The following is a 226,121-nucleotide window of genomic DNA, read 5'->3' as shown; positions in this document are numbered from 1 at the left end:
AGGAAGCCCATCACTTCATCCGGGCTTTGCGCCATCTTGGTGGCGACCGAATACTCCGCGTAACTGGCAAACCCGAGCAGCTGCGCCAGCTCGGCGCGCAAGGCCAGGATACGATCGATATTGGCGCTGTTGTCCAGCGCGGCATCGCCGAACTCGGAGGCGCGCTCGGCGTTGGCGCGATACAGCCGCGCGCGCAACTCGCGATTGTCCGCATCGGTCTGCACCGGCAGATAGCACGGCATCTGCAAGGTCAGCTTCCAGCCCGGCACGCCGTCCTTTTCCGCGGCCGCGCGTGCAGCGGCGACCACCTCGGCCGGCAGGCCAGACAGCTCGGTTGCGTCCTCGCTCACGTACGACCATGCATCGGTGGCATCGAGCACGTTCTGCGAAAACTTGGCGGCCAGTGCGGACAGTTCTTCCTGGACCTGCGCAAACCGCGCCTTGGACGCGTCATCCAGCTCGGCACCGCCGAGGCGGAAATCGCGCAGCGCGTTCTCCAGCACCTTGCGCCGCGCGGCGTCGTAGTGCGCCGCTTCCGGCGCTTCGGCCAGCGCCTTGTACTGCGCATACAGCGCCAGGTTCTGCGCCAGCGCACTGCCGAAGCGGCTGAGCTTGGGCAGATTGCTGTTGTAGGCCTCGCGCAGTTCCGGCGTGTTGACCACCGCCTGCAGATGGCCGACCTGGCCCCAGGCGCGCCACAGCCGCTCGGTGGCATCGTCCAGCGGCACCACGAAGCTGTCCCAGCTGACCGGGCTGACCTGCTCGGCCGCTTTCACCGCGGCCTCGGCCTCGGCCAGCAGTTGGTCGATTGCCGGGCCCACGTGTTCGGGGCGGATCGCATCGAAGGACGGCAGTCCGGACAGGTCGAGCAGCGGGTTGGTCATGGGGCGCTCCGGCGGTGGACTGGATCAGGAATCAGGGCGAGGGGCTGGCATACGCCGCCAGACGCGGCGGTTTTGCCAGCAGCTGATCGGATATGGCGATCATTCCAGCGCCGCACAAGGCAGCGCAGGCAGGTCGCCGCCGTTGACGGCGATGGCAATGGCCGCATCGCTGTCGGTGACGTCGATGTCGCGCGCCACGTACCAGGCCGGGTCGTAATAGCTGTGCGCATAGCGCTCGCCGGCATCGCACAGGATAGTGACGATGGAGCCGCTGCGGCCGGCCTGGCGCATGCGCTGGGCGGCCTGCAGCACGCCGACGAAGTTGGTGCCGGTGGAGCCACCGACGCGGCGGCCGAGCGTGGCGCTGACATGGCGCATGGCGGCCAGGCTCAGGGCGTCGGGCACCTTGATCATCACGTCCACGCAGCTGGCGATGAAGCTGGACTCCACCCGCGGGCGGCCGATGCCTTCGATGCGCGAGCCGCCGGTGATGGCCAGCTCCTTGGGGCACTGCCCGTCCACCGCGCGGCAATAGCCGTCGAAGAACACCGACACTTCCGGGTCGGCGCAGAGGATGCGGGTGGCATGGCGCCGATAGCGCACATAGCGGCCGAGCGTGGCGCTGGTGCCGCCGGTGCCGGGGCTGCAGACGATCCAGTCGGGAATCGGATGCGGCTCCTCGGCCAGCTGCTTGAAGATCGATTCGGCGATGTTGTTGTTGGCGCGCCAGTCGGTGGCGCGTTCGGCGTAGGTGAACTGGTCCATGAAATGGCCGCCGGTCTCGCGCGCGAGCTGGTGCGAGGCGCTGTCCAGATCGCAGGCACGCTCGACCAGATGGCAGCGGCCGCCCTGGAATTGAATCGCGGCGATCTTTTCCGGCGAGGTCGAAGCCGGCATCACCGCGATGAAGGGCACCCCCAGCAGCCGCGCGAAATAGGCCTCGGAGATGGCGGTCGAGCCACTGGAAGCCTCGATCACCGGCCGCCCGGCACGCAGCCAGCCGTTGGTCAGCGCGTACAGGAACAGCGAGCGCGCCAGCCGGTGCTTGAGGCTGCCGGTCGGGTGGCTGGACTCGTCCTTGAAATACAGGTCGATGCCCGGAAAGCCCGGCAGGTCCATCGGAATCAGATGGGTGTCGGCCGAACGGTTGAAATCGGCCTCGATCTTCTGGATGGCGGCGGCCACCCACTGGCGCTGCGACATGGCAGGACTGTGCGGCGAAGGAAGCGCCAATTCTACCGCTGCCGGGCGCGCGGCCACGGCGGGCGGGTCATCGGGCGGACAGCTGGGAGCCGGTGCTATGCTCGTCGCACCTGACTGCCCGCCCTGACTGCCCGTGCTGCGTTGCCTGCTCCGCCTGCTGCTGTGCCTGTGCCTGGTTGCCAATACGGCCACCGGCGCGTGGGCGTCGGTGGGCATGGCGATGCCGGAGATGGCGTCGGCCGGGACGGTTGCGACCGCGTCGATGGCGCACGCGCCCATGCCGGCCGCGATGCCGTGCCATGCCGACATGCCGCCGCCCGCTGCGACGCATCCCCCCGATAAAACCCAGCACGCGCACGCGGCCGACTGCTGCAAGCTGGGCAGCTGCGACTGCCTGCAGCACTGCAGCCTCGCCTTGCTGACCCTACCTACGGTGCCCGCCGGCCTGCCTGGCCGCGCCACCCTGCCTGCCACCCTGGACGAAGGGCGCGGCAGCCCGGTGCCCGAACAACCGGTTCGACCTCCCATCGCCTGAGCGCTGACGGCTGCGCCGTCATCGGGCCCGTGCGCTTGCTGCGCGGGGTTTCTAAGCGATGTGATGCGTCCGCCTTCGGTGGTGGGGCGCAGTGGAGATGTCATGTCTTTCGATCCGAATTCTTTCGATCCCCCTTCCTGTGGCGGCCTGAGTCGACGCCGCTTCGTGCAAGGCCTTGCCCTGGGCGGCGTTGCCGCCGCCGGCGGCCTGTGGCGCAGCGATGCGCGTGCGTCCAATCCGGTGAGCACGCCGGTCCTGCGCGGCAGCAGCCAGACGCTGCAGATCGGCCGCATGCCGGTCAACCTCACCGGGCGCCCCCGCCCCGCCATCACCGTCAACCAGAGCCTGCCGGCCCCCACGCTGCGCTGGCGCGAAGGCGACACGGTCAGCGTGCGCGTGCGCAACGCGCTGGCCGACCAACCCACCTCGGTGCACTGGCACGGCCTGTTGCTGCCGGCCAACATGGATGGCGTGCCGGGGATGAGTTTCGACGGCATCGCGCCGGGCCAGGAGTACCACTACCGCTTCGCGCTGCGCCAGTCCGGCACCTACTGGTATCACAGCCATTCGATGTTTCAGGAACAGGCCGGCCTGTACGGCGCGATCGTCATCGACCCGCTGACACCGCCGCCGTACCGGCACGATCGCGAGCATGTGCTGCTGCTCTCGGACTGGACCGACCTGGACCCGGCCGCGCTGTTCCGGCGGCTCAAGCAGATGCCCAGCCACGACAATTACGCGCAGCGCACGGTGGGCGATTTCCTGCGCGATGCGCGCGACGAAGGCCTGCGCGCAACGCTGGCCGACCGCGGCATGTGGGGGCGCATGCGCATGACACCGACCGACCTGTCCGATGTCAACGCCAACACCTACACCTACCTGCTCAACGGCGTCGCCCCGGCCGGCAACTGGACCGGGCTGTTCAAGCCAGGCGAGAAGGTACTGCTGCGTTTCATCAACGGCTCGTCGATGACCTACTTCGACATCCGCATCCCCGGCCTGCGCATGACCGTGGTGGCCGCCGACGGCCAGTACGTGCATCCGGTCAGCGTGGACGAGCTGCGCATTGCGGCGGCCGAGACCTTCGACGTGCTTGTCGAGCCCATCGGCCAGGACGCGTTTACCTTGTTCGCGCAGGACATAGGCCGTACCGGATTCGCCTGCGGCACGCTGGCGGTGCGGCATGGGCTGCAGGCACCGATTCCCGCGCTGGACCCACGCGCGATCCTCAGCATGCAGGACATGGGGCACGGCGATGGCATGGCGCATGCGGGTCACGCCATGCACGGCGCCGACACGACGCACAGCGACCCGCATGCGGCACACGCGATGGCAATGCCGATGCAGGCCGCGCAGACGCACGGGCATGCAAGCGGCGATGCGCAGCGCAAGACGCCGCACCACCCTGCCAGCGAAGACGGCAACCCGCTGATCGACATGCGCAGCAATGCCACTTCACCGCGCCTGGACGATCCCGGGGTTGGCCTGCGCGATAACGGCCGCCGTGTGCTGCGCTACGCCGACCTGCACAGCCTGTTCGAGGATCCGGATGGGCGCGAACCCGGGCGCGAGATCGAACTGCATCTGACCGGGCATATGGAAAAATTCGCCTGGTCGTTCGACGGCATCGGCTTCGCCTCGGCAGAGCCCTTACGGCTGCAGTACGGCGAGCGGCTGCGCATCGTACTGGTCAACGACACCATGATGCAGCACCCCATCCATCTGCACGGCATGTGGAGCGATCTGGAAGACGCCGATGGCAATTTCCAGGTGCGCAAGCACACCATCGACATGCCGCCCGGCACACGCCGCAGCTATCGCGTCCGCGCCGATGCGCTGGGCCGCTGGGCCTACCATTGCCATCTGCTGTACCACATGGAAGCGGGCATGATGCGCGAAGTGCGGGTGGAGGCATGAGTACGCTACGGACGCAATACAGGACGCTGCTCGCACTGCTGCTGAGCGCATCGGCCACTGCACAGGAGCATCAGCATGTAGCGATGGAGTCGTCCGCGCATGCCGACGGCGCACATGCAATGCAGATGGCCGACCAGGCAACGGCTGCCCAGCCGCAGACATCCATCGCAACGGAGGCATCGCCACCATCGGCGCAGCAGAGCGCAGAGGCGATGCAGATGGAGCATGCGCAGATGCAGCACGCGCAGCACTCCAGCACTGCATCAGCATCAGCATCGACAAAGGCTGCTGACAGCATGCCCGCGCAACGCCCGCTACAGTCCGAAGCTTCGGCAACGCCGGCATCGATGCACCACGCAGGCATGCAGCACGCCGATGTCCAGCATGCCGCACACCAGACCTCTGCGAATCCACAACTGGACCACGCCCGGCAATCACAGGCAGACAGCGACCACGATGCAATGGAGCACGCATCGATGGATCATGCGTCGATGCAGCACGGGCAACAGCATGGGGCGATGGATCACTCCGACATGGAGCACGCGCCGCATGCCGAAGCGGTGACGCAAACGCCGGCATCGCCCGGCACCGGCGCACTGCCACGTACGCCGATCCCCGAGCCCACTGCCGAGGAGATCGCGGCGGCATTCGCCCCCTTGCAGCACCATGCGATGCACGCGCCAGGCATCAATCACTACGTGTTGCTCGATCGACTGGAAGCCTTCGACACCACGCGCCGCAGTGGCCAGGACTGGGAAGCGCGCGCCTGGATCGGCGGCGATATCGACCGGCTCTGGTTGCGCAGCGAAGGCGAGCGGCAGGACGGGCGCACGCAGGCCGCATCGGTGGAAGCGTTCTATGGCCACGCCATCTCGCCGTGGTGGGACCTGCTGGTCGGCGCACGTCAGGACATCGGAGCGGGTGAGCAGCGCAGCTGGGCCGCCTTCGGCGTGCAGGGCCTGGCGCCCTACAAGTTCGAGACCGAAGCCACGCTCTATGTCGGCAGCGGCAGCCGTGCCGCGTTGCGACTGGAGGGCGAATACGAGGTGCTGCTTACCAACCGGCTGATCCTGCAGCCGCGCGTGGAAGCCGATATCGCCCTCACCGACGATGACCGGCGCCGCGTTGGCAGCGGGCTGGAGCAGGTCGAGGTGGGCCTGCGGCTGCGCTACGAAATCACCCGCCGCTTCGCGCCCTATATCGGCTGGGTGCACAGCCGCAGTTTCGGTGACACCGCACGCCGCGCCGCGATCGACGATGAGCCTGTACGCGACAGCCGGTTTGTTGCCGGCTTGCGCATCTGGTTCTGAGACAACGTCTGTGCGCATGGGCCTGACCGCTCGTATTCGGGTGCAGGCCCATGCCACGGCCTTTGAACAGCACAGTTCGTGCCGCCGCGCGCGATCAATCAGATAGCGGCGCGGCCAGACCGCCGACATGCAAGGTGCAGACATACCGACAACCATTGCCCCGCTAACATCCACGTCCAGTGCAGCCTGACCTGCCCCCGCATTCCATCGAGGAGACCGCAATGCCTTTGACCGACCTGCAACACGTCCCCGGCGCCAGCGCCGCGCCTGCCGACACCGCCGGTTTCGTGTTCAACCACACCATGCTGCGCGTCAAGGATGCGCAGCGTTCGCTGGATTTCTACACGCGCGTACTGGGCTTCCGCTTGCTGGACGCACGCGATTTTCCCGATGCGCAGTTCAGCCTGTACTTCCTGGCCCTGCTGCCCGACGACACCGCAATCCCCGACGACGATGCCGCGCGTCGGCTGTGGATGGCCGGCATCCCCGGCGTGCTCGAACTCACCCACAACCACGGCACCGAAACCCAGGACGGCCCGGTCTACCACGACGGCAACAGCGAGCCGCGCGGCTTCGGCCACATCTGCATCTCGGTGCCCGACATCCACGCCGCCTGCGCACGTTTCGATAGCCTCAACGTGCCGTACCAGAAACGCCTGGAAGACGGCCGCATGAAGCACCTGGCCTTCATCAAGGACCCGGACGGCTACTGGGTTGAGATCATTTCCAATACGCCGCTGGCGTAATCCATAACAAAATGCCCGGGGTTCCCGGGCATTCTTGTTTCAGGCACATGCGCTGTCGGTGCTTCGCTTTCGAGCAGGGTATGTAGGCAGAGAACGCCCACACAGCTGGATGCGTGCAGCGCACTTCCAGCGGCTAACGCAACGTAGCGTGCGATCATCAGGTGAGTGCGGACGGCGCGCTCAGACCCGCGATGTTGAGAGTGGTGCATGAGAATTCCGAGCACCGGCCGCGCCCGCCTGACGGCGGCGCAGTAGTTTTGTAGCCACTCTTAGATGCAGGCTCCATCCTGCAGCATGACGTGTTGCCTCAGTTGGAGGTGGCAACTGTCTCTCTATCCGGGAACCACTGCGGTAACTGCTCGGCAAATTTTGCGGCGCATTCCTCGCTGTAGGCCTGTGCGGCCTGCTTGACCAGCGCGTAGTCGTTTGCCTCCCACTCCTCAAGCGATGCGGTGCGCGGTGTGGGCGCGCAGTCCAGATTGACCGGACTCGCCTTGCGCTTCAACAGTCCGGAGCGCTCACCGCCAATCGTCACCGCGTAGCGCAACTCGTAGGGCGACTTGGTATCGGCCAGGCTCTAGTAGACGAGCAGCCAATCGGACATCAGGACCTGCAGCGGGAACGGTTCTGCCGGCAGTGCTGCCGGATGCCCGGTGAAGTAGCTCTTCAGACGCGCATTGACCGCATCACGCTGCAGTTGATAACCGGGATTGCCCACGCCTTCCATCTTTTCGCCTTTCAGCTGCCCCTTGCCGAAGGCCGACACTGCGACGCCGCGTGTGAACAGGCTGGTGGCGATCTGCAGGCCCACCACTGCCCCGGTGTGCCCGCGCCGCACCACGCGCAACATTTCGTCGCCGTTGGGCTGGCCGTTGGACCCCACACGCATGCTGGCATGCAACGGCAGCTGCAACGCCCAATCCGCCGATGGTGCAATGACTGCGTCGGCATCGCCCTGCGTTTGTGCGGAGGGCTGTTGCTGTGTCTCGGCGACCGACAGCGTGCCGGCAACTGCAGCCGCGGCATAGGTCGTTGCCGTCGAAAAATCGCCGTTGGCAAATGCGGGCAATACTGCCACCGCCTCGGCGCCACGGGTGGCGGTACAGAACGTGCTGGAGGCACGCATCTGCACTTCATGAAATGCGATGCCGTTGACTTGATGCACGGCCGCATCCTGACCGTACTGCGCAACCAGCCTGGCAACGATGGCGTCCTGCTCGACAGGCTGCTGGCCGCAGACCTTGGCCGCAGCGATGCGCGACCAGGCGAACTGCAGCGCCGGATCCCACCCCATCGCGTCTTCGCCGACGAAGCCGTGGTCGTAGTGATAGGCATAGATGGCCGGGTCGATGTCCTGCAAGGTCATGCCGCCCACGCCCGCATAACCGGGCGGGACGTCGCTGGCCATTGCGGCTCCGCTCAGCGCCGAGATCGCCACTGCAATTAATGCTTTCATGAATTCCTTCCCCTGGAGAGCGTCGCATTGCGTGTCCCCCACGCAATGCGACATGGCACTGTCAGATCGCGCGGACAGCGATCAACGACACAGTGCTTTGGTCCATCAGACAACGGTCCGCAGTCGGCTAGAACGCTCAGTTGCGAACTTAGTGTGAGCGCATCATGCGCAATTGGCAGTCGGGGCGGTCCCCACAGCTGTAGGGACCGCCCCGGAGGTGGCGCTTATCTACGCATGCAGCAGCCCGCCATCACTGCGCTGCCACTCGCGCGGCGGGCGCAGCGCCGCAAGCGTGCGGACCAACTCGCGATAGGTGGCGGCCAACTGCGCGAACAGACCTGCATCGCTGTAACGCGTGTCGGCCACTTCGAAATATGCGCCGCGGCCCAACTCGATGAAATAGTCGACGCTGAGCCGCCGGCGCTGTGCAATGCCGGGAAACAGGCCTGCAATCAGCAGGCATTGATCTCCGATGTCGCGTAATGCATCCGCCCGCAGACTGCCGATCTGGTCCTGCGCGTGCAACCAGGCCAGGGCCTGAGTGCGCGAAAACAGTTGCGCATCGCGCTGCAGGCGCAGCAACACGAAAACCAGATAATGCTCGCGCGATTCGTCCAGCGGCTGTGCAATCCGCTGCCCTGCCTCACGTACCAACGCCTGCCACAATTCCGCCGGCGCGCCCTGTTTGAAAGACTCGTGCATACGTCCTCCTGCGTGATGGGACCCTCGCAGGAAGCGTATGCATAACCTGGGCCATCGCGTTGGCAGCCGGGCCCGTCGTCTGCCAATCATCCACCGCAGTGGGATCGCACAATGGGTTGCCCACTGAGCAGCGCCTTGCACGGCGCCGGTCAACCGCTACCCGCAACCGAGCCCACTGCCGCTGCCGGGCACGTCATCAGGGACGCAACACCAGTGTCTTTCGCGCTTCACGATCCACGAGCCACGTGAGCAATGCACCCGGCACAAGAAACCCCAGCGTTACGAGCAAACCGTGCAGCATATGTGCCGTCGGCTCGTCCAGCACGGCGATGTGCTTCATCGGAGACAGCCACGGGGAGAGATTGAAGAACGCGACCGTCAAGACGACAAGCGGCCAGTTCCAATTCACCCCCCGCTTGCGCGCCGACTGCCAGGCGTAGGCGGCCAGCACCGCAACAAAGATTCCTTCGATCACCCACGAGGCAGTTCCCAGCCGTCCCCACAGTCCCAGGCCAAGGTGTGTCTGTGAATGCGGCAAAAGCGCCAGGTCATTGTTGTGCATCGGCCAGTCGGCGAAGAAGTGAGAGAAGGACGCGATGAACGCCAGGACGGCAACGCGCCTGTCTTTCCAGAAGAAACCGGCCCAGACAACCGACCACACGACCGCCGCCAACAGCGAATGATCCCAGTCGATGAATGTCAGGTCGAAGAACAGATAGGGGCCTGCAGCGAGGTTGGGCGTTACCAGATCCCAGCCAAGCATGATGAATATGCCGTCCAGGATGTCGAGGAAGCCGACGCCCAGCAGGAGAGGAAGCGTCGGGGTACTCGGAAAGCGCGCTTTCAAGGCCAGTCCGATCGCAAAGTGACCCACATACATGGCTGGTGCTCCAAGGATTAGGCCTGCATGGTGCCCCCGTTGAACCCGCCAGACTGTAAAATCAGAACAGTTCGACCACGGTCCCGGCCATGCCCGACGATGGCACCCTGAGTCCAGAGATTGCAGAGATTTTTCTCTCCCAGGCGTCGGCTCGAACGTTTGTTGCGGGCCAGCGGATCTTTGATCTGGGCTCCACCCCTGCCTGCATGTTCGGCATTCTCAGCGGCGCGGTCCGGGTCTCGCTGGAGCCGATGCAGCTCAGCGAGAGGCTGTCGCTGGTGCTTGGACCAGGCCAGTGGTTTGGGGAAGTTCCACTACTGGATGCGCGGGCACGGACGTTCAGCGCGGTGGCCCACGGACGTAGCAAGATCGCCGTCGTCTCGACTGTCGCCTTCAACCGGGTGATCGCATCCAACCCGGCGGCGCTGCTGGCCATCACCCGCCTGGTGTGCTCACGCTATCGGCAGACCCTGAACTGGATTGAAGCCAATCAGGCACGTTCGCTCGAACGCCGGCTGGCGGCCCAGCTTCTCACTGCCCAACCCAGCATCCGCATGCCACAGAGTGCTCTTGCCGATAGGCTGGGCGTCTCCCGTCCTACCGTGAACCGGCTCTTGAAGGCCTGGAAAGCCCAAGGCTTGATCGACGTTGGCTACGGCAAGGTCAATGTGCTGAACGCGGACGCTCTGGCAGCGATCCTCGCAGGGGAACGAGAGCGCGACTAGCGCCCCTGGATGCCGAGTCGCGCCTCAATGGTCAGGCCAAGCCCCCTCGCATAACCAGCATGCGCCATCCAGTCTGTGGGTGACACGCCGCGAGTCGCGCTGTGGAAACGCGAAAGGACGGGAGCAATGACGCACCCCGCCCTTCTGCATTTTTCATGTTGGACGAATCGGTACCTACACGCCCATCACCCGTCAGCGCCAGTTGGACGAATGACTCTCCAGTTACCGATCGTCATCTCCGACCAAGCACGATGCCGGGCTTGTGCCGCTACTCCACCGTCACCGACTTGGCCAAGTTACGCGGCTTGTCTACATCGGTGCCGCGTGCCAGTGCGGTGTGGTAGGCCAGCAACTGCACCGGGATGGTGTGGATCACCGGCGACAGCACGCCGGCGTGGCGCGGGGTGCGGATCACGTGCACGCCTTCGGACTCGCTGAAGTGGCTGTCCTGGTCGGCGAACACGAACAGCTCGCCGCCACGTGCGCGCACTTCCTGCATGTTGGATTTGACCTTCTCCAGCAGCCGATCGTTCGGCGCGATCACCACCACCGGCATCGCTGCGTCCACCAGGGCCAGCGGGCCATGCTTCAACTCGCCGGCCGGATACGCTTCGGCGTGGATATAGGATATTTCCTTGAGCTTGAGCGCGCCTTCCAGCGCGATCGGGTAATGCAGGCCGCGGCCGAGAAACAATGCGTTTTCCTTGACCGAAAAACGCTCGGCCCAGGCCATGATCTGCGGCTCCAGATTCAGCGCGTGCTGCACGCTGCCCGGCAGGAAACGCAGCTGTTCCAGATACTCCGCTTCCTCGGCCTCGCTGATGCGCCCCTGCAACTTGCCCAGCACCATGGTCAGCTGGAACAACACCGCCAGCTGGGTGGTGAACGCCTTGGTCGAGGCCACGCCGATCTCGGCGCCGGCACGTGTGTAGCAGACCAGTTCGCTGGCGCGCGGGATCGCGCTTTCGGGCACGTTGCAGATCGACAAGGTGTGCAGGTGCCCCAGCGATTTGGCGTATTTCAGCGCCTCCATCGTGTCCAGCGTTTCGCCGGATTGGGAGATGGTGACGATCAGGTGCCTGGGATTGGCATAGGCGGCGCGGTAACGGTATTCGCTGGCGATCTCCACGCTGCACGGCAGCCCGGCGATGGCTTCGATCCAGTAGCGCGCGGTCAGACCCGCGTAGTAGCTGGTGCCGCAGGCCAGGATCTGCACGCCTTCGATGTCGCGCAACACCGCTTCGGCATTGGGCCCGAACAATGACGCAGGGAAGCCCTTGGCATCGATCGCCGCCTCGATGGTGTCGGCCAGCGCACGCGGCTGCTCGTGGATTTCCTTCTGCATGAAATGGCGGAATGGGCCCAGTTCCAGCGATGCCAGCGACACATCCGACAGGTGCAGCGGGCGCTCGACCGGCGCGTCGTTGCCATCGAAGATGCGCACGCCATCGCGGCGCAGGTCGGCGGTGTCGCCCTCTTCCAGGAAGATCACCTGGCGGGTGGCTTGCACGATGGCCGAGACATCGGAGGCGACGAAGTTCTCGCCCTCGCCCACGCCGATCAGCAGCGGGCAGCCCATGCGCGCGCAGACAAAGCGCTCCGGTTCGGCCTGGCTCATCACCGCCAGCGCGTAGGCACCGGTGAGCTCCTTGACGGTGCGCTGCAGCGCGGTCAACAGGTCGCCTGCGCTGCCCAGATGGTGATGGATCAGGTGCGCAATGACTTCGGTATCGGTCTGCGACTCGAAGGTGTAGCCCAGCGCGCGCAACTTCTCACGCTGCTGTTCGTGGTTTTCGATGATGCCGTTGTGCACCAGTGCCACGCCGTCACTGATGTGCGGGTGCGCATTGGCCTCGGTGACCCCGCCATGGGTGGCCCAGCGGGTGTGGCCGATGCCCAGCGTGGCGCCGAACTGCTCGGCCTGCGCCGCCTGCGCCATCTCCGCCACGCGCCCGGTGCGGCGCACGCGGCGTATCTGCGCGCCATCGAGCACGGCGATGCCGGAGGAATCGTAGCCGCGGTACTCAAGGCGCTTCAGTCCTTCGATCAGGACCGGGACCACATCGCGCCCGGCGATCGCTCCGACAATGCCGCACATAGGACAACCCTTGATGACGAAGCCGGGCATTTTAGCGTGTCCGCTCTTGTCCGCTGCATGACCATGCCCGGACAGCGTGTCCGCAGCAGTGTCCGCGGACACTGCGGACACTGGCCGCAAACATCTAAAATCCAATATATTCAATGACTTGTAGGTTGGCACATGTCCTGCTTTATCGCAGTGACGCCACCGAGCCAGCCGACCATGATTCGCGATACTTCCGCCCAGGACCAGGTTCTCCGTACACCCGCCCAGAGCGCGCCCTGGCGCCGTTGGCTATGGCCCGGCATTGCGGTGGTCGCCGTGTTGGCCGGCATCGGCTGGGCGGTCACCGCGTGGAGCGCCGGCAGCCGCTCGTTCGATGCCAGCCGGGTGCGGATCGCCACGGTCAGCCAGGGCGACCTGGTGCGCGACATCGCCGCCGACGGGCGCGTCATCGCCGCCAACAGCCCCGTGCTGTACGCCATCTCGGCCGGCACGGTGACGCTGAGCGTGGTGGCCGGCGACGTGGTCAAGCAGGGCCAGGAGCTGGCCCGCATCGACAGCCCGGAGCTGCGCAGCAAGCTGGCCCAGGAGCAGGCCACGCTGGCAGGGCTGGAAGCCGAGTCCAGCCGCGCCGCCCTGGACGCCACCCTGGCCCGCGCCACGGCCAGCAAGCTCACCGATCAGGCCAAGATCGACAAGCAGGCCGCCGCGCGCGACCTGGAGCGCTACCAGCGCGGCTACGATGGCGGCGCGGTGCCGCAGGTGGAGCTGGCCAAGGCGCAGGACACCTTGAAGAAGACCGACATCGATCTGCAGCACGCCGAGCGGGATGCGTCGCTGAAGAGCCAGGGTGCAGACCTGGATTCGCGCAACAAGCGCCTGCTCGCCGACCGCCAGCGCGCGGTGGTGGCCGAGGTGCAGCGCCAGGTCGATGCGCTCACGCTGCTGTCGCCGTTCGATGGCCAGGTCGGCCAGGTGCAGGCGGTGCAGCACACCCAGGTCGCGGCAAACGCGCCGATCCTGGGCGTGGTGGATCTGTCCAAGTTCGAAGTGGAGATCAAGGTGCCGGAGAGCTTTGCGCGCGATCTGGCAATCGGCATGCCGGCGCAGCTCACCAGCGGCAGCGGCGAGCCGTTCCCCGGCGCGATCTCGGCGGTGTCGCCGGAAGTGGTCAATGGCGAAGTCACCGCACGCATCCGCTTTGCCGACAAGCAGCCGCCAGGCCTGCGCCAGAGCCAGCGCATGAGCGCACGCGTGGTGATGGACACGCGCCGCAACGTGCTCAAGGTCGAGCGCGGCCCGTTCGTCGAACAATCCGGCGGCAGCTACGCCTACGTGATGGATGGCAACACCGCGGTGCGCCGGCCGGTGCGCATGGGTGTCAGCAGCCTGGGCGAGGTGCAGGTGCTGTCCGGGCTGCAGGTCGGCGACCGCGTGGTGGTCTCCGGCGCAGACAACTTCGGGGATGCGCCGCGCGTCACCGTTCACTAAAGGCGGCCAGCACACCTGCTGCGCAGCCATCAGGCTGCTCGCCACGGTTTGTCAGCCACTCTCAACCTCTTTCGCACACACCTTCTTCGTAAAGGAATCGGCAATGCTCAAGATGCAATCGGTCTCCAAGGTCTTCCGCACCGAACAGGTGGAAACGCACGCGCTACGCTCGCTGGACCTGCATGTGCGCGAAGGCGAATTCGTCGCGGTCACCGGCCCCTCCGGCTCGGGAAAGACCACCTTCCTCAACCTGGCCGGGCTGCTGGAGACCTTCACCAGCGGGCAGTACCTGCTTGATGGCGAAGACGTCAGCCATCTGTCCGACGACGCGCGTTCGCGCCTGCGCAACCGCAAGATCGGTTTCATTTTCCAGGGCTTCAACCTGATTCCCGATCTCAACCTGTTCGACAACGTCGATGTGCCGCTGCGCTATCGCGGCATGGCCGCGGCCGAGCGCAAGCAGCGCATCGAAGAAGCCTTGACCAAGGTCGGCCTGGGCTCGCGCTTGAAGCACTACCCCACCGAGCTGTCCGGTGGTCAGCAGCAGCGCGCCGCCATCGCGCGTGCGCTGGCCGGCAGCCCGCGCCTGTTGCTGGCCGACGAACCCACCGGCAACCTCGACTCGCAGATGGCACGCGGAGTGATGGAACTGCTGGAAGAGATCAACAGCCAGGGCACCACCATCGTCATGGTCACCCACGACCCGGAACTGGCTGCACGCGCGCAGCGCAACGTGCATATCGTCGACGGCCAGGCCACCGACCTGGAACGCAACCCCGCCCTGATGCGCTCGCGCGACAGCGCCGCCACCCTGGCCGAGTAAGAGGCACATCCCATGTTCGGCTACTACTTCAATCTTGCCTTACGCAGCTTCCGCCGCAACAAGGTGCTCACCGCGCTGATGGTGCTGGCCATCGCACTCGGCATCGGCGCCAGCATGACCACCCTGACGGTGTTCTATGTGCTGTCCGGCGATCCGATCCCGCAGAAGAGCGACCGGCTGTTTAGCGTCCTGGTGGATCCATACCCCAAGGCCGGATACCAGCCGGGAGAAGAGCCTGGCGACCAGGTCACTCGCTTCGATGCCGAAGCGCTGCTGCGTGAAAAGCACGCAAAACGCCAGGCGCTGATGACCGGCGGAAGAGTGGCGATCGAGCCAGACAAGAGCGGCATGACCGCCTTCAAATCAGAAGTTCGCTTTACCTCGGCCGATTTCTTCCCGATGTTCGAAACGCCTTTCCTGTATGGCCAAGGCTGGTCAGCAAGTAGCGACGAGGCGCACGAGCGCGTTGCGGTAATCACCCAGGAACTCAACGACAAGCTGTTCGACGGCGGCAACAGCATCGGCCGCGATTTGCGCATGGACAAGAACACCTTCCGCATCGTTGGCGTTCTCGCTGACTGGAAGGCCAATCCGCGCTTCTACGATCTCAGCAATAGCTATGGCTCAGACGAGCAAGTGTATCTGCCGTTTTCAGTGGCGATAGATCTGAAGATGGATCACTACGGTGGTATGAATTGCTACGGCAAGAGCGACAACAGTGATCAAACCGCGCTCAACGCGTCCTGCACCTGGATGCAGTATTGGGTGGAGCTGGATAGCCCAGCGCAGGCTGGCGACTACAAAGCCTATCTGGATAACTACTCCGATCAGCAGCGCGCTGCAGGGCGTTTCGAACGTCCGAACAATACCCGCCTGCGTAACGTGATGGAGTGGCTGGATTATAAGGAAGTGGTTCCTGGCGACGTTCGCCTGCAGCTGTGGCTGGCGATGGGCTTTCTACTGGTGTGCCTGCTCAATACTGTTGGCCTGTTGCTAGCCAAGTTCCTGCGCCGCAGTGGAGAGATCGGTGTGCGTCGTGCCCTGGGCGCCTCACGCGGCGCCATCTTTGCGCAGTGTCTGGTCGAAGCCGGAACCATCGGACTTGCGGGCGGTATTACAGGGCTTGGGCTGGCATGGTTGGGCTTGTGGGTGGTGCGCCAACAACCTGTCGACTACGCCAAGCTTGCGCACCTGGATCCGAAGATGCTGTTGCTCACCTTCGCATTGGCGCTGGTTGCCAGCCTATTGGCCGGCTTGCTGCCGTCCTGGCGCGCCATCCAGGTTGCACCCGCACTGCAGCTCAAGGCGTCCTGACCACCACGCCCGCCGCGCTGCGGCGGGCACGGCCTCTCATCGAAGGTACCACCCATGGACATCCGCCCCATCATTTCCACGTTGCGCCGTCACAAGACAGCAGCAGCGCTGATCGTGCTCGAGATCGCACTGGCCTGCGCGATCATCTGCAATGCCATGTTTCTGATCGGCAACCGCATTGAAACGCTGCAGCAGCCCAGCGGCATCGCCGAATCGGAACTGGTCAGCATCCAATTGGGAGGCATCGGCACCCAGGTCAATGCAGAAGCGCGCACGCGTGAGGATCTGGCAGCACTGCGCAGCCTGCCCGGTGTACGCGGGGCGACAGCAATCAATCAGATTCCCTTCGTCAATTATTCCTGGAACAGCAGCATCTCCCTGACCCGAGAGCAGGAGCGTCAGACGCTCAATGCTGCGCAATACATGTCGGGCGAAAGTGCTGTGAGCACGCTTGGCCTGCAACTGGTGGCAGGCAGGGATTTCACTGCAAACGAAATCATTGATATGGAGCAGGCGAATAACGACAGGTCTCTCGATAAAAAAGGCATTTCGGTGATCATCGCGCAGACCATGGCCGACAAACTGTTCCCGACCCAACCTGCGTTGGGCAAGACAATTTACGCGGGCGAGACGGCGTTACACATAATCGGCATCGTGCAGACACTGGCACGCCCCAACAACAGCAATTCCAATGGCGTCAACCAGAGCAATTACTCGATGCTGCTGCCAATCCGCATCGATTACACCTCAGGCCAGTACATGATCCGTGTGACCGATCAGACGCGTCGCGCAGAGGTGTTGCAATCTGCGGTCGCCGCATTGATGAAGCTGGACAACAGCCGGCTGGTGCTGAAGCAACAGACCTATAGCGAGATCCGCGAGGAATACTTCCAGAACGACCGCGCCATGGTCTGGCTGCTTGGTGCGGTCTGCATCGCGCTGCTGATCGTCACCGCGCTGGGCATCGTCGGCCTGGCCAGCTTCTGGGTGCAGCAACGCACCAAGCAGATTGGCATTCGTCGTGCACTGGGTGCCACACGCGGCCAGATCCTGCGCTACTTCCAGATCGAGAATTTTCTGCTCGCCTCGGTCGGTATCGTGCTCGGCATGTTGCTGGCGTACTCGATCAATGTCTGGCTGATGGCCCGCTACGAATTGCCGCGCCTGCCGGTGCTGTATCTGCCGATCGGCGCACTGTTGCTCTGGGCGCTGGGCCAGATCGCCGTGTACTGGCCCGCACGGCGTGCCGCGATGGTGCCGCCGGCGGTGGCCACACGCAGCGCGTGATGCGCACGCTGCGCGTCAGCGGTCGCTGTCGACCCACTGACGCGCAGCACACAGCACACAGTGATGTTGCTTAGATCCTGCGCGATGGCAGCATCGCCACAAGTGACTTGGCCGTCGGCCGCCTGGGCAATGCCGATTTTGTCACCACCGCCCTGTCTACCAAGGCGCCTGTGTCGCAGGCGCCTGCCCCGTGCTGATATCCAGCGTTGCGCCTGGATCTGCACTTGAGCTCGGCATCGACGCATGTCCGCTGCCAACCTCATCGCACCGATCAGGCGATCACTGCAGTGCCGCAATCAGCTCGGTCTGGCAAAGGCCAGTCAGGCACCTACCCTTCCTATTGCTCGCACAGTTCCGCCACGCGCCGAATCCTGTTCTGATAGCCATTCCCTCCCGCGCCTTTCACCGAGCACCGCGATGCCGCAGATCCTGATCATCGACGACAACACCGCTGTGGCCACTGCGTTGGAGGTGCTGTTCTCGCTGCACGATATCGAGGCGCGGCATGCGCACTCGCCGCAGGCCGGGTTGGCACTGCTGGACGAGCAGGGATTCGATCTGGTGATCCAGGACATGAACTTCACCGCCGACACCACCTCCGGCGAGGAAGGCGAAGCCTTGTTCACCCAGATCCGTCAGCGCCACCCGGACCTGCCGGTGATCCTGCTCACTGCCTGGACCCACCTGGGCAGCGCGGTGGGCCTGGTCAAGGCCGGTGCGGCCGACTACATCGCCAAGCCCTGGGACGACACCAAGCTGCTGACCACGGTCAACAACCTGCTGGAGCTGTCCGAAGCCCGCCGCGAGCTGGAACGTCGGCGCGAGCGCGAGCGGCGCGGTCGCGAGCAGCTGACCCAACGTTACGACCTGCGCGGTGCGGTGTTCGCCGACCCCTCCAGCGAACGCGCGATCGCGCTCGCCTGCCAGGTCGCACGCTCGGATCTGCCGGTGCTGATCACCGGCCCCAACGGCAGCGGCAAAGAGAAGATCGCCGAGATCATCCAGGCCAACTCGCCAGCCAAACACGGCCCCTTCATTGCGCTCAATTGCGGCGCATTGCCGGGCGAATTGATCGAAGCCGAGCTGTTCGGCGCCGAAGCCGGCGCGTATACCGGCGCCAACAAGGCGCGCGAAGGCAAGTTCGAAGCCGCCGATGGCGGCACGCTGTTTCTGGACGAAATCGGCAACCTGCCGCTGGCCGGGCAGATGAAGTTGCTGCGCGTGCTGGAAACCGGCCGCTACGAGCGCCTGGGCTCCAACCGCGAACGCCACGCCAAGGTGCGGGTGATCAGCGCCACCAACGCCGACCTGCAGGCCATGATCCGCGATGGCAGCTTCCGCGAAGACCTGTACTACCGCCTCAACACGGTGGAGATCGCGCTGCCCGCCCTGGCCGAACGCCCCGGCGATATCGGGCCGTTGGCCGAGCACTTCCTGGCCGGCGAAAAACCCTTGTCCACGCAGGCCCGGGATGCCCTGCAGCGGCACGCCTGGCCCGGCAACGTGCGCGAGCTGCGCAATGTGCTGCAGCGCGCGTCGCTGCTTGCGCAAGGTGTGCGCATCGAAGCCGGCGATCTGAACCTGCCGCGCGCAGCCGCATCGCGCCCGGCCCCGCCGGCAACCGGCGAGCCGGATCGCGCCCGTATCGAACAGGCACTGGCGCGCGCACAGGGCGTCATCGCCCAGGCCGCTGCCGAGCTGGGGCTGAGCCGGCAGGCGCTGTACCGGCGCATGGACCGCTACGGCATCACTTCGGAATGATTCCCGACATGTGGCAACGTTCCTTCACGTTCTCGCTGTTCTTGCGGCTGTTGCCGGTGCTGGCGCTGGCCGCCGCGCTGCCCTGGTTCATGGCGTACTGGATGGACCGTGGCTGGCAAGTGGCTGCGGTGTCGGTGGTGGTGCTGCTGTCGGCGATGTGGTTCAGCCTCAGCCGCGCCACTGCGCCGATGCGCTCGCTGTTCCGTGCCCTGGCCGGCACCACCAGCAGCTACCGCGATGGCGAATACAACTTCGGCGTGTACTGGCGCGGCAACGACGAGCTGGCGCAGCTGGTGCAGGCGCACGCGGAACTGGGCGAGGTGCTGCGCGCGCAACGGCGCAACCTGGTGCAGCGCGAACTGATGCTCGACACCATGCTGCAGAACACCCCGGTGGCGATGCTGCTGGTGGTGGCCGGTGGCGATGGCGTGCGCCGCATCGGTTTTTCCAACAACGCCGCACGCAAGCTGCTGCACGATGGCCGCAAGCTCGAAGGCCAGCACCTGGACGACGTGCTGGCGCGCATGCCCGGCGAACTGCGCGATGCGCTGGCCCGCGGCGGCGATTGCCTGTTTGCGGTCCGCGAGGACGGCGATGACGAAGACGACGAGCAGATCTATCACCTGTCACGCCGCAGTTTCCATCTCAACGGACGCGGTCACGAGCTGCTGCTGATCCGCACCCTCACCACCGAACTGCGGCGCCAGGAAGTGCAGACCTGGAAGAAGGTCATCCGCGTGATCAGCCATGAATTGAACAATTCGCTCGCACCGATCGCATCGCTGGCACATTCCGGCGCCGAGTTGCTGCGCCGCGAACGCACCGACCGGCTCGGCACGGTGTTCGAGACCATCGAAGAACGCGCACGTCATCTGGAAGGCTTCATCCGCGGCTACGCCCGCTTTGCCAAGTTGCCGCAGCCGCAGTTGCAGACCATCGAATGGGCACCGTTCCTGGAGCGTTTGCGGCAGCAGATTCCGTTTCAGCTGCAGGGCGCACTGAGCGATGTCTCCAGCCGCATCGATGCCGCGCAGATCGAGCAGGCGCTGCTCAACCTGCTCAAGAACGCGCACGAAGCCTGCAGCGAAGCGCAGCCGCCCAACAGCGATGTCGCCGTGCGCGTCACGCGCGTGCCGCAATGGCTACGGATCGAAGTGCTGGACCGCGGCAACGGCATGAACGAGGCCGTGCTGCATAACGCACTGATGCCGTTCTACTCGACCAAGCGCAATGGCACAGGGCTCGGGCTTGCGCTCACCCGCGAGATCGCCGAAGCGCACGGCGGGCGCATCTCGCTGCATAACCGCGAACACGGCGGGTTGTGCGTCACCTTGCTGCTGCCGGCGGCGGCAGCCGGCTAGTTGCCGCGCATCGTTCCGCGTTCTTCAATCCGCGCTTGTTTCAACGCACCGCAGGCATCGTCGGCACCGCTGGTGCGGGTGGCGGCGATCGTGCCGTAATAGCCGGTTCCAACGGTGTTGTCGACAAACTGCCCGCCTTGCGACGGACATTCGCCATCGGGCTTGATCCAGTCCGAGAACGCCGCGTACTTGCCAGCCCGGACGAAACGGTTGGCCGCCACGTAGGTGTTGTCGGAGGCATCGCGGGTACGCACGGCATCGCCGTTGACGTCGGTGAAGGTATTGCCTTCGATGCGGTTGCCGGACGAGTGGCGCGCCAGGTAGATCGCGTGCACGAAACCCGAAGTCCGGGTGTCGTTTTCGATCGACACGAAGCGATTGTGTTCGATTCGGTTGTCGCGCGAGTTCTGCAGGCGGATCGCCGCGAACGAATAGGCGGCCTCACTGCTGCTGCCATGGACACCACCGACCCGCTCGAAAGTCATGTTGCGGATGATGTTGCCGCTGTTGCCGTCCGCGCTGCGCTTGCTGCTGCCCAGGTCCATCGCCATCCAGTAATTGCTGACCTTCAACCCGGTGAAGGTCAGCCGGGTGGCAGCATCGCTGCCGCCCTTCAGCGTGAACCAGGTCGCGCCACCGCGCCCGTCGAACCACGGTGGCGCGGCAGCGTCGGACGCGGCGATAAAGCGAATGGGCGCCCCGTTGGTGAACGTCCATTGCACCGACTGCCGCAGATACGTGCCGGCGGCGATCACCACGTCCACCGCGCCGCTGGGCCGCTGCTCCAGCAGCCGCTGCTGGGCGGCCGCCAGACTCCGCAACGCGGTCGTTGCGCTGGTGCCTGCCGCCGCATCGTTGCCGTCCGGCGCCAGATACAGCCGGTAGGTCTGCGCATGGGCCGCAGCTGGCAGCACTGCCGCCAATAGCAGCAGCCATGTCACCAGCAACACGCAACGTGGCGTTCGCATCGTGCACCTCTTGAACCATCGTGACGGGCGTAGCCTATGCATGGCATCGCTTTACAGCAGCTGTGCGCGCTGCAGCGACGTGCAGCCAGGCCGCACGCCTGCAGGCAAGCTACTTCTTGGTCGGGCGTTCCCAGCCTTCGACCACGGTTTGACGCGCACGCGTGACGCTGAGCTGCCCGGCAGGCGCATCGCGGGTGATCACCGAGCCCGCGCCGATGGTGGCCATGGCACCGATCTCGATCGGTGCCACCAGTGCGCTGTTGGAACCGACAAAGGCGCCATCGCCGATGCTGGTCTGCGACTTGTTCACCCCATCGTAGTTGCAGGTGATGGTGCCGGCGCCGATGTTGACCTTGCTGCCGATCACCGCATCGCCCAGGTAGGTCAGATGGTTGGCCTTGCTGCCCACGCCCATCGTGACCTTCTTGGTCTCGACGAAGTTGCCGATATGCACGCCATCGGCCAGCACGGTGCCAGGACGCAGCCGCGCGAATGGACCGATCTGCACCGCCCCTTCCGTCACCACGCCTTCCAGATCGCAATGAGCGCGCACCTGCGTGCCGGCGCCGAGCGTCACATCGCGCAGGCGCACGAACGGACCGATCACCACGCCATCGCCCAGCGTCACATCGCCTTCCAGGATCACGTCGATATCCAGCTGCACGTCGCTGCCCACGGTCACCGTGCCGCGCTGCTCCACGCGCGCCGGGTCGGCCATGCGCACGCCCTGCAGGCAGAGCGCACGGGCGGCACGCAGCTGCCAGGCGCGTTCCAGCTGCGCCAGTTGCCAGGGGTCGTTGGCGCCTTCCACATCCTGCACGTCGGCCACATGCACCATGTCGGCCGGGGTGAAATCGGCGGCGGCGCTGGCAAACACGTCGGTGAGGTAGAACTCGCCCTGCGCATTCTCGTTGGACAGGCCGGCCAGCCAGCGGCGCAGCGCCGTGGACTCGGCAGTGAGGATGCCGGTGTTGATGGTACGGATGCGGCGCTGCTCGTCGTTGGCATCCTTCTGCTCGACGATCGCGGCGACCTTGCCCTCGGCATCGCGCAGGATGCGGCCGTAGCCGGTGGGATTGGGCACATCGGCCACCAGCACCGCCATGCGCCCGGGTGCGTGCAGCAGCTGCAGCAGGTCCTGCGACTGGATCAGCGGCACATCGCCGTACAGCACCAGCACCGTGGCCGCATCCGGAATCGCATCCATCGCCTGCTGCACCGCATGCCCGGTACCCAGTTGCTGCCGTTGCTCGGCCCAGTGCAGATCGCCCTGCGCGGCAAATGCCGCCTGCACCTGCTCGCCGCCGTGCCCGTGCACCACATGGATCGCTGCCGGCTGCAGCTGCCGCGCCGTGGCGATCACATGTGCCAGCATCGGCTGGCCCGCCAGCGGCTGCAGCACCTTGGGCAGGGACGAGCGCATGCGCTTGCCCTCGCCCGCGGCCAGGATCACGACGTGCAGGGGCAGAGTCATCGAAGCGTTCCAGAACATGGGAGAGCCAAATTCTAGTCGCTGTCCCGGCAGTGCGTCGTGTCCTGCCTGCAGCACGCGCGACGATGACACTTTTCAAGCGCCGCTGCCGTTAGCATGAGCGCCCTTTCACGATGACCCGGCCCGTATGAGTCTGTTCCGCCAAGGCAGCCAATTCATGATCATTGGTGCCCTGCAGCTGGCGGTGGATTGCGGCATCTTCATCGCCGCCACCGCGGCCGGCATGCCCGCCGTGCCTGCCAATCTGCTCGGGCGGATCAGTGGCGCGGTGCTGGGCTTCTGGCTCAACGGCCGCTACACCTTTGCCCAGGAAGGCGGCGCACGTCTGGGTTGGCCGCGTTTTCGCCGCTTTGCGCTGATGTGGCTGGCGCTGACGCTCATCAGCACCTGGCTGTTGTCGGCAACGGTGGATCTGGTCGGCCTGCGCCAGGCCTGGCTGGCCAAACCGCTGGTGGAAGGCGGCCTGGCGATCGTTTCGTTTTTCTTGGGCCGGCACGTGGTGTATCGCTGAGCGAGCGTATCTGAGCCCGGGCAGCGTCGGACCCGGCGCATATCAGTGGCAGAAATCGCCCAGGCTGCGTACCAGCGCCGCACGATGCAGCGCGTCCAGCTGCCATTGCGCGGCGTAATGGGCCGCCGCACGCGCGGTGCTGGTCGCGCATTGCGGCGCTGCACGTGCCGGCGCGACCTCGGCTAGTGCGTCGAGCAATTGACCTTGCAGTTGATCCAGACGCGTGCGCAGGCTCGCCAGATCCGGACGCGCGGTGTCCGGCGCGCGTCCGCGTTCGCGCCAGTGGTTCAGCAACGCGTATTGCACCGCCTTGTTGGCCTCGATCTGCGCCGCGAAGAAGCGCGCCGCATCGTCGGCCTCCAGCCCATGCGCAGGCGCCTGCTCGCGCACGCTCTGCAGCACCGCCGCCTCGCGGGTCTGGTCCAGCACCGGCTTGCCGCTGTCCCACTTGCTCAGCGCCACCGCATCGCCGATGGCATTGCGTTGCACGATGCGATCCAGCAGCGGATCCAGCGGCGGCTGGCTGCGTGCAGGCAGCGCGCACCCCAGCATCGCCACGGCCAGCAGGCCGCTCAGCGCGTAACTACGAAAGCCATCGATCGTGCGGGTCATCGGGTGTTCCTCGACGTGCGAGAGTGAGAGGCCGCCGCCTGCAACCGGCGGCATAGCGCGAGGCAGGCAGTGTGCCTGCTGTGCCCAGGCATGGGGGCGGCGCCACGCACACGCAGCTCCAGAAACGAAAACGCCGACCCTAGGGTCGGCATTTTCACTCCACACCTGCGTGCGGCGCTGCATCGGGTATCACGTCTGCGTGCGCTAGCAAATGCGCGCACGCCCGCGTGCTTAGTGCTTGAGGTTGCGACGCAGGCGTTCCAGTGCCTGCAGCTGCACGGTCGCCTCGGCGAGCCGACGCTGCGCATCGGCCACATCCACCGTGTCGCCACGGTTGGCCAGCAGACGCTCGACCTCTTCCTTGACCTTGCGCACGGCGGCTTCGTCGATGTCCTGCGCGCGCACCGCGGTATCGACCAGCACGGTCACCACCTGCGGCTGCACTTCCAGGATGCCGCCAGAAATGGCGAAGTCCAGCTGTTCGCCGCTGGCGGTGGTGACCACCACCTTGCCCGGCTTCAGGCGCGTGATCAGCGGTGCGTGCTTGGGCGCGATGCCCAGCTCACCCAACTCGCCGGTGGCCACGACCAGCGTCGCCTCACCGTGGAAGATTTCCTTCTCGGCGCTGACGATGTCGCAACGGATAGTGCTCATGGTGCCTCGCGTTGTGAGGCGGGGATTGGGGATTGGGGATTGGGGATTGGCAACAGCGGCGTTCACCGTCGTTCCCATCCTCATCCACCGTCCCAATTACCGCCGTACCAAATCCCGAATCCCGAATGCCAAATCCCGGCTCTTACGCCTTGGCGCTCATCTTGTTGGCTTTCTCGACGGCTTCTTCGATGCTGCCGACCATGTAGAACGCCTGCTCCGGCAGGTGGTCGTACTCGCCGTCGCAGATCGCCTTGAAGCCGCGGATGGTGTCCTTCAGCGAGACGTACTTGCCCGGCGAGCCGGTGAACACTTCGGCCACGTGGAAGGGCTGGCTGAAGAAGCGCTCGATCTTGCGTGCGCGCGACACCGACTGCTTGTCTTCTTCGCTCAGCTCGTCCATGCCCAGGATCGCGATGATGTCCTTCAGTTCCTTGTACTTCTGCAAGGTCTGCTGGACACGCTGGGCGGTGTCGTAATGCTCGGTGCCGATCACCAGCGGGTCCATCTGGCGGCTGGTGGAATCCAGCGGATCCACCGCCGGGTAGATACCCAGCGAAGCGATGTTACGGCTCAGCGTAACGGTGGAGTCCAGGTGGGCGAAGGTGGTCGCCGGCGACGGGTCGGTCAGATCGTCCGCAGGCACGTACACGGCCTGGATCGAGGTGATCGAACCACTCTTGGTCGAGGTGATGCGCTCCTGCAACACGCCCATTTCCTCGGCCAGGGTCGGCTGGTAGCCCACTGCCGACGGCATGCGGCCGAGCAGCGCGGACACTTCGGTACCGGCCAGCGTGTAGCGGTAGATGTTGTCCACGAACAGCAGCACGTCCTTGCCCTTGCCGTTCTCGTCCTTCTCGTCGCGGAAGTACTCGGCCATGGTCAGGCCGGTCAGCGCAACGCGCAGACGGTTGCCCGGCGGCTCGTTCATCTGGCCGTACACCATCGCGACCTTGTCCAGCACGTTGGAGTCTTTCATCTCGTGGTAGAAGTCGTTGCCCTCACGGGTACGCTCGCCCACGCCGGCAAACACGGACAGGCCCGAGTGCGCCTTGGCGATGTTGTTGATCAGTTCCATCATGTTGACGGTCTTGCCGACGCCGGCGCCGCCGAACAGGCCGACCTTACCGCCCTTGGCGAACGGGCACATCAGGTCGATGACCTTGATGCCGGTTTCCAGCAACTCGGTGCTGGAGGACTGGTCTTCATACGACGGCGCAGCGCGATGGATTTCCCAATGGTCCGATGCCTGCACGTCGCCGGCCTCGTCGATCGGACGACCCAGCACGTCCATGATGCGGCCCAGCGTCCCGGCACCGACCGGCACCGAAATCGCACGCTCGGTGTTGGTGGCCAGCAGGTTGCGCTTCAGGCCGTCGGTGGAGCCGAGCGCAATCGTGCGCACCACGCCATCGCCGAGCTGCTGCTGCACTTCCAGGGTGATTTCGGTGCCTTCGACCTTCAACGCGTGATAGACCTTCGGCACTTCATTGCGCTGGAATTCGACGTCGACGACCGCGCCGATGATCTGAACGATCTTGCCCTGACTCATTTGGATAACTCCACTAATGTCTGTTCGATTCTTGTGTCGGGAATAGGGAAACGGGAGTCGGGAATGGGAAGATCAAGTGCTGCTGCGTCGACCATTCCCGATTCTCCATTCCCTATTCCCGGCTATACGGCGGCCGCGCCGCTGACGATTTCCGAAATTTCCTGGGTGATCGCCGCCTGACGCGCCTTGTTGTAGACCAGTTGCAAGGTGCCGATCATCTTGTTGGCGTTGTCGCTGGCGGCCTTCATCGCCACCATGCGCGCAGCATGCTCGGAGGCCACGTTTTCCAGCACGGCCTGGTACACCAGCGACTCGATGTAACGCGTCATCACGTGCTCCAGCACGGTCGCGGCATCGGGTTCGTACAGGTAATCCCAATCGTGATGGGCCACCTTGTGCTCGGCGGCCGGCAGCGGCAGCAGCTGATCGAAGCTGGCCTTCTGCGTCATCGTGTTAACGAAGCGGTTGTAGACCAAATACACGCGGTCCACCTTGCCCTCGACGAAGGCATCCAGCATCACCTTGATCACACCGATCAACTGCTCGATCTGCGGACTGTCACCCAGATGGGTAACGCTGCCGACCATGTTGACCTTGATGCGACGGAAGAACGCCGACGCCTTCTGGCCGATGGTCACCACGTCGATCTCGGCGCCCTTGTCCTGCCACGGGCGCACTTCGCCCAGCATCCTGCGGAACAAGTTGTTGTTCAGGCCGCCGGCCAGGCCGCGATCGGAAGAGATCACGATGTAACCGACCCGCTTGACCTGCTCGCGCTCGACCAGGAACGGATGCTGGTAGTCGGTGCTGGCCTGCGCCAGATGCCCGATCACCTGCTTCATCGCCTGCGCGTACGGACGCGAGGTCTTCATACGGTCCTGCGCCTTGCGGATCTTGGAGGCCGAGACCATTTCGAGCGCGCGCGTCACCTTGCGGGTGTTCTGCACGCTCTTGATCTTGGTTTTGATTTCGCGTCCGCCTGCCATACTCGCTCGCTTCGATGGTGGGATTCGAGATGGGTGATTCGGGATTGGCCAAAGCCGCCGACGTCACCTCACCCACAAACCCCGAGTACCTGAATCTGGAGATCCGAAGTGGTGATCCTGGGCGTTCAAGCCCTCAGATCACCGCTCCTACGAATCCCGAATGCCCAATCCCGACTCCCGGCGCTGTTACCAGCTGCCCGTGGTCTTGAACTCTTCGATGCCCTTCTTGAAGGCAGCTTCGATGTCGTTGTCCCAGCCGCCGGTGTTGTTGATCTTGGAGACCAGTTCACCCTGGGTGTTGGCGAAGTGCGCGTGCAGGCCTTCTTCGAACGCCAACAGCTTGTTGACCGGCACTTCGTCGAGGTAGCCCTCGTTGACGGCATAGATCGACAGCGCCTGGTTGGCGATGGACATCGGCGCGTACTGCTTCTGCTTCATCAGCTCGGTGACGCGCTGACCGCGCTCGAGCTGCTTGCGGGTGGCTTCGTCCAGGTCCGAGGCGAACTGCGCGAACGCGGCCAGCTCACGGTACTGCGCCAGCGAGATACGGATGCCGCCGGACAGCTTCTTGATGATCTTGGTCTGGGCCGCACCACCGACGCGCGACACCGAGATACCGGCATTCACGGCCGGGCGGATGCCGGCGTTGAACAGGTCGGTTTCCAGGAAGATCTGGCCGTCGGTGATCGAGATCACGTTGGTCGGCACGAACGCGGACACGTCGCCGGCCTGCGTTTCGATGATCGGCAGCGCGGTCAGCGAACCGGTCTTGCCGGTCACCGCACCGTTGGTGAACTTCTCCACGTACTCCTCGGACACGCGCGCAGCGCGCTCGAGCAGGCGGGAGTGCAGATAGAACACGTCGCCCGGATAGGCTTCGCGGCCCGGCGGGCGCTTGAGCAGCAGCGAGATCTGGCGGTAGGCCACGGCCTGCTTGGACAGATCGTCATACACGATCAGCGCGTCTTCGCCGCGGTCCATGAAGTACTCGCCCATGGTGCAGCCGGCATACGGGCTGATGTACTGCATCGCGGCCGATTCGGACGCGGTCGCAGCCACCACCACGGTGTGCGCCAGCGCGCCGTTCTCTTCGAGCTTGCGCACGATGTTGGCAACGGTCGAGGCCTTCTGGCCGATCGCCACGTACACGCACTTGATGCCGGTGCCCTTCTGGTTGATCACCGCATCGATCGCCAGCGCGGTCTTGCCGGTCTGGCGGTCACCGATGACCAGCTCGCGCTGGCCGCGGCCGATCGGGATCATCGCATCGACCGACTTGTAACCGGTCTGCACCGGCTGGTCGACCGACTTGCGCCAGATAACGCCGGGCGCAACGCGCTCCACCGGTGCGGTCTGGCTGGCGCCCAGCGGGCCCTTGCCGTCGATCGGCTCGCCCAGCGCGTTGACCACGCGACCGAGCAGTTCCGGACCGACCGGCACTTCCAGGATGCGGCCGGTGGTCTTGGCCACGTCGCCTTCGCGCAGGTTCTCGTAATCGCCCAGCACCACGGCGCCGACCGAATCGCGCTCCAGGTTCAGTGCGAGCGCGAAGGTGTTGTTCGGCAGTTCGATCATTTCGCCCTGCATCACGTCGGCCAGGCCGAAGATGCGCACGATGCCGTCGGACACGCTGGTCACGGAGCCTTCGTTGCGCGACTCTGCGGACAGCTTGACCGCCTCGATGCGGGTCTTGATCAGGTCGCTGATTTCGGAGGGGTTGAGCGTGGTTGCCATCGTTCAGTCCTAGGTGCCGGCCGCGAGGGCCATGCGTTTATGTGAATTCAGTGGGCGAGCGAGCTTTGCAGACGCGCAAGCTTGCCCTTCAGCGAGCCGTCGATGACCACGTCGCCGGTATCGATCACCGCGCCGCCGATCAACGAAGCATCCACCGCGGTGGTGATGTCCACCTCGCGGCCGAAACGCTTCTTCAGCGCAGCAGCGATCGTGTCCAGTTCCGCCTGGCTCATTGCAGCCGCCGAGGTCACCGTCGCCTTGACGACGTGTTCGGCTTCGGCCCGCAGTTGTTCGTACAGTCCTGCCACTTCCGGCAGCAGCGACAGCCGCTGCGCGTCGGCCAGCAGGCCGAGGAAACGCAGATAGTCTTCGCTCGCCTGCGGCGGCGCCAGCAACGTCACTGCCTGATCCTGGCCCAGGGCCGGGTTGAGCAGCAGCGCGGCCACGCGCGGGTCGCCGGCCACCTGCGCCGAAAACGCCAGCGCATCGGACCAGGGCGCGAAGTTGCCGCCCTCACGCGCGATCGCAAACGCGGCGCGGCCGTACGGACGGGCAAGTGTGAGGGCCTGACTCATCGATTAAATCTCCGCCGCCAGCTCGTCGAGCAGCGCCTTGTGGGCGTTGGCATCGATTTCGCGCTTGAGCAGCTTTTCGGCACCGCTGACGGCCAGCACGGACACCTGCTTGCGCAGTTCCTCGCGGGCACGCGTGGCGGACGCGTCGATCTCGGTCTGCGCCAGATCCTTCTGACGGTTGGCTTCGGCAATTGCCTCGTGCTTGGCCGCTTCGATGATCTGGTTGGCGCGCGCATGGGCCTGATCGATGATCTCGTTGGCCTTGGTGCGTGCGTCCTTCAGTGCTTCGTTGACCTTTTCCTGCGCCTGCGCCAGATCCTTCTGACTGCGATCGGCCGCAGCCAGACCTTCAGCGATCTTTTGCTGACGCTCTTCGATCGCCTGCAGCAGCGGCGGCCAGATCTTGGTCGCGACGATCCAGATCAGACCGGCGAAGGCCAGCGCCTGGGCAAAGATGGTAAGGGTGATATCCATGGGTCGCTCAATCGCTGTTTAGGGGTGAAAGCGCCACCGCATGGCGACGCTTTCCGACCTTCATCCGCGGACGCAACCGCACGCGGTTGCCTCCACATCCTGCTACCGCTGGATCAGCCGGCAGCCTGCGACAGACGCTCGATGAACACCTGGGCCAGCGGGTTGGCGAAGGCGAACAGCAGGCCGACGGCGACGCTGATGATGAACGCGGCGTCGATCAGGCCGGCGGTGATGAACATGCGGACCTGCAGCACCGGGATCAGTTCCGGCTGGCGCGCAGCCGATTCCAGGAACTTGCCAGCCATGATGGCCAGACCGAGGCCGGCACCCAGCGCGGCCAGGCCGATCATGATGCCGACGGCGAGGACGGTGGAGCTCTGGACTTGAGCGAGGTTGGTCAGGACGGCGAGGTACATGGTGATCTCCGAACGAAAGTTTCTAAGGGTGATGGATGAATCGGGATGAAGCGTATGAAGGGTGCAGCGAAACTCAGTGACTGTCTTCGGCAAGGCTCAGATACACGATCGACAGCATCATGAAAATGAAGGCCTGCAGCGGAATCACCAACAGGTGGAACAGCATCCAGCCGAGGCCGAATACGCCGCCAGCGACCATGCCGGCGATGCCCGCACCGCCCAGCACCCAGATCAGCAGGAAGACGATCTCGCCGCCGAACATGTTGCCGAACAGTCGCATCGCCAGCGAAATCGGCTTGCTCAGCCACTCGACGATGTTCAAAAGCAGGTTGAACGGCATCATCCACTTGCCGAACGGCGCCGTCAGGAATTCCTTGGTCATGCCGCCCACGCCCTTGGAGCGCAGCGAGAAGACGATCATCAGGAAGAACACGCTGATCGACATGCCCAGGGTGGCATTGACGTCGGCGGTGGGCACCGGCTTCCAGGCGTGGATGCCGGCCCAGCCCAGCGGGATGGCGATGAAATCGGCCGGGATCATCTTGATGAGGTTCATCAACAGGATCCAGAAGAAGATGGTGATCGCGATCGGCGTCACCAGCTTGCTGCTGCCGTGATAGGTGTCCTTGGCCTGGCGGTCAACGAACTCCAGGCAAATCTCGACAAACGCCTGCCACTTGCCCGGCACGCCGGCGGTGGCATTGCGGGTCGCCGTCCAGAACGCGAAGACCATCACCAGGCCCATCAACACCGCCATGACCAGGGTGTCGACGTGGATGGTCCAAAACGTGCCGCCACCCTCGCGAACCGGATAGATCAGGTTCTGCAAGTGATGCTGGATATAGGAGGTAGGTGTTGCTGCCTCGCCCGCCATGTGTCCGGAGCCCTTTAAGTTCGAATCAACGCCTGGCCAGAGCCAGAACCTGAAAAATCAGCCCGATGGCGATACCCGCCAGCAAGGCCAGAGGAGGCAGCCGCCACAGGCCGAAGCCAAGCGCCAGCGCCACGAAAACCAACACCCACTTCAACACCATCGCCAGAATCAGCCGGACCATGGCAATGCCGGCTGCCTGAATACCGCCACCTAGCGCGGTACGTGCTGCCACCCAACCGCCCAGCACCGTCGCAAACCCGGTCAATGCCAGACCGGCAGAGTAACGGGGACCGACCAACAGCAACCCCAGACTGGTTATAGCTACAGCGGCAAGCGGATATACCGCAGCGCGCAGCATCAACCGCCGACCCGCGTCAACGGAGTTCAGCACTACGGTTACCTTACGTGTGAATGAGTGGGAAGCGCAGATGCGCCTCGTCGAGCCGCGAAAGTATAGCAATGGGACAAATTGCGAGACAACCGGCAGAGGTCATCCGTTGCTGCGTCGCACCATACAGGGTTGCCGCGGCGGGTGGGAACTTTGCCACAAACCGGCGGTCATAACCGGCGAGGCCTGCACATCCTCGTCGAAAGGTCCTGCCGCAGGTCGCGTATGGGAGCCCCGGAGCACCGGGGCTCCTGCTTTTTACGCATTTTGTCGCACCCTGCGACCTTCCCATCGGCGGTCCAATCGGCTCCATCGTGCTGCGACACCGGCCGTACCGCTTCGCCATTGGCGCCCGGATTGCGCGGTGTACGACTAAAGTCTGACAGCCCACAGCAGCGGACCGTTTTGTCCGATTGCTATCTCGGCCTTCACAGCAATGCGACAGCTCCTTCACTTATGGACGACGCGGTCTTATCGAAGATGCGCCGCACAGGCCGAACCGCCTGACCATTCCAAGAATTCGGAGCTCCCCATGAAACACCTTCTCGCACTGGCCATTCCGTGCGTATTGGCTGCCGCCTACGCCGCGCCGGCGCACGCCGAAGATACCGATGACCGCTTCCAGCTCCGTCTGGGTGCGATGAACGTCGACAACGACAACACCATCCGTGGCAACACGCTGGTGGCGGGCAACAACGTGTCGGTCAACGAAGACTTCAAGCTCGGCGGCAAGGAATGGGAGCCGCGCGTCGATGGCGTGTTCCGCATCAGCACCCGCCAGCGCCTGATCTTCGATTACTTCAAGTACGACAAGGATCGCCGCGAGACCCTGACCCAGGACATCAGCGGCGGTGGCGTCACCGTGCCGACCGGCAGCTTCATCAAGGGCGAGCTGAAGTATCAGGTTGCCACCCTGGTGTATGACTACTCGGTCATCGACTCGCCGGAATTCAGCCTGGGCCTGCAGATCGGCGCCGAATACGCCAAGGTCGAAGCCAACGCATACGCCGACCTGGGTAGCGTCTTCAGTGGCGACGTGCTGGACGAAAGCGAAGACGGCGTTGCGCCGGTGGTCGGCATCCGCTTCACCGCACGTCCGAGCGAGCATTGGCTGTTCAACGTGCAGGGCCAGTACCTCAACACCAGCTGGGGCGACTTTGGCGATTACGACGGCGACCTGAGCCGCGCCAACGCGATTGCCGAATACCGCTTCACCAAGAACTTCGGCATCTTCGCCGGCTACGACTGGTTCAAGCTCGACGTCGACCAGCGCGGCAGCGACGGCCTGATCGGCCTGAAGCAGGAGTTCAAGGGCCCGGTTGCAGGCGTGACGTTCGCGTTCTGATCGACGCGCAGCGTTGCACCAAAAGGCCCGCGTTTTGCGGGCCTTTTGTCTTTTTTGTGCGGTGCCGACAGCACCAGCGAGTGCGCCGATATCGCCATGCGCGACCTGTTGCATCTGCGCCTTGAAGGCCGGATCGGCATGGCAATGCCGCACCAGCATCCACACCGTCACGCCCGCCTGCGCCGCACGGCAGGTCATTGTGCACGGCGACGATGCGCCGGCCCCTCATCCTGCTGCGCAGCTGCAACGCGCCATGGGACCACAGCGCAGAGCATCAACACTGCGAGCACTGCATTCCGTGGCGCATGCAGCGCCCCGGTGGGAACGGCCGCACCCTGAAACCAGCCCGGCAGCACACCGAAACGACAACGCCCCGCGCGGGGCGGGGCGTTGTCGCTAGCAAGTGCTGACGTGCGCTTACTTCTTCTTCGGGATGTACAGGTCGGTGATGGTGCCGTCGTAGACCTCGGCGGCCATGCCGACCGATTCGCTCAGGGTCGGATGCGCGTGGATGGTGTGGCCGATGTCTTCGGCTTCGGCGCCCATCTCGATTGCCAGGCCGATCTCGGCCAGCAGATCACCGGCATGCACGCCGACGATGGCGCCACCGATCACGCGGTGGGTTTCTTCGTCGAAGATCAGCTTGGTAAAGCCTTCGGTGCGGCCGATGCCGATCGCGCGGCCACTGGCGGCCCACGGGAACTTGGCCACGCCGACCTTCAGGCCCTTGGCCTTGGCCTCGGTCTCGGTCACGCCGACCCAGGCGATTTCCGGGTTGGTGTAGGCAACCGACGGAATCACCCGCGCCACCCATTCCTTCTTCTCGCCGGCAGCCACTTCGGCGGCCAGCTTGCCCTCGTGGGTGGCCTTGTGCGCCAGCATCGGGTTACCGACGATGTCGCCGATGGCGAAGATGTGCGGCACGTTGGTGCGCATCTGCCGATCGACCGGGATGAAGCCGCGCTCGGTGATGGTGACGCCGGCCTTGTCGGCACCGATCTTCTTGCCGTTGGGCGTACGGCCGACCGCCACCAGCACGCGGTCGTAGGCGGTGGCCTGCAGACCCGGCTCCTCACGCTCGGTGGCCGCTTCGAACGACACCGTGATGCCGCTGGCGTCGGCCTTGACGTCGGTGGCCTTGGTCTTGAGATGGACCTCCACGCCCTGCTTCTTCAGGCGATCGGCCAGCGGCTTGACCAGGTCCTTGTCGGCGCCCGGCATCAGCTGGTCCATGAACTCGACCACGGTGACCTTGCTGCCGAGCGCGCTATACACCGTGGCCATTTCCAGGCCGATGATGCCGCCGCCGACCACCAGCAGGGTCTTGGGAATGTCGTGCAGTTCCAGCGCGTCGGTGGAGTCCATCACGCGCTTGTCGTCCCACGGGAAGTTCGGCAGCTTCACCGCCTGCGAACCGGCGGCGATGATGCAGTGCTCGAAGCGCAGCAACTGAGTCTTGCCGTCGTCGCCGACGATCTCCAGCTCGTTGGGCGACACGAACGATGCCACGCCGGTGACGGTGCGCACCTTGCGCTGCTTGGCCATGCTGGCCAGGCCGCCGGTGAGCTTGCCGACCACCTTTTCCTTGTACTCGCGCAGCTTGTCCAGGGTGATCCTGGGCTGGCCGAAGTCCACGCCGAAATCGCCGGCGTGCGCCACTTCGTCGATCACCGCGGCGGCATGCAGCAGCGCCTTGGACGGGATGCAGCCGACATTGAGGCAGACCCCGCCCAGGCTGGCGTAGCGCTCGATCAGCACCGTATCCAGGCCCAGGTCGGCGGCACGGAACGCGGCGGTGTAGCCGCCAGGGCCGGCGCCGAGCACCACCATCTTGCATTCGATATCGGCCGGCTTGCCGCTGGCCAGCGCCGGCTTGGACGGCGCCGGTTCGGCCGGGGCGCGATGCGACGGCGTCACCGGCGGCTTGCTGCCGGGCGCGGCGGCAGGCGCTGCAGCCGCCGGTGCGGGCTTGCTGTCGGCCTTGGCGGGCGCAGCCGGTGCGGCGGCCTCGCCTTCGGCTTCCAGCAGCAGCACCAGCGCGCCTTCGGACAGGCTGTCGCCCACCTTGACCTTGAGCTCCTTGACCACGCCGGCGGCCGAGGACGGCACTTCCAGCGTGGCCTTGTCCGACTCCAGCGTCACCAGGCCCTGATCCTTGACCACGCTGTCGCCGACGGCGACCAGCACTTCGATGACGGGGACATCGCTGTAATCGCCGATGTCGGGAACCTTGATTTCAATGACCGCCATTTGCTTCTCCTGTGGCTCAACCGGCCGTGCCGGCAAGCGTCTGCTGGAGTTCATCCAGCGACGATTCGATTTGGGTCCAGCGCTTGTCGCGCTTCTTTTCCTTGCCTTCGCTGGCTTCGATCAGCAACGCGGCCTGCTGCAGCAGCAACTCGCCGGCGCCGCAGCTCGGGCGGGTGCCGCTGTAACGCACGCCATCGACCTGGAACGACAGCACCTCGCCCTCGCTCACCGGCGCGCTGCGACCGCTCGGCGCCAGTTGCGTCAGTGCGCCGGTCCAGTTGCTGACCAGGCGCCTTGCCAACGCCGCCGGAATCGGGATCTCGACCGTTTCCGGGGTCTGCGCGGTGCGGAACTGCACACTGCCACGATCGCTCTGGCTGACCCAGCTGTAGACGCGCTCGTCGGCGCGGCTATGCCGCAGGGTCCAGTCGGCACCGTCCTTGCCCGGCACCAGCGATACCCCGCTTTCCACGCCACGGGAGGGCAGCGTCAGCAACGACAGGCTCGGCCTGGTGCCGGCGTCGAGCAGCGTGGTCACCGCGGTGCCGTAGTTGCCCACCGCCGGCGGCCAGCCGCGCCCGAGCGTGCTCTCGCACTCGCGTGCCGCCGCGGATGTCCACGGCAGCACGCCCAGCAGGGAGAAGGTCAGCAGCGCTGCTCTCACAGCAGGACGCGGCGCATGTCGGCCAGCACCTGGCTGAGGTAGGTGGTGAAGCGTGCGGCCAGCGCGCCGTCGATGACGCGGTGGTCGTAGCTCAACGACAGCGGCAGCATCAGCTTGGGTGCGAACTCCTTGCCGTTCCACACCGGCTGCATCGCCGACTTGGACACGCCCAGGATCGCGACTTCCGGCGCATTGATGATCGGCGTGAACGCCGTGCCACCGATGCCGCCGAGCGAGCTGATCGAGAAGCAGCCGCCGCTCATGTCGGCCGGGCCGAGCTTGCCGTCGCGCGCCTTCTTGGCCAGCTCGCCGCTTTCCTGCGCGATCTGCAGCACGCCCTTCTTGTCGACGTCGCGGATCACCGGCACGACCAGGCCGTTCGGGGTGTCGGCGGCGAAGCCGATGTTGATGTACTTCTTCAGGGTGAGGTTCTCGCCGGCCGCATCCAGCGAGGCGTTGAACTCGGGGAACTTCTTCAACGCCGCAGCGCTGGCCTTGACCAGGAAGGCGAGCATGGTCAGCTTGATGCCGGCCTTCTCGTTTTCCTTGTTCAACGCCACGCGCAGGGCTTCCAGGTCGGTGATGTCGGCCGATTCGAACTGGGTGACGTGCGGAATCATCGCCCAGTTGCGTGCCAGGTTGGCACCGGAAATCTTCTTGATGCGCGACAGCGGCTGGGTCTCGGTCTCGCCGAACTTGCTGAAGTCCACCTTCGGCCAGGCCAGCAGGTTCAGGCCGTTGCCGCCACCGGCCGGCGCAGCACCGGCTGCGGCGGGCGCGCCACCGCTGAGTGCGGCCTTGACGAAGCGCTGCACGTCCTCACGGGTGATGCGGCCGCCCTTTTCGCTGCCCTTGAGCTGGTTCAGATCCACGCCGAGCTCGCGTGCGAACACGCGCACCACCGGGCTGGCGTAGGCCACCTTGGACGGCAGCACGCTGTCGGCGTCGAAGGTCACCGGCGGGCTGGACGGCTGACCGGCCGCCGGCTGGCCACCCTGCGCAGGCTGCGCGGTCTCGCTGGACCGGGCGCCCTGCACCTGCGCGATCTCGCGCTGGGCCAGCTTGTCCGGCACCGCGGACACGGCGACCGGCTCGACCTTGCCGGCGGTTTCGGCAGTGTCGGTGCTGGGCTTGGCCGGGGACTGCGCCGCACCGGCGCCGCCATCGCTGGCAGCGATGATCGCCACCACATTGCCCTGCGAGAGCGTGTCGCCGACCTTGACCTTGAGTTCCTTGACCACACCGGCGGCCGAGGACGGCACTTCCATCGTGGCCTTGTCCGATTCCAGCGTGACCAGGCTCTGGTCCTTGGCGACGGTATCGCCGACGGCGACCAGCACCTCGATCACCGGGATGTCGGTGTAATCGCCGATATCGGGCACGCGGGCCTCGACCAGGCCGCCGTCCGAGGACGCGGCAGGCGCAGCCGGTTCGGCCTTGGCGGCAGGCGCCGGCGCGGCAGCGGGCGCAGCCTTGGCCGGAGCGGCGGGAGCGGCGGCCGGTGCGGGTGCGGCGGCGGTTTCGGCGCCGGCGTCGGCCACTTCGATCAGCGCGACCAGCGCGCCCTGCGACAGCGAATCGCCGACCTTGACCTTGATCTCCTTGACCACGCCGGCCACCGACGAGGGCACTTCCATCGTGGCCTTGTCCGATTCCAGCGTGACCAGGCTCTGGTCCTTGCTGACCGTATCGCCGACCGACACCAGCACCTCGATTACCGGGACATCGCTGTAGTCACCGATATCGGGGACAAGTGCTTCCTTGATTTCGGCCATACGGGGAACTCCGGCAACAGAATGGGGAAACACCTATTGTGGCCGGCTGCGGGCCGCAGCGCCAACCATTGCCGTGGAAAAAGTCGCGCACCGTACGGGATGCAGCGTTCGCCGCCGCATGCGCCGGATCATTTCGACGCGCGTCGATCGACCCGCAACAGTTGCAGTGGCTCGCCCGAGGGCAAACGATACGCCAGCGCATTGTCCAATGCCGTCGAGCGCCTCGACCCGCGCGCACAGTTGCTGCGCGCGTGGCCGCAACGCACGCGCCTGCGGCTCGATCAGGCGCTCGATGCGCGTTTCCACCCCTTCCAGCGACCGCAGCTGCAGATCGTTTCCGGTCAGTGCCGACTGCACCGCACCGGCGACGACATCGCCGATCAGCTGCGGCAGCAGCTCGGCCACCATCGCGCCGATGTCGTCATCGATATCGATCGAGGTGAGCTGGCTCTTGCCGAAACTCTGCTTCAGGCGGGTGTCGATCTTTTCGCGCACGGCCGACAGCTGCACGCGTGTGGCCTCGGGGCTGCGGCTGAAGCCGGCCGCCACCTCGCCCAGCGCAGTGACGGCGATGTCGGCCGCTTCGCGCCCGACCTCCTGCGCCAGCGGCACCACGTCGCGGGTCTGCCGCTCGGACTGGATCAACCGCGCGCGATCGTCCGCGCTCAGCGCGACCCAGCGGTCGTCGACGAACAAGGCGCCCTGGCGCATCACCAGCCGCTGCGGCGTACCCGACGCGCGGATCAGGATCAGGCTGCGCGGGTTGAGAGTGAGGTCGTAGTCGCTGCTGACATTGCAGTGCAGATCGTCGGCGCTAGCAGCCGGTACGGCGACCAGCAGGCCCAGCAGCAGGCCCGCCGCCATCGGTAGTGCGTGCTTGATCGCCATCTGGTCGCTTCCGTTGATGCGTTGGCTGCAGCATGCCTGCCCAGGAGCGGCACTTGCCCGTGCCGGACGCTGGCATGACTTCCGGCCAGTGGCTGGCCCCTGACCAACACGGCCGGCGCTGCAGTGGTGACAGGTGTCGGCCAACTCCGCCACGACGCAGGCATATGGCTCGCACGGCGCCATTGGCTCGCTGATGCCTTCGACCGTGGATTGGTTGCGCGGCGATCCGACGTCATTAATCCAGCGCGTCGCGCAGCGGCTGCCAGGCCGCGCACAGCCGTGGCAGCGACCATGCCGCATTGGCCGGGCTGGTGGACGGCAAGGCCCATACCGGCAGCGTGTGCAGGGCGACCGGCAACAGCGGCTGCACATGGCGGCGCCATGCCTGCGCGGCGGCCGCCCCGTTGCAGGCGACCGCGCGCAGCTGCGGCAGCGATGCCAGCCGCGCCGCCAGCGGATTGACCACGATGCTGCTGGCGACGATGGCGGTGTCCAGGCTGCCGCGCCGCTCGCATTGGCCGATCACATCCCACAGGCCGACCTTGCAGTCGGCAAGTGCCTGCAGGCGCGCCGGATACGCCAACCCGGCATCGATGCCCAGCAGTTCCTGCATCAGCGGCCAGAAACGGTTGCGCGGATGGGCGTAATACATCGCCGCGTGCAACGAGGCGTTGCCCGGCATCGAGCCGAGCACCAGGACACGGCAATCGTTAGGAATGTGCGCTGGAAGGCCCTGCAACAGGTCGGTTTTCGTCACGGCGATCGCATCTGCGTGAATGTCTTTTTCAGCTTGCCTGTTGCAGCCACGGCCTTCTCCGGAAACTTGCTGAACAAACGAAATTTTAGCGAGCCACGGGTGGGCGTGGATTCAGATTTTCAGGAATAGCTTTGGCGCGGCCCACTCCACGGGCCTAACAAGAACACTGAGGAGACCCCCAATGCGTGCCATTTCCATCCTGAGCCTGGCTGCCGTATCCGCACTTGCGTTTGCGCCGTCGGCATTTGCACAAGACACCACCTACACCGGCGACACCTCCTCGGCTTCCACCAGCGCCGATAGCGCTTCCGGAAAGCATTGGGCAGTGGTCGGCGGTGTTGCTCTGATCAAGCCGAAGAACGACCCGGCTCCGGGCCTGGACGTCGATGGCGGCCCGGCACCGACGCTGAGCGCCAGCTACTACATCAACGACAACTGGGCCGTTGAGCTGTGGGGCGCCGCCGACAAGTTCAACCACCGTGTCAACGCCGATGGCGTGGGCAAGATCGGTACCGTCGAGCAGCAGCCGATCGCCATCAGTGGCCAGTACCACTTCGGCCAGGCCGATAACGTGTTCCGTCCGTTCGTGGGCGTGGGCTACTACGAGTCGAACTTCAGCAACGAGAAGATCGACGCGGCGTCGGCCACCGGCCAGCACGTGGGCCTGGACACCGCAAAGGGCGTCATCGGCACCGTCGGCGTGGACATGAACATCAACTCCACCTGGTTCGCACGTGCCGACGCCCGCTACATGCGTTCGCGTCCGGAACTGCGCGTGGGCGGCCAGGGCACCGGCAGCGAGCTGGAACTGGATCCGTGGACCGTCGGCTTCGGCGTCGGCGCGCGCTTCTAAGCACGCGGGAAAGCGAGGTTTCAGTCGAACAAGAAACGGGCCGCAAGGCCCGTTTTTTTATGCTTTGAAATCGTGGCGCCGGCCGCTCAGCGCCAGTAGACGCTGCCGCGCAGGCGCGCGCTGCGCCAGCGCCACCACAGCAAGGTGGCATAGGCGAGCGCATAGCCGAGCAATACGCCGGCTGCGCCCAACAGGCTGGCGTGACTGAGCCAGCCTTCCGTGGGCCAGGCAGCACCCTGCCAGGTGCTACGCCACCCCTGCACCATGCCGGCGATCACGCGTACCACCACCAGCGCGGTCAAGGCCAGCACCAGCCACAGATTGGGCCGGTAGAACAGCCCCTGCTGGGTGCGCTCGAAGCGGGTCAGACGCAGTGCCAGCAGCCCCAGCGCCAGCCCGCAGGCCCAGCCGAAGGCGGCATGGCTGATCGCGCCGGGCCAGAACGCGGCGGCGATCAACACGAAAATCACGAACAGCACGGTGGAAAGGCCGGCCGAGACCAGATTGATCATCAACAGCCAGCCGCGTGCCTGCCGCCGCGCGGTGCCGACACGAAAGCGCTGCACCAGCGACAACGGCAACAGCACCGCGAACACCGCCAGGGCGATGATCACGGCCAGCGGTATGGCGAGGAGAAGTGGCATCACATGCTCGGTGGCGGCGAAGAGTGGTTGGCAACCCGAAACGCGCGGACGTCAGGTGGCCGTGGACGGCGCGCAGCAACCGGCGTGTTCGCGGGGTGCATGCCGATGCCGGGCGCCGGCCGCACCCACCTGGCGGTGAGCGCGGTCGGTTTGATCGCCGCTCTTAGAACGCCGGCAATACCGCGCCTTTGTACTTCTGCTCGATAAACGCCTTCACTTCCGGGCTGGTCAAGGCCTTGGCCAGCTTCTGCACGCGCGGGTCGTCCTTGTTGTCCGGGCGCGAGACCAGGAAGTTCACGTACGGCGAGTCCTTGCTCTCGATCGCCAGCGCGTCGCGGGTCGGATTGAGGCCGGCGTCGAGCGCGTAGTTGGTGTTGATCAGTGCCAGGTCGACCTGGTCGAGCACGCGCGGCAGCATCGCCGAATCGAGCTCGCGGAACTTCAGCTGCTTGGGGTTCTCGACGATGTCGCGCTGGCTGGACAGGGCATTGCTCGGGTCCTTGAGTTTGATCACGCCCGCCTTGTCGAGCAGGATCAGCGCGCGGCTGTTGTTGCTCGGGTCGTTGGGAATCACCACATCGGCGCCGTTGGGCAGTTCGGCCAATGCCTTGAACCGGCGCGAATACGCGCCGAACGGCTCGATATGCACGCCGACCACGGTCACCAGCTGGCTCTTGCGGTCGCGGTTGTAGGCATCCAGGTACGGCTCGGTCTGGAAGTAACTGACGTCGATCTGCTTCTGCACGACCTGGTCGTTGGGCTGCACGTAGTCGTTGAACACGCGCACGTCCAGCTTGACGCCCTGCTTGGCCAGCAGCGGTTCGACCACCTCCAGGATCTCGGCATGCGGCACCGCAGTGGCGGCCACCGTCAGCGTGTCGCCGCCGCTGCTGCCACCGCTACCGCCACAGGAAGCCAGGGCCAGCGTGGCCGCAGCCAGGAGGGAACGAAACGCGAATGTGCTCATGTGGGGGTCCGTGGGAGGAGGAATGCGGCACTGCCGCAAGCGCTAAACCTAGCAGACCGCAGGTGTAGCCGCGATCGGCAGGCCCGTGTTGCTTGCGTGGCCCTGCGCGCGCCGGCAACGCGCGCCCCCGGTCGCGGTCAGCGCCGGCTATAGCGCGCCACCAGCCAGTCGCCCAGCATCTGCAGCAGCTGCACCAGCACCAGCAGGGCGATCACGGTGATCAGCGCGACATCCGAATGCGAGCGCAGATAGCCCTCGCGGTACGCGACATCGCCCAGCCCGCCGGAGCCGATCGCACCGCCCATCGCGGTGAAACCGATCAGCGCGATGGTGGTCACGGTGGCGCCGGCGATCAGGCCCGGGCGCGCTTCGGGCAGCAGCACGCGCAGCACCAGCTGGCGGGTGGTGGCGCCCATCGCCTGGCTGGCTTCGATGATCCCGCGGTCCACTTCGCGCAAGGCGGTTTCCACCAGCCGCGCGTAGAACGGTGCGGCGCCGACCACCAGCGGCAGGATCGCGCCGCGCACGCCCAGCGAGGTGCCCATCAGCATCAGCGTGAGCGGAATCATCGCGATCATCAGGATGATGAAGGGCACCGAGCGCAGCAGGTTGATCAGTGCCGCGAGCACGCCGTACAGCACCGGGCGGCGGCGCAGCTGCGGGGCACCGCACAGGAACAGCGCAACGCCCAGCGGCAGGCCGATCAGCAGCGTCAGCGGCAGCGCACCGGCCAGCATCAGGAAGGTATCGAGCGTGGCCTGGCCGATGTCGCCCCACTTGGCGGCATCGAGATTGCGGAAAAACCCGCTTGTCGTGGCGATCAGAGTCATACGCGCAGATCCTCCACGTGCACGCCGGCAGCGACGAAGCCCGCGCGTGCCGCGTTATGGTCGCCGCCGGTCAGCGCGACGATGAGCTGGCCGTACGGGGTGTCCTTGATGCGGTCCACGCGCCCGGACAGGATGTTGTAGTCCACCCCGGTCTCGCGGGCGATGCGGCCCAGCACCGGTTCGTAGGTGCCGTTGCCCAGGAAGGTCAACCGCACGATGCGCCCGCCCACCGCGGCGAAGTCGCGATGCAGCTCGGCCTCGTCCACGTGCTCGGCTTCGGACACGAAGCGCCGGGTGGTGGCGTGCTGCGGGTGCAGGAACACCTCGGTCACCGGGCCGGTTTCCACCAGCTTGCCGGCATCCAGCACCGCGACGCGGTCGCAGACCCGGCGGATCACGTCCATCTCGTGGGTGATCAGCACGATGGTCAGGCCCAGCTCGCGGTTGATCTGCGCCAGCAGCTGCAGCACCGAGGCGGTGGTCTGCGGGTCCAGCGCGCTGGTGGCCTCGTCGCACAGCAGGATCTGTGGCCGGGTGGCCAGCGCGCGCGCAATGCCCACGCGCTGCTTCTGCCCGCCGGACAGCTGCGCCGGATACTTGCTGGCATGCTGCTCCAGCCCGACCCGTGCCAGCAGCTCGGCCACGCGCGCATCGACCTCGGCGCGCGGGGTGCCGGCCAGTTCCAGCGGAAACGCCACATTGCCGGCGACGGTGCGCGAGGACAGCAGGTTGAAGTGCTGGAAGATCATCCCGACACGCCGGCGCAGTGCGCGCAGGCCCTGGCTGTCCAGCGCGGTGACGTCCTCGTCGCCGATCAGCAGCCGCCCGCCGCTGGGTTCTTCCAGCCGGTTGATCAGCCGGATCAGGGTCGACTTGCCGGCACCGGAATGGCCGATGATGCCGAACACCTCGCCGGGGCCGATCCGCAGATCGAGTGGATGCAGCGCCACGATCTGGCGACCGTCAACGGAATAAGACTTGTGCAGGCGCTGAAACTGGATCACCGCGCGTGGCCGATTGGGGGGCCGTGAAGCCTACCAGTCAATGTTTGCGGACGATATTCCAATGAGTTCTAAGTTAGGGATTGGGGATTGGGGATTGGGGATTGGGGATTGGAGATTCGGGATTCGCAAAAGCCAGAGCGCCTTGCCGTTGCTCTGGCGAATCCCCAATCCCGAATCCCGAATCCCCAATCACGGCTTATCCAACGACATCGGCCGATCCGCCTTCCGAATCCGCTCCCGGCGCAGCAGATACAGCCCGCTGGCGACGATGATGCCGGCGCCGGTCCAGGTCCAGCTGTCGGGCAGGGTCTGCCACAGCAGCCAGTCCAAGCCGATCACCCAGACCAGGCCGGTGTATTCCAGCGGCGCGATCATCGAGGCCTCGCCGCGCAAAAAGGCCTGGGTCAGCGCAATCTGCCCCAGTGCGCCGGCCAGGCCCATGTCGGCGATCAGCCAGGCGTGCTCGCCCCGCAACGGCACCCAGTCGGGAATGGCCAGCAGGCCGGCGCCGACCGCCATGAACAGCAGGAACGACACCACCATCGCCTGCGGGGTGTCGGTGCGGGTCAGCAGACTCACGCTGATGGCGGCGATGGCATAGGCAGTGGCCGCCAGCAGCACCATCAGCCCGGGCAGCGAGATCAGCCCGTCCACGCCCGGGCGCAACACCACGATCACCCCGACCAGGCCGATGCCGATCGCCGTCCAGCGGCGTGGCCCGACCCGTTCGCCCAGCAACGGCACCGACAGTGCCGCCACCAGCAGCGGGGCGACGAAATACAGCGTGTAGGCGGTCGACAGCGGCATGCGCTTCAGGCCGTAGACGAAGCAGCCGATCATCACCATGCCCAGTACCCCGCGCAGCAGGTGCAGGCCCCAGCGCACCGGCACGATCGAGCGCGGGCCGGCGGTGGCAAATACCCACACCAGCACGAACGGCAGCGAGGCGGCGCCGCGCAGCAGGGTGACCTGCAGCGGCGGGTAATGCGCCGACAGCAGCTTCATTCCCGCGTCCATCAGCGAGAAACAGGCCACGGCGGCCACCATCCAGGCGATGGCGGGAAGCGGAGAGCGGGTGGTGGGCATGGACCATTATCGCTGCGCGTGCGCGCAGACTGGCAACCCTGTGTCGACAGGGACGACGACGCGATGCCCTAGAATGGCGGCTGTTTACAGACAGCAGGAGCTTTGCATGCCTTCCTTCGACGTGGTGTCCGAAGTCGACAAGCACGAACTGACCAATGCGGTGGATCAGGCCAACCGCGAGCTGGATACGCGCTTCGATTTCAAGGGGGTCGAGGCCAGGTTCGAGCTGGAAGACGGCAAGGCGATCAACCAGTCCGCGCCCAGCGATTTCCAGGTCAAGCAGATGACCGACATCCTGCGCGCGCGCCTGCTGGCGCGCGGCATCGACGTGCGTTGCCTGGAGTTCGGCGACATGGAAACCAACCTGGCCGGTGCGCGCCAGAAGGTCACCGTCAAGCAGGGCATCGAGCAGAAGCAGGCCAAGCAGCTGGTCGCCAAGCTGAAGGAAGCCAAGCTCAAGGTCGAGGCGCAGATCAATGGCGACAAGCTGCGCGTGAGCGGCAAGAAGCGCGACGATCTGCAGGATGCGATGGCGCTGCTGAAGAAGGCCGATTTCGAGCTACCGCTGCAGTTCGACAACTTCCGCGACTGAGCACGCGTTGTGGCTGACACGGCGCCTTGTCGTGCCGCGCTGTGCAGGCGGGCCGTGCAGCGCGGCGTGGCGGCCGTCCGCTGCCCGGGCATCAGCCGCGCGCGCACCGGCGCGTTACGGATCTGATGCAAGCATGCGTGGCCTGCTCTCCAGCCTGTTGCAACGCGCGCACCTGGCAACGGTGCCGCAGGCGCCGCCCGCTGCCGGGACGGCGTGCGCCGTGACGCACGCACAGCCACGCATCGAAGCCGGCTCGACGCTGCACACGCTGGCCGGGCTGGACCCGCTGGCGGCCGCGGCGTTTGCCGATGCGTTTGCGGCGGAAGTGCAGCGCGCCATTGCCACCTGCACGCTCGGCAAAGCCAGCACCACCCAAGCGCAGGCACTGGAGCAGATCCATTCGCTCAAGAACACGCTCTCGCTGACCGGCTCTGCCGAACTGCTGAACGCCTGTGACCAGTTGCGCGGCGATGTCGACGGCGGCGAACCCGGGTCCGCGCTTGCGCAGCGCTACACAGCAATTGCGACCGCGGCCGGCCTGCTGGTCAAGAATTACCGGCGCACCCTCCCCAACGACGACACCGCCCCCGATGCGTAGTGGATCCAACCGCGCGGCGCCCGGCCTGATTCTGGCCGCCCGGCAGCTTCGCAACGACAGGCTGGTGCGGCTGTTCGAATCGTTCCTGGAATATCGCGCCTGCGTCGGCCGGGTGATCGTGCAGACCATCGTGGCGCTGTGGTGCTTCGGCTGGCTGTACGGGCCGCAGCCGGTGCTGGTCAGGGATGCACAGGCGGTCTTCCCCACCGCGGCGACGCTGTGGATGGTGGCGGTGATCTGGATGGTGCTGGTGCGACGCAGGATCATCCCGCCGGGCGAGTGGCTGGACGCGATCGGGTTTGCGATGAACCTGCTGTTCATCGGCATCCAGACCTATCTGGCCTTCATCCTGCTGATGTCGCTGAATGCCTTCCTGCCCTTCATCACCATCGCCGCGGTGGCACGCTATGGGCAGAAGGCGACGCTGCCGGTGCTGCTCAGCACCTTCGTGCTGATGCTGTTGACCGCGCCGGCCGGCTATTGGCTGTCGCGGCCGGCCTACTTCGTGTATGCGGTGGCGCTGAGCGTGGTGCTGCCGCTGCTGGTGGCGCGCATCGTCAGTGCGATGCAGGAGATCGCCCTGCAGGCGCTGGCCTCGCGCGACGCGCAGAGCCGCTTCATCAGCACCATGAACCACGAACTGCGCACGCCGTTGAACGCGGTCATCAACTGCGCGCAGCTGATCGACAGCGACACCTTGTCGGCGCAACAGCGCGAACTGATGCAGGCGGTGACGGTCAATGCGATCGCGCTGCGGCATCGGGTGAACGAAGTGATCGACGTGGCCAGCATCGACGGTGGCCGGCTGCAGCTGCACAGCAAGCCGCTGAGCCTGCTCGACGTGCTGGCCACGGTCAAAGCGGTGTGCGCGAGTGCAGCGTCGACCAAGGGCGTGGCGCTGGCACTGCGCAGCGATGCCGCGCAGACGCCTGACCTCATCGGCGACGAGGGGCGCATCGAACAGGTCATCACCAACCTGGTCATCAATGCGATCAAGTTCACCCCGGCCGGTGGCGCGGTCGACGTTCTGATCGCCGCCACGCAGGTGCAGCAGCGCTGGGCGATCGCGGTGACCGTGACCGACACCGGCATCGGCATCCCCGACGCCCAGAAGGCCTATATCTTCACGCCCTTCACCCAGCTCAGCACCGGTTTCAGCCGCGCCGAGGGCGGGGTCGGGCTGGGCCTGTTCATTGCGCTGTCGGTGTCCGAGGCGATGGGCGGCAGCCTGAGCGTGCGCGACAACCCCGGCGGCGGCAGCGTGTTTCGCTGGACCTTCGCACTGGCCGCCGCCGCGGCGCAAAGCTGCCGCCCGCCGGCGCTGCGCGAGGCCCTGCAACAGCATGCCGCGACGGTGCCGCAGCTGCATTGCCTGGTGTTCGAGGACATGGACACCAATCGGCTGGTGATCGGCAATCTGCTCACCCGCGCCGGGCACCGGGTAAGCTTTCACAGCGATGGCAGCAACGCGGTGCAGCGCATCCGCGAGGCGGCGCCGGACCTGGTGTTCCTCGACCTGCACATGCCCGGCACCTCGGGCTGGGACGCGCTGGGTGAGGCGCGCGCGGCGATCGCCGCGCTGCCGCCGATCATCGTGCTGACCGCCGACACCCGCACCGATTCGATGCGCGAGGCCACCGCGGCCGGCGTGGCCGGCTATCTGTCCAAACCGATCAACGCGCACCAATTGCTGGCCATCCTCGCCACGCATGCCCCCCATGCAACCGGCTGACCTGAAACCGGGCAACGCGGCACGCCGGCACTGGCACACCGCCGCGCAGACGCGCACGCCGCTGGCGCTGCTGTACCTGCACGGGTTCACTGCCAGCCCGGGAGAAGCCGGCGAACTGCCCGAGCAGATCGCCGATGCGCTGGCTGCCAACCTGTACGTGCACCGTTGGCCCGGGCATGGCCGCAGCGCCGCCGATGCGATGCAGGGGCTGACGCCGGCGGCGTTGCAGGCCTCGGCCCTGGATGCACTGGCGCAGGCACAGCACATGGGCGCACGCGTGGCGATCGTCGGCTCGTCCATGGGTGCCACGCTGGGCTTGTGGCTTGCGGCGCAGCGCCCCGACGCAGTGGCTGCAGTGGTCGCCTGGTCACCGGGCATCCGGCCGGCCGACCCGGCGCTGCTGGATCAGGTCTGCGCCGCGCAGACGCCCTTGACCGACCCGCGCCCGCGCACCGCCGCGTCGCTGGCGTTCTGGTCCAGCACCATCCACCCGGATGGATTCCGCGCGCTGCGCAGCCTGTTCGACGCGGTTGCCGCCGATCCACCGTGGCCACGCGTGCAATGCCCGGTGTTTCTGGGCTATTACCGCGCTGCCAACGGCGAGGAGGATCCAACCGCCTCGGTGCAGGCGATGCTGGCGATGTTCGCTGCGCTCGGCAGCGCGGCGGAGCACACCTGCGCGATGGCCTTCGACACCGGCGCGCATGCGATCGGCTCGCCGCACAAGACCCCGCACGCCGATAAAGTTGCGCAGGCATCGATTGCGTTTCTGCGCGCGCATGTCGGCGCAAACACGCATGCGGATGCCACCTAGGCCGCGTCAGCGCTGCAACTGCTGCAGTTTTTCCTGCGTTCCGCCAAGCGCCGGCCCCGCGCTGCACCACACCGGCACAGGCGGCCGCGCCGGCAGCGATCGCATACACTGGCCCACCATCACGCCGCCGCCACGATGACGACCACGCCTGCCACGCTCGACCCGTTGACCGCCACCCGCCAGTGGATCGAGCGCGCGGTGATCGGCCTGAATCTGTGCCCGTTTGCCAAGGCGGTCTACGTCAAGGAGCAGGTGCGGCTGGTGCTCAGCGATGCCAGCACGCCCGAAGCGCTGCTCGAACAACTGGCCGAGGAACTGGTGTTGCTGCGCGACACGCCGGCCGAGCAGATCGACACCACCTTGATCGTGCATCCGGACGTGCTCACCGATTTCCTGGACTACAACGACTTCCTCGACAACGCCGATGCGGCGGTGGAAGCGCTGGATCTGGGTGGCGTGTTGCAGGTGGCCAGCTTCCATCCGGACTATCAGTTCGCAGGCGCGGCGGTGGATGACGTGGCCAACTTCACCAACCGCTCGCCCTACCCCACCCTGCACCTGCTGCGCGAAGACAGCGTGGAGCGTGCGGTGGCCGCGTTTCCGGACCCGGACGTGATTGTCGAACGCAATATCCAGACGCTGGAACGCCTGGGCCAGGACGGCTGGGAACGGTTGTTGAGCGCATCGCAGCACTGACCGCCGCATCGCGTGCGGTTGCGCATGTTGAAACGCGCAGCCATGCCGGCGCGCAGCGGCGCGGCATGACGCGATAACGGCGGGCAAGCCACCAATCTGCATGCCTCGCGCGCGGCGATCGCGTTGCTACGGCCACCACGGCGCCCGCGTTACAGTGCGCGCGACCTCACTCCCCTGGTGCGCCCGATGCCCCTGACCCCCGCCGTCTCCGCATGGAATCCCTCCCCGTTGCAGGACCGCGTGGTGGTGGTCACCGGCGGCGCCCAAGGCATCGGCCGTGGCATTGCCCAGGCGGTGCTGGGCGCCGGCGGCAGCGTGGTGATCGGCGACCTGGATGCCGATGCCGGCAAGGCCTGCCTGCAGGAGTGGGCATTGCCGCGACGCAGTGCCTTCGTGCGGTGCGATGCCGCGCGCCCGGCCCAGGCAGCGCGCCTGATCGCCACCGCGCTCACCCGCTTCGGGCGACTCGATGGCCTGGTCAACAACGCCGGTGTGGCCGATCCGCATGTGCCGCCATTGCCGCAACTGGAATGGGACGAGTGGAATCGCAGGCTGGCCAGCCTGCATGGCGCCTTCCTGTGCAGCAAGCAGGCCTTGCCCGCATTGGCGCAGGCCCAGGGCGGCGGTGCGATCGTCAACATCGCCTCCACCCGCGCCTGGCAATCCGAGCCGCATAGCGAAGCCTATGCCGCCGCCAAGGGCGGGCTGGTGGCCTTCACCCACGCCTTGGCGCTGAGCGAAGGCCCGCAGGTGCGCGTCAACAGCATCAGCCCGGGCTGGATCAGCACCGACGCCTGGCGCGCACCGGCGCGCCGGCGTACGCCCAAGCTGTCGCGGCGCGACCATGCCCAGCATCCGGCCGGACGGGTCGGTACGCCGGAAGACATCGCGCAACTGGCGGTCTATCTGCTGTCGCCGCAGCTGTCCGGCTTTGTGACCGGGCAGGACTTCATCGTCGATGGCGGCATGTCGCGCAAGATGCAGTACGTCTGAGGCATTGCCGCGCAGGCGGCCTGCAGCAGACCGCGCAGGCCCGGAGCGCCGCAGGCGCAAGCAGTAGCGGCGTGGCTCAGGCCTGCTCGCTGCGGCCGAACAACACCGCAAGATCCCCTGCCCCCAGCGCGCGCCATTGCCCGGACGGCAGACCGTCCAGCGCCAAGCCACCGATGCGGCTGCGGTGCAAGGCCACCACGTGATTGCCGGCGGCGGCGAACATGCGCCGCACCTGGTGGTAGCGGCCTTCGTGCAGGGTCAGGCGTGCCTCGCGTGGGCCGAGCACTTCCAGTTCGGCCGGCAGCAGCGGCTTGGTTTCGCCTTCCAGCAACAGCGTGCCGCTGGCAAACAGCGCCGCCTCGTCGCCGCGCAGGTCCTCGGCCAGGGTGACGTCGTAAACCTTGTCCAGCGCCGACTTGGGCGAAATGATCCGGTGCAGCAGCGCGCCGTCGTCGGTCATCAGCAACATGCCGCTGGTCTCGCGATCCAGCCGCCCCACTGGCGCCAGCACCGGCGCGCGCGAACGGAAGCGTGGCGGCAGCAGTTCGTAGATCAGCCGGCCGGTGTCCTTGGTCGAGCAGGTGTAGCCGCCGGGCTTGTGCAGCAACAGGCTGAAACCCGCCGGCGGATCCAGCGGTTCGCCATCGATACGGATCGCATCGTGCTCCACCTGGTCGTCGGCATACAGCACCTCGCCGGCGGCGTCGGTGACCGCGCCCTGGCGAAATAGCTGGGTCACCTGCTTGCGGCTGCCGTAGCCGAGGTTGGCGATGTGCTTGACCAGCTTCATGCGCGCGCTCCGCGGCCGCGCACGGCGGAAATCAGCTTGAAACCGTCGCGTTCGGCGGCCACGCGCACCTGCCCGAAGCTTTCGTTGAGCACGTACTCGTAGGGCAGATGCCGGTTGGCGACCAGCAGCAGCTGACCACCCGGGCGCAGGGCCTGCGCGGCCACGGCGATGAAGCGCTGGCCGATATCCGGGCGATCGGCACGCGAAGGCGTGTGGAACGGCGGGTTGCTGACGATGAAATCGTACTGCGCCCCCAGGCCGGCGGTGACGTCGCGCCAGTGGTACTGCAGCTGCGCCGGATGCGCGATGGCCTGCAGGTTGCGCCGCGCCAGGGTCAGCGCGCGCGCCTCGGCCTCGTACAGATCCAGCCCGGTGACCTTGGGGCAACGCGCCAGCACCTCGGCCGATAGATAACCGAAGCCCGCGCCCAGATCGGCGCCATGCCCGGCCAGCGTACTCGGCAGATGCTCGACCAGCAGCGCCGAGGCAGGGTCGATGCGGTCCCAGGCGAACACACCGGGGCGACTGACGAAGCGCCCGTCCAGAATGGCGCGCGGCGCATCCAGCGCGGCCCAGCGCGCCTGCAGCGCCGCATCGGTGTCGGCAGGCAGCGGCGCGCTCCAGTAGGTGCGGCAATGGTGCTTGGTCAGGCTGCCGGCCAGGCCGGTGAGCTGACGCAGATCCGCCTCGCCCGAGCGCGCGCCCTCGTTGTTGGACTGGCAGGCCACCACGCGGCAGCCCGGGGCGGCCAGCGCCACCGCGCGCGCGAACAGGGCACGCGCTTCCTCGCGTTGCCGCGGCGGCAACACCAGCACCAGGGCATAACGGGTACTGTTGGCCTCGATCTCGCTCTCTTCGCGCACGTTCCAGCCATTGCGCTCCAGCGCCTCGGCGAAGGGGCGAAAGCTCTGCTCGCAGGTCAGCGCATCGGCAGCCGCATGCTCGCGCAGCGGGAACCCGTCGCGCGCGCGCAGGAACAGCACCGGGCCGCTGGGCCAGGGCAGCACGCCCTGGGCGAAGGGCAGAAACAGAGCTTGAAGCGGGGCATCGTGCGGGCCAGCCATCGGATCATCGGGTCGGGAACAGGCCGCCATTGTAAGGGAGCGCTGCCTGCCGCCCGCCCTGGCGCCCGCTTGGGCGGGCATTCGATTGCGTGAGCTGCAGACGGCGGCCCTTCCAATGTCTATACGGTCTATTGATGCGCACGCAACATCCGCCCGCCTAGGCTGGAATCACACCAATACCGGAGAGACGCGATGCGAGCCCTGTTCGTAGGTGGAGTGGTCGACAACAGTGAAATGGATCTGGATGACACCCCGCCACCGATGCACTACCCCGAAAACACCGGTGCGGGCCGGCCGCGTTACCGCCTGCACCAGGTCGGCGAGCGCGACGATGGCAGCGTGGCTTATGCGGTGTATGGTGCCCCGGAAATGGCCGATGACGACATCAGCCGGATCACCGAAGAACGTGGCTATGCGCGCCGCTTCAGTGCCTCGCCCGAACCGCCGCGCTGAGCGTGAGCGCATTGGCGTGATGCCGCGCACGACCGCGGCACACGCATGAAGAAACCGGGTCCTGGCCCGGTTTTTTCGTTTGAACGCCTGAGCCAGCGCATTGTCTGGATCAGCGCGCCTTGGGTGTCACCCGCCAGATCACATTGCCGACATCGTCGGCGACCAGCAGCGCCCCGGTATTGTCGGGACTCACGCCCACCGGGCGCCCTTGCGCATTGCCTTCGGCATCCAGGAAACCGTCCAGCACGGTGATCGGCGTGCCGCTGGGCTTGCCGTCGACAAACGGCACGAACAGCACCTTGTAGCCGCTGGGCGGGTCGCGATTCCACGAGCCGTGCTGGCCGATGAAGGCGCCCTGGCGGAAGCGCTCCGGCAACAGGCTTCCGCTGGCAAAGCTCAGGCCCAGCGAGGCGGTATGCGGGCCCAGCGCATAATCGGGCTTGATCGCCTTGGCCACCAGCTCGGGGTTCTGCGGTTTGACCCGCTCGTCCACATGCTGGCCGTAATAGCTGTAGGGCCAGCCATAAAAGCCGCCGTCGCGCACCGAGGTCAGGTAGTCCGGCACCAGATCGCTGCCGATCTCGTCGCGCTCGTTGACCACCACCCATAGCGACTTGCTCTGCGGCTCCCAGGCGGTGCCGACCGGATTGCGCAGGCCGCTGGCGAACACCCGGCTGCTGCCGGTGGCCGGGTCGATCTCCAGGATCGCGGCGCGGTTGAGTTCGGCCTCCATGCCGTTTTCGGCCACATTGCTGTTGGAGCCGACGCCGACATAGAGCTTGCTGCCGTCGGCACTGGCCAGCAGCGACTTGGTCCAATGGTGATTCAGGCCGCCGGGCAGATTGGCCACGAAGGTCGGCTTGGCGGTGATATGCGTCTCGCCGGGCTTGTACGGAAAGCTCACCAGCGCATCGGCGTTGGCCACGTAGAAACGATCGCCGATCAGGGCCATGCCGAACGGGGAAAACAGCCCGCTGATGAACTGGGTGCGCACTTCGGCCACGCCGTCGCCATCGGCGTCGCGCAGCAAGGTGATGCGGTTGGCGCTGGGCACCACGGCGCCGGCCTTGCTCATCATCGCGCCCTGCACCTTCTTGCGGATACCGCCGCCTTCGGCGTCTTCCGGCTTGGGCGGCTCGGCAGTCTCGGCCACCAGCACGTCGCCGTTCGGCAGCACATAGACCCAGCGCGGGTGGTCCAGATCGCGCGCAAACGCGGCCACCTGCAGGTCGTCGGCCGCGATCGGCTTGGCGTTCTCGGTCCAGCGCTTGACCGGCGCCACCTTGACGGTGGGGATCAGGCGTTTGACCGGCTCGGGCAATTGCGGGTTCGGCCCGGTCCCTTGTTCGATGGCAAGCGTGGCGGTATCGCCGCAGGCGGCGAGGATGGCGACGGTCATCAGCGACAGCGGCCAGCGGGCGAGCTTCAACGCGGGAGCATTCATTGCGCGATCGATCCTGAACAGTTACGACAATCGGCCATCATGCCGTCAACGCCACGACGAGAAGTAAACACATCGTCAATGCGTGACTCAGGGAGCGGCTTGCGGATCGCTGCCCAACGGCAAGGGGTGCACTGCCACGATGCGGTCCATCCAGATCCAGTGCGGCTCCTGCGCGGCATCCAGCTGGTCGATGCGCAACTGGCCGTTGAGGCCTTCGCGCTGCTGATCGTCCAGATAGGTCTGGATACTCGGGCGCACGGCGACGGTGCCGCTGATCATGCTGCCGTCGTCGAGCTCGACGCGCACGCGCTCCTGCCCACCGAGCAGCGACACCCAGTGTTCGAGCGTGGCGATCTGCACTTGTTCCGAATAGACATGCGGGGCGTATCTGGACATGGCGTCATCTCCATCGAGGGAATGCACCACGCTAGGTCACCCGCCGTGAAAGAGGCAGCAAACAGCCTCTTTCACCTGCTGCCTGTCAGCCGGAGCAGCGGCACTACATCGGCGCCGCCTGCCGTCTCACTCCACCGATTCGCGCGCGGCGCGCACCGCAGTGACCAGTTGGGCGACGCTGTAGGGCTTGGCCAGATGCTCCTGGAAACCGGAGTCCAGCGCGCGCTTGCGATCGTCGTCGCGTGCCAGGGCGGTCACTGCCACGGCCGGCAGTGCCGCCGCGTCCAGCCCCATGTTCTCGCGCACGGTGCGGATCAGCCCATAGCCGTCCATGCCCGGCATGCCGATGTCGGTCAGCATCAGATCGAAGCGTGCGTGGCCGCGATGATCGATCAGTGCCAGCGCATCGGTGGCGCTGCCGGCGGTGACCACCTCGGCGCCCTGCTCTTCCAGCAGGCGGCGCAGGTAATCGAGCATGTCCGGCTGGTCTTCCACCGCCAGCAGTCGCAAGCCATTGAGCGCGCGCGCTTCGATGATCTGCTCGGACATCAGCCTACGGCGCAGCTCGCGCCGCGGACGCCTGGCCTGATCGGGAATATGCTCCAGCAGGCGCACGGTGAAGGTGGCGCCCTTGCCGCGACCGCCGCTGGTGGCGCTGACCTGGCCGCCATGCATTTCCACCAGCTGCTGCACGATCGCCAGGCCCAGGCCCAGGCCGCCATGCTGGCGCGTGGTGGTGCCATCGGCCTGGCGGAAGCGGCCGAACAGATGCGGCAGGAACTCCGCTGCGATGCCGTCGCCCGAATCGCGTATCGCGACCAGCAGGTGGCCGTCGTCGCGTTCGATGGTGACGTCGATGCGGCCATGCGCCGGGGTGAACTTGATCGCGTTGGACAGCAGATTCCACAGCACCTGCTGCAGCCGCGTGGCATCGCCCAGCACCAGGCACGGCGTGGACGGGGCATGCACTTCCAGCACCTGGTCCTTGCCTTCGGCAGCCAGCTCCTGGGTGTTCAGGGCCTCGCGCACCTGTTCGACCAGATCCAGCGACTCGACCTCCAACTGCACCTTGCCCAGCAACATGCTGCTGAGGTCGAGCATGTCCGAGATCAGGCGTTTCTGCGCACGGGCGCTGCTGGCGATCACCGACAGGCCCTTGTAGTTGGGATGGCCTTCCTCGACCCGCTGCAGCAGCAGCTCGCTCCAGCCCAGAATGGTGGTCAGCGGCGTGCGCAATTCGTGCGACAAGGTGGCCAGGAACTCGTCCTTCAGCCGCGCCATGCTCTCGGCTTCGTTGCGTGCGCTGCGCTCGGATTCGAGCAGCTGTTCGCGCGCCAGTTCGATCTCGCGTTGTTCGGTCACGTCCGGGCTGCTGCCGGCCAGGCCGATGAAGCGCCCGTCGGCCGAGTAGCGCGGCGTGGCGGTCATTTCGATCCAGCGCCACTGCCCGTCGTGGCGACGCGCACGCACCAGTGCATGCAGGCCGCGCTGTTCTTCCAATGCGGTGGCCAGTTCGAACTGGAAGATCGACAGGTCGTCCGGATGCAGCAACTCGCTCCAGGCCGACACCGTGCCGCTGGAAATGTCGATGCCGAAAAATTCGCCATAGGCACTGTTGACGAAGCGCACCACGCCTTGCGCGTCCAGTACCCAGACCGGCATCGGCAGGCCATCGGCCAGGGCGCTGAAACGTGCCTCGCTCTCGGCCAGCTCGCGCTCCACCCGCTTGCGCTCGGTGATGTCCATGAACAACACCGCCACCCGCGCCTGCTCCGGCTGCCCGACCCGGAATGCGTCCACCGAGTACCAGCGGCGCAATGCCTTGGCCTGCATTTCGAAATGGATGCGGTTGCCGGTGCGGGCGACATGGCCGTAGCGGTCGAACCATTCCTGTTCGTGATCGACCAGCATGCCGCGAATGGACACGTTCAATACATTGGAAAGACCGGTGTAGCGCTCGAACGCGCCATTGGTCATCCGGATCACGTAATCGACGGCCTTGTCGCCATCGAACACCATATCGATGACGCAGAACCCCGCGTCCAGATTGTGGAAGATCTCGTGGTACATCCCCGGGTCGAGGAAGGGCTCGGCGAGGGCTGCCGGGTGGCTGGTGGCCAGATCGGGGCTGGTGGTCGAGGTGCTCAAATCGGGATCCAGGGGTGATGCCAGGGCGGATGACGAGCAGATGAAACCACGCCCGGTGTCGTCAGCGGGTGCACAGCCGGCCGACCCGGTTCACGCGCGTGCCGCCGGCTCCCCAGGGATCACCACAGCAGCGCCGCGCACAGCGCGATGCATGCCGCCAGCACCACGATCCCGGCGATCACGCCGCGAAACACCCACTCGCCTTCGCGGCGCAACTGCTCGTCCATCCAGCGCTGCGCTTCTTCGCGCCAGGCGGTGGAACGCGCGTACTCGGCGTCCAGCAACAGCAACCGCACCCGCGACAGGCCAAGTTTTGCGCATTCGCTGCGGCAGCGCTCGCTGAAACCATCTTCGCCGGTGGCGACCTGTGCGCCCAGCGGCAACTGCAGTTCGAGTTCATGCCTGGACATAACGGGGGCGCTCCTGATCAAGCTCGTGTTCCAGCGCCATCCGCGCCAGTTGGGTGTAGTTGGCGCGCGGGCCCTGGCCGCGGCCGGTGAGCATTCCCTGGTAATCCAGGTCCTGCCAGACCCGCCCGGTCCACTCGACGCAATCCTCGGCAATCACCAGCATCAGCGAGTAGCGGTACTCCAGCCCGTTGGCGGCGGTGTAGGCATAGACCGGCGGGAACTGCACCGCCACATCACCCTGCCGCGCCAACGCAGCCAGATGCTCACGCAGTGCATCCCGTGGGTCGGCACCCGTCTCCAGACGCATCCCGCGGGTTGCCAGATCCAGATCCACATCGCTTTGCAACGCGACGAACGCGGCGGCACCGGTGGACGGGTTGTGGCCATGCTGCTTTGCCCAGTCGATGAACTGCAGGCGCACGTCCGACGGCATGTGCGCCGGCGCCGAGGAAGCTGACTTTGTGCGGAAAGAGTGGGTGTCCATGCTGGCGATCATCCGGTCCGCTCCGTGAAGCGCGGGCGCAGGCGCAGTGAACCCGCCGTCATGGCGGCGCGGTCGTGGATTAACCGCGCGCAACACCGATGCATACCCGGTTGCTGCCGCGTTGCGGGCGATCCAGCGCACCCCCACACTGCTGGAACACCCGGTACGCCATGTACCTTCCGCTTGGAGACTTTCCATGAAACGTTCCAGCCTTTACGGCGCCAGCCTGTTGCTGGCAGGACTGCTCGCGGCGACCGGTGTGCAGGCCCGCGTGCGTAATGTCACCGACCCCGAAGCGCCGCGCGCGCTGAGCAGCGATGGCAAGGTAGATGTGCGCTGGACCGACCCGGCGCAGTTTGCCGAGATGCGCTTCAGCGGCAACCGCTGGGAGGCGCAGCGCGGCGATTGGGTGACCCAGCTGGCGACCCATTTCCAGCAAAGTGCCGCCCGCCGGCTTCCCGACGGCCAACACCTGAGCGTGACCATCACCGACATCCGCCGCGCCGGCCAGTACGAGCCCTGGCACGGCCCGCGCATGCAGGACGTGCGCATCGTCAAGGACATCTACCCGCCGCGCCTGAGCTTCAGCTACACGCTGACCGGCGCCAATGGCGAGGTGATCGATCAGGGCGAGCGCAAGCTGGTGGATTCGGCATTTCTGATGAGCGGCCCACGCCTGACCGACAGCGACCCGTTGCGCTTCGAAAAAGCCATGATCGACGACTGGGTGCGCAAGCAGTTCCGTGGCGATCGGAGTACGGCTGGGGTGTGAGCTCCGCTTGAGCCCCTCTCCTGCGGGGCGAGAAGGCACAGCTTGCGTGCCACTGGCGCGCGTGCCTTGGTGCGCCTGCGCCGCTGGCGCAGGCCGGGGCGCGGAGCGGGGGTTGGGGTGAGGTACGGGGGCGAAGCCCTCGTGTTGTTCCGACTGCACGAGGCTTCGCTCGTACCCTCATCCGGCGCTGCGCGCCACCTTCTCCCGATGGGAGAAGGGATGCAACTTACCGGGTCACTTCGTCGCCCACTGCCGCCTCACCTACATACGTCCGCGGCACGCGCTTGAGTCCACACAGCAGCTGATACGCGCTGACATTGCACTGCGTGGCCAACGGGGCGACCCGTGGCGCATCGCCCCACAGCTGGACTGGCGCGCCAATCTCCGCCTGCGGATGCTCGGTGAGATCCACGGTGAGCATGTCCATCGAGACGCGACCGATCAACGGGCAGACCACCCCATCCACAAGCACCGGGGTGCCATTGGGTGCGAACTGCGGATAGCCGTCGGCATATCCCATCGCCACCACGCCTACGCGCGTGGGCCGTTGCGCAACGAAGCGGGCGCCGTAGCCCACCGGCTCGCCGGCCGGCAGCTCCCGCACGGAGATGATGCGCGAGCGCAGCGTCATCACCGGGCGCAGTTGCGCAGTGCTCTCGGTCTCCTGCGGGAACGGGTTTGCGCCATACAGCATCAGCCCCGGGCGCGACCAATCGTTGCGCAGCGCCGGCCAGCCGAGCAGGCCGGGCGAATTGCGCAGACTGGTTTCCGCGCGCATGCCGCCTGCGGTGAGCGCGAAGGCCACCGCCTGTTCGTCGGTGCGGCTGCACTCCAGTTCATCGGCGCGCGCCAGGTGGGTCATCAGCACCAGCGAGGCAATCTGCGGCAGCCCGCGCAAGCGCAACCACGCGGCGCGAAAATCTTCCGGCGACAAGCCGAGCCGATGCATGCCGCTGTCCAGCTTCAACCACGCCCGTAACGGGCGTGGGCTCTGAAAGTCGGCCAGCGCGCGCACCTGCTGCGTGGTGGCTGCCACCGTCCACAGATCGTGCTCGGCGATCAGGCGCAGTTCGTCGTGTTCGAAAAAACCTTCCAGCAGCAAAATCGGCGCACGGATGCCGGCCTGGCGCAGCTCCAGGGCCTCTTCGATACAGGCCACCGCAAAGCCGTCGGCTTCCGGTTCCAACGCCTGCGCGCAGCGCACCGCGCCATGCCCGTAGGCATCGGCCTTGACCACCGCGAGGGCCTTGCTGCCGCCCAGGCGCTTGGCCAGGCGGTAGTTGTGACGCAATGCATCCAGATCGATCAACGCTTGCGCAGGACGCACTACGCGGCCTCCTGCTGCGCGCGGGCGCTGCGTGGCGAGAGGTAACGGAACACATCCAGGCCTTCGGTATCGATGTCCGGGCTGCGGCCCTGCATCAGGTCGGCCAGATAGCGGCCCGAGCCGCAGGCCATGGTCCAGCCCAGGGTGCCGTGGCCGGTGTTGAGGAACAGGTTGGAATACGGCGTGGCACCGACCACCGGGGTGCCATCGGGCGTGGCCGGGCGCAGGCCGGTCCAGAACTCGGCCCTGGCCAGATCGCCGCCGCCCGGGAACAGGTCGTTGACCACCATTTCCAGGGTGGCGCGGCGGCGCGGATTCAACGACAGATCGAACCCGGCCACCTCGGCCATGCCGCCGACGCGGATGCGCTCGTCGAAGCGGGTGATGGCGATCTTGTAGCTCTCGTCCAGCACCGTGGAGGTTGGCGCGCGCTGCGCGTCGACAATCGGGATGGTCAGCGAATAGCCCTTGAGCGGGTACACGGGCAGATGCATGCCGAGCGAGAGCAGCAGGTCGGCCGAATAGCTGCCCAGTGCCAGCACGTAGCGGTCGGCGGTTTCGAGCCGGCCATCGATCTGCACGCCGGTGACGGTGCGGCCGTCATGCTCCAGGTGCTCGATCTGCTGCCCGTAGCGGAATTGCACACCGGATTGCGCGGCCAGCGCAGCCAGGCGCTGGGTGAACAGCCGGCAGTCGCCGGTCTGGTCTTCGGGCAGGCGCAAGGCACCGGCCATCTGCGCGCCGCCACCGGCCAGGCCGGGTTCGAACTGGGCGATCTGCGCCGGGGTCAGCAATTCGTACGGCACGCCGTACTGGGCCAGCACTTCGATGTCCTGCGCGGCGGCATCCAGCTGTTGCTGGGTGCGGAACAACTGGGTGGTGCCGAGCTGGCGGCCTTCGAATTCCAGCCCGGTGCTGGCGCGCAGTTCATTGAGGCAATCGCGGCTGTAGTCGGACATGCGCACCATGCGCGCCTTGTTTACCGCATAGCGCTCGGCAGTGCAGTTGCGCAGCATCTGGGTCAGCCAGGCCAGCTGGCGCAGATCGCGGGTGGGCCGGATCGACAACGGCGCGTGCTGGGCGAACAACCACTTCATCGCCTTGCCCGGCACGCCAGGGGCGGCCCAGGGCGAGGTGTAGCCGAATGACAGCTGGCCCGCGTTGCCGTAGCTGGTTTCCAGCGCCGAGGCCGGCTGGCGGTCGACCACGGTGACCTCGCAGCCGGACTGCGCCAGATACCAGGCGGTGGTGGTGCCGATGACGCCGCTACCGAGAATGAGCACCCGCATGTCGTTCTCCTGGAAAGGGTATTCCCCCACAACCAAGCGCCGAGGGAGACAGTTAGACGCAGTATATTGCGAGCCAGGCAGTGCCGGTCCTGGAATCGGCGCTACTTCGCAGTGAAATTTCCTGCCAGTTCTGTAGGGAGACAGACCTCATGGCCACCCGTGCGCGCGAGCTGGACAAGATCGACCGCAAGATTCTGCGCATCCTGCAGCAGGAGGGGCGGATTTCCTTTACCGACCTGGGCGAACGGGTGGGCTTGTCGACCACGCCTTGCACCGAGCGCGTACGCCGGCTGGAGCGCGATGGCGCCATCACCGGCTACTACGCGCGGCTGGACCCGCACATGCTCAAGGCCAGCCTGCTGGTGTTCGTGGAGATCAGCTTGGCCTACAAATCCGGCGACATCTTCGAAGAGTTCCGCCGCGCCGCGCTCAAGCTGCCCAACGTGCTGGAATGCCATCTGGTCTCGGGCGATTTCGATTACCTGCTCAAGGCGCGCATCAGCGAGATGGCGTCCTATCGCAAGCTGCTCGGCAGCACCTTGTTGACCTTGCCGCATGTACGCGAGTCCAAGAGCTACATCGTGATGGAAGAGGTCAAGGAGACCCTGGCGTTGCCGATTGCGGACTGAGGCGGGGATTGGGGATTGGGGATTGGGGATTCGTGGTCGGCGACGCAGCGAAGCCTGGGACGGCGGTTGGATGGAGACCGATCTGATTGCTGCGGATCAGACATCGACTGCTGCCGGATCTCAGCGCACCACGCGCATGCCGTCGCCGGCCGGAACCGCGTCGTAATAACGCCCGGTCTTGGTGTCCAGCACCCGGTTGGCGCCGGCCGGCTGCATGCCTTGCAGCAGGCGGCCATTGCGGTCGTAGACCATCGGCGCGCTGGCAGGCAGCACCTGGCTACCGGCCGGAGCCACCGGTCTCTGTGCCGGGCCACGGGTGGGAATGCTGGGCGCGACCGGGCGCTGGCCGAGCTGCGAGGGCACCGGACTGGTGCCTGGCGCTGGCTGCACTGCGCGCGGCGCGGTCAGCGTGGGCTGCGCAGGCGTCGGCGTAGTGATCGGCTGCAAGGTGTTGGACGAGCGCGTGGTAGTGGCCGATTGCGCCAGCGCCGCGCCGGCAATCGCCAGCAGGCCGCACAGCAGCAGGCCGCGCGTTGAAGAATGGATCGCCATGACGGACACCGTGATTGATTGGGCGGTATTGACTGGGTGGGGGCGCCGGTGTGCTGCAGCAATGCACGGGATCGGCTGCGGGATGAACGCGTTCGCGAGATGAGTGCAGCGCGAAGAGTCCCTTCTCCCATCGGGAGAAGGTGGCGCGCAGCGCCGGATGAGGGTGCGAGCGAAGCCTCGCAGTGCCCATCGTGCAGCGGCTTCGCCCCGTACCCTCACCCCAACCCCTCTCCCGCAGGGAGAGGGGCTTGATTCTCTGCGGACGGAAGAAGGCTTCGAGCACTTAGGTTGAACGCAGGCTTCCGCGCCCACATCACTGAGGGCAGACGCGGCACCCTGCCAGCGCGCGCATGCGAGAGCCTTCATGAGCCAGTTCGATCTGACACCGCCCTCCCCCGCCCAACGCGATGCCCTGATCGCCGGGCTCAGCGACGAGGAGCAGCGCGTGCTGCTGCAGCACGGCACCGAGGCGCCGTTCTGCGGGGTGTTCCTGGACAACAAGCTGGAGGGCGTCTACACCTGCCGCCTGTGCGGGCTGCCGCTGTTCCGTTCCAGCGCAAAGTTCGAATCCGGTACCGGCTGGCCGAGCTTCTTCGCCCCGTACGATGCGGCCCACGTGCGCGAGATCCGCGACATCAGCTACGGCATGATCCGCACCGAGATCGTCTGCGCGCGCTGCAACAGCCACCTCGGTCACGTGTTCCCCGACGGCCCGCCGCCGACCGGCGAACGGCATTGCCTCAACTCGGTCTCGCTGGGCTTCACCGAAGATGGCCAGGCACTGCCGAACCCGCTGCAACGCGACGGTGCCGAGGCGCAACCGGCCTGACCTGGCGAGGCCGCCCAGCAAGCAGTGGCGACCCACTCAGAGCGACTCACAGAACTACAGCGCAATCGTCAGGCGGGCGCGGCCGGCGCCCGGAATCGGCATGCACGGTTCATTTCGGTTCCTGTGCGCCGTCCGCACCCACCTGACGGCCGCTCGCTACGTTCCTCTTACTGCCCACACCATTGCTCGCTGTAGTGCTAGAAACTGCCACGACAATGACGCTCGACGCTCGGCGGCGGGTCATCCGGGACGTGGTGCAGACGCTGAAGTTTGCTGCCGAGCGCAACCTGCGCATCAAGTCCGCCGATGCTGGTGCCACCGCCAATGCAGAGGCCGCTTGCTGCAATGCGCTGTCTCGACGCACACAGCAGTCGATGCAAATCGCAAGTTCAACCAGGCAGACCTTGTCATCACAAGCCTCACTGCGGTGAACGCCTTGCCGCAGTAAGCGCGATGCCGCTGATCGCCCTGTGTGAAGCCGTCATCGCACCACCCGATCGTTCAGTTACAGCACACACCTTCACGCCGTGCACTTCAAGAATCCGCCGCGCGCGCCGAAACAACAGCAACCCTGTTTGCTTTTGGCTGCGCCATGCTCATCATCATCGGCTTCATCGTCGTCATCGTCAGTGTCCTCGGCGGCTATGTGCTGTCGCACGGAAAGCTGGGCGCGTTGTGGCAGCCGTACGAGCTGTTGATCATCGGTGGCGCGGCGCTGGGCGCGTTTCTGGTGAGCACGCCGGGCAAGATCGTCAAGGAAACCTTCAGTAGCGTGCTGGGCGTGTTCAAGGGCCCGCAGTACAAGTCCGAGGACTACAAGGACACCCTGAGCCTGGTCTACGAACTGTTGAACAAGGCCCGCCGCGACGGCTTCATGGCCCTGGAAGATCACGTCGAAAAACCGCAGGACAGCACCATCTTCGGCAACTATCCCAAGGTGGTGGCCGACCATCACCTGCTGGACTTCATCACCGACTGCCTGCGCCTGATGATCGGCAGCAACATCGAGCCGCACGAGCTGGAGCCGCTGCTAGAACTGGAACTGGAAAAGCACCACCACGAGGCGATGGCGCCCTCGCATGCCTTGAGCAAGGTGTCCGACGGACTGCCGGGCTTCGGCATCGTGGCCGCCGTGCTCGGCATCGTGATCACCATGGGCTCGATCGGTGGCCCGATCGAGGAGATCGGCCACCACGTCGGTGCCGCGCTGGTCGGTACCTTCCTCGGCATCCTGCTGGCATACGGCTTCGTGGCGCCGTTGTCGGCGGCAATGGAAGCGCGTGCCGATCAGGACGGGCGCATCTATGAAGCGGTCAAGACCGCGCTGCTGGCCTGCCTGCGCGGCTACAACCCGAAGATTGCGCTGGAATTCGCGCGCAAGACGCTGCCCTCCAACGTGCGTCCGAGCTTTGCGGATTTCGAAACGCACCTGAAGACGATCAAGTAGGGCCGCAGTCATGGCCGAGGGCAAATCCACCGTCGTCATCCGACGGGTCAAGAAGGTGCAGGGCGGCGGCCATCATGGCGGCGCCTGGAAAGTGGCGTTTGCCGACTTCGTGACCGCGATGATGGCCTTCTTCCTGGTGCTGTGGCTGATGGCCGCCACCACCAAGGAGCAGCGCGCGGCGATCTCGGAATACTTCCGCAATCCCAGCCCGTTGTCGGGCAAGTCGCCGGCCCCCTCGCCGGGCATGAATGGCCCTGGCGGCGCCAGCACCTCGATGATCAAGCTCGGCGGCACCGCCGACATGGCCAAGGGGCAGAAGGACGAGATGGGCCGCAAGCGCGACAACGCTGCCGACACCAACGAAGACAGCCGCGCCAGGGACAAGAAGCGCCTGGAAGCGCTGATGCAGGACCTAAAAGAGGCCATCGACAAGAGCCAGGCGCTGGAGCCGTTCAAGGACCAGTTGCTGCTCGACCTCACCCCGGACGGCCTGCGCATCCAGATCGTGGACAAGCAGAACCGGCCGATGTTCGACATGGGCCGCGACCAGCTCAAGCCGTACACCGTGGCGATCCTGCGCGAGCTGTCCAGCTTCATCAACCAGGTGCCCAACCACATCAGCATCACCGGCCACACCGACACCACCGCCTACAGCAGCGATACCGGTTACACCAACTGGGAACTCAGCGCCGACCGCGCCAATGCCGCGCGCCGTGCGCTGGTGGGCGGCGGCATGGACGATGCCAAGGTCACCCGCGTGGTGGGGCTGTCCTCGTCGGTGCTGTTCGACAAGACCGACCCGCAGAACCCGATCAACCGCCGCATCAGCATCGTGGTGATGACCCAGGATGCCGAACAGGCCGCGCTGGCCGGCGCCGGCCAGGGCATTGCGCTGGGCAAGCCGACCCACGATGCCGACACCCATGTGCCGGATCTGAGTGCCGCGGCGACCGCCACCACGGCGGTGGGGACACCGGCTGCGCTGCCTGCGGCAGGACCCACCGCAGCTGCGCCGGCGGGCGGACCTGCGGCAGCGGCCAGCGCCACAACGCCTGCTGCAGCGCCCCCGGCCACCAGCGCTGCGCCGGCGGCACCGCGCGTCTCCACGCGCAGCCAGGTGGCTTCGGCCACCGCACTGGCCAAGGCTGCCGAAGCCGCCGTGGCCGCACCGCGCACTGCGGTCAGCGAAGTACCCGCGCGGCGCTGAGGGCGGCGAGGGAACTTGACCTGAAGTTGTCTGGCGGTTCTTGGCGTTCTTGGCGTTCTTGGCGTTCTTGGCGTTCTTGGCGGTTGCGGACGGTTGCGGACGGTTGCGGGCTGCGGTTGCGGGCGGCGGCAGACGGCAGACGGCAGACGGCAGACGGCACGTTGTCGCGCATGTCGAATCAGATGTGCATGCCGAACTTGATGCGCATGTCGGATCTGGTCGCCCTGCGGGCTACTTGTCGTCCTGCTTGCCGTCCTGCTTGCCGTCCTGCTTGTCGGGCTGCATGCCGATCCTGACCAGCAATCGCGCGTTGGCGCTCCGACAGACCCGCGGTGCCAGCCGCTGCAGCCTGTCCGACATATCGGCGTCAGCGGCCTTCGGAACGCCGGAAACGCCGACAGGCGCATCGCCCGGCGCGGCCGGCGTTCATCGGCCTGGCGGCGGCACCCGAGCCGGGTCACGCGCAAGCGCCTAGAATGGTCGGCCATTCCCAGCGTCGAGAACACCGTGTCCCGCAATTCCAAGGCCAAGCGCGACAAGCGCAAGAAGTCCCAACCCAAGCGCCCGATCGTCCGTCTGGGCCAGGCGCCGCAGATCGCCAACCATGCCGTGCTGCAGGATGCCGACGGCCGCGTGGTCGCTGCGATCGGCTTGCAGAACGGCAGCGAATGGCTGCTGTCGATCGGCGGCCAGACCATGGGCAGCGCCGACAACCCGGTGCCGATGCTGGCCATGCTCAAGCACCTGGCCAATCTGCAGGAGAAGGAAGGCAAGACCATCTCGCTGGAATACTCCACCCAGCTGCAGCAGATGATCGACGACCTGGCCGCCGAAGACGGCAAGACCGCCGAGGAATACCTGACCACGCTGGTGTCCGAGTTCGAGAACAGCGACGCTGAAGGCGACGACGGCGAAGCCGAAGACGCGGACGTCGAGGCAGGCGATGCCCAGGCAGATGCCGACGCGGACACCGATGCCGATGCCGATGCTGATGCCAGCGCCGAAGACGCTACTGCCGACACCGCAGGCGACGCGTCGCAGGACGACGCCGACGACGCAACCGACGGCGGCAAGAAGAAGAAGGGCAAGAAGGCCTGAGGGCCCGCCGGTGGCCGTCTACGTCGACGATGCGGTGCATCCGTGGCGCGAGCAGCGCTGGGCGCACCTGCTCGGCGATACGCTGGACGAGCTGCATGCAATGGCGGCGCGGCTGGGCATTCCCCGCCGCGCCTTCCAGAACAAACTCAGCGGCGCGCACTACGATGTGTCCGCGACGCTCCGCGCCGAAGCGATCGCGCTCGGTGCCATTGCGATCTCCCGTCACACCGATCGCGCCCTGCTCAAGGCCTTGATCGCCAACGCGCGTGCACAGGCGCGCGGCGAGGTGCCTTGAGGCGGGGATTGGAGAGTCGGGATTGGGGAGTCGCAACGGCGATGGCCGCGGGCTGATCGGCGGCACGCCGTTGTAGGAGCGCGCCTGAGCGCGAGGAGCTGTCCCGGTAACGCCCGATCGCACGCAGGCACGCTCCTACGTCGCAATCGCTGGGCCATGGACGATGCCTGCGCGGCAGACCCTAGCGGCCACCACGCGCTTGGCATGCTGCTTCGGCAGCACGCACCACTGCGGCTCGACACAACCACACCCACACATCGTTCCTGCGATTCCCGAATCCCGATTCCCGAATCCCGATTCCCCAAATCCCGGCCCCTCAGAACGCCTCGTTCCCCAGCCGCACTTCCACCCCCAACAGCGAGGTCAGCGTCAGCATGGCGTCGTCGTCGCGGCTGAGCGCGATCCAGCCGGCATAGGCGTCGCCGCCGGTGTTCCAGTTCCACAGCGAGTAGCCGTGCTCGCGCAGACGATCGAAGGCCACCGCCATCAGGTCGGGCACACTCAGATCGCTGGAAAACTCCTCGTCATCCAGGTCGCCGCCCCAGTCGATGCGCAGGTTCCAGCGCGCGCTGAGTTCGTCGATGGCGGCAATGAACGCGTCGGTGTCCTTCCAGTCCACGAAAAAGCCGGAGCGCCAGTCGATCGCATCCTTCAAGGCCCACAACCAGGCATCGTCGCCCTCGTCGTCGTCCAGGTCGGCCTGCGCCTCGCGCCAGGTATCGAACTGGCCCAGGGCGGTGTCTTCGTCGCCGGGATTGATCAGCACCAGCAGATTCCACACCCGCGCCGGGTGGTCGTCGACGTCGTCTTCGTCGCCTTCGGGCTGCAGGCCTTCCTCGTCTTCGTAATCGGCGCTGTTATCGGGCATGGCGGTCTGGTTCCAGGGATGCAGGCGTGAAGTGTGAGGCCTGGCGGGGCGCAAGCAAACCGCCCGGCGCGTGCGCAGGCAGCGCCGGGGCTGATCTTCGCGGCGCGGGCCCGTATCCTGTGCGGCCGAAGACGGCCATCCCGGCCGCCATGACGCCTTTCCCATGAGCGATACCCCTCCCGATCATCTGGCCATCGATGCACGCAGCCCGTTCCACAATGCCGATGCGCTCAGCCGCGGCGTCGGCGTGCGCTTCAACGGCGTCGAACGCGACAACGTGGAGGAGTATTCGGTCAGCGAAGGCTGGATCAAGGTGCAGGTCGGCAAGGCCCGCGACCGTCGCGGCAACCCGATGACGATGAAGATCAAGGGTGAGGTGGTGGCCTACTTCCTGGACACCAAGAGCGACGCCAAGCCGGCTGCCGAATAAGACCACGTCACGCCGGGCTACTGCAGGCCGGCTGCCCCGCGCCGTGGTTGCAGGGCCCTGGCCGCCCACCCTCGCGGGGCACGCTGCAACAAGTACGTCCTTGCATAAGCGCTGACGCCGCATCCATGCCGCATCAGGTCTGGAGACGCTGAGTGGGCGAGGACCCTCGGAGGTGGTCGTTTCGTTGCGCAGAGCTTTCAATAAAGCAGCCGGCAAACTGTCTGGTGCGGTGCCCTCGCCGATTGCCGGACCGTGTGGCGACATGGATGCCGCTACCGAGCCCCAGGGCCAGGTTCACCGCGCTCCCGCGAGCAGCGAGGGCGCTGCGCATTCGCGCCAGTCAGCGTTGACCCGGACTGCCGGCGGCATCCACCAGGATGCGGCCGACCAAACCACTGCCGTCACCACTCACGCCTTGAGCCGGTAACCACTGCGGAAGATCGCCGCCACCACGCCCAGGCACACCAGCAGGAACAGGAAGGTCATGCCGGTGCTCACCGCGATGTGCACGTCGGCCTTGCCGTAGAAACTCCAGCGGAATCCGCTGATCAGGTACACCACCGGGTTGAACAGGGTGACCTTCTGCCATAACGGCGGCAGCATGTTGATCGAGTAGAAACTACCGCCCAGGAAGGTCAGCGGCGTCACCACCATCAGCGGGATCACCTGCAGTTTTTCGAAGCCGTCGGCCCAGATGCCGATGATGAAACCGAACAGGCTGAAGGTCAGCGCGGTGAGCACCAGAAAGCCCAGCATCCACAGCGGATGCGCGATCTCGTAAGGCACGAACAGCCGCGCGGTGAGCAGGATCAGCAAGCCCAGCAACACCGACTTGGTCGCCGCCGCGCCCACATAGCCGATCACGATCTCCCACCAGGCCACCGGCGCCGACAGCACCTCGTAGATGGTGCCGGCCCAGCGCGGCATGTAGATGCCGAACGAGGCGTTGGAAATGCTCTCGTTGAGCAGGGACAGCATCACCAGCCCGGGAATGATGAAGGCGCCGTAGCTGATGCCGTCGATGTCGCCCATGCGCGAGCCGATCGCCGCGCCGAACACCACGAAATACAGTGAGGTCGACAACACCGGCGAGGCGATCGACTGGGTCAGCGTGCGGAAGGCGCGCGCCATTTCGAAGCGGTAGATCGCCGCGATCGCATGCCGGTTCATGCGCGCACCTCCACGTTGCGGGCGCCATGCACCAGGTTGACGAAGATCTCCTCCAGCGAACTCTCGCTGGAATGCAGGTCCTTGAAGTCGATGCCCTGCTCGTTGAGCCGGCGCAGCAACGCACCGATACCTGTCTGCTCGGCCTGGGTGTCGAAGGTGTAGACCAGGCTGTTGCCGTCGGCCGACAGCTCCAGCGGCAGGTCGCCCAGCGCGGCCGGGATGGCCTGCAGCGGCGCCTGCAGGCTCAGCGTGAGCTGCTTCTTGCCGAGCTTGCGCATCAGCGTGTGCTTGTCTTCCACCAGCACCAGCTCGCCGCGATTGATCACCCCGACCCGGTCGGCCATGTCTTCGGCTTCCTCGATGTAATGGGTGGTCAGGATCACCGTGGTGCCCTGCTCGCGCAGCCTGCGCACCATCTGCCACATGTCGTGACGCAGCTCCACGTCCACGCCTGCGGTGGGTTCGTCCAGAAACAGGATGCGCGGCTCGTGCGCCAGCGCCTTGGCGATCAGCACGCGCCGCTTCATGCCGCCGGACAGCGTGGAAATCTTGTTGTGGCGCTTGTCCCACAGCGAGAGCTCGCGCAGCACCGTTTCCAGATACGCCGCGTTGGCCGGCTTGCCGAACAGCCCGCGACTGAAGCGCACGGTGGCCCACACGGTTTCGAACGCATCGGTGGCCAGCTCCTGCGGCACCAGGCCGATGCTGGCACGCGCGGCGCGGTAGTCGCGCACGATGTCGTGGCCGTCGGCCAGCACGGTGCCGGTGCTGGGGTTGATCAGCCCGCAGATGATGCTGATCAGCGTGGTCTTGCCGGCGCCGTTGGGACCGAGCAGCGCGAAGATCTCGCCGCGCCGGATCTGAAGGTCCACCTGCTTGAGCGCCTGAAAACCGCCAACGTAGGTCTTGCTCAATCCCTGGATGGAAACGATTGGAGTCATGTCTTCTGCACTGGAGCGATCAGCCGCACAGGGTAGGCCGTGCGCCATGAAGATGGGAGAAGTGCGGATGGAATGGTGTCTTCCGGCGCGCGCCGGGAAGCGTCAGCGAACTGGACCGCTCACGCCTGCTGTGTCAGTTAGTCGACGCATCTCCATGTAGGAGCGCGCCCGAGCGCGATGGGGCTTTCCCGCCAACGCCCCATCGCGCCCAGGTGCGCTCCTACCCGAACACGGCAACCGCTGCTGCTCCTGCGATTCCCGACTCCCGATTCCCGATTCCCGCGCGCTCAAGCCCGCTTGCGCGACTCGATCAGGTCCAGATTGCGCACCAGCCGGCGCGACAGGTCGTCGGAAATCTCGCGGCGCCTGGCCAGCTTGAACAGCTCGTTGCGCTCGGCCACCAGCGCGGCATGGCGGAACTGGCGCAGCGCCTGTTCGTAGGCACCGGCCTCTTCCGGATCGGTCTCGGCCATGTCCACCGCGCCGAGCTTGCGCTGATAGCGCTGGCTGACCTGATTGGCGGCGGCGTTGTAGCGCTCGGCATGCTTGCTGCCGTCCACCAGCCGCTGACGCAGTTTTTCCACCGCTTCCAGCGCCGCCTGCGAGGCGGCCTTCACCGCCAGGTCTTCCTTGAGCTGTTCGTCTTCCTCTTCGGGCAATTCCAGCCCGCGTAGCAGCCGCGGCAAGGCCACACTGGCCACCAGCAGCGACACCAGGATCACCGAGGCAGCCAGGAAGATCGCCAGCTGGCGGGCCGGAAACGGCGAGCCGTCTTCCAGCATCAACGGTAGCGTGAGCACGCCGGCCAGGGTGATCGCACCGCGCACGCCGGCCAGCGAGACCGCCACCACGATGCGCCATGGCGGGCTGACATGCTGCTCGCCGCGCCACTGCGCCTTGAAGATGTTCCAGCGCAGCGACAGGAACACCCACACGAAGCGCAACGCCATCAGGCTGGCACTGATGGTGGCCACGTACACCGCCAGCCACCACGGATTGAGGTGCCCGGCTTCCTGCACGCTGCGCACCGCCCCGTCCAGGATGCCCGGCAACTGTTCGCCCAGCAGCACGAAGATGATGCCGTTGAAGGTGAACTGCACCGTGTCCCACACCGCCGAGCGCTGCAGCCGCATGTTGCCCGGCGCGTTGCCGGCCATTTCCACGTAGCTCATGGTGACGCCGGCGGCCACTGCGGCCAGGATGCCGGAGGCATGGAAGGCCTCGGCCAGCAGATAGGCCGCGAACGGGGTCAGCAGATTGACCAGGATCGCCGAACCCGGCTCCTCGCCGAAATGACGCCAGATCCAGGCCTGGATGCGGCTCAGGCCGAAGGTGGTCGCCACGCCCAGCGCCAAGCCGGCCAATGCCACCCACAGGAAGGTCAGCGAGGCGGTGGCGAGCGAGAAGCTGCCGGTCAGCACCGCGGCCACCGCGAACTGGAAGCACACCAGCCCGGAGGCATCGTTGAGCAGGGACTCGCCTTCCAGGATGTGCATCAGCCGCTTGGGAATCGACACCTTGGAGGCGATCGAGGACACCGCCACCGGATCGGTCGGCGAGATGATCGCCGCCAGTGCGAAGGCCACCGCCAGTGGCATCGCCGGGATCAGCCAATGGATCAGCAGGCCCGCACCGATCACGGTGAACACCACCAGACCCAGCGCCAGCTCGAGGATGGCCGCCTTATCGCGGAACAGGCCTTGTTTGGGAATGCGCCAGCCATCCAGGAACAGCAGCGGCGGCAGGAACAACAGGAAGAACAGCTCCGGTTCCAGCTCGTGCCCGGCATCGAACACACCCGAAACCACCGCGCCAAGCGCAATCTGGACCAACGGCAGGGGCAACGAGAACGGCAGGATGCGGATCAGATAACCGCTGGCCGCGACCGCCAGCAACATGGCGAGGACGACATCGATCGAATGCATGGAAAACCCGGAAGAAGAAACGGTGCGCGCGTGCGGCATCGCATAGTGCAACGCACCATCACGCGCCTACGGAAACATACCGGTTTGCATCCGGCGATGAAACCTTTGCGCCACCTCGCCCGGCTTGCCGTTCGTTGCGGCAGATCTGCCATCGGGGCCCGTCGATGTCACACCGTTGCCGACTCGGGTCGGCGCGGCGCCGTTGGATACGCCAGCGAATGGACGCGCGCCCTGTTGCGGGAGTGCCCTGCCAGGCAGTTCACCGACAGACTGCAATCAGCTATGGCGAACGTGCCGCTTCGCATGCGGGGACGATTGCCGCGTGGTCTCGACCGGGACGATGAAGGTCGCTCGCTGCAGTTGCAGCCTGGAGTCGTAGTGACTCACCACCACCTTGACTGCCTTGGGCTTTTTCCGGAAGGCATACGGCCACTGCGCGCCAACCATCTGCTGGCCGATCTTCTGGCCGTTGGCGTCTTCCACGAGGTTGAGGTGTACCGGGTAATTGCCTGCGCCGCCATTGTCCGCATCGTTGGCATCGACCACATCGATATGGGCTTTCGAAAACGCCAGCGTCGAGGGCCCGCCATCCTTGTAGTTGGCGCTGTCATCGAACCCGATGTTCCTGTAGCTGTAACTCACCAGCAGCACCTGCGTGGGCCGCCAGGACCCACCGCCATCGTCATGGATTCTCACCTTGGCCGGGCGCACGGCATCGATAGTGAACTGCCACTCGCCCGGAACAATCCATTGCTGCCCTGGCCGATAGGCTTCACTGGACGGAGCAACGGCCTTTGCCGGCGTTGACGTCGGAGCCCGCACTGCGGCCGAAGCCTGCGTGATGCCGCACACCATCACGCTTGTAGCCGTGAATACTCGTAGTGCCAGCCGCGTGCATTGGATTTTTTTCTGTGTCATCTAGCTACAACCTTTCTGCGTGATTCGGTGAATTGCGTTGCCCGCAAATGCGGAGCCAGCCTGCAAGGTTCAGCGTCGTTATCTGCACTCCACGCTGCCTGCGATGAGTGCAGCCGGCGGCGCGAGGTTACATGACACAAGCAGCAGATCACTGACGACATCATGCTACAGCGTTGCTTATTTAGTCCGGCTTCACCCACGAACTCATGTAGCAAAAAAGCCACTCGCGATTCACGCATTCGATCATCGGGTTGCAACACCAAAGATAATCCTGCCTACCCTGTTTGCGTTTGCTGGCAATTTTGGTCAGCAACGCATTGAACCTTGCCTGCACTGGCTGCGTATCGCATGGACGGCGGCAGGCGAATCGCGTCCTGTCTGCAATGGCACCTCGACCTGCATCGCTTCGGTTTCGACCGCCGACAAGTGTTCGGGTTGCAGCTGCCGCCCGAGCCCAGCGAGCGCAACAGGCTGCATCGATGCCTGCGTTATGACGCTCTCGAGCGACGCGGTGCCGGGTACGCCTGTGTAAAGACCGCGTGATGCATCCGCGCTGCATCTACCCGCGTATCCAGCACTACGATTGCCATCCAGGCAGTCGCTTACCCAAAGGATCGATGCCTCATGAAGACCTCATTCCAGTCGCTTGCCATTGCCACTGCCATCGCCCTGACCAGCGCCATGGCCCCCGCTTACGCCGCATCGAACCCGACCGTGGGCGGTGCGCCGATGCTGGTGACCAAGGACATCGTCGACAACGCCGTCAACTCCAAGGACCACACCACCCTGGTCGCCGCGGTCAAGGCCGCTGGCCTGGTCGACACGCTGAAGGGGCCGGGCCCGTTCACCGTGTTTGCTCCGACCAACGCCGCATTCGCCGCCCTGCCGGCCGGCACGGTGGAAACGCTGCTCAAGCCCGAATCCAAGCCCACGCTGACCAAGGTGCTGACCTATCACGTGGTACCGGGCAAGGTCGACGCCGCATCGCTGATCGCCAAGATCAAGGCCGGCGGCGGCAGCGCCTCGCTGACCACCGTGCAGGGCGAGGCGTTGACCGCAAAGCTCAACGGCAAGAAGGTCACCATCACCGATGCCAAGGGCAACACCGCCAACGTCACCATTGCCGATGTCATGCAGAGCAATGGCGTGATCCATGTGGTCGACAAGGTGTTGATGCCGTAACGGCAGCTCGCTGCCTGACGCAGGCAGTCGCAGGCGCGTGACCTGCATCGGCGGAACGCAGCCAGGTTCCGCCGATGGGTCGACGACGAATTGCGCACGCCAGCAACGTTCAGAGCAGCTGCATTGCCGCAAGCACTCGGGCAGGCGTGGACGCTGCGCTCGACACCGGCAGGTACGGGTGGTACATGCCGATGTCGAACATCGCGCCTGCCTTACCAACATGCAGCAGTCGTGTCGGCCGCTGCCTCAAGTGATTGGTTGCACTGGCGTTGCACGGCAACGCCAGTGCATCAGCTGCACATGACTTAGGTACAGACACTGCTGAATCGTTGTATCCGCGCGTGCCTGGAAACAAGCTCCAGGCAGCGCCACCACACCGCAAAGCGGCGGTGAGGGAACCACTGGCTCGCCAGTGGTTCCACTTGGTGTCTCGTTCTCCGACACCGTGCGCGTGCATTTGCACGCGCATTTTTTATGTCTTCGCCATGCGCTCCGCAGCGACCGGTGCATCCAGCAACTGGCGCAGATCCTCCACAAACCCGCGGTAGCCTTCCTCGCGCGCGGCCTCCGAGCCCTGCCGCAATACCCAGGAGGGATGCACGGTGGTCAGCACCGGTGTGCCGTCGTCCAGCCGCTGCCACTGACCGCGCTGCTGCATCAAGCGAAAGCTGTTTCCCAACACCGCCTGTGCCGCGGTTGCGCCCAGACACACGATCTGCGCCGGACGCAGCTGCGCGCGTTCGGCATGCAACCAGCCACTGCAGGCCTGCACATGCGACCGTTCCGGGTTGCGATGCAGCCGCCGCTTGCCGCGTTGCTCGAAGCGGAAATGCTTGACCGCATTGGTCACGTAAACCGTGGCGCGGTCGATGCCGATTTCGCCCAGCGCCATATTGAACAAACGCCCGGCCGGCCCGACGAACGGACGCCCGCTCAGATCCTCTTCGTCGCCGGGCTGCTCGCCGATCACCATCACCGACGCGTCGCTCGGCCCTTCGCCGAACACCGTCTGCGTTGCCGGCTGCCATAACGCGCAACGCCGGCAATCGCGTGCGGCCACACGCAACTGCGCCAGGCTTTGCGTGGCCACTGCCGGGGCCGGCGCCGCCGCCACCGGCACTCGCCGCCGCACCGGCTCGGGCGCACGCTCGGCCATCTCGCGCACGCGCACCCCGGCCTCGCGGATCAGCTCCGGCAACAGGCTCGCCTCGGGCAGGTTCTTCCAGTATTTCTGCGGCATTTCCTGCCGCATCATGGTCGGGTTGAGCCGCGCCGGATTGAAGATATGCGCGTAATAGGTACGCCAGAGCGTCTCCTGCGCATCGTCGGCCGGCACCTGGGTGCGCACGGCGCCTTCGCCGAACGTCAACGCCTCGCCGTCCCAGCGCACGCTGCGATACGGGGTGAGGATCGCCCAGCGCATGCCGGCGAAGCGGCGCGCGAAAAACGGCGCCACCCGATCCACGATCCAATGTTCGGGCTCGAACCACGCCACGAAGTCTTCCTCTTCCACCGGCAAACGCCGAAAGCGCACGAACGCCTTCATCTTGTGCGTATCGCGCTGCACCGCCTTTTGCCACTGCGTCACCCGATGCACATCGACATCGGTGGCCCGCTCGAGCAGCGCGCGCTCGCCGCAGGCCACCCGCCACAACAGCCGGTACAGCACCGCATAGCGCTGCGGATCGCGGTGACACAACACCGCCCCCGCCATCTGCAGGAACTGCGCCGATACCCGCGGCGGCGCAGCCACGGCCGGCAAATCCGGCAGCCCCTGCCCCATCAACAAGCCGCCCTGCGCTCCGCCATTCCACGCGATGGCGTCGGGCTCCACCTGCGCGCACCAGCCCGCCCGCGCCAGCGCACGCCATGCTTCAAGGCTCCAACCCGGCTCGACGTCAGCGTTGTACATCGCGGTGGTCAGGATTGCAGAGGTGGGAGTGGGGATTGGGAATTGGGGATTCGCAAAGCGTCGCGTTCCTGTGTCAGCACTGGCCTTCGGTGGCAGCTTTGCGCCTGATGCGACCCTTCTCCGCGCTTCGGGCAACTTGCCCGGCAACACGGCAGATGCCAGCGGAAACGGCGGTGCGCCGGATGCCGGCGGCCAGCTGCGGTTTCAATCGAACAAACTCGCCTGTCTGGGTGCCGGCGCCAGTTGCGCGCGCAAGCGCACCGGGTCGTCCAGGCGCTGGCGCGGATGATGGTCCAGCACGCTCACAAACGGCAGCAGCTTCTTCATCGGCACCCGCAACCGCGCCAGGTCGCCCACCCGCAAGCGCGCATGCCGGCGCGACAACAACAGGCGCTCCACATTGCGGGTGCCCAGGCCCGGCACCCGCAGCAGCATCTCGCGCGGCGCCGCGTTCAGATCCACCGGAAACCGCTCCGGATTGCGCAGCGCCCAGGCCAGCTTCGGATCCACGTCCAGATCGAGCATGCCGCTGGACTGCGCCGGTGCGATCTCCTCCACGCTGAACTCGTAGAAGCGCAGCAACCAGTCGGCCTGATACAGCCGGTGCTCACGCTGCAACGGCGGTGCCTGCAGCGGCAATTTGGACGAGGCATCCGGGATCGGGCTGAAGGCCGAGTAGTACACCCGGCGCATCCGGTAATTGCCGTAGAGATTGTGGCTGGTGTCCAGGATGCTGCGATCGTTGGCATCGTCGGCGCCGACGATCATCTGCGTGCTTTGCCCGGCCGGCGCAAAACGCGGCGGCTTGGCGCGGCGCAGCTTTTCGGCCTTGCGCTCCAGCTGGTTTTCTTCGATGCGCCAACGCAGTTCGCCCATTGCCGAGCGAATGCCACCAACGCTTTTTTCCGGCGCCAGCAGCGTCAATCCCTGCTCGGTCGGCAGCTCCACGTTGATGCTCAGGCGGTCGGCGTAGCGGCCGGCGGCGGCCAGCAATTCCGGCGTTGCATCGGGGATGGTCTTGAGGTGGATGTAGCCGGCGAAGTGATGCACCTCGCGCAGCTGCCGCGCCACTTCCACCAGCTGCTCCATTGTGTAATCGGAGTTGCGGATGATGCCGCTGGACAGGAACAGGCCTTCGATGTAATTGCGCTTGTAGAAGTCCAGCGTCAGCGTGACCACTTCTTCCGGCGTGAAGCGCGCGCGGCGCACGTTGCTGGACACGCGGTTGACGCAATACGCGCAATCGAACACGCAGAAGTTGGTGAGCAGGATCTTCAACAGCGACACGCAGCGGCCGTCGGGCGTGTACGAGTGGCAGATGCCCATGCCCTCGGTGCTGCCGATCCCGCCGGTGCCGAGCGAATTGCGCTTGTTCGCGCCACTGGAGGCGCAAGACGCGTCGTATTTGGCCGCATCGGCCAGCACTGCGAGTTTGTCGAGGATTTTCACGCAAGCAGCATGTCGTGAAGGCGTCTCAGCCTATGAGACTGCACCGCACTTCATCGTGAATGCTTCAGAGCGCTGCGCTGCCGGCACTTGTCGGCAGCATGCCTTTTGGCTGCGCTGCCGGCACTTGTCGGCAGCATGCCTTGTCGCTGCGCTGCTGGCTCTTGCGGGCAGCATGCCTGGTCGCTACGGCCAGTGTGCCCTAGGTACCAAGCCGTATCACCATGGATCTTGCCTGGTGTAGCCACCGCACCACAGCGGTTTGCAGCGGCAGCAACTGGCCACATGGCATGGCTTGAATGCGGCTGGGTAGTGCCTCGGGATTGCGGGGCCGACATGCTGCCTGCCCCGTCGATAGCGACGGTGCAGGCGTGCTGCGGTCGCCTGGGCTCAGGCGGCGACCGGGCCCGCAAGCGCGCGATCATCTCCGGGATCGCCGTCGAACCGGTAGATATCCATCGCCAGAAATCCCGCGTCGATGCCGGCATCGATGCGCCGTGCGCCGAGCCGGTCGGCGCCGGCGGCGCCCATCGCCACGTACAGCGGCAACAGGTGCTCGTCGGTGGGATGCGCCCGTGCGGCATGCGGTGCCTGCCGGCGATAGTCCAGCAACGCGGCGATGTCGTCCTCCACCAATTTGCGCTCGGTCCACTCGATGAAGGGCCGCACATACGGCGCCTCGCGCTCGGCGCTGTAGCCATGGCGGAAGTCGTGCAGGTTATGGGTGATGCTGCCCGAGCCGATTACCAGCACCCCGTCTTCGCGCAGCGGCGCCAGCGCGCGGCCGACCGCAAACTGGTGCGCCGGCCCCAGCTCGGGCTGGATCGACACCGACACCACCGGGATGTCGGCGGCCGGATACAGCAGGCGCAGCGGCACCCACACGCCATGATCGAAGCCGCGCTGCGGATCCAGGTGCGGATGCAGGCCGGCCTGTTCCAGCCGGCGCAGAATCTGCTGCGCCAGCGTCGGCTCGCCGGGCGCGGGATATTCCAGCTCGTACAGCGGTGCCGGAAAGCCGCCGAAGTCATGGATGGTGGGCGGCCGCGCCGCGCCGCTGACCAGCGGGCGACGGCCAAGCCAGTGCGCGGATGCCACCACGATCGCGCGCGGCCGCGGCAAGGTCTGCGCGAGCTCGGCCAGGCGCTCGCCGACCTGCCCTGGCTGCAGCGCAGTCATCGGCGATCCGTGCGAGATGTACAGGGAAGGCAAACGGGTCATGGCGTACTCCTCGAAAGAACGACAGGCAGCCTCAACGCGCCGGCTTCAGCGCCCACGCGCCTTCGCCGAGCAGGGCTTGCACGATCAGCAACACCGCCCACAGCGCCGGGTATTCCCAGCCGCCGCCCGGATTGGAGAAACCGAAGCCGTTGCCGCCGTGCACGCTGACGATGGTGCCCAGCAGCAGCGGCACGCCCAGCAACCCGACCCAGCGCGCATAGATGCCCAGCAGCAGGGACAGGCCCAGACCCAATTCCAGCGCAATGGTGAGATAGGCCAGCGCGCCCGGCAGGCCCAGCGAGTGGAAATAAGCCACGGTGCCGGCCGGGGTGAACACCAGCAACTTGGTCAGGCCGTGGGCCAGGAACAGCACGCCCAGGCTGATGCGCAACAAGCCGGCGCCGTAGGCAGCGGTACGCGGGGAAGCAAGCGAGGTGGACATGGGACGGACTCCGGTGAGGACCTGCACAGCCTATTGCTTACAAATTTCTGATAAATAGTTTTAGTTCGGATAATTTATTGCGATCAAAGCAACAATCGGACACCCATGGATACCCTCGATGCGATGCGCGTGTTCGCGGCAGTGGCCGAACGTAGCGGCTTCAGTGCGGCCGCCGACGCGCTGGACCGCTCTACCGCCAGCGTGACCCGGCAGGTCGCCGCGCTCGAGCAACGGCTGGGCACCCGCCTGCTCAACCGCACCACCCGGCGGGTCAGCCTGACCAGCGCCGGCACCGCGTATTACCAGCGCTGTCTGCAACTGCTGGCCGACCTGGACGATCTGGAGGCCACGGTCGGCGCGCAGGCGCTGGAGCCGGCCGGGGTGCTGCGCGTCAATGCGCCGGTGAGCTATGGCATCGAGCGCCTGGCCGCGCTGCTGCCGGGCTTTTGCGCGCGCTACCCGCAGGTGGAACTGGACCTGTCGCTGTCGGACCGGCTGGTGGACATGGTCGAAGAAGGCTTCGATGTCGCCATCCGCATCACCCGGCAGCCGGCGCCGACGTTGATCGCCCGGCGCCTGGGCACGGTCCGCCTGGTGCCCTGCGCGGCGCCGGCCTACCTGGCCCGTGCCGGCACCCCGATGCACCCGTCCGACCTGGCCGGCCACGACTGCCTGCTGTACCACTACTCGCCCAACGGCGACGAAGTGCGCTTCCATGGGCCCGATGGCGATAGCGATGTGCGCATCCACGGCAGCCTGCGCGCCAACAACGGGCATGTGTTGAGCGCGGCGGCGGTGGCCGGCCTGGGCATCGCGATGCAGCCGGACTTCCTGGCCGACGAACATCTGGCCGCTGGCCGGCTGGTACGCATCCTTCCGCAGTACGCACTGGGGGAGATCGGCATCTTTGCCGTCTATACCAGCCGCAGCCACCTGGCCCCGAAGGTGCGCAGCTTCATCGACTACCTGGTCGACAGCCTGGGCGATGCCGGGCGCTGATGAGCCCGGCAACAGTACGTCCCGTCGATGGTCATTAACCTGACGCCGCATGTGTGGTCACAATCAAGATCCCCTCGAGCCACAGGATTGCGCATGAGCAAGATCGCCATCATCTATTTCAGCGGCTACGGCCACACCGTCAAACTGGCCGAAGCCGTGCACGCCGGCGCCGCCAGTGTCGGCGAGGCCACGCTGTACCGCATCGATCAGGACGGCAACCTGCCCGACGACGCCTGGGAGGCAATCGCCGCCGCCGACGCCATCATCTACGGCAGCCCCACCTACATGGGCGGGCCGGCGTGGCAGTTCAAGAAGTTTGCCGACGCCAGCTCCAAGCCATGGTTCGCGCAGGCCTGGAAGGACAAGATCGCAGCCGGCTTCACCAACTCGGCCTCGGTGAACGGCGACAAGTACGCCACCATCCAGTATTTCTGGACGCTGTCACAGCAGCACGGCCAGGTCTGGGTCGGTACCGGCCTGCTGCCGTCCAACACCAAGGCGCACGGTCCGCAGGACATCAACTGGACCGCCGGTTCGGCAGGCGCGCTGGCGATCTCGCCTTCCGATGCCTCGCCGGAAGAAGCACCGCGCAGCGGCGACCTGGAAACCGCCAAGCTGCTCGGCAAGCGCGTGGCCGAATTGGCCGGCAAGCTCAAGGGCTAAGCCGCATGTAGCGGCGCCCGCGTAACAGCGCCCGTGCATGGCGGTGGGCCTAGGTCTGCTGGCATGCGCGGACTTTTGCGTGGAGTCGCAGCGCGCGTTCGGGTTTGCGCGCTGTAACGCCGAATGCCCGATACCGCAGCGATCCGGCATTGGGCGCAGGCGTCGGCCCACCCCGTCGCCACGCGCCGCAACCTCGGCATGCAAGCCCCCACAGCGCGTCGTCGCACGGGCCACATCGCGCTAACGCGCGCCGCCGCATCCTTCCCCTGCCTTCTTCGCCGCACGGAGTTTCACGCACCATGCAAACCCGCACGCTTGGCCGTTCCGGCCCCACCGTCTCTGCGCTCGGCCTCGGCTGTATGGGCATGAGCGCGTTCTACGGCGATCGCAGCGACGAGGCCGGCTCGATCGCGGTGATCCATCGCGCGCTCGATCACGGCGTCAGTCTGCTCGACACCGCGGACATGTACGGCCCGCATACCAATGAAATCCTGGTCGGCAAGGCCATCGCCACGCGCCGGCACGAGGTGTTTCTGGCCACCAAGTTCGGCATCAAGCTCGATCCCAACGACCCGTCGGTGCGCGGCATCGATGGCAGCCCGGACTATGTGCAAGCGGCCTGCGAAGCCAGCCTGCGCCGCCTGGGCGTGGAGCACATCGACCTGTACTACCAGCACCGCGTGGACCCCAACGTGCCGATCGAAGACACCGTCGGTGCGATGTCGCGGCTGGTCGAACAGGGCAAGGTGCGTTTCCTGGGGCTGTCGGAGGCCGCTGCAGCCACCATTCGCCGCGCGCATGTGGTGCATCCCATCACCGCGGTGCAGACCGAATACTCGCTGTGGTCGCGCGAGCCCGAGGACAACGGCGTCTTCGCCACCGTGCGCGAGCTCGGGATCGGTTTCGTTCCGTATTCGCCGCTGGGTCGCGGGTTCCTGACCGGCGCATTCGCCTCCCCGGACGACTTCGAGGCCGACGATTATCGTCGCCATTCGCCGCGTTTCCAGGGCGAGAACTTCACCCGCAACCTGCAACTGGTGGAGCAGGTCAAGGCGATCGCCGCCGACAAGGGCATCACGCCGGGGCAGCTGGCGCTGGCCTGGGTGCTGGCGCAGGGCCAGGACCTGGTGCCGATCCCGGGCACCAAGCGGCTGGCCTACCTGGAAGAAAACCTGGGCGCGCTCGATGTGGCGCTGATGCCGGACGAGCTCGCACGCATCGATGCGATCTTCCCGCTGCAGGCCGCGTCCGGTACGCGTTATCCGGAAGCGATGATGGGCGCGCTCAGCCGCTGAGCGCGCCGCGTGGGAGCACATGCAGTCGCGGCCGTCTGACTGTGTGCGCTCACGCCATCGCACCGGTGTGGCTCGCACACTTGCCAGCACCGCCATCCGAGTGACACGCCCTGCCCATGCTGTCTTTCGTGATCCCCGCCCATGACGAGGCCGCGCTGATCGGCCAGACGCTGCACTGCCTGCACGCCTGTGCGCAGGCCATGCAGCTGGACTACGAGGTCATCGTGGTGGCCGATGCCTGCGAAGACGACACCGCCGCCATTGCATGCGCGGCCGGTGCGCGGGTGCTGGACGTGCAATTGCGTCATATCGCCGCCACCCGCAATGCCGGCGCGCAGCAGGCGCAAGGCGACCGCCTGCTGTTTCTGGACGCCGATACGCTGATCGACCCGCAGGTGGTCGGCGCGGCGCTGGCGGCGCTGGATGCCGGCGCGGTCGGCGGTGGCGCGCAAGTGCATCTGCAAGGCAGGCGCGCGTGGCTCGAGCGCATGGCGCAGGCGACGTTCGGCTGGCTGTTCCGTCTCGGCGGCATTGCGCCGGGCTGCTTCCTGTTCTGCACGCGCGCCGCATTCGTCAGCGCCGGTGGTTTCGATACGCGTTACTACGCCGGCGAAGATGTGGCATTGAGCCGCGCGCTGGCACGCTGCGGGCGGTTCGTGATCCTGCGCCAGACCGTGCATACCTCCGACCGCAAGCTGCGCAGCTTTTCCAAGCGCGAACACCTGAGCCTGCTGCTGCGCTTTCTGTGGCGTGGGCGAAGCATGCTGCAGACCCGCGATGCACTGGGGTTCTGGTATCAGCGCCGGCGCTGAACCGCGCGTGTCCGCAGGGCTGCTGCACCGGGTGCGCGCTGCCATCGCGCCGGGACGTGGCGTCGGCGGCAATTTACACTGGCATGTCTGTTTTTCGTTTTCCGAGTTGCGCTCGCATGGCTCTTTTGTACCGTCCTGTCCTGATCGCTGCGCTGTCGGCTGCCCTGCTGAGCACCGCCGCGTGCCACCGCGATGACACCTCACCGGCGACGCACGCCAAGCCCACGCCCACCACGCCGAAGCTGGGCGATTTCGGTTTCGATGCGACAGGCATGGACCGCAGCGTGTCAGCAGGCGACGACTTCTTCAGCTACGCCAGCGGCAACTGGGTCAGAACCACCCAGATCCCGGACGACCGCTCCAGCTTCAACAGCTTTGTCAGCATCGCGATCACGACCGAGCAACATAGCCGCGACATCATCGAAGGCGCCGCCGCCAACGACCGTGTCACCGGGGCAGACAAGCAGATTGGCGATTACTACGCGGCCTACATGGACGAAGCCGGGATCGAGGCCAAGGGCGCAGGCCCGGTGCAACCGGAACTGGACGCGATTGCGCGGCTAGATGACAAACAGGCGCTGGCGCGCACCCTGGGCCGGCAGCTGCGCGCCGATGTGGACCTGCTCAACTCCACCAATTTCCATACCGACCGGCTGTTCGGTCTGTGGATCTCGCAGGATCTGCATCACCCGGGGCGCTATGCGCCGTATCTGGTGCAAGGCGGTCTGGGCATGCCGGACCGCAGCTTCTATCTGGACGAGGGACGCATGACGCAGATGCGCGACGCCTACCGCGCGCACATCGTCAAATTGCTGGCCCTGGCCGACATCGATGACGCGGCGGCCAGGGCCGAGCGCATCCTGGCACTGGAAACCGCGATGGCCCGCGTGCACGCCACCGCCGAACAGACCAACAACGTGCAGGCCGGCGCCAACGCCTGGAAACAGGCCGATTTTGCGCGTAACGCACCTGGCCTGGAATGGGCGCCGTTCTTCGACGCGGCCGGCCTGAAGGCGCAGCAGGACTTCATCGTCTGGCAGCCCGGGGCGGTGACCGGGTTGTCGGCGCTGGTGCGTTCCGAGTCGCTGCAGACCTGGAAGGATTACCTGAGCTTTCGCGCCCTGGACCGCGCCTCGCCGTATCTGTCCAAGGCCTTCGCCGATGAGCGGTTTGCGTTCTACGGCACCACGCTGGAAGGCACGCCGCAACAACGGCAGCGCTGGAAGCGAGGCATCGATGCCACCAACGCGGCCTTGGGCGAAGCGGTGGGCGAGCGCTATGTGCAGAAGTACGTCAGCGCCCAGACCAAGACGCGTGCCGAGGAGATGGTCAAGAACATCGTCGCCGCCTTCGGCAAACGCATCGACGCGCTGGAGTGGATGAGTCCGCAGACCAAACAGCATGCCAAGGCCAAGATTTCCGGGCTGACGGTGGCGGTGGGGTATCCGGACACCTGGCGCGACTACAGCGGGCTGGAGGTGCGCCGCGACGATGCGCTGGGCAATGTGCAGCGCGCCGAACTGTTCGAGTACCGGCGCAATCTGGCCAAGCTGGGCAAGGCCGTGGATCACCGCGAGTGGTACATGCTGCCACAGGAGGTCAACGCGCTGAACGTGCCGTTGGAAAACCGCCTGTTGTTTCCGGCAGCGATCCTGCAGCCGCCGTTCTTCGACCCGGCGGCCGACGATGCGGTGAACTACGGCGCCATCGGCGCGGTGATCGGCCACGAGATCAGCCACAGCTTCGACAACATGGGCGCGCAATTCGACGAACATGGCGAGCTGCACAACTGGTGGACGCCGCAGGATCTGAAAAAGTTCGAGGCCGCCGGCAATGCGCTCGCCGCGCAGTTCAGTGCGTACAAGCCGTTCGACGACCTGAGCGTCAACGGCAAGCTGACGCTGGGCGAGAACATCGCCGATGTGGCCGGCCTGGCGACTGCCTACGATGCCTATCAGATATCGTTGCAGGGCAAGCAACCGCAGACCATCGACGGTTTCAGCCCGGATCAGCGCTTCTTCCTGGGCTTTGCGCAGGCCTGGCGCGGCAAGTATCGCGACGCGGCGCTACGCAATGCCGTACTCACCGACGTGCACGCACCCGGACGCTTCCGTGCACAGACCGTGCGCAATCTCGATGCCTGGTATCCGGCGTTCAATGTGCAGCAGGGCGAGCAGTTGTACCTGCCGCCCGAGCAGCGGGTGCGGATCTGGTAGCCAGCCCCCGCGTCACACCACCGCCCTGCACACCAGGCAAGTACCCGCACTCACCGCTCCCCAGGCCACTCCAGCAACATCGTCTGCGGCAGCTGCATGCGGCGGCACGCGCGTGCGGACAGCCCGTCGCGGAGCGCGGTGCGGAACAGCGGCGACAGACTGCGCAACAGCCGCGCCGACGCATGTGCCTGTGCGCGCTGCGTGGTGGTGCGGCCGAGCATGTTGCTGGCCCAACCCGGCAACAAAGCGGTGCCGGCACCGAGGAACACGCCGCGCGACAGACCGGCCGCCGGCACCGGCAGCTGGATGCCAGTGAGGATGTCGAGCACTTCGCGCGAGCGCGTATCCATGCGCAACTGCCCGCGCACGGTGGCGAAATACGCATCGACCTGCGCCTCGCTGGCGGGCACATCGGTGGCGCCCAGCGCTTCGGCGACGCGGCGCGCTTCGTCGTAGTAACGATCGGCGATGCGCGCCGGCACATCACGGCAATAACGTCGGCAGCCCTGCAGAAAACCGTAGGCTTCGGTGACGTGCACCCAGGTCAGCAACTGCGGGTCGTTGGCGTCGTAAGGCACGCCGTCGGCGGTGTGGCCGTGGATATGCGAATGGATGCTGCGCACGCGGGCGATCAGTTGCTCGGCCTCGGCGCGCGGGGCGTAGGTGGTGCCGGCGACGAAATTGGTGGTGCGCCGCAGCCGCCCGATCAAATCGGCGCGGAAGTTGGAATGGTCGTAGACCCCGGCCAGCGCGCGCGGATGCAGCAGCTGCAGCATCAATGCGCACAATCCGCCGGACAACATGCCGGGAAATTCGGAATGCACGCGCCAGGTGACGCTGTCGGGCCCGAAGATGCCGGTATCTCCGAGGGGCTGGTCGTAGTCGATAGTGCTCTGGCCACGGGGAAACGCGCCCAGCACCCAGCGCTGGATCTGCCTGGCGGCGGGGGCAGTGAGGGTACGCAGGACGGCTGACATATACACAAGAATACCGAGCCGGTTGCAAGACCGCGTCGTGGCGCTGAGGGGCTGGGATTTGGGATTTGGGATTGGTGAAAGGCGGCGCCGTGTGCGCTGTTCGTATCCATGCGCGCCGACCGTCTCGACGGGGGCTTGCCCGCCTGTCGCGGGATTTTGCGCGGCATGCATGCTTGCGCGGCGCTCACGCGATCTGTACGCCGGACTGGGTCGCACCGGTCGCAACCGCCACGGATGCAATCACGCAGGCGCGGGTGTGCAGTGCAGCAAGAATGGCGGCGCATCGCAGCTGCAGCCGCCCGGCAAATGCTGCAAAGCGCCTGAATACCGCGATCTGTGCGCCGGTGCGCAGGATTGGGCGGCCGTCGGCTCGCAGCAGGCATTGCCAAGCACAGCGAAAGTGCTAGAACTGGGGCCGTCCGCGCACCGGCCTGCATCACTGCCAGCCGTCTGCCCGGTCGCTCCAGGGCACCGGCGCGTTGCCGGGTGCAGCAAGTCGTTCGTACCAGCCATCCGTCAGGAGCTTGTCATGATCGCTTTGTTCCAGGGTTTGGGCCTGCTATTGCAGGACAACGCACTCCATCGGCTCTCCTTCGACGAGCAGGTCGCGCACTGGCGCGAAAAGAGCGACGAACAGCTCGACCAGGAGCTCAATCTGCTCAAGGTGGCCAAGAAACAGTGGGTGATCGCCTCGATCATCGGCTGGCAGGCGATCTCGCTGGTACTGCTGGGCGTGATCACCCACCAGCTCTGGCAGAACGACTACCACCTCACCTTCAGCCGCGTGGTGATCATCTTTACCTCGTGGGCCTCGATCCTGTTCGTCATGTGGTACATCGCCGATCTGTTCGATCACAGCGCCGGTTTCGAACGCTGGCTGCGCGCCTTCAACAGCCGCGCGCGGGTCACCCCGGATGCCGACTCGGTCGAATGCGTGGCCGATGCGCTGGACATGACGCGCCGCTACCCGGAAGTGCTGCGCTACAAGCAGGAGGTGACCTCTAGGCGCGAGCTACGCCACGAGGACATCGTCAACATGCGCGAGATGGGGCGGCTGCGCCGCTACACCGAACTGTTGCGCGATCTGGACCGCTTCGATGGTGCGCCGCGCCTGGTGACCAATTCCACTACCCATAGCGCGGCAGGGACGCTGGCGTAGCGGTTGCGCGATGGACGCAGGTTGCCGGGAGACGCCGACAACCCCGCGTGTCTGGTGGAACGTGCTGATTGATCCGCCCGCGACACCGGGTGCGCTGCCGGGCAGCGCCAATTGCCGCACCCGATGGCGTGTGCGGCGGCCAACAAGAAAACGGCCGGTGCAGTGCACCGGCCGTTCCTGTTTGCGGCGCCCGAAGACTGGCGCCTGCTCGATCCGTCGTCAGCAATCAGCGATCAGACGCTTACGCCCGCGCGACGGCCTTCTCCACCGACGGCGTACGCCAACCGCTGCGCACACCCCAGATGTAGAACACCGCGCCGACTGCAGCCACTACCGCAAGATCGGTGCCGTAGCTGAGGTAGCCGTGCCCGCCGAAGTCGCTGCTGCCGGCCCAGGACAGCAGCGCGATCGTCGGCAGGTAGCAGATCATCCAGGCCGCGCCCTTGAGGTTGCGCCCAAGATCCGGCCAGCCCTGCTTGGCCTGGTAGTAGCAGTACACCGGCAGCGCCACGACCATCAGCAGGATGATCTCGCCGGTCAGCGGCCAGCGTGCCCAGTACAGCAGTTCGGTCGCCATCACGAAGGCCACGCCGGCCAGCACCGGCAGCGCGGCGATGCGCAGCGGGCGATGCAGTTCCGGGGCATGACGGCGCAGCGCCATCGCGCTGATCGGGCCGGTGAGGTAGGAAATGATGGTCGCCACCGAGATCACCGCCGCCAGCGTGCCCCAGCCGCGGAAGAAGAACAGGAACACGAACGACACCGCCAGGTTGAAGAACATCGCCATGCGCGGCACGCCCCAGACCGGGTGCAGCTTGCCCAGCACCGACGGCATGGTGCCGTTCTTTTCCATGCCGTAGACCATGCGCGCGGTGGTGGCGGTATAGGTGATGCCGGTGCCGCTGGGGCTGACGAACGCATCGATGTACAGCAGCATGGCCAGCCAGTGCAGGTTGACGATGATGGCCAGCTCGGCGAACGGCGAGCGGAAATCGATGCCGTGCCAGCCAGCCTTGGCCAGCAGGTCCGGCGGCACCGCGCCGATGTAGGCTACCTGCAGGATCACGTAGACCACCGTGGCCAGCGCGATCGAGCCGAGCACAGCGAACGGAATGCTGCGGCCCGGGTTGCGTGCTTCACCGGCCAGGTTCACCGGGCTCTGGAAGCCGTTGAAGCTGAAGACGATGCCGGCGGTAGCCACCGCGGTGAGCACCGCGGCCAGGTCGATCACGTGCGCGTCGCCGTGGATGCCGACGCTGAAGTTTTCGCTGTGGAAGCCGCTGGCGATCAAGGCCACGCCGGTCGCCGCCGGCACCACCAGCTTGAACACGGTGATCAGCGTATTAGAGCGCGCGAACAGCTTGACGCTCCAGAAATTGAGGAAGAAATACACCAGCACCAGCACCGCCGAGATCAGCAGGCCGGGCACCGACAACTCCCCCGCCCCGCCGGGTGCCTGCACATACAGGCCCTGCGCCCAGGCCCATGGCCAGGAGGCCATGTACTGCACCGAGGCCTCGGCCTCGACCGGGATCACCGACACGATCGCGATCCAGTTGGCCCAGCCGGCGATGAAGCCCACCAGCGAGCCGTGCGAGTAATGGCTGTAGCGCACCATGCCGCCGGACTCGGGGAACATCGCGCCCAGTTCCGCATAGGACAGCGCGATGGTGGTGATGATCGCTGCACCCAGGATCCAGGCCCAGATCGCACCGGGGCCGGCCAGGCCGGCAGCGCGCCAGGCACCGAACAGCCAGCCGGAACCGATGATCGAGCCCAGGCCGGTGAGCATGAGGGCGAAGGGGCCAACGTCGCGGCGTAGCGATTGTTCGGACATGAGAAGCCTGGCAGTGAGGACGCCGTGAACCGGCAACAAGCTCGCAATGATCGCAGAAGCGGCCGCTGATCGTCAGTGCGTATTCAGGCTTGCGTCCGGTTGCAGCATGGCTTGCTACATAGCTGAAACATGTTTTCGCCGAACCAGGACTGCAAGGCCTGCTCAGCCATGGCAATCGGCGCTGGGCGCGCTGGTATCCACACAGGTATGCGCCTGACGCGGAATGCCGCGCAGTTCGCGCACCTGCCCCGGTGTCAGCGCAAAGCTGTCCAGCGTCCTGCGTGCGCAGGCCGGCGTGCCCGCCGTGTTGCCCGCGGCAGGCGCGGCGCAGTGTTCCTCGTAGACCAGGTAATGGCAGCGACCGCTGCTGCTGGCAAGGCAATGCACATTGAGATCGGTGGCGGTGGCCAGGGTCTTGCTGAAGATCACGTCCTGGCCATTGTTGGTGGCGCGGGTGATGGAGGTGGTGCCGTTACGGTCGTGGCAACCGGCCAACGCAAGCAGGCAATACACGAGGGAGGCGATCAGGCGCATATCAGCAGTCCTTTCAGTCGATGCGATCGGGGGAATTACATGCCGCGGAACAGGCTCATGAAGGGCTGGCTGACGGTGAGCGTTTCGCTGCGCCCGCGCAGCGCCAGCCGGCCCTTGCCGGTGTCCTCGCGCACCACCGAGGCGACCGCCTTCATGTTGACGATGGTGGAGCGGTGGATCTGCTTGAACACCTGCGGATCCAGCACGTCGAGCAATTCGCGCAGCGGCGTGCGCACGATCGCCTCGCCGGCGGCGGTCATCACCGTGGTGTATTTCTGGTCGGCCTGGAAATACGCCACCTCGTCCAGCGCGATCAAGCGCGTCTCGCGGCCGCTGCTGGCGGTGAGCCAGGCCAACGGCGGCGCGGCGCTGGCGGCAGCAGGGCGTGCGGACAGGCGCTGCAGCAAGGCCTCCAGCAGCTGACCATCCGGCTGGCCAGAGGTGGCGCGCTGTTGCACGCGCTGCCAGGTGGCCTGCAGGCGCTCGCGGCTGATCGGCTTGAGCAGATAGTCCACCGCGCCGTGTTCGAACGCATCGATGGCGTACTGGTCGTAGGCAGTGACGAACACCACCTGGGTACGCGGGCTGACCTCGCGCAGCGCACCCGCCACCTCGATACCGGTGAGCCCGGGCATGCGGATATCCAGAAACACCACATCGGGCTGCTGCGCGACGATGGTCTCTAACGCGCCGGCGCCGTCTTCGCATTCGCCCACGATCTGCAGTTGCGGGCACACCTGCGCGAGTAGGGTCAGCAGCGATTGCCGCAGCAGCGCCTCGTCTTCGGCGATCACCGCACGCAGCGCGCTCATGCCTGCACCTGCGCGGTGGAGCTGTGCGTGCCTGGCAACGGCGGCGGCATGCGTGTGGCGGTCATCTGCGCCGGCAGCGGCAGGCTGATGGTGGCGGCCACGCCGCTGGGGAAATTGGACACGATGGCAAAGCTGGCCTTGCCGGCGTAGATCAACTGTAGCCGCTCGCGCAGGTTCTTCAGGCCGATGCCGGTGCCCTGGGTGTGGGTGCCGAAGCCCTGGCCATCGTCGGCCACGGTCAGCGTGGCATGGTCGTCGACGCGACGCGCCAGGATCCATATCGTGCCGCCGCCGGGCTTGGGTTCCAGCCCGTGCTTGATCGCGTTCTCCACCAGGGTTTGCAGCATCATCGACGGCAGTTGCAGCGCGCGCAGCTCGTACGGCACCTCCACCTGCAGGACCAGCCGCGTGCCCATGCGGATGCGCAGGATTTCCAGATAGGCCTGGGTGCGTTCGAGTTCCTCGCCCAGGGTGGAGATGGCCCCGTCGGCGCTGGGCAGCGAGCTGCGCAGGTACTGGATCAGGTGCCCGATCATGATCTCCGCGCGCGGCGGGTCGGTGCGTGCCAGCACCTGTGCGCTGGCCAGCGTGTTGTAGAGAAAGTGCGGCTCGACCTGGGCATGCAGCAGGTTCAGGCGGGCCACCGCCAGTTCCTTTTCCATCACCGATTGCTCGGCCGCGGCCTGTTCGTCGCGACGTTGCTCGCCGACCCGGCGCACCACCGCGCGATTGATCGCCTCGGCGTTCTCGTAATTGCTGCCTTCGTCCACCGCGAACAGGTCCACCCAGGCACCGGCGTCGGGTTCGCACAACACCGTGACGCTGCTGGTGCCCTGCCCCGGCGTGATCGTCACCAGCACCTGGTTGCGCTTGATCGCAAAACGCGCGAACAGGTTCCAGCGCGAGGGCTGACGTCCTTCGTAAGGGTCGATGCGGCGCACCTTGGCGCGGATCAGCAGGCTGCCTGGCGCGCATTCGATGTCCTGCACGCGCGGCAACGCGCGCACGGCCTCTTCGACCACGGCAAAGCTGGCCTGCACCTCCAGCGGCACCTCGATCTGGCGGCGCTGGCGGGTCGACAAGGTGTCGTGATCCAGCCGCCCGGCGATCAGGCGCACCCGGCGCACATGCGTGATCGCACTCATCAGGGCAAGCGTCAGCAGCACCACGCAGATCAGCCCGAAGAAGGCGCCGGTGGAGCCGAACAGCTGCGCCCACATGATCGCAGCCACCAGCAACGCGGCGGCCCAGGCGAACACGATACGCACGATCAGGAAGACGCTGGCAGACACGGGTGGGAGCTCGTTGGGTTGGGACGCGGCGAGCATAGCCGGCAAGCGATCGGGCGAACGCCCCCGGGCGACGAATGGCCGCTGGCGCGGCTTCAACTGCCCGGATCGCGGTGCGAAACCGGCCTGGTCGACGGTGGCAGGCACAGATGCGCGCGGTATGCTCGGCGTGCGCGACCGACGATGCTGCGGGGTGCAGGTCGCTGGCGCGCAGCGCAGGGCCTGGCGTTTACCGGTACTGCACCGCGCGCGCTACGCGTGGCCGACCGCGCGGGCGCCGTTATCCCAATCACCTTCTCTACATCGCTCAGGAGCCGCATGCACCGTCGTCATTTCCTGCACAGCGCCGGCCTCGCGCTCGCGGCCGCTTCCACCGGGAGTTGGGCCACGACCGGCAAGGCGGCCGCTGCGCCGTCCTCGCCGCTACCCGCCACGTCGCCGGGCGCCTCGCCCGACCAGTTCGCCGCAGCGCCGCCGCTGGCGCCGATCCGCGCGGCGGTCGATCGCATCATTGCGATCAACGGCTGCACCCGCCCGTTCCGTGCGCAGGGGCCGCGGATCGAGGCCGAACGCATCGGCCGCAAGACGGTGGTGCACAACTATGGACATGGCGGCAGCGGGTGGTCGCTGTCGTGGGGCGCGGCCGAGCATGCGCTGCGGCTGGTGCAGGCCGCCGATGCGGATGCGCGCGAGCTGGCGGTGATCGGCTGCGGCGCGATCGGGCTGACCACCGCGCTGGTGGCGCAACGTGCGGGCCTGCGCGTGCGCATCTATGCGCGCGAGCGCCTGCCGGACGTGCGCTCGTTCTACGCCACCGGCGTGTGGTCGCCGGACTCGCGCGTGTGCACCAGCGAGCACGCCAGCGCGGATTTCAGGACCCGATGGGAAGAGATGGCGCGCATCTCGTTTCGCCGCTACCAGACCCTGCTGGGCCTGCCGGGCGAGCCGATCGAATGGCGCGATGGCTATGCGTTGTCGGATGTGCCGTTCGATCAACCGAGCGCATCGGCCGAAGCGCATGAGCCGGACTACCCGCCACTGGAGCGCGACCTGCTTGACGATCTCGGCCCGCGCTCGCAGCCGGTCGCGCCCGGCAGTCATCCGTTTCCGGTGCCGTTCGTGCGCCGCTACAGCCAGCTGACCTTCAACCTCAGCGCCTACGCGCGCCTGCTGATGGACGACTTTCTGCGGGCCGGCGGCGAGCTGTACACGCGCAACTTCGAGCATCCGCGCCAGTTCGGCCAGTTGCGCGAAAAGATCCTGGTCAATGCCACCGGCTATGGCGCGCGTGCATTGCTTGGCGACGACAGCGTCATCCCGGTACGTGGGCAGACCGCGCGCCTGATTCCGCAACCGGAAGTGACCTACGGCTTGGTCTGGCGCGGCCACAATCTCAATGTGGTGCCACGCCGCGATGGCTTACTGGTGCAATCGCAAGGTGCCAACGATTTCAACAACCCCGATGCCACGCCGGATCACGCCGCGTCCGCAGCAGCGGTCCGCGAGCTGGCACGCTTGTTTCCTGCGCGCTGAATCGGTTTCCCCGCGCGCTGCGCTCAGGACTCGCCAAGCGAGGCCTGCAGCGCGCGGGCCAGTGCGGCATCGCCGCTGACCAGCTCGTCCCAACGCAAGGCCACGCCCTTGCGTCGGCCTTTTTCGACCAGCTTCAGGCCCTGCGGGTCGATGATCAAGGTATAAGCCTGCTCGCCGATCTGCAGCTCGCGGCGTAGCGGTTTGTCCAACGGCGTCATGGCGATTCCCTGGGCAAGGACGAGCCTTCAGTTGTAGCGCATCTGTCTGCAACGACGTGCATGCCCCGTCGTGCATGCCGCACGGTGCCGGTGCAATAGCTGCGTATCTGCATCGACATCCGCGCAATGAAATCGACATCGGCACATGCGCACCGATGCCGCATGCACGGCCGCGGTCATGCGCCTTGTGCGCACGCATCTCGAGCAGCCGGCATAACCTCGGTCGATTGCAGGACGATTGCCGCGGCTCGGCGCTGGCGAATCGATCGCATGCGCATCATCACCGCGCCGCTCACGGCACAGGTCGTTATCGCCTCGGCATCACCGCATCCACCGATCGCGCTAACACGCCGACGATTAGCGTAGCGACCATGCGAGACAGCGTGAGCAAGCACGACAACAACGCTGCATTGCAGGCTTGGCGTGACGCCAGGCACTGCGATGCCGAAGTGATGACGCAACTGGCTCGCACGCAATTGAAGGCAAGACGCACACACGCTGCACCGCACTGTTTATCCACCTATCCATCCAAAGGAGCCGCCCATGGCGATCAAGACAATTGAAGAGCTTTTCGTCCACGAGCTGTCGGACATCTACAGCGCAGAAAAGCAGCTGACCAAATCGCTGCCGCGTCTGGCACGTGCGGCCACCGAACCCAAGCTGGTGGAAGCGTTCAAGCTGCACCTGGAGGAAACCCAGGGCCAGATCGAACGCATCGACCAGATCGTCGAATTGCTCGGCATCAAGCTCAAGCGCATCAAGTGTGCCGCGATGGAAGGCCTGGTCGAGGAAAGCCGCGAGGTGATCGACGAGATCGAAGAAGGTCCGGTACGCGATGCGGCACTGATCGGCGGCGCACAGAAGGTGGAGCATTACGAGATCGCCTCGTACGGCACCATCGCTGCGATTGCAAAGCAGCTGGGCTACACCGATGCGGTGAGCTTGCTGCTGTCGACGCTGGAAGAAGAAAAGGCCACCGATGAAAAGCTGACCCTGCTCGCCGAGCAAGGCGGCAACCAAAAGGCATCCAAGGCCAGCAAAGCGGCCTGATGCATCGCGCGGGCGCCGCTGCCGCCTGCGTTTGTCCGCGTCCCGCGGGCAACCCCCACCCGTAGCCAGCCTCAGGTTTCTGCGCGCATGCCGCGTTGCAGTTGTCGCCGGGCGCCAGCCAGGAAATACGATCCATGTTTATGCATAACAAGCGTCTGATGTACACCGTTCGCGTTGCCGAACCCAATCCGGATCTGGCCACGCTGATGCTCGAGCAGTTCGGCGGACCGCAGGGCGAACTTGCTGCAGCGATGCAGTATTTCACCCAGGCATTGGGCGAAGACGATCCAGGCCGCAAGGATCTGTTGTTCGATATCGCCACCGAAGAACTGAGCCACCTGGAAATCATCGGCTCGATCATTGCCATGCTCAACAAGGGCCCGAAGGCCGTGTTGTCCGAAGGCATGGAAGAGGCGATGGAGATGCGCTCCATGACCCAGAACAGCACCAGCCACACCCAGCAGATCCTGTACGGCGGTGGCCCGGCGCTGGTCAACTCCAGTGGCGTGCCGTGGACATCGGCCTATGTCGATTCGATCGGTTGCCCGACCTCGGACATGCGCTCCAACATCGCTGCCGAAGCACGCGCCAAGCTGGTCTATGAGCGCCTGATCACCGTCACCGATGACCCGGGTATCGTGGATGCGTTGCGCTTTTTGATGACGCGCGAAGTGGCGCATCAGAAGTCGTTCGAGAAGGCGTTGTACTCGATCGAGCCGAACTTCCCGCCGGGCAAGCTGCCGGGCGACCCGCGCTTCACTGACATCTACTACGACATGTCGCAGGGTGAAGGCGATACGGTCGGCCCGTGGAATGCCGGCGAGCAGTGGGACGTGGTGGCAGACCGTGAGCTGCAGTCCGCAGTCGACGGTGGCGATGGTTCGGCCACGGTTGCGCTGGATGCGACCCAGACCGAGGCATTGGATGCAATGTCGCTGCGTCTGCTGTCCAATCCGGAACTGGATCGGGTGACCGGTGCAGACCTGGGCGCAGGCCCGGGCGCAGGCTCCACCACCGGCGACATCCAACGCTGATCTTCAGCGCTAGCGGTTGCCGAGACTGGCCCGGCTCGTTCGCGACCCGGGCTTTTTAATGCGCAGCCTACTGTGGACAGCAGGCTGCATGCGGTGGGTCGTCTTGCGTTAGCTATCGCGGCAACGTCGGAGTGTGGTCTGCGACGCCCGTGCAACACGGGTGGCTCGATACAAGACGCCGACGAATGCGCAAGGGTTACCGGAGGACTGAAAAGAAAAGAGGCCCGACGGGCCTCCTGGTGTCACTGCGTGCCCACGCCTCTCACACCGGCGCGGCCTGCTGGGCATGCGCTTCGCTGGCCCACTCCGGCCGCACGCCTGCCGCAGTGGTGCAACGCTCCAGCCGCCATGGCAGCAGATGACGTATGGCCTCCTCGCCACTGACCTGTAGCCATTGCGTGGCATCGCCTTCGACGCATAACGGGCGTTGTGTCGGCAGGCTGGTCGAGGAAGCGACCAGCAACGAGAACCCCATCTGCAGGCGGCCACCGATATCCATGACGTTGCGTAGGCCCGCGGCGTACAGCGCACCACCGTCCTGACTCAGCCAGGTCGCCGACGTGGCGCCATCAGCCGATGCGGCGCAGACAAAGCCACACAGCGGGATCAGGCAGCGCTGGGTTTCCCAGATGGCGAGGTCGACGCGCCCCAGCCACTCCGGCTCCTGGGTATTGATCGAGCGCTGCTGTCCCGGAGCACGTCGACCGAAGGTTGCACGCTCCTCACGCTTGCCGCCACGGTCGGCAACCAGAATGTCGGCATCGGCACCGACACCGATCTCGACCCAGGCATTGCTCGCAACGCGGCCCGACAACTGAAGAATGCGCGTAATCATGTTTACTCCACTGTGCATCTGATGACAGCAGGAGCTACGCACAATACGCGCCAAGTTTTTGGGATGCCGCGCAGCGATGCACTGCAATGGTCTTGCATGACGGCCGTGGCATCGGCACCGTCGCGAGGCGCGAATCCGTCGCAACATCTGCACGCACGCGCAGGATTTTCCGTGAGGGGCGCGTCGGGATGCGCAGCATTTCGCACATCGGCATGGCAGCGCCCGCCAGAGTGCGCACGGACTGCACGCGCGCGTGCAGGTGTCTAGCGGTCGTGCAGCGAGGTCAACGGCAACTGGATCTCGCATTCCAGGCGTGTATCGCTGAGCTCGTAACGCGTCTGTGCGCCATGGCTGTACGGCAGCGCCTTTTCGATCAGGCGGCGGCCGAATCCGCCGGCCTGGTCGCGATCGCTGCGTCGCTGCTGGCTGGCGCCTTCTTCGATCCACGACAGCACCAGGCGTGCGGAAGCGTCATTGTTGGACACCACGTCCCAGCGCACCGACAGCGTGCCGGTCTCCACCGCCAGCGCCCCGTACTTGAGCGCATTGGTTGCCAGTTCGTGCAGCGCCAGCGCCAGCGTCTGCACCGTGGACTTGCGCAACGCCACATCCGGGCCTTCCACCACGATGCGCTGTTGGTCGGGCTCGGCACCGAGCGCATCCAGCTCCATCCGCAGCAGCGCACCGATGGTGGTGGGCTCGTTGTCCGACTGCGACAACAACCCTTGCACACGCGACAACGCAGAGAGCCGGTCGTCGAACCTGCCGGCGAATTCCGGCATGCTGTGACTGGTCTGGACAGTCTGCTTAGCGACCGACTGCACCACGGTGATCAGGTTGCGGGTGCGGTGCTGCAATTCGCTGACCAGCACGCGCTGCTCGTCCTGCAGACGGCGCAGATTGTCCGATTCGGTCGAGGTTCCCAGCCATTCCAGCACCTGGCCGCGCTCGTCCAGCACCGGCGCACTGCGCGTATGGAACCAGCGGTAGCCGTCTTCGGCTGCGTTGAACAGGCGATGCTCCACATCCAGCCCGCCGGTACGCGTACTGTCGTGCCAGGCATTCAGGGTCAGCTCGCGCTCGTCCGGATGCACCGCCTGCAGCCAGCCCAGTTCCAGGCTCTCGCCATCGCGTTGGCCGGTGTAGCTGGACCATTGCGGGCTAGACCAGGTCCAGCGGCCGCCATCGAGCGAGCGCCACACCAGTTGCGGAATGCCTTCCATCAAGGTGCGCAGGCGCTGCTCGCTGCTGCGCAACGCGCGCTCGGCGCGTGTCAGCGGGGTGACGTCCATGAAGGTCAACACCGCACCGCCGATGAAGTTGTTGACCGTGCGGTACGGCAGCACGCGCACCATGTAGCGCGCACGGGTGGCGGGGTTTTCCACCTCGCGGTCCAGCACCGCCAGCGTGCGGATCACCCGGCGCACGTCGTCCTGCAGCTCGTCGTAGGCCACGTGCAGCTTGATGTTGCTGATCGGCCGGTGGATATCGCTTTCCACCAGCGGCAGGATGTCGGTGACCGCGGGAGTGAAGTTGGTGACGCGCAGCTCGTTGTCCAGGAACACGGTGGCGATCTGGGTGCTTTCCAGCAGGTTCTTCAGATCGCTGTTGGCATGCGCAAGTTCCTGCACGCGGTGGGCCAGCTCGCCGTTGACCGTGGTGACCTCCTCGTTGACCGACTGCAGCTCTTCCTTGGAGGTTTCCAGCTCTTCGTTGGCGCTCTGCAATTCTTCGTTGAGCGACTGGTATTCCTCGTTGGAGGACTTGAGCTCCTCGTTGGTGCTCTCCAGCTCCTCGATCATCGACTGCAGACGCTCGCGGGTCATGCGCAGCTCGTTCTCCAGCGCCTGCACGTGTGCGTTGTCGGACACGGTATCTTTCGGCGGCGCCAGCTCGGCCAGTTCACGCGCTTCCACTTCCTGGAACAACACCACATAGCCGCGCGGCACCTCCGAATCGGAGGTCGGCTCCACGAACAGGTCCACCGCCAGGGTCGCCGCATCCTCGTGCATCTGGATGCCCTTGACCTGCACCGGCGCCATGTCCGCTTCGGCACGGCTGAGCGCGCTGCGCAACTCCAGCCGCAGGTCGCGGTGAACCAGGTTGAGCAGGTTGAGGCTGGGTGCGCCGCCGCCGGGACGGATGAAACGCCCGGCCTGGGAAGAGAAATGCAGCACGTCGAAATGCTCGTCCAGCACCGCATAGGCCGGGGCATAGCGATCGGCGATGCGCTCGCCGGCGCGCACCAGCGCATTGCTGACACTGCGCTGCTGGCGGTTGGCCGCCGGTGCATGGCCGTCGAGTCCGAGCGAAGACGACGGGAAGGTCGCATGCATGCGGCTGTCGGCATCGATCTTCTGGAACACGCGGAAGCTGCGCTCCACCGGTGCGAACAACTTGGCATGCCGCGAGACGTTTTCGGCATTGCCCAGGAACAGATAGCCGCCGGGTTTGAGGGCGAAGTGAAACACCGGGATCACCCGGTTCTGCAGCTCGGCATCCAGGTAGATCAGCAGATTGCGGCACGACACCAGATCCAGCCGCGAGAACGGCGGATCCTTGACGATGCTGTGCTGCGAGAACACGCACAGCTCGCGCAGCTGCTTGCTCACCACATAGGTATCGCCCTCCTTGACGAACCAGCGCTGCAGGCGCTCCGGCCCCACGTCGGCGACGATGCTGGACGAATAACGCCCCACCCGTGCGATGGCCAACGCACGCCCGTCGATGTCGCTGGCGAAGATCTGGATGCGTGGCGCCACGTCCAGCGTCTGCGCGTGCTCGCGCAACAGCATCGCCAACGAATAGGCCTCTTCGCCGGTAGAGCAGCCCAGCACCCACACCCGCAGGTGATCGCCCGGCTGCTTGCCCTGGAACAGGCGCGGAATCACCTGCTGCTCCAGAAACTCGAACTCGCGGCGGTCGCGGAAGAACTGGGTCACGCCGATCAGCAGATCGTTGAACAGCAGCAGCGGTTCGTCGAAGCGGCTGCGCAGCTGCTCCAGATACTGCTCCAGCGTGTCCACCTGCACCACCTGCATGCGTCGCTGCACGCGGCGCAGGAAGGTGGCGCGCTTGTACCCGTGGAAATCATGGCCGGTGGCATTGCGCAGGATGCTGGCGACCTGGCTGAGCTGATCGTTCTCGCTGCCGTTGCGCACGCCCACCGGTGCCGGATGACCGAAGCGATGGTGTCGCTGCATATGCGCGGCGATGCGTGCGGCCACGCGCGGCAGCGGCAGGATGTCGTCGCTGATGGCGGCCGGGTTGCCGGCACTGCGCAGATCCATGCCATGTAACGACGGGTCGTCCACCGCCAGCGCCAGACCGCCGCATTCCTTGATGGCGGCGGTGCCCAGGGTGCCGTCGCCATCGAAGCGGCCCATGATCAGGCCGATCACGTTGCCGTCCTGGTCGTGCGCCATCGAGACGAAGAAACTGTCGATCAAGCCGTGATCGCTGGCCTCCTCCAGGGCGCGCAGCCGCAGCCGGCCTTCTTCCAGGGTCACCAGGGTCTGGCTGGGCGGCAGGTAAATACGCCCGGGATGCAGCGCATCGCCATCCTCGGGCGCCAGAAGCAGGCTGGATTGCGGGCCGAGCAACTCGCGCAGGCGCGGCTCGTCCAGCAGATGACGATCGCGCAGCAACAGCATGATGACCAGATTGGGCGCGCCGGTGACCGCGTCGAGCAGTTCGGCCAGGCGGGTGGCATCCAGGCCATCGGCGCCGACACCGAGAACGAATAACGGCGGTGGCGCCACGGCCTCGTGCGCAGGAGGCGCTGCGGTGTCGTCGCAGGAAGTGTCGTCGTCAGTCATTGCAGCCATCGCATCAATCGCGCCGGGTGTGGGCGCAATCGTCAATGATGGCGCAAACCTGCCTCTACTGCTACGCGGCGTCTGAGCGATACAGCTGCCTTGCACAGACCGGTACTGGAAGCGCCTGCTTACGCGCGGCGTTAACCGACGCGACGCGCACTATGGCTTGCGCGTCGCCAGACAGCGCCACCGCTCTAGGAGTTCGCCATGCTGGACAATCCACTCAACGGCCGCCGCATCCTCGTGGTCGAGGACGACTATCTACTGGCCGAATCGCTCAACGATCTGTTGGTGGAGGCCGGCGTCCATGTGCTTGGACCGGTGGGCAATGTGCCGGAGGCGCTGTCGCTGGTGACCTCCGGGCAGACCATCGATGGCGCATTGCTCGACGTCAATGTGCGTGGTCAACCGGTGTTTCCGGTTGCCGACGCACTGCTGGAGCGCGGCGTGCCATTTTCGTTCTGCTCCGGCTACGACCGCTACACGCTACCGCCGCGGTTTGCGCATCTGTCGTACTGCATGAAGCCGTACAACCCGCGCACCATCACCGCCCTGCTCAGCAACCAGACCCAGCCTGCCGAGCATTACTGATCGGTGCTGTCGCTGGACACCCCATCGTCCTGGCGCAGGGCGCGCTCTTCTTCGCCCAGTTGATTGAGCAACTCCACCGCCGATTGATGGGTGGTGCGCAAGGTCTCCATGGGCTTGGAGGTCTCGTTGCGTAACGCATACAACGCAAAGCCCATCACATTGAGGCGGTTGCGTAGCTGATGCAGCAGCTCGCGCCGCCGCCCCTGGGATGCATCGCCCACTACGCGTCCTTGTCGCTGAGCCGGTTGTGCAAGGTGCGCACGCTGATCCCTAACTCGCGCGCCGCCGCCTTCTTGTTGAAGCGCGTGCGTGCCAAGGCCGCCTCGATCATGGCGTCTTCGGCCTGGCGCATGGTCCACCCTGCCGGAATTAGCAAGCCGTCTTCGTCGGCCTGCGGCACGGTCTGCACCACATCCGGCGCGCTCAGCAGATCGCCGTCCGCGCGCAGGTACAGATAGCGGATGAACGAGCGCAGCTCGCGCACGTTGCCCGGCCAGGTGTGGTACGCCAGATAGCGCAGCAACGATTTGGTCGGCAGCTTGCGGGTGCCGTACTTGACGTTGAGCTCATCGATCACGCGCAGGCCCAGCAGACGCGCATCGCCGCGACGCTCGCGCAGCGGCGGCACCTGGATCGGGTACTCATTGAGCCGGTAGAACAGATCCTCGCGCAGCACGCCGTGCTCGCGTTGCACATGCTGGTGCGTTGCCGCGACCACGCGCGCGTCCAGCGGGATCTCCTCGCTGCCACCCACGCGCATGAAGCTGCGCGACTCGATCGCGCGCAGCAGGTAGACCTGCAGCCGGGTCGGCATCTCGCCGATCTCATCCAGGAACAGCGTGCCATCGGCGGCCTGCTCCAGGAATCCGGCGTGCCGACGATCGGCGCCGGTGAAGCTGCCGCGCTCGTGACCGAACAGCTGGCTGGCCAGCAGTTCCTCGGGAATCGCCCCGCAGTTGACCGGCACGAAGCGACCACGCCGGCCGGAGACACGATGGATCGCGCGCGCGACCAGATCCTTGCCGGTGCCGGTCTCGCCGGTCACCAGCACATTCAGATCGGTCGGCGCCACGCGCACGATGTCCTTGCGCAACAGCACGATGCTGTCGCTGTTGCCGATGATGCCCAGGTTGCCCTGCTCCGCTTCGCGCAGGCCGCCGAGCACGCGCTCCAGCCGTTCGGGCGCAAACGGCTTGGTAAGGAACTCGCTGACGCCGAACTGCTGCGCGCGGCCCTGGGTTTCGTAGGCGTAATCGCCCGAGACCACCACGATCTGCGGCGTGTGATCCGGGTCGAGCCGTTCGATGAGATCGAAACCGCTGCCGTCGGGCAGGCCAACGTCCACCACCAACAGGTCGGGGAAGTTGCTGTCCAGCCAACGGCTGGCTTCGCCAAGGGTGTGGATGCCCTTGGCACGGAAGCCGCTATCGGTGGCTAACTCAACCACCTGATCGCAGAACTCCACGTCGTCGTCGATGATGGCGCAGGAAAGACGGTCCATGGGCGCTTCTGTCCGCAATGACTAGTACATGTTCAGTTGAGAATTGTGACGGCGGCGCGAAAGACGCGCCTGCACGTCACCACGAGATGGCACATCGTTGTCACGGCCGTCCGGCCGCGTGGGTTCTCGCTCCCCCAAGTCGAGCTCGCCGTAAAAGTTTGACCGAAGTACGCAAAGCAATGCCGGATTACGCCAGTGCCAAGCGTCATGGTCGAGGTCGGTGGGCGCGGCGAATTGATCGAAACGCCAAGGAGCGCAAGGTTTGCGGGGGATGGAGGGCAGCCCGAACACGGGTGCCGTTGACTGAGCTGACGGATCAGCTCGCTTGGCCCGTGCTATGACGCGCCTGCTGGATTGTCGGCTCGTGCCGACGTGGATCGTTGCCGCTTGCGGCCTTGCGCAAGCGCGGCCGCAAGGCACCGGGTGCGCTGTGTTGCCACTGGCCTACGCACTGGCCGTGGAGAAGATGTGCATGGGGTTGCCAAGGCCGGCGCTGTGATACGACGGCGGAGTTGCGTGCGCTTGCATCGCGAACACCGGAACTGCAGCGTTGAGCGCGACTCAGCGCTTCTCGGAGCCGTCTGGTCGTTCGTAATCGTGTTCGGGGTCGGCCTTGTTCACATCGCGGTCTTCGTCGGGCATGTCGTGCACCTTCCACTCGACATCCTCGTTGCGCTGTTCCTGCGGCGTAAACGGCTTTTGCTGGTCGTCGTCCGGGCCCCACGGCTTTTTCGGTTCACTGCCCATCGTCGTTCTTCTGCGTTGTGGTCGTGAGCCCACGCTAGGCCGGTGCACATTGCACAGCAGTGAACAAAGCTGCGCGATGGCGTGAAGCAATCGCCGCGCGCAAGCGGCGGCATCGTCAACACACACGCCGCCGACATTGCCTAGCCCGCGCGTTTACGTTTGCGCAGGCACACTGCCGTTCATTGTGAAGCGTCGCACCGCACAGGAGACCGAAATGCCCGTACCCCACTACCCGCGTCCGCCATTCAAACCGCAGCAGCAGAACTTTCCCGGGCGTACAGAGAAGATGGACCCGCGCCCGGATCATGGCGAAGACAGTTATGTCGGTCATGGGCAGCTCACCGGCAAGCGCGCATTGATCACCGGCGGCGACAGCGGCATCGGTGCGGCCGTGGCGATCGCGTATGCACGCGAGGGTGCCGATGTGGCGATCGCCTATCTTCCCGATGAGCAGGAAGACGCCGCCAAAATCGGCGCATTGATCGAAAAAGCCGGCGTCAAGGCCTTGCTGGTGGGCTGCGACATCAGCGACCCCGCCCAGGCGGCTGCGTTGATCGAACAGGTCAACAGCACATTCGGCGGCCTGGATATCCTGGTCAACAACGCCGGCTATCAGAAGTATTTTGAGAACTTCGAAGACATCACGCTGGAGGAATGGCGCAAGACCTTCGACACCAATGTGCATGCCGTGTTCCACCTGGTGCAGTTGTCGGTACCGCTGATGAAGGACGGCGGCTCCATCATCAATACCGCCTCGGTGCAGTCCAAGAAGCCGACGCCGAACATCCTGCCGTATGCCGCAACCAAGGGTGCGCTGGCCAACCTGACGATTGGCCTGGCAGGCGTGCTGGCCGACAAGCACATCCGCGTCAACGCGGTGCTGCCGGGCCCGATCTGGACGCCGTTCATTCCCGCCGGCATGGATGAGGAGTCGGTGGAAAACTTCGGCGGCCAGACGCCGATGGGCCGCCCCGGGCAACCGGTGGAGCTGGCATCGGCGTACGTGATGCTGGCAGCCGATACTGCCAGCTACACCTCGAGCACATTGCTCACCATTGCCGGTGGCGCCGTCACGCTGTAACGCTATCCAGCGCTGCAGCTGCGCGTAAAGCCCGCCTCGCTTGCTCAGCGAGGCGGGTTTTTTTATTACCGCAGCGTGCGCTTGCAGCTGCTTGATGCGACCCCGTCCCTTGCACTGTACTGCCCACGCAACATGTCGCGCGCGCGCACCCACAGTCACGGTGAGGTTGCGGTCAAGACCATACTCGCGTGGCACGCACCCACCACTGTGCCTGCTCTCACGGCCCGCCTCCTACCGTAGGTGGCGTTGGACCGTGATGCACAACCCCTTTCTTCTTGCCCAGAGCTGCCTGCCACCCCGTGCGTGGCGCAAGCGCACTGTCCTGCCGGCGCGATGACATCACGCAACACGCATGAAACGTGCGAGGTGGTGCATCCGCGCCATTGATAGGCCGGCGCGTCAGCGCCCTCCACAAGGCAGACATCCATGAGAATTTTGGTCACTGGCGGCACCGGCTATATCGGCTCACATACCTGCGTCGAGTCGGCGCGACGTGGCCATGAAGTGTGCATTGTCGATAATTTGAGCAACTCCTCCGAGCGCGTACTCGACCATCTGCAGCACCTGATGGGTTTCCGCCCGGACTTCCATCGCATGGATGTGCGCGCGCCCGAGCTGGCCGAACTGCTGACTGCGAAGAAGATCGATGCGGTGCTGCATTTTGCCGCACTCAAGGCGGTGGGCGAATCGGTGCGCGAGCCGTTGCTGTACTTCAACAACAACGTAACCGGCACGTTGGCGCTGTTACGCGCGATGCGCACCGCCAAGGTAACCAGGCTGGTGTTCAGCTCCTCGGCCACCGTCTATGGCGATGCCAACACCAGCCCGATCCGCGAAGACGCGCCGCTGAAGGCGATCAACCCGTACGGGCGCACCAAGCTGATGATGGAAGAGATGATCGCCGACCTCAGCGCGGCCTGGCCGGAGTTCAATGCGGCGCTGCTGCGTTACTTCAACCCGGTCGGTGCACATCCCAGCGGGTATCTGGGCGAAGACCCGCGTGGCGTGCCGAACAATCTGATGCCGTATATCGCGCAGGTGGCGGTCGGTCGCCGCGATGCGTTGCAGGTCTTTGGCGACGACTACCCCACTGCCGATGGCACTGGCGTGCGCGACTACCTGCATGTGATGGATCTGGCACGCGCGCATGTGGATGCCATCGACTACCTGCAGCGCGAGCGCACCGGCCTGGTGGTGAACCTTGGCACCGGGCGCGGCTACAGCGTGCGCGAAGTGGCCGCCGCGTTCGAGCGGGCCAGTGGCCGGCGCATTCCGCTCAGCATTGCACCGCGTCGCGGTGGCGATGTGGCGGTGTATTACGCCAACGCCACGCTCGCCCATCGCCTGCTCGGCTGGAAGGCCGAACACGACCTGGACCGCATGTGCCGCGATACCTGGCGCTGGCAGTCCATGCACCCGGATGGCTACGCCACCTCGCGCCTGAGCCGGCCGCGCACGCCGGCTCCGGTGCCGGAAACCGAGCTTGCCCGCGACGCAGTGGCACCGGTACGCCGCCTGTTGCCGGCGGCCGATGGCCGTCGTCGCAGCGAGCCGGCGCGCCCGCTGCTGCTGACGGACCGTCTGTCGCGCGCCTGATCGGCGCGCATTCCTTTTTCTTCTAGCGAGGTCATTCCATGAGTTGGGCTGGTCAATTCCATTACGACATCGGCAAGACCCGCCGAGCCGTTTCGTCCGACAGCACACCGCAGTTCGATCCGTCCCGGACCACCCTGCTGTGCCTGTCGCATCTGCGCTGGAGCTTCGTCTACCAGCGCCCGCAACATCTGATGTCGCGCTTTGCCGGCGACTTCAATGTGCTGTTCTGGGAGGAGCCGATCGCCTGCGATGAATCCGAGCCCTGGCTGCAGGTGCGTGGCGAGGAAGGCGGCCTGCATGTGCTGGTGCCGCGCCTGCCGGCCGGCTGTACCGGCGACGCCGCGGTGCAGGTGCAGCGCCAGTTGCTGGACGGTTACCTGGCCGAGCTCGGCGTGCGCGACCTGCTGCTGTGGTACTACACGCCGATGAGTCAGAGCTTCAGTGCGCATCTGCGTCCGCGTGCGATCGTCTACGACTGCATGGACGAGCTGTCGGCATTTCGCGGTGCGCCGCCCGAGCTGGTGCAGCGCGAGCGCGAGCTGTTGCAACGCGCCGACGTGGTGTTCACCGGTGGCTACAGCATCTGGGAAGCCAAGCGTGCGCTGCACTCCAACACGCATGCCTTCCCCAGCAGCGTGGATGTGGCGCATTTCGCCGCCGCACGCCAGCCGCAGCAGGAGCCGGCCGATCAAGCCGATATCCCGCACCCGCGTCTCGGCTTCTATGGCGTCATCGACGAGCGCTTCGACGTGGCCTTGCTGCGCGACATCGCCGAGCAGCGGCCGCAGTGGCAATTCGTGATGATCGGGCCGGTGGTCAAGATCGCCGCGTCCGAGCTGCCGCAGGCCGCCAACATCCATTACCTCGGCGGCAAGACCTACGACGAGCTGCCCGGCTACCTGTCCGGCTGGGAGGTGGCGCTGATGCCGTTCGCGATGAACGCCTCCACCCGTTTCATCAGCCCGACCAAGACCCCCGAATACCTGGCGGGCGGCTGCCCGGTGGTGTCCACACCCATCCACGATGTGGTGCGCACCTATGGCGACACCGGCGTGGTGCGCATTGCCGACACCGCCGCGGCCTTCGTTGCCGCCTGCGAGGCCGCGCTGCGCGACGGCGCCGATCGCGAGCAGCTGCTGGAAACCGCCGACCAGGTGCTGGGCGATATGTCCTGGGACCACACCTATGACTTGATGAAGGAAAAACTCACGTGGAAGCAATGACACCGTCGGGCACCGTCCCGCTGGCGAGCACGCGCACCCTTGGCGGCACCCGGCGCGGATTCGACTACCTGATCATCGGCGCAGGCTTTGCCGGCAGCGTGCTGGCCGAGCGCCTGGCGGCAGGCCTGGGCAAGCGCGTGCTGGTGGTCGACCGCCGCCCGCATATCGGCGGCAATGCCTACGACTTTCATGACGACGCGGGGGTGCTGATCCATCGCTATGGCCCGCACATCTTCCACACCAATGCGCAGCGCATCGTGGATTACCTGTCCAACTTCACCCAGTGGCGGCCCTATGAGCACCGCGTGCTGGCGCAGGTGGGCGAGCAGCAGGTGCCGATCCCGATCAACATGACCACCTTGAACCGGCTGTACGGCCTGCAGCTCACCACCGAAGAGGAGGCCGCCGCGTTCCTGGCCAGCCGCGCCGAGCCGGTGGCCGACATCCAGACCAGCGAGGACGTGGTGATCAACCAGGTGGGCCGCGAGCTGTACGAGACCTTTTTCCAGGGCTATACGCGCAAGCAATGGGGCCTGGATCCGTCGCAGCTGGACAAGTCGGTGACCTCGCGCGTGCCCACCCGCACCAACGACGACGACCGCTACTTCACCGACACCTTCCAGCAGATGCCGCTGCACGGCTATACGCGCATGTTCGAACGCATGCTCGATCACCCCAACATCAAGGTGATGCTCAACACCGATTACCGCGAGATCCGCGACGAGCTGGACTACGACCAGCTGGTCTACAGCGGCCCGGTGGACGAATACTTCGACTATTGCTACGGCAAGCTGCCGTATCGCTCGCTCAGGTTCGAACACAGCACCGTGGATCAGGAACACTTCCAGTCGGTGGCCACGGTCAACTACCCGGCCGAAGATGTCGCTTACACGCGCATCACCGAGTACAAGCACCTGACCGGCCAGCAGCATCCCAAGACCAGCCTCACCCACGAGTATCCTTCGGCCGAGGGCGACCCGTATTATCCGATCCCGCGTGCGGAAAACGCCGAGCTGTACCGGCGCTACGAGCGGCTGGCGGCCGAAACGCCCAATGTCACCTTCCTGGGGCGGCTGGGCACCTACAAGTACTACAACATGGATCAGGTCGTCGGCCAGGCGCTGGCCTTGTTCAAGCGTATCGAAGAGGCCGAACACCAACGCCGCGCCGAACTGATCGCCTGAGCCACCGGATGTCACCCCGCAGACGTCTGGTTGCGGGTGATGCATGAAGCGGCTCACCAGGCCGGCGTGTCGTGTCAGCCACTTTCCATTGCTCCGCTGCCAGACTGCGGCGGAGATGCAGCAGGACCCCAGATGCATAGCCCCACAGTGTTCGACAGTTTCTTCATGGCGGGGTTCGAGTGTTCGACCCATCGCCGTCGCGATGGCCGCCGGCTGGATCTGATCGCCGGCACCAGGCACGACCGCTGGGCGGCAAACGACTACCGCGCCGTCGCCGCACATGGCATGCGCACGGCGCGCGACGGCTTGCGCTGGCACCTGATCGAGCAGCGGCCCGGACATTACGACTGGTCCAGCTTCCTGCCGATGCTGCATGCCGCCAATGCCGCCGGCACCCAGGTAATCTGGGACCTGTGCCATTACGGCTGGCCGGACGATGTGGATATCTGGAGCCCGCAGTTCGTCGATCGCTTCGCGCGCTTTGCCGCCGCGGCGGCACAATGCGTCAAGAACGAAACCGATGCGGTGCCGTTCTATTCGCCGCTCAACGAGATCTCGTTCTGGGCCTGGAACGGCGGCGATCACGCGCGCATGCATCCGCTGGCGCGCGGGCGCGGTTTCGAGCTCAAGCATCAGCTGGTACGCGCCACCATCGCCGCGATCGATGCGGTGCGCCAGGTGGAACCGCGCGCGCGCTTCGTGCAGGTGGACCCGGCCATCCATGTGATCGCCTCCAACGACCGCCCCGGCCCGCGACGGGAAGCCGAACGTCTGCGGGTGGCGCAATTCGAAGCCTGGGACATGATCTGCGGCAAGCAGTGGCCTGGCCTGGGCGGCGCGCCGCAGTATCTGGACATCGTCGGCCTCAACTACTACGCGGACAACCAGTGGTATCTGGGCGGCACGCCGATTCCGCGCACGTCCGCCGACCACCGCCCGCTGTCGGCAATCATGGATGAGTTCTGGCGGCGCTATCAGCGCCCGCTGATCATCTCCGAAACCGGTGCGGAAGGCGACAAGCGCGCCGGCTGGCTTGCGCACGTCGGCAGCGAAGTGGCACTGGCCATGCAGCAAGGCGTGCCGATGGAAGGGATCTGCCTGTATCCGGTGCTGGACTATCCGGGCTGGGACAACTACCGCCATTGCCCCACCGGCGTGTTCGGCTATGCCGATGAACACGGCCAGCGCCCATTGCATGACGGGCTGGCCGAGCAGTTGCGCCGCGAACACGAACGCTTTGGCCTGCCTGCACCGCAGCGTGCGCTGGCCGACATCGATACGTGAACACCGTCGCGCAGCCCGCCCTGTTGCCGGACACTCCCGCGCGTTTTCTATGGCATTACATTCGCCAGCGGCCCTGGCACTTTGCCGGGTTGCTGCTGCTGATCATCGGTGCTGCCGGCTGCGCGGTCTCGGTGCAATACGGCATGAAGGTGCTGGTCGATGCGATGGCCACCGACCAGCGGAGCGAAGCCAACGTCTGGTTGCCGCTGGGCTTGTTCATCGGCCTGATTGCCATCGAAAACCTGCTGTGGCGGCTGGGCGGCTGGCTGGGCTGTCGCACCGTGGTGGCCAGCGTGGTGGATATCCGCGTGGATCTGTTCCGCCACCTCACCGGCCACCCGATGCGCTATTTCAGCGAGCATTTTGCCGGCGCCCTGGGTAACCGCATCACCGCGCTGGGCAGCGCGGCCGGGCAGATCTATGGCGGGCTGGCCTGGAAGATCGTGCCGCCGATCGTGGACTTCATCGGCGCCATCGTGCTGCTGCTCACCGTGGACTGGCGCATGGCCGCCACCTTGATCGGCTTTATCGCGGTGGTGGCCGCCATCATCACCAGCTTCGGCATCCGCGGCCGCGCCAAGCACCAGCGCTTTGCCGCGCAGGCCGCGCGCGTGGGCGGCGAGCTGGTGGATGCGGTGTCCAATGTGTGGACGATCAAGGCGTTTGCCGCACGCGACCGCGAAAGCGCGCGGCTGGCCGAGCAGATCGGCTACGAGGCGGTCGCCCATCGCCGCAGCTGGATGTACGTGGAAAAGGCCCGCGTGATCCACGACATCTGCCTGTCGGTGATGGCCGGCCACATGCTGATCTGGGCGATCAGCATGTGGCGCGCCGGCACGGTGAGCGCGGGCGACGTGGTGCTGGTCAGCGCGCTGACCTTCCGCATCCTGCACGGCTCGCGCGACCTGGCGCTGACGCTGGTGGATACCACCCAGCAGCTGGGCGCCATCGCCGACACGCTGCAGATCATCCTGCAACCACATGCCATCGTCGATGCGGATGCACCGCTGGCCCTGGCCCAGGGGGATGTGCGGTTCGAAGAGGTGCGCTTTGCCTATCCGGATCGGGCGGCGGTGCTGGATGGATTGAGCCTGCATATCCCTGCCGGCCAGAAGGTCGGCATCGTCGGGCCCTCCGGTGCCGGCAAGTCCACCTTGATCGCGCTGATCCAGCGCCTGGACGATGTGCAATCCGGACGCGTGCTGATCGATGGCCAGGACATCCGCAGCGTCAGCCAGGACAGCCTGCGCGAAAAGATTGCAGTGGTCCCACAGGAAACCGCGCTGTTCAATCGCAGCATTGCCGACAACATCCGCTACGGCCGCCCGGAGGCCAGCGACGCGGAGGTGCAGGACGCTGCGCGGCACGCATTCTGCGATGGCTTCATCCGGCAACTGCCGCAGGGCTACGACACCCAGGTCGGCGAACGCGGGGTCATGCTCTCCGGTGGTCAACGCCAGCGTCTGGGCATCGCACGCGCGTTCCTGAAGGACGCGCCGATCCTGATCCTGGACGAAGCCACCTCGGCACTGGACACCGAGTCGGAAGCGGAAATCCAGGCCGCGCTGGATCACCTGATGCGCGACCGCACGGTGCTGGCGGTGGCGCATCGTCTGTCCACGGTGATCGGCTTCGATCGTATCCTGGTGCTGCAGGACGGCCGCGTGGTCGAAGACGGCAACCCGGCGCAGCTGCGTGGTCACGGTGGTGTGTTCGATGGTCTGTGGCAGCGCCAGGCAGCGGGATTCGAGCAGGCTGCGCCTGATCCATCATGAAGATGGCCTTGCGATGAGATGCCCGGTACCGGCTGAGCATGCTGCAGGTGTGCAGCAAGTCGGGTAGACACGCGCCACGCATGCCCCTAACGACAACAGGCAGCCGAAGCTGCCTGCTGCCTGCGTCGCACCGCGCATCACGCGGTGCTCGATCAACGTCTCTGCCTGATCAGTGCGCCTGGTTCGACTTGGCGCGCAGCGACTTGGCATGCTCCAGATGCTGGGCGATGGTCTCGCGTGCACGCTGCAGCTCCTTGCCCAGATCGCTCGAACCCGGCTCGCTGGCCAGCTGCGCATCCAGCAACGTCAATGCCTGCTCGTGACTGGTGACGCTGGCCTGCAGGTACTGCGTTTCGAACTCCTTGCCGTTCAAGCCTTCCAGACGCTTGCGGGTGCCGTCAGCGCGGGTGGTTGCAGCCTGCGCCAGCGTGCCGCTGCGATCCGGTGCAAACCGGCTGAGGTCGGTCAGTGCCGCGCTGTGGGCCTCGTCCATCTTGCGTGCAAACTGCAAGGTCTCGCCACCCAGGCCTTTCACGACTGCCAGTTGCGCCAGCGTGCGCTCCTGCTCGTTGAACACCACCAGCGCACCAAGCGCCTGCTTGCGATCGCCGGAGATCGCAGCGGCATCACGCAATGGATCGCCATGCGGTGGCGTGCTGCCCGCATTGGCCGGCGCGCTCAGCGTCTGCGGTTGAATGTCGCGATCGTTGTTCTTCGGGCTGGCCGCTTCACCGGACTCGTTCTGACGACGCTGCCATGCCTTGTAAGCCACATAGCCCACTGCACCGGCGGTCACCATCTTGAAAATTCCCATCGTAGTCTCCTGGTTGATCGCGCAAGGCACGATCGTTGATTGTCGGGGTCGCATGGTCGCTGCACGCATGAGCTGCGAACGATTCAGCGTGGCATTCGAGAGTGCGAGCGCCCGGGTTATCCAGGCGTGACACACGCATCAACGCCGCGTCGCCAATCGAACGCGTCCACACCGTGCGCACGTGCCGTGCTGACGGACTTAACGGCACGCTGCCGAAACTGGCTGTGTTGCCGCACATCGACGGCCTATCCGGAGAACCCCCATGCTCGCCCTCAACTACCACGGCTCACGCGATGTCCGGGTCGAAACCGTGCCGGACCCGGTCTTGGTCGAACGCGACGATCTCGTCCTGCGCGTGACCGCCACCGCCATCTGCGGTTCGGATCTGCATTTGTACCGCGGCAAGATTCCGGATCTGCGACACGGCGATATCCTCGGCCACGAGTTCATGGGCATCGTCGAAGATGTGGGCCCCGACGTCACCGCCGTCAAACGCGGCGACCGCGTGGTGATCCCATTCGTGGTGGCCTGCGGGCGTTGCTTCCATTGCATGCTGCAGGAATTCTCCGCCTGCGAGACCACCAATACCGGCAAGGGCGCAGCACTCAACCACAAGGACATGCGGCCGCCGGCGGCGCTGTTCGGCTTCAGTCATCTGTATGGTGGTTTGTCCGGCGGGCAGGCCGAATACGTGCGCGTGCCCAAGGCCAATGTCGGGCCGTTGGTGGTGCCCGATGCATTGCATGACGAGCAGGTACTGTTCCTGTCCGACATCCTGCCGACCGGCTATCAGGCGGTCATCGATGCCGGAGTCAAGCAGGGCTCGACGGTGGCGATCTTCGGTGCCGGCCCGGTGGGCCTGATGGCAGCGGCCTGCTGCCGCATGCTGGGCGCCGAGCGCATCTTCATGGTCGACCGGCATGCCTACCGGCTGGACTTCGCATCCAAGGCCTACGGCATCATTCCGATCAACTTCGACGAGGTCGACGACCCGGCCGATGTCATCGTGTCGCAAACCGATGGCCGCGGCGTGGATGCCAGCATCGAAGCGGTGGGCTTCGAGGCCGAAGGCAGCGCGATCGAAACCGCACTGACCAACTTGAAGCTGGAGGGCAGCAGCGGTGTTGCCATCCGCCAATGCATCGCGGCAACGCGCCGCTGCGGTGTGGTCAGCGTGCCGGGCGTGTATGCCGGCTTCATCCACGCCTTCATGTTCGGCGATGCCTTCGACAAGGGTTTGAGCTTCAAGATGGGCCAGACCCACGTGCAGAAGCACATGCCGCACTTGCTGGAATGCATCGGCAATGGCGACCTCAAGCCCAGCGCGATCATCTCCCATCGCATGCCGCTGGCCGATGCGGCGCGTGGCTATGAGCTGTTCGACAAGAAGCAGGACGATTGCCGCAAGGTGGTGTTGACGCCGTAACAGCCAGCAACGCTGCAAACGCAAACGGCGCGGTCGATGACCGCGCCGTTTGCGTTGCTGGCTCGTGTGGCCGGGTCAGTCCAGCGGTTTGGCCGGCACGAACGGCGACACCGGATCGCTGGCCGGAAAGGTTTCTTCCAGCGCATCGTCCTGCAAGGCGTCCTGCTTTTCCTTCTCGCTGCGTTGGTCGTCGTGATCGCCGGCCAGATCGGGCGCAGTTGCGTGTTGATGGGCAGTATTCATGGAATCTCCTGTCGCGTTGATGCGGACCACCCAACGCTACGGTGGTCTGCCAACGGCACAGGTGAAAGAGGTCTTCGCACTGGCGCGACAAAGGCAACCGTTTAGGCAAACGTCGGATGCATTGGCACGTTGGCGCAATATGGCGATCGTACGCATGCGGACCACAGCACGATTGAGCGCGCAGCATGCCGTGCTTGCGTCAACAGGCAGACGCGCAAGGCAATGCACTGCCGGCAACGCGATCATCGCGTTTTTGCGCCGCGAGATAACAGCCTGCTGCCGCCACGGCGGGGACCGGTTCACACCCCGGCGCGCCCAGGGTGTATGGTGCAAGGGCGGCCGGACTCCGGTGTCGCCTTCACTCTATCTGGCCTTCTCCATCAAGAATCTCTGCGAACGTTGCGACGCCGTCTGTTGCCGGCTCACCGTCATGGTCGATCCATCCGACCGCATCCCCAACCACTTGACCAGCGTGACACCGCAAGGTTGGCACGTGATGGCGCGTGACGAGGAAGGCTGGTGCGTGGCCATCGATGCGGCGCGCATGTGTTGTTCGATCTACGAGACGCGGCCGGCGATCTGCCGGCGTTTCGTCATGTCCGGGCCGTATTGCCGCGACGTGCGTGCCACCTACGACGACCAACGCCGGCGGGGCATTCCCTTGACGCTGTACAACGCATGAGGATTTCGCCATGAACAACTCCCGCCGTCAGTCGATGACCGTGAGCAATCAGCCAGGCAAGCCGCGTTTGTCCGAGCAACGGCTGGCCGCCGATCTGGAGGCGTTCCAGCAATCCGGTGGCGCGATCGAGCGTCTGGGCGATACCCCGCTGCGTCGCGACAAGAAGCGCGGCGAGCCCGAGGCCGCCCCTGCCAAGGCAGTCAAGAAACCTGCTGCCAAGACAACCGACGCGTCCGAAGCAGAGACCGCGACAACCGCAACAACCGACGCCGAGTAAATGCGTCGCCGTGGCAGCACACCTGCGGTGTGACTGTCGATGCTGGAGTTGGGTGATTGATGCCGCGCCGCGTGCAGACACCCCGGCCGGCTGCAGGGCAGCGTCTTCTTCGACAATGGCCTGCGCCCGGCAGGCAGTCGCGAGTTACAGCAGTTGCGCGTGCTTGGTCGCGCCAAGTCCCTGCGCCAGGGAAGCCATTTCGTTGGCCAGTGTGATCAGATCGCCGCCGGCTTGTGCGGCAAGGGTCATGATGCGTTGATACGCGTCCCAGAAGTCCGGTCCACTGCCATAGGCAGCGTGGAACCCTTGTAACTCCAGGACCATGAGATCGGACACCTGCATGTCGCAGCGATCCATTGCGGTTACCTCGTTGGGGAATCGTCCCCGGACGGCAGACTACACGCGTTCACCTTACAAAACAGGGTCGGCCGTGAGACAGCGCAGTTGTAACTGAATTGGTCAGAGAGCAGGCGCAGACCGGCGCGATTGCGCTCGATCGGGCTCGCTGCTGCGTGTGCTGGCGTGTGCGCTGCCCCGAACCTGGCGCTGCATCACGGAGAGTCGATGCACAGCGTGCGCAACCGCTGCCGCGATCACGCACGACATCACGCCAGGCGCCGCACTCACGCCGCATCCTGCAAGCCCTGCTGCAGGCATTCCAGCAACCGGCTCAGCTTGGGCAGCAGCTGGCGCGCGCGCATCCATACCAGATGCAGCGGCAGGCCTTCGGTATCGCACTGCGGCAGTACCGCGACCAGGCTGCCGCGCTGCAGGTGCTGATCGATCAGCCAGGTCGGCAATTGCGCGATACCCAACCCGGCCACCACCGCATCCACCTGCGCCTCGGCATTGCCGAACACCACCCGCGCGTCCATCGCACGCTGTTCCACCGGCCCTGCGCCATGCCGCAGCAACCACGGGCTACTGCTGCCGTCGGCCTTGCCGTAGAGCACCGCATCGTGCGCCAGCAAGGCGGCGATGCTGTCGGGCGTGCCGCGCTGGGCCAGGTACTGCGGTGCGGCGCAGAACACGCGTTTTTCATGGCCCAGATAGCGGTGCCCCAGGCTGCTGTGCCACTGATCCGGCCCGCCGATGCGCACCGCGATGTCGATACCTTCTTCGGCCATGTCGACGAAGCGATCGGTGAACGAAATGACCGGCTGCAGGCCGGGATAACGCTGGAAGAACGGCAGCAACGCCGGCAATACCTTGTGCCGGCCAAAGCTCACCGGCAGGTCCAGCCGCAGCCGGCCGGTGGGCGCCTGGCCCTCGGCTTGCAACACGTGCTCGGCCTCCTCCAGCTCGTCGAGCACCTTGACACAGACCCGGTAGAACGCCGCGCCGGCGTCGGTCAGCGCCAACCGCCGGGTGGTGCGCGCGAACAGGCGCACGCCCAGGCGCGTCTCCAGGCGTGGATGGCCTTGCCCACTGCCGAGCTGGTCAGGCTGAGCCGCTCGGCGGCGGCGGTGAAGCTGCCGGCATCGGCGGCGCTGACGAAGATATCGATGCCTTTGACGCGTTCTGAGGGATTCATGGGCGCTCATTCAAGAACTAAAGTCCGCAATGTACGGAAAATACTCCCGATATACGATCTTAATTCTTTCCTATGATGGCCAGCCCACACTGCGGCGCATGCCATGTCTGCTGTCGGCTCTACTTCCTCTCCCGTTTCCGCCACCGCGGCACCGGCCGCTGCACGCAGCGGCCTGGCGATCTTCATCCTGGCGTTTGCCGCCTTCGTGATCGTCACCACCGAGTACCTGATCGTCGGGCTGCTGCCCGGCCTTGCACGCGACATGGAAATTTCCATCTCCGCGGCCGGCCAGCTGGTGACCTTGTTCGCCTTCACGGTGATGCTGTTCGGCCCGCCGCTGACCGCGTGGCTGTCGCATCTGGATCGCAAGCGCCTGTTTGTGATGATCCTGCTGGTGTTTGCGGTCTCCAACGCAGTGGCCGCGCTGGCGCCCAATATCTGGGTGCTGGCCTTTGCCCGCTTCGTACCGGCGCTGGCGCTGCCGGTGTTCTGGGGAACCGCCAGCGAGACCGCCGGGCAACTGGCCGGGCCGCAGCACGCCGGGCGCGCGGTGTCGCGGGTGTATCTGGGCATTTCGGCGGCGCTGCTGTTTGGCATTCCGCTGGGCACGGTGGCTGCCAACAGCATCGGCTGGCGTGGCGCGTTCTGGATCCTGGCTGCCCTGTCGCTGGCGATGGCCGCGGCGCTGGCGCTCTGGATGCCGACGGTGGCCCGCAGCGAGCGGGTGAATCTGCGCCAGCAGGCCGGCATCTTCGGCGAGCGCTTTTTCCTGGCCAATGTGATCCTGTCGGTGGTGGTCTTCACCGCCATGTTCACCGCTTACACCTATCTGGCCGACCTGCTGGAACGCAGCGTGGGCGTGCCGGCGGCGAATGTGGGCTGGTGGCTGATGGGCTTCGGCGCGATCGGCCTGATCGGCAACTGGCTGGGCGGGCGGGTGGTGGATCGCTCGCCGTTGCGTGCCACGGCGGTGTTCCTGCTGCTGCTCGCGCTGGGCATGGCCTTGTGCGTGCCGGTGGCCAAGACCGGCGTGCTGCTCTATCTGACCCTGGCGGTCTGGGGCATTGCCTACACTGCGCTGTTTCCGATCAGCCAGGTGCGCGTGATGAACTCGGTGACCCACTCGCAGGCACTGGCCGGCACCACCAATGTGTCGGCGGCCAATGCCGGCATCGGCATCGGCGCCATCATCGGCGGGCTGGTGATTCCAGCCTGGGGGCTAGGCAGCATCGGCTATGTGGCCGCTGCGGTGGCGCTGCTGGGCGTGGTGCTGATTCCGTTGGTACATCGCGCCCGAGGCTGAGATGTCGCGTTGCGGGCCAGGCACATCCGGCCCGCAGCGTTGGTAGCGCTCGCTGTGCACGACCACGGGAGTGCGCAGGCCAGATACCGCTACAGATGGACTTGATCCTTGGGCGCTGCGCCCGCTGGATCGCTGCGCTGCACGCTGCAATCGCACGCACACCCCCACACCAGGCCGGCTGAATGCCGCCAGGGCCGGCCTGCGCGGCCAAGCCCGCAGCTGCCGTGCAAAGCGCCGAACCGCGCAGCTTCCCGTGTAAAATGCGCGGTCTTTGACCGGAACAATGGCGAAAGCTTCTCCACGGGCGCCCCTGTCGGGCCCGGCGTTCATTCGCCTGCTTGCTCGCCTCACCGATGCCCACGTGGCCCAGTCCAACCATGCGCTCGCCGACCGGCTCAGCCAATGGATCGACTGGACGCGCGCGGTCGCCGTGTCCAAGGCGCTGGATGGCAAGCTGCCGGAGATCGACGCGCTGCCCGAGACGCGCAGACTCGACACCGAGGCCTGCGCACGCGTGCGCACCGGGCTGGCGACCAGCAGCGTGGTCGAGCTGGATGCCGTGCTCGCGCGCGCGCGCCGTGATGCGCGCAGCAGCGCCGCTGCCGACATCGACGCAGCGGCAGCGGCGCCCGCGCTCGACTATGCCCCGTTCCGCCAGCACTACCTGGCAATGCAACGCGCGATGCGCACCGCCACCGGCGACCTGCGTGGCCGCCTGCGCGACATGCTGGCGCTGGAATCGGCGACGATGGCGCGGCTGGCCGAGGTGGATGCGGTGATGGAGCTGACCTTGAGCCCGCGCGAGCAGACCCTGCTGAATCATGTGCCGAACCTGCTCGGCGCGCATTTCGAGCGTCTGCGCGATGCCGCGCAGGCGCAAAGCCAGGCACCCGACGGCGAGGCCGCGCCACGCGCGGTCTCCGACGGCTGGCTGGATGTGTTTCGCAAAGACATGCAGAGCGTGTTGCTCGCCGAACTGGATGTCCGTTTTCACCCGATCGAAGGCCTGCTCGCAGCGCTTCGTACCCGCTAACTGGGACCCCATGTTCAGAACTCTCGTCCACCTGTGTGTGTTTGTCGTCGGCCTGTTGGCGGTTTGCTGGGTCGGCATCGGTTATCTGGGCTCCAATCCGCTCGGCGCCTGCGTCGCGGCGGTGATCGGCGCCTGTTATGTGGCCGGCGCGCTGGAGCTGTATCGCTATCGCCAGGCCAGCGCGACGCTGGACGATGCCGTTGCCGCGTTGACCACCGCGCCATCGGCGTTGGGCGAATGGCTGGAGCGCCTGCATCCGAGCCTGCGCAATGCGGTGCGCCTGCGCATCAAGGGCGAGCGCGTGGCGTTGCCGGCACCGGTGCTGACGCCGTATCTGGTCGGCCTGCTGGTGCTGCTGGGCATGCTCGGCACCCTGCTCGGCATGATGGCCACGCTCAAGGGCACCGGCTTCGCATTGCAGAGCGCCACCGACCTGCAGGCCATTCGCGGCTCGCTGGCTGCGCCGGTGGAAGGCCTGGCGTTTGCGTTCGGCACCTCGATCGCCGGCGTTGCGACCTCCGCGATGCTGGGGCTGTTGTCGGCACTGTGCCGGCGCGAGCGGCTGCAGGCGGTGCAGCGGCTGGACCTGAAGATCGCCTCCGAGCTGCATCCGCACTCGGACGCGCATCAGCGTGGCGAAGTGTTCAAGTTGCAGCAGCAGCAAAGCGCGCTGATGCCGACGCTGATCGATCGCCTGCAGACGCTGATGCGCAGCATCGAGCAGCAGAGCATCGCCGCCGATGAACGCCTGGCCGCACAGCAGGCCGAGTTCCACGCCAGAAGCGAAGCGGCCTATGCGCGCCTGGCCACGGCGATGCAGCAATCGCTGCAGAGCGGCGTGGCAGAAAGCGCACGCGCGGTGGGCGCGGCCTTGCAGCCGGCGATGGAAGCGACCATGACCAGCATCGCGCGCGACACCGCCGCCTTGCACGAGCGCCTCACCCACGCCGTCCAGCAGCAACTGGACGGCATCACCAGCGGCTTCCAGCACAGCGCCAATGCCGCGGCCGCGCACTGGAGCAGCGCGCTCGCCGCGCAGGAACGCGCGCAGCAAGCGCTCGACACACGGCTGCAGACCACGCTGGAGCAGATCACACAGCAGACCACTGCCGTGCAGGACGGTGTCGGCACCGCCGTGCAGCAGCAGTTGCACGCGCTCAACGACGGCTTCCAACACAGTGCACAGACGGCCGCCGAGCACTGGCAGGCCGTGCTGGCCGCGCAGGAACGTGCGCAGCACGCGTTGACCGAGCAGTTGCAGACCACGCTCACGCAGATCGATCAGCGCAGCATCGCGGTGCAGGACGGCGTGACCCACGCGGTGCAGCAGCAGTTGACCGCGCTCAATGACGGGTTCGAGCGCAGCAACGCCGCCACGGGCGAGCACTGGGCGGCAGTGCTCGCCGAGCAGCAGCGCGCAGGCGCGGCGTTGAACGCGCAGTTGCAGGCCACGCTTGCACAGCTCGCCCAGCAGAGCACCGCGCTGCAGGATGGCGTGCACCAGGCCGTGCGGCAGCAACTCGACGGACTGAGCAGCGGCTTCGAAAGCAGCACCGCCGCAGCAGCCGCCACCTGGACCGCGGCGGTGGCCGAACAGCAACGCGCAAACCACGCGCTGACCCAGGAGTTGCAGGGCACGCTGACCCAGTTCGCCGGCACCTTCGACGCACGCTCCAGCGCCCTGGTCGATGCGGTATCCAGGCGCATGGATCAGTCCAGCAGCGAGACCGCCAGCGCCTGGAGCGCCGCGCTGGCGCAGCAACAGGACGCCAGCGCCGCATTGGCCGCCCAGCACCAGGGCGCACTGGCAGCCGCCACCGCCAGCTTCGACGCGCATGCCGCTGCCCTGGTGGGCACCCTGCAGCAATCGCACACCGAGCTGCAGACCGCACTGGAAGCCCGCGACACCCAGCGCCTGGCGCTGTGGAGCGAGCGTTTTACCGCAATGAGCGCGGACCTGAACACGCAGTGGGAGCGCACCGGCGAGCGCGTGACCCAGCAACAACAGGCGATCTGCGACACCCTGGCCAGCACCGCCAGCGAGCTGTCCACGCAGGCGCAGGCGCAGGCCAGCGCCACCATTGCCGAAGTGTCGCGGCTGATGCAGATCGCCTCCGAAGCACCCAAGGCCGCCGCCGACGTGGTGGCCGAGCTGCGCCAGAACCTGTCCGAGAGCATGGTGCGCGACACCGCCATGCTGGAAGAACGCAGCAGGCTGCTCGCCACGCTGGACACCTTGCTCAACGCGGTCAATCACGCCTCCACCGAACAACGCGAGGCGGTGGATGCGCTGGTCACCACCTCGGCCGATCTGCTGCAACGCGTGGGCACCCAGCTCACCGAACAGATCGGCAGCGAGACCGGCAAGCTCGGTGCAGTGGCCGCACATGTCAGCGGCAGCGCGGTGGAAGTGGCCAGCCTGGGCGAAGCCTTCGGCATGGCAGTGCAGCTGTTCAGCGGCTCCACCAGTGAGCTCAACGAGCGCCTGCAACAAGTGGCCAGCGCACTGGATGCCTCGCTGGCCCGCAGCGACGACCAACTGGCCTATTACGTGGCACAGGCGCGCGAGGTGGTCGACCTCAGCATGCTCTCGCAAAAGCAGATCATCGAAGAACTGCGTCAGCTCGATCGCGGTCGCAGCGACGCCGGCGATACAGGCGATGCCGATAGCAGCCAGGCCACCACCGCATGAGCGATGAGATCGACATCGACGGCGAATCGGGCACACCGATCTGGGCCGCCTTCGGCGACCTGATGTCGGTACTGCTGGGCGCGTTCGTGCTGATCCTGGTCGGGGTGATCGGTGTGCAGCTGCAGCTGTCCAGCCGCCTGGACGAAGAGGTCAAACAGCATCAGGCCGAAGCGCAGCGCCGCAAGACACTGGAGCAGGCGCTGGCAGCGCCACTGGCCGCCGGCCGGGTGACCCTGGTCGACGGCCGCATCGGCATTCGCGGCAATGTGCTGTTCGCCTTCAATTCCGATCAGTTGCAGCCGGAAGGCCGTGAGGTGCTGAAGACGCTGGCCGCGCCGTTGACCGAATACCTGGCGGCACGCGAGGAGATCCTGATGGTCAGCGGCTTCACCGACGACCGCCCGGTGCTGGGCGGCAACCGGCGCTACGCCGACAACTGGGAACTGTCGGCCCAACGCGCACTCACGGTGACGCGTGCATTGATCGCCGAAGGCGTGCCCGCCGCATCGGTGTTCGCCGCGGCCTTCGGCTCGCAACAGCCGGTGGATTCCAATGCCGATGAAACACGCCGCGCCAGGAACCGCCGTGTGGAGATCGCACCGATTGCGCGCCCGTCCACGTCGCGTGCGTCTTCTGCCGCCAAGCCAGCACCGGCCACAGGCACGCGATGAGCACGCAGGCGACATCCGCGCACGCGCGCCTGCAGCGCTGGCGCAGCCAGGGCGCCGACCAGTTGGATCCGGTGCGTTTCCACCTGATGGAAACGCTGGCCGCGCGTGCCGGCACGCAAGCCGAGCCAGTGCGCGAGGTGCTGGAAGAAAAACTGGGCAAACTGGTCGATGCGTATGCGGCAACGGTGAAGCACGCCGCGCGCCGCCGTGTCGCCAGCGCTGCCGCACAGCCGTCGCAACGCAGCGCGCTGGGCGCACTGGCCGAGCGGATGGCAGGCCATGCCGCGTTGATGGAAGTGGACAGCAGAAAGACCGCCAGCGCCGATGCCACGCAGTTCCCCGAGTTGCCGGCGCTGGAGGATTTTCGCCGCACCTGGACCACGGTGCGCACCGCCAGCCAGGTGCGGCAGTCGCTGCAGGACGCCCCCAAGGACGCCGGCCCGCTCAATTCCAGCGTGCTGGTGCATCGCTGCATCAGCCTGATGCGCGAGTGCTCACCGGGCTACCTGCAGCACTTCCTCGGCTATGTCGACGCGCTGTCGTGGCTGGAGCAGCTGCACAGCGGTGGCGCGTTGGCCAGCGAGGACGCCGCGCCGGTGGCGCCGGGCAAGAAGCGCAGCAAGCGTCCGTCCACGCGGCGCGGCTAGCGCAACCAATCAAGCGCGCTGGCGCTGCACGCACACGGCGGCTGGCTGAAACCAGCATGGCGCACCTGTCCAGCACGATCGTGGCCAATGCGCTGGTCGATGTCGTTCGCATCCGCCGACCAGCGCTGGCGTGGTCCATCAAGCAGGCATGGTCGGACGTCGCCAGTCGGTGTCGATCATATGCGGCCGCTGATCAGAACCTTAGCCGCACACCCACGGTCCAGCTGCGCGGCGCGCCCGGATACACCCACTGCTCGCTGTAGGAGAACGCGGCGTAGCGGCGGTCGGTGAGGTTCTCGACCTTGGCATACAGGCGCAGCCGCTCGCTCAGGTCGTAATGCCCGACCAGGCGCCACACCGTGTACGCAGGCAGCACGAAGTCGGTATTGCTATCCACCGAGCCCAGCCGCTCATCGGTATGCGACACGCCCACGCCCACCGCCGCACTGCGCTTGCCGGTCAACGGCTGCTCATAGTTGACGAAGGCGTTGCCGCTGAAGCGCGGCACGTTCGGAAAGCGGCGTCCCTCGGCCAGGCCGGTGCCGGCGGCGGCCTCACTGCTGCGCGTGACCTGCGAGTCGGTATAGGCCAGGCCCACCGATGCGGCCAGGCGCGGGGTCAGCCGCCCGAGCAGATCCAGCTCCACGCCCTGGCTGCGCATCTCGCCCACCGGCAGCGAAAAGCTGGTGTCGGCCGGATCCAGGCTCAGCACGTTCTTCTTGTCGATGCGGAACGCGGCCAGCGTCGCTTCCAGGCCATCGCCGGGCTGCACGTACTTCAAGCCGGTTTCCAGCGAGCGGCTTTTCTCCGGCGCGAAACTCTGCCCGTCCGCCCCCACGCCGCTGTTGGGACGAAAGCCCGCCGCAGCGCTGGCATACAGCGACAGCGCAGCGTCGACATGGAAGATCACGCCCGCACGCGGACTGACCACACCATCGGAGGCGCGCTGCGTGGAGCCGCGCAATTGATTGTCGAGATCCTGCTGGTAGTGGTCGTAGCGCAGGCCGAGCAAGGCCTTCCAGCGCGCGCCAAGGTCGAGCTGATCCTGCGCATAGACGCCCCACACCTGCTGGCGTTCTTCGGTGTCGGTGATGGTGGCCAGCCGCCCCGGCTGCGCAACGCCGTACTGCGGCGCAAGCACGTCGATGCTGTACGGCGTGGCCGCGGAGCGTGCGCGCTGCTGGAAGCGGCTGTCGTCGAAGCGATTGCCATCCACGCCGAACAACACGTTGTGGGTGACGCTGCCCGCCTGCAAGCTGCCAAGCAGTTCCGCACGCGCGGCGATATCGCGGCCCTGGTAATCGCGGTAGCGGCGCTCGCGGCGCAGCGTGCGCTCGTCGGCCTGCAGCGTCCACGGTTCGGTGGAAAACCCGCGCATGCCGCTGTCGCGATAGGTCGCCCCGCCCTGCAGCGACCAGGTCTGGTTCAAGCCATGCACCACGAACACCTGGTGCCCGGTGGAATGCAGATCGATATCGCCATCGCGCGGCTCGCCCAGAAAACGCCGGGCCGGCAGCCGATTGGCATCGCCATCGATGGCGGTGACACCGCGATCGAACGGCGCATGGATGCGCACGAATTCCAGCTCGTAGGACACCGTGGTATCGGGCGTCGGCATCCACAGCAGCGAGGGCGCCAACAGCGTGTTGTCGCTGTCGACGGTGTCGCGGAAGCTGTGCTGATCCTTGTGCATGACATTCAGCCGATAGGCCAGGTTCTCGCCCAGCGGTCCGGTGCTGTCGACCGCAGCGCGATAACTGTCGAAGCGCCCCGCCGACAGATCCACGCTGTGCTGCGGCTGAAACAAGGGCTTCTTGGTGACGATATTGACCGCACCGCCGGGCTCGCCGCGCCCGTACAACGCCGAAGCCGGGCCCTTGATCACCTCGATGCTCTGCGTGTTGGCCGCATCGCGCAGGCCGTTGTAACCGCGGCTGGCGTTGAAGCCGTTGACCATGTAGTCCGAGCTGAAATTCGGGTCGCCGGTGAAGCCGCGCATCGAATAGCTGTCCCACAACCCGCCCAGGTTGTTGGCCTTGGTGATGCCGCTGGCCATCTCCAGCGCGCCGGCCAGATCGTTGACGCCGGCATCCTCGAGCAGGGTCTGGTCCAGCACGCGCGCACTGATCGGCAGGTCGCGCAGCGGCGCATCGGTCTTGGTGGCACCGGTCACGCTCAATGCGCGGTACGGCGTGTACTGGCTGCGCACCTGCACCGCATCCAGGTCGTGCGCCTGCGGCTCGGCCGCCTCGGCAAGCGGACTGACGCCTGCGCAGCTCAGTGCACCGAGCAAAGGCAGCGTGTTGGACAGACGGCGGCGCGGCGTGGACACGGACATCGGGCAGGACTCCTGAAGCACCCGGGCGCGCTGGGCCCGGGTCGCAAGTGAGACAACGAAGGTGAGGGGTGACACGCAGTTGCCGCTATGACGCAGGATCGGCGCTTGCATCGAAACGTGGCGCGCGCCCGAAGTCGTCGCGCGCAAATGGGCGGTCGCGGAACAGATAGCCGTAATAGAACGTCCGCAGTGCCCGGTGATAGGCGCGGATGCGGTCCTGGTACGCCAGTTGCGCGCGCAGATCGGTGCCTGCCAGGCGCGTCAACGCGGCCTGCAACGCCACCGGTGGCAACACGCCGGCCACACGCTGCGCCAGCGCTTCGCGTCGCTGCAAACCTTGGCGATACGCTGCGACCTGTGGGGCCACCTGTTGGTCGCCGTTTTCGTGGAAGGCGAAATACCACTTGTAATGAAACGCGCCGGTCAGCGGCGCCGAGTCCGCCCACTGCGGGTTCTGCGCGTAGAAGGCCCGCATGGTGTCCTGGCGCGGAATATCCCAGGCGTGGTTGACCGCTTCGCGCTGCAGCCGCGCGATCTCGCTGCCTTGGTTGACCGGCACTGCCTGGTTGATTGCCACATGCGCCAACGCCGGTGCAACCAGCGCCAGCACCACCCAACAGGTCGCCAGGGCGGTGGCATGCGCGGCAGGGCGCCAGTGGATGCGCCCGACCAGCACCGACAGCAGCACCCAGAACAGCAGATAGGCGCAGGTCAATGCCAGCACCGCGAGCTGCTGCAGCAGCGGCACCGCATTGAGGGTTGCGGCAATCACAAACGGCACACTCAGACACACCAGCACCGCAGCTGCACGCACCGCCACGCGCCGCACCAGCAACGCGGTGCCCGCGCCCGGCAATGCGGCGAGCATGCGCGCACGCCCGGCCTCGCGCTCGCCCGAGCGCAGATCGAACAGCAGCGCGATCACGAACAACGGCAGCAGGAACACCAGCACGAAGGCGTAGTCGAAGCGCCCGGCCAGTGCCAGCTCCGGGTTGTAGCTATCGCCATCGTGGATCTGCGCTTCCAGGCCCAGCGCGCGGACACGTAGGATGTACGGCGACACATCGCGCATGCCCACCGCAGCAAATGCCAGTGGCGTGGGCACATCCCAGGTCGGATGGAAGCTGTAGTAGGCCGCGCTGCCGGCGTCGTTGGAGCGCGCCACATAGTCCTGCACCGCTGCGATGTCCTCCTGCTGCAGCGCTGCAATGCGCGCGATGTTGGCGCGTTGCGCAGCGATGAGGTGCTGGCCGGAGAGCAGGCTGCACACGGTCAACACCGCCAGCAACAGCAAGCCGGCCAGCGCGGCGCGTGCGCGCAGCAACAGCAGCAGTTCGTATTTCCACAGCAGCATCAGCGCGCCACTCCCACACGCCGGCCGGCCACCACCAGCATGCACAGCGCCGCCAGCAGCCAGGCACCGACCAGGCCAAGCGCCGCGCCTGCGGCGCGCAGCACCTCGGTGGTGGCCGGCGGCTGGAATGCGAACACCGGGATCGCATGCCAATGCGCGGAGGAGATGCGCTTGCGTTGGTCGGCACCGGCATCCTGCGCGGTGTCGTCGGCCATGCTTACCGCATCGGCCTGCAGCTGGTTGAGCTGCTGCACTAGCGTGTAGCGGTAACGCTCGGCCTGGGCGAGAAACCGCTCATGCGCACGCAGGTCGGTTTCTGCCAGCGTCATCGACAGCTCGCGCAGCGCAACCGTGGGGCTCAGCAAGGCGAACGTGCGCACCAACAAGTTCTGTTGCTGCTGGATGGCCGAATCACGCGCGGCGTAGCGCTCGAACAGGCTCGCGGTGAGCCGCTCGCCTTCCAGCGCCAGCAGGCCCTTGTAGTTGACCGGCAGCTCTTCCACCCGCTGCACCCCATAACGCGCCAGCGTCTGCTGCTTGAACTGCGCAAAGTGCGGGTCATCCGGGTTGTGGCTGTCGCCGAGCGTGCGCAGGTCGCGCTGGATCGCCACATCGGTTTCCAGCCGCGTCGGCAGGCGATACGCGGCACTGGCCACATCCGGTGCCACGCGTGGCACCAGCAGGGCCAGCCACACCCACACCGCCAGCGACACCAGCAACGCATCGCGGCCGCGCCGGCACAGCATCGACACCGACAGCACCAACGCGCACCACACCAGCAGATACACCGCATACGCCAGCACCAGCAGCGCAACCCGCAGCGCCTGACCCGGCAACGACGCGATCGGCAGCAACCCGACCAGGGCCGGCAACAGGCAGGCTGCGGCCACCACCGCGAGCGCGAGATATTTGCCGCCGAACAATTGCCCACGCGTGGCACCCTGCAGCAACAGCGCGCGCAAGGTACCGGTCTCCTGCTCGCGCGCCACCGCGCCATAGCCGAGAAACACCAGCAGCAGCGGCGCCAGCACCTGCAACACGAACGCGGGGGTGAGCTGGCCGAAGCGCACCAGCAGCGAGCTCTGACGCACATCGCCGAAGTTGGCGGTGTTCTGGCGATGGCCTTCCAGGAACATGCTGTTGCCGGTGAACGCGTCCACGCCGGCATCGAAGGCGGCCAGCGCCGGCAACGGGCGATAGATGAAATGGCCGTAATGCACCACCCGATGCGGGTGGCGGTCCGGCTGCGCTTCGAAGGCCTGCTGCGCGGCCAGTTGCTGGCGCGCACGGAACTCGGCCACCTCGCGCTGATGATGCGCGGCGGTCAATGCCGCCACCAGCGTGAGCAGCATCAGCAGCACCACACCGATGGCAGCGGAACGGTTGCGCGCCATGAAACGCAGTTCCTCGCGCGCGACCAACAGCACAGGACTCATGCAGCCCGATCCTGCTCACGCGCAAAACGCGCATGCAAGCTGCGCACGTCGAAGCCGCTGTCGCCGGCACCGATGTCTTCGGCAATGCGCCCGTGTTCCAGGAACCCAATCCGGTCGGCGACATCCACTGCGCCGAGCAGGTCATGCGTCACCATCAGCACCGCGCCACCGCGCTCGCGCACGCTGCTCACCAAGCGGTTGAAGTCACCAATGGCGCGCGGGTCCAGGCCGGAGGTTGGCTCGTCCAGCAGCAACACCGGCACCTGGCGCAGCGTCGCCACCGCGATCGCCACCTTCTGGCGCATGCCCTTGGAAAAGCCCGCCAGTCGCTGGCGCCAGGCCTCGCGCTGCAGGCCGGCAGCGGCCAGCGCCAGGCCGATCTCGGCCTGGCTGCGGCGCTGGCCGGCCAGCGCGAGCAGGTAGTCGGCATTTTCCAGCGCGCTCAGGTGCTCGTAGAGCGCGACGTTTTCCGGCAGATAGGCCAGCCGCGCACGTGCGGCGCCAGGGTCGGCGACCGGGTCGATGCCATCGACCCGCAGGCTGCCGGAGGTGGGTTTGACGAAGCCGAGCAAGCTGGAAAGCGTGGAGGACTTGCCGGCGCCATTGCCACCGAGCAAGGCGTAGACACTGCCGGGGGCGACCTGCAGATCCAGCCCCTGCAGCACGGTGCGGCCGCGGTAGGCCACGTGCAGGTTGCTGATCGAGATCGCGGGGGTGGCTGTGGGACTGGAAAGCATGACAAGGCGATGGGTCAACGAAATGATACGTTATCACATTTCGATAGGTGCTTGAGTCGGACGGCCTCTCGAGCGCGCCAACCGACTATCAGCGAACGCGCTGCGTCCTGCCTTTGGCGACACCTATATCCGAGATGCCGCGAAAACACGCAGGCTCCGCAGCGCCTGCAATCGGCACGTCCCGCTGGTAATCGCCCGCTTCGTGAAGCCGGAGGTCGCGTGCAGCGGACGTGCGACGGTGGCCGCCGAGGTCCCGGCCTTCTTCAGGTGGCTCGACTCAAATGTTACTGTATTACGCAAATACCCTGCTGTTAGCTGTAGCGCCGGAGGCAGCGAACTCCCCGCGCCGCGCAACCTGCGCGTAGGGAATGACCAGATCCCGACGCATGCAACCTGCTGCAATGCGTCGATGCGGCGTGGCACCTTTCAAAGGCCGCCGCCGCTGCCGATGCGGCCATCCGGAATCAGCAGCCCTGCCACGTCCTCCCCTCAATCGAGCTCCCGTACCTCCCCCATGACTTCCGATACGCGCCCCTCCGCCCCGCACGCTTCGCACCCGCCCGGACTCGCTGCCGATAACGCCATAGCCGAGATCATGGCACGCAGCACCGCGCGCGCAGCCGCCGGCCTGCTCGCCGCAACCCTGTTCACCACCGCACAGGTCAGTGCGCAGTCCATCGACACCAGCGCGCCACTGCCGCCGGTAGGCGCCTGGCATGGGGCCAGCGAGGCGTTGATCGTCGCACCGGACGATCCGTGGAGCACGCCGGCAGAGCGCAACGATTTCGCCAGCACCCCCAGCTATGACGAAACGCGCGCGTGGCTGGAACGCCTGGTCGCCGCCTCGCCGCTGCTGTCGCTGGACGTGTTCGGCAAGAGCAGCGAGGGCCGCGACCTGCTGCTGGTCCGCGCGCACAAGGGCGCGCCCGGCAAACCGGTGGTACTGGCGCAGGCCGGCATCCACGCCGGCGAGATCGATGGCAAGGATGCCGGCCTGATGCTGCTGCGCGATATCGCGCAACGCGGCAAGGACCACCTGCTCGACCAGGTGGATCTGGTGTTCGTGCCGATCTTCAATGCCGACGGTCACGAGCAGCGCGGCCCGCTGATCGGCGCCGCATTGCGCGGCCCACAGCAGATGGGCTGGAACACCACCACGCGCGGCATCAATCTCAACCGCGATTACCTCACCCTGGAAGCGCCGGAAACGCGCGCGATGGTCGCGTTGCTGCATCGCCTGGATCCGGCGCTTTACATCGATCTGCATGTCAGCGGTGGGCTGGATCACCAGTACGACATCACCTTTACCTTCGCCGGCTGGGGCACCTATGCGCGCTCGCGCGCCACTGCCGACTGGCTGCAGCAACGCTTCACGCCGGCGGTGAATACCGCATTGCGCAAACAGGGCAACGAACCGGCCATCTACCCGAGCCTGATCGACGAAGACGAGCCGCGCTCGGGCCTGCGCTACGCGCCGGAAGGCCCGCGCTATTCCACCGGGTATGGCGACTTCGCCGGCATCCCCACCGTGCTGGTGGAGAACCATCGCCTGAAGTCGTACCGGCAGCGCGTGCTGGGCGACTATGTGCTGCTGGAAGCAGCACTGCGCGTGGTTGCCCGCGATGCAGGCAACATCGATGCGGCCAAGCGCGCCGATCGCGCTGCCCGCCCGCAGGAACTGATGGTGGCCTGGGAACGCCTGCAACAGCCGATCGCCCAGGTGCCGTTCAAGGGCGTGAGCTACACCCGCGCGTTGTCGCCGGTGTCCGGGCGGCAGGAACTGCGCTGGGAAGGTCGCGATGAAACCTGGACCCTGCCGGTGATCGGCTATCGCCAGACCCAGGCGGTGCGCTACCCGCTCGCCTGGTGGATCCCGCCCGGCAACGACGATGTGGTGGAACTGCTCAAGGCGCACGGCATCACTTACGAACGCCTGCAGCAGCCGCGCCAGCTCCAGGTGCAGCAGATCCGCGTAGTGAAGGATGCCGGCACGCAAACGCCGCACGCCGAGCCCGTGGAAGAAACCTTCGCCGCCGGCAGCGTCCGCGTGCCTGCCGATCAACCGATGCGCATGCTGGCGGCCGCGTTGCTGGAGCCGCAGAGCAGCGACTCGTTGCTGGCCAGCGGGCGTTTCCGCAATGCCGGCAGCCCCGACAGCGGCTTGTACGGCGCCGAACTGGTGGACTTCAGCGAGCGCGTGCTGCGCAGCGACGCTGCCCTGCGCGCCGCCTTCCAACGCAAGCTCGCAGACGATGCCGCATTCCGCGCCGATGGCGATGCGCGGCTGCAATGGATCTATGCGCGCTCGCCGTATGCGGCGATCAACGGCTGGCGTTATCCGGTGCGGCGCCAACTGGCGGAGTGACCCTGCGCATTGCCGATTGCACGCTGTGGGATCGGCAATGCGGCTCAAGCCTCTTTCATATCGCGCATCGCGCAAGGCCAGTGGCGACGGCAACGGCGACCGCGTCGGCATCGATACCGGCAGCAACGTCGCATGCATGCCGGCAGACAGGGTGCTTCACCACGCACTGCACGCTCCATCATGCGTGCGTGCCCTCGTGTCTGTCGTGCACGATCACGGCCACATCAGCCACGCTACGCAGCGCGCTCAGCGCAGCGCCGGCGCCTCCACTGGCGCATGCTCGGCCATCAACCCACCAGCTGCTGCAGGCGATGGACAGCATGCAGCGCCAGCTGCGTCGCGTGATCCAGGCGCAGACCGACATGGGCGACAAGCATGAGGCCGGCATGGTCAGTCACCGCATCGCCGAGCAGGAATTTCCCGGCGAATTCGGCAGCATGGTGCGGGCCAGCAACGCGCTGGTGTCCAGCCATATCGCGGTGACGATGCAGATCGTCGCATTGACCGAGCGCTATGCCGCCGGCGACCTGTCGCAGCAGCTGGAGCCGTTGCCGGGCGAGAAGGCGGTGATCAGTCAATCGATCAACGATGTGCGGGCCAGCCTGTTGTCGATCAATGGCGAGATCAAGCGGCTGGCATCGGCGGCGGCGGCGGCGGCGGGCGACTTCAGCGTGCGTGGCGACGAGACCGCGTTCGAGCATGATTTCCGCCAGATCGTGGTCGACCTCAATCACCTGATGAGCAGCTCGGACCAGAGCCTGGGCGCGGTGTCGCAGGTATTGCAGGCGATTGCGAGCGGCGACCTGACCACGCGCATGCACGGCGACTTTGCCGGCGTGTTCGCGCGCATGCGCGACGATGCCAACACCACGGTGGACCGCCTGACCGACATCGTCGGGCGCATCCAGCATTCCTCGTCGGAGATCGATACTGCGGCCGGTGAAATTGCCGCCGGCAATCAGGACCTGTCGCGGCGTACCGAACAGCAGGCGGCCAGCCTGGAAGAAACCGCCGCCTCGATGGAGGAACTCACCTCCACCGTCAGGCAGAACGCCGAGCATGCGCGACAGGCCAACGAACTGGCACGCAATGCAGCCGGTGTGGCCTCCAAGGGCGGCGAGGTGGTCAGCCAGGTCGTCGGCACCATGTCGGGCATCGAAACCTCCTCGAAGAAGATCGCCGAGATCATCAGCGTCATCGATGGCATCGCGTTCCAGACCAATATCCTGGCCTTGAACGCGGCGGTGGAAGCCGCACGTGCCGGCGAACAGGGCCGCGGCTTTGCGGTGGTGGCCTCGGAAGTGCGCACGCTTGCGCAGCGTTCGTCCGCTGCGGCCAAGGAGATCAAGGAGCTGATCGACGCCTCGGTGGGCAAGGTGGCCGAAGGCTCGGTGCTGGTGCACAAGGCCGGCACCACCATGACCGAGATCATGGGTGAGATCACCGCCGCATCCAGCGAGCAATCGGCCGGCATCGAACAGGTCAACCAGACGGTGATCCAGATGGACGAAACCACCCAGCAAAATGCAGCGCTGGTCGAGGAAGCCATGGCCGCGGCACGGGCGATGGAGAAGCAGTCCAGCACCCTGACCCAGCTGGTCTCGTTGTTCCAGCTGCAGCCTGCCAGCGCACCGCAGCTGGAAAGAGAGGTCGCATAGTCGACCGAGCGGATCGTCTCGCGACGTCTTTGACGCCCTCTTCTGCATGGACTGCAGAAGGGGGTTTTTTGTGCCGCCGGTGGCGAACGCGGCGCTGGCACGGCAGCGTCGCAAGGCGCGCATCTTGCGCCGACGAACGGCACTGCGCTGCTTCCGACCTGACGTCTGGCGGTGTCGCCTGCCAGTGTGTGCTGGCGTATCCCGACCGCAAGGCGGGCGGTTGTCCGACAGCAGTGACCGCGTCTTGCTGATGGCGCAGCTATGCGTCATCGCAAGAACCCTGGCGCGGAAGGGCATCCGCACGCTCCAGGCATAACCATGGGCTTATCGCCTGCCAGCCCGTATGCCGCCCAATGCGCGATACCTGTCACAGTTTTGTCGGAAAAACTGACGTGGCCGCACATTCCTCACGCCTACGTCACCACCAAGCAACATTTGCATGCGATAGCTGTCGCGCTCGCTAAAAAAAAAGCGAGCCAACTATCCCCCTTCCAGCGCGCGTTCCGCTGAGCGTCGATCTGCCCCCCGGCAGCCGGCGATGGCGTCGTGCGTCCGATTGATTTTCCAGGAGATTCACTGCCCATGCGCTTCCGGACTTTCTTCGCCGTTCTGCTGTTCACCGCTGCCAGTGCCAGCGCAAACGCCCAGGTCGTCACCCTCAACAAGGGCGGCTACACCTTGCGCTACGACTGCACCAACCACACCGCGTTGCGCTACGAGTACGTGCTGCAGGCCGATACCGGCTCGGCCGCGCGCCCGTCCAGTTTCAATCTGGACACCGAACTGCCCAGCGGTTGCGCCGGCCAGACCTCCACCGCCTCCTAAGCCAGCGTGCGCACCGGCTACGATCGCGGGCACCTAGTGACCTCCAACCACATGGACTACAACGCGACCTACATCCGTCGCGCCAACCTGATGTCCAACATCGTGCCGCAGGTGTCCAGCTTCAACCAGGGCATCTGGGTGCGCGCCGAAAACGTGGCCGAGTGTTACCGCGACATCGCCAGCGTGCAGGTCTACGGCGGTGTGATCTACAGCGACACGACCAACGATTACTTCCTGAGCAGCCACGGCATTCGCACCCCGGACTTCTTCTGGAAGACGATCATCACCGCCAACCCGGGCGGCGGCACCCGCGCAATCAGCTGGCTGATTCCCAACAGCGCCAACCTCGGTTCGCTGGACAGCTACATCGTCAGCATCGACGAACTGGAAGACCTCTACGGCGCCAGCACCATCGGCATCACCGCACCGGCCGCCGTCAAGGCCATGCTGCCCGCCACCACCTGGCCGCAGCCGAGCAATTGCGACCTGGGCTGAGTGCGGCTGCCCGCTTCTCTAGTTACGTCGATCAAGAGCGGCTGACACCATTTGCGAGCAGTCGTCGGGTGGGTACGAACGGCGCCTCCGGCACCGGAGTGTCCGAATGGCCCTTGCCGATGCCGTGCACCGGCCGTACCCATCTGGCGCTGAGCGCAGCAGCCTGCTCAGCCGCTCTACACCGCTGGGCGGTTGATCCAGCAGACAAGGCCCGGGATTCCCGGGCCTTGTCGTTGCAGGCAGCGGCACGCCTGGCCCGCTGCAACGCGCACTCAGGCCTCGGGCGCGGCAAGCGCCGCAAACCAGTCCGCGTACGGCGTGTTCTTGACCAGATGCCGATTGAAGTCTTTGGCACCATCGCTCCACCACACCGGGCCGCGCTCTCCCAGCGCCGTCTTGGCACGGTCGACCGCCGCACGCGCTGCAGCCAGCCGCCCGGCATCCTCATCGCGCTTGGCCACCTTGACCGCGCGTCGCGCGTCCATCAAGGCGGCGACCAGCCCGGCACGCACGTCTTCGCGCAGATGTGGGTTGGCGGTACGCCAGAGCCGGCCACGCACGATCAGATACCGGCCATCGGGCGTGGTGACAGGCGCAGCATCGGCGGCGGCGGTCATTGCCAACGTACTCGCCAACAATCAAGTAACGTCGGGCAGACCAAGCCGCGCCTACTCGACCCGCGCAAAGCGCGGACGCGCAACACCATCCACCTCGACCTGCTCGACGAACATTGCATACGGCCGCACCCACAGACCGACGTCGCTGTCCAACGGGCGATAGAGCACCATTGGGGCCAGCGTCTCGCTGCAACGCACGACGCCGAGCACGTCATAACGGCCGCCCTTGAAGTGGCGGTACTGGCCCAGCGCGATGCTGGGCAATGGCGCCAGGGAGGTGTCCATGGATGTCACAGGATGGGCAATCCGCAAGTCTAGGCAGCATGGCCGGCCACAGCCAGCACATGCCGCAACCGGTGCCCTCTGCCGGGTTCAGCGTTGCACGGCCGCGTGCAACGCTGCCACGCGCCTACTGGTCGTCGTCGTCGTCTTCCGCGCCCAGGTCGTCATCGTCCTCTACCGGATCTTCGATGCCATCGTCGTCATCGATCTCGCTGTCCTGTGCAGGCCCCTCCTGGATCGGTGTGCTGTCCCTGCCCGGTGCCTTGATGCCGTTGGGCGGGGTCGGATCGTCTACGCCGCGGTTGCCGTTTTCGTCGTTGCTCATGGTCTGCTCCAGCGGTAAAAGACCGCACAATCACCCTCCTCCCGCCGATGTGACGCGCACGTGTGTCCTGCACGATGGCAGCGCCACCGCGCGGCCATGCGTGGGACGAACGAGCGCGACTGCATCCGGCCGGCGCCTGTGGCCGTAGTGATGAGAACGCCCACGGAGTCACCCGCATGCCGAGCCTGATCAGCGACCTGAAAGACCTGCTCGCCGCCTGGAAGGCCGAGGCCGGAACCTTCGATGCCTGCGACATGCCGGCTTCCGCGCTGGCCTTCCGCGACTGCCATCGTCGCCTGTCCGCGTTGCTGGACGACCATGCACGCCACGCGGCGGCGCCGACGGCCGAACTGGCCGCGCACGAGCAGCCGGGCTCAGTGCCCCAGCTGCAGGCGCGCGCCATCGCGCCGATGGGTTCCTAAGGTTTCGATCAGCGTATCGCTGGCCTGATTCACGCCGATCACCTCAACCTCGGCGCCGTGCGCGCGCAGCTTGAGCACCACCCGATCCAGCGCCGCCACCGCGCTGATGTCCCAGAAGTGCGCGTGGCTCAGATCGATCAGCACTTTCGGCGGCGTGCCCGGGAAATCGAAGCTGGCCACGAACTGCCCGGCCGATGCAAAGAACACCTGGCCGCGCACCGCATACACGCGCACTCCGTCGTCACGCTCGCTGGCCTCCACCTGCAACATGCGCCCGACCTTGCGCGCAAAGAACAGCGCCGACAGCAGCACTCCGGCCAGCACGCCGCGGGCCAGATCGTGCGTCCATACCGTGACCACGACGGTGCCCAGCATCACCACCGACGAACTCCCCGGGTGCGTGCGCAGATCGCGTAGCGAGCCCCAGCTGAAGGTGCCGATGCTGACCATGATCATCACCGCCACCAATGCCGCCATCGGGATCTGGCGCACCCAGGGCGCGCCATACACCACCATCAGCAGCAGGACGACGCCGGCCACCAGGCACGACAGGCGCCCGCGCCCGCCCGAGCGCACATTGATCACCGATTGCCCGATCATCGCGCAGCCGGCCATGCCACCGAAGCACCCTGCCAGCAGGTTCGCCAGCCCCTGCCCTGCGCATTCGCGGTTACGCTGCGACGGGGTATCGGTGAGGTCTTCGACAATCTGCGCGGTCATCAACGACTCCAGCAGGCCCACCACGGCCAGCGTCGTCGACACGGGCAGCAGGATGCGCACGCTGTCCCACGTCAGCGGCACGTCCGGCAGCAGGAACACCGGCAGGCTGTCGGGCAGACGACCCATGTCGCCCACGTTGCGGATGTCGATGTGCCAGTAGGCGCACACCGCCGTCAGCACCACGATGGCGACCAGCGGCGAGGGAATTGCCGTGGTGAAGCGCGGCAGCAGATAGATGATGGCCAGGCCCGCTGCACACACCGCATGCACCGGCCATGGCATGCCGACCAGCTCCGGCAACTGCGCCAGGAAGATCAGGATCGCCAACGCATTGACGAAGCCGCTGATCACCGAGCGCGAGACAAAGCGCATCAATGCGCCCAGGCGCAATGCCGCGGCGATCAGCTGCAGCAGGCCGGCCAGCACGGTGGCCGCCAGCAGGTACTGCAGGCCGTGCTCCTTGACCAGGTCCACCATCAACAACGCCATTGCGCCGGTGGCGGCCGAAATCATGCCGGGTCGGCCACCGGCGATCGAAGTCACCACCGCAATACAGAAGGCCGCGTACAGCCCGACCTTGGGGTCGACGCCGGCAATGATCGAAAAGGCAATGGCTTCGGGAATCAGCGCAAGCGCGACCACGATGCCGGCGAGCACATCGCCACGCACGTTGCCGAGCCATTGCTGGCGCAACGAGAAAACTCTGGACATTGAAACGACTCCGCGCACCGGCAAACACACGGCGCGAATACATGAACGTCAAACACCTGGACCTTCGCAGCAACTGCGAGCGCGTGATGCCTTAGGTCAGGGTGGTGTCATGTGTCGGAGGAAATCGCTCTGGACGAGGCTGCATGCTAACGCGCTGCTATCGGTCTGCACAACCCGACTGCGCGTTGCTGCGCACGCGCGTAAAGCAGTCGAGGCCGGGCAACGCTGCCGATGCGTGAGTACCACCAACGCGCAGCCCGCTGAAAGCCGCGTGCTGGCATCCCATGCTGCCACTGTCGATGGGCAAGCTGCATGCGTCGCGGGCGCAGGGCGCTGCGTGAGACACCGTCTGCACGCAGTGGATCTAGCGGGCCAGCATGCGCCCTGTCGCTTCAGCCGCTGCCGGCAGCGCGTGGCTCAGTCATCGCCGAGCACACGCTCGCCCATCAGTTCGCGCTCGCGCTTTTCCAGTTCTTCGGCATAGCGCTTGCGCACGAAGCTTTCCGACAACACGCCCAGCACCTTGCGTTGGGCGTCGATCACCGCCAGTTCGTCGGCCTGCGTGACGTCGAAGACCTTCATCACCGCCACGATGTCGGTGTCTGCCAGCAACGCCGCATCGCGGTGCTTGGCATAGTCGCTCACCGGCGCATCGGCCTGCACGTTGTCCGCGTACAGCACTGCCAGCGGCACCACACCGGCGTAATGGCCGGCGGCGTCTTCCAGCACCACGCGCTGCGTGGACCCCAATGGAAACCGCCGGCGAAACTCGCTCACCGTGGTGTCGTGCGCGGTGTGGTTGGCGTCCTTGCGCATCATCTTGCCTGCCGACAGATTGCGCACCCACCCCACGTCGCGTGCACTGCGGATGTTCTCGCCACGCAGATGCAGGCGCCAGGTGGAGAACGAATAGCCAAACACCTGGCGCACCACGGTGTTGGCCACCAGCACCGCCACAATCACCGCGCTCGCCAGCACAAAGTCGTGCGTGCCCTCCAGGATCAGCATGGCCATGGTCATCGGCGCACCGACAATGGCTGCCGCCAACGCAGCCATGCCCACCAACGAGGCGCTGGTGATGTCCACCGCCGCGGCGCCGACCAGCAGGTTCAGGAACACCGCAAACAGGCTGCCCACCAGCGAGCCCATGAATAACGAAGCGAAGAACAGCCCGCCACGGAAGCCGAAACCCAGCGAGATGCCCGACGCGATGCATTTGAGCACCAGCAAACCGGCCAACACCTGCAGCGTGCTGCTGCTGGTCAGGTCCAGATGCAGGGCGCCATGTCCCGACGACAGCACTTGCGGCGAATACATCGCCAACGGAATCAGCAGCAACCCGCCCACCACCGGGCGGCCCCAGAGCGGCAGCTCGATCCGCCCCACGGCGCGTTCGATACCGGCCACCAGCCGCATCACCGCAATGCCGATCAACGCGCAGGTCAGCCCCAACGCGATGTAGATCGCATAGTCGCGCGGCTGCAATTGATAGGCGACCGCCGCCGGCAACGAATACGGCGCAGCACCGAGCGCATTGGCCATGAACGCGCCGGCCAGCGCCGCTGCGGCCACCGGCGCAAGCGCTGACGGCGTATAGGCGCCGATCACGATCTCGAACGCGTAGAACGCACCGGCCAGCGGCGCCCCAAACGCACCGGCGATCGCGCCTGCCGCGCCGGCACCGACCAGCGTGCGCATGTCGGCCCGGCGTACCCGCAGGACACGGCCCAGCTGCGAACCGGCGCCTGCGCCCATCTGCGTATAGGTCGCCTCCAGCCCCACCGATGCGCCGAAACCGTTGGACAGCAGCGTCTGCACCGCAACGATCAGGTTGTCGCGCATCGACATGCGCCCGCCGTGCAGGGCATTGGCTTCCACCGCATCCACCAGCGGCCGCTTGCGCCGCCGCGCCAGCAAGGCCACCAGGCCCACCAGCAGGCCGCCCAACGGCAACACCAGCAACTGGGTGGTGGTGATCGATTCGGCGGTACTGAGCCGCTCGCCTGGCGCAAGCGCGTACAGCCAGGCCTGCAGCGCATGCGCCATGCCGGCCTGCACCACCATCAGTGCCGCAGCGATCAGCCCAACCACCGCCGCAAGCCCGATGAACCACAGATCGTTGGCGCGCAACTGCCGGCGCAACCACTCCAGCGGCCGTCGCCAGGATGCTGCCGCCGGGTGCACGGCGTGCGTAGGGTTGTGAGGAAGTGGCTGCATGGAAGACCAGCGCTCCGCCGGATCAGGGTGCCGGCGCACGGGAGACGTCAGCGATGCGGCCTAGTGTGCAGCAACCTGTCTGACCTGCCGCAGTCTGGCCGCGGCAGTGCACGCAACGAACACAGCGGCGGCAGCTGGCGCAGGCCACGCGCCGGGGGACGGCGTGCTCACCCCAGCGCACACAGCGGCTTTTCGCCGGGGCGCAAGGTCAGCACACGCACCCCGGTACGCGTGACCGCCACGGTGTGCTCGAACTGCGCCGACAACTTGCCGTCGCGCGTATGCACCGGCCATTGATCCGGCTCGGCGCGGATCGCTGCCCTGCCCTGATTGATCATCGGCTCGATGGTGAACACCATGCCTTCCTGCAGCTGCATCCCGGTGCCGGCATGCCCGTAGTGCATGATCTGCGGCTCTTCATGCATCTGCCGGCCGATGCCATGCCCGCAATATTCCTTCACCACGCTGTAGCCCTGCTCGCGCGCATGCCGCGCGATCGCATGACCGATGTCGCCCAGCCGCGCGCCCGGACGCACCGCCGCAATCGCCTTCCACATCGCCTGATAGGTGGCCTGCACCAACCGCCGCGCCGGATACGCCACCTCGCCCACCAGATACGTCGTGCTGGAGTCGGCGATATAGCCATCCTTTTCCAGCGTAATATCCAGATTGACGATCTGCCCGTTGCGCAGCACGTCCGCGGCCGCGGGCACGCCATGGCACACCACATCATCGATCGAGGCGTTGAGCACGAAGGGGAAGTCGTACTGCCCCTTGCTGGCCGGCCGCGCGCCCAGCTCGTCGACAATCATCCGCTCGACGAAGTCGTTGAGTTCCGGCGTGCTGCGGCCTGCCAGCGGCAGCTGATCCAGCGCATGGAACACCTGCGCCAGCAGCGCACCGGCGTTGGCCATCAGCGCAATCTCCGCCGGCTGCTTGATCATGTCCGCGCCGGTTTCAAGGTTTGCGGCCGCACGCCTGCCGCGCGCAGTTCCTGCGCCACGATGTCCTGGAACGAAGATTCCGGATGCATCTCGCACAGCATGCCAACCTTGATCCAGAAAGTGGCCTGCGCGTTGATCGACCGGCTGGTCACCGTGCACGCGCGGCGCAGCTGATCGTGCAGTTCGTCATCGATATTGACGATGCCCATGCAAGCTCCAATGTCGTGAATATACGGATCGTATATTAAACGTATAAACACCCGCAATGCCGGCAGTTGCCTGCGGCTGCGCTCGCTGGGTGCCAGGCGAACGCAGCCGGGAAGACATCAGGCAGCGCAGCGCTAGTGACCGGCAACCGGCGAGCGTGCCCCCGCAGCAAAGCCATGCTGTCGGGCACGCCATGCAATCAGCAACCCGATTGCCAGCAGCAGGGCCATGGCAACCGGAAAGGTCTGCGCGCCCCATCGGTCCAGCAGCACACCGCCCACCACGCCACCGCCGGCGATGACGCTGCTCCAGGCAACCACATTGAGCGACAGCGCAACATCGGCGCCTTCGCCTGCGCTGTCGGCAAGCGCGGTCTGCAGCAGCGTCGCCGCGCCGCCAAAGGTCAGGCCCCCTTACCCCATCTAGATGGACAGTCCGCGTAACAATTTTGGCCGAGCTAGCTAATGGAGCTGAGAGGACACATCGCCGGAAGTGCATCAAGCGCGGGCACGCGTGAATCTTACCCGGCGGTTAGGTCAGTAAGCTTGCCCAACGACGTCCGACATGTCCTCGCAAAATCTTTCGAATCCAACGATTCCATCGTTCTCGTCAGCAGTCCAGTAGAGCGTGGATGTTGCAGTGAGCGCGAGTATTCTCCCCCCGGCTTTGGCGTCGAAGTTGAGCCATTCCGCGTCTGCATAGAGTTGCTGGAGATGATTGAACACGAGCTCGTTGAGAGGGTCGAGACGACGACTCTCTCCAAAGTGGCAATACTGGTTTCTCGCACCATAGACGATGATGCCTAGGGGCAAGTGCCCCACTTCTCTGCCAACGCAAAATTTCAGAGGAAGTTCGAACTTCTTCTTGATCCGAGCGGCCGGATAATCGCGGATTAAACGGTTGATTTCAGATTCAAAGTGCAGGGCACCTGCACTCTTAATCGGCAAGGCACCATGCAGGTCGATGATCTTGTGAGCCAGCTGATACGCCCAGGGTTTCCTAGACATCTCATGGCCATGGAAAATGGTCGATTCGGAGGTGTCTATGAGCAGCAAGCGGTATACGGATGAGTTCAAGATCGAGGCGGTCCGGCAAGTGACTGATCGTGGGTTCAAGGTGGCAGAAGTCGCCGAGCGGCTGGGTGTCACCACGCACAGCCTGTACGCCTGGCTGCGCACGTTCGGCAAGCCTGGCGTAGTGCAGCGCGCCGAGGTGGACCAGAGCGCCGAGGTTCGGCGGCTAAAGGCAGAGTTGCGTCGAGTGACCGAGGAGCGCGACATCCTAAAAAAGGCCGCCGCGTACTTTGCCAAGGGGTAAAGGCAAAGTACGCCTTCATGCAAGCCCACTGCGGGGAATTCAGGGTGTGTGTGATGTGCCGGGTGTTGCGGGTCAACCGGGCGGGTTATTACGCCTGGTTACGCTCGCCCGACAGTGAGCGCGCCAAGGAAGATGATCGCTTGCTTGGACTAATCAAGCACCACTGGCTGGCCAGCGGCAGTGTTTATGGGCATCGCAAGATCACCACGGATCTGCGCGATCTAGGTGAGCGTTGTAGTCGCCATCGGGTGCATCGGCTGATGCGCACCGAGGGACTGCGTGCCCAGGTGGGCTATGGTCGCAAACCGCGCTTCCATGGAGGGATGCAGTGCAAGGCGGCTGCCAACCTGCTTGACCGACAGTTCGACGTGACGGAGCCGGACACGGCCTGGGCGAGTGATTTCACCTTCATCCGCACGCATGAAGGCTGGATGTATTTGGCTGTTGTGATCGATCTGTTTTCCAGGCAGGTCGTCGGCTGGGCGATGCGCGATCGGGCCGACACCGAGTTGGTCGTGCAGGCCTTGTTGTCTGCGGTGTGGCGGCGCAAACCCAACGCTGGTTGCTTGGTTCATTCGGACCAAGGGTCTGTCTACACCAGCGATGACTGGCGCAGTTTCCTGGCGTCCCATGGCTTGGTGTGCAGCATGAGTCGGCGTGGCAACTGCCACGACAACGCACCCGTGGAGAGCTTCTTCGGCCTGCTCAAACGCGAGCGGATCAGGCGGCGGACCTATCCCACCAAGGACGCCGCTCGCGCCGAGGTATTCGACTACATCGAGATGTTCTACAACCCCAACCGCCGCCACGGTTCAACTGGCGACTTGTCCCCTGTAGAGTTTGAACGGCGCTACGCGCAACGAGGGTCTTGAGTGTCTACGGAACCCTGGGCGTATCAGGCACCTTCCCGCCACTTGAGCCTTGTCTCTGACGTGCCGTTCTAACGGGTAACACAGGTAACGCCGGTAACAGAGAGGCTGAAATCCTCTAGTATCAAGGAGCTACGCTCGCGATCTGCACCCGAGCCGCCTGGTAACAGGCCGTAACGTGGGTAACGGGGCGCCAGGGGGTGGAAGTCTCCTAGCGCATGTTTGGCTACCTCCCTTACAGGCTTGCTACCCGTTGCCATAGAATCCCTGAGACCAAAGGAATCAGCCGCGATCTGCGGCGCACCCGTCCACGATGGAAATCACCATGAACGATGAGGCAGCAATCCCCGTCACCGTCGCGAGCGACTCCCACCTAGGAGAATTTTTTGTCCTCCGGCCGAGCTTCCGGGGCAATGGTCAGAGCGCGGGCTTGAAGATTGCCAACGAAGAACTGCTTCTCCCCCCTGGCATGAACACCATGGATCCACCCAATGGTGATCCAAGCCAGTATCCGGTGAGGCCGCACCTAGTGCAGGTGCCGGGACAGCAAGAGATGCCGCGTGATTTCGAGAAGCTGGCAGGCATCTGGATCGTCTCGGAAGCGTTGAAGCAGGTGTTCGACGCCGTCGATCCGAAAGGCTTCGCCTTTGCGGCTTGCGACTTAACCCTTGCCGACGGCACGCAGGGTCCCAAGTACTACCTCTGCAGCGTGACGCGTTGGCTTGATGCGCTTGATGAGAGTGAATCGCGAGTTCAGATCGAGATCGAACACGATTACGAGACTGGGGAAGACCTCAACTTCTACAGCGTATCCGGCGGTGCAAGCCTGGTATTCAATCGGGAAGTCGTTGGTAACGCCCACATCTTCCGTCAGTCACGCCTGGGAACCGAGGCCATTTGTGACCGCGTTCTGTTCGATGCCTTGAACGCAGCCCAACTTAGCGGCCCTTCGCTGAGAGATGCCGCAGACCTCTGACGCGTCAAACCCTCGATACGGATTTCTGAGCGGGAGTTGCACCGATGGCTGACACACCGGTTTTCCAAGGACACCATGTCATTGAGCAAGCGGCTTTCAGTGAGAGCCGATTGCTGCAGTCGCTTTCCAGAAGCGGACTGTTCGATTTGCATGGTGCACGCAACATCCTCAATCTTCCGGCCGACCAGGCGCTGGCGGCCAAGATGGGACTGTCGCCGCACCCCGGTGGACCGCTTGGGGCGTATTCAGAGGAACTTGCAAATCGGCTTGAAAGATTGGAGCTCTCCCCCGACGGACAAGCAACGCTGCGCGGCGATCAAGCCGCAGCACAGCGCATCGCGGCTAGAGTCAATGGCCTGACCGACACACTCAAGGTGGGCTTGGTCAATGGCGACCTCATAAGCAACACGCCGCAGGGCATGACCCCACAGCAGGCGAACGCAAAGATCCGAGCTTTTCATGGCGATCTCGCGGCTTACCAACAAAGTCATGCTGGGCAGATTGCCGATGTGGGAAAGATGGCCGCAGCAGAGGCACGCTGGGCCGGCGTGACACGGTCTGAAGGCAATGTCCAACTGGCGTTGGATGCGATCGATCAGCCTGGATCGTCCACCCTCAGTGATAGGTGGGGCGGCCGGCAATCACTGGGCGAAGCAGTTGCTGAAGCGAACCAAGCCGGGCGCCTGCCAATCACACAACCGATGGAGGCGCGTCTGCGCCTCACCTTTCCCCAAGAAATGCCACCGATACTGGCACGGCCACCGATTGCGCCCCGGATGCCCGGCGTCCCAGGCGAAGGCAGCATCGTGGCCGGCGAAGGGCTTGCTGCAGCAGAAGCGGCCGGAGCGCGCGGGCTTTCTGGTGCTCGCGTCGCGGGTGCAGCCGGCGTAGCGCTGATGGCCTACGACTTCGCCGTGACCGGCCACCGCGTTGTCCAGCTAAGTACGCAAGGCAACGACACAGGCGCAGAGTCAGCAGCCACGCACTTCGTTGGCCGCAATGCAGGCGGCATCGCAGGCGGCTTCTTGCTTGGTGCAGGTTACGGTGCCATCACAGGGTCGTGGACGGGGCCTGGGGCGCTGGCGACTGGCTTGGTCGGCGGCGTGGCGGGCGCCTACCTTGGCGAACGTTGGGCCGAGAAGCAGGACATCAACCGGATCTACACACAGCCAGACCGCAGTGGCAACGAGTGGACGCGCAACCCGGAAGATCCCCAAGGCACTTGGACGCGCACGGTGAGCGCGCCGATGCCAAACGGCGGTTTTCAGGAAACGCGTCTGATTGCGGCTGGCCGCCTTGCCGATGAGCTGAATTACCGCGCGGCTAACGACTCATATTCACTCGGGCTGGCAAATCCACCAAAGCCGCAGGATCCATATCGCCTGGATGCCAAGGCCGAAACGCATCCGCCGCGCGAGCCGTTTGAAACGGGCCGCGACTACGTGCGCGATGCGCAGACGGGCGGGTGGCAGCTTGAAATCAGGGAAAACATTGACGGCAAGATACCAATCACGCGTAACGCGCCGGTCAGTGCGGAGCGTGCGAGTGGCTTGGAGCAGCAGTCGCAGACAATCATCGCGCAGAACGCGGCCAATACGCCGGAAGCAACTGCGGCCCGCTACCAGATCGCCTACAACCAGTTCGGCTGGAATGAGTTCACCAATCGCGAGCCGGTGCCGCAGGCCATCACGAACGCGCGCACGCAGCCGCAGCCCTTACAGGCTTCTGACGGTAACTCCTATACCCGCGACGCCAGCGGCGAATGGACCACGCCCGGCACGTTCTACGGCACCAATGCAGCCACCGGCAACACGCGCGAGGAATTGAACAGTACGTGGCAGAGCCAACAGGCCGGGCTTCAAGACATGGCGTCGATGGCGGAGGTCGCCCGCAGCAATCCCACGCCGACGCAGAGCGACTTGCACAGCCAGGTGGCCGGGATGTACGCCCGCGCCGGCATTACACGCACTAACGCGCAGATTGATGCCGCCACGGCGGCAATTGCACAAGACCACGCGCGCGATACAGGCAAGCAGATGCCTTTCTTCCTGCAGCTGCAGAAAGATGGCTCGATCGCCACGGTAGTTGGCCAGAACGACGACCGCATGGAGATCAGGGCAACCACGACGGCAGAAGAGATATCGCAAGCAGAACGGCAACAAGCCATGCCTGCCAACGCCACCTCGCCCAATCCCCCTGCGCAGTCGCCTCATACACAACAGCCCGCAGCACCACCGACGCAAACCCCCTTACCCAGCGCACCGTCGGCGCAGACAGCACCGGGACGTTCGTCTGCGCTGGATGACGACCACGCGCAAGGGCGTGCGGCATCCATGAGCACCACCACAGCACATGTCAGCGCACCGGGAATGAAGACGGGGGCGCGCTCTGTCGCATCGCAAGATCCTCGTGAAGACGAGCAGCCATCTGTGAATCGTCAGAGCGCCGCCGGCCCGAAGCCGCAAGATGCTGCATTGGTGGAGCAGCTACGCTCTTCCATCGCAAGGCTCGATGAAAGCGCCAACAAACCTTGGGATGAGCGCAGCGATCGCATGGTTGCGAGCGCGTACAAAATGGCCGTGGATGCGGGATTTAAGCCGGGCGACAAGGTGGACGTTGCACTGAACGTCCCGACGGACAAGCTTTCGGGCGGAGTGACGATGTTCGTGATGCGCACAGGTCCAGGCGCATCCCCGGATCCCTATGCCAACCGCGCGCACATGCCAACAAGTGAAGCGCTAGCGGCCGCACCGGAGCAGCAATATCTAGCCGCTAGCCAAGTACGTGATAGTCAAGAACAAACGCGGTTGCAGGAGCTCGCGCAAACACGCGATCACAGCCAAGATGACCCCGGTAGGAGCGGCCCAAGGATTGCATAGCTAGCTTAGGCCCATGGATTCCTTGGCCGAATTTAAACAATCAAAGAATTGCAACAGGGCATTCATGGCTGTCTCTTGATCCAAAAGCATCGCCAAACCATGACATTGGAGAAACCCAGAATATTTTTCTCCATGATCCATACAGTCCAATTAACGGAAAACTTCGGGGCATCAATGGGCATCGCGAAGAGGGAATGGATGGAAGCAGAAGAAAGGGGCTGGGTCGAGGTTGAGAAGACCGCGTGCCTTCAATGTATCAACGACTCTGATATTTGGAGGCAGTGTTGTTCTGCGGCTGCCTATGGCAACTGCAGCTACTGCGAAAAAGATGACCACCCGATCGTGCAGGTAAGATGCTTACAAGAGACGCTATATAGAATAATACACACTTACTATGCTGAGCCTGCGAACGCAGGCACACCCTACAGTGATGGCGAGTGGATCGTAAGAACCTTTGATACGGACGAAGTACTCGCACAGCTAGGCTTCTACCCAACAGATGATCTACGAGACGACATTGTTGGCACCGACCGAATTAGCTACTGGGTCGAAGCGACCAACGGGCACTGGGCAGACATTCAAGAACACGAGATGCTGCTCCATTCTTGGTCCAACTTTACAAGAACAATCAAGCATCAGACGCGCTTTAACTTTCAGCGAGTTGCCGAGGATATCGATCCGCAAGAAATCCACGTTACTGAGATGCTTGATGTGATCGGACAGGAATTACGACCACTTATCAGGGTACTAAATAGCGGAACAATTCTTTATCGTGCCAGACACCTTACGCAAACAGACGCTGAGGTGATGAATGGATCAATGATGGGCCCGCCACCGAAGACTCTTGCAACGGCGGGAAGGATGAATCCAGCAGGGATACCTTATTTTTACGCTGCGTTCGATATTCGCACTGCTCTTGCTGAGATAGGCCCACCTCTTGCCAATTATTTAGCTTCGGCCTGTACTTTTGAGGTCAAGCACTCATTGAACATTGTAGATTTCAATGCACTGCCCGCCCCCCCATCAATGCTGGCTATAGATCAAAAATCGGAGCGCACAAAAGCGCTCTTTTTAAACGAATTCGTTAAATCCATCACCAAACCCATTGAGAAGGACGGGCGAGAGCACATCGATTATGTGCCATCTCAAGTGGTATGTGAATTCTTGGCACAGGCTTTCCTATTGGATGATGGATCTACCCTTGATGGAATTATTTACCCTAGCGCAGCCAATCCCGGCGGGACGAATCTTCTAGTATTTCCCTCAGGTCACTGGTTTGATTCAAACCGATTCAAAGCACTGGAATTTTTAGGCCCTGCAGGCTAAATTAGATATCAACATCTAGATGCATACTCTGACTCGCTGATCGAATGCGGACTCCATCTATGCGTGACGTGTACCTTTTCCACGTTAATTTTTACCACTAATTCGGACGTGGATATCACTATGGCGAAGAAGTCAGATGCGAAGCGAAAGGCGAAATTGAAGGAGCGCCGCAAACAGGCAGAAGCGGCTCAGTCAAAGACCTTAGCTGCACCTAGCGAGGTTGGGGCATGGTTCGCGGCTCACGATGCCGAGCCCAACATAATGGCTGAGCTCGTTACTGAAGATGGAGCGCTTTTCGCTTATGTCGAAGGCGATGGAAATGAATGGACTTTGATTGTCGAGGACAACCCAGTTGCAGGCACGAGCGATGAAATTGTTGCGCTTGGCATGCTTTTAAACGTCGCAGTAGATGGATTGGCGACTGGCAACACAAGCAGGTTGCATTTCTCGCAATGGCTCGCCCAAGAGATTGATGAGCGATGCGAGGCGGCGGGCATCGATTGGAGCAGCTTCGCACGCTCGCTTCTACCGCCTGAAAAGCGTTTGCTATTACTTCCCGCTGTGCAGGCCATCTAATTGACTGGCCCGCCCATGACACAACTGGTCGAATTAGTGCGTCAGATGACTGCGATCAGACCGCGCGAATCACGATGCTCTGCTGTAGCTGTGCCCGGCGAAGCGGGCGTCCTATCAGGCTCATGTCGACCCCGTTTAGCTCCAGCTTCCCCATCACTTCGGCTTGAGTCACCTTGTCATTCATAGCTTCCATGCGCTTATCAACGTACCTGCCTAGCTGTTCAAAGAACGCCGATCGGACCTCGCTATCGCTTGCCATCGAGCCTGCTGACGACACAGTGGCTGCACGTTTGTACAACACCAATGCATGCGCAACCTCGTCACCTACGTTTTCCACCATGGCGTCGAATGCTTCACGTGACGCCAGTTCGGTCACGGCGCTGCGCTTGCCAATAGCCACCTCGGCAAGCTCTGCGACGGTTACCTCCATCGCTGTGATCTGCATTCCGATTTCCTGACTCATAGCGGCGTATTCCTCGACCAGCGTCAACGCCGAAGTTTCAGCTGCTCGCAGCTTTTGGATGTCACGGGTCAGCGTGCCATCAGCTTCACGTAGCAGCCCGCTCCATTGCTGGCGCGCTGAGTTGGCCTCTGCCTGCGCCGCATCGCGTGCGCGCGTCATCGTGGCCGCACGCTCGGTGAGCGCCTTCTTGCGCGCCAGCGCCTCATGGAGTGCATGTGCTGCAGCGTCATATGCCGCACGCACCGGGCATGATTCGGCGGCAATCGTCACAGCTTCTTTCGCGGCGCCACTTGTGTTGGGGATGGTCTTTTCGCTCTTGCTCATTCGGTACTACTCCAGTTGTTCGGCAGCCGCATGCACTCACGCACGACGGCGGCCAAGGTGATGACACGCACTGCATGCAGCTCACAACGAGCCGTCATGCACCTTGCGCGAGTCGAAGATGTAGAGACGCACCGCACCCATGCCGGGCACGCGTACGACCTGTGAGGGTTTGCCATCGGCTGCGGGCTTGATCCACCCAGCGGCGATCAGCTCACGCGCGGCTTGGCGCGCGTCATGGCCGGCGCACAATTCGCGGCGGAAGGCCTCGGGCAGCACCATGTATTCGGTGACGCCAACCTCATCGAAGCGACGGAAGCCGGCGCGCTCTCGCACGGGAAGACCGTCCGCTGCGCGGAATCGCTCAAGGCGGCTCTCGCCGTGGGCTTCAAAAAAAGCGCGGATGCGCGACATCAAAGCGTCAGTGTCAGCGCTGCCCGAGCCACCACGCCGCTGTAGCCAGGCTTGGAAACAGGTCGCCACGCCTTTGGTTGCTTCGCCCTTCTGCCAGCCGGTGAGCTGGTGCCGGCAGGTACTGGCTAGCTCACCGGCAAAGGCGACGATAGCGAAGCGCTCCGCCACGCGACGTACCTCGCCCGAGGCGTTGTCCGGCACGTGCGTTGCCAGGAAGCGGTCTGTCGCCTCGCGCAGTTGCGCGGTGAGCTTGGGGCTGTCCAGCCGGGTCAAGTATTCCATCCACAGCGGCCACGCAGCGCCGTAGGAGCGCGCCGCCGCGTCCTTGAGTAGGGCCGATAGCGCAGCGCCGTCGCTGGCGTCGTGGAGCCGCTCAAAGACGCCGTGGCCGGACTCGGCCTCGGCCGGCACGTCCGCCAATCGCACCGCCTGCCCGGCCCTGGCTTGCTTGCCAGCCTCGGCCATGTGTTGGGCCAAGCCCACCTCGCCTGCTGACAGGATCATGATGCGCCAGCGTGCCGCCGCGCGTGCATCGCCCGCGCGATTCGCGCGGCTCTTGCCGTTGCCATTTACCAGCAGATACGCCGCGTCGCCGGCCTGCTTCGGATCGATCTGCGCCAGCTCGTCCAAGATCAGCGTCGCATCGTTGTGCAGCACCGCTACGCCCTCCAGCCCGTTGGCCGTGCTGCGCCACTCGCGGGCGTACTCTGGTGGTCCTACGACGCTGGCCGCCACGCGTAGCGCGGTGGTCTTGCCGCTGCTGCTGCCGCCGACGATGTGAAAGCCGCCGCCCGTGGCGCCAGTGAAGCGCAGCAGCGGGCCGGCAAACATCGTCGCCACCGCCAGCACCAGCCGCGAATTACCGGCGCAGCGTGCTGCCACATCACGTTTCCAATCGTCCAGCGAGCCCACCGCCGCGTAGTGGTGCTGCAAGCCGCCGCTGTGCTGGTAGACCAGCAATTCCTCGCCGGCACCGTAGCTCTCACCACTGGGCAGCACATAGCTGCTGTCGTGCCAGCCCGGCACGGCCACGTTGCGGGCACGTGCGTCGATGCGCTCCTGGATGATATAGGCAAGCAGCCGCTGCATCGTGCTGCGGTGCGCGGACATCTCCACACCACCTGCTGCCAGCTGGCGGACGAACTCGCGCGGGTCGCCCACCAGCATTTCGGCTGGCGCGGCCCACTGGTGGCGATGACCATCGGCGTCGGTCCAACTCAGCAGCCGGCCCCATTCCTCACTTTGGCTATTGCGGGTCTTGGCCTCGACTTTCAGCGGCGAACAGATGAATTGCAGCTCTGCCTGCTCGCCGTCCTCGTTAACGCCGACGTAAAACACGCCGGCATCGCTCAGGCGGTAGTGCGGCTTAGCTCCGGCAGCGCTATCGGCGCGTGCCTTGCTGGTCCCACTGCCCTTGCGCACGGCCGCCTCGATCGAACTGCGCACGGCCTTTTTGCCCACCGCTTTGGCAGCATCGTTGAAGTCTACGGATTTGATGGTGTTGCTCATGCACGAGGCTCCATTGCCACGTCGGCGCATTGCGCCTTGGGTTGAAGGGTCACAAAGGTGAGGCGCTTAGGGGTGATCGGGTGAGCGCGGCGGCAGTGCCACGACACCGCCGACGGCGTGCGCTGCGCGCTGGGCATTGGCTAGGCCCGGATTAATGCCGCGGCACAACGCAGTCGCCGCGTCGTCGTCCGCGCACAGCACAATCAAGGCGTCGGGAAATTTGCTGCGTAGCTCACGGGCCACCGGTTCGAGGTTGCCGGCGTCGAAGGCCACGGCAGTTGGATAGCCCGTCGCCTCATAGATGCTGGCAGCGGTGGCATAGCCTTCGGCAATGCACACCACCTCCGAGACCTCTCGCCCGATGGCGTAATACAGGCCACGCTTTCGACCGCCTGCGAGGAAGCGCTTGCTTCCATCGGCCGCGATGGTCTGCATGCTCCATAGGTGCCCTTCGGCGTCGCGCATGGGCACCAGCAGATGCCCATTTGATTGCCGAAGTCCATGGGACGCCACGCCCTTGGCGACCAGATAGGCATGCGTCGCGCTGGCCGCATCCGCCTGCCGCCATTGCGCCAATGCCGCCTCGCGTGCCGCTGCGTGGCGCCGCGCACATTCGGCCTGCTGTTGCCGCTGCGCGCGGCGCGCCTTCTCGCGGATCTCCGCCAATTCCGCAGCCGATAGCGAGCCCCCCTCGCTGTCACGCCATTGCGCGCTCGCGCCGGTCTTCCAGTTGCCATAGGCACCGGCCAGCGGCGGACCAGCATGCAGGACATACCAGCCGCTGCGCTGCCCGCTGTCGTCGCCTTCGGCGCGCACGCGCCGGAGACGACCATCGGCAACAACAGATGCCACTAGCAAACCTGCCGACCGGAGAGCGACCACGAAGCCATCAGCACGACGCATCGTCGGTCACCAACTCGGTGCTATGCGTGGCGTCGCTCATGACCGCAGCCAGATCCTCGTGGATGTAGAGCGTGCTGGCGGCCATCGATTCGAACGACAGCGCCATACGTTCGGCCATGCCATCGCCCATGCCGCTCAACATCAACGCCGTCCAGCGGGCGCGCCTGAGCCGGTTGTAGCTGTCCTCACTCATCCAGTAGCCGAAGGGCAGTTCGGGTGCAGTGCACGCGCATGGTGCCTCTGCATCGCTGGCCGCTCGCTCGGCCTGGATGTCCTCCAATTGCAAGGCCATGCCGTCCTCGAACTGCTTCTGTGATTGGGCAGGAGTGAACAGCGACAGGCGGCACTGCACGCGCTGAAAAACGCGGACCAGCTCTGTGCAATCATGTTCCAGCGGCGCGAAAAAGCGCTTGCGCAGCCGATCTTCAAGCGGATGGCCCTGCAGCGCTTCATCGAGCTCTGCACGTGCGGTTGCCAGGTGCTTTTCGGCCTTGCAACGCAAACGATCAATACGGCGTGCCAGGCGCAAAATGCTCTCTGCGCGCTCGGCATCAAGCACCGCATCTAGCATCGTGGCGCTCACTTGGCCGTCGCCCATGTTCGGTACGCCCGACAATCCAACGGTCTCGTGCGTCATGGGGTCACCTCCACGCTGCCGACCATCATCAAGAGTTCGCCCAGCGACAGGTCTTCCATGGAACCAGCGCGACGCTCAAGCGCCTCGACCAGCTGGAACAGCGCGGTCATCGGCATTTCGTAGATGCGCAGCAGCTGACGGGTTGCACTGAACAAGTCGTGCATCACCGCATCGTCGTTACCGACCAGGGCATCAAGGTGCGAACCGATCATCGCGCAACCTCCTGAGCGGCGGCGGCAATGGCCTGCTGGATCTCGGCCAGCGTCAGCGCCTCGGGTTGCTTCCCGGTGGCTTGCAGGCACGCATCGAGCGCTAGCCAACGAGCGTGATCCCAATCGAGGGTGTCGGCGATCTCGCCAAAATGATGGGCAATACGAACGCTGAAACGCGTAGGCGCAACTAGGGTGTCGTGAGACATGGCTGGATTCCTCAGGTGAGTTGGAATCCGCCGCTCCGCTGCAAAACGGGGTGACGGACGGTACGCGGTTTGCAGACCGGCCTGAGGACCGGCAGGCCTTGCGGCCTCCGCGCACCGCCCGCCATAGAACTGGCAAGCAGTCGCCCACGACAACACAGCGGGCAATAAAAAAGCGCCGTGCATCGGTCGATGGGCGCTGGTGCGCCTCAGGGTACGGGCTGCAAAACCCGGTCGCCGATGTGCGGCGACGTGGGAATGCTGCACGCACTGGCCGCGCACTGTCAACCGGAACATCACGCGCTCTTCCCGACCAGCTGCTTTTCGATCAACTTCGCCTTGAAGGCGGCCTTCTCTGCTGCGCTACTGATCGGCAGGCAGATTTCGGGGCTTGGGCACGCGCTTGGGGAGATGGTGCGGACGATTTCTGTGTAGGCGGTGAAGGTGTGCCCGCAAAGTGCATTGCGACACTGAAGCATCGATTCACGGAGCAGCCTGTTGTGGGACACGCTCGACCGGACGATGGCAGCAGCATCACAGTGCGGGCAGCGAAGAAACGCGCGAGCGGGAGTGGTCATGGGCGCCTCAGCAGTCGGTCAAGATGGTGGGAGTGCCACGCGTCAACACGATCTCGCCAATCCGACCAGGTCGGTGATGGGTGAAGTGCAGGCCAAGGTTTGGCTGTGCGATTGCGGTGCGCAGGTGTTCGGCAAGGAACTCGGCTTCGGCGCGCGTCAGCGTGAAGCGCTTGCCAGAGATGGTCAGTTGGATGTCGTCAGTCATGGCTGTACTCGCGGATGGGTGGCGGGAATCTGTGCTGCGATCCAGGCATCAACATCTGACTCAAGCCAGACCGTGACGCGGGGAGAGAGCGGGATGGACTTGGGAAACCGGTCGCGATCCATCAGCCAGTACAGGTGGGATCGGGAGATGCCGGTGCGGCTGAGCACTTCGGGTTTGCGCAAGAAGCGTTCGCTGCGGCCGGCATCCGCACGTGGCGCATTGGCCGGTGTGCATGGTGAGGCGGCGGGTTTTGTTCGGGAAGCGAGCATTGTTTGATGTGGCGCTTTGACCTGTCGGTCAACGGATGCCATGTGTTTTGGGCTTGCCAAGAGACTAGAAGCCGACGCGTCGGAGTTCACGCGGATAGCTGTGTAAAAACTTTTTTTACAAACTCTGTTGGACGCGGCCGGAATCAGGCGGACGACGGGCAGGCGTTGCCGGCCCGCGTAGACGATGCGATCAAGGCACTGACGTGCAGGTGCGGCGATACAGCCGGCGAACGACAGTAAGGAATTGGCAGCGCAGGGCGGCGCATGCGTCTGCTGACGTACGCACGGGCTGGCGAAGAAGGAACTTGGTACCTGAGAAAAGTCTCGCCGGAGAATCAACTGCCCGCTGAACTCGCCGACCTGCGTCGCGCTAGGCGCGGCATGATCCGGCGTCCGGGTGCGTCCGGCATCGTCTCAAGGCGAGGTGATTGCTACACGAGTTACAGAGCGTTACTCAACAGCCGAACGCCCGCCACCACCTTCCAAAGCACTGAATTTATTGTGTTATTGCCGAGGCGTTACGCGCGTTACAGCAGTTACCCTGAAAAATGGCAAGTCCGAAAATAAAAGTGCGCAGACAGCGGCTAGATAGATGCCCTGAGACTGTCCAAGTAGTCCGCCCAGGCTTGCATCATCTTCCGGCGCTCGACCAGATGGGCAGTGCGGTTGTAAGCGCGTCCGTTGGGATCTCGGACGGCATGCGCAAGTTGGTGCTCGATGTAGTCGGGACGAAAGCCCAGAACCTCGTCCAAGACGGTGCGTGCCATTGCTCGGAAGCCATGACCTGTCATCGTGTCTGAGTCGTAGCCCAGCCGCCGCAGCGCCGCATTGATGGTGTTCTCGCTCATCGGGCGCCCTCTCCCACGCACGCTAGGGAAAACGAACTCATCGCGCCCCGTCAGCGGATGTAGGTCGCGCAAGATGGCAACCGCTTGCGAGGACAATGGAACCACGTGGGACTGAGCGGTCTTGCTCGCAATGAATCGCCATTCGCTCGAATCAAGATCAATGTTCTCCCAGCGTGCTCGTCTCAGTTCTCCTGGGCGCACGAATACGAGTGGAGCCAGTTGCAGCGCTCCCATCACCACTGGTGAACCACGATAGCCATGGATCGCTCGCAATAGCTCACCTACCAAGGCTGGCTCGGTCACGCTGGCGAAATGACGACCCTCCGATGGAGTCAAAGCGCCCTTCAGATCAGAAGCAGGGTTGCGTTCCGCTCGGCCCGTAGCAATGGCATAGCGAAACACTTGGGCGGCAAGCATTCGCGCGCGATGAGCAGTTTCCACCGCCCCACGCGCCTCAATCTTCCGCAGTGCCTGCAGTAGATCGCGAGCTGGTATTGCATCCACTGGACGGCTACCGATGTAAGGACCGAGATCCTTTTGAAGTAGGCGCCGCTCACGCACAACTGAGCCGGCAGACAACTTGTTGGCTCGCATAGCTAAGTGCTCGGCAGCGACCGCCTCGAACGTGTTGGCCGAACGTTCCAAGGTTGCTGATTTTTCGGCCTTGCGCTGTTCGCCAGGATCGATGCCTTCGGCCAACAACTTGCGCGCCGCCGCATGCCGCTCACGTACCGTAGCCAAGCTGACATCCGGATATGTCCCAAGCGATAGCGTGTTGCGCTTGCTCGTCACCGGGCGGCGGTAGTCCCACCAGCACGCGAAAAGCCGCCGCATCTGTTTGTTCTTTCACGTATTTTTCTAAACCAATAAAAATTCGCCTCACTTTTTGACTCACTTTTGAGCCGGCGTGAATAGGACTTCATTGGATGACCCCGGGCGGTTTGAGGGCGAAGCTGCCTGCGCTCAGTTGCATGCCAGAGACGCGCTTTGGATGGCCGAACTGCCGTCTGTCTCCTTGCCTGCCCAACGCGCTGGTAATATCACATCAAAGATGGGCGCCACGAAAGGGGAAATGCCTTTGCCTGTATGCATCAGAGACGTCAAAGACGTTCTAGATTTGCTGGGCCTTGAGACGCCCGACCTTGCTTTGCTTCAAGCGACGCACCAGAGCTATCGTGCGCTTCTTCTTCAGCCTTCCGGACCAATCTACGCGGACACACAGCGAATTGGCCACCTAGACATTGCCGCCGCAGCCGTCCGGGCAGACAGCTTCCTTGCGCTAGCTGCGCAGCGCGGCGATCAACTTGTGGTCACGCCTGAGTACTTCCTCCCGGTTAGCTCTCTGGAGAAGGCTGCACGAGGCGGACCCTTTCCCGATGAGGGCGCTCTTTGGGTGCTTGGCTGTGAGAGCATGACCCCCGCAAGGCTTGCGAGCTTTAAGGCAGACTGCGCCGGAAATTGCGATGTCATCTACGAGGAAGACCCGTTTCCAGCCGTGCAGGGCAACTACTTCGACCCTGTCGCTTACTGCTTCCTCACCCGCGGCTCGGAGAATACGCTCAAGCGAGTTGTCCTTTTCCAGTTCAAGACTGCCCCATCCCGGGACGACCACGGCTTTGAGAACAAGCAGCTGCGTTGCGGCCGTGCCATTTACCGGTTCAAGGGCAAAGACGGAAACATTAAGCTTTCGACCATCATCTGCTCCGACGCGCTGGACCTTGGCGAGGATGCTGACGCCAATAAGAAACTGTCAGACAGAACTATCCTCATCCATATTCAGCTGAACCCTAAGCCAAAGCAGACCGACTACCGCAGGTATCGGAACGAAGTCTTCCGGCGCAGTGAGGCCACGACCGACTGCGACATCATCTGCTTGAACTGGGCTCACAACGTGGTCCAGTACGATTCATCTGCCCACGCGCCGGACGCCTGGAATAACGAGAGCGGTTCAGCTTGGTATGTCCCTAAGCGTCGCTGCTCGGTGAAAGACGAAGAGGTTGCCAACAATGAGGCAAAGGGCCTGTACTACACCTGGCATGAGAAAAAGCGCCACGTGCTGCACTTTCACTACGACGAGGCTGTCTTCGCGTTGACAGTCCCCAAAGTCCTTCAGGATGGCCCGGCGGTACACGACGTGCTCATCGGCCCGCAACTTGATTCGCGGTTCAGTTGGGATATCAACGCTGGCACATGGCTGGAAAGCACCAGCTGTCCAGAGACCGGGTGGAACGAGGTCATTAATGCGAACCCGGCAGTCACCACGGCCTTCCAAAGTCTTCAAGACATCAATAACCGACTACACATCGAGCGGGCAATCTCTCTTTCATGCGGCCCTCACAGCATGAAAGAGCAGTGGTATCGCGTTGATAACCTGGATGTGTGCCGCATTCCAGAGTCTGAAGTGACAGCTCGCGCCACCCTTCAGCTCGACCGCGACGTCACCGCGTCCCAGAATCGTCAACAGCGCATCAGCCGCGTCGCGGTGCTCAGCCACATCCTCCAGACGGGTCCTCTGCCGGCGCAAATAAAAGATCTCGGCGGCGGCGGAGCCTCCATAGCTTGGTCTCCCAACTCACCGAACACTAACGTCATCAAACCAGGCTTGCGTCCCGCCTTGGTGGCCTATCTCGGCGAGAACCCACCGATGGAAGTGGTCAAGAGGGTTGGCGAAAGCGCGTTCGAACTCCTGCGAAAAGAAAACAAAAGCCACCAGAACCGCGTGGCCATCTGCTATCGCACGGTCGCCGGCGTCACGGAATTCGCCGACATCAAGCAACAGACTGACATTACATACGATGGAAGCAGCATGGCCTCCATCACAGGGGAGCAATGAGATGCCTGAGATGCAAGCTGCACGTGATGTACTGAAACAGCTTCTGATCGGGCTTCACGATGTCGACGATTCCGTCGTGCGCGGCGAGAAAAAGCTCGGGGAACGAACCTACGCTGTTGCCTATGTGGACTTCGCCGATGAAGTTGTCGAGCGCTCGCTGCACTTGCGCGACTTCCAAGAACGCATCCTTGCTGACGACTTCTTCGAAGCGCCGGGTGACCTGCGCTGGAACAAATACCTCTACTTCGTCGCCGGCCCAAACTCTACTGCAAATCCTCAGTTCGCCGCGGCAAAGGCCGCAATCGAGAGTGACAAGGACTACGCACGTAAGCGAGTCATATCCGAAGCTGACCTCAAATCCCTGCTGGGCGGGCCGAAGCTGTTCGATGCGGCGGAGCATGGGAGCACCTATGACGTACTGACGGATTGGCGTCAGCGACTTTCAGCGGCTGGGCTCGAGCTGTTGCTTGATGCCCCCACGCCTCGCACCACCGTGGTGGAGAAGATTGCCCAGCGCGCAGCTGGTGCGGCTTCGAACGAGAAGCTGAGGGTGAAAGAACTGAACGCCGCCGATACGCCGCTGGCAACGGCGAAATTGCTCAGTCTGGACATTGCTGCGTTCCGGCCGGTCCACGACGGCAAGAGCTATGACTTCGGCGATGTCACACTACTCGTGGGCGCGAACGGAAGCGGTAAAACCTCTCTGCTCGAGGCCGTCGAGTACTTCTACTGCGGGAACAACCGCAGAAGCACCACTGTCGGGCCGGTTCGCATCAAAGGAAAGCTACTACCTCGTGCGGGCGGCGGTACGGTCGAGCTTGCATCCACTGGCGACGGACCTCGAATTAAGGCTCGAAATCTTGCTTGGTTCAACCGCAAGGAGCAACTCGTTGCCGACATTGTTGACAGCTTCTCACTCTACAACTTCCTCGACACCGATGCCGCGTATCGTTTATCGGGCAAGCTGAAACCCGATGATATCACTAAGGAGTTGAGCCGGTTACTAGTGGGCTCCTCGGCTTCGACGACCTTCGAGTACATAGAGAAGATTCGCGCCGACGTGGACAAGGCCTGGGACAAAGCACAGCGTCGCGCCGATGGGCTGGAAGCGGAGTTGGCCGTCATGGAACGGCGACTGACAGAACTGCAAGGCAAGCCGTCCACGGCAAAAACGCTGACTGACGCATATCGCGCCGCGCTAGCAGGCCTCGGTTGGAAGAGGCCATCTGAAACCGGCGTGCCCACCCTAAAGGAAGAACAGGAGCTTCTTGCCGTGCTGGCGCACGTGCAAGCGCTCGTCTCCCTCGGAGGTGCCGCTCGAACAATGAAGGATTTAGAGCAGCGCTCGGCGCAGCTGGAGGCCGCGGTCCGCAACGCGAAGCCGGTCGAGACGCAGCTAGTTAGGAGCGTCGAGCACGAAAAGCGACTCATCTCGAAGATGGAGGAGCTTGAGGCTAACATCAAAAACCTGGACCGGTGGCTTGCGTATGAGTCTGCGGGGTTTCATGACGTGCGCCGTCGATACAAGTCGGCCCGCGAGGTTTCCGAACGACTGGCCACACGTCTCGGAGCTTTGGTCGCCGGAGACCTCCCGCAGGTACCGCAGCAGTACGCCACCCTCCAGATGCAAGATGCGCTGCAGGCTGCGGGCGAAGCGGCTACTGCCGCCCAGGCGAGGTTGACTCGCGCTCAGCAAGCCCTGGACCTTCACGGCCGGGCCGCGTCGGCTCGCGCAACTGCGGCGGCGAAGCTGAAGGACGCAGCGATGGAGGCGCTCAAGTCGTCGGAGAATCCGGACATGTGCCCGGTCTGCCACACGGTACATGCTAGGGGCGCATTGAGGCACCTCATCGAGGGACTCACCTCAGGGCCGGAGACCACTCAGGAGGTCGAGAGCCTTGCGGAGTCGCTGCGCCTGGCGGGGGACGAGGCGAGCGAAGCGCGGCGGGGGGCGAGCGCCGCGGAGCTATGTCAAAAGTATGCGGCGCAGTTGCAGTTGGTGGGGACCACGCCCAAGGAGGTCCTTGAAGAGCTGGTCGCATTGCGCGAGCGGGCGAGCCAGGCGGAGCAGGAACTCCAGAGCGTCATCAAGGAAGGCCAAGATCTGGGCAGCGCGGGTTTCTCCAGCAACGAGGCCGATTTGTTGCTGGGCCGAATCGCTGGGCTATTCGACACCGAGTCAAGCAATCTCACCGCCGCCACTGCGTCGGATGAACGGCGGCGTCAGTCGGACGCTATGGAAGAGACGCGAAAATTTTTGATTGATTGCCGCACCAGCATGGGAGGTTTTGTTGAGTCCATCCGGACCTTCGCTCAGTCTATCGTCGTTGACGGCTGGGTCACGCGCATCGAGCCAATTGGCACCTTCGCATCGCTCGTTGCGCTGCAAGACGAATTCCTTGCCGCTACAAACAATGCTGCCGGGCTTCGCTCCTACCTTTCTGTCAAGGACGATGCTCCGCTCGTAGAGGTTCAGGCACGCATCGCAGCCGTGGCCTCAGCGTTCAAGCAAGCTGACGAAGCGTCGCGCAGCGATTCGGAGAGCTCGGCCGAGCAGAAGGTCCTGCCGAAAAATATTCTGGACTGGAAGTTCAGCCTCGAGAAGCATCGCAACGAGGAGAAGGCGCTCCTTGAAGCGGGCAAGGTCTTGGACGACCTCATTGAGAACGCTTCCCTGAAAAACGCGACGCGGGAAGCGCTTGATGCTATCGGCGACCAAATCAATGAGGTGTTCTCGCGCATCCATTCCCCTCGCGAGTATGAGTACGTTGGCAGCCCTGACGTTCTCTTGCGGACCGCAGATGGTCATGACGCCCGCACGCTGGACGAGGTCAGCACAGGACAGCGCTCCGCATTTGCCTTGTCCATCTTCCTTGCCAGGAATCGCACGGCCGCGGCAGCCCCTCCAGTCCTGCTCATCGACGACCCAATTGCGCACGTCGACGACCTCAACGCTCTGTCGTTCCTTGACTACCTGCGTGATCTCGCGGTGAACTCGGGAAGGCAGATATTCTTTGCCACAGCGGACACTCGAGTCGCGTCGCTGTTTTCAAAGAAATTTAGCTTCATGGGGGAAGCGTTCAAGACCATCAGTTTGGTTCGCGAACCGTAGTTCGAGGCGGCCACCCCACGGAACCAACGCGGCGTCGTCTTGGGCTACATCTAGAACGGACTTCATGTCAGCCTGGGTGGTGAGACCTTGAACTACTGAAGAGGCAAGATGTCGAGCACGTCAGTCGGCTGAGCGCTTGCGTCCGGACTTTTCTTCGAATCCATAGAGAAAGCGTTCGGTACGCGTCGAGCACCCGTTGCATCTTCTACATCGTCTCACCTACCGCAGCCGTGGTCCTTGATGTCTCCCACGGTGAACGCCTCTCATCCAAGTATTCTCCCGAGCGAACGAAGACACCATCGACGTCACCAGCGGCTCGAGGAGCAGGTTCAAACGTGCTACCACAGACCGCTCCATCAGCCTCTACCTCCCGCTAGCAGGACCCGACATCGCTCTTTCCGAAGTCCATCCGTACGTCTTCACCTGATTTTAAAAGGGCAGGCCTGTCTTCGGCATGGAACCTCGCACCAAATCAATTTCATATGCGAGGACCCAAATTGCGGGGGACGTATACCTTCTCGGAATCCCCTACCGTCTCTTGGCGACCGACCTCCGCAAACGGATCTGGATCGCCAGAAGATTCGCCGACATCCCGCTGTCCTCCACTCAAGCCGCCCCCCGAGCGAGCTACTTGAATGGCGCGCGACAACTTCTTCTTGGTTTGCTCTGCTTCGAGTTTTTTGAGGAATGCCTCTCTCTGACCGTCGGTGACCTCCTCGCCAGTAATCATCCCGGTGAGGTCCTCCACGGCAACCATGCCAAATCCAGCGTCCTCCAATAGCCCTGCCAACTCGATCCGCTTGGCCTGTAGATCACCCCCATCCTGATCAAGCCACCACTCGGTTAGCGCCAGGGCAAGCGTCAGCATCGTGCTCAGATGCTCGCTTCTCAGTGCCCTCCCCTTCTGAAAAGCCGGCTTTTCCAGCCACTCTTCCTTGAAGTTTTTGGCGAATTTATACTCGCGGGGAACTAGCGTGACCGCCGTGCGCATCCACCGTTTACCGAACAATGGCTCGCCTGGCCTAATCCTCAACCACGACTGGATGGCCTTTTTTCGATTCTCCCAATTGGGCTTCTGGCCCCGCTCCATTAGCGGCTCCATGGCCTTGTCCCTATTGCAGGCATAAGCCGCCTTGTAAAGCCACTCCATCACTGGCGGGAATGCCCTCTCGCACACGGCCAGTGGGTATGATTCAAGTGCCATACCCGTTCCACACTTCTTCAACTCGGCTATGTCGCTGTTTTCAAGGTACAGGTCCTCGTATCCTATCCACAGCGATTCGGCATAGTCCACATGGCGTGGCGGACGGCCGATAGGAGCCGTGTTCTGCGCGTGCTTCCAGCGCTCGTGACGGACCACATGGGCGCGATGGAAATCCAGCTCTGTCAGCCGTGCCCCGTCTCCGCTATCACCTTCCTTCGGCTTGGAAAGCGCGAGGCCACCCAGCGAGAAATCGATCATTCCTCGCGTGCCGGTGGCTCGGATCTCGCGCAGATCTTCCTCATCCAAGCGCAACAACAGCAAATCAGTGTCGCGCCGAACGATGGAGTAGTCCACCGCTTGGATGGACAGCCCCGCAATTTCCTTGGCTGAACCGGGCACCACAGGTTGCCACTGATGGCGGGACACGAAGAAATCTCCCCGATGGACTTTGTAATACACCGAAATCCCGCGAGCAATAAGAAAGTCCAGTGGATGTCCGTCAATTGCACCAATGCCCTTCCAGTCGACATCGACGTATCTCTCAGCGCCGATGGCATCCGTGGTTTCGATGTTAAACATTACGCACTCCATAGACGGTAACGGAAAGGTAGGTTTCAATGCCTGCTGATACGTTGCGGACCACGTGTTCGCTTATTCCGCGTCCTGGACCATTGAGCGATAGGCCAGCGGCCGCATCTCAAGTCCCTGCGGGTACTTACTGCGTCTACCACCCAGCATACGCTTGAGCAACTTCAGGTCGTTGCCCTGCAGGCGAGGCTTGCCACGCTTCTTCCCAGCCTTTTTAGGTATGGGAGAACGCCAGAAATTCTTGACCTTATCATTGGTGACCTTGAGCACGCAGTCCTGCTTACTCATGTAGTAAAGAGCTGCGCGCAGCCCAGCCATTTTCTCCCAATCGCCCAGGCCCATTACACCCAGCCCGTTGTAATCGTACTTGGATTGATCGGCCCAGCAGCTGTAATAGGCACCAAGCCCCTGTCCGGTGCGGCACGCCCACACTTCCCCTAGCTTCTGCGTCAAATAGCCGCCGCATTGCTGTTGGTTGCCACTGCAGATCACCATCAGGTGCCAGTGCATGCCCCGCACAAGACCGTTCTCGCACTTGATGATGAAGCCCAGGTAGCCTGGCAGAAGATTACGCTTGCACGCGCGTTCGCGAAGCCAACGCAGGAAACCATTGATTTGCTTGATCGCTTTCTCCGCGTCGTAATACGGCCGGTAGTACAGATCAATGCGCAGGATCAGCAGTCGCGAGTGCTCTGCAGCCAGGTGATAGATGAATTCCCGGCCGCTGTCGAAGTTGTCCCGGGCCTGCTTCTCGTGTGCAGCCAACGCATTGACGAAGCGCCACGTCCCACATGCCCTGCGAACGAAGCGCACCAACCGCTCCAGCAAACGGGCAAGTTCCGGTGTCTGTGGAACATTCTGGCTCACCTGCTGGCCTATGCGAATCGCATAGCGCCTCATCGCCCTCAACAACACCGTGATCACCGGGTGGAAGACGTGATTCGCATAGGCCACCGCCCACTCCTCACGGTATTGGGCGCAGCACTGGACGAGCTGGCGCCCCAGGGCAGTGAGCTTGTAAGCCAATGGCTGGGCATCGCGCCGCTTGATAGCGATGGGCAGACAAGGTCGGCCTTCATTTTGCAACAGGGCCTTCTGGATCCTAGATAGCGTTACTTCGGCAAACTCCTTGAAGAGATGGTCATCCGTACCAGTAAACCATACTGAATCCTGGTCGGTGCAGTAGTACTGGCCGGTGCGCGGCATTTGCACTAGGCCATTTTGGCTTTCCATACGAATGACTGTCTCGGCGATCCTCTCCCTGTCCTGCTCGGCCCGGACGATCTTTTGGATCGTCGACTTCAAGGGGGAAGACGCGCTATGCACGTTATCCAGGGTGGATTCCCCGATATTGGTGTCGGGTCTACGGATCATGGTTAGTTTCTGACTCGTTGGTTCGTTTCAGTTGACGCAGAAAAATGGACTACTGATAAAGTAAATGGACGGAATGGAGGTGACACGGAAGAAAACATATAAATCCGTAATTCACCCAACGATTTTCTCTTTGATTTGACCTATCTGCAGGCCGTCGCCCCCTAGATCCTTCATGTGCAGGCGGGCCTGTCTGAAGGTCGAGTTGACGTGTTTACTCAAGCCACTTGGGTACGGGACGCAACCCAGAGGAAGACCTCGCTGGCCTTCCATCCCACCGCCCGGTTACCCAATTTGATCCGCTTAGGGAACGTTGGGTCGTAATAGCGGGATTTGGGATTGCCGAAGGCCCAGATAGAAGACCTACCCAGTCCAGTGATGCTGATGACCTGCTTCTCGCGCAGGACAGTGTCGCTCTGGAGGAGACTCATAACACCCACGAAGACCTTGCGAACGGGAGGGCTACGTTGCCATACCTCTTTCCTGACCTCATTCTTTGCCGGGAACAGTTCCCGGCACAGTTGCGCCGCTCCCCATCACCTGAACGTGCATGGCCGCGGAGTGGGCCACACATGTCCGGCACCTGGCATGAAATTTCACCAGGCCCCACACCCCACCGCGCCCTCCCTACGGGGTTAACTCGACGCATCCGACAACGTCCACTGGTCGAGCGCGACGGGGTCAGCTCTGGCAACTGTTCCTGGAACTGTTTCGAGCGCATGGCAGCTTGGACATATAAGACCCGATACCTTTCCCATTGGAATGATTCGGTGTTCGCATCCCCACCCCCTTTCCCGAACCTTCATCCCACCTGTCCGATCGACTGCTTACCCGAGCCGATACGTTCCGCTGTCCTGCATGTCATCCAAGACAAGGAGGCTCCTGCGGCTTGCGCCTTGACCGATGCACTTGCCGCCATTGCCGCCGTGGTGCACTGCGGATTCGACTGCGTGGCTCTCGACGGCGAGTGCCTGCCCGCCACACTTTTCACCTGTGCCTTAGCTCCAAGCGCCACTGGCAAGGGACGCTCGTTCAAGCTTTTTTTCAAGCTCTTCCTGAATGCCAAGAAACGGCAACCGCGCCGCACTTCCGTCGTCAATGACGCCGGGCATGGCATCACACCTTCGCGAAATCCCCGCGTCGAAACCCTTGTAAGCCGTACCATTTCCTATGCCAAGCTGGTGGAGATGCTGGACGGGCAGAGCATGACCCTGACTCTCCAGCGCGAGGACGGGCGTAGCCTGCTGAAGTCCACCCTGTTCAAGGACGATATCGATTCGCTCACGCAGCTGTGGAGTGGCGACCCACCACTTGACAACTTCGTCCATGGTGTCGAGTTGGAGGCTACCGATGCACGCTGCAGTCTGGGATTTCGAACCCAACCCAAGCCGATGTACAAGTACGCCAACGGCCAAGGGCAGGATGACTGCGCTATTGGGCTCTGGCCACGTGCGGTAACCGGCTGCCACGATCCCGAACGGTTTCAGGAGAACGAGACCTATGTGCCCAAGCGTGGGTGCTATAGCGCCGAGGCATTTCAAGCCCGGATGGAAGCCTTGACCGACAAGATCAATCAAAAGCGCCAATCTGGCGACTTTAGCCGTACCGGTGTCGGCCTGGATCTGTTCGCCCGGGCCTATATGTACAACCTAAGCTATAAGCTGAAGGAGTGGATCCCCCACGAGTACCGAGACATCCGGGAAGCTGCCGCTCGCGCTTGGGAGAACACACTACGCATTGCCGTAGTGCTTCACGTTTTTTGCGGCGGAGTCAATTCAGACGTGTCGGTCGACATGGTCCAGCGCGCCTGGGCCATCGTGGAGTGGTCGCTATCCCAATACCGCCTGATTTTCGTAGAGGCGATTGCTCCTCCACATGCTGAAACCGTGGCGGCTGCTGGCGCAACTTCCTTACGGCCGTGGCATACCCAGGCGCCCAAGGCAGAAAAAGTGCCGCGCCCCTTGCAGGACGCTCAATGGGTTCTGGACTGCCTGGACAGGCTTTGCCATCCCTTCTTGCGGCAGACGAAGCTGAGCGAAGTGCGCCTGCTGGCAGGCCTACCTGAAAAACGCTTCATGACCGCGGTGGCTTGGCTGAAGCTGGAGCACATTGTAACTATCCACGGGACCGGCCAATCCGCCGTTATTGACTATTTCTGATCACAAGTCACCGTGAAAGCAGAAGATAGGCCGTATCCACGTGAGGCCACAGGCGATCACAGAACATGGCCATTGGTAGCCATTGGCGCACTCACAACGCTAGCAGCTTCGATCATCCAGTCTTCAGAGACGTGTCCCACCAAAAAAATTAGCTTTGGCGTGCTACTACGTGAAGGAGCAGATGCTCCTTCACGTAGTCAGGCCAGCATTGATCAAGGCGATGGCTGCACCTGCAGCCACTTCCCCCCGTGAAAGACGTACAAGCTTTCCTCCTCCGTCGAGGGGCAGCAGGCCGGATCATCTGGCCCTGGGACAAGCAACGTCACATGCACCGTGCCTTCCTTCAAGCCCACCTTCTGGGCTGCGACGCCGAAGCCAGAGACCAACGTAGTGCCGGCCAGCTGCAACTGGGAACCTTCCTTGCGTTCGAATGCCGCCAGATAACTGCCCGCACCATTGCCGTTTCCGCTGCCCTCTAAAGTGTAAAGGGCCACCACTTCTGGCTTGCCATCCCCGGTCAGATCGCCTTCGATCAGTTTCCGCGCGTCCTTGTACTCGGTAGCTCCATCTGCCTTCTTCGCCTCCTGGGCGATGGCAGCATTGATGACCTCAGCGTCCGGCGTGATCTGGACAGCTTCTTGCGGAGGCGCTTTCTCTGCCTCAGCTTTTACGCCTTTGGCTGCATCGCACTGGATAGCTTCGGCCTCTACTCGCTTGGTACCCGCCGGAACCTCGCAGCCAGCAAGGTTGATATCGCCTGCTTTAGTTACCTCATCTGCTTTGCCACACCCCGTTACGGCTAGCGCGGCTAGCAGGATCATCGCGGACCGGTAAATCTGCTTCATCTTCATTTCCTTATCGCTTCCTGCACTGTTGTGCGGCATTGGCCAATTGATCGATGAAGTCCGGGGGCGCAGAGCCCTCGGACTGAATTGCAACAATTCCTTCTTCCCCGTAATGCGCCTGCAGCTTGTCGAAAGCGCATTCGCAGACGGACTCGTTCCCTCCGCTGCTGGCACAGCTGCCGATGAATTCGCTGCGTGCCTTGTCCGCCTTGCTGCCGCATGCTCCAAGCATCAGCAACGCCGCCAGAGCGGCCGCAATCTTTGCGACATCTCGTGCCATGACTAGGCCCTCCTTTGCACAAGGACCAGCACGCCGCCTATGACGACAAGCCAAATCAACCCGCTGAGAAGCCTCCCGAACGACGGGAACACAATTGCTGGCCAAACCAGCGCGCGACCGAGGTTGTAGGCAAAACCCTTGTAGGCGTATTGCCCCCAGTTGGCGAAACAGATTGCAGCAACTACGACCGAGGCTCCGTAGAGCCCAATCAGATATTTCATTTCTTCCCCCTGTTGTTGTGATGGTTAGCGGCCTTGCTGCAGATAGTGGCTTACGGCCCTGAAGAGCGCCTTCAAGTCGCCTTTGTTAGGCATGTTCAGATCGGCGAAGCGCTCGCCATTGATGTAGACGTACTTCCCTTCTGTCGTGATCGCCGACAGGACTCCAAGCAGGCGAATCTCCACTGGTTGGAACACGGCTTTGCATCTGATCTGTGCTTCGGTGATCAGGACACCTTCGCGTGCACCGCCAAAGAGCGTGTCGTCGATCAGCACAACCACGTCCTGTAGTTGCAGTCCTTGTCCATAGGACTCCAGTGCGCCGGCAAGTTTTTTATGAGGGATACGCGGGGCGATGAAGATTCGCTCAAGCGGTTCACCGTTCAGTGCCAAGCCGTCCAGCGCCTGCACCAACGTCAGTGCATACGACTGATCCGGCTCGCGCGCGCAGGTGGCATCTGCCGGGCCTGCTGGGCGCGCTGACTTAGTTCGCACTTTTTCATCCACTCGCGCACGACTGACCGGATCCCGAAGTGCCGCGTAAGCCTGGTTGACCTCCTGCATCTTCGAGGTGGCCCAGTTCACCGTTTCCGCGTCCGAGTTTGCGTAGCGGTCCGGGTGGTACTGGCTACGTCGGCCCCGGTATGCCAGCTCTATCTCTTCCGGCCCGGCATTTGTACGGATCCCGAGTACTTCGTAGTAGCCCTTCCCCAATTTAGATCTCCCTGCTTCTCGTCGATTTGAACGTGCCCATGTGCGTAAGCCCAGTAGGGCTACCTCCCTCTACGACCGAACAGGAAGGCAGACGCCCGCAACACGTAGGCAGGAGCCACTTTTTTCATTCATCCGCCCGGCTTCTGATCTGGTGCCCGGCCGGCTTGACACTGCCGAAGCCGGCTCCAGCACGGCGAATGCTAATCGTAGTATGTCGAATAGTAGTATTCAAACCCAGACCATCTCGCGATGGCTCGGGCAGCTCACGAAACTCGGTTGGTCACCGTCTTTGCTGGCAACGTCCGGCGATTGAGAAAGGAGCGCGGGCTGTCGCAGGAAGACCTTGCCGAGGCAGCCGGCGTCCACAGGACCTACATCGGTATGCTCGAGCGTGGCGAGAAGAATGTGACGATCTACAACATCGAGCGCATCGCACTGGCGCTCCGGGTTCGCCCCGGGTCACTTCTCGACTGACGGCAATCCTGTGGCCGGCCCTTAGGGCTCGGCCACTGAACGTGGAACAAAACGAGTCGATGTCCGGCCTTGGCCGGGCGCGCTGTGCCGAGACCGGCCCCAGAGCGGATGTCAGCCCTACACCCATCCCCGGGTAGCCATCGAAACCGCCTGGTGGGCCGTGACCACGAAATGGTCCAGCAGCCGGATTTCCACCAGCTGCAAAGCGGTCTTCAACTGGACCGTGACAGCCCGGTCGGCTGCTGAAGGCTCAGTGTGGCCACTGGGGTGGTTGTGAGCCACGATGACTGCCGCGGCGTTCAAGGCCAACGCGCGCTGGACGACGATGCGCGGATGCACCTCCGCGCCCTCCACAGACCCGGAGAACAAGCGCTCTACCCCGATGAGCCGGTGCTGGTTATCGAGGAAAGCAACCTCGAAGTGCTCCCGTATCTCACCGCCCAACCGCAGCCGGAAGAACGCCCCGCACTTGGAGACGTCACCTAGTCGTGGCCCTGGTTCGCTGGCTCGCTGTTCGAGGATGCGTAGGGCGCGCGCGACGATCTTGTCATCCCGTGCGCGGATGACTTCCTGTGACGGTGCAGGCCCGCCATCAGACGGCGCACATGTGCGTGTCCCGACCTGCATCACGCCACCATCCCCATCACTTCCTCCCACGCGCGCTGCTTGATCTTGGCTCCCTGCCCAAACCAGGCCGCATCCCGGCGATGGTCATCACTTCGAGCACGTCGATGATGATCAACGTGCTCGGTGATGGCATTGAGCAGACCCCAAGCTGTTGCTCGGCTGGAAGCAAGCTTGGATCCTCGCCCATCGCCCTCATACAGCGCGCGCACTTTAGCCACTGCCTGTTCGTTGACCACCTGCGCCGCATTGGGAGTGGCGTAGGTCAACACACGGCGCAGCAGGGCATCGGCAGAGTCTGGGTCTACGGGGGATTCGCACAGTGCTTTCATTCGGTCTACGAAACCGCCCCAGGCTGAAACCGTAATGCCGAGCTGGCGCTTCACGAGGTCCGGGTCGAAGTGGCTTCGGTGCGGCACTTTGATGGCGCCACCGCTGTCTCCCAAGGCAACCGCCAGGGTGTTGTTGCAGACCACCCTGATAGAAGTGAATTGAGCTGTTGTGGCCAGCGTCCCATCACAGGCAGTGGCCAGGAGAAGATAGCCGTCCACTCTGTCCCTCCCCCGAAGCACGGTGCTCTGACCTGTTCTGGCCAGCGCCCAGAACTTGCGCCCCTCACGCAAGACGCCGGCCGTCTCCAGCTCAAACCCATTGTACGCCGTCAGGTCCCGGTAGAACTCCAGGATCTCTCCTGGCTGGACGACCTGGAAGCGCTTTGAAACCACTGCCAAAGGTGCCTTGGTGTCAGAACGATAGAGGACCTTATTCCCTGGAAACGCATTGATGGCTCCAACGTTCTGGCCGCCAGTGATGTATCGCACCTCAGACTCCTCTATCTTCCAATCCATCCCAGCCTGTTGCTTCCATATCTCGATAGGTTGCTGTCGAGCGAGCTGATTACCCAGCCCGTGCCAGGGCTTTTGGCCGACATAGGCCATTGATTCAAGCAAGTGCATCGTCGTTTCCTAATGGTTGATGGCATAAATGCACAAGGCCCGGACGAGCCGGGCCTTGTGAGAGGTAACATTGGTCGTGCTGATCAGTGATCGAAGAAATCACTGCAGTTAGAGCAGGTAGCCGCCACCGTGCATTTGACGATGCCCGCCATAACGGCTGTGGCCACGACCATGATGCAGTAGATCAACTCGACCTTACTCTTCATCATTACGTGCATCCTAAGCTAACGCTGCAATGCGGAGCGCCGAACGCGAGGCAGGGTGTCCTGCTTCGTATGGGTAATATGGGTTCAAAATAAATTTTATTGGACCGCCAACCTCACGGGTATGCAGGCGACCTCCACGCGTGTCGACCTCACGGTGCTGTCTCCGCTTGTGATGATCGACCTGCTCCTTGTCGCCGGCCGCCCACCAAACTATTCGATGGTGAACAGTTGCCTCCGGCCGTTGCCGCTGTCATCGCCGCAATGTTAATCACTTGCACGCAAATACTTGCGCGGGCAATAGCACACGAGACCGCAGGGTGAATGCAAATCAGCGACTTGTTCGCCGGCAGCATACCGCGGGGACCTCATGTAACTCAGCGTACCGCGCTTTCTTGGCGTCCAGCCCTCAGCTGGCACAGACAGCATTGCTTCACAACATCAAGAACCACCATGTTTTGCACCGCATAACGTCTTGGTGCACGTCCAAGGGCACCGAGTGCCTTGGGTCGGCCCGACCTATCGCAGCCGGACACATGATTTGTGCAAAGGGTTCTGGCAGCCTCCACTGCATTTCGGCTTCCTGGACAAGCTGGACGTTCGCGCAGCATTGCATGTCAACGAGTGCCTGCGCGCAGGCAGTGTAGGAAGGCACGACGGGCATGCCGCAGCGTCACGCCAAGCCGACCAGCGCCGTGTCGATACCAGACTTTGACAGGGCGGTACTCGAGAATGTGTCGCTGCAGCCGACATCGCGTCGCCCGCCCCCTTCGTTACACGACGCCGCAGTTCGTAGGCAAGCAGCGCCGCGCAAGCCCTGCCACGGATGATGGCGACCTCGCGATACCACCTCGGAAGTGCCGGTAAGAAATGTCGATCATCTTGTGCGTTGGTGACAACAGGGATGGCGATATCGCCCACCGTTTCGATCCCGCCCGCCGCAGTGACATCACCTATTTATCAATGCGCTGATGGGCCTCGCGAACCACCACTTTCCCCGATCCCAACATCCCTGAGAGAACTCGATCACTGATGAAAATCCGACCAATGCAAAAGCATGTGGCAGCCCTTGCAATTGCCATTGTCACCACCCTCGCATCCTCGGGTGCCACCGCGCAAACTCCGCGCATTGTGCAGCCTAGAAACCCCGATCGCGCGGTGCTCCCGGTCATCTCCGGCTCGAAGATCAGCGTCCCCTTTGGATCATGCACCGTAGGTGCGGTGTTGGTGCCCACGAGCATCTTCCACAGACTGACGCCGTACCAACGTGCCACGCGATGGATCGTGCTGGCCAAGCACTGCGCGCCGCTGTACGCGACCATCCACGTGGGTACGGCCGCCATCGGCACCGTCGTGTGGCAGTCGGCCACGTCTGACATTGAGCTTGTGCGAGTTTCGCCCCAGCCGGATCAGGCCGCAGTGCTGTACTGCTCTTCTCACGGAAGCGCAGCCTTCTGTAATCCGATCCAGTCCTATACGCCCCGTGCGAATAACCAGGTCTTCATGCCGCGTGCCGGCCGGGAAGCGCGGCTTGCTGTAACCGGTTGGTCGAGCGCGCCGGATGGACAGTTCTGCACAAGCGGGTGGCGCACCGGCGTCCGCTGCGTGTGGCAAGGCATGTCTCTGGTGCCGGGAATTCCGAGACCGAGTTATCAGCACATCGATGCCGCCCACTCGTCCGAGCTCGATAGCATCGACAACGGCGACTCCGGTGGACCAGTCGTCACCTACGACAAGCATCTGATCGGGATCATTTCCTCCGGCGAGTCTGGCGGCCGTTCCATCGTCTACTACACGCCAATGCAACAGGTGCTGCACGAGCTGTATAGCTACTCCCTCGCCCCGGCCGACCTGCCCACCGCTGCCGGCGACGACAATCCACTTTCACCCGGCGGTGAAAACGCTGGGTGGGAACTGGCGCCGACCGACGAGTGAGGGGCACGGCCGCAACCTCCCACCGGATGGAGGCGAGCGGGTCAACGCTCAGGACGTCGGCCGGTGTCATCGGCGTTCCGTGATGTTCGGAGTAGCTCTTCAGTCAACAAAGCGCCGCCTCAATGCGGCGCTTTGTCATGGGGTTCAACAGCGACCGCCTGCAAGGCGATCACCGGCTCCGAATCGGCATGGACCCCGCGTACACTCCGGTTCTGAATGCGCCGCCCGCACTCACCTGACCACCGCTCGCTCCGTTTTGTTAGCCGCTCTTAATCGACGATGTATGCGTCGCTCAATTGAGATTGTGTAACGCGAGGAATCACACGTATGGTCCGCGCAATATGAACCGCGTGCTCCGCCAACTTGGTCGCCTGCTCCGTATCCCAGCCATGGCTGTGCTGCTGATTGCTGTGCTGTCCAATCCGGTGTTCGCTGCGGTTGCAGACTTGCACCAGGCTTACCTGGCGTCTGCGGATCATTCGCACAGCCCGGGCACGCAAGACAACGAAGGTGAGACATCCCCTGTCGGCGATCCGCAGACAGGCGAGTTGCTTGATGCACTCATGCATGCGTCGCATTGCTGTGGGCATTTGACCGCTGTGACGCCGGCATTGCTAATTTTGCATGCCACGCAAGCACCTGCGCTTCAGCCTCAAACCATTAAGACTCTGGCTGTGTCGTTTCCAGCCTCCTCAGATATTCGTCCCCCGATAGCGCTGTAACGGCTGCACCGCCCTTTGGCGGTTCGTTACATTTCGCTATCGGAGAATTCCTATGTGGTTGCGATTGGCGGCATTAGCCGCCTTCGCGGTCGTGCCTGCGCTATATGCGCAGGATCGACCGCTGTCTCAGGATTTGACACTGGACGACGCCTTTCAGCGCGTTGCCAAAACCCACCCCGACCTACGCCTGATCGATGGACAACGTGACGTCCTGACTGCGGATGCCGAACGCGCAGGCCAGCGCCCACAAATGCTGCTGGGTGCAACGCTTGAAAATGCCTTGGGCACTGGCCCCTACCGGACATTCGGTCAAGCAGAGCTGACCGTTACGCTTTCGGGCATCTTGGAGCGTGGCGGCAAGCTCGATGCCCGCCGGACCCTGGCAATGGCACGCATTGATGCGCTAGCTCCTCAGCGTGAAATCGCACGCCTGGACCTGTTGGCAGAAACGGCACGCCGCTACCTCGCGATCACCGCAGCCATCCGACAGCGAGAAATCGCTGAGCTGGACATCGAGCAGCGCAAGCGAACCGTCGATGCGGCACGCCGTCGCTTGGAAGCAGGCGCATCGCCCGAGTCGGTCGTGTTGACAGCAAAGGCGGCCCTTGCAGAAGCAGAGCTTGATCGTGATCGGGCAGCGCAAGCCGAACGCTGGGCGCGACAAAATCTCGCGGCTCTGTGGAATCAGCGAGAAGCGGCAGCCGGCTTGGTGTCCGGCGATCCAATGCGACTGCCTGCCCTGAGTGACTTCAAGCAGCTCAGCGACTATCTGACCTCCAATCCCGAACTCGCTCAAGTAGCAGGTGAAGAACGGATTCTTGAAGCTCAGGTTCGCCTGGCCCGAACCGAGGCCAGTCCCGACGTGCAATGGCAAATCGGTGCACGCGCACTCCGAGGCGATAGCGCGGCGGGTGTCATTGCGGGGCTGAGTATCCCCATTGGAACCAGTCGCCGTGCACAGCCAGGAATTCGCTCGGCTGAAGCAGAACTGGCCCTCAATGGTGTCGAGCGTGAAGCGCTAGTGGTTCGCCTGCTCTCTACATTGTCCGCTGCCCATGGCGACTACTCAATCGCGCGCCTGGAGGTCAATCGGCTCGACACCGATGTTATTCCTCGCCTTGCGGAAGCTGAGAAAGCGGCCGATCGCGCATGGCGGGCCGGAGCGATCAGCTACATGGAGTGGGGCATGCTGCAAGACAGACGTATCGAAGCACGTAGACGTCAGCTGCAGGCAGCCATTTCCGCCCAATCCTCCCTCATCGAAATTCAGCGACTGACTGGTCAGCCATTAATGGCGACAGCGGGCGCCAACGCCAAGGAAATCTCGCAGCCATGAAACCGGTCAGAAAGAATACCTTCACGCTCATGTTCCTGTTCGCAATCGCGGCACAGTTGGCCGGCTGTGGCGGACCAAAAGCAACGGACGATAAAGAAGCCGCTGACAGCAAGCCACAAGCAAAACAAGCGCATGGCGAAGAAGAAGGTCAGGACGAAGCACCCAAATCAACACGTATTGCACGTAAAGAGGCTGATGCAAACGGCATCAAAGTTGTAGCGGTCGGGCCGGGTGCCATTGCGATCGAACTCGAAGTGCAGGGTCAGATCGCCACAATCGATGGCAGCAATGCGAAAGTCACGGCGAGCTATCCAGGGCGCATCAGATCACTGCGTGCAAATGTGGGTGACCGTGTCAGAGCCGGGCAGTCCATGGCGAGTATCCAAAGCAACCTCAGCCTTTCCACCTATTCCGTATCCGCACCAATCAGCGGTGTTGTGCTGACGCGCCAGGCGCAGGTTGGCGGCGGTGCAGCGGAAGGACAGGTGCTGTTCGATATTGCCGATCTGAGCAAGGTCTGGGTAGATCTCAGCGTATTCGGCCCGCAAATGGCTTCCGTGATGTCTGGATCAAGCGTCGTAGTTACGCGCCTATATGACGGCACGAGTGCACAAGCAACGATCGATGGGGTGCTGCCAGGCGCAAGTGCTGCAAGTCAAAGCTCCATCGCCCGTGCAACGCTGCAGAACCTGGATGGGCAGTGGCGGCCTGGCGTTGCTGTGACTGCAAAAATCGCAACCAGCAACCGTAATGTCGCGTTGATAGTGCCGCGTTCGGCAATGCAGACGCTGGATGGTGGCGAGGCAGTGTTCGTGCGAACCGGGGACACCTACACGGCACATGCGGTCAAGCTCGGCGAAGGCGATACCGTACAGGTGGAAGTGCTTGAAGGGCTCAAGGCTGGCGATGAGGTTGTCGTCGAACAGAGCTATCTCGTCAAGGCTGACATCGAGAAGTCCGGCGCATCGCACGAGCATTGAGGAGAACTGACATGCTCGAACGAATCATTCGAATCTCGATCGGTCAGCGCTGGCTCGTCATGGCCATGACGATGCTGCTGATTGCCATCGGTGTGTGGAGCTTCAATCAACTATCGATTGATGCCACACCAGACATCACCAACGTCCAGGTGCAAGTCAATACGGCTGCACCTGGCTACTCGCCTCTCGAAGCCGAACAGCGGGTGACCTACCCCATCGAGACCGCAATGGCGGGGCTTCCTGAGATGGATCATTTTCGATCCATTTCCCGCTATGGCCTGTCTCAGATCACAGTGGTCTTCAAAGACGGCACGGACATCTATTTCGCAAGGCAACAGGTGTCCGAACGATTGCAACAGGTGAAGTCGCAAATCCCAGACGGCATCGAGCCAACACTAGGCCCCATCGCAACCGGCATGGGAGAAATCTTCTCCTACACCGTCGATGCCGACCCGAAGGCGAGAAAGCCCGACGGGCAGCCCTACACCGCCACCGATCTAAGGACGCTCCAGGACTGGATCATCCGCCCGCAACTGCGCAACATCCCCGGTGTAACCGAGATCAATACACTTGGCGGTTACAAACGTGAAGTTCACATCACGCCAGACCCCGCTCGCCTCAGGTCACTTGGTTTAACGCTCGACGACGTCGTCAACTCTCTGCAACTCAACAATCAAAATGTTGGCGCAGGCTACATCGAGCGCAATGGTGAGCAATTCTTGGTGCGTATTCCCGCCCAGGTTGCGGACATCCGTGACATCGAGCAGATCGCGGTCGCAAAGAGAGACGGTGCGGTCGTTCGTGTGCGCGATGTGGCGCAAGTTGCAGACGGCGCCGAACTACGCACGGGTGCGGCAACGCAAAATGGCCATGAAGTCGTGCTTGGCACCGCCGTGATGCTGATCGGTGCCAACAGCCGCGACGTCGCCCAGGCAGCGGCAGCCAAACTCAAGGATGCCGAGAAAAGCTTGCCTGAGGGCGTCAAAGCGACACCCGTCTACGATCGCACAGCTCTGGTTGATCGCACGATCGGAACGGTGACCAGGAATTTGACCGAAGGCGCTGTGTTGGTCATCGTCATCTTGTTTCTATTACTCGGAAATTTTCGCGCCGCGTTGATCACCGCTCTAGTGATCCCATTGGCGATGCTCTTCACCCTAACCGGCATGGCGCGCGGCGGGATCTCGGCCAATCTCATGAGTCTGGGTGCGCTTGACTTTGGTTTGATCGTTGACGGGGCCGTGATCATCATCGAGAACTGCCTGAGCCGCTTTGGCGAGCGTCAACAACAGCTCGGACGGCAAATGAATCTCGCCGAGCGATTTGAGATCACGGCCAGCGCCACAGCAGAAGTCATCAGGCCCAGCTTGTTCGGGCTCGGCATCATCACCGCCGTCTATCTGCCGATTTTTGCGCTAACAGGTGTGGAAGGAAAGATGTTCCATCCCATGGCGATCACGGTGGTGTTGGCATTGACGGGCGCCATGGTCCTTGCGCTTACCTTCGTTCCCGCTGCCATTGCGTTGGCACTGGGCGGTAAGGTGGAGGAGAAAGAAAACTGGCTGATGGCACGCTTCCGCAAAGGATACGAACCCCTGCTTGATCTCAGCCTGCGCAGTGGAAAATGGGTCGCAGTTGGAGCCATTGCCCTGCTCGTGTGCAGTGGCTTACTTGTAACCAGGCTAGGGAGTGAGTTCGTCCCAAGCCTGGATGAGGGCGACTTTGCTCTGCAAGCCATGCGCATCCCGGGGACTAGCCTCACGCAATCGGTGGGCATGCAGCGACAACTGGAGCAACGGCTCATGAAAGTGCCGGAAATCGACCGGGTGTTCTCGAAGATTGGCACTGCAGAAGTGGCGTCCGACCCGATGCCGCCTTCGGTCGCCGATACCTTTGTGATGGTGAAGCCACGTGACCAGTGGCCTAACCCGGACAAGCCCAAAGCCGATCTCGTTGCACAGGTCGAGCAACTGGTGGATGGCATCCCCGGCAACAATTACGAGTTCTCGCAACCGATCCAGATGCGCACGAATGAACTCATTTCAGGCGTCCGGTCGGACGTGGCCATCAACATCTATGGAGATGACCTAGACACGCTGCTCAAGATCGGGCAACAAGTTGAAGCGGTCGCAAAAAATGTTCCAGGTGCTGCAGATGTTCGTGTGGAGCAAGCCAGCGGACTGCCGCTGCTATCGATTGTTCCTAACCGCATGGCACTGGCAAGCTATGGACTCAGTGCCGACGATATTCAAAAACCCGTTGCGACAGCAGTAGGCGGCCAAGTCGCCGGACAACTCTTCGAAGGCGATCGCCGATTCGACATTGTTGTCCGTTTGCCGGAAGCGTTACGGCAGGACCCCAGTGCCATCGAGTCGTTGCCCATTCCACTCAAGGCCTATAAGGATGCCCTGTCAGGCTCGGAATCTAGCGGACCCCAGACCATTCCACTTGCGGCAGTTGCCAAGGTCATTCGGAGCGAAGGCGCAAACCAGATCAATCGGTATAACGGTAAGCGGCGAATTGCGGTCACTGCGAATGTCCGCGACCGTGATCTAGGTGGGTTTGTCACCGAGCTTCAAGATGTGGTTGATGCCCAAGTCAAGACGCCGACGGGCTATTGGATCGAATACGGGGGTAGTTTCGAGCAGTTGAGTTCGGCAAGCAAGCGATTGGCGATCGTTATCCCAGTCACACTCGTCGTCATCTTTGCCTTGCTTTTCTGGGCATTTCGCTCGGTCAAAGACTCCGCAATCGTCTTTAGCGGCGTTCCGCTAGCGCTTACGGGCGGAATCATTGCGCTCAGTTTGCGTGGAATTCCGTTATCCATCTCCGCAGGCATAGGGTTCATTGCACTGTCGGGTATAGCGGTTCTCAATGGCTTGGTACTCATCAGTTTTATTCGAGGACTGCGGGAAAAAGGGGATCCGTTGCCCGTTGCGGTCCGCGACGGGGCGCTGAGTCGGCTAAGACCCGTATTGATGACAGCGCTGGTGGCATCACTTGGGTTTGTGCCGATGGCACTCAACGTTGGAGCCGGTTCGGAAGTTCAGCGACCACTTGCCACTGTGGTGATCGGCGGAATCGTATCTTCGACGCTGCTAACGCTGGTCGTCCTGCCTATTCTGTATCGGTGGGTACATAGCCGCGCCACAAGAGAAAAGGCAACGGAAGTCTAATCAGCGGCGCCCTAACCCATCGCGATTCCCGCGATGGGTGCTCTGCCTTACCCAAAGCAAACGCCACATAGGCGTTCAGGAGAATATTCATGAGTGGCAATCACGACCACGCAGGCTCCAAAGTCCGCTTCGAGAAGCCGCTATGGTGGGCGCTCGGACTCACATCGCTATTTCTCGCTGCCGAAGTAGTAGGTGGCTTTCTAACCAACAGTCTTGCGTTGATTTCCGATGCTGCGCATATGCTGACCGACACGATTGCGCTTGCCGTGTCCCTTTTCGCTGTGCGTATCTCCAGGCGGCCAGCTGACAAGAAGCGAAGCTATGGCTACGGTCGCGTTGAGTCGCTGGGCGCGCTGGTCAACGGCTCCCTGCTCCTCCTGGTTGCGGGCTACATTCTTTGGGAAGCAATCACTCGTTTCAGACAACCTCCACATGTTGCATCCACCGGCATGCTTTTCGTCGCCATCAGCGGGCTTATCGTTAACCTCATCGCGATGCGTCTGCTCAAGTCAGGAAGTGGCAGCTCGCTAAATCTAAAGGGTGCGTATCTTGAGGTCTGGAGCGACATGCTTGGATCGGTGGGCGTCATCATCGGTGCGCTCGTCATTCGTTGGACCAACTGGACACTTATCGATCCAGTCATAGCGGTGCTCATTGGATTGTGGGTGTTGCCGAGAACCTGGACGCTCATAAGCGCGGCCGGACGCGTTCTGATGCAGAGCGCGCCTGTTGATGTCGACATCACGGCCTTGGAAAGAGCGATGCGGGCACATGCCGATGTCGACTCTATTCACAACCTGCATATCTGGTCGTTGGCTTCTCGTCAGACTGTGGTGACCGCGCATGTTGTCGTCAAAGAAGATGTCAATGCCTTGGACCGAGTTCGTTGCGAAGTGACAGGCATCGTCCGCTCTGTTCTCAACGTCTACGAGCTGACCCTGCAAGTCGAATGTGTGGCATGTGATGGCTCAGGAGCACGTCATGACAGCAATTTTTAGTTCCGTCCTCCAGCGACTACGCACCAGAAATAGGGGCGATACAGAAGCAACGCCTAGCTGGCGTCCATTGCTCTCGGCGGACTGGCTTGTCTGGGCCGTTGCTATGTATACGGCAGCGGCGCTCAATCAAGCGTTCTGGCGAGCCACGGCAGCCACAGGCGCGTTTTCTGATCACGGAGGATGGGAAAGTGCGCTTAGCCTCGCCTTGATCCTGGTGGGCATCAATGTGCTTCTAGTTCGTCCGCTTTGCTGGAAGGGCGCGACCAAGCCCGTGTTGACTGCGTTTTTATTGGCCGCTGTCCTTACGTCTTTCTTCTCTGATCGCTATTCGATCTATTTTGACGTCAGCATGGCACGCAACATCCTCAAGACAGACGCAGCTGAAGCCGGGGACCTGATCACATCCTCCCTGCTATTGCATGTCATCACCTATGCAATGGCTCCACTCGTGCTTATCTGGTCGACACGTCTGAGAAGGTCATCAATTCTGCGATCGACCGTTGCCATGTTCGGATCGATTGCATTGGCGCTCATGCTGGTCATCATTGCCGCATTGATTAGCTTCAAGGACGTCAGCGCGCTGATGCGAAACAATCGGGAGCTCCGCCATCTCGTGGCTCCTGCGAATGTCGTTGTCTCCATCACGCGCATTGCAGCAAAGGAACTCTCTGTTGACACTGGCCCCAGACGTGTCGTGGCACCGGATGCTCGTTTGGTTGGCCATGACCCTGAGCCGAAGCCACACGTGCTTGTTCTGGTGGTCGGGGAGACCGTGCGTGCATCCAATTGGGGTCTGAATGGATACGCGCGTCAAACGACTCCGGAACTTGCCAAGCTCGATGTCGTCAACTATCCAGATGTGCGCGCATGTGGCTCAAGCACTGAGGTCTCATTGCCATGCATTTTTTCGGCTAAAGGTAGGGCAAGCTACAACGAAAGTGAGATAAAGCGTTCGGACTCCCTACTGCATGTCTTATCGAGAGTTGGTATCCAAACGCTCTGGAGAGACAATCAAGGCGGATGCAAAGGTGTCTGCGATGGTTTGCCGTTTGAAAAGGTAACGCCAAGAAACCAAATAGCTGCTTGCCCGAATGATGACTGCGGCGATCTGGCACTTCTCGACGGTCTTGAAAATCGCGTGCGATCAAGCCAGGAAGACATGGTGATCGTATTGCATCAACTAGGTAACCACGGCCCAAGCTACTACTTGCGCTATCCGGAGCGACTACGTCGGTTCAAGCCCGACTGCAGAAGTGCAGATCTCGGAGACTGCACGCGTCCAGAGGTTGTCAACGCTTACGACAACGCAATTTTGGCGACGGATGAACTAGTTTCCCGTGCGATAAAGATGCTCGCTTCAATCGATACGGTCGACAGCGCATTGCTGTATGTCTCCGATCACGGAGAGTCACTTGGCGAAAGCAACCTGTATCTGCATGGATTGCCTTACGCCATTGCCCCGGACATGCAGATGAAGGTTCCCATGGCAGCATGGCTGTCGCCGGGAATGGTGAGGTGGCGCGGTTTGAACATGCAGTGCGTGCGGCAACGCGCGTTACAGCCTGCAAGCCATGACAATCTTTTCCACTCGGCGCTGGGGCTCATGGATGTTTCGACGAGAGCCTACTCCAGGGAGCTTGATTTGTTCGGCGGATGCGCATCGCGCACTTACAACGACAAGAATTGGCCGCGAGAGCGGTATTTATAACGCTTGGGCGCGCAACGTGCATCTACTCTGGGCGACGTCGGGTAAACCGTGACTTCTTCATCGCTTGACTCCTCGTGATGACGGAGGCCCATGCCGGCAAAGTCTCTACGTTACGATGCGCCTGTTCTTGGAGCGGCTAACAAAACGTCGCGAGCAGTCGTCAGGTGAGTGCGGGCGGCGTGCTCAGAACCGGAGCGTACGCGTGGTCCATGCCGATTCCGAGCACCGACCGCGCCTGCCTGGCGGCCGCGCAGTCGGTTTGTTAGCCGCTCTTTGGGGGTGGGTCGCCCAGTACCTATTGTCCAGAACGACTTGTGGCTGAGCATCAGCTCTTCAAATATCACGTATTACCTTATTTGCGTGGCAATGCCCAGATTGCTCTCGCTTCCTCTTGTTAACCACATCACTCGGTTTGCCCTTACATTCCATCTCCCGCCTGAGTTGATCGAGATCAAGGCGGGCGTGTATGGTGCGCTGCATCATAGAGGTTTGAAACGGGAACCGTTTGGCGTTCCTCTCGGTGGCCAAGTCGTGCCGAGGTAAGAAAGAAGGGCTGTTGTAGGGCAACAGTGCCAGACTGTTCGAGGAGTGTTGAAATGAAGCTTGGTGGAAAATTATCACTCGTTGCCGGCGCTACGCAGAGCAGTGAGGCCTCTTCGACCAAGGCCTCAGACGAATACGACATGCACTCACACCCCTCAGCCCACCCGAGACCCGACTTCATCGCTAACGCACAGCAGACGTTCGCGCTGACCGTGGTGAGCCTCACGGGAGCCCAATGGGAGGGAGACGTTAGGGAGGTTAGTCTTCCTGGGGAACAGGGTCGATTTGGCGTGATGGCAAAACATACACCCATGCTGACCACGCTGCGCGAGGGCATGATCCTCGTCCATCCGGAGACGGGCGAGCCACCTTTCCAGCTATATGTGTCGGGGGGTTTCGTCGAGGTCCAACCGACTCACGTAACCGTTTTGGCCGACTTGGCGCTGAGAAGCGAGGACCAGGACAGGGCGAAGGCCGAAGTTGCGAGAAATGCCGCGAACTCTCCCATGGCAACGTCTCTCACGGACGATGCTTATTCGCAAACGCACGCCGAACTTATGCATCACTTTGGGGCAGGCCCGCGCGCCAAGCCTTGATGACTGGAACCGCTGCGCATCGCTTCAAGCGCTCTCCGCTTGTTGGACAGTCATAAAGAGGGCCCCTCATGCCAAGTCGCGTCAAAGCAGCATTCAAGTATTTCAATCAAGCGGTGCCGTTCAAACTGCCTCAGGCCCTGGCGACAACGGCAGTGCTTATCGCATTGCTATTGTTGCCGTGCCCTGAAGGCCTGACGCCCAAAGCCTGGGGACTAGTCGCCATATTCCTGACCACCATCATCGCCATCATCCTCAAGGTCATGCCGATCGGGGTGATGGCGATGATGGCCATTGTCATCATCGCGCTTTCCCAAGTCACGTCAAGCAGCTCCAAGGGTGCGATCGCTGATGCGCTCTCCAGCTTCTCGAGCCCGCTCATCTGGCTGATCGTGGTTGCGATCTTGATTTCCCGTGGTCTAAAGAAGACAGGCTTGGGGAACCGCATCGGAATGTTGTTCATTGCGCTACTGGGCAAACGGACCATAGGCATCGGATACGGCCTGACGATCTGCGAGCTCTTGCTCGCCCCCTTTACACCCAGCAATACCGCGCGTGGTGGGGGCATTGTTCACCCGATCATGAAGTCAATTGCCAACTCGTTCGATTCTGACCCGGCGAAAGGCACGCAAAGCAAGGTCGGAACCTACCTGGCGTTAGTGAACTACCACGCCAATCCCATCACATCAGCCATGTTCCTCACCGCCACAGCACCCAATCCGCTGGTAGTCTGCTATGTCGCCAAAGCAACGAACCAACAGCTGCACCTGTCCTGGACGACTTGGGCACTATGCATGCTTCTACCGGGGCTGGTCTGTTTGATCATCATGCCTGTGGCCATTTACCTGCTGTCTCCTCCGGAACTGAAAGTCACTCCAAACGCAGTTGATTTCGCCAAGGGCGAATTGAAGGCGATGGGGTCTCTGACGGCGAAAGAAAAAGTGATGATCGGGACCTTTGGTTTGCTGTTGGTCCTTTGGGCGAACGTGCCCGCCATGATTTTCGGATCCTCGTGGACCTTGGATCCCACGGTTGTCGCATTCGTTGGCTTGTTTACGCTGATCATCACCGGCACCTTGGACTGGGACGATGTGCTTTCTGAAAAAAGTGCCTGGGACACGCTAGTGTGGTTTGGCGCACTGGTGATGATGGCCGAGCAGCTCAACAAGCTGGGCGTGGTTGGCTGGTTCACCGAGGCAATGAAGGGGGCCATCATCGCCAGTGGAATGGGATGGAAAGCGATCGCCGGCGTGCTCGTCTCAGCCTTTGTCTTTTCCCATTACCTGTTCGCGAGCACCACCGCCCACATCAGCGCGATGCTGCTTGCGTTCTTAGGTGTAGGGGCGCTGCTCATCCCCCCGGACTACGTCATCCCCTTCATGCTCATGATGACCGCGTCTTCGGCGATCATGATGACACTGACGCACTACGCCACAGGCACCTCGCCTATCATCTTCGGCAGCGGCTACGTCAGCTTAGGCGCCTGGTGGAAGATCGGACTCGTCATGTGCCTGCTTGAGCTCCTCATCTTCGGGCTCGTCGGAAGCATCTGGTGGAAAATCCTTGGCTTCTGGTAAATCTTGCAGCCCGGTGAACGGCCAAAAAATATGGCGTGTGACAGGCGTGGCGCCACGCCTGACAACGGCCAGTTTGTGTTAACCCAGCACGTTGTCCAGTGGGATTCAGTCACCCTCGCGCCCGAGCCAGTGATCAACCCCACATGGACGAGCTAACCGCGCCGGAGAGCTGGGCTGCGCCGTCGCTGGCCTGCCTGCCTGCCGCCCAGTGAGCACCGCACGACGCCCCCCAAGATCGAAACAGAACTGAGGGCGCTCGCAGAGCCAGAGCATCGGCAAGCAGCAGGAGCGCTACAGAGGACCGTACGCATCTTGCAAGCAGCCGCGGCAGAAGTCCGGGCGCTAAGCGCGCGAAGATGTTTGCCAAGCTATGGTAGGCCAAGTTCTTCAAGGCGGGTACCGGTCCCAACGCTGTGAGCGCTGGGCTATGTGGCGCTTGTCGCGCAGCCCGCGTGCGGCAAGAAGAAATGAGAGACCACATACGCCCAGGAGACCGTACCTGCAGCGCTTTAAGCAAAGCGCGTGTTACCAGGCATGCCAGAAGGCGACCGTCAGGACCTTTGGCGAGCGCTATACCACTTGCTAGCGTCTGCTTGGGGAAAGAAAGAGTTGCATAGCATCGACAATTTGGCGATTGCAGCCCATGGACGGATAAGCCTGCGAAATCCCTATACGAACTCTACTGCAACATGACACAATCTCTATCTTAATCTTATCTAATGAGTCACAACTAGTGTCATCCTCCGAAGCACCAACGGTGTTGATAGTCGAAGACGACATGAATTTACGCGTTGTCTGTGAAATGACTCTCGTTTCAGGGGGGTATAACTTTCACAGTGTCGACGGCACCTTGCAGGCGATCGCCTGTTTAAATGAAGGCCAAAGCTTTGATCTGATACTGACAGATTTTAAAATTCCGGGTCAAATCGATGGCCAAACTTTTATCAATGAAGTACGCCTGATGGGAATACATACGCCGGCCATCATCACCTCAGGATACGAATTTGATGATTCATCGTTACCAAATGGAACGTGCTTTCTGGCTAAGCCGTATACCCTTAGAAGTCTGCTCGATCTCGTAAAAGACTGCTTAAATAAAAACGGAGACGATGTGGGCTAACTCACTAGCTCTCTTCCCCTGCGAAAGAAGCGACCCTACACTGTGCGGCATCGCAACAGAAAGTACAAAGCACTAATATGCTGACCCTACAGAGTGTGTACAGGCTGCCGATAAGATAGAAATTCCAGGAGTCTAAGCATGCCCGGCTCGCTCAAAAACCAACTTCCATTTACTTCTGCCAGTGAGGCAATCGGTGACGTCCTAGATTGCCTGGCTCAGCTCACCCCCCTGAAAACCTGGATTTTCGCGGAGGTAAAAAATGATTACTGGATCATCCGTGCGTGCACCGACACCAACTTCGGCCTGAAAGTCGACCAATTCATGAGTTGGTCCGAATCTTTGTGCAGGCGGGTAATCTCTAGGGGGGGACCTCAGTGTGCTCCGGACTTGAGTAAAATCGATCACCTCGCAGGGGCACCAATTGCTATCGAGCTCGGCATTTCGAGCTATCTGGGTGTACCGATCAAGATCCCCGGTAAGATGGAAGGGATGCTGTGCGGCATCGACACTCATGTCGTCGATAGTGAGCTCATGCGCTATTTGCCTGTGGCTGAGACCTTTGGACGCGTACTTGCAAGCTCATGGGCGCAGCATCTTTCAGAAACTCAGCCCGCTGTGCAGGAAGCACAAACAGCAGATGTGCTGACAGGACTCCACGATCTGAGCGCATTCCAATGCCTATTGCGAGATGCGGTAGAGCTTCATCGCAACGAGCAGGGGGGCGTGCTGCTCTTCGATCTAGATGTCAGCAGCGGAGGAAAGGCTGAAGGAAAAAGGAAAGAGATAGAAGTTGCCGCAGGCCTTCTACAAGCGGCAACACGTCCACAAGACAGTCTTGCGCATTTGACGCCAGGAGAATTCGCGATCTATTTGCCCGGTATCAGCGAGGCAGGTTTGTTGTCGGTTGCTCGTCGAATTTGCTCGTCTCTCATCGCAAACGGGCTTAAATCGAAATGGGACGCAATTTGGTTTAAGGACATGAGCCAGTTTGACGATGTGGAGCGTGCGCTCAAGCGTGCAAGCTCTGAAAGCAGCGGAACTACATCAGTTGACGAGGTTGATGCCTAATACTTAGTTGGCACTCAGTGTTTGCATCGTGCAGAGTCCGCCTGTTCTGCAACGCATCCATGAACATTATATTTCCATAGGAAAAAAGCACTGTGTCGGGCAATCATTGCTCCAAGCTTTCTGACGCTCTTCCCACAGCCTATTTTATCGCAATAGGTTTACCAAAGCTGCAAGCGACTGACTAGATTGAAATGCCTGATTTTTTGGAGGAAATCTGTACCGAGGTGTTTACCTAGTTTCGCCGGCTGCTGCCGGAATTCTCAGCACTGGCAGAATAAACCCGGGCGTACAGGATCCTGCAGTTGGTGCACTAGCGAACCGCTGATTCGCTAGTGCACCAACGATAAGACGCAGTGGATCAAGCTGGCTTTTGCCACTGACCTCATCCCTGAAAAACCCACTACACCATTCTGGTTTGCGTCGGTCATTTTGAGACATTTGCACCCCGTCATACCTGCGCAAAAAACAGGAGAAATCTCAATTAAGCCGAAGTCATTCGGTAAATGACCTGCATATTTTGCTTTGGTCAAAGCATATTCGGCAAAGCCACCATTGACCGAGTAACCGCTTTTTGTTAACCCTCGCAACGGGGTTCCCAACCGCCCAACAGTGCTCGCAGTGTCCGCACGACGAGCAAAGCCAAGGGCTACACCGGCGCAGACAATCGCGAAGAACTGCAGGCGCAAGCTTGCATTCTTCATCACCGCCAGGTCTTCGACGATGCAAGCCATCGGCAGCAAACGCGAGCGTGCTCGGGAACAGCGTTGGGAACACTTCAAGGCCAGCGTGTGCGCGAAGGTGGAGCATCCATTCAGGGCTATCAAACGCCAGTTCGGCTACACCAAATTCCGCTATCGCGGCCTGGCCAAGAACACTGCACAAGTGCTGACCTTCTTTGCGCTGTCACACCTGCAGATGAAGCGAAGGCAGTTACTGCCTGCTATGGGTAACGTGCGCCTGTAAACCGGGGAGTTGCCACAGAAAACGCCAGAGACGGTGAAACTCCGAATATCCAAACGCGACTCTCCAGAATGGTGCGACATCTCGCGCTCTCAGGCCTCGTTGTTCTGACCCTACCTAGAGCAACCACTGCTGTACTGATTTGATCTCATCTTAAGCTGAACGCAACACTGACTGTCCAAAAATAGCATACCCTTCCACTTGCAAGTAATTGTGACCTTGCGTATGTCAAGGGCTCTTCACCCAGGCTGCCGCGCTCTTACGAGGGAGACAAGCTCCTCGCTTGGGAACTGCATATCAAGCACATGAAGACCGAGACCATTTCGTAGCTTTCTAGAATCGAAGGGCACGCGCGGGCGACGTTGATCGCCAGGCGCCAACTCTTCCCGAATCGATAAGAAACGCAGTGAGGTACCTGGCTCTGAGTAGCAGGCCGCGCTATAGCCGTCATGCACGCGCTCAAAACTTCGCATCGTCTTGTCCCCCTCGACACCGCCTAACGACCACGCCGGCGGGGGAAGTAGCGTACCGCCAAGCTTCCTACGCTCATCGCGCCGCGCCTCCGGAGAGAGACCGGGAATATCCAGGGTGGCGGGGTTGACGCAAGCCTCTTCCTCACCAGGCCTACCCACCATTCTCCTCTCAGGCTCAGGATGGGTTCCCTCGATGTAGCTCTTGTAGGTAATGTAACAGCCCACCTCGCCCGGACTGCTACAAGTCGCTATATTCTCAAATGTGCCCCCTCTGGTACTACCAGCGGGCACATACACTGGTGCACCGGCGATAATTGCCAGCGCCAACTTTTTACGCATTGTGGGAAAGGTATCAAAACGGTCCTGTAGTAGCCGCTTGACAAGCTCAGCCCCTTGCGAATGACCAATTAGAACGATCTTGCGACCACCATTGTCATGTGACATGTAGTAGTCGAAGGCCGCTTCCACGTCATTCAGCGCCACTCTTACATACGTCTGACGGATGTGCTCGGGCAGGATGTACGTCGCAATGGTCGCTTGCCGATAATAGGGGGCGAATATTCGACATGCGCTACGAAACGAGGCCGCCTGAACTTTAGCAACCGTTTCGATATTCTCGTGATTATAGTTAAAATTGTCAGCATTGCGTGGAATTGGCGACATACTAACGGTCGGATAGACATAGAAGCAGTCTAAACCCGGATCGCTAACGGGTGCGGCGTCCGCTACAGAGCGGGCCGGCTCACCGACGAAACGTTCGAAAATGACACGCGGAGTTGCGCAGGCATCTTCCCGCCCAGGCAAACAGAGCCAGCGTGCCGAGTTAGCATAAGTATTCAGCGCACTCTTAGGATTTTCTGGTGTATACGTCGAAACGCAGCCGGAAAACAGCGGGGCGACAATTCCAACAACAATCCCATATTTTTTGATCCTTCTTCGAAAGATCAGCTCATAGAGACCGGCCACGTTCGCCGCCACCTTAAAGAGCATTTCCCAAATTCTTGAATAATTAACCGAGGCGTGATTATACATAAAAATTCAAAGTTGTTTTTCGACACGTTTGAAAGTGAAATGGCGAACTGTGCAGAATTTTATTGCTGATTTTTTGACGAGACTCGTATTTAGCTCACCGCGGAAGACGGGTAATTTCAAATCCACCTCTGATCGGGTTGCCTTCCAGGCCAGTACCATCAAGCATTGCTTGCAATGCTTGCTCGGGCGTCATCACACCGACAACGGGCTTCGAACGCTTGCCACGAGCTAGATTAGTACCGGAGATAGGGCAGCGAGTGGCTAGACGTAGCTGCTTAAGCGCATCTCCCAAGCGGCCTCCCGGGATCTCGACATTAACCGGCTCGTTTTTACAGCTGTATTGGAAATCTTGTCCCATGGCCGCGTTGGCAGCAATTGCCAAAGTCGCGACGGCCGCAGCCTTTATGATTCGAACATTGAATGATTTCACGTAATTTTTTCCTTGGGTGTTTTAATGAGGGACTCGATTTGACTGCACCGATGCGCCACAGCTAATTGGCGTTTCAAGAACACGTGGGCGCGCACGTTTTCCTCCTCGACGGCCCGCAGGCCGGTGCCCGACGCTCTGGCCGGTTGCTGCCGGGATAGGCCAGCCAAGAAGTTTGGCCACAATGAGACGCAGGCGGCGCCGCCTGGCGATCGAAGCGCCCGGTAGGGCCAACTCTTGCTTACCCATGAGCAGCCGCTCGCGCAGCAACACCATAGAACGACCGACGGGCATCCGAGTTCGGCGAATATTGCGTTGCATCGAACGATCCTCACTCATTGATCCTCTCGCAGTGGCGCAGGCACTGCCAGCGTTTCTATTCTCAACCACACCCTCTCGAAGAGCGCTCTTTTTTGCTCCAAGGCGACGCCGCCGCAGAATGATCGCCGGGCGACGAAAGCGGCTCTCAGCTCTTCCGGAGAGCATCGGGGTCGATTGATCAGGAGACTGTAGATCTGGACGTAAAGAGGCCACGCCTTCTCGGGGGTCAGTTCCTTGAGCAGGAAAGGCACGGGCGCATGGTCTTGCCAAAAAGCCCGCTCCTTCTCAAGATCAATGACAACGTCCGTGTTGTCCAGGGACGAAGTTTCCTGGTTCTTCTTGCTACTCATCCCGTGTCTCGCGCCTACGCTAACTGTGCATTGCTCAGAACGCGAACGTTAGTCCGGCCACCGGGCCCTTGAACTCCTGCTTCAAACCGATCGTCGTAGCCGACTCGGCGCGGGTGTCCGTATCACGGTCGACGTCGAGCTTGAACCAGTCGTAGCCAGCGAACACCCCAAAATTTCTGCTGAAACGATACTCAACGACTGCATTGGCCCGGCTCAGATCGCCTTTGTATTTCTCGAAATTTCCCCAGTCGGTATTGAGATACTGTCCCTGCACGTTGAAGAGCCAATGCTCGCCGCCGTGAGCAGTAAAACGGATGCCGACAACCGGCGCGGCGCCATCTGCGCTTTCATCGAGCACCTCACCGGTGTAGAGCGCACCCAGGTCGGTATAGGCACTGGCTTCGATCTTGGCGTACTCCGCACCGAGCTGAAGTCCCAGGCTGTAGGTCGGGTTATCGATCACAGCGTAGTCGTAGACCAGGCTGGCCACCTGATATTTCAGTTCGCCCTTGATGAAGCTCCCGGCTGGCACGGTGGTTCCACCCAGGCTGACGTCCTCGCTCAGGGCTTCGCGGCGGTCTTTGTCATATTTGAAGTAATCGAAGATCAGGCGCTGCCGATTGCTTAGGCGGAACACGCCGTCGACGCGCGGTTCCCATTCCTTTCCGCCGAAATCGAAATCCTGCGTGCCCGAGAGGGTGCTGCCATTGACGGTGGTGGTGCCACGCAAAGTGTTGTTGTTGTCGATGTTCATGGCGCCCAGGCGCAACTGAAAGCGATCGTCGGTGTCGGTCGCATGAGCAGGCAGGGCCCAGGCCATTGCCAGCGCGCACGGGAGGATTGCTTTAGAGATGTTATTCACGATGTAACTCCGGAGGGTTAGGGAGATAGCGTATTAGCAGGGCACGATTGAGCGAGCCCTCGGTAGCGACTTGATTTAGGGAGTTCGAGCGCAGCAAAAACCACGCAGGCTAGGGATGCCTAGTTCGCAATTCGGACATCGGGGTTCGCGTCAGGTCCAGGATCATCTGGGTAAAGGCGGTCGTCTCGCGATGCAGCCTGTCGTAGTCGACCTTGTCGGCCGTGGTGACGGTGGGGCCCCAATCGAGAAGGTAGTAGGGCCCGGTGATGTAGTTGACGGTGGGGATCCTGGCCTGGCCCCAGAAGTACTGTCCCTCGCCCGGCCACACCGGATCGATTCCTGTGCCGCGCGCGCGTGGCGTCAGGGGTGCCAGCACGGCACCCGGTGCCGCATCGGCGGCGGCGAACCACTTTTTTCCGAAAGCGAGCAATGCAGGGATCTCGGGCATGAAGAGAATGCCGAGCTCGTCCTGCCCGGTGGGCGCGAGCACGCCTTCGGCGTCGGGCAGCCATTCGCGCGCGCCCATATGCTCGATGGTGACGACGGCGCCGATGCGATCGAGCCACCCGTCGTTGGCGTGCTGGCGCAGAAATCCTTCAATGCCGACCCCGGCCGCCATGTGCCCGGAGGAAAGCATGATCAGCACGCCGCGTGGCAGGGCCGCACGCGGCAGCCGGGTCAGATACTGCGCGACGTCGACGATCGCATTGGGACCGTTGTCCTCGATGCCGTTGGTCCCGTCTGTATGGCTGTTGAGAGCGATCAGCTCGGGCGATGCGCCGGGGATAACGCCCACCAGGTTGCGGGTCTGGACCCTGCTCACCTCTGCCGGCAGGGTCAGGCGCACCTGCCCACGCCGGGCGACCAGCGCCTTGAGTGGCGCCGCGTCGGCCGTCCCGACATAGAGCCCGGGGAGGTGGCGGATGATGCGATCGTACGGTCGATAGTTGTTCGGCCGGTCGGTCACCACGATCATGCCCGCCGCGCCCACTTTCTCCAGCCCTTCCTGCAGCTCGCTGACCTTCTCCAGGTACATGAAAGGACGTCGGTAACGCGCCAGCAACTTCATCTGGCGGCGGGGATCGTAGCTGTGCTGTGCGACCAGCTTGATCATTCCCTTGGTCAGAAGGCCCGAAGACGGCATCTCCACCATCACGATCTTGCCGACAAGATCACGGCCCGGCCTGGCGCCCCAGCGCAGCCGGACGACGGGCGCGGTAATTCCTTCCGCCGGCGTGTCCCCCGAGTAGGGAAGGTAGGACGCCGCTGGGAGCGGTGTGAGCCGGGTCCCCTCGACCGCGGCCAAGGACCAGGCCTCGGTGGTCCAGCGCTCCAGGGTGACGCTTTCGTAATGCAGGTCCTGTACGCCGGCCAATTTTAGGCGTGCGTACAGCTCATCGACATAGGCCTCATGCGCTGGGCTGCCGGTCGCCCTCAGGCCGCGCCGGTCCAAGTCCTCCTGCCACGCCCGTGCCTGCTCGGTGGCCACGAACTGATCGGGCCGGATGGTGACCGCGTCGGCGGCCGACAGGCGCTGGGTCGGCCAGGCTACCGGCGCCTTCGCCAAGGCCGCGCCGGCGAGCGGCGCATTGGCCAGGGCGCAGAGAGCCGCCACGCAGTGCAATCGAGGGCGAAGCAAACGAAGAGCTGAGGCAACGGTCATGGGGAGCTCAGCGAGGCGTCACGGGTCATGGGGGCGGCGGAGGGAGTGCCGAATGCGGGCGCGCGGGCATCGATCCACGACAGGATGAATTCCCGCGTGCGATCCCGATCGGTGTCGTCCAGCAAGGCGTGTCGTCCTCCCGACACCGACAGCAGTGTCTTGTCGGAGGAGGCTACGAGCGCGATCAGGTCGCTGCTGCCGGCAGGGTCGGTGCTGGTATCGGCAGTGCCGTGGACCGCGAGCAGCGGCGTGCGTAACGCGGGGTAGGCCGGCCAGTTGCGACGCGACTGGCGAAGGCCTCCGGCGGCGGTCAGGAGGCGCAGCGGTCCCGGATAGAACACCTTGTCGGCGCGCAGCGTGCGGGCCGCCGACGCATCCGCGACCAGTTCGCCGACATCGGCCGAAGGACCCGGCACGGCGGCGGACGGAAACAGCGCCGCCCCTGTGAACGCAACCCATCTGATAGGCGCGGGAGTGTCGTACTTGATCGCGGGTGCCAGTAGCACGAGCCCTGCGAGGTCCTGCGGGTCGCGCAGCGCGCTGGATACCGCCACCAGCCCGCCGAGTGAGTGGCCGAGCAGGAACACCGGCAGTGGCTGTTGGCGCAGGGCCTGCCGGGCCGCCAGATTGTCCTGAATCGCCTGCTCCACATCGACCACGCCGCGCCTTCCGGGGGAATAGCCGTTTCCCCGCATGTCGAACGCGTACACGCTTATGCCCTGCGCCAATAGGTGGGGAATGAGCCGGTGGTTTCCGCTCACGTAGCGTAGCGCGTAATCGCCGTATCCCGGCTGGATCAGGATGGCCGCACGCGCGTGGGGAGCGCGCCAGACGTAGCCGGCGACCGCTCTACCGCCCAGGCTCCAAGGCTCGCAGGGGATGCGCGCGCCCCCCGGCAGGGCCGCCAACGCCTGAGCGCTGGCGCAGATAGTTGCGATGGTCAGTTGTGGCACGGATTGTCCACGCGCCGGTATGACACCGAGGCAGAGCTGCGTGCCGCAGGCGAGCGTCTGGGCCTGTTGCGCGAGTCCACGCGCTGCGACGCGGTCAAGCAGGCCGCAGGTCGACGAGTGCCGTGCCACGCAGCAGACCGCACTCACTCTCCCGAACTCGCGATGATGGCATTTATGTATGCCGTATAGACCGACTCGGCGTGTTCCGCATACGTGGAACGCTGCAGGCTGAAACCACTCAGCAGTGCCCAGAACCCGATGACGATCTGGCGCGGCGGCATGGAAGGGACAAGACCGAAGCCGACGAAGACACGCTCCACCACCCGCGCGAAAGCGTCAATGAACCTTGCCTTGTGACGCCCGTAAGGCTCACCAAAGGACGGATCGCGGTTTGCGTGCAATTGCAGCTCCAGCAACATCATGCCCTCCGTGGAATCTTGGTGCATCTCCACCAGCCAGGTCACGATGCCGCGCAGCGCACTGGCCATGTCGGGGGTGTCAGGCACCACGAAACGATCGAACTGCTCGACCAGGCGCTGCATCTCCGTCTCCATCAGCGCCATCAACAGCGCATCCTTGGACGCGAAGTTCGAGTAGAACGCGCCTTGGCTGAATCCGGCGCCTTCAGCAACGTCTCGCACGGAGATACCAGCCAGCCCGCGCCTTGCTATGAGCGAGCGAGCGGACGCGAGCAGCTGTTCGTGTGTCCTTTCCTGGTTCGCCTGCCGCGAAAGGCGTGCACGCGGCGAAGTTATCGATACCTCATCAGCCCCACGCCTTGTCATAGTCTACTCGCATAGCAGATGCAATCTGGATATCATACGATACTTGAAAAGCGAAAAAAAGGTCGAGGGGGTGGTTGATTCGTCCACCGCGCGGACCCGCTGCTGCGCGCCTGATCTGGTTCCGCCAGTTGAGCGTTGCAACCGTGTCCTCCGTGCGTGGCCGGCGGCGCGGACCGTCGCTCACGCGCCAGGGCCGACTTCCCGGCCACCGACTGGACTGACATTGTTCGGGCAACAGGGCAATCCTCCTAAAGTTCTAAATCGAAACGCCGATATGCAGACGAGCCTTCTTCCGTCTTGCGCTGGTCTCCGGCAATAGACGACCTAAACCCTTTTCCTTTAATAAGGCACTTTCATGTTGGATCTCATACAGCGCTATAACGTGGGGCGGCGTCTCGGCATCGCATTCTCGTTAATGATTGTCCTGACGGTCGCACTAGTAAGCATCGGCGTCGCCAGCATGAGTCTGGCCCGATCCGAACTCGATAACATCGCCAGGGACAACATGCAGAAAATCAGGCTCGCACAAGAAATGATGGATGCGAGTTCCATATTTTCCGGAGAGCTTCGCAATCTGGTGCTTTCCACCGATAGCAGCCAAAAGGCAGGTTTTGAAAGAATAATCAGTGAGCAGCGTCTGCGCTATGATCGAAGCCGGAAGCGGCTGTACGGCCTCAAGTCAGACGCCAACGGGAGAAATCTACAAAGAAAAATTGATGTCCGTCGTGAAGCGTCCAGGGGCGTAAACGATCAGATCATTTCTTTGGCTGCCGCGGGCCAGGCACAGGAGGCCTTGAAGGTTCTTCTGCAGGAGTCGGCACCTGCCACACAAGCATGGAAAGACTCAATTCGCGGCTATGAAGAATTCCAAAACCTGCGCACGCAAAATGCCTACGAGGTGGCGGCCAGGCAGCTCGAGCATGGTCGAAATTTCCTGATCGCCGGCGGCTTCGCAGCTATCCTTCTGAGTGGTCTTCTAGCTTGGTTTATTACTAACAGCCTCACCATCCCCTTGAGATTCGCCAATAAAGTGGCCGATGACATCGCGATGGGGAAGCTGGACAACGATATTTCCTCCCAGGGTAAGGACGAGCCTGGACGACTGCTCTTGAGCATGCAGAAGATGCAAATGCAGTTGAAAGAGGTGCTCGCTGCACAAGCGGAAATGGCATCCCGCCATGAGCAGGGGCAGATCAGCTACCGTATGGATGCCGACTCGTTCCCAGGCGAATATGGCCACATGGTTCGGGACAGCAATCAGCTGGCCGCTTCTCACATCGCCGTCAAGATGCGCCTTGTGGAGGTCGTGGGGCGCTATGCGGTAGGCGATTTGCAGGACAATATGGATCGCTTAGTGGGCGAGAAGGCCGTACTGACCCAGACCATGGACACCGCCAAGCTCAACTTGATGTCGATGAATCACGAGATCAACCGCCTGACCGCGGCCGCTGCAAGCGGAAACTATAAGGAGCGCGGAGATGAAGACCGCTTCCAGTACGATTTCCGTACAATGGTCGTTAATCTAAATCGGCTGATGTCCACCGCTGATAGCGGCTTGCAGGCACTGTCGAATCAATTTAGCGCTCTTGCCGGGGGCGACCTGGATGCACGCGTCGATGGCGCCTTTCAGGGCGTTTTCGCAGACATGCGAGACGATGCCAATGCTACGGCCGTGCAGTTGTCTGGCATCGTAAGCCAAATCAAGTATGCAGCCGAAAGCATAACGATGGCCGCCGATGAAATTGTCACAGGCAACCAGAACCTGTCACAGCGTACCGAACAGCAGGCGGCCAATCTCGAAGAGGTCGCAGCTTCCATGGAGGAACTTACTTCAACTGTGAAGCAAAATGCCGAACACGTTCGGCTGGCCAACGGGCTAGCCATTGGGGCCGCATCAGTTGCCTCGGAAGGCGGACGCATCGTCAGCCTCGTCGTCGATAAGATGGATGGGATCGAGAAATCAGCCAAGCGGATCGCAGACATCATCGGCGTGATAGACGGAATCGCCTTCCAGACCAACATTCTGGCACTCAACGCTGCAGTAGAGGCGGCGCGGGCAGGCGAGCAGGGCCGAGGATTTGCCGTCGTGGCTTCGGAAGTGCGGACCCTCGCCCAGCGCGCGTCAGCGGCTGCGAAGGAAATCAAGGATCTGATCGACGACTCCGTTCAACGCGTTACCGACGGCTCCCTGTTGGTGCACGATGCGGGCAAAACAATGACAGAGATCGTCGCCGGTGTGCAGCACGTCACTAGGCTGATGGGAGAGATATCGGCAGCCTCTGAGGAACAGTCATTAGGGATCGCGCAGGTCAATCAGACCATCACCCAGATGGACGAAGTCACTCAACAAAATGCTGCACTCGTAGAAGAAGCCACGTCGGCAGCGCATGCCATGGAAGATCAGGCCCGTCGGCTGAGCGAGGCGGTGTCTGCCTTTACGCTCAACGATGGTGTCTTGCCCGGCGGGCAAGAAGGGGCTGCAGTTGGTTCGGATGCACGTCGGCGAAGCGGACTGCAGGGAGAACGGGCAGGCATCGCCGATCTATCGACTGTCTGAAAGGGCCTCTATCGATTACCTAGATGCCAGGCGTTGTTTTCCGGCGAAGCAGGCCGGCAACCGCAGGTTCGTCGTTGACAGGCGGTTGCTGCTGGCCTCGGACACTCCGATCGACACCACCGGATACGCATCCTCTTTGCTTCCGGCTACTCACGTGACATCAGCGCTGGCGAGATATCAAAAAGTAGTCTCGCTATCTTGGTGAAGCCTTTTACTCGTAGCGATCTAGAACGCGCGGTGCGCCTCAGCCCCGACGCCCTCGAGGTCCTTAACATTCAACCACTTGATTGGAGGAGCATGGGCTTACTGCGGTGCTAACGTACTGATGTAAGTGCTGCACCATGGTCTAAGCAGGAAATATCAGATCTGGGCCACCTACTTGCCATTTAAATAGATGTGCCAGAGCCTCGGCTGATGACATTGTCAGCCAACCCCTAGGATCACCATCAATACAAAGCGGCCTAACAAAAGGATCTAACTTCGATAATGCAGTCAGTAGCGAAAATTCACATGTAATAACTCCATTTACCATCCGGTCAGAGACTATCACGGGGCAAAATCTTGGTCTACCGATTAGAGTATGCCACTGACCGACAAAGACCTCGCCTGATACAACAAAAAAAGAAGAAAATCCTGATACTTCAATAAAGCATCTCTTCTTAGTCCATAGCGCGCGATCATTAGGATTCAAATCCTCTAGCATTTGATCATAGATGAAAGATGACCGCCGAATTCTCTTACGCCCGAACTTTGCACGAAACGACGCGGTCAGCAATCCATCCGCTTTATATATATCTACATAGCGATGCTCCACCACTGGAGCGTAAGGCTGTGTTTTTTCAACAAATTGTAGGACTTTTATCAAAAATCCCCCAATACATCCATTCAATGGTGGGTGATGTCTAATTCGGAAAAACCACATCCGGTTTTTAGCAGACAACGAGCTCAAGAGCCAGCACGGCATATGGATCGAGTCCGGGACCGTCGCCCACTTCCGCAATCTTCGCGTGACGCCTGCCCAGGGTCCGAGATAAACCCCATAGGCCAGGGTGATACACCGCGGCCGTGCCCGCCGCGAGCACACGCAGACAGAGAACTTCCGCTTCGACGGGGTCGCCGGACATTGTCGACACCGTGCCTGGCCTACCGAAAAGCGCCCCCCTCACTTCGCATCGAAGGAGCCGCCCCATGAACGATCAATTCCCGCTCTGCCTCGCCCTCGCGCTCGCGGCGGCGGTGAGCCAGGCCCCGGCCCAGGAACGTCCATGCAGAACGAACTGGAACTCCTGCGTACGTTCCGTAGCGCCGCCGAGTCCACCAGCTTCCGGGAAGCAGCGATAAGGCTGGGCTCCTCGCCGCAGGGCGTGACCCGGGCCATCCGGGTGCTGGAGAGGCACTACGGCGAGATGCTGTTCCACCGCAGTACACGCCAAGTGCGGATCACCGCGTTCGGCGAAGCGCTGCTGAAGCGGATCCGGCCGACTCTCGATCAGTTCGAGGAGCTCTGGCAGCCAACCTGCCCCGAACGCGACGAAGCAGTCACCGGCATCGTCCGGGTCAGCGCACCGCACAGCCTAGGCACGCGGACGGTGCTGCCGGCGCTGCAGCGCGTCGCTCGGCGCCACCCCGCCATCACCCTGGATGTGCGGCTTTCGGACCGAATCAGCGATGCGGTCGACGAGGGCATCGATGTAGGTGTGCGGGTCGGCTTCATGCACGGCAGCCGCTTTGTCGCGCGCCAGGCCGCTAACATGTCGCTGTACACGGTGGCGGCACCGGAGCTGATCGCGCGCCTCGGCGAACCGGCCGATATCGATGCGCTGGGCGCGTTGCCCATCACCGCCTCACTGGACATCAACACCGGGCGTCCGTGGCCTTGGTACTTCAAGGCTGGGCGGCAATGGAGCCCGACCTCCCCGACCTTCATTGCCGATGACGCGGATATGGAAATGGGCGCCGTGCTAGCCGGCATCGCCTTTGGCCAGCTCGCCGATTACATGGCCGTCCCCTACATCGCCGAGGGCCGGCTGGTACGGGTCTTGCGAGACGTGGAGCCGGCCGCCTGGGGGTTGTATGTCTACCGCCCCCAGCGTGGGCCGGTGCCGGCGCGGATCCGCGCAGTGTTCGACGAGCTGCATGCTGCGGTTGCCACACTGCCGTCGCTGGAAAAGCGTGAACCTCCCCCTACGGCGGACACCGGCACCTAGATGTCCGACTGCGTCAACGGACCCGCCGCGCCCACAGCGGTCGGCATAGCAGCGGGACGCGGTGGCGTGTAACGCCGGTTAGCGGAACAGCGCAACGCCGATGAACCGCATGTGGTGAAGGATCTCGCGCAGGATCAACAGCCTTGCCGCGAAATCGGCGTCGTGTGGCAGGCCCTGCTGGCGGGCGGTACTGCCGTAGCTGACGGCGGCCAGGCGTGCGAACAACCCTTCCACGGCCTGCAGATCCAGTTCGATCCGGCCCGCCTCCGCCCGGAACCCGGACGCCAGCACCACCTCAACAAGCGCTTCATCGGCATATAACAGGTGGCCGGTCAGGGCCGGCAGCCCCCAGTCCTTCAAGATCTCGTCCTCGACGGTGGCGATCGCCACTTCCAGTGCCGCCGCGTTCGGAAACGTTCCGTTGAAGCAGCCATCGACCAAAGTCTGGACACCAACCTGTAGCAATCTGCCCTCGACACGCCCCCGGCAGCCGACCAGCAATTCGCTGGTTGCCGCTCCGATCCGTAGCAGCACCGCACCCTCGTCCGGGCCGGCATCTTCCAGTGCCTTCACCAGGGCGGGGTCGACATCGGCGATGTGGTGGCGGGTGGCCATGGTCAAAGGTCTACGATCCGGATGTCGCAAAGAATGTACACGGACGCGTAGCCGCCGTGATCGAGGTCGCCGCCGCGCCTCATGCCTCGGCGTTCGGCTTTCCATGGATGGTTTGCCGGTAGATCAGCAGCACCAGCAGAGCCGCACCGGCGATGGCAACCAGCCGGACGTACTCCGGAGCGCCACTGCAGCGCGTGCTGTGCCACGCGACGACGATCAGTCGGCGGAAATGGACGCGCTGAAAACCGTGCTGACGCAGTTCCTTTCCAGCTGTCGCCACCCGGTGCCCGTGGGACTTGCCAGGGGGATGCCCGGCGCTTGATGCAACGGGCGCCCCAATGCCGAGCCCCGCACCGTTGCGGGGCCGTAACCGATCAGCCGGGCTCGCCGCCGAACAGCTTGCCCTCGCCCGCCCAGTCGGACGGCTTGACGTCTTCGAAGATCACGTAGATGTACTTCGGATCGGTACCGGTGTGCTTGACGATGCTTTCTGTGACATCGGCGGCCACAGCGGCCTTGGCCTTGTGGTCCTTGCCTTCAAACCAGGTGATACGTGCGACGGGCATGACATGACTCCTTTTGACTGGGTGGAAGGACCTGCAGATGGCGCACCCAGTTGGCGCCCGGCTGCACTCTGTCGGCCGGACGCACCACAGCGGCGCGTCCGGCCAGGGATGTCAGCGATCCAGGAATGCACTCAGATCCTGAGTGAACTTGATGGGATTCTTGAACATCAAGAAGTGATCGCCCTGCTCTTCCTTGGTATAGACGAACAACTCCGAACCCGGGATGACACCATGCATCCAGCGCTGGCTCGGCAGATTGTTGCTGTATTCGCCTGAAAAGATTGCCACCGGCACATCGATCTTGTGCTGGATCACGTCACGCCAGTCGTTGGTGACGTGGTCGAACAGCACCTTGCTGATCGCCTGTGGATCATTTTTGATGAAAGCAGCGGAGAACCCCTCGGAATTGACGTAATAAGGCGAATCCTTGGCCATCGCGCGCTCCCAGGGGCGCAGGTCGGTGACCAGACTGTTGAGCGGAGCACCGGTGGTGAAGCCCGCCACCATGCGCTCCGGGTCGGTAGTGGTGCCACCGGCCTCAAGGCGCTGCTGTTCGGACCAATCGGCATGCGAATAGATTGAAATCGGCTCGTCGACGAACACGGCCTTGCGGATGCTGCCGGTACCGAACAGGTCGATGTAGCTCCACAGCACAGAAGCGCCCATCGACCAGCCGGCGTAATCTGCTTTCTTCAAATGAAGGTGGTCGGACAACTCCTTGAGGTCCATCGCGAAACGGGAGATCCGGCCGCCGTATTCCGCCCGTTGCGAAAGCCCCTGGTTGCGAGGATCGATCACGTAGACATGGTAATGCTTGCTTAGCAGGTACATTACGTTGATGTACTCGGCACCATTCGCAGACCAACCGGGAATGAATACCAGCGGCTTGCCGCTGCCCGCCTCCCAATAATTGATTCTGACGCCATCGGATGTTGTGAAGTCGTTGATCTGCAGGCCGGGGAAATCGGACAGCTTGTGCGGCACGCCGTCGAGCTGGTTCGGGAACGTGTAGTCCTTGCCGAGGACCTGCAATGCCGGCGCGGCGGGCGCGCTGCCGCATGCAAAGGCGAGCACTGCCGCGCAGACACCAGCGAGTAGCGGTCGATTCATGGTGGTGATACCTCTATGCGAGTTGATGAATAAGATCGAGGAATTGGCAAGGCGCTGGTCCACACCGGGGCGGAGCCCGTCCCGCCATCCAGAACATGTCCAAGCTGGATGTTCAGCAACCCTATCGACTCCAGCAGCCGGCTGTTGCGCAGCCCGCCGGCGTTGACAGGGACAAATCCCAGCAGCGACGCCAGGTGCTGAACCTCCGCCCTGGCGCCGGGATTGTCGGCGGCGACGAAGACCTGCAGCTTCCTGCTACTGCGCGCCGGTACAGGAACCAACTGCGCGCCTATCGTGTTGAAGGCCTTGACCACGGAGGCCCGTGGCTTGGCCGCCTGCAACGCCTCGGCCGCCGAGTCGGTCAAGCCGATCAGCAGATCCTGGCTGTCGGAGCTGATCGGGTTGCAGAGATCAACGAGAACCTTGCCGGCCAAGTTGCCGAGGTTGGCAAGCGCCGCGATGGTCGCCGGATACGGCAGCGCGAGCAGCACCAGATCGGCAATTTTCACCGCTGCGGCGATGCCCCCCCCCTCGCTCTCACGACCGATCTGCCTGGCGAGCGCTGCAGCCATTTCTGGCTGGTGGTCACCAATGACCACCTCCAATCCGGCGTCGGCCATGACATGGGCGTAGGCGGTTCCGATGCTGCCGGTTCCGATGACGGCGTACTTCATACGGCCTCCGACAAATGTGGAGCGCTATCGTGACCCTGACCGACAACGCGATAAATGACTAAGATGCACCATCATTTGAAACTTTTTTTTTCCAATGGATCGCCTGACCAGTCTTGCTGTCTTCGTCAAAGCCGTGGACTTGGGCTCGTTCAGCGCAGCCGGTGCGTCCCTGCAGATGTCGTCGCAACTGGTAGGCAAGCATGTGCAGGGGCTGGAATCGCGCCTGGGCGTGCGCCTGCTGTCGCGGACGACCCGTCGTCAAAGCCTCACCGACTTTGGCCGCACGTTCTACGAACGCGCGCGCATCATCCTTGCCGAGGTGGATGCCGCCGAAAATCTGGCCGCAGAGACCCGGGCGCTGCCGATCGGCAAGCTGCGCATCAATGCACCGGTCAGTTTCGGCATGCGTACGCTGGCGACTCGCCTACCCGATTACATGAAGATGCACCCGCAGGTCGAGGTGGACCTGACGCTCAGCAACCGTGCGGTCGACCTGATCGACGAGGGATACGACGCCGTGTTCCGGGTCGGCACCCTGTCCGACAGCGGCTTGATCGCCCGGCAACTGGCGCCTTATCGGCTAGTGCTATGCGCGTCGCCGGGTTACCTGGCGTCACATGCGCCATTGGTAACGCCGTGGGATCTGCAACAGCACGATTGCCTCGGCTTTTCGCATACCGAGCTGCGTACCCATTGGGCCTTCGACGGTCCTGATGGTCACGTCAGTATTCCTATTGCCGGCCGCCTCATGGTCGACCATGGCGAACCGTTACTGTGCGCAGCGCTGGCAGAGCTGGGCGTCCTGCTGCAGCCGTTGGAGCTGGTGCGCGAGGCGCTGGCGGACGGTCGGCTCATCGAACTGCTGCCTGATTACAGGGTCCCTACGCGGCCCCTCCACGTGCTCTATGCGCCTGATAGGCGCATCACACCGAAGCTGCGCAGCTTCCTGGACTTCGCAGTAGAGGCTTTCGGCTGAGCGCGCACGCTTTTGCGCCCTTTATTGCAGTCGTTTCGTTTCAAGTCATGGGTTGGCTCTGCTGTTTATCTTCAGGCCACCGGGTCATACCGTACCTGCACAGTTTGATTAAAGCAGGGATCTGCCGTGAAAATTTTTAACTCGCTGGCGATGCTCGGCGCCGTCAGCATGGTTATCGCACCGTCGGCCATGGCGGAAAACGCCAAACCCCAGTCGGAGCAGCTCATCCAATCGGATAAGGGCATCACCGGCGCGCCTTATGCCAGCTATCCACAAGGGCGCCCGCAACTGACCGTATTGCGGATCAAGTTCCCCGCGCATGCCACCTTGCCCTGGCATACGCACGTGGTGCCGAATGCCGCCTACGTGGTCTCTGGACACATGCTGATCGAGGATCAGGCCACGGGCAAGAAGTACCGGATCAATGCAGGCCAAGCGTTCCCCGAAGCCGTTGGTGTCGTCCATCGAGGACTGACCGAGGAAGCGCCCGCCGAGGTCATCGTGACCTATGCGGGAACGAAGGACACGCCGCTGTCGATCCCGGTCGAAGGCGGGGAGCCCGAATTCTCCAAGTAGGCGCGCCTGGCCGCTCTATCCCTTTATGTTGCCTTCGCTCTGCCAGTGACCATGCGTGCCTGGCACGGCCCTCAGCTGGATCCATCGACGTGAAAGACCAAATCACCTGCGTATTCGAACTCAACATCCTCCCTGGCAAGCTGGAAGGCTTCAAGGACATCGTCAGCAGAGCCGTCGCCGCCACCCAGGCCGACCCGGGGACGCTCTTGTACGAGTACAGCTTCAGCGACGATGGAACGGTGGCCCATATCGTCGAGCGTTACCATGCCGCAGCCGTGGTGCCCCACGTCGACATCACCTTCGCACCATTTGCGCAGCCGTTCGTCGAGCACGTGCAATTCGCCCGTCTGACCGTCTACGGTGAGCCCGACGCCGAGATCCGCAAGCGGCTGGATGCCTTCGGGGCCGTCTACATGAAACCGTTCGCAGGCTTTGATCGATTCGATTGACGGCACAGTCGCAACTCGTCCGCTCCCGGGAAGGTTAGCCGCTATCAGCGACGCGCCCTGCTAGCCGGAGTTCGCCTCGGACTCCCCACTTTCCCGGCTGCCTGCGCCGGTGCGCAGGAAAGCCGCCCCTCCGCCGCGATATGCCCCCCCTGATCAAGCAACTGCGGTAACGCCACAGTTGTCTCAGGACGTGAATGCACTACCAAGGACGGGCACTGCCACGTCGCAACAAACGTCGCGTCGAGCCGCCTGCGCCCCCTTTTTCGGTGAGGACATTGCCCTTGCAATCGCAGTTTCCTCAAGCTCCCACTTCCAATACAAACGGCGATTCCGCCGTCCCTAGCCACGGTAAATATGCGGCAATCATCTCCGCACTTGCCGTCGGCGGCTTCGTGATCGGCATCAGCGAGTTCACCATCATGGGGCTGATGCCGAATGTCGCGCGCGAGTTCGGCATCGCCGAGCAGACGGTCGGCCACCTGATCAGCATCTATGCCCTCGGCGTCGTCGTCGGTGCGCCGACGCTTGCGCTGATCGCAGGCCGGGTCAGTCGCAAGACGATGCTGATCGTGCTCATGGCCGCCTATGCGGCGGCCAATCTGCTCAGCGGCCTCTCGCCCAGCTATCGCTGGATGATGCTCTTCCGCTTCGTCTCCGGACTTCCGCACGGCGCCTTCTTCGGCCTGGCGGCGCTGGTGGCAGCCTCCGTCAGCCGTCCCCAGCAGCGCGGTGCCGCCGTGGCACGCGTGATGCTGGGCATCACCCTGGCGCTGCTCGTCGGCAACCCGCTGGCGGTGGCCATCGGCCAGGCGCTGAGTTGGCGCTATGCGTTCTACATGGTCGCTGGCGGCGCGCTCATCACGATTGCGCTGCTGGCCTGGGCGCTCCCGCGCGACGGCCAGGAGCGGCCGCAGGCCGGTGCCCTGGCGGAAATGCGCGACTTCAACAGGCCCGCGGTGTGGCTGACCCTGTGCATCGGTGCGGTGGGATTCGCCGGATGTTCTGCGTCTTTGGCTATATGGCGCCGACGATGCTCCAAGTCACCGGGGTTTCCGGGCATTGGATCCCGTTCGGCATCGCCGCCTTCGGTGCCGGCTCGATGATCGGCGCACAGCTTGGCGGCTGGATGTTCGACAGACACGGCAGCCGCGCGGTGACGATGAGCCTGATAGGCGCGATCGCGGCCATGCTGATCTATGCCCTGGCAGTCAGGTCCCCGCTTTCGGTCATCCCCGGAATCGTGCGGGTGGGCACGATGGGGACCCTGGTCCCGATCCTGCAGATCCATCTGCTCGACGTCGCGCGCGGCGCGCAGGGACTGGCATCGGCCGCCAACCAGGCCGCCTTCAACGTCGCCAACGCACTAGGCCCCTGGTGCGGAGGGCTGGCGGTCTCGGCCGGGCTGGGCTGGGCCTCGACCGGCTTGGTGGGGGCCACCCTGGCGCTGGTCGCACTGCTCCTCTGGTCCCTGGCCCCGGCCCGACTCAAGCGGGCCCAATGAGGCCCGGGCGGTTCGGCCACCTGGGCGGGCCCCTCTCCATCGCGACGGAACGTCCACCGGTCGACCGGCGGCAAGCCGGCCCGCCCGGCCGATGCTTCCAGACAGCCACCAGAGACCATGGCGCAAACCGCTCGAAGATACGCCGCACGCGCTGACGCCGGCGATTGAAACGCTAGCAGTCCCTGCAGATCCAATGCATTCTGTGGATGAACAGGAAGCCCGAGTGCGGGTCGGCACACAATCGCCGGCCATGGACCATGCTTTCACTCCAAGGATCAGCCGGATCATCACCGTATCGGCCTCGGTACCCCGACTCTGCTCGGAAATGGCCTATGCATCTTCGGTCATTGCGGAATTCTCATGTCTCCAGCGCGGAATCATGGCGGGGGCCAGCCGCAGCTAGTCCTCGATGAAGTCACAGCGTCACTCAACTCTGCTTCCATTGCGGAGGCGAGGGACCGCACGATCAATGCGTCCAAGGCGGCGCGCGTAATGCGTCGACCAGAAAATCTACCAGCCGTCGCACCTTCAACGGCAATTGCTTGCGCGTGGGGTAGACGGCAAAAATGCCCAGTTCCGCCGCGCGGAACTCGGGCATCAACTCGACCAACGCACCACTGTCTAGGTCTGCATACACCAGGAAGTCCGGCTGCAGGATGATCCCCTGATGCGCCAAGGCCGCCGCCAGGCAGGTATCGCCGTTGTTGGCGTGGATACGCGAATGCGTGCGCACTGTCTCCTCGCCCTGGGGCCCCTGAAAGCTCCAGATGTCGCCGGACGACCAGTACGTATAGGAAATCACATCGTGCCGGGTGAGCTCGTGCGGATGCTGCGGCGTGCCTCGCTCGGCGAGATAATCCGGCGAAGCACACAGCACCATACGCGTTCGAGCAAGGCGCCTGCTGACTAGGCTTGAGTCGGACAATCGCGCAATGCGCACCGCAAGGTCATAGCCTTCCTCGACAAGATCTATCACGCGGTCGGACAACACGATATCCAGCGTTACCTGCGGATTGCGTGCGGCGAATCGGCCCCATAGCGCGGCCAGATGTAGCGCTCCGAAGGTCTGCGGCGCGCCGATCCGCAACCGACCCTGCGCCTGCAGCGCACTGGCCCCCACCTCGGCCTCGGCTTCCTGGACAGCAAGCAGGATGTCCTTGCAACGTTGGTAGTAGGCCTGGCCTTCCCCCGTCAGCGACAGGCGGCGCGTCGTCCGCTGCAGCAGGCGCGTGCCTAGATGCCCTTCCAATTCATTGACGTGACGGGACACCGCCGGCTTGGACAGCCCTACCACCTCCATAGCCCGCACGAAGCTACCGGCCTCTACCACTGCGGTGAAGGTTTTCATGGCTTGCAGCAGATCCATAGTCTCTTTATTCGGAACAATTTATCTATCGGATAGTAATTTATCTCATTCGATGCCGCCAATATAGTTCGTCTCAAGCCGATACCGCTGTCGGCTGCTGGGGACCAAGCAATCCCGAGCACTCTGTTTCTCTCTCGACAGGACGATCACTATGAACATCACTCTCATCGGTGCCGGCAATATGGGCGCAGGCTTCGTCAAGCAGCTCACCGCCGCAGGCCATCAGGTCCGTATCGCCGCACGCGACCTGAGCAAGGCTCAGGCATTGGCCGCCCTCCACCCCGGCGCAACCGCGTTCGCACCCGCCGACGCACTGGGCGACTCGCAGGTCGTCATCGTCGCCACCGGCTACGCCGATGCCGTCCCGGCGCTGCAAGCGCTTGGATCGCTGGAAGGCCGCGTCGTGATCGACATTACCAACCCGTTGACGGCCGACTACATGGGCCTGACCCTGGGCTACGACAGCTCGGCTGCCGAAGAAATTGCCAAGGCGCTGCCGGATGCCCACGTGGTCAAGGCGTTCAATACCGTGCTTGCCCAGGTACTGGCCGAAGGCCCGGTCTTCGCAGCGGGGCAGACCGTGCCGGTTTTCTATGCCGGTGACGATGAGCGCGCAAAGCAGACCGTGCGGGCACTCGCCGAAAGCATCGGCTTCCAGCCGGTCGACGCTGGCGGGCTGAAGAACGCGCGGTACCTGGAACCGCTGGCCGGGCTGAATATCTACTTCGCCTATGGCGCTGGTCGGGGCACGCAGATCGCGCCCACCTGGATCCATCGCAACTGATTCGGAACGACCTTCACTCTGGAGAAGACCATGAACGAACCGACACAGACCACCGTTCAGCAGCGTCCCGCCGACATCGTGAGCCCCATCAGCGACCAAGTGCTGCCGCTCAGGACAAGTGCGGCCGATGCCCTCAAGGCCGGACGCGCCGTCTACGAAAAGCCCGCGCCGGACAACAGCATCATGCTGTTCATCGATCACCAGATCGGCCTCATGGCCAGCGTCCGCGACTTTGCGCAAGCGTCCGGCTACAAGGCCAATGTGCTGGCGCTGGCGCAGATGGCCAGGGCGTTGAAGATCCCAACGCTGCTGTCTTCGTCCAATGCCCAGTGGCAGAACGGCGATCTGCTGCCGGAGCTGAAGGAGCTCTTCCACGACCAGCCGATCTATCGCCGCACAGGAATCATCAACGCCTACGAGGACCCGACCTTCCGTGCTGCGCTGGAGGACCTGGTTGCCCGGACCGGGCGCCGCCACATCATCATCTCGGGAGTGACGCTCGGAACCTGCGTGACCTTGCCGACCCTGTCGATGGTCAACGACGGCTATGTGGTGCATCCGGTGGTCGATGCCTCCGGGGCCTGGAGCAAGTATGAAGCCGAGGCCGCGATGCAGCGGATGACGGCCGCAGGCGCGCAGCTCAATACCGTCTACGCCCTGGGCGCCGAACTGCAAGCCGACTGGAAGCTGCCCTCGGGCAACGACATGCTGCCGCCGTTCATCAACGGACTGCCGGAGTACGGCTGGATTGTCCAGCAGTTCTGGAACAACGCCGATCCGGCGAAGCGTCCTGTGCCCGATCCATTCGGCATGGTCAAGTAAGGCAATGCGTCCGCGCCGCCCCGGCGCGGACCTTCACCACCGCTTTTGGCGAAGGCATGAACTGCTCTGAACTTCGCCAGCACTCCATATCTCAAGGACACTGAAATGAACGCCTCCCTTTCGCTATTGGGCCGCATCGGCCTCTCGCTGCTCTTCGTAATATCCGGCTGGGGAAAGATCACCGGCTACGCTAGTACCCAGCAGTACATGGAAGCCATGGGCGTGCCGGGCACGCTGCTGCCGCTGGTCATCCTGCTGGAGCTTGGTGGCGGCCTCGCCATCGCCGCAGGCCTGTTCACGCGCTGGGTCGCCATCGCCCTGGCGGTCTTCTCGGTGGCGACCGCAGCGGTCTTCCATGCCGACTTCGGCGATGCGATGCAGGCCATCAGCTTCTGGAAGAACATCGCGATGGCCGGCGGCTTCCTGCTGCTGGCCGCCAATGGCGCAGGCGAGTTCAGCATCGACGGCATGAGAAGCCGCCGCAACGGTCAGACGTCGTAAAACGCTCGATCCGGAATACCCCCTCATGCAACGTGTGGGCGCCGCAGGCGCCCGCCAATTTTGGAGCATCTTCATGACACGAGCTCCCTCGCTCTTCATCTCCCACGGCTCACCGATGTTCGCCATCGAACCGGGCGTGCTCGGCCCCAATCTCCAGCAGCTCGGCACATCGCTGCGCGATCTGTCCGCGATCGTGGTGGTGTCCCCACATTGGCAGACCTTCGGCATCCGTGTCGCAGGAGGTGCCAGGCCGGCGACCATCCACGACTTCGGCGGATTCCCGGCGCCCCTCTATGCGCTCAAGTACGAGCCGCCCGGCGCGCCGGATCTTGCCGCGGACATTATCGACCTACTCATCCAGGCAGGCCTGCCGGCAACGATCGACTCGCAGCGCGGCCTGGACCACGGCGCCTGGGTACCGCTGCGCTACTTGAAGCCTAAGGCGGATGTGCCCGTTCTGCAAATCTCATTGCCCCGCCACATGGACGTCGAGGGCGCATTACGGTTGGGCCAAGCCCTGGCACCTTTACGCGACAGGGGTGTAATGATCGTTGGCTCCGGCAGTCTCACCCATAACCTTTACGAGTTTCGCAGCGACGTGCGGGATCCCGAATACGCCCAGGAATTTGCGGACTGGATCGCAACGGCCATCGATCGAGGCGACGAGGCGGCACTGGTGCATTACCGCGCACAGGCACCACACGCAGCGCGTGCCCATCCCACCCAGGAGCACTACCTGCCGCTGTTGGTGGCGGTCGGTGCAAGCGTCCCCAATGAATCCCGCAGCCTGATCCGGGGCGGAATGACCTATGGCGTCCTGTCGATGGATTCCTTCGGATTCGGGCTTCACACCGACGCAATGGAGGATGCCGCATGAGCAACATCACCTGGTCCGATCTGCGTACTGATTTGGCGCTGCCGTTCCGAGCCAGCGTCGTAAAAAACGCGCCTGCCAAGCGCCTGCTGATCCTGGCCCATGGCGTGGGCGGCAACGAAACCAACCTGGCGCCGCTTGGCGCGCCGCTGGCCACTGATACGCTCGTCATCCTGGCCCGTGGCCCCCTGACCTTGGGTACGAACCAATACGGCTGGTTCCAAGTATCGTTCGGGCCGCAGGGACCGCGCCCGGATCTGGAGGCAGCCGAAGCGAGCCGCCAACTGCTGGCGACCTTTATCGCGCAGGTGCAAGAGATATATGCAATGGCACCGGCGCAGACGGTGGTAGCCGGCTTCAGCCAAGGCGGCATCATGAGCGCCAGCGTTGGCCTAACTGAGCCGGGGTTGCTTCGGGGCTTCGGCGTCCTGTCTGGCCGTATTCTCCCCGAAATCAGGCCCCGAATCGTTGATCGCAACGCGCTGTCGGCCGTCCAGGCATTCATCGGGCATGGCCGCGACGATACCAAACTGGGCGTGGACTGGGCTTACAAGGCCGACGTTCTGCTCAACGAGGTCGGAGTGGCACATGAGATCTGCCTGTATGCAGGGGACCATGGCATCCCTGCTTCCATGCAGCGCGATTTCCTTAACTGGGTGGACCGCATCCTCGTGTAACGTAACGTCTGTTTTTCTGTGCGGTAAGCATGTGTCTCATCGAGTCGCAGCGAACAAATCCGACCTCGCTTCGCGAAACAAGAAAACCTAAATTTGGACATGCGTTAATGAATCGGTACGCACAAACGTAAAATTTAAAATGCATTAAAAAATTATTAATAAATTCCCTGCATGCTTGCAAAGAAGGTCGCCACCAAAATGAATGCGTATTGCATGAACCTCCTCCTGATTGAAGATGATGAAATGCTGGGAGAGTCTATTTGCGATGCTGCGCGCCAGAGCGGATGGAACATTGATCATGTCGTCAACGCACAGTCAGCACGCAGTGCATTGGTGGATCACAACTATGCAGCTGTTCTCTTGGACATCGGCCTGCCAGGCGACTCTGGTCTATCTGTACTGCGTGCTATGCGGGGGCGTTATGACACCACGCCTGTACTTATCCTCACCGCACGCGGTCAGCTAAGCGAGCGGATCGTTGGTCTAGACGCCGGCGCCGACGACTACTTGGTCAAACCGTTCCAGTTTGATGAACTTTGGGCGCGCGTGCGCTCGGTCATTCGTCGTAGTCAAGGGCGTGTCGTCCCTATATTCACTCACGGCGACATCTGCATTGATCGCAGCAAACGCGTCGTCACCAAGGCTAACGCCGAAGTGGTTCTAAGCGCTCACGAGTACCGCACCTTGCTTGCTCTGGTCGAGCGACCTGGACATGTTCTCACCCGCGATCAACTTCACGATGTCGTCTATGGAACATCGAGCAATGTCGAGAGCAATACCATCGCCGTTTTCATTCATCAGCTAAGACGTAAGCTTGGAGAGAGTCTGATCCGCACCGTCCACGGCCTTGGCTACGTCATCGGGCAGCCGAGCGCTTGAAGTCGCGCTCTTTCAACGCACAGCTTATTCTCGTGATTGTCGCGGTTATCGCGCTGTGCTGGACGATAGTGCTCGGAGTCGTGCTCACGCAGCTCTCACTTAACCGTACCAGCACGTGGGATGAGAAGCTCCGTGCAATTGCCACCCAACTTTTGGTGACAATTCCCGCAGACAGTAATTTCAACGGAAGAGGTAGGCCAGGCCTCAAATTGAAAGAAATTGCCGGTACCGAACACGAACAGTTGGTGTTTCAAATTTGGATTGATCGTAATCGAATGGTCGCCAACACGCCCGGTTCCCCAGAGTTGCCGCTTAAACCCGACTTCTCTGATGGTGCGGCCTCTACCCGCGTCGAGAACCACGAATGGCGCGTGTATTCCGCATCCGATAGCACCGGACGCGTGACTGTACAGGTGGGGAATCTACAGAGCATCGTAGATGCGGACATGCGCCATGAAGCAGCTCACGCATTAGCCCTCGCAACGGTCCTGCTTGTAATAGCGGGTGTCGTCATGTGGTTCGTGAGCCAGTCAGCGCTCAGACCCGTACGAGCGCTAGGCGCTGCGATGCGTCATCGTCGTCGCTTCGATTTCACCGCCTTACCGCTAGATCGATTGCCAAGGGAACTGCATCCATTGGTCGATTCTTTTAATCATGTGCTCGAGCAACTCGACGAGGCTATCGAAGGGGAACGGCGCTTCATTGGAGATGCGGCTCATGAGCTTCGCACGCCGCTGTCAGCCTTGCAGGCCCAGGCAGAGATTGCGCTGCGAGCCACCGACCCTCAACACAAGGATGCAGCACTAAGAAAACTGCTGATAGTTGCCAGCCGTAGCACTCGACTGAGCGAGCAGCTGCTCGATCTTGCAAGCATCAACGCGGGTGCCAACGCTCCCAAACACCTTCCGGCGGATCTGGATAAGCTAGTACACCACGTTGCTCGAGAGTTCGAGATCTATGCGAGCCAGAATCGGCGCTCGCTGTTCCTCGCTGTTGAACCCTGCAGAATTTCCTGCGACATCGATGAAATCGGGATATTGCTACGTAATCTGATGCACAACGCCATGCGCTACACCAGCGAAGGCGGCAATGTGCTCGTGCGCTGCGGCAACCAAGCGCCGGATGGTCGCGACCCGGAGCACTCGATGGTCTATCTGGAAGTTGCAGATGACGGCCCGGGCGTTCCACCCGAGCAACACGAGGCCATCTTCGAACGCTTCTACCGGGTCGCGGGTACACCTGTGCGGGGTAGCGGTATCGGCCTATCACTCGTGGCAGGTATTGCAGAGTCTCACAACGCTGTAATCCGCACCGGCACCGGCCTGGAAGACCGGGGGCTCACGGTGCGTGTCATTTTCCCGAGCATCGTCTAGGTTCCGGGCTCAGCTGATCCAGCAGCCCCAGCCGCGATTGGTGGAACGTTGTCCACCATGGCCCAATGGAAATCCTGCCTCGAATCAAGGATGCGACTTTAGCTTGCCCCCGTGCGTTAAATGACCTGATTTTTAAAAAATTCTTAATAACTATAAAAACCTCCTAATTCCGCTTGGGCACCATACGTCTTACGGCACACCGCCTTGACGCACCAAGAAATCGGAAGGTTCATGCTGGATTGCAGACTAAGCCCAGGCAGGCGGACGCACCTGAGTTGCCTCACGCGCCTCCCGCGACGGGAGTTTGTCTTCTCGCCCCGCTCGCATCTCCAGAAACCAAGTTTCACCGCGTCGCAGGACCTGCGTTGTCGGACGGGGCTCTCCGACGGCCACGCTCTGCTCCGCGGTTGGTCACGGGCCACGGTGATGCTGCTGGCTCTACTGACCGGGTGTACGACCCAGGGATCCTATCAGTCGACGCGTTTGGAGGCGCCCGAGGCTTGGACAATGCCCGCCCCGGAGACGGCAATAGCCATGCCCAGCGATGAAGCATGGTGGCGCCAACTTAAGGATCCGGCGGTTGATTTCTTGGCAGAAGCTGCTCTCAACGACAGTCCTAGCGTTGCGCAAGCCATTGCCAGGGTCGACGAGGCCCGTGCCCTGCTCGGGACAACCTCGGCGCAACGGATACCTTCGGTGGATGTCAACGGCAACACCACCCGGGGCCGCAGCCTAAACATCAACAGTGCATCAGGCGGCACAATCCTCAGCACGCAGAGCGGGGTCGGACCCGGGCTGTCCTGGGAAATCGACCTTTTCGGCCGGGTGCGCAACTCAGTGGAGGCCGGCAGACTGAGGATCCAGGCACGCGATGCCGATGCTAAGGCGGCCCGGCTGGCCCTGACCTCACAGATCGGCGACCTGGTGCTGGACTTGCGCGCCTGCGAGTTGTCCATTGCCGTGCTGCACGAGGAAATCGACTCGCGCGAAAAGACCCTGGCACTGACCCGACAGCGGCTGGATACCGGCTTCGTCGCGCCCATTGAAGAGGCTCGGGCGCAAAGCGGTCTGGCCAGCGCGCGCACGACGGTGGCCACGCGCCAGGAAACCTGCGCACGTCACATCAATGCACTGGTCGCCATCACCGGTCAGCCACGCGCCACAGTGCAAGGGGTGGTTACCGTGGACACTCAGGCGGCCGGCGTGGCACAACTGGTGACCGCCATCCCGCCGACTCCTGTCGTCCAACTGGCCATGCCGGCCACCATACTCGCGGCCCACCCGGCCGTTGTCGCTGCCGAACGCGAAGCGGCTGCGGCATGGTCGGAGATCGCGGTCGCGCGCGCCGAGCGCCTTCCCCGGCTCGATCTGTCGGCTGCGCTCAGTGGGCAATGGTTGCGGGCCGCAGGGCAGTCCGTGAGAGAGACCGTCTGGTCGCTCGGCCCGACGCTTGCTGCACCAGTCTTCGATGGAGGCCGCGGCGCGGCCAATGTCTCTGCTGCCCAAGCCCGCCATCGTGCGGCCGAGGCCAATCTGCGTCTGGTGGTGCGCGCCGCCGCACAGGATGTCGAGAACGCCATGGCCGCGATCGAATCAGCCGCCGCGCGCCGACGCAGCACGCTGGATGCCGTCACCGCCGCAGAGCGCGTGCTTGACGCGACGCAGGCGCGCTGGAACGCCGGTGCCGTGAGCCTGTTCGAGGTTGAAGATGCGCGCCGCCAGCTCGCCGACGCCCAGGACAGCGCCATCGCTGCTGCGTACGACAGCAATCGCGCCTGGATCGCGCTGGTCCGCGCCTCGGGCCACGCCACGGCGGCCACGCCGAGCGGCGCGCTGTCATGACGACGTCCATGCCATCTCCTAAGCCCATCATAGCCGCGGCGGCATCACGCCGCCGCCGGCTTATATGGGCCGCCGTTGCCGGTGCCGCCCTGGTGCTGCTCGGTGCCACCGCCTGGGGTGTCATGTCGCGCCCCGCCCCGCCGGCCCCGGCTCACAGCCAGGCTTCGCTGTCGGTGATGGCCACACTTCCCCGCAGGGTGCAGTGGATCAGCGCAATCGAGGCCAGCGGCGTGATCGCCCCCTGGCAGGAAGCCATCATCGGCGCGCAGACGTCCGGCCTGAGGATTGACCGGCTCGAGGTCGCGGTCGGTGACGTGGTGCGTCGCGGCCAACTCCTGGCACGATTCGACACGGCCACGCTCCGCGCCGAGGAGGCGCAACTGCAGGCCGCGTTGGCCCAGGCACAAGGCGTGGCGACGCAGGCCGATGCCAACCGCACCCGTGCGCTGCAACTCAAAGGCAGCGGTGGCATCAGCGATCAGGAGGTGCAGCGCTACGTCACCGAGGCCAATACTGCCATGGCCCAGGTCGTCACCGCGCGGGCCCAGCTGGAGGGCAAGCGCGTGCAGTTGCGCCAAGCAGACGTGGTTGCGCCGGACGATGGCGTGATCAGCGACCGTATCGCCACGCTGGGTGCGGTCGCCAACAACGGCCAGGAGCTGTTCCGCCTGGTACGCCAGAGAAGGCTCGAATGGCGGGGCGAGTTCACCTCCACGCAGATCGCCAGCATCGCCGTCGGCCAGGATGTCACGCTGCAACTGCCACAGAGCCGGTCCGCCAAGGCGCGCGTACGTCAGATTGCGCCGCTGCTGGACACGCGCTCGCGGCTGGGCCTGGTCTATGCGGACATCGAGCCGGGCAGCCTGGCGCGCGGCGGTATGTACGTGGACGGTCGTATCACGCTCGCGCCCGTAAGCTCCCCCGTCAAGCAGGCACTTCAAAAGTAGAACTTTCGGCGTGTTGGTTGCGGTACTCGACGGGGGTCATTCCGCCGAGCGAGTCGTGGGATCGCTCTTCGTTGTAATCGATCGTCCACCAGTGGGTGGCTTCGCGAACGTCGTCGAGACGGGCGAAGAGATGTCGGTCAAGCACTTCCTCGCGGAAGGTGCGATTGAAGCGTTCGATGAAGGCGTTCTGGTTCGGCTTTCCTGGCTGGATGTACTGCAGTGCGACGCCATTGGCCTTAAGCCAGTGGGCGAACGTCTCGCCCAGGAATTCAGGGCCGTTGTCCGAGCGCACCACCTGCGGCAAGCCATGATCGCGTTTGATCTGCTCGAACACACGCACCAGACGTTGCGAGTTGATCGAGGTATCCACCTCGATGTGCAGCGCCTCACGATTGAAATCATCGACAACGTTGAAGGTGCGAAATCTGCGGCCGCAGGTCAGCGCGTCACTCATGAAATCGACTGACCAGACGGTGTTTGGCAGCCTCGGCACGTAGAGCGGCACCCGCTCACGTTTGGGCAGGCGCTGCTTGGCCGCGCGGCGCAGGTTGAGATTCATCGCCTTGTACACGCGATAGATCCGTTTTGGATTCCAGGCCGGATGCCGCTTGCGGAGGTGGTCGCTGCACTTCCAGAAGCCGCGACTGGGGTGCGCGTCAACGAACCGCGCGATCTCGGCGATCAGCTCGGCATCGCGCACCGTCCAGTCCACAGGCGGCGCGTACCACGCCGCGCGCGACAACCCGACGCATGCACAGGACCGGCGCAACGGCCGCGCGTGGACCTCGACAAGGAACCGCACCGCCTCGCGCTTGCGCGCCGACCCTAGAGTTTTTTTGCGATCAGGTCCTTCATCGCCGCGTTGTCGAGCGCCAGCTCGGCATACATCCGCTTGAGCTTGGCGTTCTCGGACTCGAGCTCCTTGACGCGTCGAAGCTCGGAGGCCTCCAAGCCACCGTACTTGCTCTTCCACTGGTAGTAGGTCGCCGTGCTGATGCCGACTTGGCGGCAGATGTCTTTGACCGGTACGCCGGCGTCGGCTTGCTTGAGCGTCGCGATGATCTGCGTCTCGGTGAATTTCGATGTGCGCATGGAACCTCCTGACTGTGAAACGATGCCAGAAAGATCTACTTATGCGGTGTCTGCGGTGCGGGGGAGCTTACGCGCCCAGCGCGGCGCAGGTGCTACCGGCAACGAGCGTGGTGGTGCGTGACGGCCGCAGCATCGTCTTCCGCCTGGCCGGAACGGGCGACGAATCCAAGGTCGAGGCGCGGCCGGTCACCATCGGCCGCCGCCAGGGGGCCGAGGTCGAGATCCTGGATCCGCTCGCGGCTGACGAACGCATCGTTGCCCAGGGCGCCGGGCTGCTGGCCGACGGCGACACCGTGCGGGTCGAATCCGACGCGGCCGATACCGCGGGCTCGGCCGCATCGGGAGCTCAGCGATGAACTTCGCGACATGGTCCCTGCGCAACCCCATCCCAGCGGTCCTGTTGTTCATGCTGCTGACGCTGGCGGGCCTGTACGGCTTCCACCAGTTGCCGATCCAGGCGCTACCCGATATGGATCTGCCCTCGGTCAACGTGACGCTCTCCCAGCCGGGTGCGGCACCCGCCCAGCTTGAAACGGAAGTTGCGCGCAAGGTGGAGGACTCCATCGCCACGCTCAGCGGACTGCGCCACACGCGGACCACGATCACCGAGGGCCAAGTCCATCTCCAGGCCGAATTCGAGCTGGAGAAGCCGCTGTCCGACGCGCTGATCGAGACCAAGGATGCCGTCGACCGGGTGCGCTCGGACCTGCCGACGGATCTGCTACAGCCGGCCGTCAGTGCCCAGACGGTCAGCAGCAGCCCCATCCTGACCTATTCGGTCGGTTCCAAGACCATGGACGAAGTCGCGCTGTCCTGGTTCGTGGACGACACGCTGAGCAAGACCTTGTTCAACGTGCCGGGCGTAGGCGGAGTCAAGCGGCTGGGCGGCGTGCAGCGCGAGATCCGCGTCGACGTCGACCCGGTGCAGATGAATGCGCTTGGCGTCACCGCAGCCGACGTCTCGCGCGCGTTGCGCCGCACCCAGCAGGACTCCTCGGGCGGACGCGGCCAACTGGGCGGCGAAGAGCAGTCGCTGCGCACCGTGGCCACGGTGCGGCAGGCCGACGAACTGCGCGCCATGCCGGTCATTCTCGCCACCGGCGGCAAAGTCCGCCTGGATCAGGTGGCCTCGGTGCACGACACCGCCGTCGAACGCAGCCAGGCGGCGCTTCTGGACGGCAAGCCCGTCATCGGCTTTAGCATCCAGCGCACCAAGGGCTTCGACGAAACCCGCATCGCCGAAGGGGTGGCCGAAGCACTGCAGCAGCTTCAGGCCCAGCACACGTCGCTGCGAATCACCCCGATCTCGGGCAGCGTGGCCTACACCCTCGAACAGTTCAAGGGTTCGATGGCGATGCTCTACGAGGGTGCGCTCCTGGCCGTGCTGGTGGTCTGGCTGTTCCTGCGCGACTGGCGCGCCACGCTGGTTGCTGCCTCGGCGCTGCCGCTGTCGATCCTGCCGGCGTTCGCTGCGATGTGGTGGCTGGGCTACTCGCTCAACACCCTCACGCTGCTGGCGCTGGCGGTGGTCGTCGGCATTCTGGTGGACGACGCGATCGTCGAAGTCGAGAACGTCGAGCGCCACCGGCGCATGCGCAAGCCGACCATGCAGGCCACGGCCGACGCGGTTAACGAGATCGCGCTGGCGGTGATCGCCACCACGGCGACCCTGGTGGTGGTGTTCGTGCCCACCACGCTCATGGGTGGCGTGCCGGGCCTATTCTTCAAGCAGTTCGGTTGGACTGCGGTCATCGCCGTGCTCGCCTCGCTGATGGTTGCGCGCCTGATCACCCCCATCATGGCCGCCAAGCTGCTCAAGCCCGGCATGCACGCGGCCAACAAGCAGGACGGCCCGCTGATGCGCCGTTACCTGCGGGTGGTGGATTGGAGCCTGCACCACCGCGGCAAGACCATGGCCGCGGCCGCGGCCTTCTTCATCGGCTCGATAGCACTGCTGCCCTTTATCCCCACGGGGCTGGTACCTCCGTCGGACCGGGGCTTCACCACGGTGACCGTTGAGCTGGCACCGGGTAGTGCGCTCAATGACACCGTGGCCATTGCCGAGCGGGTACGCGCTGTGGTTCGCCAGTTGCCCGGCGTGCGGAGCGTCTTCACCACCGTAGGGGCCGCCGAGAGCGGCAGCGATGCGCAGGTGAGCGACGTGCGCAAGGGTGAGCTCACGCTGGTGCTGACCGCTCGCCGGGAGCGCGCCGTTCAGTCCGAGATCGAACAGGCCGTGCGTGATGCACTGGAGAAGGCCCCCGGTGCGCGCTTCACCGTCGGCGGCGGCTCTGGCGAGCAACTGCAGATGATCCTCGCCAGCGATAACGCCGGCGCGCTCAGGACCACGGTGGATGCTTTCACCCGGGAACTCCGGGCGGCCGGCCTGTCCGGCGTGCGCAGCACGGCCAGCCTGGAGCGCCCCGAGATCGTGGTAAGGCCGGATCTCAACCGGGCAGCCGAACACGGCGTGAGCAGTGCCGCCATCGGCGAGCTGATGCGTACGGCCACCAGCGGCGACTTCGACTCCCAATTGTCCAAGCTCAACCTGGACAACCGCCAAATAGGCATCCGGGTGCGCGTCCCCGACGCCGTGCGCCAGGACATCGCCGCACTGTCTGCCTTGCGCGTGGCCTCGCCTGATGGTCTGGTCCCACTCTCCAGCGTGGCTACCCTCGCCATGGAAAGTGGGCCGGCACAGATAGACCGCTACGACCGCAAGCGCTACGTCACCGTCACCGCTGAACTGGGCAACCATTCTCTGGGTGAGACCATCGCCATCACTAATGCATTGCCCTCCGTGCGTAACAGGGCCTCAAGCGTCTCGCTGATGCAGACGGGCGATGCCGAAGTGGCTGCGGAACTGTCATCCGGCCTGGTATGGGCGATCGTGATCGGCACCCTGTGCATGTACTGCGTGTTGATCCTGCTGTTCAAAGACTTCTTCCAGCCCGTCACGATACTGTCGGCGATCCCGCTGTCACTGGGCGGTGCCTTCGTTGCGCTGCTGCTGGCGGGCAGCGAGCTCGACGTGCCTTCGATGATCGGCCTGGTAATGCTGATGGGCATCGTCACCAAGAACTCGATCTTACTGGTCGAGTACGCGGTACTCGCGCGCAATGAGCATGGCCTTCCGGTGATCGATGCGCTACTCGACGCCTGCCATAAACGCGCCCGCCCCATTGTCATGACAACCGTCGCGATGATCGCCGGCATGTTGCCGATCGCCCTCGGCTTAGGTTCGGACGCAAGCTTCCGCCAGCCCATGGCAATCGCGGTGATCGGCGGCCTGATCACCTCCACCTTGCTGAGCTTGGTGATAGTGCCCGCAGTTTTTAGCTACATCCACGACCTTGAGAGCTGGCTCGCCCATCGCTTCAAGCCATCCGCGACTAACGGCTTACCGCCGTCGGAAGGCTCGATCTCTGGGGGGCGTCCATGAGTCTGCGGCACGCTTTGATGACATACCCAACAGGCGAACACCTCGCACACGTTCTTCGGAGCCAAGCGGCCCCGCTTCACCGCGATACCCCCCCAACCGCCACAGAAAGGAGCAGACCATGTCTCATCATCAGTTTTCGCATCGCCAACATGCATTGTGGACGCGGAGTTTCATCGCCGCCACGGCGCTCGCCACTGCCTGGGTGCCGTCGGCTTTCGCACAAGATACCCAGCGCAACGAAGAAGGTGCTCGATGGTCAGCGGGCATAGGAGCTGTCGTTCTAGACCAGCCCTACCGTGACTTTGATCGCGAGATATTTCCGCTTCCGATTATCTCTTATGAGAGCAAGTGGATCAGTGCAACAGTCCCGGTCTTAGATTTCAAGTTTTTCTCTACCGAGAACCTTTCACTGCGTGCCCGCGTCCGCTTGTCCGGTGACGGTTATAACGCTGATGATTCACCCTTCATGACCGGAATGGATGACCGCAGCCGTAGTTTATGGGCCGGCGGAGCACTCATCTGGAAAACCGAGCTTGCCAATCTCAGTGCTGAAGTCCTCGCCGACACAATGGGCAATAGCAAGGGCGCAAGGGCAAAAGTTCAAATAGATCGACGCTTTTCGGCTGGGAAGTTCGGCTTCACGCCGCGCCTTGCTGCCGAATGGGTTGATGACAAATTCGTTGACTACTACTACGGCGTGCGGCAATCCGAAGCGCTGGCTGGGCGGCCATTTTACGAAGGCACAGCAACAACCAATATTCAGTTCGGCCTACGCATGGATTACCTGCCATCACGCCACCACGCCATGTTCATCGATCTTGGCGCCACACGCGTAGGCAGCACCATCGAGGACAGCCCGCTAGTGGACAAGACCACCAGTACGACGATCGCCCTCGGTTACGCGTACCGCTTCTAACAAATAATTTCTCCAAGGAGATTGTAATGAAGAGCTTTCAGCCCCTGCTACTAGCAGCGATTGCGGTCTGCACAAGCGCCCATGCGGGAAATTCGGGCAAGCAGACAATTGCAAGTGTTCCAGACAACGCGGCGATGCCGATCGCCCCCCAAGATCAGACCCTACATGAGCGCCACGACGAGGTACAGGGAAGCGCTGCATTGGGCGCTACGGAAGCCGCTGCCCAGCCGACGCCGCCACCAACTGTCGGCAATGGTCCCGAAATAATCACGCAAGCCGAGCAGGACGCTGAGACGCTGTACAGCCAGCCAGTGCGCGATCCATGGGAAGGCTTTAACCGCAAGATGCATGGCTTCAACAACGTGGTTGATAGATTCGTCATCCGGCCCGTGGCGATCGGCTATGACAAGATCGCGCCGGATCCGGTGCAGGCGGGCGTGTCGCGGATCTTTGGAAATCTCCGCCTCCCTACCACCGCTTTGAACCAACTGCTGCAGGGCCGCCCAAGCGAGGCCGGCCAATCGCTTGGGCGATTCGTCGTCAACTCAACTGCAGGTATCGGCGGCGTGTTTGATCCAGCAAGACGCATCGGCATGCCTAAGCCTGATGGCGAGGATCTCGGCCAGACCTTAGCTACTTGGGGGTGGCGGAACTCACGCTATCTTGTGATGCCAATCATGGGGCCGCGCACGGTGCGTGATGCCTTCGGCGGCTTCGGTGACCAGCAACTCTCTGTCATCAACCAAATCGAAAATTCAAGCGTCGCCGACAAATTGCAGATCATGCAGCTAGTGGATGTGCGTGCGCAGCTGCTCCCAATGGACAAAATGCGTCAGGATGCAACAGATGACTATGCCTTCGTACGCGACACCTGGGCACAACGGCGTAATCATCAAATTGAGCAAGATCTAAGAAGCAATCGCGTCGATTAATCGAGACCGGCGCAGACTCGAAGCACCGCGTTGTCGCGCCCTCCATTTTGAGTGGCGCGACATTCGGCCATCCGCAGCCGTTCAGCGATGCAGCAGTAGGTATTCTGCTGACCAAGATGTAAATCCCAAACGACGTCTACCAATCTATGCGAGCAACCCACCTCATATTTCGCCAGCTATGACTGATACCGGTTAGCTTGTACAGCAAGACTTAGAGCTTGGCTAAAAACTTATTATTAACGATGTCAGTTTATGGTAAAAAATCAATACTAGAAACAAGCCAATGGTCTTTTTTAGGCTTAGGTAGCACCGGGATAAAAAGCCGATTTTAGGCTAGAAGGGGCGGCAGCGGACCGACTCGCGCGCACAGAAGAGCCGAACTGCGACACACGCGCCTGGCGTGGAGAAATAACATTGCGCTTATGCCATTGGTCCCAAGCCAATCCTGAACAGAAACGCATCACTAAAACGGAACCAAAAAACTCTTAAAACATAAAAATATTCCACCCCGTAAGATCATCCGTGCACGCTCCGCAGAAATCTCCATTCACACATGTCCACTTGGGACACTCGAAATCCACCTGACTACTGCGTTATCGCCATCGCATTTCCTGGAGCGCATCATGTCTTCTAAAAACAACACTAAATCACTGGTGAAAATTAATTTCGGCAAAAATCACCAGGCTTGGCGTGATTTACCAGACCTCTACCACTACTACTCTCGACGCAGGCGCCTAATCCATCTTCGTTGGCTGGCGTGCATAGCGGCCGCCGGAATGATTTTTTTATTATCTCCGCTAATTCGGGAATATATTTCCCATATTCTAAGCAAGTAGATTATACCTACAATCCTCGAACTGCAGCCGGCGTACTCAGCAAGCAAGTTAAATTTCTGGAATTTGGAAAAAATTTTTCTATTACGGCGATCTATAGAAAGCGCTGCCGATACTACGCACCTACATTTGCCGCGCGATACCCAGAATCTGGCAATTGCATCTCCGGCACTAGCCATCATTTCGACGAGTTGCTGGTACACCAACCACTGCAGGCGCCGGAACCTACGTATTGCGGTCAAAATTTTGGACTGCGATCTTCTAGAGCGATGATCCTACTGTCCAGTGTCCGCACAGAAGATTGCGTGCATGGCGCTCAACAAGGCAGCCACCTTTGGATCGGCCATGCGGTAGATGATGGATCTGGACTCGCGTCGAGTAAGGACTAAGTTCCGCTGCCGCAGGTCGGCCAGTTGCTGGGACAGGGCCGGTTGCCGGATGCCCGTCGTCGCTTCCAGGCCGCTGACGGTGGATTCGCCCTGCGACAACTGGCAAAGCAGCAGCAGGCGTGACGGGGTGGCCATGAAGCGTAGCAGCTCGGCGACTTCCGGCACGCGCTCCTTCATGGCGGCAAGATCACTGACGGTGAGAGTGGTTTCGGTCACGAGTCGCGGAGCAATGCAGATCAGGGGGTACTAGGGTAATAGCTAAGCCCTGCGGCGACTGAACGAGCAAATACGCGCCACCCCAATAGTTGCACTGTATATGAAAGTATGAAATTCTTCTTTCACTTTTACTGGGCGCCATAAACGTGAGCACGTCTTTCGCATCAGATGCCTCATTGAACACGGCTCGCACCGTCGTCGGCGACACCCACTCCGGCAGCGCGCCCGCGCCACAGGTGAAGACGTTCTTCGACCCTGCGACCTTTACCGCCAGCCATGTGGTCCGAGATCCTCGCTCGTCGGCCTGCGCCATCATCGACACCGTTCTCGACTTCGACATGGCTTCCGGCCGAACGGCAACCGGCTCCGCTGCGGCACTGGTGCAATACGTGCGTGACGAGGGCCTGCAGGTGCAGTGGCTGCTCGAAACACATGCACACGCCGACCATCTGTCGGCTGCGCCGTGGCTGCAGCAGCAGGTGGGCGGACAGCTTGCCATCGGCGCACACATCACCCGCGTGCAGGACACCTTCGGCAACATTTTCAACGCTGGTGCGGATTTCAGCCGTGATGGCAGCCAGTTCGACCATCTTTTTGCCGACGGTGCAGCATTCGCCATAGGACATCTGCAAGCGGTGGCGCTGCATGTTCCTGGGCACACGCCAGCGTGCATGGCCTACGTCATCGGCGATGCAGTGTTTCCGGGCGACACCTTGTTCATGCCGGACTACGGCACTGCCCGCTGCGACTTTCCGGGTGGCTCAGCCCGTCAGCTCTATCGCTCCATCCAACGGTTGCTGGGTCTGCCGGACGCCACCCGGGTTTTCGTGTGCCACGACTACAAGGCCGCCGGCCGGGACCGGTTTGCTTGGGAGACGACGATCGGCGCCCAACGCAGTGCGAACGTGCATGTGCACGAGGGGGTCTCCGAGGACATGTTCGTCGAGATGCGGGAGAAGCGCGACGCCACCCTTCCCATGCCGCGACTGCTGCTTCCGTCGGTACAGGTCAACATGCGTGCCGGCCATATGCCCGCGCCGGACGACAACGGTGTGCGTTACCTGAAGCTGCCGTTGGACCTGCTATGACTCTGCCCCCGCTTGCATGGTACTTGCCCCTGATCGGCGGTCTGATGATCGGTACCGCCTCGGGCGCCTATCTGCTGCTCGTCGGCCGTATCGCTGGCATCTCCGGTCTGCTCGCCGACGCGCTCGGCCTGCAGGCTGGCGGCGCGCGTTCGCTGTCCGCCCTGTTCCTGGCCGGGCTTCTGACCAGCGCAGGTGTGGCATTGGCGATCAAGCCAATTGCGCTTGCGTCGTTGACCGGCACCGGCGCGCCGGTACTGATCCTGGCCGGCCTGCTGGTTGGCTATGGAACCCGTCTGGGTGCTGGCTGCACCAGCGGGCACGGGGTCAGCGGGCTGGCAAGGCTGTCGCCGCGCTCCATGGTTGCCACCACCGTGTTCATGCTGCTGGGCATGGCAACGGTGACGGTCGTGCGGGTCGTCGCCGGAACCGGCGCATGATCCGCTTGACCGCCTTTCTCTGCGGGGCGTTGTTCGGACTGGGCTTGGTGGTGTCGGACATGGCCAATCCTGCGCGCGTGCTTGCCTTCCTCGATGTCTTCGGCGCCTGGGATTGGTCACTGGCGCTGGTGATGGCGGGCGCATTGATCCCGTCGGCCATCGCCTATCGATGGGTGCGCGCACGCAGCATCCCCGTGCTTGCTGCGGCACTGCAGCTGCCGCGGCAACGGCAGATCGACCGCAGGCTGGTTATCGGTGCAGCGCTGTTCGGCATCGGCTGGGGATTGGCCGGGCTCTGCCCGGGCCCGGCCATCGCACTGCTGGCGACCGGCCAGGCGTTCGCACTGGTCTTTGTTGCGTCGCTGGTGGCCGGAGTACTTCTCCACGCACTCCTCCACCGCACGCGCAGGAAAGGCCCCCCATGAAACTTCGATCGCTCTCACCGAATCTGCTCGTGACCGATCAGTTGCGTCCTGCCGATCTCCCCGCGCTGGCCAGACAGGGTGTCGCAAGCGTTGTCTGCAACAGGCCAGACGGCGAGCAGCCGAACCAACCCGATCACCTGGCCATGCAGGCAGCCTGCACGCGCGCAGGTATGAGCTTCGCCTATCTGCCCGTCGTGGCTGGCGCCATTTCTGATTGCCAGGTGCGGCAGTTCTGTGAGTTGCTGCAGCAGCTGCCAGCTCCGGTTACCGCCTATTGCAGGACCGGTACGCGCTCGACGTCGTTGTGGGCTCTTGGGCAGGTACGCACTGCCGGACTCACGACCGACCAGGTCCTGTCCGTCGCCTACGGCGCAGGTTACGACCTTTCCGCCCTCACTCCGCGCCTTCGTTGCGACGCGTCGTCCAGCCCTGAGTAGCCATTGACCATGCAGACCCTTTCACTGCTGCAGCTGTCGCTGGGCGGGCTCTCCGGAATTCTGATCGGTTTCGTGCTGGGACTGGTCGGCGGCGGAGGCTCCATTCTCGCTGTCCCGTTGATGCTCTACCTGGTCGGTGTCGATAATCCGCATGTGGCCATCGGGACGAGCGCGCTGGCGGTTGCGGCCAACGCGCTTTCCAACCTGTTCGTGCATGCCAGCCGTGGCAACGTCAGGTGGCCGTGTGCCTGGGTCTTCGCCCTGGCCGGCGTCGCCGGCGCCTACCTCGGCTCGACCCTGGGCAAGGCCTTCGACGGACAGCGACTGCTGGCCCTGTTCGCAGTGCTGATGGTGGTGATCGGCTTGCGCATGCTGCGCAGGCGCAACGTACAGGAGGATGCGAATGCCCGACTCGGCAAGGGCAATGCGCCCGCGCTGATCGGGCTGGGGACGATCGCCGGCGGGTTTTCCGGCTTCTTTGGCATCGGTGGAGGGTTCCTTATCGTGCCAGGCCTGATGACCGCCACCGGTATGCCAATGCTGGCAGCGGTAGGCAGCTCGCTCGTGGCTGTCTCAGCCTTCGGTCTGACCACCGCGCTGAACTACGCGCACTCCGGGCTGGTG

209 protein-coding genes, 6 other RNA genes and 7 pseudogenes (2 of these 222 only partly in view) are annotated in these 226,121 nt (G+C 63.6%); 107 read left to right on the top strand and 115 right to left on the bottom strand.

The genetic code is table 11. The annotated features are described in order from the left end of the window. Both XARJCFBP2528_RS16490 and XARJCFBP2528_RS16485 read right to left on the bottom strand, forming a co-directional pair. On the bottom strand, positions 1–884 hold the beginning of the coding sequence (locus tag XARJCFBP2528_RS16490) for a M3 family metallopeptidase (RefSeq protein ID WP_047124896.1). It extends 1,141 nt beyond the left edge of the window; only the first 884 of its 2,025 coding nucleotides appear in the window; it begins with the start codon at positions 882–884; its stop codon lies off the left edge, out of view. A gap of 99 nt (positions 885–983) precedes the next feature. Continuing rightward, positions 984–2,087 carry a PLP-dependent cysteine synthase family protein gene (locus XARJCFBP2528_RS16485; RefSeq protein ID WP_024938387.1) on the bottom strand — a complete coding sequence of 368 codons (1,104 nt, stop codon included), beginning with the start codon at positions 2,085–2,087 and terminating at the stop codon, positions 984–986. Positions 2,088–2,220: 133 nt separating this feature from the next. Here XARJCFBP2528_RS16485 and XARJCFBP2528_RS16480 point away from each other — a divergent pair, with 133 nt between their 5' ends. The 4 genes from XARJCFBP2528_RS16480 (at position 2,221) to gloA (ending at position 6,595) form a co-directional block, all read left to right on the top strand. Beyond that, positions 2,221–2,622, top strand: coding sequence for a CopL family metal-binding regulatory protein (locus XARJCFBP2528_RS16480; protein WP_047124895.1), 402 nt, complete (start codon positions 2,221–2,223; stop codon positions 2,620–2,622). An 81-nt stretch (positions 2,623–2,703) separates the two neighbouring features. Continuing rightward, a complete protein-coding gene (locus XARJCFBP2528_RS16475; RefSeq protein ID WP_162200829.1) occupies positions 2,704–4,539 on the top strand; it encodes a copper resistance system multicopper oxidase in 1,836 nt (611 codons plus the stop codon). Continuing rightward, positions 4,536–5,849, top strand: a complete 1,314-nt coding sequence (locus XARJCFBP2528_RS16470) for a copper resistance protein B (protein WP_047124893.1) — start codon at positions 4,536–4,538, stop codon at positions 5,847–5,849. Before XARJCFBP2528_RS16475 ends, XARJCFBP2528_RS16470 begins: the two co-directional genes overlap by 4 nt. A 221-nt stretch (positions 5,850–6,070) precedes the next feature. Continuing rightward, entirely contained in the window at positions 6,071–6,595 is a 525-nt protein-coding gene (gloA, locus tag XARJCFBP2528_RS16465) for a lactoylglutathione lyase (protein WP_047124892.1), read from the top strand. Positions 6,596–6,726: 131 nt separating this feature from the next. Here gloA and XARJCFBP2528_RS22790 read toward each other — a convergent pair. The 4 genes and pseudogenes from XARJCFBP2528_RS22790 to XARJCFBP2528_RS16450 form a co-directional block, all read right to left on the bottom strand. Continuing rightward, a non-coding RNA gene (locus tag XARJCFBP2528_RS22790) (sX9 sRNA) lies at positions 6,727–6,804 on the bottom strand. Positions 6,805–6,902: 98 nt separating this feature from the next. Further along, positions 6,903–8,051, bottom strand: a pseudogene (locus XARJCFBP2528_RS16460) (hypothetical protein). 228 nt (positions 8,052–8,279) lie between these two features. Further along, positions 8,280–8,753, bottom strand: coding sequence for a hypothetical protein (locus XARJCFBP2528_RS16455; RefSeq protein WP_016900994.1), 474 nt, complete (start codon positions 8,751–8,753; stop codon positions 8,280–8,282). A 196-nt stretch (positions 8,754–8,949) separates the two neighbouring features. Then, positions 8,950–9,633, bottom strand: a complete 684-nt coding sequence (locus XARJCFBP2528_RS16450; protein ID WP_016900995.1) for a hypothetical protein — start codon at positions 9,631–9,633, stop codon at positions 8,950–8,952. 89 nt (positions 9,634–9,722) lie between these two features. Between XARJCFBP2528_RS16450 and XARJCFBP2528_RS16445 the strand changes: the two genes are divergently transcribed. Further along, positions 9,723–10,358, top strand: coding sequence for a Crp/Fnr family transcriptional regulator (locus tag XARJCFBP2528_RS16445; protein WP_016900996.1), 636 nt, complete (start codon positions 9,723–9,725; stop codon positions 10,356–10,358). Between the two features lie 268 nt (positions 10,359–10,626). On the opposite strand, the gene glmS is transcribed toward XARJCFBP2528_RS16445, so the two are convergent. Further along, positions 10,627–12,456 (bottom strand): glutamine--fructose-6-phosphate transaminase (isomerizing), encoded by a 1,830-nt coding sequence (gene glmS / locus XARJCFBP2528_RS16440; protein WP_016900997.1) that lies wholly within the window; start codon positions 12,454–12,456, stop codon positions 10,627–10,629. A 204-nt stretch (positions 12,457–12,660) separates the two neighbouring features. Between glmS and XARJCFBP2528_RS16435 the strand changes: the two genes are divergently transcribed. The 6 genes from XARJCFBP2528_RS16435 to XARJCFBP2528_RS16410 all read left to right on the top strand — a co-directional run bounded on the left by XARJCFBP2528_RS16435 (position 12,661) and on the right by XARJCFBP2528_RS16410 (position 20,478). Continuing rightward, positions 12,661–13,932: an efflux RND transporter periplasmic adaptor subunit gene (locus XARJCFBP2528_RS16435; protein ID WP_026064021.1), complete on the top strand. Its 1,272-nt coding sequence runs from the start codon at positions 12,661–12,663 to the stop codon at positions 13,930–13,932. 103 nt (positions 13,933–14,035) lie between these two features. After that, positions 14,036–14,755 carry an ABC transporter ATP-binding protein gene (locus tag XARJCFBP2528_RS16430; RefSeq protein ID WP_016900999.1) on the top strand — a complete coding sequence of 240 codons (720 nt, stop codon included), beginning with the start codon at positions 14,036–14,038 and terminating at the stop codon, positions 14,753–14,755. A 12-nt stretch (positions 14,756–14,767) separates the two neighbouring features. Then, a complete protein-coding gene (locus tag XARJCFBP2528_RS16425; RefSeq protein WP_016901000.1) occupies positions 14,768–16,069 on the top strand; it encodes an ABC transporter permease in 1,302 nt (433 codons plus the stop codon). A gap of 54 nt (positions 16,070–16,123) precedes the next feature. Beyond that, positions 16,124–17,356 carry an ABC transporter permease gene (locus tag XARJCFBP2528_RS16420; RefSeq protein ID WP_016901001.1) on the top strand — a complete coding sequence of 411 codons (1,233 nt, stop codon included), beginning with the start codon at positions 16,124–16,126 and terminating at the stop codon, positions 17,354–17,356. Between the two features lie 417 nt (positions 17,357–17,773). Beyond that, positions 17,774–19,117, top strand: a complete 1,344-nt coding sequence (locus XARJCFBP2528_RS16415; protein WP_016901003.1) for a sigma-54-dependent transcriptional regulator — start codon at positions 17,774–17,776, stop codon at positions 19,115–19,117. Between the two features lie 8 nt (positions 19,118–19,125). Further along, entirely contained in the window at positions 19,126–20,478 is a 1,353-nt protein-coding gene (locus tag XARJCFBP2528_RS16410) for a sensor histidine kinase (protein ID WP_016901004.1), read from the top strand. Here XARJCFBP2528_RS16410 and XARJCFBP2528_RS16405 read toward each other — a convergent pair. Beyond that, positions 20,475–21,446, bottom strand: a complete 972-nt coding sequence (locus XARJCFBP2528_RS16405) for a NosD domain-containing protein (protein WP_026064022.1) — start codon at positions 21,444–21,446, stop codon at positions 20,475–20,477. The two genes, XARJCFBP2528_RS16410 and XARJCFBP2528_RS16405, sit on opposite strands and share 4 nt — an antisense overlap. A gap of 109 nt (positions 21,447–21,555) precedes the next feature. After that, on the bottom strand, positions 21,556–22,920 hold the full coding sequence (gene glmU, locus XARJCFBP2528_RS16400) for a bifunctional UDP-N-acetylglucosamine diphosphorylase/glucosamine-1-phosphate N-acetyltransferase GlmU (RefSeq protein ID WP_016901006.1): 1,365 nt from the start codon (positions 22,918–22,920) through the stop codon (positions 21,556–21,558). Between the two features lie 145 nt (positions 22,921–23,065). Here glmU and XARJCFBP2528_RS16395 point away from each other — a divergent pair, with 145 nt between their 5' ends. Beyond that, positions 23,066–23,449, top strand: a complete 384-nt coding sequence (locus tag XARJCFBP2528_RS16395) for a GtrA family protein (RefSeq protein WP_016901007.1) — start codon at positions 23,066–23,068, stop codon at positions 23,447–23,449. Positions 23,450–23,491: 42 nt separating this feature from the next. On the opposite strand, the gene XARJCFBP2528_RS16390 is transcribed toward XARJCFBP2528_RS16395, so the two are convergent. The 10 genes from XARJCFBP2528_RS16390 to XARJCFBP2528_RS16345 all read right to left on the bottom strand — a co-directional run bounded on the left by XARJCFBP2528_RS16390 (position 23,492) and on the right by XARJCFBP2528_RS16345 (position 31,714). Next, positions 23,492–24,061 (bottom strand): chorismate mutase, encoded by a 570-nt coding sequence (locus XARJCFBP2528_RS16390; RefSeq protein ID WP_047124935.1) that lies wholly within the window; start codon positions 24,059–24,061, stop codon positions 23,492–23,494. Between the two features lie 231 nt (positions 24,062–24,292). Next, a complete protein-coding gene (locus XARJCFBP2528_RS16385; RefSeq protein WP_016901009.1) occupies positions 24,293–24,715 on the bottom strand; it encodes a F0F1 ATP synthase subunit epsilon in 423 nt (140 codons plus the stop codon). Positions 24,716–24,857: 142 nt separating this feature from the next. Next, positions 24,858–26,264 (bottom strand): F0F1 ATP synthase subunit beta, encoded by a 1,407-nt coding sequence (gene atpD, locus XARJCFBP2528_RS16380; protein ID WP_016901010.1) that lies wholly within the window; start codon positions 26,262–26,264, stop codon positions 24,858–24,860. Between the two features lie 122 nt (positions 26,265–26,386). After that, positions 26,387–27,250, bottom strand: a complete 864-nt coding sequence (gene atpG, locus XARJCFBP2528_RS16375; protein WP_016901011.1) for a F0F1 ATP synthase subunit gamma — start codon at positions 27,248–27,250, stop codon at positions 26,387–26,389. Positions 27,251–27,436: 186 nt separating this feature from the next. After that, positions 27,437–28,984 (bottom strand): F0F1 ATP synthase subunit alpha, encoded by a 1,548-nt coding sequence (gene atpA, locus XARJCFBP2528_RS16370; protein WP_016901012.1) that lies wholly within the window; start codon positions 28,982–28,984, stop codon positions 27,437–27,439. 47 nt (positions 28,985–29,031) lie between these two features. Next, a complete protein-coding gene (locus XARJCFBP2528_RS16365) occupies positions 29,032–29,559 on the bottom strand; it encodes a F0F1 ATP synthase subunit delta (RefSeq protein WP_016901013.1) in 528 nt (175 codons plus the stop codon). Between the two features lie 3 nt (positions 29,560–29,562). Next, a complete protein-coding gene (locus XARJCFBP2528_RS16360) occupies positions 29,563–30,033 on the bottom strand; it encodes a F0F1 ATP synthase subunit B (protein ID WP_016901014.1) in 471 nt (156 codons plus the stop codon). Positions 30,034–30,146: 113 nt separating this feature from the next. Then, positions 30,147–30,449, bottom strand: a complete 303-nt coding sequence (atpE, locus tag XARJCFBP2528_RS16355; RefSeq protein WP_002814105.1) for a F0F1 ATP synthase subunit C — start codon at positions 30,447–30,449, stop codon at positions 30,147–30,149. 73 nt (positions 30,450–30,522) lie between these two features. Continuing rightward, positions 30,523–31,323 (bottom strand): F0F1 ATP synthase subunit A, encoded by an 801-nt coding sequence (gene atpB, locus XARJCFBP2528_RS16350; RefSeq protein WP_016901015.1) that lies wholly within the window; start codon positions 31,321–31,323, stop codon positions 30,523–30,525. 25 nt (positions 31,324–31,348) lie between these two features. Next, positions 31,349–31,714 carry a hypothetical protein gene (locus XARJCFBP2528_RS16345; protein ID WP_016901016.1) on the bottom strand — a complete coding sequence of 122 codons (366 nt, stop codon included), beginning with the start codon at positions 31,712–31,714 and terminating at the stop codon, positions 31,349–31,351. Between the two features lie 529 nt (positions 31,715–32,243). Here XARJCFBP2528_RS16345 and XARJCFBP2528_RS16340 point away from each other — a divergent pair. Continuing rightward, the gene (locus XARJCFBP2528_RS16340) at positions 32,244–33,056 is read left to right on the top strand and encodes a hypothetical protein (RefSeq protein WP_026064024.1); all 813 of its coding nucleotides are present in this window, start codon (positions 32,244–32,246) and stop codon (positions 33,054–33,056) included. Between the two features lie 417 nt (positions 33,057–33,473). On the opposite strand, the gene lpdA is transcribed toward XARJCFBP2528_RS16340, so the two are convergent. The 5 genes and pseudogenes from lpdA to XARJCFBP2528_RS16315 form a co-directional block, all read right to left on the bottom strand. Beyond that, positions 33,474–35,306, bottom strand: coding sequence for a dihydrolipoyl dehydrogenase (gene lpdA / locus XARJCFBP2528_RS16335; protein ID WP_016901018.1), 1,833 nt, complete (start codon positions 35,304–35,306; stop codon positions 33,474–33,476). 16 nt (positions 35,307–35,322) lie between these two features. After that, a complete protein-coding gene (locus XARJCFBP2528_RS16330) occupies positions 35,323–35,970 on the bottom strand; it encodes a hypothetical protein (protein WP_016901019.1) in 648 nt (215 codons plus the stop codon). Next, a complete protein-coding gene (locus tag XARJCFBP2528_RS16325; RefSeq protein ID WP_016901020.1) occupies positions 35,967–37,745 on the bottom strand; it encodes a dihydrolipoyllysine-residue acetyltransferase in 1,779 nt (592 codons plus the stop codon). Before XARJCFBP2528_RS16325 ends, XARJCFBP2528_RS16330 begins: the two co-directional genes overlap by 4 nt. Before the next feature lie 128 nt (positions 37,746–37,873). Further along, a pseudogene (locus XARJCFBP2528_RS16320) lies at positions 37,874–38,633 on the bottom strand (DUF2884 family protein). A 235-nt stretch (positions 38,634–38,868) separates the two neighbouring features. After that, a complete protein-coding gene (locus tag XARJCFBP2528_RS16315) occupies positions 38,869–39,396 on the bottom strand; it encodes a DNA-deoxyinosine glycosylase (protein ID WP_369920328.1) in 528 nt (175 codons plus the stop codon). Positions 39,397–39,571: 175 nt separating this feature from the next. Here XARJCFBP2528_RS16315 and XARJCFBP2528_RS16310 point away from each other — a divergent pair, with 175 nt between their 5' ends. Further along, complete coding sequence (locus XARJCFBP2528_RS16310) at positions 39,572–40,243, top strand: OmpW/AlkL family protein (RefSeq protein ID WP_016901022.1); 672 nt, start codon at positions 39,572–39,574, stop codon at positions 40,241–40,243. A gap of 86 nt (positions 40,244–40,329) precedes the next feature. On the opposite strand, the gene XARJCFBP2528_RS16305 is transcribed toward XARJCFBP2528_RS16310, so the two are convergent. The 6 genes from XARJCFBP2528_RS16305 to XARJCFBP2528_RS16285 all read right to left on the bottom strand — a co-directional run bounded on the left by XARJCFBP2528_RS16305 (position 40,330) and on the right by XARJCFBP2528_RS16285 (position 44,774). Next, positions 40,330–40,887, bottom strand: coding sequence for a CcdC protein domain-containing protein (locus XARJCFBP2528_RS16305; protein WP_024940264.1), 558 nt, complete (start codon positions 40,885–40,887; stop codon positions 40,330–40,332). A gap of 25 nt (positions 40,888–40,912) precedes the next feature. Continuing rightward, positions 40,913–40,988, bottom strand: a non-coding RNA gene (locus tag XARJCFBP2528_RS22785) — sX9 sRNA. A 62-nt stretch (positions 40,989–41,050) separates the two neighbouring features. Then, positions 41,051–41,854: a MetQ/NlpA family ABC transporter substrate-binding protein gene (locus XARJCFBP2528_RS16300; protein WP_016903463.1), complete on the bottom strand. Its 804-nt coding sequence runs from the start codon at positions 41,852–41,854 to the stop codon at positions 41,051–41,053. A gap of 137 nt (positions 41,855–41,991) precedes the next feature. After that, the gene (locus XARJCFBP2528_RS16295) at positions 41,992–42,684 is read right to left on the bottom strand and encodes a methionine ABC transporter permease (RefSeq protein ID WP_047124891.1); all 693 of its coding nucleotides are present in this window, start codon (positions 42,682–42,684) and stop codon (positions 41,992–41,994) included. Next, positions 42,681–43,688, bottom strand: coding sequence for a methionine ABC transporter ATP-binding protein (locus XARJCFBP2528_RS16290; RefSeq protein ID WP_016903462.1), 1,008 nt, complete (start codon positions 43,686–43,688; stop codon positions 42,681–42,683). The genes XARJCFBP2528_RS16295 and XARJCFBP2528_RS16290 overlap by 4 nt, the downstream gene beginning before the upstream one ends. Before the next feature lie 189 nt (positions 43,689–43,877). Beyond that, positions 43,878–44,774 (bottom strand): DMT family transporter, encoded by an 897-nt coding sequence (locus XARJCFBP2528_RS16285; protein ID WP_026064564.1) that lies wholly within the window; start codon positions 44,772–44,774, stop codon positions 43,878–43,880. A gap of 106 nt (positions 44,775–44,880) precedes the next feature. Here XARJCFBP2528_RS16285 and XARJCFBP2528_RS16280 point away from each other — a divergent pair, with 106 nt between their 5' ends. From XARJCFBP2528_RS16280 to XARJCFBP2528_RS16255, 6 genes are all read left to right on the top strand, one after another. Beyond that, positions 44,881–45,366, top strand: a complete 486-nt coding sequence (locus XARJCFBP2528_RS16280; RefSeq protein ID WP_016903460.1) for a YajQ family cyclic di-GMP-binding protein — start codon at positions 44,881–44,883, stop codon at positions 45,364–45,366. Between the two features lie 133 nt (positions 45,367–45,499). After that, positions 45,500–45,964, top strand: a complete 465-nt coding sequence (locus tag XARJCFBP2528_RS16275) for a hypothetical protein (protein ID WP_016903459.1) — start codon at positions 45,500–45,502, stop codon at positions 45,962–45,964. Continuing rightward, complete coding sequence (locus tag XARJCFBP2528_RS16270; RefSeq protein ID WP_016903458.1) at positions 45,957–47,696, top strand: ATP-binding response regulator; 1,740 nt, start codon at positions 45,957–45,959, stop codon at positions 47,694–47,696. The genes XARJCFBP2528_RS16275 and XARJCFBP2528_RS16270 overlap by 8 nt, the downstream gene beginning before the upstream one ends. Beyond that, entirely contained in the window at positions 47,683–48,510 is an 828-nt protein-coding gene (locus tag XARJCFBP2528_RS16265) for an alpha/beta hydrolase (protein WP_016903457.1), read from the top strand. The genes XARJCFBP2528_RS16270 and XARJCFBP2528_RS16265 overlap by 14 nt, the downstream gene beginning before the upstream one ends. Positions 48,511–48,645: 135 nt before the next feature. Continuing rightward, positions 48,646–49,206: a DUF1415 domain-containing protein gene (locus tag XARJCFBP2528_RS16260; RefSeq protein WP_016903456.1), complete on the top strand. Its 561-nt coding sequence runs from the start codon at positions 48,646–48,648 to the stop codon at positions 49,204–49,206. 186 nt (positions 49,207–49,392) lie between these two features. After that, positions 49,393–50,199: an SDR family oxidoreductase gene (locus XARJCFBP2528_RS16255; protein WP_026064563.1), complete on the top strand. Its 807-nt coding sequence runs from the start codon at positions 49,393–49,395 to the stop codon at positions 50,197–50,199. A 76-nt stretch (positions 50,200–50,275) separates the two neighbouring features. Here the strand turns inward: XARJCFBP2528_RS16255 and XARJCFBP2528_RS16250 are convergent, their stop codons facing one another. Together XARJCFBP2528_RS16250 and XARJCFBP2528_RS16245 are read right to left on the bottom strand one after the other, a co-directional pair. Beyond that, complete coding sequence (locus XARJCFBP2528_RS16250) at positions 50,276–50,989, bottom strand: pseudouridine synthase (RefSeq protein ID WP_016903454.1); 714 nt, start codon at positions 50,987–50,989, stop codon at positions 50,276–50,278. After that, a complete protein-coding gene (locus XARJCFBP2528_RS16245) occupies positions 50,986–52,053 on the bottom strand; it encodes a class I SAM-dependent methyltransferase (protein ID WP_016903453.1) in 1,068 nt (355 codons plus the stop codon). Before XARJCFBP2528_RS16245 ends, XARJCFBP2528_RS16250 begins: the two co-directional genes overlap by 4 nt. Positions 52,054–52,245: 192 nt before the next feature. On the opposite strand from XARJCFBP2528_RS16245, the gene XARJCFBP2528_RS16240 reads away from it, so the two are divergent. Beyond that, a complete protein-coding gene (locus XARJCFBP2528_RS16240) occupies positions 52,246–52,506 on the top strand; it encodes a hypothetical protein (protein WP_087962350.1) in 261 nt (86 codons plus the stop codon). Between the two features lie 109 nt (positions 52,507–52,615). On the opposite strand, the gene XARJCFBP2528_RS16235 is transcribed toward XARJCFBP2528_RS16240, so the two are convergent. The 5 genes from XARJCFBP2528_RS16235 to XARJCFBP2528_RS16215 all read right to left on the bottom strand — a co-directional run bounded on the left by XARJCFBP2528_RS16235 (position 52,616) and on the right by XARJCFBP2528_RS16215 (position 57,337). Next, positions 52,616–53,950, bottom strand: coding sequence for a PQQ-dependent sugar dehydrogenase (locus XARJCFBP2528_RS16235; RefSeq protein WP_016903451.1), 1,335 nt, complete (start codon positions 53,948–53,950; stop codon positions 52,616–52,618). An 87-nt stretch (positions 53,951–54,037) separates the two neighbouring features. Beyond that, the gene (locus XARJCFBP2528_RS16230; protein ID WP_016903450.1) at positions 54,038–54,346 is read right to left on the bottom strand and encodes a DUF3247 family protein; all 309 of its coding nucleotides are present in this window, start codon (positions 54,344–54,346) and stop codon (positions 54,038–54,040) included. Positions 54,347–54,472: 126 nt separating this feature from the next. Beyond that, positions 54,473–56,506, bottom strand: a complete 2,034-nt coding sequence (locus XARJCFBP2528_RS16225; protein WP_087962349.1) for a hybrid sensor histidine kinase/response regulator — start codon at positions 56,504–56,506, stop codon at positions 54,473–54,475. A 107-nt stretch (positions 56,507–56,613) separates the two neighbouring features. Continuing rightward, positions 56,614–56,904 (bottom strand): hypothetical protein, encoded by a 291-nt coding sequence (locus XARJCFBP2528_RS16220; RefSeq protein ID WP_016903448.1) that lies wholly within the window; start codon positions 56,902–56,904, stop codon positions 56,614–56,616. Next, entirely contained in the window at positions 56,891–57,337 is a 447-nt protein-coding gene (locus tag XARJCFBP2528_RS16215; RefSeq protein ID WP_016903447.1) for a hypothetical protein, read from the bottom strand. Before XARJCFBP2528_RS16215 ends, XARJCFBP2528_RS16220 begins: the two co-directional genes overlap by 14 nt. 247 nt (positions 57,338–57,584) lie before the next feature. Here XARJCFBP2528_RS16215 and XARJCFBP2528_RS16210 point away from each other — a divergent pair, with 247 nt between their 5' ends. Then, on the top strand, positions 57,585–58,160 hold the full coding sequence (locus XARJCFBP2528_RS16210) for a DUF3016 domain-containing protein (protein ID WP_016903446.1): 576 nt from the start codon (positions 57,585–57,587) through the stop codon (positions 58,158–58,160). 226 nt (positions 58,161–58,386) lie between these two features. Here XARJCFBP2528_RS16210 and alr read toward each other — a convergent pair whose 3' ends face one another. Further along, positions 58,387–59,487 carry an alanine racemase gene (gene alr, locus XARJCFBP2528_RS16205; RefSeq protein ID WP_006452575.1) on the bottom strand — a complete coding sequence of 367 codons (1,101 nt, stop codon included), beginning with the start codon at positions 59,485–59,487 and terminating at the stop codon, positions 58,387–58,389. Further along, entirely contained in the window at positions 59,487–60,776 is a 1,290-nt protein-coding gene (locus XARJCFBP2528_RS16200) for a D-amino acid dehydrogenase (RefSeq protein WP_016903445.1), read from the bottom strand. The genes alr and XARJCFBP2528_RS16200 overlap by 1 nt, the downstream gene beginning before the upstream one ends. Positions 60,777–60,925: 149 nt before the next feature. On the opposite strand from XARJCFBP2528_RS16200, the gene XARJCFBP2528_RS16195 reads away from it, so the two are divergent. Continuing rightward, positions 60,926–61,405, top strand: a complete 480-nt coding sequence (locus XARJCFBP2528_RS16195) for an Lrp/AsnC ligand binding domain-containing protein (protein ID WP_016903444.1) — start codon at positions 60,926–60,928, stop codon at positions 61,403–61,405. A 120-nt stretch (positions 61,406–61,525) separates the two neighbouring features. Here the strand turns inward: XARJCFBP2528_RS16195 and XARJCFBP2528_RS16190 are convergent, their stop codons facing one another. After that, the gene (locus XARJCFBP2528_RS16190) at positions 61,526–61,957 is read right to left on the bottom strand and encodes a hypothetical protein (protein WP_016903443.1); all 432 of its coding nucleotides are present in this window, start codon (positions 61,955–61,957) and stop codon (positions 61,526–61,528) included. 364 nt (positions 61,958–62,321) lie between these two features. On the opposite strand from XARJCFBP2528_RS16190, the gene msrB reads away from it, so the two are divergent. The 5 genes from msrB to motB all read left to right on the top strand — a co-directional run bounded on the left by msrB (position 62,322) and on the right by motB (position 65,440). After that, the gene (gene msrB, locus XARJCFBP2528_RS16185; protein ID WP_016905122.1) at positions 62,322–62,786 is read left to right on the top strand and encodes a peptide-methionine (R)-S-oxide reductase MsrB; all 465 of its coding nucleotides are present in this window, start codon (positions 62,322–62,324) and stop codon (positions 62,784–62,786) included. A 100-nt stretch (positions 62,787–62,886) separates the two neighbouring features. Beyond that, a non-coding RNA gene (locus XARJCFBP2528_RS22780) (sX9 sRNA) lies at positions 62,887–62,957 on the top strand. A gap of 44 nt (positions 62,958–63,001) precedes the next feature. Continuing rightward, the gene (locus tag XARJCFBP2528_RS23545; RefSeq protein WP_026064962.1) at positions 63,002–63,217 is read left to right on the top strand and encodes a hypothetical protein; all 216 of its coding nucleotides are present in this window, start codon (positions 63,002–63,004) and stop codon (positions 63,215–63,217) included. A gap of 161 nt (positions 63,218–63,378) precedes the next feature. Then, positions 63,379–64,233, top strand: coding sequence for a flagellar motor stator protein MotA (gene motA, locus XARJCFBP2528_RS16180; protein WP_006452580.1), 855 nt, complete (start codon positions 63,379–63,381; stop codon positions 64,231–64,233). Between the two features lie 10 nt (positions 64,234–64,243). Then, complete coding sequence (gene motB, locus XARJCFBP2528_RS16175; RefSeq protein ID WP_047124890.1) at positions 64,244–65,440, top strand: flagellar motor protein MotB; 1,197 nt, start codon at positions 64,244–64,246, stop codon at positions 65,438–65,440. 231 nt (positions 65,441–65,671) lie between these two features. On the opposite strand, the gene XARJCFBP2528_RS24300 is transcribed toward motB, so the two are convergent. Beyond that, the gene (locus XARJCFBP2528_RS24300; RefSeq protein WP_016900890.1) at positions 65,672–65,800 is read right to left on the bottom strand and encodes a hypothetical protein; all 129 of its coding nucleotides are present in this window, start codon (positions 65,798–65,800) and stop codon (positions 65,672–65,674) included. A gap of 147 nt (positions 65,801–65,947) precedes the next feature. On the opposite strand from XARJCFBP2528_RS24300, the gene XARJCFBP2528_RS16170 reads away from it, so the two are divergent. Both XARJCFBP2528_RS16170 and XARJCFBP2528_RS16165 read left to right on the top strand, forming a co-directional pair. After that, entirely contained in the window at positions 65,948–66,538 is a 591-nt protein-coding gene (locus tag XARJCFBP2528_RS16170) for a hypothetical protein (RefSeq protein ID WP_016900891.1), read from the top strand. A gap of 10 nt (positions 66,539–66,548) precedes the next feature. Further along, on the top strand, positions 66,549–66,833 hold the full coding sequence (locus XARJCFBP2528_RS16165; protein ID WP_016900892.1) for a DUF4031 domain-containing protein: 285 nt from the start codon (positions 66,549–66,551) through the stop codon (positions 66,831–66,833). A gap of 316 nt (positions 66,834–67,149) precedes the next feature. Here XARJCFBP2528_RS16165 and XARJCFBP2528_RS16160 read toward each other — a convergent pair whose 3' ends face one another. After that, complete coding sequence (locus XARJCFBP2528_RS16160) at positions 67,150–67,701, bottom strand: DUF6630 family protein (RefSeq protein WP_016900893.1); 552 nt, start codon at positions 67,699–67,701, stop codon at positions 67,150–67,152. Between the two features lie 163 nt (positions 67,702–67,864). On the opposite strand from XARJCFBP2528_RS16160, the gene XARJCFBP2528_RS16155 reads away from it, so the two are divergent. After that, positions 67,865–68,131, top strand: a complete 267-nt coding sequence (locus XARJCFBP2528_RS16155; RefSeq protein WP_016900894.1) for a DUF3297 family protein — start codon at positions 67,865–67,867, stop codon at positions 68,129–68,131. Between the two features lie 408 nt (positions 68,132–68,539). On the opposite strand, the gene XARJCFBP2528_RS16150 is transcribed toward XARJCFBP2528_RS16155, so the two are convergent. From XARJCFBP2528_RS16150 to XARJCFBP2528_RS16135, 4 genes are all read right to left on the bottom strand, one after another. Then, complete coding sequence (locus tag XARJCFBP2528_RS16150; protein WP_016900895.1) at positions 68,540–69,301, bottom strand: ABC transporter permease; 762 nt, start codon at positions 69,299–69,301, stop codon at positions 68,540–68,542. After that, on the bottom strand, positions 69,298–70,242 hold the full coding sequence (locus tag XARJCFBP2528_RS16145; protein ID WP_047124889.1) for an ABC transporter ATP-binding protein: 945 nt from the start codon (positions 70,240–70,242) through the stop codon (positions 69,298–69,300). Before XARJCFBP2528_RS16145 ends, XARJCFBP2528_RS16150 begins: the two co-directional genes overlap by 4 nt. Positions 70,243–70,529: 287 nt before the next feature. After that, positions 70,530–72,167, bottom strand: a complete 1,638-nt coding sequence (locus XARJCFBP2528_RS16140) for a Na+/H+ antiporter (protein ID WP_016900897.1) — start codon at positions 72,165–72,167, stop codon at positions 70,530–70,532. A 276-nt stretch (positions 72,168–72,443) separates the two neighbouring features. Further along, on the bottom strand, positions 72,444–73,085 hold the full coding sequence (locus XARJCFBP2528_RS16135; RefSeq protein WP_223571135.1) for a hypothetical protein: 642 nt from the start codon (positions 73,083–73,085) through the stop codon (positions 72,444–72,446). Positions 73,086–73,709: 624 nt separating this feature from the next. Here XARJCFBP2528_RS16135 and XARJCFBP2528_RS16130 point away from each other — a divergent pair. Then, a complete protein-coding gene (locus tag XARJCFBP2528_RS16130) occupies positions 73,710–74,267 on the top strand; it encodes a fasciclin domain-containing protein (RefSeq protein ID WP_016900899.1) in 558 nt (185 codons plus the stop codon). A 472-nt stretch (positions 74,268–74,739) separates the two neighbouring features. Here XARJCFBP2528_RS16130 and XARJCFBP2528_RS16125 read toward each other — a convergent pair whose 3' ends face one another. From XARJCFBP2528_RS16125 to XARJCFBP2528_RS16110, 4 genes are all read right to left on the bottom strand, one after another. Then, positions 74,740–76,179 (bottom strand): UdgX family uracil-DNA binding protein, encoded by a 1,440-nt coding sequence (locus XARJCFBP2528_RS16125; RefSeq protein WP_016900901.1) that lies wholly within the window; start codon positions 76,177–76,179, stop codon positions 74,740–74,742. 204 nt (positions 76,180–76,383) lie between these two features. Then, complete coding sequence (locus XARJCFBP2528_RS16120; RefSeq protein WP_016900902.1) at positions 76,384–77,628, bottom strand: putative DNA modification/repair radical SAM protein; 1,245 nt, start codon at positions 77,626–77,628, stop codon at positions 76,384–76,386. A 387-nt stretch (positions 77,629–78,015) separates the two neighbouring features. Then, positions 78,016–78,846 (bottom strand): dioxygenase family protein, encoded by an 831-nt coding sequence (locus tag XARJCFBP2528_RS16115; protein ID WP_047124888.1) that lies wholly within the window; start codon positions 78,844–78,846, stop codon positions 78,016–78,018. A 31-nt stretch (positions 78,847–78,877) separates the two neighbouring features. After that, positions 78,878–79,288, bottom strand: a complete 411-nt coding sequence (locus XARJCFBP2528_RS16110; protein ID WP_016900904.1) for a DoxX family protein — start codon at positions 79,286–79,288, stop codon at positions 78,878–78,880. A gap of 105 nt (positions 79,289–79,393) precedes the next feature. On the opposite strand from XARJCFBP2528_RS16110, the gene XARJCFBP2528_RS16105 reads away from it, so the two are divergent. The 5 genes from XARJCFBP2528_RS16105 (at position 79,394) to XARJCFBP2528_RS16085 (ending at position 85,273) form a co-directional block, all read left to right on the top strand. Then, positions 79,394–80,287 carry a LysR family transcriptional regulator gene (locus tag XARJCFBP2528_RS16105; protein ID WP_047124887.1) on the top strand — a complete coding sequence of 298 codons (894 nt, stop codon included), beginning with the start codon at positions 79,394–79,396 and terminating at the stop codon, positions 80,285–80,287. Positions 80,288–80,380: 93 nt separating this feature from the next. Then, entirely contained in the window at positions 80,381–80,950 is a 570-nt protein-coding gene (locus XARJCFBP2528_RS16100; RefSeq protein ID WP_047124886.1) for a flavodoxin family protein, read from the top strand. A gap of 299 nt (positions 80,951–81,249) precedes the next feature. Beyond that, positions 81,250–82,245 (top strand): aldo/keto reductase, encoded by a 996-nt coding sequence (locus tag XARJCFBP2528_RS16095; RefSeq protein ID WP_047124885.1) that lies wholly within the window; start codon positions 81,250–81,252, stop codon positions 82,243–82,245. 116 nt (positions 82,246–82,361) lie between these two features. After that, positions 82,362–83,057, top strand: a complete 696-nt coding sequence (locus tag XARJCFBP2528_RS16090) for a glycosyltransferase (RefSeq protein ID WP_047124884.1) — start codon at positions 82,362–82,364, stop codon at positions 83,055–83,057. Positions 83,058–83,209: 152 nt separating this feature from the next. Then, entirely contained in the window at positions 83,210–85,273 is a 2,064-nt protein-coding gene (locus XARJCFBP2528_RS16085) for a M13 family metallopeptidase (RefSeq protein ID WP_080959852.1), read from the top strand. 50 nt (positions 85,274–85,323) lie between these two features. Here XARJCFBP2528_RS16085 and XARJCFBP2528_RS16080 read toward each other — a convergent pair whose 3' ends face one another. After that, complete coding sequence (locus XARJCFBP2528_RS16080) at positions 85,324–86,250, bottom strand: oxygenase MpaB family protein (protein WP_016900909.1); 927 nt, start codon at positions 86,248–86,250, stop codon at positions 85,324–85,326. Between the two features lie 529 nt (positions 86,251–86,779). Here XARJCFBP2528_RS16080 and XARJCFBP2528_RS16075 point away from each other — a divergent pair. Next, positions 86,780–87,409, top strand: coding sequence for a hypothetical protein (locus tag XARJCFBP2528_RS16075; RefSeq protein WP_016900910.1), 630 nt, complete (start codon positions 86,780–86,782; stop codon positions 87,407–87,409). A 241-nt stretch (positions 87,410–87,650) separates the two neighbouring features. Here the strand turns inward: XARJCFBP2528_RS16075 and XARJCFBP2528_RS16070 are convergent, their stop codons facing one another. The 4 genes from XARJCFBP2528_RS16070 to XARJCFBP2528_RS16055 all read right to left on the bottom strand — a co-directional run bounded on the left by XARJCFBP2528_RS16070 (position 87,651) and on the right by XARJCFBP2528_RS16055 (position 91,884). Continuing rightward, a complete protein-coding gene (locus XARJCFBP2528_RS16070; protein WP_026064004.1) occupies positions 87,651–89,246 on the bottom strand; it encodes an APC family permease in 1,596 nt (531 codons plus the stop codon). 162 nt (positions 89,247–89,408) lie between these two features. Then, a complete protein-coding gene (locus XARJCFBP2528_RS16065) occupies positions 89,409–89,780 on the bottom strand; it encodes a hypothetical protein (RefSeq protein ID WP_047124882.1) in 372 nt (123 codons plus the stop codon). A 35-nt stretch (positions 89,781–89,815) separates the two neighbouring features. Further along, positions 89,816–90,592, bottom strand: coding sequence for a LytR/AlgR family response regulator transcription factor (locus XARJCFBP2528_RS16060; protein WP_047124881.1), 777 nt, complete (start codon positions 90,590–90,592; stop codon positions 89,816–89,818). Beyond that, on the bottom strand, positions 90,589–91,884 hold the full coding sequence (locus XARJCFBP2528_RS16055) for a sensor histidine kinase (protein WP_180973905.1): 1,296 nt from the start codon (positions 91,882–91,884) through the stop codon (positions 90,589–90,591). The genes XARJCFBP2528_RS16060 and XARJCFBP2528_RS16055 overlap by 4 nt, the downstream gene beginning before the upstream one ends. 315 nt (positions 91,885–92,199) lie before the next feature. Between XARJCFBP2528_RS16055 and XARJCFBP2528_RS16050 the strand changes: the two genes are divergently transcribed. Continuing rightward, positions 92,200–93,414 (top strand): FAD-dependent oxidoreductase, encoded by a 1,215-nt coding sequence (locus XARJCFBP2528_RS16050; RefSeq protein WP_047124879.1) that lies wholly within the window; start codon positions 92,200–92,202, stop codon positions 93,412–93,414. A 23-nt stretch (positions 93,415–93,437) separates the two neighbouring features. Here the strand turns inward: XARJCFBP2528_RS16050 and XARJCFBP2528_RS16045 are convergent, their stop codons facing one another. Continuing rightward, the gene (locus XARJCFBP2528_RS16045) at positions 93,438–93,632 is read right to left on the bottom strand and encodes a hypothetical protein (RefSeq protein ID WP_039816086.1); all 195 of its coding nucleotides are present in this window, start codon (positions 93,630–93,632) and stop codon (positions 93,438–93,440) included. Between the two features lie 383 nt (positions 93,633–94,015). Here XARJCFBP2528_RS16045 and XARJCFBP2528_RS24010 point away from each other — a divergent pair, with 383 nt between their 5' ends. The 3 genes from XARJCFBP2528_RS24010 (at position 94,016) to XARJCFBP2528_RS16035 (ending at position 95,716) form a co-directional block, all read left to right on the top strand. Further along, entirely contained in the window at positions 94,016–94,195 is a 180-nt protein-coding gene (locus XARJCFBP2528_RS24010; protein ID WP_144422808.1) for a hypothetical protein, read from the top strand. Further along, positions 94,176–94,682, top strand: a complete 507-nt coding sequence (locus XARJCFBP2528_RS16040) for a YciE/YciF ferroxidase family protein (protein WP_016900918.1) — start codon at positions 94,176–94,178, stop codon at positions 94,680–94,682. The genes XARJCFBP2528_RS24010 and XARJCFBP2528_RS16040 overlap by 20 nt, the downstream gene beginning before the upstream one ends. Positions 94,683–94,816: 134 nt before the next feature. Then, complete coding sequence (locus XARJCFBP2528_RS16035; protein ID WP_039816089.1) at positions 94,817–95,716, top strand: manganese catalase family protein; 900 nt, start codon at positions 94,817–94,819, stop codon at positions 95,714–95,716. Between the two features lie 262 nt (positions 95,717–95,978). On the opposite strand, the gene XARJCFBP2528_RS16030 is transcribed toward XARJCFBP2528_RS16035, so the two are convergent. Further along, the gene (locus XARJCFBP2528_RS16030) at positions 95,979–96,551 is read right to left on the bottom strand and encodes a hypothetical protein (protein ID WP_039816095.1); all 573 of its coding nucleotides are present in this window, start codon (positions 96,549–96,551) and stop codon (positions 95,979–95,981) included. A 263-nt stretch (positions 96,552–96,814) separates the two neighbouring features. Continuing rightward, a complete protein-coding gene (locus tag XARJCFBP2528_RS16025) occupies positions 96,815–100,369 on the bottom strand; it encodes a CheR family methyltransferase (protein WP_047124878.1) in 3,555 nt (1,184 codons plus the stop codon). Positions 100,370–100,576: 207 nt separating this feature from the next. Between XARJCFBP2528_RS16025 and XARJCFBP2528_RS16020 the strand changes: the two genes are divergently transcribed. Continuing rightward, positions 100,577–100,960, top strand: coding sequence for a response regulator (locus XARJCFBP2528_RS16020; protein ID WP_016900922.1), 384 nt, complete (start codon positions 100,577–100,579; stop codon positions 100,958–100,960). On the opposite strand, the gene XARJCFBP2528_RS16015 is transcribed toward XARJCFBP2528_RS16020, so the two are convergent. The 3 genes from XARJCFBP2528_RS16015 to XARJCFBP2528_RS16005 form a co-directional block, all read right to left on the bottom strand. After that, positions 100,954–101,181, bottom strand: coding sequence for a hypothetical protein (locus XARJCFBP2528_RS16015; RefSeq protein WP_047124877.1), 228 nt, complete (start codon positions 101,179–101,181; stop codon positions 100,954–100,956). The genes XARJCFBP2528_RS16020 and XARJCFBP2528_RS16015 overlap by 7 nt on opposite strands. Then, entirely contained in the window at positions 101,181–102,461 is a 1,281-nt protein-coding gene (locus XARJCFBP2528_RS16010) for a sigma-54-dependent transcriptional regulator (protein WP_039513313.1), read from the bottom strand. Before XARJCFBP2528_RS16010 ends, XARJCFBP2528_RS16015 begins: the two co-directional genes overlap by 1 nt. Before the next feature lie 561 nt (positions 102,462–103,022). Further along, positions 103,023–103,208 carry a hypothetical protein gene (locus XARJCFBP2528_RS16005; protein ID WP_016900925.1) on the bottom strand — a complete coding sequence of 62 codons (186 nt, stop codon included), beginning with the start codon at positions 103,206–103,208 and terminating at the stop codon, positions 103,023–103,025. A gap of 214 nt (positions 103,209–103,422) precedes the next feature. Here XARJCFBP2528_RS16005 and XARJCFBP2528_RS16000 point away from each other — a divergent pair, with 214 nt between their 5' ends. The 6 genes from XARJCFBP2528_RS16000 (at position 103,423) to XARJCFBP2528_RS15975 (ending at position 111,351) form a co-directional block, all read left to right on the top strand. Continuing rightward, positions 103,423–104,289: an SDR family oxidoreductase gene (locus tag XARJCFBP2528_RS16000; RefSeq protein ID WP_047124934.1), complete on the top strand. Its 867-nt coding sequence runs from the start codon at positions 103,423–103,425 to the stop codon at positions 104,287–104,289. Positions 104,290–104,715: 426 nt separating this feature from the next. Next, positions 104,716–105,885: a UDP-glucose 4-epimerase GalE gene (gene galE, locus XARJCFBP2528_RS15995; RefSeq protein WP_047124876.1), complete on the top strand. Its 1,170-nt coding sequence runs from the start codon at positions 104,716–104,718 to the stop codon at positions 105,883–105,885. A 38-nt stretch (positions 105,886–105,923) separates the two neighbouring features. Next, a complete protein-coding gene (locus XARJCFBP2528_RS15990; RefSeq protein WP_016900929.1) occupies positions 105,924–107,108 on the top strand; it encodes a glycosyltransferase family 1 protein in 1,185 nt (394 codons plus the stop codon). Further along, entirely contained in the window at positions 107,105–108,292 is a 1,188-nt protein-coding gene (gene glf, locus XARJCFBP2528_RS15985; protein ID WP_016900930.1) for a UDP-galactopyranose mutase, read from the top strand. Before XARJCFBP2528_RS15990 ends, glf begins: the two co-directional genes overlap by 4 nt. A 132-nt stretch (positions 108,293–108,424) precedes the next feature. Continuing rightward, positions 108,425–109,576 (top strand): beta-glucosidase, encoded by a 1,152-nt coding sequence (locus XARJCFBP2528_RS15980; protein WP_026064006.1) that lies wholly within the window; start codon positions 108,425–108,427, stop codon positions 109,574–109,576. After that, on the top strand, positions 109,573–111,351 hold the full coding sequence (locus XARJCFBP2528_RS15975) for an ABC transporter ATP-binding protein (RefSeq protein ID WP_016900932.1): 1,779 nt from the start codon (positions 109,573–109,575) through the stop codon (positions 111,349–111,351). Before XARJCFBP2528_RS15980 ends, XARJCFBP2528_RS15975 begins: the two co-directional genes overlap by 4 nt. 169 nt (positions 111,352–111,520) lie before the next feature. Here the strand turns inward: XARJCFBP2528_RS15975 and XARJCFBP2528_RS15970 are convergent, their stop codons facing one another. After that, positions 111,521–112,165 (bottom strand): DUF4142 domain-containing protein, encoded by a 645-nt coding sequence (locus XARJCFBP2528_RS15970; RefSeq protein WP_016900933.1) that lies wholly within the window; start codon positions 112,163–112,165, stop codon positions 111,521–111,523. A gap of 262 nt (positions 112,166–112,427) precedes the next feature. On the opposite strand from XARJCFBP2528_RS15970, the gene XARJCFBP2528_RS15965 reads away from it, so the two are divergent. Next, positions 112,428–113,591, top strand: coding sequence for a zinc-dependent alcohol dehydrogenase (locus tag XARJCFBP2528_RS15965; RefSeq protein ID WP_016900934.1), 1,164 nt, complete (start codon positions 112,428–112,430; stop codon positions 113,589–113,591). A gap of 75 nt (positions 113,592–113,666) precedes the next feature. On the opposite strand, the gene XARJCFBP2528_RS23900 is transcribed toward XARJCFBP2528_RS15965, so the two are convergent. Continuing rightward, entirely contained in the window at positions 113,667–113,834 is a 168-nt protein-coding gene (locus XARJCFBP2528_RS23900) for a hypothetical protein (protein WP_016900935.1), read from the bottom strand. Positions 113,835–114,099: 265 nt separating this feature from the next. Between XARJCFBP2528_RS23900 and XARJCFBP2528_RS22775 the strand changes: the two genes are divergently transcribed. Both XARJCFBP2528_RS22775 and XARJCFBP2528_RS15955 read left to right on the top strand, forming a co-directional pair. Next, complete coding sequence (locus XARJCFBP2528_RS22775) at positions 114,100–114,516, top strand: YkgJ family cysteine cluster protein (RefSeq protein WP_026064007.1); 417 nt, start codon at positions 114,100–114,102, stop codon at positions 114,514–114,516. A gap of 10 nt (positions 114,517–114,526) precedes the next feature. Then, positions 114,527–114,793, top strand: coding sequence for a hypothetical protein (locus XARJCFBP2528_RS15955; RefSeq protein ID WP_016900937.1), 267 nt, complete (start codon positions 114,527–114,529; stop codon positions 114,791–114,793). A 144-nt stretch (positions 114,794–114,937) separates the two neighbouring features. Here the strand turns inward: XARJCFBP2528_RS15955 and XARJCFBP2528_RS15950 are convergent, their stop codons facing one another. The 3 genes and pseudogenes from XARJCFBP2528_RS15950 to XARJCFBP2528_RS24215 form a co-directional block, all read right to left on the bottom strand. Next, entirely contained in the window at positions 114,938–115,150 is a 213-nt protein-coding gene (locus XARJCFBP2528_RS15950) for a hypothetical protein (RefSeq protein WP_016900938.1), read from the bottom strand. Between the two features lie 266 nt (positions 115,151–115,416). Next, entirely contained in the window at positions 115,417–116,184 is a 768-nt protein-coding gene (locus XARJCFBP2528_RS15945) for a LysR family transcriptional regulator (RefSeq protein ID WP_016900939.1), read from the bottom strand. 9 nt (positions 116,185–116,193) lie between these two features. Next, positions 116,194–116,327 (bottom strand): annotated as a pseudogene (locus XARJCFBP2528_RS24215) (helix-turn-helix domain-containing protein); the annotation flags it as partial. Positions 116,328–116,430: 103 nt separating this feature from the next. On the opposite strand from XARJCFBP2528_RS24215, the gene XARJCFBP2528_RS15940 reads away from it, so the two are divergent. From XARJCFBP2528_RS15940 to XARJCFBP2528_RS15920, 5 genes are all read left to right on the top strand, one after another. Beyond that, a complete protein-coding gene (locus tag XARJCFBP2528_RS15940; RefSeq protein ID WP_016900940.1) occupies positions 116,431–117,630 on the top strand; it encodes an MFS transporter in 1,200 nt (399 codons plus the stop codon). Positions 117,631–117,913: 283 nt separating this feature from the next. Beyond that, positions 117,914–118,663, top strand: coding sequence for a DUF3348 domain-containing protein (locus tag XARJCFBP2528_RS15935; protein WP_047124875.1), 750 nt, complete (start codon positions 117,914–117,916; stop codon positions 118,661–118,663). 10 nt (positions 118,664–118,673) lie between these two features. Further along, entirely contained in the window at positions 118,674–121,355 is a 2,682-nt protein-coding gene (locus tag XARJCFBP2528_RS15930; protein ID WP_026064009.1) for a DUF802 domain-containing protein, read from the top strand. Further along, the gene (locus XARJCFBP2528_RS15925; protein ID WP_016900943.1) at positions 121,352–122,026 is read left to right on the top strand and encodes an OmpA family protein; all 675 of its coding nucleotides are present in this window, start codon (positions 121,352–121,354) and stop codon (positions 122,024–122,026) included. Before XARJCFBP2528_RS15930 ends, XARJCFBP2528_RS15925 begins: the two co-directional genes overlap by 4 nt. Next, positions 122,023–122,673, top strand: coding sequence for a DUF2894 domain-containing protein (locus tag XARJCFBP2528_RS15920; RefSeq protein ID WP_016900944.1), 651 nt, complete (start codon positions 122,023–122,025; stop codon positions 122,671–122,673). Before XARJCFBP2528_RS15925 ends, XARJCFBP2528_RS15920 begins: the two co-directional genes overlap by 4 nt. 193 nt (positions 122,674–122,866) lie before the next feature. Here XARJCFBP2528_RS15920 and XARJCFBP2528_RS15915 read toward each other — a convergent pair whose 3' ends face one another. The 4 genes from XARJCFBP2528_RS15915 to XARJCFBP2528_RS15900 all read right to left on the bottom strand — a co-directional run bounded on the left by XARJCFBP2528_RS15915 (position 122,867) and on the right by XARJCFBP2528_RS15900 (position 128,538). Continuing rightward, positions 122,867–125,011, bottom strand: coding sequence for a TonB-dependent siderophore receptor (locus tag XARJCFBP2528_RS15915; protein WP_016900945.1), 2,145 nt, complete (start codon positions 125,009–125,011; stop codon positions 122,867–122,869). Between the two features lie 85 nt (positions 125,012–125,096). Beyond that, a complete protein-coding gene (locus XARJCFBP2528_RS15910) occupies positions 125,097–126,365 on the bottom strand; it encodes a DUF3526 domain-containing protein (RefSeq protein WP_016900946.1) in 1,269 nt (422 codons plus the stop codon). Next, positions 126,365–127,801, bottom strand: a complete 1,437-nt coding sequence (locus XARJCFBP2528_RS15905) for an ABC transporter permease (RefSeq protein ID WP_016900947.1) — start codon at positions 127,799–127,801, stop codon at positions 126,365–126,367. The genes XARJCFBP2528_RS15910 and XARJCFBP2528_RS15905 overlap by 1 nt, the downstream gene beginning before the upstream one ends. After that, positions 127,798–128,538: an ABC transporter ATP-binding protein gene (locus XARJCFBP2528_RS15900; protein ID WP_016900948.1), complete on the bottom strand. Its 741-nt coding sequence runs from the start codon at positions 128,536–128,538 to the stop codon at positions 127,798–127,800. Before XARJCFBP2528_RS15900 ends, XARJCFBP2528_RS15905 begins: the two co-directional genes overlap by 4 nt. Positions 128,539–129,052: 514 nt before the next feature. Between XARJCFBP2528_RS15900 and XARJCFBP2528_RS15895 the strand changes: the two genes are divergently transcribed. The 3 genes and pseudogenes from XARJCFBP2528_RS15895 to XARJCFBP2528_RS15885 all read left to right on the top strand — a co-directional run bounded on the left by XARJCFBP2528_RS15895 (position 129,053) and on the right by XARJCFBP2528_RS15885 (position 133,881). Continuing rightward, positions 129,053–130,903 (top strand): M14 family metallopeptidase, encoded by a 1,851-nt coding sequence (locus tag XARJCFBP2528_RS15895; RefSeq protein ID WP_026064011.1) that lies wholly within the window; start codon positions 129,053–129,055, stop codon positions 130,901–130,903. A 296-nt stretch (positions 130,904–131,199) separates the two neighbouring features. Further along, positions 131,200–132,561 (top strand): annotated as a pseudogene (locus XARJCFBP2528_RS15890) (methyl-accepting chemotaxis protein); the annotation flags it as partial. Positions 132,562–133,143: 582 nt separating this feature from the next. Then, positions 133,144–133,881 (top strand): annotated as a pseudogene (locus XARJCFBP2528_RS15885) (DNA/RNA non-specific endonuclease). A gap of 39 nt (positions 133,882–133,920) precedes the next feature. On the opposite strand, the gene XARJCFBP2528_RS22770 reads toward XARJCFBP2528_RS15885, so the two are convergent. The 4 genes from XARJCFBP2528_RS22770 to XARJCFBP2528_RS15870 all read right to left on the bottom strand — a co-directional run bounded on the left by XARJCFBP2528_RS22770 (position 133,921) and on the right by XARJCFBP2528_RS15870 (position 135,105). Further along, a non-coding RNA gene (locus tag XARJCFBP2528_RS22770) (sX9 sRNA) lies at positions 133,921–133,996 on the bottom strand. Positions 133,997–134,153: 157 nt separating this feature from the next. Further along, complete coding sequence (locus XARJCFBP2528_RS15880) at positions 134,154–134,498, bottom strand: hypothetical protein (RefSeq protein WP_016900953.1); 345 nt, start codon at positions 134,496–134,498, stop codon at positions 134,154–134,156. A 51-nt stretch (positions 134,499–134,549) separates the two neighbouring features. Beyond that, positions 134,550–134,783, bottom strand: a complete 234-nt coding sequence (locus XARJCFBP2528_RS15875; RefSeq protein WP_016900954.1) for a DUF1653 domain-containing protein — start codon at positions 134,781–134,783, stop codon at positions 134,550–134,552. A gap of 124 nt (positions 134,784–134,907) precedes the next feature. Continuing rightward, positions 134,908–135,105: a hypothetical protein gene (locus XARJCFBP2528_RS15870; RefSeq protein WP_016900955.1), complete on the bottom strand. Its 198-nt coding sequence runs from the start codon at positions 135,103–135,105 to the stop codon at positions 134,908–134,910. A gap of 176 nt (positions 135,106–135,281) precedes the next feature. Here XARJCFBP2528_RS15870 and XARJCFBP2528_RS15865 point away from each other — a divergent pair, with 176 nt between their 5' ends. Beyond that, on the top strand, positions 135,282–135,527 hold the full coding sequence (locus XARJCFBP2528_RS15865; RefSeq protein WP_016900956.1) for a hypothetical protein: 246 nt from the start codon (positions 135,282–135,284) through the stop codon (positions 135,525–135,527). On the opposite strand, the gene XARJCFBP2528_RS15860 is transcribed toward XARJCFBP2528_RS15865, so the two are convergent. The 5 genes from XARJCFBP2528_RS15860 to XARJCFBP2528_RS24005 form a co-directional block, all read right to left on the bottom strand. Next, positions 135,480–136,958, bottom strand: coding sequence for a SulP family inorganic anion transporter (locus XARJCFBP2528_RS15860; RefSeq protein ID WP_039816130.1), 1,479 nt, complete (start codon positions 136,956–136,958; stop codon positions 135,480–135,482). The genes XARJCFBP2528_RS15865 and XARJCFBP2528_RS15860 overlap by 48 nt on opposite strands. Positions 136,959–137,375: 417 nt before the next feature. Further along, on the bottom strand, positions 137,376–139,175 hold the full coding sequence (locus XARJCFBP2528_RS15855; protein ID WP_047124874.1) for a chloride channel protein: 1,800 nt from the start codon (positions 139,173–139,175) through the stop codon (positions 137,376–137,378). A gap of 167 nt (positions 139,176–139,342) precedes the next feature. Further along, complete coding sequence (gene map / locus XARJCFBP2528_RS15850) at positions 139,343–140,119, bottom strand: type I methionyl aminopeptidase (protein WP_016900959.1); 777 nt, start codon at positions 140,117–140,119, stop codon at positions 139,343–139,345. After that, a complete protein-coding gene (locus XARJCFBP2528_RS15845) occupies positions 140,116–140,328 on the bottom strand; it encodes a ParD-like family protein (protein WP_016900960.1) in 213 nt (70 codons plus the stop codon). The genes map and XARJCFBP2528_RS15845 overlap by 4 nt, the downstream gene beginning before the upstream one ends. Positions 140,329–140,862: 534 nt before the next feature. Then, positions 140,863–141,333: a hypothetical protein gene (locus XARJCFBP2528_RS24005; RefSeq protein WP_047124873.1), complete on the bottom strand. Its 471-nt coding sequence runs from the start codon at positions 141,331–141,333 to the stop codon at positions 140,863–140,865. Positions 141,334–141,370: 37 nt separating this feature from the next. Here XARJCFBP2528_RS24005 and XARJCFBP2528_RS15825 point away from each other — a divergent pair. From XARJCFBP2528_RS15825 to XARJCFBP2528_RS15805, 5 genes are all read left to right on the top strand, one after another. Then, positions 141,371–142,515, top strand: a protein-coding gene (locus XARJCFBP2528_RS15825; protein ID WP_102596353.1) for an IS3 family transposase whose coding sequence is annotated in 2 segments (ribosomal slippage) — positions 141,371–141,608 and positions 141,608–142,515 — 1,146 coding nt in all. Because the reading frame shifts where the segments join, the coding sequence is not laid out codon by codon here. Positions 142,516–142,825: 310 nt separating this feature from the next. Beyond that, complete coding sequence (locus tag XARJCFBP2528_RS15820) at positions 142,826–143,488, top strand: imm11 family protein (RefSeq protein WP_016904489.1); 663 nt, start codon at positions 142,826–142,828, stop codon at positions 143,486–143,488. 44 nt (positions 143,489–143,532) lie between these two features. Beyond that, complete coding sequence (locus tag XARJCFBP2528_RS15810) at positions 143,533–146,367, top strand: XVIPCD domain-containing protein (protein ID WP_080591412.1); 2,835 nt, start codon at positions 143,533–143,535, stop codon at positions 146,365–146,367. 99 nt (positions 146,368–146,466) lie between these two features. Further along, complete coding sequence (locus XARJCFBP2528_RS22755) at positions 146,467–147,693, top strand: HEPN-associated N-terminal domain-containing protein (protein WP_115655273.1); 1,227 nt, start codon at positions 146,467–146,469, stop codon at positions 147,691–147,693. Between the two features lie 120 nt (positions 147,694–147,813). Continuing rightward, complete coding sequence (locus XARJCFBP2528_RS15805; protein WP_016904492.1) at positions 147,814–148,269, top strand: hypothetical protein; 456 nt, start codon at positions 147,814–147,816, stop codon at positions 148,267–148,269. A 55-nt stretch (positions 148,270–148,324) separates the two neighbouring features. Here the strand turns inward: XARJCFBP2528_RS15805 and XARJCFBP2528_RS15800 are convergent, their stop codons facing one another. The 10 genes from XARJCFBP2528_RS15800 to XARJCFBP2528_RS15760 form a co-directional block, all read right to left on the bottom strand. Next, on the bottom strand, positions 148,325–149,056 hold the full coding sequence (locus XARJCFBP2528_RS15800; RefSeq protein WP_016904493.1) for a hypothetical protein: 732 nt from the start codon (positions 149,054–149,056) through the stop codon (positions 148,325–148,327). Positions 149,057–149,137: 81 nt separating this feature from the next. After that, complete coding sequence (locus tag XARJCFBP2528_RS15795) at positions 149,138–150,976, bottom strand: DUF927 domain-containing protein (protein ID WP_016904494.1); 1,839 nt, start codon at positions 150,974–150,976, stop codon at positions 149,138–149,140. Positions 150,977–151,042: 66 nt separating this feature from the next. After that, on the bottom strand, positions 151,043–151,828 hold the full coding sequence (locus tag XARJCFBP2528_RS15790) for a toprim domain-containing protein (protein ID WP_230724070.1): 786 nt from the start codon (positions 151,826–151,828) through the stop codon (positions 151,043–151,045). 37 nt (positions 151,829–151,865) lie between these two features. Beyond that, on the bottom strand, positions 151,866–152,516 hold the full coding sequence (locus tag XARJCFBP2528_RS15785; protein WP_047124872.1) for a hypothetical protein: 651 nt from the start codon (positions 152,514–152,516) through the stop codon (positions 151,866–151,868). Further along, the gene (locus XARJCFBP2528_RS15780; protein WP_016905091.1) at positions 152,513–152,728 is read right to left on the bottom strand and encodes a hypothetical protein; all 216 of its coding nucleotides are present in this window, start codon (positions 152,726–152,728) and stop codon (positions 152,513–152,515) included. Before XARJCFBP2528_RS15780 ends, XARJCFBP2528_RS15785 begins: the two co-directional genes overlap by 4 nt. Then, positions 152,725–152,934, bottom strand: a complete 210-nt coding sequence (locus XARJCFBP2528_RS15775; RefSeq protein ID WP_016905092.1) for a hypothetical protein — start codon at positions 152,932–152,934, stop codon at positions 152,725–152,727. Before XARJCFBP2528_RS15775 ends, XARJCFBP2528_RS15780 begins: the two co-directional genes overlap by 4 nt. Positions 152,935–153,227: 293 nt before the next feature. Then, complete coding sequence (locus XARJCFBP2528_RS22750; protein WP_026064955.1) at positions 153,228–153,509, bottom strand: Ogr/Delta-like zinc finger protein; 282 nt, start codon at positions 153,507–153,509, stop codon at positions 153,228–153,230. 7 nt (positions 153,510–153,516) lie between these two features. Beyond that, positions 153,517–153,714 carry a hypothetical protein gene (locus tag XARJCFBP2528_RS15765; protein ID WP_016905093.1) on the bottom strand — a complete coding sequence of 66 codons (198 nt, stop codon included), beginning with the start codon at positions 153,712–153,714 and terminating at the stop codon, positions 153,517–153,519. Next, the gene (locus XARJCFBP2528_RS22745; RefSeq protein ID WP_231103860.1) at positions 153,711–154,025 is read right to left on the bottom strand and encodes a helix-turn-helix transcriptional regulator; all 315 of its coding nucleotides are present in this window, start codon (positions 154,023–154,025) and stop codon (positions 153,711–153,713) included. The genes XARJCFBP2528_RS15765 and XARJCFBP2528_RS22745 overlap by 4 nt, the downstream gene beginning before the upstream one ends. Before the next feature lie 542 nt (positions 154,026–154,567). Next, entirely contained in the window at positions 154,568–155,665 is a 1,098-nt protein-coding gene (locus XARJCFBP2528_RS15760) for a tyrosine-type recombinase/integrase (protein ID WP_016901096.1), read from the bottom strand. 157 nt (positions 155,666–155,822) lie between these two features. On the opposite strand from XARJCFBP2528_RS15760, the gene XARJCFBP2528_RS15755 reads away from it, so the two are divergent. After that, complete coding sequence (locus tag XARJCFBP2528_RS15755; protein WP_146011246.1) at positions 155,823–157,664, top strand: hypothetical protein; 1,842 nt, start codon at positions 155,823–155,825, stop codon at positions 157,662–157,664. A 1-nt stretch (position 157,665) separates the two neighbouring features. Next, on the top strand, positions 157,666–160,776 hold the full coding sequence (locus XARJCFBP2528_RS15750) for an AAA family ATPase (RefSeq protein WP_026064038.1): 3,111 nt from the start codon (positions 157,666–157,668) through the stop codon (positions 160,774–160,776). A gap of 478 nt (positions 160,777–161,254) precedes the next feature. Here XARJCFBP2528_RS15750 and XARJCFBP2528_RS15745 read toward each other — a convergent pair whose 3' ends face one another. The 3 genes from XARJCFBP2528_RS15745 to XARJCFBP2528_RS24465 form a co-directional block, all read right to left on the bottom strand. Next, positions 161,255–162,559: a hypothetical protein gene (locus XARJCFBP2528_RS15745; RefSeq protein WP_146011245.1), complete on the bottom strand. Its 1,305-nt coding sequence runs from the start codon at positions 162,557–162,559 to the stop codon at positions 161,255–161,257. Positions 162,560–162,631: 72 nt separating this feature from the next. Next, complete coding sequence (locus XARJCFBP2528_RS15740) at positions 162,632–163,942, bottom strand: YagK/YfjJ domain-containing protein (RefSeq protein ID WP_026064039.1); 1,311 nt, start codon at positions 163,940–163,942, stop codon at positions 162,632–162,634. 215 nt (positions 163,943–164,157) lie between these two features. Beyond that, a complete protein-coding gene (locus XARJCFBP2528_RS24465) occupies positions 164,158–164,370 on the bottom strand; it encodes a helix-turn-helix transcriptional regulator (protein WP_016901101.1) in 213 nt (70 codons plus the stop codon). Between the two features lie 465 nt (positions 164,371–164,835). On the opposite strand from XARJCFBP2528_RS24465, the gene XARJCFBP2528_RS15730 reads away from it, so the two are divergent. After that, on the top strand, positions 164,836–166,098 hold the full coding sequence (locus XARJCFBP2528_RS15730; RefSeq protein ID WP_016901102.1) for a DUF3987 domain-containing protein: 1,263 nt from the start codon (positions 164,836–164,838) through the stop codon (positions 166,096–166,098). Between the two features lie 212 nt (positions 166,099–166,310). Here XARJCFBP2528_RS15730 and XARJCFBP2528_RS15725 read toward each other — a convergent pair whose 3' ends face one another. Genes XARJCFBP2528_RS15725 through XARJCFBP2528_RS15710 form a run of 4 tightly spaced genes read right to left on the bottom strand, consistent with a single transcriptional unit; the run spans position 166,311 to position 168,155 of the window. Then, a complete protein-coding gene (locus tag XARJCFBP2528_RS15725) occupies positions 166,311–166,943 on the bottom strand; it encodes a hypothetical protein (RefSeq protein WP_230620458.1) in 633 nt (210 codons plus the stop codon). Positions 166,944–166,953: 10 nt separating this feature from the next. Next, on the bottom strand, positions 166,954–167,223 hold the full coding sequence (locus tag XARJCFBP2528_RS15720; RefSeq protein ID WP_016901104.1) for a hypothetical protein: 270 nt from the start codon (positions 167,221–167,223) through the stop codon (positions 166,954–166,956). A gap of 2 nt (positions 167,224–167,225) precedes the next feature. Continuing rightward, the gene (locus XARJCFBP2528_RS15715; RefSeq protein ID WP_016901105.1) at positions 167,226–167,444 is read right to left on the bottom strand and encodes a hypothetical protein; all 219 of its coding nucleotides are present in this window, start codon (positions 167,442–167,444) and stop codon (positions 167,226–167,228) included. Between the two features lie 24 nt (positions 167,445–167,468). After that, positions 167,469–168,155 (bottom strand): J domain-containing protein, encoded by a 687-nt coding sequence (locus XARJCFBP2528_RS15710; protein ID WP_016901106.1) that lies wholly within the window; start codon positions 168,153–168,155, stop codon positions 167,469–167,471. Positions 168,156–168,431: 276 nt separating this feature from the next. Here XARJCFBP2528_RS15710 and XARJCFBP2528_RS15705 point away from each other — a divergent pair, with 276 nt between their 5' ends. After that, positions 168,432–168,629: a helix-turn-helix domain-containing protein gene (locus tag XARJCFBP2528_RS15705; RefSeq protein ID WP_228318198.1), complete on the top strand. Its 198-nt coding sequence runs from the start codon at positions 168,432–168,434 to the stop codon at positions 168,627–168,629. A gap of 117 nt (positions 168,630–168,746) precedes the next feature. Here XARJCFBP2528_RS15705 and XARJCFBP2528_RS24210 read toward each other — a convergent pair whose 3' ends face one another. Beyond that, positions 168,747–169,256 carry a JAB domain-containing protein gene (locus tag XARJCFBP2528_RS24210; protein WP_016901108.1) on the bottom strand — a complete coding sequence of 170 codons (510 nt, stop codon included), beginning with the start codon at positions 169,254–169,256 and terminating at the stop codon, positions 168,747–168,749. Further along, positions 169,256–170,209 (bottom strand): DUF932 domain-containing protein, encoded by a 954-nt coding sequence (locus XARJCFBP2528_RS15695; protein WP_026064040.1) that lies wholly within the window; start codon positions 170,207–170,209, stop codon positions 169,256–169,258. Before XARJCFBP2528_RS15695 ends, XARJCFBP2528_RS24210 begins: the two co-directional genes overlap by 1 nt. A gap of 1,235 nt (positions 170,210–171,444) precedes the next feature. Between XARJCFBP2528_RS15695 and XARJCFBP2528_RS15685 the strand changes: the two genes are divergently transcribed. The 8 genes from XARJCFBP2528_RS15685 to XARJCFBP2528_RS15655 all read left to right on the top strand — a co-directional run bounded on the left by XARJCFBP2528_RS15685 (position 171,445) and on the right by XARJCFBP2528_RS15655 (position 181,267). Continuing rightward, entirely contained in the window at positions 171,445–172,347 is a 903-nt protein-coding gene (locus XARJCFBP2528_RS15685) for a trypsin-like serine protease (protein WP_026064041.1), read from the top strand. Between the two features lie 188 nt (positions 172,348–172,535). Continuing rightward, positions 172,536–172,612, top strand: a non-coding RNA gene (locus XARJCFBP2528_RS22740) — sX9 sRNA. Between the two features lie 124 nt (positions 172,613–172,736). Next, complete coding sequence (locus tag XARJCFBP2528_RS23530; RefSeq protein ID WP_146011244.1) at positions 172,737–173,069, top strand: hypothetical protein; 333 nt, start codon at positions 172,737–172,739, stop codon at positions 173,067–173,069. A gap of 52 nt (positions 173,070–173,121) precedes the next feature. After that, positions 173,122–174,405, top strand: coding sequence for a TolC family protein (locus tag XARJCFBP2528_RS15675; protein WP_016901114.1), 1,284 nt, complete (start codon positions 173,122–173,124; stop codon positions 174,403–174,405). Further along, entirely contained in the window at positions 174,402–175,385 is a 984-nt protein-coding gene (locus XARJCFBP2528_RS22735) for an efflux RND transporter periplasmic adaptor subunit (RefSeq protein ID WP_080591293.1), read from the top strand. The genes XARJCFBP2528_RS15675 and XARJCFBP2528_RS22735 overlap by 4 nt, the downstream gene beginning before the upstream one ends. 11 nt (positions 175,386–175,396) lie before the next feature. After that, a complete protein-coding gene (locus XARJCFBP2528_RS15665; protein WP_016901116.1) occupies positions 175,397–178,561 on the top strand; it encodes an efflux RND transporter permease subunit in 3,165 nt (1,054 codons plus the stop codon). 89 nt (positions 178,562–178,650) lie between these two features. Next, positions 178,651–179,559: a cation diffusion facilitator family transporter gene (locus XARJCFBP2528_RS15660; protein WP_047124871.1), complete on the top strand. Its 909-nt coding sequence runs from the start codon at positions 178,651–178,653 to the stop codon at positions 179,557–179,559. Further along, the gene (locus XARJCFBP2528_RS15655; RefSeq protein WP_080591300.1) at positions 179,543–181,267 is read left to right on the top strand and encodes a phosphoethanolamine transferase; all 1,725 of its coding nucleotides are present in this window, start codon (positions 179,543–179,545) and stop codon (positions 181,265–181,267) included. The genes XARJCFBP2528_RS15660 and XARJCFBP2528_RS15655 overlap by 17 nt, the downstream gene beginning before the upstream one ends. A 134-nt stretch (positions 181,268–181,401) precedes the next feature. Here XARJCFBP2528_RS15655 and XARJCFBP2528_RS22730 read toward each other — a convergent pair. After that, a non-coding RNA gene (locus tag XARJCFBP2528_RS22730) (sX9 sRNA) lies at positions 181,402–181,478 on the bottom strand. A 385-nt stretch (positions 181,479–181,863) separates the two neighbouring features. On the opposite strand from XARJCFBP2528_RS22730, the gene atpC reads away from it, so the two are divergent. From atpC to XARJCFBP2528_RS22720, 5 genes and pseudogenes are all read left to right on the top strand, one after another. Then, on the top strand, positions 181,864–182,406 hold the full coding sequence (gene atpC, locus XARJCFBP2528_RS15650) for an ATP synthase F1 subunit epsilon (RefSeq protein WP_232618353.1): 543 nt from the start codon (positions 181,864–181,866) through the stop codon (positions 182,404–182,406). A gap of 68 nt (positions 182,407–182,474) precedes the next feature. Beyond that, positions 182,475–183,980 (top strand): DASS family sodium-coupled anion symporter, encoded by a 1,506-nt coding sequence (locus XARJCFBP2528_RS15645; RefSeq protein WP_026064043.1) that lies wholly within the window; start codon positions 182,475–182,477, stop codon positions 183,978–183,980. Positions 183,981–184,713: 733 nt separating this feature from the next. Further along, a complete protein-coding gene (locus XARJCFBP2528_RS22725; protein WP_198430325.1) occupies positions 184,714–185,100 on the top strand; it encodes a response regulator in 387 nt (128 codons plus the stop codon). Positions 185,101–185,238: 138 nt separating this feature from the next. Next, positions 185,239–186,168, top strand: coding sequence for a GGDEF domain-containing protein (locus XARJCFBP2528_RS15635; protein ID WP_016901124.1), 930 nt, complete (start codon positions 185,239–185,241; stop codon positions 186,166–186,168). Between the two features lie 644 nt (positions 186,169–186,812). Further along, positions 186,813–187,131, top strand: a pseudogene (locus tag XARJCFBP2528_RS22720) (transposase); the annotation flags it as partial. A gap of 236 nt (positions 187,132–187,367) precedes the next feature. On the opposite strand, the gene XARJCFBP2528_RS22715 reads toward XARJCFBP2528_RS22720, so the two are convergent. The 7 genes from XARJCFBP2528_RS22715 to XARJCFBP2528_RS15605 all read right to left on the bottom strand — a co-directional run bounded on the left by XARJCFBP2528_RS22715 (position 187,368) and on the right by XARJCFBP2528_RS15605 (position 193,994). Next, on the bottom strand, positions 187,368–188,633 hold the full coding sequence (locus tag XARJCFBP2528_RS22715) for a DUF3089 domain-containing protein (protein WP_080591296.1): 1,266 nt from the start codon (positions 188,631–188,633) through the stop codon (positions 187,368–187,370). Between the two features lie 94 nt (positions 188,634–188,727). Then, complete coding sequence (locus XARJCFBP2528_RS23525; RefSeq protein WP_146011242.1) at positions 188,728–189,063, bottom strand: STN domain-containing protein; 336 nt, start codon at positions 189,061–189,063, stop codon at positions 188,728–188,730. A gap of 332 nt (positions 189,064–189,395) precedes the next feature. Then, positions 189,396–189,731: a hypothetical protein gene (locus XARJCFBP2528_RS15625; RefSeq protein ID WP_016901129.1), complete on the bottom strand. Its 336-nt coding sequence runs from the start codon at positions 189,729–189,731 to the stop codon at positions 189,396–189,398. 34 nt (positions 189,732–189,765) lie between these two features. Beyond that, positions 189,766–190,551: a hypothetical protein gene (locus XARJCFBP2528_RS15620; RefSeq protein WP_016901134.1), complete on the bottom strand. Its 786-nt coding sequence runs from the start codon at positions 190,549–190,551 to the stop codon at positions 189,766–189,768. A 151-nt stretch (positions 190,552–190,702) separates the two neighbouring features. Further along, a complete protein-coding gene (locus tag XARJCFBP2528_RS15615; RefSeq protein ID WP_049805017.1) occupies positions 190,703–192,256 on the bottom strand; it encodes a zinc-binding metallopeptidase family protein in 1,554 nt (517 codons plus the stop codon). Next, positions 192,253–193,209: an alpha/beta fold hydrolase gene (locus XARJCFBP2528_RS22710; protein WP_157789056.1), complete on the bottom strand. Its 957-nt coding sequence runs from the start codon at positions 193,207–193,209 to the stop codon at positions 192,253–192,255. Before XARJCFBP2528_RS22710 ends, XARJCFBP2528_RS15615 begins: the two co-directional genes overlap by 4 nt. A gap of 143 nt (positions 193,210–193,352) precedes the next feature. Beyond that, on the bottom strand, positions 193,353–193,994 hold the full coding sequence (locus XARJCFBP2528_RS15605; protein WP_016901146.1) for a TetR/AcrR family transcriptional regulator: 642 nt from the start codon (positions 193,992–193,994) through the stop codon (positions 193,353–193,355). 355 nt (positions 193,995–194,349) lie between these two features. On the opposite strand from XARJCFBP2528_RS15605, the gene XARJCFBP2528_RS24295 reads away from it, so the two are divergent. Beyond that, entirely contained in the window at positions 194,350–196,551 is a 2,202-nt protein-coding gene (locus tag XARJCFBP2528_RS24295; RefSeq protein WP_016901147.1) for a methyl-accepting chemotaxis protein, read from the top strand. 346 nt (positions 196,552–196,897) lie between these two features. Here XARJCFBP2528_RS24295 and XARJCFBP2528_RS23520 read toward each other — a convergent pair whose 3' ends face one another. After that, positions 196,898–197,500 (bottom strand): hypothetical protein, encoded by a 603-nt coding sequence (locus XARJCFBP2528_RS23520; RefSeq protein WP_146011241.1) that lies wholly within the window; start codon positions 197,498–197,500, stop codon positions 196,898–196,900. A 316-nt stretch (positions 197,501–197,816) separates the two neighbouring features. Between XARJCFBP2528_RS23520 and XARJCFBP2528_RS15595 the strand changes: the two genes are divergently transcribed. Continuing rightward, complete coding sequence (locus XARJCFBP2528_RS15595; protein WP_026064046.1) at positions 197,817–198,758, top strand: LysR family transcriptional regulator; 942 nt, start codon at positions 197,817–197,819, stop codon at positions 198,756–198,758. A gap of 78 nt (positions 198,759–198,836) precedes the next feature. On the opposite strand, the gene XARJCFBP2528_RS21700 is transcribed toward XARJCFBP2528_RS15595, so the two are convergent. From XARJCFBP2528_RS21700 to XARJCFBP2528_RS15570, 5 genes are all read right to left on the bottom strand, one after another. Further along, a complete protein-coding gene (locus XARJCFBP2528_RS21700) occupies positions 198,837–199,379 on the bottom strand; it encodes a hypothetical protein (RefSeq protein WP_146011240.1) in 543 nt (180 codons plus the stop codon). Positions 199,380–199,452: 73 nt separating this feature from the next. Beyond that, entirely contained in the window at positions 199,453–199,653 is a 201-nt protein-coding gene (locus tag XARJCFBP2528_RS23515; protein WP_016901153.1) for a hypothetical protein, read from the bottom strand. Between the two features lie 94 nt (positions 199,654–199,747). Next, positions 199,748–199,939: a tautomerase family protein gene (locus XARJCFBP2528_RS15580; protein ID WP_016901156.1), complete on the bottom strand. Its 192-nt coding sequence runs from the start codon at positions 199,937–199,939 to the stop codon at positions 199,748–199,750. 111 nt (positions 199,940–200,050) lie between these two features. Beyond that, positions 200,051–201,049, bottom strand: a complete 999-nt coding sequence (locus XARJCFBP2528_RS15575; RefSeq protein WP_026064047.1) for an alpha/beta fold hydrolase — start codon at positions 201,047–201,049, stop codon at positions 200,051–200,053. After that, complete coding sequence (locus tag XARJCFBP2528_RS15570; RefSeq protein ID WP_016901160.1) at positions 201,046–201,723, bottom strand: NADPH-dependent F420 reductase; 678 nt, start codon at positions 201,721–201,723, stop codon at positions 201,046–201,048. Before XARJCFBP2528_RS15570 ends, XARJCFBP2528_RS15575 begins: the two co-directional genes overlap by 4 nt. Before the next feature lie 94 nt (positions 201,724–201,817). On the opposite strand from XARJCFBP2528_RS15570, the gene XARJCFBP2528_RS15565 reads away from it, so the two are divergent. The 4 genes and pseudogenes from XARJCFBP2528_RS15565 (at position 201,818) to XARJCFBP2528_RS15550 (ending at position 205,225) form a co-directional block, all read left to right on the top strand. Beyond that, positions 201,818–202,699 (top strand): LysR family transcriptional regulator, encoded by an 882-nt coding sequence (locus XARJCFBP2528_RS15565; protein WP_016901161.1) that lies wholly within the window; start codon positions 201,818–201,820, stop codon positions 202,697–202,699. 126 nt (positions 202,700–202,825) lie between these two features. After that, positions 202,826–203,275, top strand: a complete 450-nt coding sequence (locus XARJCFBP2528_RS15560; RefSeq protein WP_026064048.1) for a cupin domain-containing protein — start codon at positions 202,826–202,828, stop codon at positions 203,273–203,275. An 89-nt stretch (positions 203,276–203,364) separates the two neighbouring features. Next, positions 203,365–203,724, top strand: a complete 360-nt coding sequence (locus XARJCFBP2528_RS15555) for a putative quinol monooxygenase (protein ID WP_016901165.1) — start codon at positions 203,365–203,367, stop codon at positions 203,722–203,724. A 281-nt stretch (positions 203,725–204,005) separates the two neighbouring features. Continuing rightward, positions 204,006–205,225: pseudogene (locus XARJCFBP2528_RS15550) on the top strand (MFS transporter). Between the two features lie 466 nt (positions 205,226–205,691). Here the strand turns inward: XARJCFBP2528_RS15550 and XARJCFBP2528_RS15545 are convergent. Further along, the gene (locus XARJCFBP2528_RS15545) at positions 205,692–206,591 is read right to left on the bottom strand and encodes a LysR family transcriptional regulator (protein ID WP_016901172.1); all 900 of its coding nucleotides are present in this window, start codon (positions 206,589–206,591) and stop codon (positions 205,692–205,694) included. 151 nt (positions 206,592–206,742) lie between these two features. Here XARJCFBP2528_RS15545 and XARJCFBP2528_RS15540 point away from each other — a divergent pair, with 151 nt between their 5' ends. From XARJCFBP2528_RS15540 to XARJCFBP2528_RS15500, 9 genes are all read left to right on the top strand, one after another. Then, on the top strand, positions 206,743–207,375 hold the full coding sequence (locus XARJCFBP2528_RS15540) for an NADPH-dependent F420 reductase (protein WP_016901174.1): 633 nt from the start codon (positions 206,743–206,745) through the stop codon (positions 207,373–207,375). Between the two features lie 30 nt (positions 207,376–207,405). Continuing rightward, on the top strand, positions 207,406–208,197 hold the full coding sequence (locus XARJCFBP2528_RS15535) for an isochorismatase family protein (protein WP_016901177.1): 792 nt from the start codon (positions 207,406–207,408) through the stop codon (positions 208,195–208,197). Between the two features lie 105 nt (positions 208,198–208,302). Further along, on the top strand, positions 208,303–208,698 hold the full coding sequence (locus tag XARJCFBP2528_RS15530; protein WP_026064050.1) for a DoxX family protein: 396 nt from the start codon (positions 208,303–208,305) through the stop codon (positions 208,696–208,698). A 73-nt stretch (positions 208,699–208,771) separates the two neighbouring features. Continuing rightward, positions 208,772–209,575, top strand: coding sequence for a dioxygenase family protein (locus XARJCFBP2528_RS15525; RefSeq protein WP_026064051.1), 804 nt, complete (start codon positions 208,772–208,774; stop codon positions 209,573–209,575). Continuing rightward, positions 209,572–210,249 carry an alpha/beta hydrolase gene (locus XARJCFBP2528_RS15520; RefSeq protein WP_016901196.1) on the top strand — a complete coding sequence of 226 codons (678 nt, stop codon included), beginning with the start codon at positions 209,572–209,574 and terminating at the stop codon, positions 210,247–210,249. The genes XARJCFBP2528_RS15525 and XARJCFBP2528_RS15520 overlap by 4 nt, the downstream gene beginning before the upstream one ends. Positions 210,250–210,462: 213 nt before the next feature. Next, positions 210,463–211,128: a response regulator transcription factor gene (locus tag XARJCFBP2528_RS15515; protein ID WP_026064052.1), complete on the top strand. Its 666-nt coding sequence runs from the start codon at positions 210,463–210,465 to the stop codon at positions 211,126–211,128. Beyond that, complete coding sequence (locus tag XARJCFBP2528_RS15510) at positions 211,125–212,501, top strand: sensor histidine kinase (RefSeq protein WP_016901206.1); 1,377 nt, start codon at positions 211,125–211,127, stop codon at positions 212,499–212,501. Before XARJCFBP2528_RS15515 ends, XARJCFBP2528_RS15510 begins: the two co-directional genes overlap by 4 nt. A 231-nt stretch (positions 212,502–212,732) precedes the next feature. Continuing rightward, a complete protein-coding gene (locus tag XARJCFBP2528_RS15505; RefSeq protein WP_308409866.1) occupies positions 212,733–214,343 on the top strand; it encodes an efflux transporter outer membrane subunit in 1,611 nt (536 codons plus the stop codon). Further along, positions 214,340–215,290, top strand: a complete 951-nt coding sequence (locus tag XARJCFBP2528_RS15500) for an efflux RND transporter periplasmic adaptor subunit (protein ID WP_211257630.1) — start codon at positions 214,340–214,342, stop codon at positions 215,288–215,290. Before XARJCFBP2528_RS15505 ends, XARJCFBP2528_RS15500 begins: the two co-directional genes overlap by 4 nt. Here XARJCFBP2528_RS15500 and XARJCFBP2528_RS22705 read toward each other — a convergent pair. Further along, positions 215,268–216,382 (bottom strand): IS3 family transposase gene (locus XARJCFBP2528_RS22705; RefSeq protein ID WP_169751464.1). Its coding sequence is split into 2 segments (ribosomal slippage): positions 215,268–216,130 and positions 216,130–216,382, totalling 1,116 coding nucleotides; the frame shifts between segments, so codons are not numbered across the junction. The two genes, XARJCFBP2528_RS15500 and XARJCFBP2528_RS22705, sit on opposite strands and share 23 nt — an antisense overlap. A gap of 107 nt (positions 216,383–216,489) precedes the next feature. Between XARJCFBP2528_RS22705 and XARJCFBP2528_RS15485 the strand changes: the two genes are divergently transcribed. The 4 genes from XARJCFBP2528_RS15485 (at position 216,490) to XARJCFBP2528_RS15470 (ending at position 221,672) form a co-directional block, all read left to right on the top strand. Continuing rightward, a complete protein-coding gene (locus XARJCFBP2528_RS15485) occupies positions 216,490–216,738 on the top strand; it encodes a permuted SH3 domain-containing protein (RefSeq protein ID WP_047124868.1) in 249 nt (82 codons plus the stop codon). Further along, positions 216,735–219,824 carry an efflux RND transporter permease subunit gene (locus XARJCFBP2528_RS15480; RefSeq protein WP_016902482.1) on the top strand — a complete coding sequence of 1,030 codons (3,090 nt, stop codon included), beginning with the start codon at positions 216,735–216,737 and terminating at the stop codon, positions 219,822–219,824. Before XARJCFBP2528_RS15485 ends, XARJCFBP2528_RS15480 begins: the two co-directional genes overlap by 4 nt. 118 nt (positions 219,825–219,942) lie before the next feature. Next, the gene (locus tag XARJCFBP2528_RS15475) at positions 219,943–220,740 is read left to right on the top strand and encodes a MipA/OmpV family protein (RefSeq protein ID WP_049805026.1); all 798 of its coding nucleotides are present in this window, start codon (positions 219,943–219,945) and stop codon (positions 220,738–220,740) included. A gap of 26 nt (positions 220,741–220,766) precedes the next feature. Further along, positions 220,767–221,672 carry an MlaA family lipoprotein gene (locus XARJCFBP2528_RS15470; RefSeq protein WP_016902484.1) on the top strand — a complete coding sequence of 302 codons (906 nt, stop codon included), beginning with the start codon at positions 220,767–220,769 and terminating at the stop codon, positions 221,670–221,672. 1,108 nt (positions 221,673–222,780) lie between these two features. Here the strand turns inward: XARJCFBP2528_RS15470 and XARJCFBP2528_RS15465 are convergent. After that, positions 222,781–223,071: an ArsR/SmtB family transcription factor gene (locus XARJCFBP2528_RS15465; protein WP_026064318.1), complete on the bottom strand. Its 291-nt coding sequence runs from the start codon at positions 223,069–223,071 to the stop codon at positions 222,781–222,783. Between the two features lie 215 nt (positions 223,072–223,286). Between XARJCFBP2528_RS15465 and XARJCFBP2528_RS15460 the strand changes: the two genes are divergently transcribed. The 5 genes in view from XARJCFBP2528_RS15460 to XARJCFBP2528_RS15440 are tightly spaced (at most 24 nt apart) and all read left to right on the top strand, a layout consistent with a single transcriptional unit that may run on beyond the window. Further along, a complete protein-coding gene (locus XARJCFBP2528_RS15460) occupies positions 223,287–224,198 on the top strand; it encodes an MBL fold metallo-hydrolase (protein ID WP_016902486.1) in 912 nt (303 codons plus the stop codon). Then, on the top strand, positions 224,195–224,635 hold the full coding sequence (locus XARJCFBP2528_RS15455) for a YeeE/YedE family protein (RefSeq protein ID WP_016902487.1): 441 nt from the start codon (positions 224,195–224,197) through the stop codon (positions 224,633–224,635). Before XARJCFBP2528_RS15460 ends, XARJCFBP2528_RS15455 begins: the two co-directional genes overlap by 4 nt. Beyond that, on the top strand, positions 224,632–225,060 hold the full coding sequence (locus tag XARJCFBP2528_RS15450) for a DUF6691 family protein (protein ID WP_026064320.1): 429 nt from the start codon (positions 224,632–224,634) through the stop codon (positions 225,058–225,060). Before XARJCFBP2528_RS15455 ends, XARJCFBP2528_RS15450 begins: the two co-directional genes overlap by 4 nt. After that, entirely contained in the window at positions 225,057–225,497 is a 441-nt protein-coding gene (locus XARJCFBP2528_RS15445; RefSeq protein ID WP_026064321.1) for a protein tyrosine phosphatase family protein, read from the top strand. Before XARJCFBP2528_RS15450 ends, XARJCFBP2528_RS15445 begins: the two co-directional genes overlap by 4 nt. 24 nt (positions 225,498–225,521) lie before the next feature. Then, positions 225,522–226,121: the 5' portion of a sulfite exporter TauE/SafE family protein gene (locus tag XARJCFBP2528_RS15440; RefSeq protein ID WP_026064322.1), read on the top strand. The gene runs 162 nt beyond the window's last position; 600 of the gene's 762 nt are visible here — the first part of the coding sequence; its start codon is at positions 225,522–225,524; the stop codon falls past the right edge of the window.

The organism is Xanthomonas arboricola pv. juglandis (assembly GCF_001013475.1).
In the GTDB taxonomy this organism is placed as follows: domain Bacteria; phylum Pseudomonadota; class Gammaproteobacteria; order Xanthomonadales; family Xanthomonadaceae; genus Xanthomonas; species Xanthomonas arboricola.
Note: the sequence above shows the minus strand (reverse complement) of the source record. Positions and strands in the feature narration are given on the sequence as shown.

Bases quoted from the DNA above. Each gene is read 5' to 3' on its own strand.
- XARJCFBP2528_RS16485 (WP_024938387.1), bottom strand. From the start codon at position 2,087: ATGTCGCAGCGCCAGTGGGTGGCCGCCGCCATCCAGAAGATCGAGGCC.
- XARJCFBP2528_RS16470 (WP_047124893.1), top strand. From the start codon at position 4,536: ATGAGTACGCTACGGACGCAATACAGGACGCTGCTCGCACTGCTGCTG.
- gloA (WP_047124892.1), top strand. From the start codon at position 6,071: ATGCCTTTGACCGACCTGCAACACGTCCCCGGCGCCAGCGCCGCGCCT.
- XARJCFBP2528_RS16455 (WP_016900994.1), bottom strand. From the start codon at position 8,753: ATGCACGAGTCTTTCAAACAGGGCGCGCCGGCGGAATTGTGGCAGGCG.
- XARJCFBP2528_RS16450 (WP_016900995.1), bottom strand. From the start codon at position 9,633: ATGTATGTGGGTCACTTTGCGATCGGACTGGCCTTGAAAGCGCGCTTT.
- XARJCFBP2528_RS16445 (WP_016900996.1), top strand. From the start codon at position 9,723: ATGCCCGACGATGGCACCCTGAGTCCAGAGATTGCAGAGATTTTTCTC.
- glmS (WP_016900997.1), bottom strand. From the start codon at position 12,456: ATGTGCGGCATTGTCGGAGCGATCGCCGGGCGCGATGTGGTCCCGGTC.
- XARJCFBP2528_RS16435 (WP_026064021.1), top strand. From the start codon at position 12,661: ATGATTCGCGATACTTCCGCCCAGGACCAGGTTCTCCGTACACCCGCC.
- XARJCFBP2528_RS16430 (WP_016900999.1), top strand. From the start codon at position 14,036: ATGCTCAAGATGCAATCGGTCTCCAAGGTCTTCCGCACCGAACAGGTG.
- XARJCFBP2528_RS16425 (WP_016901000.1), top strand. From the start codon at position 14,768: ATGTTCGGCTACTACTTCAATCTTGCCTTACGCAGCTTCCGCCGCAAC.
- XARJCFBP2528_RS16420 (WP_016901001.1), top strand. From the start codon at position 16,124: ATGGACATCCGCCCCATCATTTCCACGTTGCGCCGTCACAAGACAGCA.
- XARJCFBP2528_RS16415 (WP_016901003.1), top strand. From the start codon at position 17,774: ATGCCGCAGATCCTGATCATCGACGACAACACCGCTGTGGCCACTGCG.
- XARJCFBP2528_RS16410 (WP_016901004.1), top strand. From the start codon at position 19,126: ATGTGGCAACGTTCCTTCACGTTCTCGCTGTTCTTGCGGCTGTTGCCG.
- XARJCFBP2528_RS16405 (WP_026064022.1), bottom strand. From the start codon at position 21,446: ATGCGAACGCCACGTTGCGTGTTGCTGGTGACATGGCTGCTGCTATTG.
- glmU (WP_016901006.1), bottom strand. From the start codon at position 22,920: ATGACTCTGCCCCTGCACGTCGTGATCCTGGCCGCGGGCGAGGGCAAG.
- XARJCFBP2528_RS16395 (WP_016901007.1), top strand. From the start codon at position 23,066: ATGAGTCTGTTCCGCCAAGGCAGCCAATTCATGATCATTGGTGCCCTG.
- XARJCFBP2528_RS16390 (WP_047124935.1), bottom strand. From the start codon at position 24,061: ATGACCCGCACGATCGATGGCTTTCGTAGTTACGCGCTGAGCGGCCTG.
- XARJCFBP2528_RS16385 (WP_016901009.1), bottom strand. From the start codon at position 24,715: ATGAGCACTATCCGTTGCGACATCGTCAGCGCCGAGAAGGAAATCTTC.
- atpD (WP_016901010.1), bottom strand. From the start codon at position 26,264: ATGAGTCAGGGCAAGATCGTTCAGATCATCGGCGCGGTCGTCGACGTC.
- atpG (WP_016901011.1), bottom strand. From the start codon at position 27,250: ATGGCAGGCGGACGCGAAATCAAAACCAAGATCAAGAGCGTGCAGAAC.
- atpA (WP_016901012.1), bottom strand. From the start codon at position 28,984: ATGGCAACCACGCTCAACCCCTCCGAAATCAGCGACCTGATCAAGACC.
- XARJCFBP2528_RS16365 (WP_016901013.1), bottom strand. From the start codon at position 29,559: ATGAGTCAGGCCCTCACACTTGCCCGTCCGTACGGCCGCGCCGCGTTT.
- XARJCFBP2528_RS16360 (WP_016901014.1), bottom strand. From the start codon at position 30,033: ATGGATATCACCCTTACCATCTTTGCCCAGGCGCTGGCCTTCGCCGGT.
- atpE (WP_002814105.1), bottom strand. From the start codon at position 30,449: ATGTACCTCGCCGTCCTGACCAACCTCGCTCAAGTCCAGAGCTCCACC.
- atpB (WP_016901015.1), bottom strand. From the start codon at position 31,323: ATGGCGGGCGAGGCAGCAACACCTACCTCCTATATCCAGCATCACTTG.
- XARJCFBP2528_RS16340 (WP_026064024.1), top strand. From the start codon at position 32,244: ATGAAACACCTTCTCGCACTGGCCATTCCGTGCGTATTGGCTGCCGCC.
- lpdA (WP_016901018.1), bottom strand. From the start codon at position 35,306: ATGGCGGTCATTGAAATCAAGGTTCCCGACATCGGCGATTACAGCGAT.
- XARJCFBP2528_RS16325 (WP_016901020.1), bottom strand. From the start codon at position 37,745: ATGGCCGAAATCAAGGAAGCACTTGTCCCCGATATCGGTGACTACAGC.
- XARJCFBP2528_RS16310 (WP_016901022.1), top strand. From the start codon at position 39,572: ATGCGTGCCATTTCCATCCTGAGCCTGGCTGCCGTATCCGCACTTGCG.
- XARJCFBP2528_RS16305 (WP_024940264.1), bottom strand. From the start codon at position 40,887: ATGCCACTTCTCCTCGCCATACCGCTGGCCGTGATCATCGCCCTGGCG.
- XARJCFBP2528_RS16300 (WP_016903463.1), bottom strand. From the start codon at position 41,854: ATGAGCACATTCGCGTTTCGTTCCCTCCTGGCTGCGGCCACGCTGGCC.
- XARJCFBP2528_RS16295 (WP_047124891.1), bottom strand. From the start codon at position 42,684: ATGACTCTGATCGCCACGACAAGCGGGTTTTTCCGCAATCTCGATGCC.
- XARJCFBP2528_RS16285 (WP_026064564.1), bottom strand. From the start codon at position 44,774: ATGCCCACCACCCGCTCTCCGCTTCCCGCCATCGCCTGGATGGTGGCC.
- XARJCFBP2528_RS16280 (WP_016903460.1), top strand. From the start codon at position 44,881: ATGCCTTCCTTCGACGTGGTGTCCGAAGTCGACAAGCACGAACTGACC.
- XARJCFBP2528_RS16275 (WP_016903459.1), top strand. From the start codon at position 45,500: ATGCGTGGCCTGCTCTCCAGCCTGTTGCAACGCGCGCACCTGGCAACG.
- XARJCFBP2528_RS16270 (WP_016903458.1), top strand. From the start codon at position 45,957: ATGCGTAGTGGATCCAACCGCGCGGCGCCCGGCCTGATTCTGGCCGCC.
- XARJCFBP2528_RS16265 (WP_016903457.1), top strand. From the start codon at position 47,683: ATGCAACCGGCTGACCTGAAACCGGGCAACGCGGCACGCCGGCACTGG.
- XARJCFBP2528_RS16260 (WP_016903456.1), top strand. From the start codon at position 48,646: ATGACGACCACGCCTGCCACGCTCGACCCGTTGACCGCCACCCGCCAG.
- XARJCFBP2528_RS16255 (WP_026064563.1), top strand. From the start codon at position 49,393: ATGCCCCTGACCCCCGCCGTCTCCGCATGGAATCCCTCCCCGTTGCAG.
- XARJCFBP2528_RS16250 (WP_016903454.1), bottom strand. From the start codon at position 50,989: ATGAAGCTGGTCAAGCACATCGCCAACCTCGGCTACGGCAGCCGCAAG.
- XARJCFBP2528_RS16245 (WP_016903453.1), bottom strand. From the start codon at position 52,053: ATGGCTGGCCCGCACGATGCCCCGCTTCAAGCTCTGTTTCTGCCCTTC.
- XARJCFBP2528_RS16240 (WP_087962350.1), top strand. From the start codon at position 52,246: ATGCGAGCCCTGTTCGTAGGTGGAGTGGTCGACAACAGTGAAATGGAT.
- XARJCFBP2528_RS16235 (WP_016903451.1), bottom strand. From the start codon at position 53,950: ATGAATGCTCCCGCGTTGAAGCTCGCCCGCTGGCCGCTGTCGCTGATG.
- XARJCFBP2528_RS16230 (WP_016903450.1), bottom strand. From the start codon at position 54,346: ATGTCCAGATACGCCCCGCATGTCTATTCGGAACAAGTGCAGATCGCC.
- XARJCFBP2528_RS16220 (WP_016903448.1), bottom strand. From the start codon at position 56,904: ATGTCCAGGCATGAACTCGAACTGCAGTTGCCGCTGGGCGCACAGGTC.
- XARJCFBP2528_RS16215 (WP_016903447.1), bottom strand. From the start codon at position 57,337: ATGCCGTCGGACGTGCGCCTGCAGTTCATCGACTGGGCAAAGCAGCAT.
- XARJCFBP2528_RS16210 (WP_016903446.1), top strand. From the start codon at position 57,585: ATGAAACGTTCCAGCCTTTACGGCGCCAGCCTGTTGCTGGCAGGACTG.
- XARJCFBP2528_RS16200 (WP_016903445.1), bottom strand. From the start codon at position 60,776: ATGCGGGTGCTCATTCTCGGTAGCGGCGTCATCGGCACCACCACCGCC.
- XARJCFBP2528_RS16195 (WP_016903444.1), top strand. From the start codon at position 60,926: ATGGCCACCCGTGCGCGCGAGCTGGACAAGATCGACCGCAAGATTCTG.
- XARJCFBP2528_RS16190 (WP_016903443.1), bottom strand. From the start codon at position 61,957: ATGGCGATCCATTCTTCAACGCGCGGCCTGCTGCTGTGCGGCCTGCTG.
- msrB (WP_016905122.1), top strand. From the start codon at position 62,322: ATGAGCCAGTTCGATCTGACACCGCCCTCCCCCGCCCAACGCGATGCC.
- XARJCFBP2528_RS23545 (WP_026064962.1), top strand. From the start codon at position 63,002: ATGACGCTCGACGCTCGGCGGCGGGTCATCCGGGACGTGGTGCAGACG.
- motA (WP_006452580.1), top strand. From the start codon at position 63,379: ATGCTCATCATCATCGGCTTCATCGTCGTCATCGTCAGTGTCCTCGGC.
- motB (WP_047124890.1), top strand. From the start codon at position 64,244: ATGGCCGAGGGCAAATCCACCGTCGTCATCCGACGGGTCAAGAAGGTG.
- XARJCFBP2528_RS24300 (WP_016900890.1), bottom strand. From the start codon at position 65,800: ATGTCGGACAGGCTGCAGCGGCTGGCACCGCGGGTCTGTCGGAGCGCC.
- XARJCFBP2528_RS16160 (WP_016900893.1), bottom strand. From the start codon at position 67,701: ATGCCCGATAACAGCGCCGATTACGAAGACGAGGAAGGCCTGCAGCCC.
- XARJCFBP2528_RS16155 (WP_016900894.1), top strand. From the start codon at position 67,865: ATGAGCGATACCCCTCCCGATCATCTGGCCATCGATGCACGCAGCCCG.
- XARJCFBP2528_RS16150 (WP_016900895.1), bottom strand. From the start codon at position 69,301: ATGAACCGGCATGCGATCGCGGCGATCTACCGCTTCGAAATGGCGCGC.
- XARJCFBP2528_RS16145 (WP_047124889.1), bottom strand. From the start codon at position 70,242: ATGACTCCAATCGTTTCCATCCAGGGATTGAGCAAGACCTACGTTGGC.
- XARJCFBP2528_RS16140 (WP_016900897.1), bottom strand. From the start codon at position 72,167: ATGCATTCGATCGATGTCGTCCTCGCCATGTTGCTGGCGGTCGCGGCC.
- XARJCFBP2528_RS16135 (WP_223571135.1), bottom strand. From the start codon at position 73,085: ATGACACAGAAAAAAATCCAATGCACGCGGCTGGCACTACGAGTATTC.
- XARJCFBP2528_RS16130 (WP_016900899.1), top strand. From the start codon at position 73,710: ATGAAGACCTCATTCCAGTCGCTTGCCATTGCCACTGCCATCGCCCTG.
- XARJCFBP2528_RS16125 (WP_016900901.1), bottom strand. From the start codon at position 76,179: ATGTACAACGCTGACGTCGAGCCGGGTTGGAGCCTTGAAGCATGGCGT.
- XARJCFBP2528_RS16115 (WP_047124888.1), bottom strand. From the start codon at position 78,846: ATGACCCGTTTGCCTTCCCTGTACATCTCGCACGGATCGCCGATGACT.
- XARJCFBP2528_RS16110 (WP_016900904.1), bottom strand. From the start codon at position 79,288: ATGTCCACCTCGCTTGCTTCCCCGCGTACCGCTGCCTACGGCGCCGGC.
- XARJCFBP2528_RS16105 (WP_047124887.1), top strand. From the start codon at position 79,394: ATGGATACCCTCGATGCGATGCGCGTGTTCGCGGCAGTGGCCGAACGT.
- XARJCFBP2528_RS16100 (WP_047124886.1), top strand. From the start codon at position 80,381: ATGAGCAAGATCGCCATCATCTATTTCAGCGGCTACGGCCACACCGTC.
- XARJCFBP2528_RS16095 (WP_047124885.1), top strand. From the start codon at position 81,250: ATGCAAACCCGCACGCTTGGCCGTTCCGGCCCCACCGTCTCTGCGCTC.
- XARJCFBP2528_RS16090 (WP_047124884.1), top strand. From the start codon at position 82,362: ATGCTGTCTTTCGTGATCCCCGCCCATGACGAGGCCGCGCTGATCGGC.
- XARJCFBP2528_RS16080 (WP_016900909.1), bottom strand. From the start codon at position 86,250: ATGTCAGCCGTCCTGCGTACCCTCACTGCCCCCGCCGCCAGGCAGATC.
- XARJCFBP2528_RS16075 (WP_016900910.1), top strand. From the start codon at position 86,780: ATGATCGCTTTGTTCCAGGGTTTGGGCCTGCTATTGCAGGACAACGCA.
- XARJCFBP2528_RS16070 (WP_026064004.1), bottom strand. From the start codon at position 89,246: ATGTCCGAACAATCGCTACGCCGCGACGTTGGCCCCTTCGCCCTCATG.
- XARJCFBP2528_RS16065 (WP_047124882.1), bottom strand. From the start codon at position 89,780: ATGCGCCTGATCGCCTCCCTCGTGTATTGCCTGCTTGCGTTGGCCGGT.
- XARJCFBP2528_RS16060 (WP_047124881.1), bottom strand. From the start codon at position 90,592: ATGAGCGCGCTGCGTGCGGTGATCGCCGAAGACGAGGCGCTGCTGCGG.
- XARJCFBP2528_RS16050 (WP_047124879.1), top strand. From the start codon at position 92,200: ATGCACCGTCGTCATTTCCTGCACAGCGCCGGCCTCGCGCTCGCGGCC.
- XARJCFBP2528_RS16045 (WP_039816086.1), bottom strand. From the start codon at position 93,632: ATGACGCCGTTGGACAAACCGCTACGCCGCGAGCTGCAGATCGGCGAG.
- XARJCFBP2528_RS16040 (WP_016900918.1), top strand. From the start codon at position 94,176: ATGGCGATCAAGACAATTGAAGAGCTTTTCGTCCACGAGCTGTCGGAC.
- XARJCFBP2528_RS16035 (WP_039816089.1), top strand. From the start codon at position 94,817: ATGTTTATGCATAACAAGCGTCTGATGTACACCGTTCGCGTTGCCGAA.
- XARJCFBP2528_RS16030 (WP_039816095.1), bottom strand. From the start codon at position 96,551: ATGATTACGCGCATTCTTCAGTTGTCGGGCCGCGTTGCGAGCAATGCC.
- XARJCFBP2528_RS16025 (WP_047124878.1), bottom strand. From the start codon at position 100,369: ATGACTGACGACGACACTTCCTGCGACGACACCGCAGCGCCTCCTGCG.
- XARJCFBP2528_RS16020 (WP_016900922.1), top strand. From the start codon at position 100,577: ATGCTGGACAATCCACTCAACGGCCGCCGCATCCTCGTGGTCGAGGAC.
- XARJCFBP2528_RS16010 (WP_039513313.1), bottom strand. From the start codon at position 102,461: ATGGACCGTCTTTCCTGCGCCATCATCGACGACGACGTGGAGTTCTGC.
- XARJCFBP2528_RS16005 (WP_016900925.1), bottom strand. From the start codon at position 103,208: ATGGGCAGTGAACCGAAAAAGCCGTGGGGCCCGGACGACGACCAGCAA.
- XARJCFBP2528_RS16000 (WP_047124934.1), top strand. From the start codon at position 103,423: ATGCCCGTACCCCACTACCCGCGTCCGCCATTCAAACCGCAGCAGCAG.
- galE (WP_047124876.1), top strand. From the start codon at position 104,716: ATGAGAATTTTGGTCACTGGCGGCACCGGCTATATCGGCTCACATACC.
- XARJCFBP2528_RS15990 (WP_016900929.1), top strand. From the start codon at position 105,924: ATGAGTTGGGCTGGTCAATTCCATTACGACATCGGCAAGACCCGCCGA.
- glf (WP_016900930.1), top strand. From the start codon at position 107,105: ATGACACCGTCGGGCACCGTCCCGCTGGCGAGCACGCGCACCCTTGGC.
- XARJCFBP2528_RS15980 (WP_026064006.1), top strand. From the start codon at position 108,425: ATGCATAGCCCCACAGTGTTCGACAGTTTCTTCATGGCGGGGTTCGAG.
- XARJCFBP2528_RS15970 (WP_016900933.1), bottom strand. From the start codon at position 112,165: ATGGGAATTTTCAAGATGGTGACCGCCGGTGCAGTGGGCTATGTGGCT.
- XARJCFBP2528_RS15965 (WP_016900934.1), top strand. From the start codon at position 112,428: ATGCTCGCCCTCAACTACCACGGCTCACGCGATGTCCGGGTCGAAACC.
- XARJCFBP2528_RS23900 (WP_016900935.1), bottom strand. From the start codon at position 113,834: ATGAATACTGCCCATCAACACGCAACTGCGCCCGATCTGGCCGGCGAT.
- XARJCFBP2528_RS15955 (WP_016900937.1), top strand. From the start codon at position 114,527: ATGAACAACTCCCGCCGTCAGTCGATGACCGTGAGCAATCAGCCAGGC.
- XARJCFBP2528_RS15950 (WP_016900938.1), bottom strand. From the start codon at position 115,150: ATGGATCGCTGCGACATGCAGGTGTCCGATCTCATGGTCCTGGAGTTA.
- XARJCFBP2528_RS15940 (WP_016900940.1), top strand. From the start codon at position 116,431: ATGTCTGCTGTCGGCTCTACTTCCTCTCCCGTTTCCGCCACCGCGGCA.
- XARJCFBP2528_RS15935 (WP_047124875.1), top strand. From the start codon at position 117,914: ATGGCGAAAGCTTCTCCACGGGCGCCCCTGTCGGGCCCGGCGTTCATT.
- XARJCFBP2528_RS15930 (WP_026064009.1), top strand. From the start codon at position 118,674: ATGTTCAGAACTCTCGTCCACCTGTGTGTGTTTGTCGTCGGCCTGTTG.
- XARJCFBP2528_RS15925 (WP_016900943.1), top strand. From the start codon at position 121,352: ATGAGCGATGAGATCGACATCGACGGCGAATCGGGCACACCGATCTGG.
- XARJCFBP2528_RS15920 (WP_016900944.1), top strand. From the start codon at position 122,023: ATGAGCACGCAGGCGACATCCGCGCACGCGCGCCTGCAGCGCTGGCGC.
- XARJCFBP2528_RS15915 (WP_016900945.1), bottom strand. From the start codon at position 125,011: ATGTCCGTGTCCACGCCGCGCCGCCGTCTGTCCAACACGCTGCCTTTG.
- XARJCFBP2528_RS15910 (WP_016900946.1), bottom strand. From the start codon at position 126,365: ATGCTGCTGTGGAAATACGAACTGCTGCTGTTGCTGCGCGCACGCGCC.
- XARJCFBP2528_RS15905 (WP_016900947.1), bottom strand. From the start codon at position 127,801: ATGAGTCCTGTGCTGTTGGTCGCGCGCGAGGAACTGCGTTTCATGGCG.
- XARJCFBP2528_RS15900 (WP_016900948.1), bottom strand. From the start codon at position 128,538: ATGCTTTCCAGTCCCACAGCCACCCCCGCGATCTCGATCAGCAACCTG.
- XARJCFBP2528_RS15895 (WP_026064011.1), top strand. From the start codon at position 129,053: ATGACTTCCGATACGCGCCCCTCCGCCCCGCACGCTTCGCACCCGCCC.
- XARJCFBP2528_RS15880 (WP_016900953.1), bottom strand. From the start codon at position 134,498: ATGACCGCCGCCGCCGATGCTGCGCCTGTCACCACGCCCGATGGCCGG.
- XARJCFBP2528_RS15875 (WP_016900954.1), bottom strand. From the start codon at position 134,783: ATGGACACCTCCCTGGCGCCATTGCCCAGCATCGCGCTGGGCCAGTAC.
- XARJCFBP2528_RS15870 (WP_016900955.1), bottom strand. From the start codon at position 135,105: ATGAGCAACGACGAAAACGGCAACCGCGGCGTAGACGATCCGACCCCG.
- XARJCFBP2528_RS15865 (WP_016900956.1), top strand. From the start codon at position 135,282: ATGCCGAGCCTGATCAGCGACCTGAAAGACCTGCTCGCCGCCTGGAAG.
- XARJCFBP2528_RS15860 (WP_039816130.1), bottom strand. From the start codon at position 136,958: ATGTCCAGAGTTTTCTCGTTGCGCCAGCAATGGCTCGGCAACGTGCGT.
- XARJCFBP2528_RS15855 (WP_047124874.1), bottom strand. From the start codon at position 139,175: ATGCAGCCACTTCCTCACAACCCTACGCACGCCGTGCACCCGGCGGCA.
- map (WP_016900959.1), bottom strand. From the start codon at position 140,119: ATGATCAAGCAGCCGGCGGAGATTGCGCTGATGGCCAACGCCGGTGCG.
- XARJCFBP2528_RS15845 (WP_016900960.1), bottom strand. From the start codon at position 140,328: ATGGGCATCGTCAATATCGATGACGAACTGCACGATCAGCTGCGCCGC.
- XARJCFBP2528_RS24005 (WP_047124873.1), bottom strand. From the start codon at position 141,333: ATGTCTAGGAAACCCTGGGCGTATCAGCTGGCTCACAAGATCATCGAC.
- XARJCFBP2528_RS15820 (WP_016904489.1), top strand. From the start codon at position 142,826: ATGGAAATCACCATGAACGATGAGGCAGCAATCCCCGTCACCGTCGCG.
- XARJCFBP2528_RS15810 (WP_080591412.1), top strand. From the start codon at position 143,533: ATGGCTGACACACCGGTTTTCCAAGGACACCATGTCATTGAGCAAGCG.
- XARJCFBP2528_RS22755 (WP_115655273.1), top strand. From the start codon at position 146,467: ATGACATTGGAGAAACCCAGAATATTTTTCTCCATGATCCATACAGTC.
- XARJCFBP2528_RS15805 (WP_016904492.1), top strand. From the start codon at position 147,814: ATGGCGAAGAAGTCAGATGCGAAGCGAAAGGCGAAATTGAAGGAGCGC.
- XARJCFBP2528_RS15800 (WP_016904493.1), bottom strand. From the start codon at position 149,056: ATGAGCAAGAGCGAAAAGACCATCCCCAACACAAGTGGCGCCGCGAAA.
- XARJCFBP2528_RS15795 (WP_016904494.1), bottom strand. From the start codon at position 150,976: ATGAGCAACACCATCAAATCCGTAGACTTCAACGATGCTGCCAAAGCG.
- XARJCFBP2528_RS15785 (WP_047124872.1), bottom strand. From the start codon at position 152,516: ATGACGCACGAGACCGTTGGATTGTCGGGCGTACCGAACATGGGCGAC.
- XARJCFBP2528_RS15780 (WP_016905091.1), bottom strand. From the start codon at position 152,728: ATGATCGGTTCGCACCTTGATGCCCTGGTCGGTAACGACGATGCGGTG.
- XARJCFBP2528_RS15775 (WP_016905092.1), bottom strand. From the start codon at position 152,934: ATGTCTCACGACACCCTAGTTGCGCCTACGCGTTTCAGCGTTCGTATT.
- XARJCFBP2528_RS22750 (WP_026064955.1), bottom strand. From the start codon at position 153,509: ATGACCACTCCCGCTCGCGCGTTTCTTCGCTGCCCGCACTGTGATGCT.
- XARJCFBP2528_RS15765 (WP_016905093.1), bottom strand. From the start codon at position 153,714: ATGACTGACGACATCCAACTGACCATCTCTGGCAAGCGCTTCACGCTG.
- XARJCFBP2528_RS22745 (WP_231103860.1), bottom strand. From the start codon at position 154,025: ATGGCATCCGTTGACCGACAGGTCAAAGCGCCACATCAAACAATGCTC.
- XARJCFBP2528_RS15760 (WP_016901096.1), bottom strand. From the start codon at position 155,665: ATGCGGCGGCTTTTCGCGTGCTGGTGGGACTACCGCCGCCCGGTGACG.
- XARJCFBP2528_RS15755 (WP_146011246.1), top strand. From the start codon at position 155,823: ATGGCCGAACTGCCGTCTGTCTCCTTGCCTGCCCAACGCGCTGGTAAT.
- XARJCFBP2528_RS15750 (WP_026064038.1), top strand. From the start codon at position 157,666: ATGCCTGAGATGCAAGCTGCACGTGATGTACTGAAACAGCTTCTGATC.
- XARJCFBP2528_RS15745 (WP_146011245.1), bottom strand. From the start codon at position 162,559: ATGTTTAACATCGAAACCACGGATGCCATCGGCGCTGAGAGATACGTC.
- XARJCFBP2528_RS15740 (WP_026064039.1), bottom strand. From the start codon at position 163,942: ATGATCCGTAGACCCGACACCAATATCGGGGAATCCACCCTGGATAAC.
- XARJCFBP2528_RS24465 (WP_016901101.1), bottom strand. From the start codon at position 164,370: ATGAGTCTCCTCCAGAGCGACACTGTCCTGCGCGAGAAGCAGGTCATC.
- XARJCFBP2528_RS15725 (WP_230620458.1), bottom strand. From the start codon at position 166,943: ATGAAGCAGATTTACCGGTCCGCGATGATCCTGCTAGCCGCGCTAGCC.
- XARJCFBP2528_RS15720 (WP_016901104.1), bottom strand. From the start codon at position 167,223: ATGGCACGAGATGTCGCAAAGATTGCGGCCGCTCTGGCGGCGTTGCTG.
- XARJCFBP2528_RS15715 (WP_016901105.1), bottom strand. From the start codon at position 167,444: ATGAAATATCTGATTGGGCTCTACGGAGCCTCGGTCGTAGTTGCTGCA.
- XARJCFBP2528_RS24210 (WP_016901108.1), bottom strand. From the start codon at position 169,256: ATGCAGGTCGGGACACGCACATGTGCGCCGTCTGATGGCGGGCCTGCA.
- XARJCFBP2528_RS15695 (WP_026064040.1), bottom strand. From the start codon at position 170,209: ATGCACTTGCTTGAATCAATGGCCTATGTCGGCCAAAAGCCCTGGCAC.
- XARJCFBP2528_RS15685 (WP_026064041.1), top strand. From the start codon at position 171,445: ATGAAAATCCGACCAATGCAAAAGCATGTGGCAGCCCTTGCAATTGCC.
- XARJCFBP2528_RS23530 (WP_146011244.1), top strand. From the start codon at position 172,737: ATGGCTGTGCTGCTGATTGCTGTGCTGTCCAATCCGGTGTTCGCTGCG.
- XARJCFBP2528_RS15675 (WP_016901114.1), top strand. From the start codon at position 173,122: ATGTGGTTGCGATTGGCGGCATTAGCCGCCTTCGCGGTCGTGCCTGCG.
- XARJCFBP2528_RS22735 (WP_080591293.1), top strand. From the start codon at position 174,402: ATGAAACCGGTCAGAAAGAATACCTTCACGCTCATGTTCCTGTTCGCA.
- XARJCFBP2528_RS15665 (WP_016901116.1), top strand. From the start codon at position 175,397: ATGCTCGAACGAATCATTCGAATCTCGATCGGTCAGCGCTGGCTCGTC.
- XARJCFBP2528_RS15660 (WP_047124871.1), top strand. From the start codon at position 178,651: ATGAGTGGCAATCACGACCACGCAGGCTCCAAAGTCCGCTTCGAGAAG.
- XARJCFBP2528_RS15655 (WP_080591300.1), top strand. From the start codon at position 179,543: ATGACAGCAATTTTTAGTTCCGTCCTCCAGCGACTACGCACCAGAAAT.
- atpC (WP_232618353.1), top strand. From the start codon at position 181,864: ATGAAGCTTGGTGGAAAATTATCACTCGTTGCCGGCGCTACGCAGAGC.
- XARJCFBP2528_RS15645 (WP_026064043.1), top strand. From the start codon at position 182,475: ATGCCAAGTCGCGTCAAAGCAGCATTCAAGTATTTCAATCAAGCGGTG.
- XARJCFBP2528_RS15635 (WP_016901124.1), top strand. From the start codon at position 185,239: ATGCCCGGCTCGCTCAAAAACCAACTTCCATTTACTTCTGCCAGTGAG.
- XARJCFBP2528_RS22715 (WP_080591296.1), bottom strand. From the start codon at position 188,633: ATGTATAATCACGCCTCGGTTAATTATTCAAGAATTTGGGAAATGCTC.
- XARJCFBP2528_RS15625 (WP_016901129.1), bottom strand. From the start codon at position 189,731: ATGAGTAGCAAGAAGAACCAGGAAACTTCGTCCCTGGACAACACGGAC.
- XARJCFBP2528_RS15620 (WP_016901134.1), bottom strand. From the start codon at position 190,551: ATGGCCTGGGCCCTGCCTGCTCATGCGACCGACACCGACGATCGCTTT.
- XARJCFBP2528_RS15615 (WP_049805017.1), bottom strand. From the start codon at position 192,256: ATGACCGTTGCCTCAGCTCTTCGTTTGCTTCGCCCTCGATTGCACTGC.
- XARJCFBP2528_RS15605 (WP_016901146.1), bottom strand. From the start codon at position 193,994: ATGACAAGGCGTGGGGCTGATGAGGTATCGATAACTTCGCCGCGTGCA.
- XARJCFBP2528_RS24295 (WP_016901147.1), top strand. From the start codon at position 194,350: ATGTTGGATCTCATACAGCGCTATAACGTGGGGCGGCGTCTCGGCATC.
- XARJCFBP2528_RS15595 (WP_026064046.1), top strand. From the start codon at position 197,817: ATGCAGAACGAACTGGAACTCCTGCGTACGTTCCGTAGCGCCGCCGAG.
- XARJCFBP2528_RS15580 (WP_016901156.1), bottom strand. From the start codon at position 199,939: ATGCCCGTCGCACGTATCACCTGGTTTGAAGGCAAGGACCACAAGGCC.
- XARJCFBP2528_RS15575 (WP_026064047.1), bottom strand. From the start codon at position 201,049: ATGAATCGACCGCTACTCGCTGGTGTCTGCGCGGCAGTGCTCGCCTTT.
- XARJCFBP2528_RS15570 (WP_016901160.1), bottom strand. From the start codon at position 201,723: ATGAAGTACGCCGTCATCGGAACCGGCAGCATCGGAACCGCCTACGCC.
- XARJCFBP2528_RS15565 (WP_016901161.1), top strand. From the start codon at position 201,818: ATGGATCGCCTGACCAGTCTTGCTGTCTTCGTCAAAGCCGTGGACTTG.
- XARJCFBP2528_RS15545 (WP_016901172.1), bottom strand. From the start codon at position 206,591: ATGGATCTGCTGCAAGCCATGAAAACCTTCACCGCAGTGGTAGAGGCC.
- XARJCFBP2528_RS15540 (WP_016901174.1), top strand. From the start codon at position 206,743: ATGAACATCACTCTCATCGGTGCCGGCAATATGGGCGCAGGCTTCGTC.
- XARJCFBP2528_RS15535 (WP_016901177.1), top strand. From the start codon at position 207,406: ATGAACGAACCGACACAGACCACCGTTCAGCAGCGTCCCGCCGACATC.
- XARJCFBP2528_RS15530 (WP_026064050.1), top strand. From the start codon at position 208,303: ATGAACGCCTCCCTTTCGCTATTGGGCCGCATCGGCCTCTCGCTGCTC.
- XARJCFBP2528_RS15525 (WP_026064051.1), top strand. From the start codon at position 208,772: ATGACACGAGCTCCCTCGCTCTTCATCTCCCACGGCTCACCGATGTTC.
- XARJCFBP2528_RS15520 (WP_016901196.1), top strand. From the start codon at position 209,572: ATGAGCAACATCACCTGGTCCGATCTGCGTACTGATTTGGCGCTGCCG.
- XARJCFBP2528_RS15515 (WP_026064052.1), top strand. From the start codon at position 210,463: ATGAACCTCCTCCTGATTGAAGATGATGAAATGCTGGGAGAGTCTATT.
- XARJCFBP2528_RS15505 (WP_308409866.1), top strand. From the start codon at position 212,733: ATGCTGGATTGCAGACTAAGCCCAGGCAGGCGGACGCACCTGAGTTGC.
- XARJCFBP2528_RS15500 (WP_211257630.1), top strand. From the start codon at position 214,340: ATGACGACGTCCATGCCATCTCCTAAGCCCATCATAGCCGCGGCGGCA.
- XARJCFBP2528_RS15480 (WP_016902482.1), top strand. From the start codon at position 216,735: ATGAACTTCGCGACATGGTCCCTGCGCAACCCCATCCCAGCGGTCCTG.
- XARJCFBP2528_RS15475 (WP_049805026.1), top strand. From the start codon at position 219,943: ATGTCTCATCATCAGTTTTCGCATCGCCAACATGCATTGTGGACGCGG.
- XARJCFBP2528_RS15470 (WP_016902484.1), top strand. From the start codon at position 220,767: ATGAAGAGCTTTCAGCCCCTGCTACTAGCAGCGATTGCGGTCTGCACA.
- XARJCFBP2528_RS15465 (WP_026064318.1), bottom strand. From the start codon at position 223,071: ATGAAGGAGCGCGTGCCGGAAGTCGCCGAGCTGCTACGCTTCATGGCC.
- XARJCFBP2528_RS15455 (WP_016902487.1), top strand. From the start codon at position 224,195: ATGACTCTGCCCCCGCTTGCATGGTACTTGCCCCTGATCGGCGGTCTG.
- XARJCFBP2528_RS15450 (WP_026064320.1), top strand. From the start codon at position 224,632: ATGATCCGCTTGACCGCCTTTCTCTGCGGGGCGTTGTTCGGACTGGGC.
- XARJCFBP2528_RS15445 (WP_026064321.1), top strand. From the start codon at position 225,057: ATGAAACTTCGATCGCTCTCACCGAATCTGCTCGTGACCGATCAGTTG.